At 60.2% G+C, this 219,364-nt stretch carries 230 protein-coding genes, 4 tRNA genes and 1 riboswitch (2 of these 235 cut by a window edge); of the genes, 111 read left to right on the top strand and 123 right to left on the bottom strand.

What is annotated here, in order from left to right; translation table 11 throughout:
- Positions 1 to 331, top strand: partial view of a type I glyceraldehyde-3-phosphate dehydrogenase gene (gap, locus tag DSM110093_RS12125; RefSeq protein ID WP_243265324.1) — the 3' portion only. Its footprint begins 671 nt before the window's first position; the window shows 331 of its 1,002 coding nt (coding positions 672-1,002); its start codon lies off the left edge, out of view; it ends in the stop codon at positions 329 to 331.
- Positions 332 to 370: 39 nt separating this feature from the next.
- Here gap and DSM110093_RS12120 read toward each other — a convergent pair whose 3' ends face one another.
- The gene (locus DSM110093_RS12120; RefSeq protein ID WP_243265323.1) at positions 371 to 898 is read right to left on the bottom strand and encodes a winged helix DNA-binding protein; all 528 of its coding nucleotides are present in this window, start codon (positions 896 to 898) and stop codon (positions 371 to 373) included.
- 191 nt (positions 899 to 1,089) lie between these two features.
- Here DSM110093_RS12120 and DSM110093_RS12115 point away from each other — a divergent pair, with 191 nt between their 5' ends.
- Positions 1,090 to 2,163, top strand: coding sequence for a Hint domain-containing protein (locus DSM110093_RS12115; protein WP_243265322.1), 1,074 nt, complete (start codon positions 1,090 to 1,092; stop codon positions 2,161 to 2,163).
- 36 nt (positions 2,164 to 2,199) lie between these two features.
- On the opposite strand, the gene DSM110093_RS12110 is transcribed toward DSM110093_RS12115, so the two are convergent.
- A complete protein-coding gene (locus DSM110093_RS12110) occupies positions 2,200 to 2,769 on the bottom strand; it encodes a TlpA family protein disulfide reductase (RefSeq protein WP_243265321.1) in 570 nt (189 codons plus the stop codon).
- A gap of 23 nt (positions 2,770 to 2,792) precedes the next feature.
- Between DSM110093_RS12110 and argH the strand changes: the two genes are divergently transcribed.
- Genes argH through DSM110093_RS12080 form a run of 6 tightly spaced genes read left to right on the top strand, consistent with a single transcriptional unit; the run spans position 2,793 to position 8,721 of the window.
- Positions 2,793 to 4,184: an argininosuccinate lyase gene (gene argH / locus DSM110093_RS12105; RefSeq protein WP_243265320.1), complete on the top strand. Its 1,392-nt coding sequence runs from the start codon at positions 2,793 to 2,795 to the stop codon at positions 4,182 to 4,184.
- The gene (locus tag DSM110093_RS12100; RefSeq protein ID WP_243265319.1) at positions 4,181 to 4,360 is read left to right on the top strand and encodes a hypothetical protein; all 180 of its coding nucleotides are present in this window, start codon (positions 4,181 to 4,183) and stop codon (positions 4,358 to 4,360) included. The genes argH and DSM110093_RS12100 overlap by 4 nt, the downstream gene beginning before the upstream one ends.
- Positions 4,357 to 4,524: a hypothetical protein gene (locus tag DSM110093_RS12095; protein WP_243265318.1), complete on the top strand. Its 168-nt coding sequence runs from the start codon at positions 4,357 to 4,359 to the stop codon at positions 4,522 to 4,524. The genes DSM110093_RS12100 and DSM110093_RS12095 overlap by 4 nt, the downstream gene beginning before the upstream one ends.
- Position 4,525: 1 nt before the next feature.
- Positions 4,526 to 4,843: a DUF2834 domain-containing protein gene (locus DSM110093_RS12090; protein ID WP_093928401.1), complete on the top strand. Its 318-nt coding sequence runs from the start codon at positions 4,526 to 4,528 to the stop codon at positions 4,841 to 4,843.
- A 27-nt stretch (positions 4,844 to 4,870) separates the two neighbouring features.
- On the top strand, positions 4,871 to 6,136 hold the full coding sequence (gene lysA / locus DSM110093_RS12085) for a diaminopimelate decarboxylase (protein ID WP_243265317.1): 1,266 nt from the start codon (positions 4,871 to 4,873) through the stop codon (positions 6,134 to 6,136).
- Positions 6,137 to 6,171: 35 nt separating this feature from the next.
- Positions 6,172 to 8,721 (top strand): DUF4175 domain-containing protein, encoded by a 2,550-nt coding sequence (locus tag DSM110093_RS12080; RefSeq protein ID WP_243265316.1) that lies wholly within the window; start codon positions 6,172 to 6,174, stop codon positions 8,719 to 8,721.
- A 6-nt stretch (positions 8,722 to 8,727) separates the two neighbouring features.
- On the opposite strand, the gene DSM110093_RS12075 is transcribed toward DSM110093_RS12080, so the two are convergent.
- A complete protein-coding gene (locus DSM110093_RS12075) occupies positions 8,728 to 9,786 on the bottom strand; it encodes a zinc-ribbon domain-containing protein (RefSeq protein WP_243265315.1) in 1,059 nt (352 codons plus the stop codon).
- A gap of 162 nt (positions 9,787 to 9,948) precedes the next feature.
- Here DSM110093_RS12075 and DSM110093_RS12070 point away from each other — a divergent pair, with 162 nt between their 5' ends.
- The 3 genes from DSM110093_RS12070 to DSM110093_RS12060 are packed head-to-tail and all read left to right on the top strand — an operon-like array spanning position 9,949 to position 12,265.
- Positions 9,949 to 10,626 carry an ATP-binding cassette domain-containing protein gene (locus DSM110093_RS12070; protein ID WP_093928405.1) on the top strand — a complete coding sequence of 226 codons (678 nt, stop codon included), beginning with the start codon at positions 9,949 to 9,951 and terminating at the stop codon, positions 10,624 to 10,626.
- Positions 10,623 to 11,531: an FtsX-like permease family protein gene (locus DSM110093_RS12065; protein WP_243265314.1), complete on the top strand. Its 909-nt coding sequence runs from the start codon at positions 10,623 to 10,625 to the stop codon at positions 11,529 to 11,531. The genes DSM110093_RS12070 and DSM110093_RS12065 overlap by 4 nt, the downstream gene beginning before the upstream one ends.
- Positions 11,528 to 12,265, top strand: a complete 738-nt coding sequence (locus DSM110093_RS12060; protein WP_093928406.1) for a lysophospholipid acyltransferase family protein — start codon at positions 11,528 to 11,530, stop codon at positions 12,263 to 12,265. The genes DSM110093_RS12065 and DSM110093_RS12060 overlap by 4 nt, the downstream gene beginning before the upstream one ends.
- Before the next feature lie 327 nt (positions 12,266 to 12,592).
- Here DSM110093_RS12060 and lpdA read toward each other — a convergent pair whose 3' ends face one another.
- The 16 genes from lpdA to DSM110093_RS11980 all read right to left on the bottom strand — a co-directional run bounded on the left by lpdA (position 12,593) and on the right by DSM110093_RS11980 (position 27,298).
- The gene (gene lpdA / locus DSM110093_RS12055) at positions 12,593 to 13,981 is read right to left on the bottom strand and encodes a dihydrolipoyl dehydrogenase (protein WP_243265313.1); all 1,389 of its coding nucleotides are present in this window, start codon (positions 13,979 to 13,981) and stop codon (positions 12,593 to 12,595) included.
- Positions 13,982 to 14,075: 94 nt separating this feature from the next.
- Complete coding sequence (locus DSM110093_RS12050) at positions 14,076 to 14,471, bottom strand: MAPEG family protein (RefSeq protein WP_243265312.1); 396 nt, start codon at positions 14,469 to 14,471, stop codon at positions 14,076 to 14,078.
- Entirely contained in the window at positions 14,468 to 14,731 is a 264-nt protein-coding gene (locus DSM110093_RS12045) for a hypothetical protein (protein WP_243265311.1), read from the bottom strand. Before DSM110093_RS12045 ends, DSM110093_RS12050 begins: the two co-directional genes overlap by 4 nt.
- Before the next feature lie 11 nt (positions 14,732 to 14,742).
- Entirely contained in the window at positions 14,743 to 15,126 is a 384-nt protein-coding gene (locus tag DSM110093_RS12040) for an MAPEG family protein (protein WP_243265310.1), read from the bottom strand.
- 79 nt (positions 15,127 to 15,205) lie between these two features.
- Positions 15,206 to 16,792 (bottom strand): 2-oxoglutarate dehydrogenase complex dihydrolipoyllysine-residue succinyltransferase, encoded by a 1,587-nt coding sequence (gene odhB / locus DSM110093_RS12035; RefSeq protein ID WP_243265309.1) that lies wholly within the window; start codon positions 16,790 to 16,792, stop codon positions 15,206 to 15,208.
- Between the two features lie 4 nt (positions 16,793 to 16,796).
- Positions 16,797 to 19,757, bottom strand: a complete 2,961-nt coding sequence (locus DSM110093_RS12030) for a 2-oxoglutarate dehydrogenase E1 component (protein ID WP_243265308.1) — start codon at positions 19,755 to 19,757, stop codon at positions 16,797 to 16,799.
- 87 nt (positions 19,758 to 19,844) lie between these two features.
- Positions 19,845 to 20,732 (bottom strand): succinate--CoA ligase subunit alpha, encoded by an 888-nt coding sequence (gene sucD, locus DSM110093_RS12025; RefSeq protein WP_243265307.1) that lies wholly within the window; start codon positions 20,730 to 20,732, stop codon positions 19,845 to 19,847.
- A 52-nt stretch (positions 20,733 to 20,784) separates the two neighbouring features.
- Positions 20,785 to 21,471, bottom strand: a complete 687-nt coding sequence (locus DSM110093_RS12020; RefSeq protein WP_243265306.1) for a hypothetical protein — start codon at positions 21,469 to 21,471, stop codon at positions 20,785 to 20,787.
- Positions 21,468 to 22,277 carry a class I SAM-dependent methyltransferase gene (locus DSM110093_RS12015; RefSeq protein ID WP_243265305.1) on the bottom strand — a complete coding sequence of 270 codons (810 nt, stop codon included), beginning with the start codon at positions 22,275 to 22,277 and terminating at the stop codon, positions 21,468 to 21,470. Before DSM110093_RS12015 ends, DSM110093_RS12020 begins: the two co-directional genes overlap by 4 nt.
- Positions 22,274 to 22,771 (bottom strand): hypothetical protein, encoded by a 498-nt coding sequence (locus DSM110093_RS12010; RefSeq protein ID WP_243265304.1) that lies wholly within the window; start codon positions 22,769 to 22,771, stop codon positions 22,274 to 22,276. Before DSM110093_RS12010 ends, DSM110093_RS12015 begins: the two co-directional genes overlap by 4 nt.
- Before the next feature lie 8 nt (positions 22,772 to 22,779).
- Positions 22,780 to 23,073 carry a hypothetical protein gene (locus DSM110093_RS12005; RefSeq protein WP_243265303.1) on the bottom strand — a complete coding sequence of 98 codons (294 nt, stop codon included), beginning with the start codon at positions 23,071 to 23,073 and terminating at the stop codon, positions 22,780 to 22,782.
- Positions 23,074 to 23,211: 138 nt separating this feature from the next.
- Positions 23,212 to 24,405, bottom strand: a complete 1,194-nt coding sequence (sucC, locus tag DSM110093_RS12000) for an ADP-forming succinate--CoA ligase subunit beta (protein WP_243265302.1) — start codon at positions 24,403 to 24,405, stop codon at positions 23,212 to 23,214.
- A 224-nt stretch (positions 24,406 to 24,629) separates the two neighbouring features.
- Entirely contained in the window at positions 24,630 to 25,661 is a 1,032-nt protein-coding gene (locus DSM110093_RS11995) for a MaoC family dehydratase (RefSeq protein ID WP_243265301.1), read from the bottom strand.
- Positions 25,661 to 25,864, bottom strand: coding sequence for a DUF1737 domain-containing protein (locus DSM110093_RS11990; RefSeq protein WP_243265300.1), 204 nt, complete (start codon positions 25,862 to 25,864; stop codon positions 25,661 to 25,663). The genes DSM110093_RS11995 and DSM110093_RS11990 overlap by 1 nt, the downstream gene beginning before the upstream one ends.
- A 13-nt stretch (positions 25,865 to 25,877) precedes the next feature.
- Entirely contained in the window at positions 25,878 to 26,435 is a 558-nt protein-coding gene (locus DSM110093_RS11985; protein WP_243265299.1) for an NnrU family protein, read from the bottom strand.
- Positions 26,432 to 27,298: a CoA ester lyase gene (locus DSM110093_RS11980; protein ID WP_243265298.1), complete on the bottom strand. Its 867-nt coding sequence runs from the start codon at positions 27,296 to 27,298 to the stop codon at positions 26,432 to 26,434. The genes DSM110093_RS11985 and DSM110093_RS11980 overlap by 4 nt, the downstream gene beginning before the upstream one ends.
- A gap of 305 nt (positions 27,299 to 27,603) precedes the next feature.
- Between DSM110093_RS11980 and DSM110093_RS11975 the strand changes: the two genes are divergently transcribed.
- From DSM110093_RS11975 to DSM110093_RS11935, 9 genes are all read left to right on the top strand, one after another.
- On the top strand, positions 27,604 to 27,930 hold the full coding sequence (locus DSM110093_RS11975; RefSeq protein ID WP_243265297.1) for a hypothetical protein: 327 nt from the start codon (positions 27,604 to 27,606) through the stop codon (positions 27,928 to 27,930).
- Between the two features lie 167 nt (positions 27,931 to 28,097).
- A complete protein-coding gene (locus DSM110093_RS11970) occupies positions 28,098 to 29,198 on the top strand; it encodes a PRC-barrel domain-containing protein (protein WP_243265296.1) in 1,101 nt (366 codons plus the stop codon).
- A gap of 154 nt (positions 29,199 to 29,352) precedes the next feature.
- Positions 29,353 to 30,315 carry a malate dehydrogenase gene (mdh, locus tag DSM110093_RS11965; RefSeq protein ID WP_243265295.1) on the top strand — a complete coding sequence of 321 codons (963 nt, stop codon included), beginning with the start codon at positions 29,353 to 29,355 and terminating at the stop codon, positions 30,313 to 30,315.
- A 253-nt stretch (positions 30,316 to 30,568) separates the two neighbouring features.
- Positions 30,569 to 30,952 (top strand): succinate dehydrogenase, cytochrome b556 subunit, encoded by a 384-nt coding sequence (sdhC, locus tag DSM110093_RS11960; protein ID WP_243265294.1) that lies wholly within the window; start codon positions 30,569 to 30,571, stop codon positions 30,950 to 30,952.
- A gap of 11 nt (positions 30,953 to 30,963) precedes the next feature.
- On the top strand, positions 30,964 to 31,335 hold the full coding sequence (sdhD, locus tag DSM110093_RS11955) for a succinate dehydrogenase, hydrophobic membrane anchor protein (protein ID WP_067940260.1): 372 nt from the start codon (positions 30,964 to 30,966) through the stop codon (positions 31,333 to 31,335).
- A gap of 29 nt (positions 31,336 to 31,364) precedes the next feature.
- Complete coding sequence (gene sdhA / locus DSM110093_RS11950; protein ID WP_243265293.1) at positions 31,365 to 33,170, top strand: succinate dehydrogenase flavoprotein subunit; 1,806 nt, start codon at positions 31,365 to 31,367, stop codon at positions 33,168 to 33,170.
- Positions 33,170 to 33,505 (top strand): hypothetical protein, encoded by a 336-nt coding sequence (locus DSM110093_RS11945; RefSeq protein ID WP_243265292.1) that lies wholly within the window; start codon positions 33,170 to 33,172, stop codon positions 33,503 to 33,505. Before sdhA ends, DSM110093_RS11945 begins: the two co-directional genes overlap by 1 nt.
- A 10-nt stretch (positions 33,506 to 33,515) precedes the next feature.
- Positions 33,516 to 34,295, top strand: coding sequence for a succinate dehydrogenase iron-sulfur subunit (locus DSM110093_RS11940; RefSeq protein ID WP_243265291.1), 780 nt, complete (start codon positions 33,516 to 33,518; stop codon positions 34,293 to 34,295).
- Between the two features lie 42 nt (positions 34,296 to 34,337).
- Entirely contained in the window at positions 34,338 to 34,553 is a 216-nt protein-coding gene (locus DSM110093_RS11935; protein WP_243265290.1) for a hypothetical protein, read from the top strand.
- An 89-nt stretch (positions 34,554 to 34,642) separates the two neighbouring features.
- On the opposite strand, the gene deoD is transcribed toward DSM110093_RS11935, so the two are convergent.
- From deoD to DSM110093_RS11920, 3 genes are all read right to left on the bottom strand, one after another.
- Positions 34,643 to 35,347 carry a purine-nucleoside phosphorylase gene (gene deoD / locus DSM110093_RS11930; protein ID WP_243265289.1) on the bottom strand — a complete coding sequence of 235 codons (705 nt, stop codon included), beginning with the start codon at positions 35,345 to 35,347 and terminating at the stop codon, positions 34,643 to 34,645.
- A 193-nt stretch (positions 35,348 to 35,540) separates the two neighbouring features.
- Positions 35,541 to 35,885, bottom strand: coding sequence for an H-NS histone family protein (locus DSM110093_RS11925; protein WP_243265288.1), 345 nt, complete (start codon positions 35,883 to 35,885; stop codon positions 35,541 to 35,543).
- An 83-nt stretch (positions 35,886 to 35,968) separates the two neighbouring features.
- Positions 35,969 to 37,936 carry a protein meaA gene (locus DSM110093_RS11920; protein WP_243265287.1) on the bottom strand — a complete coding sequence of 656 codons (1,968 nt, stop codon included), beginning with the start codon at positions 37,934 to 37,936 and terminating at the stop codon, positions 35,969 to 35,971.
- A 166-nt stretch (positions 37,937 to 38,102) separates the two neighbouring features.
- On the opposite strand from DSM110093_RS11920, the gene DSM110093_RS11915 reads away from it, so the two are divergent.
- From DSM110093_RS11915 to DSM110093_RS11900, 4 genes are all read left to right on the top strand, one after another.
- Positions 38,103 to 39,500 (top strand): 1-acyl-sn-glycerol-3-phosphate acyltransferase, encoded by a 1,398-nt coding sequence (locus tag DSM110093_RS11915; RefSeq protein ID WP_243265286.1) that lies wholly within the window; start codon positions 38,103 to 38,105, stop codon positions 39,498 to 39,500.
- A gap of 124 nt (positions 39,501 to 39,624) precedes the next feature.
- Complete coding sequence (gene ccrA / locus DSM110093_RS11910; protein WP_243265285.1) at positions 39,625 to 40,905, top strand: crotonyl-CoA carboxylase/reductase; 1,281 nt, start codon at positions 39,625 to 39,627, stop codon at positions 40,903 to 40,905.
- Positions 40,906 to 41,251: 346 nt separating this feature from the next.
- Positions 41,252 to 41,971 carry a LuxR family transcriptional regulator gene (locus tag DSM110093_RS11905; protein WP_243265284.1) on the top strand — a complete coding sequence of 240 codons (720 nt, stop codon included), beginning with the start codon at positions 41,252 to 41,254 and terminating at the stop codon, positions 41,969 to 41,971.
- An 80-nt stretch (positions 41,972 to 42,051) separates the two neighbouring features.
- Positions 42,052 to 43,590, top strand: a complete 1,539-nt coding sequence (locus DSM110093_RS11900) for an AAA family ATPase (RefSeq protein WP_120350491.1) — start codon at positions 42,052 to 42,054, stop codon at positions 43,588 to 43,590.
- Here the strand turns inward: DSM110093_RS11900 and DSM110093_RS11895 are convergent.
- From DSM110093_RS11895 to DSM110093_RS11840, 12 genes are all read right to left on the bottom strand, one after another.
- Positions 43,587 to 44,354: a TIGR02186 family protein gene (locus tag DSM110093_RS11895; RefSeq protein ID WP_243265283.1), complete on the bottom strand. Its 768-nt coding sequence runs from the start codon at positions 44,352 to 44,354 to the stop codon at positions 43,587 to 43,589. The genes DSM110093_RS11900 and DSM110093_RS11895 overlap by 4 nt on opposite strands.
- Complete coding sequence (locus DSM110093_RS11890) at positions 44,351 to 45,265, bottom strand: sulfite exporter TauE/SafE family protein (protein WP_093928432.1); 915 nt, start codon at positions 45,263 to 45,265, stop codon at positions 44,351 to 44,353. Before DSM110093_RS11890 ends, DSM110093_RS11895 begins: the two co-directional genes overlap by 4 nt.
- Positions 45,266 to 45,380: 115 nt before the next feature.
- On the bottom strand, positions 45,381 to 46,349 hold the full coding sequence (locus DSM110093_RS11885) for an ABC transporter permease (RefSeq protein WP_243265282.1): 969 nt from the start codon (positions 46,347 to 46,349) through the stop codon (positions 45,381 to 45,383).
- A gap of 35 nt (positions 46,350 to 46,384) precedes the next feature.
- Positions 46,385 to 47,545: an ABC transporter permease gene (locus DSM110093_RS11880; protein ID WP_243265281.1), complete on the bottom strand. Its 1,161-nt coding sequence runs from the start codon at positions 47,543 to 47,545 to the stop codon at positions 46,385 to 46,387.
- 1 nt (position 47,546) lies between these two features.
- Positions 47,547 to 49,148: an ABC transporter ATP-binding protein gene (locus tag DSM110093_RS11875; RefSeq protein ID WP_243265280.1), complete on the bottom strand. Its 1,602-nt coding sequence runs from the start codon at positions 49,146 to 49,148 to the stop codon at positions 47,547 to 47,549.
- A 138-nt stretch (positions 49,149 to 49,286) separates the two neighbouring features.
- Entirely contained in the window at positions 49,287 to 50,288 is a 1,002-nt protein-coding gene (locus DSM110093_RS11870) for a BMP family ABC transporter substrate-binding protein (RefSeq protein ID WP_243265279.1), read from the bottom strand.
- 106 nt (positions 50,289 to 50,394) lie between these two features.
- Positions 50,395 to 50,850 (bottom strand): GNAT family N-acetyltransferase, encoded by a 456-nt coding sequence (locus DSM110093_RS11865; RefSeq protein WP_243265278.1) that lies wholly within the window; start codon positions 50,848 to 50,850, stop codon positions 50,395 to 50,397.
- Positions 50,847 to 51,470: a tRNA (adenosine(37)-N6)-threonylcarbamoyltransferase complex dimerization subunit type 1 TsaB gene (gene tsaB / locus DSM110093_RS11860; protein ID WP_243265277.1), complete on the bottom strand. Its 624-nt coding sequence runs from the start codon at positions 51,468 to 51,470 to the stop codon at positions 50,847 to 50,849. Before tsaB ends, DSM110093_RS11865 begins: the two co-directional genes overlap by 4 nt.
- On the bottom strand, positions 51,463 to 52,023 hold the full coding sequence (locus DSM110093_RS11855; protein WP_093928438.1) for a NifU family protein: 561 nt from the start codon (positions 52,021 to 52,023) through the stop codon (positions 51,463 to 51,465). The genes tsaB and DSM110093_RS11855 overlap by 8 nt, the downstream gene beginning before the upstream one ends.
- A gap of 109 nt (positions 52,024 to 52,132) precedes the next feature.
- Entirely contained in the window at positions 52,133 to 52,591 is a 459-nt protein-coding gene (locus DSM110093_RS11850; RefSeq protein ID WP_243265276.1) for a universal stress protein, read from the bottom strand.
- Between the two features lie 97 nt (positions 52,592 to 52,688).
- Positions 52,689 to 53,567: a branched-chain amino acid aminotransferase gene (locus tag DSM110093_RS11845; protein WP_243265275.1), complete on the bottom strand. Its 879-nt coding sequence runs from the start codon at positions 53,565 to 53,567 to the stop codon at positions 52,689 to 52,691.
- Positions 53,568 to 53,577: 10 nt separating this feature from the next.
- Positions 53,578 to 53,808, bottom strand: a complete 231-nt coding sequence (locus DSM110093_RS11840; RefSeq protein WP_243265274.1) for a hypothetical protein — start codon at positions 53,806 to 53,808, stop codon at positions 53,578 to 53,580.
- A 219-nt stretch (positions 53,809 to 54,027) separates the two neighbouring features.
- On the opposite strand from DSM110093_RS11840, the gene DSM110093_RS11835 reads away from it, so the two are divergent.
- Together DSM110093_RS11835 and DSM110093_RS11830 are read left to right on the top strand one after the other, a co-directional pair.
- Positions 54,028 to 54,735 (top strand): M48 family metallopeptidase, encoded by a 708-nt coding sequence (locus DSM110093_RS11835; RefSeq protein WP_167360276.1) that lies wholly within the window; start codon positions 54,028 to 54,030, stop codon positions 54,733 to 54,735.
- A 4-nt stretch (positions 54,736 to 54,739) separates the two neighbouring features.
- On the top strand, positions 54,740 to 55,096 hold the full coding sequence (locus tag DSM110093_RS11830; protein WP_243265273.1) for a YigZ family protein: 357 nt from the start codon (positions 54,740 to 54,742) through the stop codon (positions 55,094 to 55,096).
- On the opposite strand, the gene DSM110093_RS11825 is transcribed toward DSM110093_RS11830, so the two are convergent.
- From DSM110093_RS11825 to DSM110093_RS11815, 3 genes are all read right to left on the bottom strand, one after another.
- Positions 55,093 to 55,713 carry a hemolysin III family protein gene (locus DSM110093_RS11825; RefSeq protein WP_243265272.1) on the bottom strand — a complete coding sequence of 207 codons (621 nt, stop codon included), beginning with the start codon at positions 55,711 to 55,713 and terminating at the stop codon, positions 55,093 to 55,095. The genes DSM110093_RS11830 and DSM110093_RS11825 overlap by 4 nt on opposite strands.
- Positions 55,714 to 55,783: 70 nt before the next feature.
- On the bottom strand, positions 55,784 to 56,167 hold the full coding sequence (locus DSM110093_RS11820; protein ID WP_093928444.1) for a hypothetical protein: 384 nt from the start codon (positions 56,165 to 56,167) through the stop codon (positions 55,784 to 55,786).
- Positions 56,168 to 56,307: 140 nt separating this feature from the next.
- Positions 56,308 to 57,198: a LysR family transcriptional regulator gene (locus DSM110093_RS11815; RefSeq protein ID WP_243265271.1), complete on the bottom strand. Its 891-nt coding sequence runs from the start codon at positions 57,196 to 57,198 to the stop codon at positions 56,308 to 56,310.
- A gap of 95 nt (positions 57,199 to 57,293) precedes the next feature.
- Between DSM110093_RS11815 and DSM110093_RS11810 the strand changes: the two genes are divergently transcribed.
- Complete coding sequence (locus tag DSM110093_RS11810) at positions 57,294 to 57,788, top strand: lactoylglutathione lyase family protein (protein WP_243265270.1); 495 nt, start codon at positions 57,294 to 57,296, stop codon at positions 57,786 to 57,788.
- A gap of 17 nt (positions 57,789 to 57,805) precedes the next feature.
- On the opposite strand, the gene rimO is transcribed toward DSM110093_RS11810, so the two are convergent.
- Positions 57,806 to 59,179, bottom strand: a complete 1,374-nt coding sequence (gene rimO, locus DSM110093_RS11805; RefSeq protein WP_243265269.1) for a 30S ribosomal protein S12 methylthiotransferase RimO — start codon at positions 59,177 to 59,179, stop codon at positions 57,806 to 57,808.
- A 62-nt stretch (positions 59,180 to 59,241) separates the two neighbouring features.
- On the opposite strand from rimO, the gene DSM110093_RS11800 reads away from it, so the two are divergent.
- The 5 genes from DSM110093_RS11800 (at position 59,242) to DSM110093_RS11780 (ending at position 64,256) form a co-directional block, all read left to right on the top strand.
- The gene (locus DSM110093_RS11800) at positions 59,242 to 61,182 is read left to right on the top strand and encodes an AsmA family protein (RefSeq protein WP_243265268.1); all 1,941 of its coding nucleotides are present in this window, start codon (positions 59,242 to 59,244) and stop codon (positions 61,180 to 61,182) included.
- 96 nt (positions 61,183 to 61,278) lie between these two features.
- On the top strand, positions 61,279 to 62,511 hold the full coding sequence (gene trpB, locus DSM110093_RS11795) for a tryptophan synthase subunit beta (RefSeq protein WP_243265267.1): 1,233 nt from the start codon (positions 61,279 to 61,281) through the stop codon (positions 62,509 to 62,511).
- A 434-nt stretch (positions 62,512 to 62,945) separates the two neighbouring features.
- Entirely contained in the window at positions 62,946 to 63,212 is a 267-nt protein-coding gene (locus tag DSM110093_RS11790) for a tryptophan synthase subunit beta (protein WP_243265266.1), read from the top strand.
- Between the two features lie 40 nt (positions 63,213 to 63,252).
- Positions 63,253 to 63,519, top strand: coding sequence for a tryptophan synthase subunit beta (locus DSM110093_RS11785; protein ID WP_243265265.1), 267 nt, complete (start codon positions 63,253 to 63,255; stop codon positions 63,517 to 63,519).
- A gap of 203 nt (positions 63,520 to 63,722) precedes the next feature.
- Positions 63,723 to 64,256, top strand: coding sequence for a LuxR C-terminal-related transcriptional regulator (locus DSM110093_RS11780; RefSeq protein WP_093928452.1), 534 nt, complete (start codon positions 63,723 to 63,725; stop codon positions 64,254 to 64,256).
- 16 nt (positions 64,257 to 64,272) lie between these two features.
- Here DSM110093_RS11780 and DSM110093_RS11775 read toward each other — a convergent pair whose 3' ends face one another.
- From DSM110093_RS11775 to trpA, 8 genes are all read right to left on the bottom strand, one after another.
- Positions 64,273 to 64,851 carry a DUF4893 domain-containing protein gene (locus DSM110093_RS11775; protein WP_243265264.1) on the bottom strand — a complete coding sequence of 193 codons (579 nt, stop codon included), beginning with the start codon at positions 64,849 to 64,851 and terminating at the stop codon, positions 64,273 to 64,275.
- A 2-nt stretch (positions 64,852 to 64,853) separates the two neighbouring features.
- Positions 64,854 to 65,237 carry a DUF2237 domain-containing protein gene (locus DSM110093_RS11770; protein ID WP_243265263.1) on the bottom strand — a complete coding sequence of 128 codons (384 nt, stop codon included), beginning with the start codon at positions 65,235 to 65,237 and terminating at the stop codon, positions 64,854 to 64,856.
- 17 nt (positions 65,238 to 65,254) lie between these two features.
- Positions 65,255 to 66,430: a serine hydrolase gene (locus DSM110093_RS11765; RefSeq protein WP_243265262.1), complete on the bottom strand. Its 1,176-nt coding sequence runs from the start codon at positions 66,428 to 66,430 to the stop codon at positions 65,255 to 65,257.
- Between the two features lie 90 nt (positions 66,431 to 66,520).
- Entirely contained in the window at positions 66,521 to 67,228 is a 708-nt protein-coding gene (gene pth / locus DSM110093_RS11760; protein WP_243265261.1) for an aminoacyl-tRNA hydrolase, read from the bottom strand.
- Positions 67,229 to 67,410: 182 nt separating this feature from the next.
- Positions 67,411 to 68,067, bottom strand: coding sequence for a 50S ribosomal protein L25/general stress protein Ctc (locus DSM110093_RS11755; protein WP_243265260.1), 657 nt, complete (start codon positions 68,065 to 68,067; stop codon positions 67,411 to 67,413).
- A 116-nt stretch (positions 68,068 to 68,183) separates the two neighbouring features.
- Entirely contained in the window at positions 68,184 to 68,801 is a 618-nt protein-coding gene (locus DSM110093_RS11750; protein ID WP_243265259.1) for a hypothetical protein, read from the bottom strand.
- Positions 68,795 to 69,985 (bottom strand): alpha-hydroxy acid oxidase, encoded by a 1,191-nt coding sequence (locus tag DSM110093_RS11745; protein WP_243265258.1) that lies wholly within the window; start codon positions 69,983 to 69,985, stop codon positions 68,795 to 68,797. The genes DSM110093_RS11750 and DSM110093_RS11745 overlap by 7 nt, the downstream gene beginning before the upstream one ends.
- Positions 69,986 to 70,121: 136 nt before the next feature.
- Entirely contained in the window at positions 70,122 to 70,913 is a 792-nt protein-coding gene (gene trpA, locus DSM110093_RS11740) for a tryptophan synthase subunit alpha (RefSeq protein WP_243265257.1), read from the bottom strand.
- 156 nt (positions 70,914 to 71,069) lie between these two features.
- On the opposite strand from trpA, the gene DSM110093_RS11735 reads away from it, so the two are divergent.
- Both DSM110093_RS11735 and ychF read left to right on the top strand, forming a co-directional pair.
- Positions 71,070 to 71,261, top strand: a complete 192-nt coding sequence (locus tag DSM110093_RS11735) for a hypothetical protein (RefSeq protein ID WP_067261693.1) — start codon at positions 71,070 to 71,072, stop codon at positions 71,259 to 71,261.
- 59 nt (positions 71,262 to 71,320) lie between these two features.
- Complete coding sequence (ychF, locus tag DSM110093_RS11730; RefSeq protein WP_243265256.1) at positions 71,321 to 72,418, top strand: redox-regulated ATPase YchF; 1,098 nt, start codon at positions 71,321 to 71,323, stop codon at positions 72,416 to 72,418.
- Between the two features lie 102 nt (positions 72,419 to 72,520).
- Here the strand turns inward: ychF and DSM110093_RS11725 are convergent, their stop codons facing one another.
- Positions 72,521 to 72,817 (bottom strand): hypothetical protein, encoded by a 297-nt coding sequence (locus DSM110093_RS11725; RefSeq protein WP_243265254.1) that lies wholly within the window; start codon positions 72,815 to 72,817, stop codon positions 72,521 to 72,523.
- Positions 72,818 to 73,249: 432 nt separating this feature from the next.
- Between DSM110093_RS11725 and DSM110093_RS11720 the strand changes: the two genes are divergently transcribed.
- A tRNA-Ser gene (locus DSM110093_RS11720) sits at positions 73,250 to 73,339 on the top strand.
- A gap of 255 nt (positions 73,340 to 73,594) precedes the next feature.
- Here the strand turns inward: DSM110093_RS11720 and DSM110093_RS11715 are convergent.
- On the bottom strand, positions 73,595 to 74,806 hold the full coding sequence (locus DSM110093_RS11715) for a glycosyltransferase (protein ID WP_243265253.1): 1,212 nt from the start codon (positions 74,804 to 74,806) through the stop codon (positions 73,595 to 73,597).
- 782 nt (positions 74,807 to 75,588) lie between these two features.
- Here DSM110093_RS11715 and DSM110093_RS11710 point away from each other — a divergent pair.
- Positions 75,589 to 77,175: a gamma-glutamyltransferase family protein gene (locus DSM110093_RS11710; RefSeq protein WP_243265252.1), complete on the top strand. Its 1,587-nt coding sequence runs from the start codon at positions 75,589 to 75,591 to the stop codon at positions 77,173 to 77,175.
- A gap of 67 nt (positions 77,176 to 77,242) precedes the next feature.
- Here the strand turns inward: DSM110093_RS11710 and DSM110093_RS11705 are convergent, their stop codons facing one another.
- Positions 77,243 to 77,632: a DoxX family protein gene (locus DSM110093_RS11705; protein WP_243265251.1), complete on the bottom strand. Its 390-nt coding sequence runs from the start codon at positions 77,630 to 77,632 to the stop codon at positions 77,243 to 77,245.
- Between the two features lie 276 nt (positions 77,633 to 77,908).
- Between DSM110093_RS11705 and DSM110093_RS11700 the strand changes: the two genes are divergently transcribed.
- Positions 77,909 to 77,983: transfer RNA gene (locus DSM110093_RS11700), tRNA-Asn, on the top strand.
- Positions 77,984 to 78,131: 148 nt separating this feature from the next.
- On the opposite strand, the gene DSM110093_RS11695 is transcribed toward DSM110093_RS11700, so the two are convergent.
- The 5 genes from DSM110093_RS11695 to DSM110093_RS11675 all read right to left on the bottom strand — a co-directional run bounded on the left by DSM110093_RS11695 (position 78,132) and on the right by DSM110093_RS11675 (position 81,802).
- Complete coding sequence (locus tag DSM110093_RS11695) at positions 78,132 to 78,383, bottom strand: hypothetical protein (RefSeq protein WP_243265249.1); 252 nt, start codon at positions 78,381 to 78,383, stop codon at positions 78,132 to 78,134.
- Positions 78,380 to 79,546, bottom strand: coding sequence for a phage portal protein (locus DSM110093_RS11690; RefSeq protein WP_243265248.1), 1,167 nt, complete (start codon positions 79,544 to 79,546; stop codon positions 78,380 to 78,382). Before DSM110093_RS11690 ends, DSM110093_RS11695 begins: the two co-directional genes overlap by 4 nt.
- Positions 79,533 to 80,093, bottom strand: a complete 561-nt coding sequence (locus DSM110093_RS11685) for an HK97 family phage prohead protease (protein ID WP_243265246.1) — start codon at positions 80,091 to 80,093, stop codon at positions 79,533 to 79,535. Before DSM110093_RS11685 ends, DSM110093_RS11690 begins: the two co-directional genes overlap by 14 nt.
- A gap of 1 nt (position 80,094) precedes the next feature.
- Complete coding sequence (locus DSM110093_RS11680; RefSeq protein ID WP_243265245.1) at positions 80,095 to 81,216, bottom strand: phage major capsid protein; 1,122 nt, start codon at positions 81,214 to 81,216, stop codon at positions 80,095 to 80,097.
- 139 nt (positions 81,217 to 81,355) lie between these two features.
- On the bottom strand, positions 81,356 to 81,802 hold the full coding sequence (locus tag DSM110093_RS11675; RefSeq protein WP_243265244.1) for a hypothetical protein: 447 nt from the start codon (positions 81,800 to 81,802) through the stop codon (positions 81,356 to 81,358).
- Between the two features lie 193 nt (positions 81,803 to 81,995).
- On the opposite strand from DSM110093_RS11675, the gene DSM110093_RS11670 reads away from it, so the two are divergent.
- The 3 genes from DSM110093_RS11670 to DSM110093_RS11660 are packed head-to-tail and all read left to right on the top strand — an operon-like array spanning position 81,996 to position 83,312.
- Positions 81,996 to 82,487 carry a hypothetical protein gene (locus DSM110093_RS11670; protein ID WP_243265243.1) on the top strand — a complete coding sequence of 164 codons (492 nt, stop codon included), beginning with the start codon at positions 81,996 to 81,998 and terminating at the stop codon, positions 82,485 to 82,487.
- On the top strand, positions 82,465 to 82,848 hold the full coding sequence (locus tag DSM110093_RS11665) for a helix-turn-helix transcriptional regulator (RefSeq protein ID WP_243265242.1): 384 nt from the start codon (positions 82,465 to 82,467) through the stop codon (positions 82,846 to 82,848). The genes DSM110093_RS11670 and DSM110093_RS11665 overlap by 23 nt, the downstream gene beginning before the upstream one ends.
- A complete protein-coding gene (locus DSM110093_RS11660) occupies positions 82,845 to 83,312 on the top strand; it encodes a hypothetical protein (protein WP_243265241.1) in 468 nt (155 codons plus the stop codon). Before DSM110093_RS11665 ends, DSM110093_RS11660 begins: the two co-directional genes overlap by 4 nt.
- 415 nt (positions 83,313 to 83,727) lie before the next feature.
- Here the strand turns inward: DSM110093_RS11660 and DSM110093_RS20895 are convergent, their stop codons facing one another.
- The 4 genes from DSM110093_RS20895 to DSM110093_RS11645 form a co-directional block, all read right to left on the bottom strand.
- The gene (locus tag DSM110093_RS20895; protein WP_279290851.1) at positions 83,728 to 83,859 is read right to left on the bottom strand and encodes a hypothetical protein; all 132 of its coding nucleotides are present in this window, start codon (positions 83,857 to 83,859) and stop codon (positions 83,728 to 83,730) included.
- Between the two features lie 209 nt (positions 83,860 to 84,068).
- Positions 84,069 to 86,093 carry an AAA family ATPase gene (locus DSM110093_RS11655; RefSeq protein ID WP_243265240.1) on the bottom strand — a complete coding sequence of 675 codons (2,025 nt, stop codon included), beginning with the start codon at positions 86,091 to 86,093 and terminating at the stop codon, positions 84,069 to 84,071.
- 102 nt (positions 86,094 to 86,195) lie between these two features.
- Positions 86,196 to 86,390, bottom strand: a complete 195-nt coding sequence (locus DSM110093_RS11650; RefSeq protein WP_243265239.1) for a helix-turn-helix domain-containing protein — start codon at positions 86,388 to 86,390, stop codon at positions 86,196 to 86,198.
- 206 nt (positions 86,391 to 86,596) lie between these two features.
- Complete coding sequence (locus DSM110093_RS11645; RefSeq protein ID WP_243265238.1) at positions 86,597 to 87,835, bottom strand: site-specific integrase; 1,239 nt, start codon at positions 87,833 to 87,835, stop codon at positions 86,597 to 86,599.
- A 169-nt stretch (positions 87,836 to 88,004) separates the two neighbouring features.
- On the opposite strand from DSM110093_RS11645, the gene DSM110093_RS11640 reads away from it, so the two are divergent.
- The 5 genes from DSM110093_RS11640 (at position 88,005) to DSM110093_RS11620 (ending at position 92,841) form a co-directional block, all read left to right on the top strand.
- Positions 88,005 to 88,072, top strand: a tRNA-Ser gene (locus tag DSM110093_RS11640).
- Between the two features lie 246 nt (positions 88,073 to 88,318).
- The gene (locus DSM110093_RS11635) at positions 88,319 to 90,205 is read left to right on the top strand and encodes a site-specific integrase (protein ID WP_243265237.1); all 1,887 of its coding nucleotides are present in this window, start codon (positions 88,319 to 88,321) and stop codon (positions 90,203 to 90,205) included.
- Positions 90,206 to 90,590: 385 nt separating this feature from the next.
- Positions 90,591 to 91,370, top strand: a complete 780-nt coding sequence (locus DSM110093_RS11630) for a hypothetical protein (protein WP_243265236.1) — start codon at positions 90,591 to 90,593, stop codon at positions 91,368 to 91,370.
- A gap of 380 nt (positions 91,371 to 91,750) precedes the next feature.
- Positions 91,751 to 92,449 carry a hypothetical protein gene (locus DSM110093_RS11625; RefSeq protein WP_243265235.1) on the top strand — a complete coding sequence of 233 codons (699 nt, stop codon included), beginning with the start codon at positions 91,751 to 91,753 and terminating at the stop codon, positions 92,447 to 92,449.
- A complete protein-coding gene (locus DSM110093_RS11620; protein ID WP_243265234.1) occupies positions 92,446 to 92,841 on the top strand; it encodes a hypothetical protein in 396 nt (131 codons plus the stop codon). Before DSM110093_RS11625 ends, DSM110093_RS11620 begins: the two co-directional genes overlap by 4 nt.
- Before the next feature lie 16 nt (positions 92,842 to 92,857).
- Here DSM110093_RS11620 and DSM110093_RS11615 read toward each other — a convergent pair whose 3' ends face one another.
- Positions 92,858 to 93,295 (bottom strand): hypothetical protein, encoded by a 438-nt coding sequence (locus DSM110093_RS11615; protein ID WP_243265232.1) that lies wholly within the window; start codon positions 93,293 to 93,295, stop codon positions 92,858 to 92,860.
- Positions 93,296 to 93,648: 353 nt separating this feature from the next.
- Between DSM110093_RS11615 and DSM110093_RS11610 the strand changes: the two genes are divergently transcribed.
- Entirely contained in the window at positions 93,649 to 94,923 is a 1,275-nt protein-coding gene (locus tag DSM110093_RS11610) for an HNH endonuclease (protein ID WP_243265231.1), read from the top strand.
- A 1,106-nt stretch (positions 94,924 to 96,029) separates the two neighbouring features.
- Here the strand turns inward: DSM110093_RS11610 and DSM110093_RS11605 are convergent.
- Positions 96,030 to 97,244 carry a hypothetical protein gene (locus tag DSM110093_RS11605; protein WP_243265229.1) on the bottom strand — a complete coding sequence of 405 codons (1,215 nt, stop codon included), beginning with the start codon at positions 97,242 to 97,244 and terminating at the stop codon, positions 96,030 to 96,032.
- Between the two features lie 45 nt (positions 97,245 to 97,289).
- A complete protein-coding gene (locus DSM110093_RS11600) occupies positions 97,290 to 98,654 on the bottom strand; it encodes a HEPN/Toprim-associated domain-containing protein (RefSeq protein WP_243265228.1) in 1,365 nt (454 codons plus the stop codon).
- A 727-nt stretch (positions 98,655 to 99,381) separates the two neighbouring features.
- On the opposite strand from DSM110093_RS11600, the gene DSM110093_RS20890 reads away from it, so the two are divergent.
- Positions 99,382 to 99,510: a hypothetical protein gene (locus DSM110093_RS20890; RefSeq protein ID WP_279290848.1), complete on the top strand. Its 129-nt coding sequence runs from the start codon at positions 99,382 to 99,384 to the stop codon at positions 99,508 to 99,510.
- Positions 99,511 to 99,734: 224 nt separating this feature from the next.
- On the opposite strand, the gene DSM110093_RS11595 is transcribed toward DSM110093_RS20890, so the two are convergent.
- The 3 genes from DSM110093_RS11595 to DSM110093_RS11585 form a co-directional block, all read right to left on the bottom strand.
- Positions 99,735 to 101,918 carry a TRAP transporter permease gene (locus tag DSM110093_RS11595; protein WP_243265227.1) on the bottom strand — a complete coding sequence of 728 codons (2,184 nt, stop codon included), beginning with the start codon at positions 101,916 to 101,918 and terminating at the stop codon, positions 99,735 to 99,737.
- A gap of 84 nt (positions 101,919 to 102,002) precedes the next feature.
- Positions 102,003 to 102,977 carry a TAXI family TRAP transporter solute-binding subunit gene (locus DSM110093_RS11590; protein WP_243265225.1) on the bottom strand — a complete coding sequence of 325 codons (975 nt, stop codon included), beginning with the start codon at positions 102,975 to 102,977 and terminating at the stop codon, positions 102,003 to 102,005.
- A gap of 124 nt (positions 102,978 to 103,101) precedes the next feature.
- On the bottom strand, positions 103,102 to 104,016 hold the full coding sequence (locus tag DSM110093_RS11585; protein WP_243265224.1) for a LysR family transcriptional regulator: 915 nt from the start codon (positions 104,014 to 104,016) through the stop codon (positions 103,102 to 103,104).
- 193 nt (positions 104,017 to 104,209) lie between these two features.
- On the opposite strand from DSM110093_RS11585, the gene DSM110093_RS11580 reads away from it, so the two are divergent.
- From DSM110093_RS11580 to pyk, 3 genes are read left to right on the top strand one after another with little or no spacing between them, the layout of a single operon-like run.
- A complete protein-coding gene (locus tag DSM110093_RS11580) occupies positions 104,210 to 105,283 on the top strand; it encodes a tartrate dehydrogenase (RefSeq protein ID WP_243265223.1) in 1,074 nt (357 codons plus the stop codon).
- A gap of 10 nt (positions 105,284 to 105,293) precedes the next feature.
- On the top strand, positions 105,294 to 106,550 hold the full coding sequence (locus tag DSM110093_RS11575) for a glycerate kinase (protein WP_243265221.1): 1,257 nt from the start codon (positions 105,294 to 105,296) through the stop codon (positions 106,548 to 106,550).
- A 33-nt stretch (positions 106,551 to 106,583) separates the two neighbouring features.
- Positions 106,584 to 107,996 carry a pyruvate kinase gene (gene pyk / locus DSM110093_RS11570; protein ID WP_243265220.1) on the top strand — a complete coding sequence of 471 codons (1,413 nt, stop codon included), beginning with the start codon at positions 106,584 to 106,586 and terminating at the stop codon, positions 107,994 to 107,996.
- A gap of 281 nt (positions 107,997 to 108,277) precedes the next feature.
- Here the strand turns inward: pyk and DSM110093_RS11565 are convergent, their stop codons facing one another.
- Positions 108,278 to 109,696: an amidase family protein gene (locus DSM110093_RS11565; protein ID WP_243265219.1), complete on the bottom strand. Its 1,419-nt coding sequence runs from the start codon at positions 109,694 to 109,696 to the stop codon at positions 108,278 to 108,280.
- A gap of 411 nt (positions 109,697 to 110,107) precedes the next feature.
- Here DSM110093_RS11565 and DSM110093_RS11560 point away from each other — a divergent pair, with 411 nt between their 5' ends.
- From DSM110093_RS11560 to DSM110093_RS11545, 4 genes are all read left to right on the top strand, one after another.
- The gene (locus DSM110093_RS11560; RefSeq protein WP_243265217.1) at positions 110,108 to 111,169 is read left to right on the top strand and encodes an extracellular solute-binding protein; all 1,062 of its coding nucleotides are present in this window, start codon (positions 110,108 to 110,110) and stop codon (positions 111,167 to 111,169) included.
- 61 nt (positions 111,170 to 111,230) lie between these two features.
- The gene (locus DSM110093_RS11555) at positions 111,231 to 112,316 is read left to right on the top strand and encodes an ABC transporter ATP-binding protein (protein ID WP_243265216.1); all 1,086 of its coding nucleotides are present in this window, start codon (positions 111,231 to 111,233) and stop codon (positions 112,314 to 112,316) included.
- Complete coding sequence (locus tag DSM110093_RS11550; protein WP_243265214.1) at positions 112,316 to 113,173, top strand: ABC transporter permease; 858 nt, start codon at positions 112,316 to 112,318, stop codon at positions 113,171 to 113,173. The genes DSM110093_RS11555 and DSM110093_RS11550 overlap by 1 nt, the downstream gene beginning before the upstream one ends.
- 4 nt (positions 113,174 to 113,177) lie before the next feature.
- Positions 113,178 to 114,029 carry an ABC transporter permease gene (locus DSM110093_RS11545; RefSeq protein ID WP_243265212.1) on the top strand — a complete coding sequence of 284 codons (852 nt, stop codon included), beginning with the start codon at positions 113,178 to 113,180 and terminating at the stop codon, positions 114,027 to 114,029.
- Positions 114,030 to 114,067: 38 nt separating this feature from the next.
- Here DSM110093_RS11545 and DSM110093_RS11540 read toward each other — a convergent pair whose 3' ends face one another.
- The 5 genes from DSM110093_RS11540 to DSM110093_RS11520 form a co-directional block, all read right to left on the bottom strand.
- Entirely contained in the window at positions 114,068 to 114,634 is a 567-nt protein-coding gene (locus DSM110093_RS11540; protein WP_243265211.1) for a poly-gamma-glutamate hydrolase family protein, read from the bottom strand.
- A gap of 30 nt (positions 114,635 to 114,664) precedes the next feature.
- A complete protein-coding gene (locus DSM110093_RS11535) occupies positions 114,665 to 115,600 on the bottom strand; it encodes a class II glutamine amidotransferase (protein ID WP_243265210.1) in 936 nt (311 codons plus the stop codon).
- A 161-nt stretch (positions 115,601 to 115,761) separates the two neighbouring features.
- Positions 115,762 to 116,049 carry an SH3 domain-containing protein gene (locus DSM110093_RS11530; RefSeq protein WP_243265209.1) on the bottom strand — a complete coding sequence of 96 codons (288 nt, stop codon included), beginning with the start codon at positions 116,047 to 116,049 and terminating at the stop codon, positions 115,762 to 115,764.
- 61 nt (positions 116,050 to 116,110) lie between these two features.
- Complete coding sequence (locus DSM110093_RS11525) at positions 116,111 to 116,392, bottom strand: hypothetical protein (protein ID WP_243265208.1); 282 nt, start codon at positions 116,390 to 116,392, stop codon at positions 116,111 to 116,113.
- Positions 116,393 to 116,415: 23 nt separating this feature from the next.
- Complete coding sequence (locus DSM110093_RS11520; RefSeq protein WP_243265207.1) at positions 116,416 to 117,564, bottom strand: alpha-D-ribose 1-methylphosphonate 5-triphosphate diphosphatase; 1,149 nt, start codon at positions 117,562 to 117,564, stop codon at positions 116,416 to 116,418.
- Positions 117,565 to 117,611: 47 nt separating this feature from the next.
- Between DSM110093_RS11520 and DSM110093_RS11515 the strand changes: the two genes are divergently transcribed.
- Positions 117,612 to 118,289: a DUF1045 domain-containing protein gene (locus tag DSM110093_RS11515; RefSeq protein ID WP_243265206.1), complete on the top strand. Its 678-nt coding sequence runs from the start codon at positions 117,612 to 117,614 to the stop codon at positions 118,287 to 118,289.
- Here DSM110093_RS11515 and phnN read toward each other — a convergent pair.
- The 7 genes from phnN to phnG all read right to left on the bottom strand — a co-directional run bounded on the left by phnN (position 118,265) and on the right by phnG (position 123,367).
- Positions 118,265 to 118,813 (bottom strand): phosphonate metabolism protein/1,5-bisphosphokinase (PRPP-forming) PhnN, encoded by a 549-nt coding sequence (gene phnN / locus DSM110093_RS11510; RefSeq protein ID WP_243265205.1) that lies wholly within the window; start codon positions 118,811 to 118,813, stop codon positions 118,265 to 118,267. The genes DSM110093_RS11515 and phnN overlap by 25 nt on opposite strands.
- On the bottom strand, positions 118,810 to 119,493 hold the full coding sequence (phnL, locus tag DSM110093_RS11505; protein ID WP_243265204.1) for a phosphonate C-P lyase system protein PhnL: 684 nt from the start codon (positions 119,491 to 119,493) through the stop codon (positions 118,810 to 118,812). The genes phnN and phnL overlap by 4 nt, the downstream gene beginning before the upstream one ends.
- A 71-nt stretch (positions 119,494 to 119,564) precedes the next feature.
- A complete protein-coding gene (phnK, locus tag DSM110093_RS11500; RefSeq protein ID WP_243265203.1) occupies positions 119,565 to 120,335 on the bottom strand; it encodes a phosphonate C-P lyase system protein PhnK in 771 nt (256 codons plus the stop codon).
- Positions 120,332 to 121,201, bottom strand: a complete 870-nt coding sequence (locus tag DSM110093_RS11495) for an alpha-D-ribose 1-methylphosphonate 5-phosphate C-P-lyase PhnJ (protein ID WP_243267724.1) — start codon at positions 121,199 to 121,201, stop codon at positions 120,332 to 120,334. Before DSM110093_RS11495 ends, phnK begins: the two co-directional genes overlap by 4 nt.
- A 47-nt stretch (positions 121,202 to 121,248) precedes the next feature.
- Positions 121,249 to 122,349, bottom strand: a complete 1,101-nt coding sequence (locus DSM110093_RS11490) for a carbon-phosphorus lyase complex subunit PhnI (protein WP_243265202.1) — start codon at positions 122,347 to 122,349, stop codon at positions 121,249 to 121,251.
- A complete protein-coding gene (gene phnH / locus DSM110093_RS11485; protein WP_243265201.1) occupies positions 122,349 to 122,909 on the bottom strand; it encodes a phosphonate C-P lyase system protein PhnH in 561 nt (186 codons plus the stop codon). The genes DSM110093_RS11490 and phnH overlap by 1 nt, the downstream gene beginning before the upstream one ends.
- Positions 122,909 to 123,367 (bottom strand): phosphonate C-P lyase system protein PhnG, encoded by a 459-nt coding sequence (gene phnG / locus DSM110093_RS11480; protein WP_243265199.1) that lies wholly within the window; start codon positions 123,365 to 123,367, stop codon positions 122,909 to 122,911. The genes phnH and phnG overlap by 1 nt, the downstream gene beginning before the upstream one ends.
- 101 nt (positions 123,368 to 123,468) lie before the next feature.
- Between phnG and phnF the strand changes: the two genes are divergently transcribed.
- Positions 123,469 to 124,182: a phosphonate metabolism transcriptional regulator PhnF gene (gene phnF / locus DSM110093_RS11475; protein ID WP_243265197.1), complete on the top strand. Its 714-nt coding sequence runs from the start codon at positions 123,469 to 123,471 to the stop codon at positions 124,180 to 124,182.
- On the opposite strand, the gene DSM110093_RS11470 is transcribed toward phnF, so the two are convergent.
- From DSM110093_RS11470 to phnC, 5 genes are all read right to left on the bottom strand, one after another.
- Positions 124,179 to 124,793 (bottom strand): chloramphenicol acetyltransferase, encoded by a 615-nt coding sequence (locus tag DSM110093_RS11470; RefSeq protein WP_243265195.1) that lies wholly within the window; start codon positions 124,791 to 124,793, stop codon positions 124,179 to 124,181. The two genes, phnF and DSM110093_RS11470, sit on opposite strands and share 4 nt — an antisense overlap.
- Entirely contained in the window at positions 124,793 to 126,028 is a 1,236-nt protein-coding gene (gene phnE, locus DSM110093_RS11465; RefSeq protein WP_243267723.1) for a phosphonate ABC transporter, permease protein PhnE, read from the bottom strand. The genes DSM110093_RS11470 and phnE (DSM110093_RS11465) overlap by 1 nt, the downstream gene beginning before the upstream one ends.
- A gap of 65 nt (positions 126,029 to 126,093) precedes the next feature.
- Positions 126,094 to 126,972, bottom strand: a complete 879-nt coding sequence (gene phnE, locus DSM110093_RS11460; protein ID WP_243265193.1) for a phosphonate ABC transporter, permease protein PhnE — start codon at positions 126,970 to 126,972, stop codon at positions 126,094 to 126,096.
- A gap of 73 nt (positions 126,973 to 127,045) precedes the next feature.
- Positions 127,046 to 127,954, bottom strand: a complete 909-nt coding sequence (phnD, locus tag DSM110093_RS11455; protein ID WP_243265191.1) for a phosphonate ABC transporter substrate-binding protein — start codon at positions 127,952 to 127,954, stop codon at positions 127,046 to 127,048.
- Between the two features lie 45 nt (positions 127,955 to 127,999).
- Positions 128,000 to 128,794, bottom strand: a complete 795-nt coding sequence (gene phnC, locus DSM110093_RS11450) for a phosphonate ABC transporter ATP-binding protein (protein ID WP_067623287.1) — start codon at positions 128,792 to 128,794, stop codon at positions 128,000 to 128,002.
- 447 nt (positions 128,795 to 129,241) lie between these two features.
- On the opposite strand from phnC, the gene DSM110093_RS11445 reads away from it, so the two are divergent.
- The 6 genes from DSM110093_RS11445 to DSM110093_RS11420 all read left to right on the top strand — a co-directional run bounded on the left by DSM110093_RS11445 (position 129,242) and on the right by DSM110093_RS11420 (position 131,827).
- Complete coding sequence (locus tag DSM110093_RS11445) at positions 129,242 to 129,496, top strand: hypothetical protein (RefSeq protein ID WP_243265190.1); 255 nt, start codon at positions 129,242 to 129,244, stop codon at positions 129,494 to 129,496.
- Positions 129,497 to 129,677: 181 nt separating this feature from the next.
- Positions 129,678 to 130,427 (top strand): ChaN family lipoprotein, encoded by a 750-nt coding sequence (locus tag DSM110093_RS11440; protein ID WP_243265188.1) that lies wholly within the window; start codon positions 129,678 to 129,680, stop codon positions 130,425 to 130,427.
- A 10-nt stretch (positions 130,428 to 130,437) separates the two neighbouring features.
- Positions 130,438 to 130,764 carry an antibiotic biosynthesis monooxygenase gene (locus DSM110093_RS11435; RefSeq protein WP_243265187.1) on the top strand — a complete coding sequence of 109 codons (327 nt, stop codon included), beginning with the start codon at positions 130,438 to 130,440 and terminating at the stop codon, positions 130,762 to 130,764.
- 162 nt (positions 130,765 to 130,926) lie between these two features.
- Entirely contained in the window at positions 130,927 to 131,103 is a 177-nt protein-coding gene (locus tag DSM110093_RS11430; RefSeq protein WP_243265186.1) for a hypothetical protein, read from the top strand.
- 5 nt (positions 131,104 to 131,108) lie between these two features.
- On the top strand, positions 131,109 to 131,273 hold the full coding sequence (locus tag DSM110093_RS11425; protein WP_243267722.1) for a hemin uptake protein HemP: 165 nt from the start codon (positions 131,109 to 131,111) through the stop codon (positions 131,271 to 131,273).
- A gap of 125 nt (positions 131,274 to 131,398) precedes the next feature.
- Complete coding sequence (locus DSM110093_RS11420) at positions 131,399 to 131,827, top strand: YqaA family protein (RefSeq protein ID WP_243267721.1); 429 nt, start codon at positions 131,399 to 131,401, stop codon at positions 131,825 to 131,827.
- Positions 131,828 to 131,830: 3 nt separating this feature from the next.
- Here the strand turns inward: DSM110093_RS11420 and DSM110093_RS11415 are convergent, their stop codons facing one another.
- On the bottom strand, positions 131,831 to 132,352 hold the full coding sequence (locus DSM110093_RS11415; RefSeq protein ID WP_243265184.1) for a cell wall hydrolase: 522 nt from the start codon (positions 132,350 to 132,352) through the stop codon (positions 131,831 to 131,833).
- Between the two features lie 183 nt (positions 132,353 to 132,535).
- On the opposite strand from DSM110093_RS11415, the gene DSM110093_RS11410 reads away from it, so the two are divergent.
- Positions 132,536 to 133,225 carry a UTRA domain-containing protein gene (locus tag DSM110093_RS11410; RefSeq protein ID WP_243265182.1) on the top strand — a complete coding sequence of 230 codons (690 nt, stop codon included), beginning with the start codon at positions 132,536 to 132,538 and terminating at the stop codon, positions 133,223 to 133,225.
- 34 nt (positions 133,226 to 133,259) lie between these two features.
- Here DSM110093_RS11410 and hutU read toward each other — a convergent pair whose 3' ends face one another.
- Genes hutU through hutI form a run of 4 tightly spaced genes read right to left on the bottom strand, consistent with a single transcriptional unit; the run spans position 133,260 to position 138,464 of the window.
- Positions 133,260 to 134,927, bottom strand: a complete 1,668-nt coding sequence (gene hutU / locus DSM110093_RS11405) for a urocanate hydratase (RefSeq protein WP_243265181.1) — start codon at positions 134,925 to 134,927, stop codon at positions 133,260 to 133,262.
- Entirely contained in the window at positions 134,924 to 135,724 is an 801-nt protein-coding gene (gene hutG, locus DSM110093_RS11400; protein WP_243265180.1) for an N-formylglutamate deformylase, read from the bottom strand. Before hutG ends, hutU begins: the two co-directional genes overlap by 4 nt.
- Positions 135,721 to 137,259 (bottom strand): histidine ammonia-lyase, encoded by a 1,539-nt coding sequence (gene hutH, locus DSM110093_RS11395; RefSeq protein ID WP_243265178.1) that lies wholly within the window; start codon positions 137,257 to 137,259, stop codon positions 135,721 to 135,723. Before hutH ends, hutG begins: the two co-directional genes overlap by 4 nt.
- Complete coding sequence (gene hutI / locus DSM110093_RS11390) at positions 137,256 to 138,464, bottom strand: imidazolonepropionase (protein WP_243265177.1); 1,209 nt, start codon at positions 138,462 to 138,464, stop codon at positions 137,256 to 137,258. Before hutI ends, hutH begins: the two co-directional genes overlap by 4 nt.
- Positions 138,465 to 138,550: 86 nt before the next feature.
- Between hutI and DSM110093_RS11385 the strand changes: the two genes are divergently transcribed.
- The 4 genes from DSM110093_RS11385 (at position 138,551) to DSM110093_RS11370 (ending at position 142,678) form a co-directional block, all read left to right on the top strand.
- A complete protein-coding gene (locus DSM110093_RS11385; RefSeq protein WP_243265175.1) occupies positions 138,551 to 139,909 on the top strand; it encodes a formimidoylglutamate deiminase in 1,359 nt (452 codons plus the stop codon).
- A gap of 112 nt (positions 139,910 to 140,021) precedes the next feature.
- Positions 140,022 to 140,240, top strand: coding sequence for a hypothetical protein (locus DSM110093_RS11380; protein ID WP_243265174.1), 219 nt, complete (start codon positions 140,022 to 140,024; stop codon positions 140,238 to 140,240).
- 123 nt (positions 140,241 to 140,363) lie between these two features.
- Positions 140,364 to 141,353, top strand: a complete 990-nt coding sequence (locus tag DSM110093_RS11375; RefSeq protein ID WP_243265173.1) for an ROK family protein — start codon at positions 140,364 to 140,366, stop codon at positions 141,351 to 141,353.
- Positions 141,354 to 141,400: 47 nt separating this feature from the next.
- Positions 141,401 to 142,678: a glycerate kinase gene (locus DSM110093_RS11370; protein ID WP_243265171.1), complete on the top strand. Its 1,278-nt coding sequence runs from the start codon at positions 141,401 to 141,403 to the stop codon at positions 142,676 to 142,678.
- Position 142,679: 1 nt separating this feature from the next.
- Here DSM110093_RS11370 and DSM110093_RS11365 read toward each other — a convergent pair whose 3' ends face one another.
- The 7 genes from DSM110093_RS11365 to DSM110093_RS11335 all read right to left on the bottom strand — a co-directional run bounded on the left by DSM110093_RS11365 (position 142,680) and on the right by DSM110093_RS11335 (position 149,818).
- Positions 142,680 to 143,771, bottom strand: a complete 1,092-nt coding sequence (locus DSM110093_RS11365) for a Zn-dependent alcohol dehydrogenase (protein WP_243265170.1) — start codon at positions 143,769 to 143,771, stop codon at positions 142,680 to 142,682.
- A 72-nt stretch (positions 143,772 to 143,843) separates the two neighbouring features.
- Positions 143,844 to 145,064: a TCR/Tet family MFS transporter gene (locus DSM110093_RS11360; protein WP_243267720.1), complete on the bottom strand. Its 1,221-nt coding sequence runs from the start codon at positions 145,062 to 145,064 to the stop codon at positions 143,844 to 143,846.
- 4 nt (positions 145,065 to 145,068) lie between these two features.
- The gene (locus DSM110093_RS11355) at positions 145,069 to 146,394 is read right to left on the bottom strand and encodes a lyase family protein (protein ID WP_243265168.1); all 1,326 of its coding nucleotides are present in this window, start codon (positions 146,392 to 146,394) and stop codon (positions 145,069 to 145,071) included.
- Positions 146,395 to 146,396: 2 nt separating this feature from the next.
- Entirely contained in the window at positions 146,397 to 147,200 is an 804-nt protein-coding gene (pcaD, locus tag DSM110093_RS11350) for a 3-oxoadipate enol-lactonase (protein WP_243265166.1), read from the bottom strand.
- 142 nt (positions 147,201 to 147,342) lie between these two features.
- Positions 147,343 to 148,314, bottom strand: a complete 972-nt coding sequence (locus DSM110093_RS11345) for a threonine/serine dehydratase (RefSeq protein ID WP_243265164.1) — start codon at positions 148,312 to 148,314, stop codon at positions 147,343 to 147,345.
- Complete coding sequence (locus tag DSM110093_RS11340; protein WP_243265163.1) at positions 148,311 to 149,132, bottom strand: alpha/beta hydrolase; 822 nt, start codon at positions 149,130 to 149,132, stop codon at positions 148,311 to 148,313. Before DSM110093_RS11340 ends, DSM110093_RS11345 begins: the two co-directional genes overlap by 4 nt.
- On the bottom strand, positions 149,132 to 149,818 hold the full coding sequence (locus DSM110093_RS11335) for a haloacid dehalogenase type II (protein WP_243265162.1): 687 nt from the start codon (positions 149,816 to 149,818) through the stop codon (positions 149,132 to 149,134). Before DSM110093_RS11335 ends, DSM110093_RS11340 begins: the two co-directional genes overlap by 1 nt.
- A 193-nt stretch (positions 149,819 to 150,011) precedes the next feature.
- Here DSM110093_RS11335 and DSM110093_RS11330 point away from each other — a divergent pair, with 193 nt between their 5' ends.
- Positions 150,012 to 150,440: a peptidylprolyl isomerase gene (locus DSM110093_RS11330; protein WP_243265161.1), complete on the top strand. Its 429-nt coding sequence runs from the start codon at positions 150,012 to 150,014 to the stop codon at positions 150,438 to 150,440.
- 108 nt (positions 150,441 to 150,548) lie between these two features.
- A complete protein-coding gene (locus DSM110093_RS11325; RefSeq protein WP_243265160.1) occupies positions 150,549 to 151,664 on the top strand; it encodes a class I SAM-dependent RNA methyltransferase in 1,116 nt (371 codons plus the stop codon).
- A gap of 231 nt (positions 151,665 to 151,895) precedes the next feature.
- On the opposite strand, the gene DSM110093_RS11320 is transcribed toward DSM110093_RS11325, so the two are convergent.
- The gene (locus DSM110093_RS11320; RefSeq protein WP_243265159.1) at positions 151,896 to 152,687 is read right to left on the bottom strand and encodes an enoyl-ACP reductase; all 792 of its coding nucleotides are present in this window, start codon (positions 152,685 to 152,687) and stop codon (positions 151,896 to 151,898) included.
- Positions 152,688 to 152,696: 9 nt separating this feature from the next.
- On the bottom strand, positions 152,697 to 153,926 hold the full coding sequence (gene fabB, locus DSM110093_RS11315) for a beta-ketoacyl-ACP synthase I (protein ID WP_243265158.1): 1,230 nt from the start codon (positions 153,924 to 153,926) through the stop codon (positions 152,697 to 152,699).
- 164 nt (positions 153,927 to 154,090) lie between these two features.
- Here fabB and DSM110093_RS11310 point away from each other — a divergent pair, with 164 nt between their 5' ends.
- A complete protein-coding gene (locus DSM110093_RS11310; protein ID WP_243265157.1) occupies positions 154,091 to 155,470 on the top strand; it encodes an NAD-dependent succinate-semialdehyde dehydrogenase in 1,380 nt (459 codons plus the stop codon).
- Between the two features lie 73 nt (positions 155,471 to 155,543).
- Positions 155,544 to 156,140: an SDR family oxidoreductase gene (locus DSM110093_RS11305; RefSeq protein ID WP_243267719.1), complete on the top strand. Its 597-nt coding sequence runs from the start codon at positions 155,544 to 155,546 to the stop codon at positions 156,138 to 156,140.
- A 70-nt stretch (positions 156,141 to 156,210) separates the two neighbouring features.
- On the opposite strand, the gene fabA is transcribed toward DSM110093_RS11305, so the two are convergent.
- Positions 156,211 to 156,720: a bifunctional 3-hydroxydecanoyl-ACP dehydratase/trans-2-decenoyl-ACP isomerase gene (fabA, locus tag DSM110093_RS11300; protein WP_007120814.1), complete on the bottom strand. Its 510-nt coding sequence runs from the start codon at positions 156,718 to 156,720 to the stop codon at positions 156,211 to 156,213.
- A 176-nt stretch (positions 156,721 to 156,896) separates the two neighbouring features.
- On the opposite strand from fabA, the gene irrA reads away from it, so the two are divergent.
- Positions 156,897 to 157,316 carry an iron response transcriptional regulator IrrA gene (gene irrA / locus DSM110093_RS11295; RefSeq protein ID WP_243265156.1) on the top strand — a complete coding sequence of 140 codons (420 nt, stop codon included), beginning with the start codon at positions 156,897 to 156,899 and terminating at the stop codon, positions 157,314 to 157,316.
- Between the two features lie 31 nt (positions 157,317 to 157,347).
- Here irrA and DSM110093_RS11290 read toward each other — a convergent pair whose 3' ends face one another.
- The 4 genes from DSM110093_RS11290 to DSM110093_RS11275 all read right to left on the bottom strand — a co-directional run bounded on the left by DSM110093_RS11290 (position 157,348) and on the right by DSM110093_RS11275 (position 160,443).
- On the bottom strand, positions 157,348 to 157,965 hold the full coding sequence (locus DSM110093_RS11290; RefSeq protein ID WP_243265155.1) for a class I SAM-dependent methyltransferase: 618 nt from the start codon (positions 157,963 to 157,965) through the stop codon (positions 157,348 to 157,350).
- 1 nt (position 157,966) lies between these two features.
- Positions 157,967 to 158,746: a CDP-diacylglycerol--serine O-phosphatidyltransferase gene (gene pssA / locus DSM110093_RS11285; RefSeq protein WP_243265154.1), complete on the bottom strand. Its 780-nt coding sequence runs from the start codon at positions 158,744 to 158,746 to the stop codon at positions 157,967 to 157,969.
- Between the two features lie 9 nt (positions 158,747 to 158,755).
- Positions 158,756 to 159,448, bottom strand: a complete 693-nt coding sequence (locus DSM110093_RS11280; RefSeq protein WP_243265153.1) for a phosphatidylserine decarboxylase — start codon at positions 159,446 to 159,448, stop codon at positions 158,756 to 158,758.
- Positions 159,449 to 159,573: 125 nt separating this feature from the next.
- Positions 159,574 to 160,443: a hypothetical protein gene (locus tag DSM110093_RS11275; protein WP_243265152.1), complete on the bottom strand. Its 870-nt coding sequence runs from the start codon at positions 160,441 to 160,443 to the stop codon at positions 159,574 to 159,576.
- A gap of 123 nt (positions 160,444 to 160,566) precedes the next feature.
- Between DSM110093_RS11275 and miaB the strand changes: the two genes are divergently transcribed.
- A complete protein-coding gene (gene miaB / locus DSM110093_RS11270) occupies positions 160,567 to 161,871 on the top strand; it encodes a tRNA (N6-isopentenyl adenosine(37)-C2)-methylthiotransferase MiaB (RefSeq protein ID WP_243265151.1) in 1,305 nt (434 codons plus the stop codon).
- A gap of 67 nt (positions 161,872 to 161,938) precedes the next feature.
- Here miaB and DSM110093_RS11265 read toward each other — a convergent pair whose 3' ends face one another.
- A complete protein-coding gene (locus DSM110093_RS11265; RefSeq protein ID WP_093928545.1) occupies positions 161,939 to 162,283 on the bottom strand; it encodes a hypothetical protein in 345 nt (114 codons plus the stop codon).
- Between the two features lie 417 nt (positions 162,284 to 162,700).
- Between DSM110093_RS11265 and DSM110093_RS11260 the strand changes: the two genes are divergently transcribed.
- From DSM110093_RS11260 to metK, 7 genes are all read left to right on the top strand, one after another.
- Complete coding sequence (locus DSM110093_RS11260) at positions 162,701 to 163,276, top strand: OmpA family protein (RefSeq protein WP_243265150.1); 576 nt, start codon at positions 162,701 to 162,703, stop codon at positions 163,274 to 163,276.
- 13 nt (positions 163,277 to 163,289) lie between these two features.
- Positions 163,290 to 163,613 (top strand): hypothetical protein, encoded by a 324-nt coding sequence (locus tag DSM110093_RS11255; protein ID WP_243265149.1) that lies wholly within the window; start codon positions 163,290 to 163,292, stop codon positions 163,611 to 163,613.
- A 147-nt stretch (positions 163,614 to 163,760) separates the two neighbouring features.
- A complete protein-coding gene (locus DSM110093_RS11250; RefSeq protein ID WP_243267718.1) occupies positions 163,761 to 164,750 on the top strand; it encodes a PhoH family protein in 990 nt (329 codons plus the stop codon).
- A complete protein-coding gene (gene ybeY, locus DSM110093_RS11245) occupies positions 164,725 to 165,270 on the top strand; it encodes an rRNA maturation RNase YbeY (protein WP_243265148.1) in 546 nt (181 codons plus the stop codon). The genes DSM110093_RS11250 and ybeY overlap by 26 nt, the downstream gene beginning before the upstream one ends.
- Positions 165,271 to 165,297: 27 nt before the next feature.
- Complete coding sequence (locus DSM110093_RS11240) at positions 165,298 to 166,200, top strand: hemolysin family protein (protein ID WP_243265147.1); 903 nt, start codon at positions 165,298 to 165,300, stop codon at positions 166,198 to 166,200.
- Positions 166,197 to 167,696 carry an apolipoprotein N-acyltransferase gene (gene lnt / locus DSM110093_RS11235; RefSeq protein WP_243265146.1) on the top strand — a complete coding sequence of 500 codons (1,500 nt, stop codon included), beginning with the start codon at positions 166,197 to 166,199 and terminating at the stop codon, positions 167,694 to 167,696. Before DSM110093_RS11240 ends, lnt begins: the two co-directional genes overlap by 4 nt.
- 31 nt (positions 167,697 to 167,727) lie before the next feature.
- Positions 167,728 to 167,776: riboswitch (SAM-SAH riboswitch) on the top strand.
- Positions 167,777 to 167,780: 4 nt separating this feature from the next.
- A complete protein-coding gene (gene metK / locus DSM110093_RS11230) occupies positions 167,781 to 168,962 on the top strand; it encodes a methionine adenosyltransferase (RefSeq protein ID WP_243265145.1) in 1,182 nt (393 codons plus the stop codon).
- Between the two features lie 48 nt (positions 168,963 to 169,010).
- Here the strand turns inward: metK and DSM110093_RS11225 are convergent, their stop codons facing one another.
- The 4 genes from DSM110093_RS11225 to DSM110093_RS11210 form a co-directional block, all read right to left on the bottom strand.
- Positions 169,011 to 169,646, bottom strand: coding sequence for a d(CMP) kinase (locus DSM110093_RS11225; protein ID WP_243265143.1), 636 nt, complete (start codon positions 169,644 to 169,646; stop codon positions 169,011 to 169,013).
- Entirely contained in the window at positions 169,643 to 170,146 is a 504-nt protein-coding gene (locus tag DSM110093_RS11220; RefSeq protein ID WP_243265142.1) for a hypothetical protein, read from the bottom strand. The genes DSM110093_RS11225 and DSM110093_RS11220 overlap by 4 nt, the downstream gene beginning before the upstream one ends.
- Positions 170,143 to 171,495: a 3-phosphoshikimate 1-carboxyvinyltransferase gene (gene aroA / locus DSM110093_RS11215; protein ID WP_243265141.1), complete on the bottom strand. Its 1,353-nt coding sequence runs from the start codon at positions 171,493 to 171,495 to the stop codon at positions 170,143 to 170,145. The genes DSM110093_RS11220 and aroA overlap by 4 nt, the downstream gene beginning before the upstream one ends.
- Positions 171,496 to 171,590: 95 nt before the next feature.
- Entirely contained in the window at positions 171,591 to 172,292 is a 702-nt protein-coding gene (locus tag DSM110093_RS11210) for a tRNA (guanine(46)-N(7))-methyltransferase TrmB (RefSeq protein WP_243265140.1), read from the bottom strand.
- A gap of 128 nt (positions 172,293 to 172,420) precedes the next feature.
- On the opposite strand from DSM110093_RS11210, the gene DSM110093_RS11205 reads away from it, so the two are divergent.
- From DSM110093_RS11205 to DSM110093_RS11185, 5 genes are all read left to right on the top strand, one after another.
- Positions 172,421 to 173,182 carry a response regulator gene (locus DSM110093_RS11205; protein WP_243265139.1) on the top strand — a complete coding sequence of 254 codons (762 nt, stop codon included), beginning with the start codon at positions 172,421 to 172,423 and terminating at the stop codon, positions 173,180 to 173,182.
- Between the two features lie 479 nt (positions 173,183 to 173,661).
- Positions 173,662 to 175,338 (top strand): 30S ribosomal protein S1, encoded by a 1,677-nt coding sequence (gene rpsA / locus DSM110093_RS11200; protein ID WP_243265138.1) that lies wholly within the window; start codon positions 173,662 to 173,664, stop codon positions 175,336 to 175,338.
- A 285-nt stretch (positions 175,339 to 175,623) separates the two neighbouring features.
- Positions 175,624 to 175,908 (top strand): integration host factor subunit beta, encoded by a 285-nt coding sequence (gene ihfB, locus DSM110093_RS11195; RefSeq protein ID WP_067626061.1) that lies wholly within the window; start codon positions 175,624 to 175,626, stop codon positions 175,906 to 175,908.
- Positions 175,908 to 176,258 carry a lipopolysaccharide assembly protein LapA domain-containing protein gene (locus DSM110093_RS11190; protein WP_093928559.1) on the top strand — a complete coding sequence of 117 codons (351 nt, stop codon included), beginning with the start codon at positions 175,908 to 175,910 and terminating at the stop codon, positions 176,256 to 176,258. The genes ihfB and DSM110093_RS11190 overlap by 1 nt, the downstream gene beginning before the upstream one ends.
- Positions 176,259 to 176,267: 9 nt before the next feature.
- Positions 176,268 to 176,915 carry a phosphoribosylanthranilate isomerase gene (locus tag DSM110093_RS11185; RefSeq protein WP_243265137.1) on the top strand — a complete coding sequence of 216 codons (648 nt, stop codon included), beginning with the start codon at positions 176,268 to 176,270 and terminating at the stop codon, positions 176,913 to 176,915.
- Between the two features lie 78 nt (positions 176,916 to 176,993).
- Here the strand turns inward: DSM110093_RS11185 and DSM110093_RS11180 are convergent, their stop codons facing one another.
- The 5 genes from DSM110093_RS11180 to DSM110093_RS11160 form a co-directional block, all read right to left on the bottom strand.
- Positions 176,994 to 178,490: a phosphomannomutase/phosphoglucomutase gene (locus DSM110093_RS11180; RefSeq protein ID WP_243265136.1), complete on the bottom strand. Its 1,497-nt coding sequence runs from the start codon at positions 178,488 to 178,490 to the stop codon at positions 176,994 to 176,996.
- A 25-nt stretch (positions 178,491 to 178,515) separates the two neighbouring features.
- Positions 178,516 to 179,349, bottom strand: a complete 834-nt coding sequence (kdsA, locus tag DSM110093_RS11175) for a 3-deoxy-8-phosphooctulonate synthase (protein ID WP_243265135.1) — start codon at positions 179,347 to 179,349, stop codon at positions 178,516 to 178,518.
- A complete protein-coding gene (locus tag DSM110093_RS11170; RefSeq protein WP_243265134.1) occupies positions 179,346 to 181,070 on the bottom strand; it encodes a capsule biosynthesis protein in 1,725 nt (574 codons plus the stop codon). The genes kdsA and DSM110093_RS11170 overlap by 4 nt, the downstream gene beginning before the upstream one ends.
- A complete protein-coding gene (locus tag DSM110093_RS11165; protein WP_243265133.1) occupies positions 181,048 to 181,707 on the bottom strand; it encodes an ATP-binding cassette domain-containing protein in 660 nt (219 codons plus the stop codon). Before DSM110093_RS11165 ends, DSM110093_RS11170 begins: the two co-directional genes overlap by 23 nt.
- A gap of 221 nt (positions 181,708 to 181,928) precedes the next feature.
- Positions 181,929 to 182,735, bottom strand: coding sequence for an acyl-homoserine-lactone synthase (locus tag DSM110093_RS11160; RefSeq protein ID WP_243265131.1), 807 nt, complete (start codon positions 182,733 to 182,735; stop codon positions 181,929 to 181,931).
- A gap of 284 nt (positions 182,736 to 183,019) precedes the next feature.
- Between DSM110093_RS11160 and DSM110093_RS11155 the strand changes: the two genes are divergently transcribed.
- Complete coding sequence (locus tag DSM110093_RS11155; RefSeq protein WP_243265130.1) at positions 183,020 to 184,423, top strand: HAMP domain-containing sensor histidine kinase; 1,404 nt, start codon at positions 183,020 to 183,022, stop codon at positions 184,421 to 184,423.
- Positions 184,424 to 184,445: 22 nt separating this feature from the next.
- On the opposite strand, the gene DSM110093_RS11150 is transcribed toward DSM110093_RS11155, so the two are convergent.
- Together DSM110093_RS11150 and DSM110093_RS11145 are read right to left on the bottom strand one after the other, a co-directional pair.
- Positions 184,446 to 185,477, bottom strand: a complete 1,032-nt coding sequence (locus tag DSM110093_RS11150; protein WP_243265128.1) for a permease — start codon at positions 185,475 to 185,477, stop codon at positions 184,446 to 184,448.
- Positions 185,470 to 185,811 carry a metalloregulator ArsR/SmtB family transcription factor gene (locus DSM110093_RS11145; protein ID WP_243265127.1) on the bottom strand — a complete coding sequence of 114 codons (342 nt, stop codon included), beginning with the start codon at positions 185,809 to 185,811 and terminating at the stop codon, positions 185,470 to 185,472. Before DSM110093_RS11145 ends, DSM110093_RS11150 begins: the two co-directional genes overlap by 8 nt.
- A gap of 110 nt (positions 185,812 to 185,921) precedes the next feature.
- On the opposite strand from DSM110093_RS11145, the gene DSM110093_RS11140 reads away from it, so the two are divergent.
- Entirely contained in the window at positions 185,922 to 186,521 is a 600-nt protein-coding gene (locus DSM110093_RS11140) for a uracil-DNA glycosylase family protein (protein ID WP_243265125.1), read from the top strand.
- Positions 186,502 to 187,320: an SseB family protein gene (locus tag DSM110093_RS11135; RefSeq protein WP_243265124.1), complete on the top strand. Its 819-nt coding sequence runs from the start codon at positions 186,502 to 186,504 to the stop codon at positions 187,318 to 187,320. The genes DSM110093_RS11140 and DSM110093_RS11135 overlap by 20 nt, the downstream gene beginning before the upstream one ends.
- A gap of 75 nt (positions 187,321 to 187,395) precedes the next feature.
- Here the strand turns inward: DSM110093_RS11135 and DSM110093_RS11130 are convergent, their stop codons facing one another.
- Positions 187,396 to 188,007: a GcrA family cell cycle regulator gene (locus DSM110093_RS11130; protein WP_093928636.1), complete on the bottom strand. Its 612-nt coding sequence runs from the start codon at positions 188,005 to 188,007 to the stop codon at positions 187,396 to 187,398.
- A gap of 362 nt (positions 188,008 to 188,369) precedes the next feature.
- On the opposite strand from DSM110093_RS11130, the gene DSM110093_RS11125 reads away from it, so the two are divergent.
- The 3 genes from DSM110093_RS11125 (at position 188,370) to DSM110093_RS11115 (ending at position 191,553) form a co-directional block, all read left to right on the top strand.
- A complete protein-coding gene (locus tag DSM110093_RS11125) occupies positions 188,370 to 189,545 on the top strand; it encodes an aspartate aminotransferase family protein (RefSeq protein WP_243265123.1) in 1,176 nt (391 codons plus the stop codon).
- A 71-nt stretch (positions 189,546 to 189,616) separates the two neighbouring features.
- Positions 189,617 to 190,522 carry an ornithine carbamoyltransferase gene (gene argF / locus DSM110093_RS11120; RefSeq protein ID WP_243265122.1) on the top strand — a complete coding sequence of 302 codons (906 nt, stop codon included), beginning with the start codon at positions 189,617 to 189,619 and terminating at the stop codon, positions 190,520 to 190,522.
- Positions 190,519 to 191,553, top strand: a complete 1,035-nt coding sequence (locus DSM110093_RS11115; protein ID WP_243265121.1) for a 2-dehydropantoate 2-reductase — start codon at positions 190,519 to 190,521, stop codon at positions 191,551 to 191,553. Before argF ends, DSM110093_RS11115 begins: the two co-directional genes overlap by 4 nt.
- Positions 191,554 to 191,572: 19 nt before the next feature.
- Here DSM110093_RS11115 and DSM110093_RS11110 read toward each other — a convergent pair whose 3' ends face one another.
- Together DSM110093_RS11110 and DSM110093_RS11105 are read right to left on the bottom strand one after the other, a co-directional pair.
- On the bottom strand, positions 191,573 to 193,054 hold the full coding sequence (locus DSM110093_RS11110; RefSeq protein WP_243265119.1) for an inorganic phosphate transporter: 1,482 nt from the start codon (positions 193,052 to 193,054) through the stop codon (positions 191,573 to 191,575).
- Between the two features lie 173 nt (positions 193,055 to 193,227).
- Positions 193,228 to 193,689, bottom strand: a complete 462-nt coding sequence (locus DSM110093_RS11105; protein ID WP_093928575.1) for an NUDIX hydrolase — start codon at positions 193,687 to 193,689, stop codon at positions 193,228 to 193,230.
- 135 nt (positions 193,690 to 193,824) lie between these two features.
- On the opposite strand from DSM110093_RS11105, the gene gndA reads away from it, so the two are divergent.
- Complete coding sequence (gene gndA, locus DSM110093_RS11100; RefSeq protein ID WP_243265118.1) at positions 193,825 to 195,273, top strand: NADP-dependent phosphogluconate dehydrogenase; 1,449 nt, start codon at positions 193,825 to 193,827, stop codon at positions 195,271 to 195,273.
- A gap of 66 nt (positions 195,274 to 195,339) precedes the next feature.
- Here gndA and truA read toward each other — a convergent pair whose 3' ends face one another.
- Positions 195,340 to 196,113 (bottom strand): tRNA pseudouridine(38-40) synthase TruA, encoded by a 774-nt coding sequence (truA, locus tag DSM110093_RS11095; protein ID WP_243265116.1) that lies wholly within the window; start codon positions 196,111 to 196,113, stop codon positions 195,340 to 195,342.
- 89 nt (positions 196,114 to 196,202) lie between these two features.
- Between truA and DSM110093_RS11090 the strand changes: the two genes are divergently transcribed.
- Genes DSM110093_RS11090 through DSM110093_RS11080 form a run of 3 tightly spaced genes read left to right on the top strand, consistent with a single transcriptional unit; the run spans position 196,203 to position 199,095 of the window.
- A complete protein-coding gene (locus DSM110093_RS11090) occupies positions 196,203 to 197,630 on the top strand; it encodes a YcjX family protein (RefSeq protein WP_243265115.1) in 1,428 nt (475 codons plus the stop codon).
- On the top strand, positions 197,627 to 198,091 hold the full coding sequence (locus DSM110093_RS11085) for a GNAT family N-acetyltransferase (RefSeq protein WP_243265114.1): 465 nt from the start codon (positions 197,627 to 197,629) through the stop codon (positions 198,089 to 198,091). Before DSM110093_RS11090 ends, DSM110093_RS11085 begins: the two co-directional genes overlap by 4 nt.
- Positions 198,091 to 199,095 carry a TIGR01620 family protein gene (locus tag DSM110093_RS11080; protein ID WP_243265112.1) on the top strand — a complete coding sequence of 335 codons (1,005 nt, stop codon included), beginning with the start codon at positions 198,091 to 198,093 and terminating at the stop codon, positions 199,093 to 199,095. Before DSM110093_RS11085 ends, DSM110093_RS11080 begins: the two co-directional genes overlap by 1 nt.
- Before the next feature lie 6 nt (positions 199,096 to 199,101).
- Here DSM110093_RS11080 and DSM110093_RS11075 read toward each other — a convergent pair whose 3' ends face one another.
- Positions 199,102 to 199,878: a sulfotransferase gene (locus tag DSM110093_RS11075; RefSeq protein ID WP_243265111.1), complete on the bottom strand. Its 777-nt coding sequence runs from the start codon at positions 199,876 to 199,878 to the stop codon at positions 199,102 to 199,104.
- Positions 199,879 to 200,027: 149 nt separating this feature from the next.
- Between DSM110093_RS11075 and DSM110093_RS11070 the strand changes: the two genes are divergently transcribed.
- The 4 genes from DSM110093_RS11070 to DSM110093_RS11055 are packed head-to-tail and all read left to right on the top strand — an operon-like array spanning position 200,028 to position 205,300.
- Positions 200,028 to 202,076 (top strand): HAD-IIB family hydrolase, encoded by a 2,049-nt coding sequence (locus DSM110093_RS11070; RefSeq protein ID WP_243265110.1) that lies wholly within the window; start codon positions 200,028 to 200,030, stop codon positions 202,074 to 202,076.
- Positions 202,073 to 203,230 carry a glycosyltransferase gene (locus DSM110093_RS11065; RefSeq protein WP_243265109.1) on the top strand — a complete coding sequence of 386 codons (1,158 nt, stop codon included), beginning with the start codon at positions 202,073 to 202,075 and terminating at the stop codon, positions 203,228 to 203,230. The genes DSM110093_RS11070 and DSM110093_RS11065 overlap by 4 nt, the downstream gene beginning before the upstream one ends.
- Positions 203,202 to 204,146 (top strand): galactosyltransferase-related protein, encoded by a 945-nt coding sequence (locus DSM110093_RS11060; RefSeq protein WP_243265108.1) that lies wholly within the window; start codon positions 203,202 to 203,204, stop codon positions 204,144 to 204,146. The genes DSM110093_RS11065 and DSM110093_RS11060 overlap by 29 nt, the downstream gene beginning before the upstream one ends.
- Positions 204,143 to 205,300 carry a glycosyltransferase gene (locus tag DSM110093_RS11055; RefSeq protein ID WP_243265107.1) on the top strand — a complete coding sequence of 386 codons (1,158 nt, stop codon included), beginning with the start codon at positions 204,143 to 204,145 and terminating at the stop codon, positions 205,298 to 205,300. The genes DSM110093_RS11060 and DSM110093_RS11055 overlap by 4 nt, the downstream gene beginning before the upstream one ends.
- A gap of 23 nt (positions 205,301 to 205,323) precedes the next feature.
- Here DSM110093_RS11055 and DSM110093_RS11050 read toward each other — a convergent pair whose 3' ends face one another.
- Positions 205,324 to 206,073 (bottom strand): Crp/Fnr family transcriptional regulator, encoded by a 750-nt coding sequence (locus DSM110093_RS11050; protein WP_243265106.1) that lies wholly within the window; start codon positions 206,071 to 206,073, stop codon positions 205,324 to 205,326.
- A 385-nt stretch (positions 206,074 to 206,458) separates the two neighbouring features.
- On the opposite strand from DSM110093_RS11050, the gene ileS reads away from it, so the two are divergent.
- Both ileS and DSM110093_RS11040 read left to right on the top strand, forming a co-directional pair.
- Positions 206,459 to 209,380, top strand: a complete 2,922-nt coding sequence (ileS, locus tag DSM110093_RS11045) for an isoleucine--tRNA ligase (protein ID WP_243265105.1) — start codon at positions 206,459 to 206,461, stop codon at positions 209,378 to 209,380.
- 146 nt (positions 209,381 to 209,526) lie between these two features.
- Positions 209,527 to 209,982 (top strand): methylated-DNA--[protein]-cysteine S-methyltransferase, encoded by a 456-nt coding sequence (locus DSM110093_RS11040; protein WP_243265104.1) that lies wholly within the window; start codon positions 209,527 to 209,529, stop codon positions 209,980 to 209,982.
- A 15-nt stretch (positions 209,983 to 209,997) separates the two neighbouring features.
- On the opposite strand, the gene DSM110093_RS11035 is transcribed toward DSM110093_RS11040, so the two are convergent.
- Positions 209,998 to 210,693 (bottom strand): CDP-alcohol phosphatidyltransferase family protein, encoded by a 696-nt coding sequence (locus tag DSM110093_RS11035; RefSeq protein WP_243265103.1) that lies wholly within the window; start codon positions 210,691 to 210,693, stop codon positions 209,998 to 210,000.
- Between the two features lie 268 nt (positions 210,694 to 210,961).
- On the opposite strand from DSM110093_RS11035, the gene rpmB reads away from it, so the two are divergent.
- Positions 210,962 to 211,261, top strand: coding sequence for a 50S ribosomal protein L28 (gene rpmB, locus DSM110093_RS11030; protein WP_067268014.1), 300 nt, complete (start codon positions 210,962 to 210,964; stop codon positions 211,259 to 211,261).
- A gap of 258 nt (positions 211,262 to 211,519) precedes the next feature.
- Positions 211,520 to 213,133 (top strand): BCCT family transporter, encoded by a 1,614-nt coding sequence (locus DSM110093_RS11025; protein WP_243265102.1) that lies wholly within the window; start codon positions 211,520 to 211,522, stop codon positions 213,131 to 213,133.
- 21 nt (positions 213,134 to 213,154) lie between these two features.
- On the opposite strand, the gene DSM110093_RS11020 is transcribed toward DSM110093_RS11025, so the two are convergent.
- Together DSM110093_RS11020 and DSM110093_RS11015 are read right to left on the bottom strand one after the other, a co-directional pair.
- Positions 213,155 to 213,853, bottom strand: a complete 699-nt coding sequence (locus tag DSM110093_RS11020; protein ID WP_243265100.1) for an NAD-dependent deacylase — start codon at positions 213,851 to 213,853, stop codon at positions 213,155 to 213,157.
- Positions 213,854 to 213,859: 6 nt separating this feature from the next.
- The gene (locus DSM110093_RS11015) at positions 213,860 to 214,843 is read right to left on the bottom strand and encodes a LysR family transcriptional regulator (protein WP_243267717.1); all 984 of its coding nucleotides are present in this window, start codon (positions 214,841 to 214,843) and stop codon (positions 213,860 to 213,862) included.
- A 191-nt stretch (positions 214,844 to 215,034) separates the two neighbouring features.
- Between DSM110093_RS11015 and DSM110093_RS11010 the strand changes: the two genes are divergently transcribed.
- The 7 genes from DSM110093_RS11010 to DSM110093_RS10980 all read left to right on the top strand — a co-directional run bounded on the left by DSM110093_RS11010 (position 215,035) and on the right by DSM110093_RS10980 (position 218,587).
- Positions 215,035 to 215,910, top strand: a complete 876-nt coding sequence (locus DSM110093_RS11010) for a carbon-nitrogen hydrolase family protein (RefSeq protein ID WP_243265099.1) — start codon at positions 215,035 to 215,037, stop codon at positions 215,908 to 215,910.
- An 81-nt stretch (positions 215,911 to 215,991) separates the two neighbouring features.
- Positions 215,992 to 216,210, top strand: coding sequence for a translation initiation factor IF-1 (infA, locus tag DSM110093_RS11005; RefSeq protein WP_005978431.1), 219 nt, complete (start codon positions 215,992 to 215,994; stop codon positions 216,208 to 216,210).
- 89 nt (positions 216,211 to 216,299) lie between these two features.
- Complete coding sequence (locus tag DSM110093_RS11000) at positions 216,300 to 216,878, top strand: Maf family protein (protein WP_243265098.1); 579 nt, start codon at positions 216,300 to 216,302, stop codon at positions 216,876 to 216,878.
- Complete coding sequence (locus DSM110093_RS10995; RefSeq protein WP_243265096.1) at positions 216,875 to 217,909, top strand: ribonuclease E/G; 1,035 nt, start codon at positions 216,875 to 216,877, stop codon at positions 217,907 to 217,909. Before DSM110093_RS11000 ends, DSM110093_RS10995 begins: the two co-directional genes overlap by 4 nt.
- Positions 217,906 to 218,097 (top strand): DNA gyrase inhibitor YacG, encoded by a 192-nt coding sequence (yacG, locus tag DSM110093_RS10990; protein ID WP_243265095.1) that lies wholly within the window; start codon positions 217,906 to 217,908, stop codon positions 218,095 to 218,097. The genes DSM110093_RS10995 and yacG overlap by 4 nt, the downstream gene beginning before the upstream one ends.
- 115 nt (positions 218,098 to 218,212) lie before the next feature.
- A tRNA-Phe gene (locus DSM110093_RS10985) sits at positions 218,213 to 218,287 on the top strand.
- A 126-nt stretch (positions 218,288 to 218,413) separates the two neighbouring features.
- A complete protein-coding gene (locus DSM110093_RS10980) occupies positions 218,414 to 218,587 on the top strand; it encodes a CsbD family protein (protein WP_243265094.1) in 174 nt (57 codons plus the stop codon).
- Positions 218,588 to 218,647: 60 nt separating this feature from the next.
- On the opposite strand, the gene DSM110093_RS10975 is transcribed toward DSM110093_RS10980, so the two are convergent.
- Positions 218,648 to 218,806, bottom strand: coding sequence for a YqaE/Pmp3 family membrane protein (locus DSM110093_RS10975; RefSeq protein ID WP_243265093.1), 159 nt, complete (start codon positions 218,804 to 218,806; stop codon positions 218,648 to 218,650).
- Between the two features lie 170 nt (positions 218,807 to 218,976).
- Here DSM110093_RS10975 and DSM110093_RS10970 point away from each other — a divergent pair, with 170 nt between their 5' ends.
- Positions 218,977 to 219,364: the start of a mechanosensitive ion channel gene (locus DSM110093_RS10970; protein WP_243265092.1), read on the top strand. It continues 491 nt past the right edge of the window; the window shows 388 of its 879 coding nt (coding positions 1-388); its start codon is at positions 218,977 to 218,979; the stop codon falls past the right edge of the window.

The raw sequence follows: 219,364 nt of genomic DNA, 5'->3' as shown, positions 1-219,364 counted from the left end.
CGTGCTCGAAGGCTCTGCCGTGCGGGTGCCGACGGCCAATGTCTCGCTCGTTGATCTGTGCATCATGCCCAAGAAATCTGCCACGGCAGAGGCCGTGAACGCGGCGATGCAAGAGGCGGCCAACGGTGCGCTGAAGGGCGTGTTGGCCTATGAACCCGCGCCGTTGGTTTCGGCTGATTTCAACCACGATCCGCATTCCTCGACCCTTGCCCCCGATCAGACGCGGGTCACCGATGGCGGCATGATCCGCGTGGTCAGCTGGTACGACAATGAATGGGGTTTCTCGAACCGCATGAACGACACCGCGCGTGCGATTGCCGCGTTGATCTAAACTCTATGGAACGCGGGGGAACCTCTCCCGCGTTCCACTTTACAGCGACGCCGCAGCCCGGCTCGCTTGGTCATACTGCCCCGACATTGCTCGAAGCTGCGCCGCGATCTGGCGCAATTCCTCGCCCGAGATATCGGTGCGCGGCAATCCATCGAGAAAGCAGGCCTGACGGATCGCGCGATAGGCTTCGCAAAGATCGGACCCCGCGGGGGACGTGCGATAAAACACCTCCTTCCCGCGCTTTTCGGCAGTCAGCAGTTCAGCCTTTACCAATTTGCGCAGCGCATAGTTCACCGTATGCGTGTCTTCGATGTTCAGCAGAAAACAGATATCCGTGAGCCGCTTTTCCCGGCCCCGGTGGTTGGCGTTGTGCAGCACGAGGATTTCCAGCGGCGTCAGATCCCCATTGCCCGCCGCCGCCATACAACGCGACATCCAGCGGGTGAAAGCGTTGTAGGCGATGATCATCCCGTATTCGAGCTCGGAGGCTTCCCAGCCGTCGCCCTCGGCCAAATGCCGCGAAGAGACGATCCGGCGTGACGGGGTGGGGGGTACTTCTTCCGACATGCGGTGCCTCCGGCTGTTTTATCCGGATAACGTTACCAAGACGCTGACGAGTTACAAGCGTTCCGGCCTGTGCTGCGGTGGGAAGATCAAATTGCAACAGGTTACACTGCCACATTCATGCCATCTTCCGCGAGGGCAGCGGCTTTGTTAGGCTGGCGTTAATAAAAATACGTGAGGCAGGCAGGGCAGCAATGAAAACGGGCTTTCGAGGCACGTTTGTCATCAGCTGGTCGCAAACAGAGATCGACGGTCTTGAGGCCGCGCCGGTGCAGTCGCTCGAACTGGGCTCGGCTTGGTCGTGGCGCGGGGATACTCTCCGTGTGGATGGGCCGAACGATGTGTTGCGGTTGGATATGGCGGACGGGGCAGAGCAGCTGCGCAAACGCGCGGCCCGCAAGGTGCAGCGCCTGATCGGCGCGGCGCTGGCGGAGGGCGGCGTGATGCCGGCCAAAGCCCAACGTAAAGACCATACCGCCGAACCACTCGACAACAGTTTCATGGTGACCAACGGCGCGCGGACCTACACGGTCACGTTGATTGATGCAGGCCAAGGTCGCACACCGCTGTTGATGTTTGTCGATGAATTGCCGCCGCGTGACTGTGAACTTTGGGTGATGCACAGCACGCTCAAGCCGCAGCGCGATGAGCTTTCAGAAGCCGACAGCGGCGGTGTGATTTGCTTTACCCCCGGCACCCGTATCCGCACCCCCATGGGCAGCACCCTGATCGAAGAACTACGCGAAGGCGATTTGATCCAGACCAAGGACAACGGCCCGCAACGGCTGGAATGGATCGGCAGCCGCCGGATGAGCGGCGCGCGTCTGCATGCCATTCCGCATCTGCGGCCCGTGCGGTTCCGCCCCGGCGCTTTGGGGATCGCGCAGCCCGAAGCCCCGCTGCTGGTCTCGCCCGACCACCGGATCGTGCTGCAAGGCCCGCAGGCCCGTGATCTGTTCAATTGTGACGAGGTGCTGGTCGCGGCCAAAGACCTGATTAACGGGCGCAGCGTGGCCAGCGATATGTCCCTGCGCGAAGTGACCTATATCCATGTGCTGCTGGCCGAGCATCAGGTGATGTGGGCCAATGGGGTCGAAACCGAGAGCTTTCATCCCGCCGCCGCCCCGCACACCAGTCTTGGCGCGCAGGATCGGGCGCGTCTGCTCGCGGCGCATCCGCTGTTGGAGGCTGATCCGCACAGTTACGGCAGCTTCGCGCGGCGCAATCTCAGCACGTCAGAGGCGGCGATCCTGCGGCATGTGGCATAGGGGCCGGGCGTTGACGCCCGACCTCAAGTTCAGGGTTTAACCCTCGGCGTCTTCTTTGATCAGCGCCGCGATAATCGCCCGCGCGCTCTCAGAGTCCCATTCCGCATCGCCCTGCAACCGGGCGATCTCACGCCCTTCACGGTCGAGAAGCACGCTGATCGGCAGGCCGAAAACGCCCATTTGGCTGGCGAGCTTCTGTTTCGGGTCTTGGTGGCGGGGCAGGCTATCTACGCCGGCTTCTTCAAAGAAACGCTTGATCCCTTCCTCTGAATTGCGGCCTGTGGCGATGGTCAGCACCTGAAAATCATCGCCGCCGAATTCCTTTTGCAGCGCGTTCAACTGCGGCATTTCCTTGCGGCAGGGCGCGCACCATGTGGCCCAGAAATTCACCAACACGATTTTGCCTTCGTAATCCGCCAGCGACATTGCCTCGCCATCGTCCTCACGCTCAAAGGTCACTTCAGAGGTCGCCTGCGGCGCGTCATGGATCACGAGTTTCTTCATGTCCCCTTCGCGCAGCCCCGCGATGTCAGCCGTTCCGGCAAGGGCGGGGTTTGCACCTGCGACAAGCAGCGTATAAACGAAGCCAAGCACCAGATTTTTCATACGTCCCTCCAAGGGTATTCAACATGACCGACACGACCTCGAACAAAATGTGGGGTGGCCGTTTCGCCGCCGGACCGGACGCGATCATGGAGGCGATCAACGCCTCGATCGGGTTCGACAAACGGATGGCCGCACAAGACATCGCCGGGTCGCGTGCCCATGCCGCCATGCTGGCAGCCACGGGCATCCTGACTGATAACGACGCTGACGCGATACGGGAAGGGCTTCTCACGATCTTGTCAGAGATCGAAGAGGGCCGTTTTGAATTCTCAGCCGCGCTCGAAGACATCCACATGAACGTCGAAGCGCGGCTGAAAGACCTGATCGGTGAGCCCGCAGGCCGCTTGCACACGGGGCGCAGCCGGAACGACCAAGTTGCCACCGATTTCAAACTCTGGGTCCGCGATCAGTTGGACGCCGCCGATGAGGGTCTGCAAGCGCTGATCCGCGCGCTTTTGTCTCAGGCCGAAGCGGGCGCTGATTGGGTCATGCCCGGTTTCACCCATTTGCAAACCGCGCAGCCCGTCACATGGGGGCATCACATGATGGCCTATGTCGAGATGTTTGGCCGTGATCTGTCGCGCTTCCGCGATGCGCGTTGCCGTATGAACGAATGCCCGCTGGGAGCCGCAGCCCTTGCTGGCACCTCCTTCCCGATTGACCGGGACATGACAGCCGAAGCACTCGGCTTTGACCGCCCCGCCGCCAACAGCCTCGACGCCGTCAGCGACCGCGACTTCGCGCTGGAATTCATGGGTGCGGCCAGCATCTGTGCGATGCACCTGTCACGCTTTGCTGAAGAGCTGGTGATCTGGTCGTCGGCGCAGTTCCGCTTCGTGGCGCTGTCGGACCGTTTCTCGACCGGCTCCAGCATCATGCCGCAAAAGAAAAACCCCGACGCCGCCGAGCTGATCCGTGCCAAAGTGGGCCGTATCTTTGGCGCGAACACCGCGCTGATGATCGTGATGAAGGGGCTGCCGCTGGCCTATTCCAAGGACATGCAAGAAGACAAAGAGCAGGTCTTTGACGCCGCCGACAACCTGATGCTGGCGCTGGCCGCGATGACCGGGATGGTGGGCGACATGACTGCGGAGCGCGAGAACCTCGCCGCTGCCGCAGGCTCGGGCTTCTCCACCGCCACCGATCTGGCCGATTGGCTGGTGCGGGTGCCGAACCTGCCGTTCCGCGACGCGCACCATGTGACCGGCACGCTGGTCGCAATGGCCGAGGCGCAGGGTTGCGATCTGCCGGACCTCACGCTGGAACAGATGCAATCGGTGCACGCCGAGATCACGCAGGACGTTTTCGATGTGCTTGGCGTCGAAAACTCGGTAAACTCGCGCATGTCCTATGGCGGCACCGCCCCTGCGCAGGTGCGTGCCCAAGTCGAGCGTTGGAAGGAAATCCTGAAGTGAAACGCAGCCTTGCGATCCTGTCCCTCCTGAGCCTTGCCGCCTGCGGCGCGGATGGTGAACCGGTGCGGCCCACGGCCAGCAGCAGCGTTACCATGTCGTCTTCGGGCGTCTCGGTCGGCACCGCTGTCGGTCTGCGGCGCGGGCCGGTCTCGCTGGCTCTTGGTATGGGGTCATGAGGCCGCTTTTCGCTGTCGCATTGCTGGCTGGGGCGCTTGCCTTGGCCGGTTGCACTCCGCCGCGTACATCTTCTTCCGCACGACAAGACACGCCGCCGCCATCTGCTGAAACGGGAATCAGCCTGTCGGGCTACGCCACCGTCGGCGTGGTCAAGAGTTTCTAAGATGTCGCCGCTGCGTATGCTCTACCTTGCCCTTGCGGTTTGGGGCACGATCCATCCGATGTATTACTTCGTCACATGGTTCAACGCCGAAGGCTGGAGCCTGAGCGCCATGGTCGACGCATGGCACGCCAATGCCGCCGCCAGCGGGTTGGTCTGGGACCTGACCATCGCTGCCGTGACTTTGACCATCTGGATCATCGCCGAGGTCGCCGTGCGGCGCAATTTCCTCAGCCTGATTGCCATTCCCGCCACGTTCTGTATTGGGGTGAGCTGTGGCCTGCCGCTCTATCTTTTCCTGCGGACAGCGCCCATCAGATAAGCGGCGACGACATGGGGCCAAGCGCAGATGGATCATTTTCTCTATAAAGACGGTGTGTTGCACGCCGAGGACGTAAGCTTGGCCGAGATCGCTGCCGCCGTCGGCACGCCGGTCTATGTCTATTCCACCGCGACGCTGCTGCGCCATTTCCACCTCTTTGACGACGCACTCTCGGGCATGGATCACTTGGTTTGCTACGCGATGAAGGCCAATTCCAACCAAGCCGTTCTGCGCACGCTGGCGCAGGCGGGCGCGGGGATGGATGTGGTCTCGGGCGGGGAATACCGCCGGGCGAAAGCGGCGGGCGTGCCGGGGGACAGGATCGTCTTTTCCGGCGTCGGGAAAACCCGCGAGGAGATTGAATTGGCCCTGACGGGCGGTATTCGCCAGTTCAACGTAGAGAGCGAGCCGGAGATGATCCTGCTTGATATCGTGGCGCGTGAATTGGGGAAGGTTGCCCCGATCACCATCCGCGTGAATCCGGACGTTGACGCGAAAACCCACGCCAAGATCGCCACCGGCAAGAGCGAGAACAAGTTCGGCATCCCCATCGCCCGCGCCCGCGATGTTTATGCCATGGCGGCCAAGTTGCCGGGGTTGGAGATCATCGGCATCGACGTGCATATCGGCAGCCAGCTCACCGATCTCGCCCCCTTTGAGCAGGCCTATGGCAAGGTGGCGGAACTGACCGAAGTGCTGCGCGCCGATGGTCATAACATCCGGCGTCTGGACCTTGGCGGCGGTCTGGGCATTCCCTATGAACGCTCCAACTCAGCCCCGCCACTGCCAACGGATTACGGCGCCATGGTGCAGCGCACGCTGGGGCATTTGGATTGCGAGATTGAGATTGAACCGGGCCGTCTGATCGCGGGCAACGCGGGCGTCTTGGTCAGCGAAGTGATCTATTTGAAATCCGGCGAGGGCCGCGATTTCCTCATCCTTGATGCCGCGATGAACGATCTGATCCGTCCCGCGATGTATGACGCTTGGCATGACATCGTGCCACTGAATGAACCCGCTCCGGGGGCCGAGCCGCGCCCGGTGGATATCGTCGGCCCGGTTTGCGAATCCGGCGATACTTTTGCCAAACAACGCATGATGCCCGTGCTGGGGTCCGGTGATCTGGTGGCCTTCCGCTCTGCCGGGGCCTACGGCGCGGTGATGAGCAGCGAGTATAATTCGCGCCCCCTGATCCCCGAGGTTTTGGTTAACGGCGATCAATTCGCGGTTATCCGCCCACGGCCAAGCTTTGACGAAATGATAAACCGCGATACCATCCCTGAATGGCTCTGACGGCATCCCGCCGCCGGGCCACCGGAGCGTGACGCATGGAAACATCCACTGACAAGACAGACGGGCTGCGCGCATTGCGGCGGCCCTTGCGGCTGACTTGGGCGGGGATGTGGGCCGAAGCGCTGGTGCAGGCGCTTTGGCCGATGTTGACGCTGCTGCTGGCGGTGCTGGCGCTGCTGATGATGGGGGTGCAGGACAGTCTGGGCGGTGATCTGCTTTGGGGTGTGCTGGCCGCTGTGGGCCTTGGGTTCCTCGGCACATTGGTTTTCGCGCTGCGGCGCTTTCGGATTCCGTCACAGGCCGAGGCCTTGGGGCGACTGGATGCCAGCCTGCCGGGACGGCCCATTCGGGCACTTTTGGACGATCAGGCGATTGGCGCGGGCGATGCGGCTTCGGCGGCGGTCTGGCAGGCCCATCAGAAACGTATGGCCGCGCGGGCCGCGCAGGCGCAGCCGGTCAAGGGTGATCTGCGGGTCGCGCAGGCCGATCCCTATGCGCTGCGCTATGTGGCGCTGCTGGCCTTCGTCGTTGCATTGGTCTTTGGTTCAGTGTGGCGGTTGGGTGAAGTCACGCAACTGACCCCCGGCGGGGCGGGCGGCGCGCTGGCCTCTGGCCCGGTTTGGGAGGGGTGGGCCGAACCGCCGCGCCATACGGGCAAGCCGACGCTTTATTTGAATGACCTTGAGGCGGGGGCCCTGTCGCTGCCTGCGGGCACGTTGATCACTCTGCGGCTTTACGGCGAGTTGGGCGCGTTGACGGTACAAGAAACCGTATCGGGCCGCGAGGGGGGCGCGACCTCTGAGCCCGCGCAGGATTTCACCCTGCGCCAAAGCGGCGAGATCAGCATCGAGGGTCCGGGCGCGCGGGCATGGCAGATTACAATGCTCCCCGACGCCGCCCCCCAGATCGAGCGGCAAGGCCCGCCCGAAGTAGCGGCCTTGGGCGAGATGAGCCTGCCGTTTGCCGCGCGGGATGATTACGGCGTCGAGGCGGGCGAGGCGCGGATCAGCCTTGATCTGGCCTCCGTCGACCGCCGCTATGGGCTGACCATCGACCCTGACACAAGGCCCGAGATCGTTGTGCCGTTGCCCATGCCGATCACCGGTGACCGGCGCGAGTTTGAAGAGAGCTTGATCGAGAATTTCTCGAAGCACCCTTGGGCCAATCTGCCGGTATCTCTAGAGCTTTCCGTGCTTGACGCTGCCGAACAGCAAGCCGCGACGGGGGTGAGCCAGTTGACCCTACCGGGGCGGCGCTTTTTCGATCCCGCGGCGGCAGCAGTCATCGAGATGCGCCGCGATCTTTTGTGGTCGCGCTCCAATGCGCCGCGCATCGCACAGGTGCTGCGGGCCGTGACCTATGCGCCGGGGGAGGACCTGCGCTCGGATGTGACGGTTCTGCGCCTCAAGCAAATGACCCGCCGTCTGGAAATCCGGGCACGTTATGGGCTGGACGAAGAGGTTCAGACCGAGATGGCCGAAGACCTCTGGGCGTTGGCGATCGAGCTGGAGGAAGGCGTGTTGGCCGATGCGCTGGCGCGGATGCGCCGGGCGCAGGATCGGCTGAATGAGGCGATGAAGAACGGCGCCTCATCGGCAGAGATTACCGAGCTGATGGAAGAGCTCCGCCGCGCCACCGAAGAGTATCTGGAGCAACTCCAGCGCCAACAGGCGCAGGAGGGCGATGGCGAAGGCCAGCAGCCCCAAGGCGAGTCCATGCAGATGACCCAAGACGATCTGCAACGCATGATGGACCGCATTCAGGAGTTGATGCAGCAAGGGCGCATGGCCGAGGCCGCAGAGGCGCTGCGTCAGTTGCAAGAAATGATGGAGAACATGCGCGTCACCCAAGGCCAGCCCGGCGAGGGCGGCAATTCACCGGGTGAGCAGGCGATGGAGGGGCTCTCGGAAACCCTGCGCGAGCAGCAGGGGCTGAGCGATCAGGCCTTCCGCGACCTGCAAGAGCAGTTCAACCCCGGCACCGGGGCGGGCGAGAATGAAGGCAACGAAGGCCGCAATGGCGGGCAGGGCCGCGGTCAGAGCCATGAGGGCCAGCAGGGGCAGGGCGGCCAATCCGGCGAAGACGGAGCCGAAGAAGGGCTGGCTGGGCGTCAGCAAGCGCTGCGCGACGAGCTGCGCCGTCAAGAAGGCCGTCTGCCGGGGCAAGGCACGCGCGAAGGGGATGCCGCGCGGGACGCGCTGGACCGCGCCGGAGAGGCGATGGACCGCGCCGGAGAGGCCCTGCGCCGCGATGAGTTGGCCGAGGCCATCGACAACCAAGCACAGGCCATGGAAACGCTGCGCGAAGGGATGCGGTCGCTTGGCGATGCGATGGAGCAAGAACAGGGTGAGGGCCAGCCCGGTCAAGGCACCGCCGATGGCGACCGCCGGGCCGAGGCGCGCGATCCGCTGGGGCGCGAGCAGGGGGGCAATGGGGCGAATAGCTCAGACGCGCCGCTGGCACAGGGGCCGGACGATCAGGGCCGCGCACGGCGTCTGCTTGACGAAATCCGCCGCCGCTCGGGCGAGGCGGAGCGGCCTGAGGTCGAGCGTGATTACCTCAACAGACTGTTGGATCGGTTTTAAGCGGGGTCAGCCCTGCGATTGGGTCGCCACGGTGTCAAGCCAGACCAGCAGGTCCTGCAACTGCCCATCGAGCCAAATTCGCGCATCGTCCATCCATGCGACATAGGACGACAGGTAAGGATCGGCCTGCGGCAAAGATTGCGCGATCTGCGGCGCATAGACATAGACTGCCGCCAAAATGGCCGCCAAGACGATCATAATGGTAAAGCCCCGCATGAACCCGCCCGATTTGCGCGGCTTATCAGGGCTGTCGAGCGCGGCAGTGGGCGTTGGCCCGGCCTGCTGACCCTGCGTCCGGTCATGGCGCAGGGTTGAATTGATCTCTTCGATATCGGGCAGCAGATCCCGGCGCGAGGCGCTGCCATAGGCGTCGGTCTCGCTTTCGGGAACAGGCTCTCCACGCATTTTGGCCATGCGCAGACGGGCCTCATGGGCGCGGCGGGCGTCCTCATCCTCGGGCATATGATCGTCTTCGCCGGTGTCGGGATAGGGCTCTTTCTTGGGTTCTGCGCGGGGCGCATCATCCAAGCCAAGGTCTGGTTGGCTTTCCAGCGGGTCTGACTGACGCTTGCGGCGGGCTTCCTGCTCTGCCGCGGCTTCCTGCCTGAGGATTTCGGCGATGGCGGGATCAAGTGGGCGTCGGACAGGTGCGGCGGTGGCAGCAGCAGCGGCAACGGACGCGGGACGCTCCTCTGGCGTTACCGGATTGAAATCATCGCGGTCTTCAAAGTTGTCTTCTTCAAAACTGTCGTCTTCGAAGTCATCTTCATCGAAACCGTCGTTCTGGTAATCCTCAGCGCCAAAAGGCTGGAGATCCGGCGCGGTCTCAGCCGTCTCTGCCTCTCGGTCCGTGTCATCTACGTCTGCCGCGCTTTGCTTCATATGCATCACGTCATCAAGATCTGGATCACCGAAATCGGCGTCATTTTCTTCCGGCGCGTTGTCGGGATGGTGCTGAAACCACGTCTGCCCGCAGTTGGAACATTGCACGTCACGCCCTGCCAACGGCATCACCTCATCGGGGACTTCGTATTGCGCGTCGCAGTTGGGGCAGATCAGCCGCATGGTCATTCCTGGGTTCGTTCGGTGCTCTCGGATCGTAACGGACAGCATATGTCCTAGAATAACGTAGGAAAAGTGATATCTGGACAGGGTGCTGGGGTTCTGAGTGATTGAATCCTTTCCGGTGCTGAGGCACAACAGGTCGAAGTGTTTTAAGGTGGTTGCGTGATAGAGCTCGAAAATGTGGCCTACAGCTATGGCGGGGGCGAATTGCTGTCCGACATCACGCTGAAACTCGCCCCCGGATCGTTTCATTTCCTCACCGGCCCCTCGGGCGCGGGCAAGACTACCTTGATGAAGCTCTGCTACGGGGCCTTGCTGCCCACCGCCGGGCATCTGCGAATTTTCGGGACCGATGTGCGCGGGCTGGGCCGAGATGACATCGCGCTGATGCGCCGCCGGGTTGGCGTGGTGCATCAAGACGTGAAATTCCTCGACCACCTGCCGTTGACCGAGAATATCGCCCTGCCGCTAAATGTCTCTGGCCGCCATGCCGAGACAGAGGGCACCGATCTGGAAGAACTGATGTCTTGGGTCGGGCTCACCAACCGCGCCGACGCCCTGCCGCCTGAGCTGTCGGGCGGGGAGCGGCAGCGCGCCGCCTTGGCGCGCGCGGTGATTATGTCGCCGGATGTGATCTTGGCGGATGAGCCGACGGGGAACATCGATTGGGAGATGTCGCAGCGGTTGCTTCGCCTGTTGATCGAGTTGAACCGCATGGGCAAGACCGTGTTGATCGCCACCCATGATCTGGGCCTGATCCGCGCCACCAAAGCGCATGTGCAAGCCCGGGTGTTGCGGATCGCCAATCGGCGCATTCAACTGGCGGGGGCGGATTTGTGAAGCGGTTCGACATCGGCGCCCTGCGCGCGATTTTCAAAGGAGACAGGCAGGCAGACCGCGTGGTGCCGCCCTCGGGGTTCACGGCGCAGCTGACCTTGTTTGCGGCGGGCGCAATGGCGTTTTTGGCGGTCTTTGCTTTGGCGCTCTCGCTCGCTTCTGGCCGCTTGGCGCAGGTCTGGGGGCAGGAGTTGGCGCAGTCGGCGACGGTGCGCATCGTGGCACCGCTGGATCAACGCGCCGCCCAGACTGAGGCCGCGTTAAAAGTGTTGCAGACGACCAAGGGCGTCGCCTCGGCCCGCGCGCTGACGGATGCGGAGCAGGAAGAGCTGCTTGCCCCGTGGTTCGGCCCGGAACTGGCGATGGAGAGCCTGCCGGTGCCGCGTTTGATCGAAGTGGTTGAGGAAGGTGAAGGGTTAGACCCGGTGGGTCTGCGCCTGCGCCTGTCTGCCGAAGTGCCCGGAGCCGTGCTGGATGACCACAGCCGCTGGCGCGCGCCCTTGGTTGCCGCCGCCAGCCGCCTGCGCCTCTTGGGCTGGATCTCGACCCTGCTAATCGGGGCTGCGGTGGCGGCCATGGTGACGCTGGCCGCGCAGGCGGCATTGGCCGCCAATGCGCAGGTGATCGCGGTGCTGCGGCTGGTGGGGGCGACCGATGACTATATCGCGCGGGCCTTCATCCGCCGTTTCACCCTGCGCGCGCTTTTGGGTGCGGCGGCGGGCACGGTACTGGGCATGCTGGCTGTCGTCTTGTTGCCTGATGCAGGCGAAGCGGGCGGTTTCCTGACCGGCTTGGGCTTTCGCGGTTGGCATTGGGTGGTGCCGCTTATGGTGCCGATCTTGGTCGGGGCGGTGGCCTTTGCCGCAACCGGGGCAGCCGCGCGGCGTACATTGAGGGAACTGACATGAAGCTGCTGCAATGGGTCCGGTCGATCCTCTATATCGTGCAGGTGACCGTGGCGATGCCGGTGCTCGGGTTGGCCTTCGCGCCTTGGGCGATGTTCTCGAAACGCGGGGCCTATCGGGCCTGCAAGACCTATGCCGCTTGGGCCATGTGGTCGGCCCGCTGGCTGATCGGCCTGCGCTGCGAGGTGCGTGGCACGGTGCCGGATGGTGAGGTTCTGGTGGCTGCGAAACACCAATCGTTTCTGGACATCCTGATGATCTTTCACGCTCTGCCGCGTGCGAAGTTCATTATGAAACGCGAAGTGCTTTGGACCCCGGTGATTGGCCAATATGCCAAACGAATGGGCATGATAGCCGTCAACCGTGGCAAGCGCGGGCAGGCGATTACCAAGATGATGGCCGACGTGAACGCCGGTCGGGTCGAGCCGGGGCAGTTGGTGATCTATTCCCAAGGCACCCGCGTGGCACCGGGCCTCAGCGCACCTTACAAGGTTGGTACGGCAGTGCTTTATGACCAGATGGGGCAAGTCTGTGTGCCGGTGGCGACCAACGCGGGCCACTTCTGGCCACGCCGGGGGCTGTACCGCAAACCGGGTTTGGCTGTGGTCGAATTTCTTGAACCGATTGAGCCGGGGCTGGATAAGCGCAGCTTTATGGCGCGGTTGGAGGAAGAAGTTGAAAGCCGCTCTAACGCCTTGCTGCATGAAGCTGGGTGGCGGCCTGCGGTCACGGCTTAATGCTTTCTGCCTAATCTGCGCCTTCTAAGCCGCTGCCCTTTGTTATCTACCAGCACAGGTAGAACCACCGCCAAAGCCAATGCTTCGCGGGCTATCGTTATTTTATACTGGGAAGCCGTTTAAAGTGGCGGCGCCGCCGTGGGGAGGTGGAAAAGACAGGCGTTACCCTGCATGTACTCTACGTAGGAGCATGACCCCGAGGGGCCTTATCTTCCGTAACTGTCGCGACGGGGAGAGTTGTAGGGCAGGGCCATAAACAGCCAGTTGCCCCATCGTGCGCGCCCTGCGCAACGAAAAGGGGCGGACCCATGGCCCGCCCCCGTTGTTTTACATGTGGATCGCGCCATCGCCGCAGGCCAGTGCGGCTTCGCGCACGGCTTCGGAATAGGTCGGGTGTGCGTGGCAGGTCATCGCCAAATCCTGCGCCGAGGCGCCGAATTCCATTGCCACGCAGACCTCGTGGATCAGATCGCCCGCGCCGGGGCCGATGATGTGGCAGCCGAGGATGCGGTCGGTTTCCTTGTCCGCGATCAGCTTGACGAAACCGTCACCGGCAAAGACCGCCTTGGCCCGCGCGTTGCCCATAAAGGAGAACTTGCCGACCTTATAGGCCCGGCCCGCTTCCTTGAGCGTTGCCTCGGTTTCGCCGACGCTGGCGACCTCCGGATGGGTGTAGATCACGCCGGGGATCACGCCGTAGTTCACGTGGCCATGTTTGCCCGCGATCACCTCGGCGGCGGCCATGCCCTCGTCCTCGGCCTTGTGGGCCAGCATCGGGCCTTCGACCACGTCACCGATGGCGTACACGCCTTTGACAGACGTTTCCCAATGCTCGTTCACGGCGATCTGACCACGCTCGGTCATCTTGATGCCGAGATCGTCCAGCCCCATGCCTTTGATAACGGGCTTGCGGCCCGTGGCGACGAGCACGGTGTCGGCCTCGATCTCATGTTCGCTGTCGTCCTTGCGCAGCTTGTAGCTGACCTTGGCTTTGCCCTTGGCGACTTCGGTCTTTTGCACGGCGGCGCCCATGACGAAGTTGATGCCTTGTTTTTTCAACATCCGCTGGAAAGTCTTTTGCACCTCGGGGTCCATGCCCGGAGTGATCGCATCAAGGAATTCAACGACGGTAATCTCGGTCCCCAGACGCGCGTAAACGCTGCCCAATTCCAGCCCGATCACGCCCGCGCCGATCACGACCATCTTCTTGGGGATTTTGCCCAGTTCCAGCGCGCCGGTGGAGGTCACAACGGTTTTCTCGTCGACTTCGACGCCGGGCAGGGAGGCCGCCTCGGAGCCGGAAGCGATGATGATGTTCTTGGCCTCATGGACCTCATCACCGACCTTGACCTTCCCCGCCTCGGGCACCGATCCCCAACCCTTGAGCCAGTCGATCTTGTTCTTTTTGAACAGGAATTCGATGCCCTTGGTGTTGGTCTCGATTGTCTTGTCTTTGTAGGTCAGCATCTGCTTCCAATCGACGGAAGGTGCTTTGCCTTTAAGGCCCATCTCATCAAAATTATGCTCGGCCTCATGCAGCATATGCGTGGCATGCAGCAGCGCCTTGGAGGGGATGCAGCCTACGTTGAGGCAGGTGCCGCCAAGGGTTTCGCGGCCCTCTACACAGGCCGTTTTCAGGCCCAGTTGCGCACAACGGATGGCGGCGACATAGCCGCCGGGGCCGGAGCCGATCACGATGACATCATAGCTCGACATGGGGGGTCTCCTTAGCAGTCGGGTGTTACAGGCAAGGTAGGAGGCGCGGGGTTCAGGTGCAAGCGCCGCTGCCTGCGGGTGTTGGGGGATAGGGTTAAATGAGGGCCGCCAGCAGCATCAGCATGGTCGCGGCAAAGCCCACAACCCAGATAATGGACCGATGCGGGCGCAGGCCCATGGCATAGGCGGGAACGTAGAGCACGCGCGCGATCAGATAGACCCAAGCGCAGGCGGCAGTAAAGGCGGTGTTCTGCGCTGACATCTGCACAACGCCCACGGCAATGCCGAAAAGGATCAGCCCCTCGAAATGGTTGTCCAATGCGCGGCCCAGCCGGGCAGTGCGGTCTGAAAGCTTGCGGCTCGGCTCGCGGTCACGGGCCGACATGGTGTAGCCGGGGCCTATCTCGCGGTTGGCGGGTACGGCGTAGAGAACGAATTGCAGCCCTTGCAGCAGGGCCGCCAAGGCCAGAACGGTCAGCTCAATGCTCATGCGGATTTCACGAAATAGGCGGTGGAGCCGGTCACGGTGCCCTTGTCGTCGCTGCTGAGCGCGTTGGAGCGGGCGAGCCAGTCGTTGGCCTTCTTGCGGTCGTTCACATCAAGCAGGACGGAAGCCTTGGTGCTGCTATCGGCGTGTTCCCAGATTTGTAGGACCGAAAGCCCTGCATTGCGCCGCGCCTCGGCATCGGCGTCAAAGGCGTCTTTCCAAGCGGTGTAATCGGTGACGTCGAAGTGGCAGATCATCTGCATGGGAATGCCTTTCAAAGCGCGTGGAAATAGAGAACGGCGGTGGCGGCATAGCCCGCAAGCCATGCCAGCGTCCGGATCGTTGGCACGCCAAGGGCGTAGACGATGACGTAGATGATGCGTGCGAGCAGGAAAACCTGCGCGGCCAGCAGCGTGGCGCTGTTGTTGCGGCCCAGCATCTCGACCAGCAGCACGGCGGGTGCAAAAAGCGCCATGGCGACGACGGAGTTATCGACCGCGCGGCCTAGACGGGCGGTCATGCCGGTCGTGGTCCGCGTCTCGTCGCGGGAGGACATCAGGTAGCCCATCGAGAGCTGCCGGGTCGCGCCCAGCACTTGCAACAGGATCGTCAGCATGACCAGAAGGCCATAGGCGGCGAGGAGGGTGGTTTCGGTCATGATCTGGCCCTTTCACTTCGGGGAAACGCCCCATCGTTCAACAGGTAGATAGGGCGGGGGTTGCCCCCCGCCCACCATATCACAGATCCATCAACAGGCGGCGCGGATCTTCGAGCATCTCTTTGACGCGGACGAGGAAGGTTACAGCGCCTTTGCCGTCGATGATCCGGTGGTCGTAGCTGAGCGAGATATACATCATCGGACGGATGACGACCTCGCCGTTGATCGCCATCGGGCGGTCCTGAATTTTCGCCATGCCGAGGATACCGGACTGTGGCGGGTTCAGGATGGGTGCGGTCATCAGCGAGCCGTAGACGCCACCGTTGGAGATGGTGAAGGTGCCGCCGGTCATGTCGCCCATGGTCAGCTTGCCGTCACGGGCCTTTTTGCCCATGGCGTTCACGGCCTTTTCGATCTCGGCGAAGGACATCGCGTCGGCGTCTTTGATCACCGGCACCACAAGGCCCGTGGGCGTGCCTGCGGCGACACCCATGTGGACGTAGTTCTTGTAGATGATGTCGGTGCCGTCGATCTCGGCGTTGACCTCGGGGATTTCTTTCAGCGCGTGGCAGCAGGCTTTGGTGAAGAAGGACATGAAGCCCATGCGGACGCCGTGTTTCTTTTCGAAATCAGCCTTGTAGGTGTTCCGCAGCTCCATGACCTCGGTCATGTCGACTTCGTTGAAGGTGGTCAGGATCGCGGCGGTGTTCTGCGCTTCCTTGAGGCGGCGCGCCATGGTCTGCTTGAGACGGGTCATCTTGACCCGCTCTTCGCGGGACGCGTCGTCAGGGGCAGAAGCGGCGCGCGGTGCGGCGGGCTTCGCTTCGGCTTTCGGCGCGGCGGAGGTGCCGGCGGCGACGGCCTTGGCCACGTCTTCCTTCATCACGCGGCCATCGCGGCCCGAGCCTGTCACCTGATCGCGGCTGATGCCCGCTTCGGCCATGGCTTTCTTGGCGGAAGGCGCGTCTTCGACGTCTTTGCCATCTGCGGCTTTGGTCTCAGGCGCGGCACCGGCGCCGGATTTGGCGTCTTCGCCTTTCGGGGCGGCAGCACCGGAACCGGAGGTCAGAACGGCCAGCGTAGCAGAGGCTTCAACTGTGCTACCTTCTTCGGCGAGGATCTCGGCCAATACGCCAGCGGCGGGCGAGGGCACTTCGACGCTGACTTTGTCGGTTTCCAACTCGCAGAGCATCTCGTCGGCTTCGACCTTGTCGCCGACTTTCTTGAACCAAGTGCTAACGGTCGCTTCGGTGACCGACTCGCCCAGTGTTGGCACTTTGACCTCGGTGGTTTCGCCCTCGCGGGCGGCCACATCGGCAGAGCCTGCGTCGATCGACTTGGGCGCATCGCCGCCACGGTCGGATTGAGAGGCAGCCTCGTCATCTTTGGTGGCTTCTTTGGCTTTGGGGGCCGCATCGCTGCCGCTGTCACCTTCGCTGACATTGGCCAGCAGGGCGTCGACGCCGACGGTGTCACCCTCTTGAGCAACAATCTCGCTCAGGGTGCCAGCTACGGGGCTGGGCACTTCGACGGTGACCTTGTCGGTTTCCAGTTCGCAGAGCATTTCATCTACCGCGACTGTATCGCCGGGTTTCTTGAACCATGTGGCAACGGTGGCTTCGGTGACGGATTCGCCCAGCGTGGGTACGCGTACTTCGCTTGTCATGGTCTTAGTTTCCTTTGATGGTCAGCGCCTCGTCGACGAGGGCGGCTTGTTGTGCTTTGTGCTGGCTGGCCAGACCCGTGGCGGGCGAGGCGGCGGTGGCGCGGCCCACATAGGAGGCGCGGCCATGTTTGGCGTCGATGCGGCCCAGAACCCATTCGATGTTGGGCTCGATAAAGGACCAGGCACCTTGGTTTTTAGGTTCTTCTTGGCACCAGATCATCTCGGCCCCTTTGAAACGCTCCAACTCTCTGACCGCGGATTGCGCGGGGAAGGGGTAGAACTGTTCGAACCGCAGGATGTAGACATCGTCGATGCCGCGGGCGTCACGCTCTTCCAGCAGGTCGTAATAGACCTTGCCTGAACACATCACCACGCGCTTGATCTTGTCATCCGCGACCAGTTTGGTGTCGGAGTTGCCGTGCTGCGCGTCATCCCACAACACCCGGTGGAAGCTGGAGCCGGTGGTGAATTCCTCGGCCTTGCTGACCGCAAGTTTGTGGCGCAGCAAGGATTTGGGTGTCATCAACATCAGCGGCTTGCGGTAGCTGCGGTGCAGCTGGCGGCGCAGGATGTGGAAGTAGTTGGCGGGCGTGGTGCAGTTCGCCACGATCCAGTTGTCGCCACCACACATGGTGAGGAAACGTTCCAGACGGGCGGAGGAGTGCTCTGGCCCCTGACCCTCATAGCCATGCGGCATCAGGCAAACGAGGCCGGACATACGCAGCCATTTGCTTTCACCGCTTGAGATAAACTGGTCGAACATGATCTGCGCACCGTTGGCGAAGTCACCAAACTGCGCTTCCCAGAGCGTCAGCGCATTGGGTTCGGCGAGGCTGTAGCCATACTCAAACCCCAGCACCGCATATTCGCTGAGCATGGAGTCGATGACCTCATACTCGGCCTGACCTTCGCGGATATGGTTCAGCGGGTAGTAGCGGTCTTCGTTGTCTTGATTGATAAAGGCCGAGTGCCGCTGGCTGAAGGTGCCGCGCGTGCTGTCTTGGCCTGACAGGCGCACTTTGTAGCCTTCGGTTTGGAGCGAGCCGAAGGCCAAAGCTTCGGCCGTGGCCCAGTCAAACCCTTCGCCGCTGTCGAACATCTGCTTTTTGGCTTCCATCAGACGACCGATCGTCTTGTGCAGCGGGAACCCATCAGGCGCAGTGGTCAGCGCCTTGCCAACCTGTTCCATCGTTTCGGGCGCGATGGCCGTCTTGCCGCGTTGGTAGGACTTTTTCTTTTTGTCCATGCCGGACCATTTGCCGTCCAGCCAATCGGCCTTGTTAGGGCGGTATTCTTTACCGGCCTCAAACTCTTCGCCCAGTTGTTTCTGGAACGCGGATTTCATGTCCTCGATCTCGCCCTCAGGGATCAGACCATCTTTGACCAAACGTTCGGTATAAAGGCTGAGCGTGGTCTTTTGCTTCTTGATGCTCTTGTACATCACCGGGTTGGTGAACATCGGCTCGTCGCCTTCGTTATGACCAAAGCGGCGGTAGCAGAAGATATCGATGACCACGTCCTTGTGGAACTTCTGGCGGAATTCGGTGGCCACGCGTGCGGCGTGAACGACCGCTTCGGGATCATCGCCGTTAACGTGGAAGATCGGTGCCTCGACCACCAGCGCGTTGTCAGTTGGGTAGGGCGAGGAGCGCGAGAAATGCGGCGCGGTGGTGAAACCGATCTGGTTGTTCACCACGATATGCATGGTACCGCCGGTCTTGTGACCCTTGAGGCCCGAAAGTGCGAAACATTCGGCCACAACACCTTGACCCGCGAAGGCCGCGTCGCCGTGCAGCAGGATCGGCATCACGGCGGTCCGGTCTTCGTCGTTCAGTTGGTCCTGCTTGGCGCGGACCTTGCCCAGTACGACGGGGTTCACTGCTTCGAGGTGGCTGGGGTTGGCGGTCAGCGACAGGTGGACGGAATTGCCGTCGAACTCGCGGTCAGAAGACGCGCCGAGGTGGTATTTCACATCGCCAGAGCCGTCGACATCTTCGGGTTTGAAGCTGCCGCCCTGAAATTCGTTAAAGATCGCCCGGTAGGGTTTTTGCATCACATTGGCGAGCACCGACAAGCGGCCCCGGTGGGGCATGCCGATCACGATGTCTTTGACGCCCAACTGGCCGCCGCGTTTGATGATCTGCTCCATCGCCGGGACAAGGCTTTCGCCGCCATCAAGACCGAAACGCTTGGTGCCCATGTATTTGACGTGCAGGAACTTCTCGAAACCTTCGGCTTCGACCAGCTTGCTCAGGATCGCCTTGCGGCCTTCCTTGGTAAATTGGATTTCCTTGCCGTAGCCCTCGATCCGCTCTTTCAGCCAACCGGCCTGCTCTGGGTCCGAGATATGCATGTATTGCAGCGCGAAGGTGCCACAGTAGGTCGAGCGCACGATGTCGACGATCTGCTTCATCGTGGCCACTTCGAGGCCCAGCACATTGTCGATAAAGATCGGACGATCCATGTCGGCATCAGTGAAGCCGTAGGATTTAGGGTCAAGCTCGGGTTGGTTGCCCATGTCGCGCATGCCAAGCGGGTCAAGCGAGGCAGCCAGATGGCCCCGGATGCGGTAGGCGCGGATCAACATCAACGCGCGGATACTGTCCAGTACGGCGCCGCGGATTTGATCGGTGGAAACTTCGACACCCTTCTCAGCGGCCTTGGCTTTGATCTTGTCGCCAGCGGATTTCGCCTCTTCGGGTTGGGGCCAAACACCGGTCAGCGCGCCCATGACTTCGCCTGCGGGGGCGGGGGGCCAATCGGGCCGCGCCCAAGAGGGGCCAGCGGCCTCTGCCTGTGCGGTCTCGGCGTCATCGCCCATCGCCGCGAAAAATTCCTGCCAAGCGTCGTCGACCGCATTGGGGTCGTTGGCATAGCGGGCGTACATGGCCTCAAGATACTCTGCGTTTTCGCCTTCCATGAAGGAGGAGGCGCGGAATTGTTCGTTGGCGGGTTGGTCGGTCATGAGAGTACCTCGTGTGGGTTGGGACCGTAGGCATAGGGTCGTGGGGTCTTGCGGCACCCCAAGAGGCACCGCAAGACCGGAGGGGCTTTAGCCCTTGTCGATCGCTTCTTTGACCGCTTCGCCCAGCGTCGCGGGGCTGTCTGCCACAACGATACCGGCAGCTTTCATCGCTTCGATTTTGCTCTCCGCGTCGCCTTTACCACCGGCGACAATCGCGCCTGCGTGGCCCATGCGGCGGCCGGGAGGGGCCGTGCGGCCTGCGATGAAACCAGCGGTCGGCTTCCAGCGGCCTTTTTTCTTCTCGTCGGCAAGGAACTGTGCCGCTTCCTCTTCGGCGGAGCCGCCGATTTCGCCGATCATGATGATCGACTGTGTTTCGGGGTCGGCAAGGAACATTTCCAGCACGTCGATATGCTCGGTCCCTTTGATCGGGTCGCCGCCGATGCCGACAGCAGAAGATTGGCCAAGGCCCATGTCGGTGGTCTGCTTGACCGCTTCATAGGTCAGCGTGCCCGAGCGCGATACAACGCCGACGGAGCCGCGGCGGTGGATGTGGCCCGGCATGATGCCGATTTTGCAGGCGTCAGGCGTGATGACACCGGGGCAGTTCGGGCCGATCAGGCGGGATTTGGAGCCTTCCAGCGCGCGGGCCACGCGTGCCATGTCGAGAACCGGGATGCCTTCGGTGATGCAGACGATCAGCTCCATCTCGGCGTCGATCGCCTCAAGGATCGAATCTGCCGCGAAGGGGGGCGGCACGTAGATCACCGAAGCATTCGCCTCGGTCACATGTTTGGCTTCGTGGACGGAGTTGAACACGGGCAGGTCAAGGTGCGTCTGACCGCCTTTGCCGGGCGTGACGCCGCCAACCATCTTGGTGCCATAGGCGATGGCCTGTTCGGTGTGGAACGTCCCCTGCGAGCCGGTCAGACCCTGACAGATGACTTTGGTGTTTTCGTTGACTAGTACGGCCATGATTTCTTCCTTGGTCGGTGATATTTAATCCCGGGGGCGGGCCCCGGGGGCGTCAGACGCGATGCGCCCGGTTGGTGGGATGCGCTGTGGTTGGCGGGGTGCCGGGCCACAGCAGGATAGCGGCGAGGAACATGACCGGGATGCCAAGCTCCCCGATCTCCTCGACGACAAAGGCAGTGCGTTCGGCATCGGCGGAAACCTCGATCCCCAACGGGGCAAGTTTCCGGGCGATGCCGTCGAGCAGTTTGTAAGCGACGGTGAAGCCGATCCCCAGCAGTAGCGCCCCAGCCCAAGCGCGGCCCTGAAAGAGGTCGGCCATAAAGGGGCGGGCGTGGCGCCATAGCATTAGCAGGATCGCAAAGACGATCAGCGCAAGGATCAGCGCGGCGATCAGCCGTCCGCCCAATGGTACATTGTCGCCGGTATATTGCCGCGCCTTGAACAGGCCACGGGTAAAGAGCGACTTGTCGAGGTCCAGTTCACGCGCGGCCATGACGGCCAGCACCAGTGGCAGATACCAGACCCGCAGCACCGCGCCGCGCAAAGTCCAGACCAGCACGGCGATGCATAGGATATAGCCCACAACCGAAAGGCTTTCGTAAAAGCCACCTTCGGCCAGCAAGCTATCTTGGGTGGCGACGGGCAGCGTGTTAACGGTGAACATCTGCATGGCAAAGGCCAGTACGAGCGTCAGCAAAAGGGTCCAACCGCTGAAGCGGGCGTGAGACGCGAGTGTCATATACCCTCCTTCCGCAGCAGGACTGAGATATTATCATCCACCGGCAGCGTAACAGTATTCACAAGCTGAGCAGTGAACCCGGCACGCGCAACCGTGTCGCGCAAGGTGGCGAGAGTAAAGTAATTGACGTGGTCAGGATGGCGGAAGCCACACCATTTCGCGCCGATCATCCGGCGGTTGAGCGAGCCGAAGTTGGGCACACGAATGAACAGGCGACCGCTGTCTTTCAGGGCACGGAACGCACCGCGCAACACCGACATAACGTCGGTTTCATGCTCTAGATAAGAGAACATCAAGATGCCGTCGAACTGCTGTTCGGGGAACTTCCAGATCGTCTGGGCCCCCGCTCCATGCAGACAATAGCCCCCCGCCGCCTGCATGTTCTGGTCAGCGATCCGGTGCAATTCGTTAGAAAGTTCAATGCCGTATGGGGTCATTGGCGGGGTCACGCGCCTGCCACCGCCACAGCCGATATCCAGCACATGCCCGTCATTGAACCAGTGCCGAAAGGAGTTGGTTTTGTCGCGGTACATTCGCAGTTTTTGGCGCAGCTTGCGGGCATAGGGGCTAAAGGCGGTGGACCCGCGCGAGGCCGTTTTCTTGGCTACATAGGTCTTTTCCCATGCGAATTCTTCTTGCAGCGCCTCATAGGCTGGCGGGTTGCGCAAGTAAGTCAGCCCGCAATTCTCGCAGGTGCCAATCAACCAAGGCGCGGGTGCGTAGTGCGGCAACGGCTTGGCTTCGGCGCAATCACAGGCCGGACAGCCGCGAAGGCAATCGCTTTGCAGAAGTGCGTTTGCGGTCATTGCGACACCGCCTTGGGCAAGCCAAGCCCATCGTAGAGCCGGTCCACCGCCATGAAAGTCTGCGCCTTACCGACCGCATTGCGCGTGCCGACATGGACGACGGCCACGCGACCACGCAGCAATTCACGGCCCTCAATCAGGGCGGTGCCGGGGGTGGCGTTATGTGTCTCGGGCAGGGGGATCGGATCACCAAAGACCGGAGGTGTCGCCATCTGTGTGCGCAGCGCAGTGATGGCAGCAGCGGTATGGTCGCCGTCAAAAGCCACTTCGCAGCGTCGCTCTACCCCGCGCGGGGCATCATTGGGGCGTGGCTCTAGGCTGTCGTCCCAGAAGGTGAGGGTGAATGATGCAGTATCGGCGTCCGTATTGGCGCGGGCCTGCGCCTTGGTCTGGCCCGCCTTGAAACACCAGTCGTTAAAGCTTGAGATTGCCACCTCTTCTGGCCCGCCAAAAGCGGGAGAGGCCAAAAGGCCCGTCAGAAGGAGGGATGGCATCAGCGACATCAGTAGAGACGCTCGTTATCATCAGCGAGGAAATCGAGCGCACGCAGGGTCAGCAGACCAGCACCCATCACCATCAAGCTGCGGCCAATAGAGCCGGTGAGGTTGGAGGGTAGGATCATCGCCAAACCGTCACGCGATTTACGCGCCGCGCGGGGCAGCCCCCGGTCGAGGCGTTTCTTGTTTTCAGGTTCGGGCAGACGCAAGGCGTCAGGATGCCATTGCCGGATCAAAAGCCCGGCCCCCAATAGCGCAATACCCGCGAGAACGGGAGAGGATTTAGGGGATTGATCCATGCTGACCTCGTTGCATCCTTGGGTTTGCGCGGCGTGGCTTCGTCGCATTTGCCCTTGCCGCAGCAGGGCGGCAAGAACGGGAATAACGGCCACCCCCATCGGCACAGGGGCCGAGCGGGAGTGGCCGGAAAAAGGGGTTTAGCCCTTAACCGCTTTCACGATTTTCTGAGCGCCGTCTTTCAGGTCGTCAGCGGCGATGACATCAAGACCGGAGTTGTTGATGATCGCTTTGCCTTCTTCGACGTTGGTGCCTTCGAGACGGACAACCAGTGGCACTTTCAGGCCGACTTCTTTCACCGCAGCGACAACGCCTTCGGCGATGACGTCACAGCGCATGATGCCGCCGAAGATGTTCACGAGGATGCCCTTGACGTTGTCATCGGAGGTGATGATTTTAAAGGCTTCGGTGACTTTCTCTTTGGTCGCACCGCCGCCCACGTCGAGGAAGTTGGCAGGCTCGGCACCGTAGAGCTTGATGATGTCCATGGTCGCCATCGCAAGACCCGCGCCGTTGACCATGCAGCCGATCTCACCGTCGAGCGCGATGTAGTTCAGGTCATACTTGGAGGCCTCGAGTTCCTTGGAGTCTTCCTCGGTCTCGTCGCGCAGGTTGGCGACGTCGGGCTGGCGGTACATTGCGTTGCCGTCAAAGCTGACTTTCGCGTCGAGCACTTTCAGATCGTTGCCGGGCATGACGATCAACGGGTTGATCTCCAGCATCTCCATGTCTTTGTCGAGGAAGGCTTGGTAAAGCTGACCCATCAGCTTGACGCACTGCTTGACAGCCGTGCCTTCGAGGCCCAGCGAAAACGCGACGCGGCGGCCATGGTAGGGCTGGTAGCCGGTGGCCGGATCGACGGAGAAGCTGAGGATTTTCTCAGGTGTCGCGTCGGCGACTTCTTCGATGTCCATGCCGCCTTCGGTGGAGCAGACAAAGGAGATACGGCTGGTCTGACGGTCGACCAGCAGGGCAAGGTACAACTCACGCTCAATGTCGGAGCCGTCTTCGATGTAGATGCGGTTAACCTGTTTGCCTGCGGGGCCGGTCTGGTGTGTCACCAGCGTCTTGCCCAGCATCTTTTTGGCTTCTTCTGCCGCTTCTTCCACGGATTTGGTCAGGCGCACGCCGCCCTTTTCGCCAGCACCGGCTTCTTTGAAGCTGCCTTTGCCGCGGCCACCTGCGTGGATCTGCGCTTTGACCACCCAAAGCGGGCCGTCCATCTCACCAGCGGCGGTCTTGGCGTCTTCGGCCTTGAGCACGACACGGCCGTCGGAGACAGGGGCGCCATAGCTGCGCAGGAGGGCTTTCGCCTGATATTCGTGGATGTTCATGAAAAACGGTCCCGTTTCTGTTCCAGTTGCCCCGTAGTATGGGGGTGACTCTCGTTCCTGTAAGGGTTTTTTCGGAGAAAGTCTGGTTTGACCAGCTAAAAATGTCATTTGTGATCACACGTCAAATGCGTGTGATCACAAATCTGCTCAGCCCGTCCGAATCGGCTGATTTTTGCTTGTATTAGGGGGGATAGGTGGCCCGACCGTCTGGTCGGGCCGATATTTCAGCGCGGCATGAGCGCCCAATAATCGAGGTCAAGAAGAACCTCTGAGCGGTATTTGCCTGCTTCATCGCGTAACTCAAAAGGGGTGCCCCCTTTGGTGGCCACCAGCCGCAGTCGGATCGCGCCGACGCCGGGGGCTGCTGTCTCGGCTTTGTCGAGGACTTCGGTCCACGCGCGGATCGTGTCGCCCGATAGGCAGGGGTTCGCATGGGCCCCACCGTTCAGCCCCACGATCATCTGCGCATTGGCCAATCCGTTGAACGACAGCGCCCGCGCCATTGAGATAACATGGCCGCCGTAGATCAACCGCGACCCATCGGGCCGTGCGGATGTGTCGAAATGCACTTTCGCGGTGTTCTGCCATAGGCGCGTGGCGATCATGTGCTCGGCTTCTTCAACCGTCACACCGTCCACGTGGTCGACCTTTTCGCCCACCTCATAGTCGCCCCAGCGGTGCGGCTCTCCGGCTTGGGCAAAGTCGTAGTCGGTAAAGTTCAGACCCTCGGGCAGTTTTAGCTGATCCGCGGTCAGGGCGTCGGGCAGGTCAGGCACGGTTGTCTGGGGCGCGGCAGCGTCCAGATCGCCTTTGCGCACCATCACCCAGCGGACGTATTCCAAGACCTTCTCGTTGTGTTGGTTCAGCCCGGTGGTGCGGACCCAGACCACACCAGTCTTGCCGTTGGAGTTTTGCTTGAGGCCGATGACTTCGCTTTCAGCGCGCAGCGTGTCACCGGGCCAGACGGGCGTTAGCCAGCGGCCTTGCGCATAGCCAAGGTTGGCCACCGCGTTGAGCGAAACATCGGGCACGGTTTTGCCAAAGACGATGTGAAAGGCGATCATATCGTCAAGCGGGCTGGCCTTTAGCCCGCAAGATTGGGCAAAGCTATCCGCCGAATAAAGCGCGTGACGCGCGGGATATAGCGCATGATAGAGTGCGCGTTCGCCCTCTCCAACCGTGCGGGGCACTGCGTGGTGCAGCACCTCGCCCAGTTGGTAATCCTCGAAAAAGCGGCCGCGATTGGTTTTACTCATCACTGTTCGCCCAGTTTGGTGTCGGGCGAATAGGTGCCGGGCGCGTCCTTTACCACGGCTTGGCCACAGCGCATGATCCCGGCTTTGTGGTCCCATGTCTGGGTCGGGGAGCCGTAAAGCTCCCAGCCTTTGTTCAGTGCATCAGTGACCTTGTGGCAAAAGGCGGACGTGTCTTCTTCGGAAAGGAAGCGGTAAACTTTCATGGGAGGCTCCGGATCAATTGGGAAAGGGGATAACGCCGAGCCATGTGTGAATGCCGGCGACGAGGACGAACATGATCGTAGAGATGACGATCAGGCGGATATAGGTCGGGCGGCCAGCGCGAGGCGGGGCGGTCCAAGCGGGGTCAGCGCGGTTAATCAAGATCACTTCGCTGACCGCCCAGCCCAGCATTGTGCCGAACAGCAGGATCGAGGCGAGATCACCGTTAACCAGCAGGTGCGCCGTGGCCCAGATTTTCACGGCCAGCAGTTGCGGGTGGCGGGTTTTATAGGCAGGCCATGCTTTGGCACCTTTGGCTGCACTTGAGCCGAAGGCCCAGAAGGCCAGCACCATCAGCAGGTTGTTGATGTGCGTGAGGAATGCAGGCGGATTCCAGACCGGGATGAACTCTGCGCTGCGGTAGCCCCAGATGATCAGCGCAAGCGCCACGATAAGCGCCAGCGCCACCGCGCCACGGCCAGCAGTGCCCATCTGCGCGCGGGGGCCGGGCATCAGGCGTTTAAACAGATGGGCGGCGATCCAAAGGATCAAACCGATGATAAGGATTGTCATGGCGAGGGCTCCGGGCTCATGGCTGCAATTGCATCCAGTTTTGCCAGTGTTTCGCGGGCCGTGGCAACATGGAGATTTTCGACGATCTTGCCATCGACCACGGCGACGCCTTGGCCTGCCGCCTGTGCCTCTTCGTATGCGTCGATCTGGCGGCGGGCGAGGGCGGCTTCCTCCTCCGATGGGGTGAAGGCGGCATTGGCGATGTCGAGCTGTGCCGGGTGGATCAGCGTCTTGCCGTCAAAGCCCATGTCGCGACCTTGGTCGCATTCGGCGCGCAGCCCGTCGTCATCCTTGAACGCGTTATACACCCCGTCGATGATCGCCACACCATGCGCCTTGGCGGCCAGCAAGCAAAGGCCAAGGCCGGTGATCAGCGGCAGGCGGTCGGGGCGGAAGCGGGTTTGCAGGTCTTTCGCCAGATCATTGGTGCCCATGACCATGGCCTGCAACTGGCGGTGTCCAGCGATGGCGGCGGCGTTGAGCATGGCGCCGGGGGTTTCCATCATCGCCCAGAGGGGGATGTCGCCGACGATCTCGGTCAGCGCTTCGAGGTCGGCAGGGGAGCCGACTTTGGGTAGCAGAATCGCATCGGGCTTCATCGCCGCGGCGGCGCGGGCGTCATCCGCCCCCCATTCGGTATCCAGCCCGTTGATCCGCACCACCCGCATCCGTGCGCCGTAGCCGCCTGTAGCAAGCGCCTCAGCCAAAGTTTCTCGTGCGGTGGCCTTCTCATCCGGGGAAACGGCATCTTCTAGGTCAAAAATCACCGCATCACAGGCCAAACCGCGTGCTTTGTCGAGCGCGCGAGGCTTGGAACCGGGGATATAGAGAACGGAACGCAGCGGGCGGGTTGTGGCGGTCATGTAGGGCTCCTTAGGCAGGGCGGCGCATCGGCCACCTAACATTGTTGCGTGCAGAGGGGCATTTTTGTGCGAAAACTTCAAGGCAAAACACGCCGCGGCGCAGCGAACGCTGTTGCGCGGCTGTTCCGGCCGGCGGGTTAACCACTCCTTCAGGCCTAGGGCGCAATTTGGTCCGCATCGCATCTGTCGAAACATCCCACCACAGCAGGTGCAGTCATTTCAACCTAGGCCGCCCACGGGCCGATGTGAGATAGAGCGCATCGCCAGTCCCAAGGGCCACGCCTTTTGATGCAGAGGTAGATGCCATGACACGTTTAATGAAGATCTTTCACCTTGCTGCGCTGACCGCCGCGTCGGCCTTGGTGCTTGCCACCACGACAGAAGCGCAGACGCGCGGCAATTGCGCCCCACGCGACCACGTTGTGCTGCGGCTGGCCGATGGATTCGGTGAAACGCGGCAGTCTATGGGGCTGGGCGGCGATAATGCGGTGGTCGAAGTCTTTGCCTCTAGCCAGACGGGAAGTTGGACGATCACGGTAACGGGCACCAACGGGATCACATGTCTGGTCGCGTCGGGGCAGGGGTTTGAGGAATTGGCCGAAGCGTTACCAGCCAAGGGTGAGGATGCGTAATACGTCTGACGGTTAAGTAAGGCGCGGGCGGCCAGTGGCCGCCTTTTTTGCGTTTTGGGCATGGCGGCTGGCGCTATTTATTTAAGCAGCGGTGGAACTGGATGAGGCCATTCGGGTTGTGGTTCCAGAAGAGCGAACAACACTCGCTCACTGGAAGGAGTACTACAATGAAACGTTTTTTGAGCACCACAGCCATCGTACTGACCATGTCCGGCGCAGCCTTTGCCGACGCGCATTCCGAAGGCTTTGGCAACGTCGCCGTTGAGCAGACAGACTTCCTTGCATCCGACCTGATCGGTATGCGGATTTATAACTCTGAAGCCGAAGTCGATGCCGCGACACCAGTCGCAGCCGACGCAGAGCAAGAGTGGGATGATATCGGTGAGATTAACGACATCATCGTGACCAAAGACGGTGACGTGACTGCCGTTATTCTTGGCATCGGTGGCTTCCTTGGCATGGGTGAACGCGACGTGTCCATCTCCATGGATAAGATCACCATCTTGAACGACGAAGACGGTGATCGTTTTCTCGTTGTGAACACCTCGAAAGAAATGCTGGAGCAGGCCCCTGAATTCGAACGCCCCATGGTGGACGGCGAAGAGATGGAAGGTGAAGCCATGGAAGGCGAGGCGATGACTGAGACTGACGACAACGTCACAGTCGTCGACGGCGCCGAAACCGAAACCGAGGAAATGGCCAACGAAGTAGAGGCCGAGACCGACGAAATGGCGCAGGACGCTGAGAACGCGGCCGAGAACGTTGAAGCCGAAACCGAAGAAATGGCCCATGAAGTAGAAGCCGAATCTGAGGAAATGGCGGAAGAAGCCGACACCATGATGGAAAACGCCGAAGCCGAGACAGAAGAAGCTGTCAACGAAGCTGACGCCAACACCACCGTAATCACTGGTGACGAAACCGTTGAGCGTGACATGCTGCCGCGCCCAGAAGTTGAGCGCGAAGGTTATGAAACCGCCGAAGCGGGCATGATCGAGCAGATGACTGCCGAAGACCTTGAAGGTTCCTATGTATATGGTGCCAATGATGAAACCGTAGGCGAAATCGACTCGCTGCTGCTTGGTGACGACGGCCAGATTGACCGTGTTGTCATCAACGTAGGCGGTTTCCTTGGTCTGGGCGAAAAGCCAGTGGCCGTGACATTTGATGAGCTGCAGGTTCTGAAAAACGTCGAAGGTGACGATGTGCGTATCTACATCGACAGCACCGAAGAGCGTCTGGAATCGCAACCCGAATACGAAGCTGAATAATATTCCGCTCTAAGTTTCAGCAATTGGCCGCCCTTTGGGGCGGCCTTTTTCGTGGTGAGGGCAGTGTTTAGCCGCTGCGTAATGCTGCAACTTGCACGGGACGGTGCATTTCGGTATCTCCGGCGCAAATGAAACCTCTGTCGGAGACATGACCATGGCCAGACCCAAAATCGCGCTTATTGGCGCGGGGCAAATCGGCGGCACTCTCGCCCATCTCGCAGCACTGAAAGAATTGGGCGATGTCGTCCTTTTTGACATTGCTGAGGGCACACCCGAGGGCAAAGCGCTCGACATCGCATCCTCTGGCCCATCGGGCAAGTTCGACGCGACCATGTCGGGCACGCAGGATTATGCGGATATCGCAGGCGCAGACGTTTGCATCGTCACCGCTGGCGTTGCACGCAAGCCGGGCATGAGCCGCGATGACCTGCTGGGCATCAACCTCAAGGTTATGAAATCTGTGGGCGAGGGCATTGCCAAGCACGCGCCCGACGCTTTCGTGATCTGCATCACCAACCCGCTTGATGCGATGGTTTGGGCGTTGCGTGAATTCTCTGGCCTTCCGCATGAGAAAGTCTGCGGCATGGCAGGTGTGCTTGATTCTGCGCGCTTCCGTCACTTCCTTGCATCCGAATTTAACGTCTCGATGAAAGACGTCACCGCCTTCGTTCTGGGCGGCCACGGTGACACGATGGTGCCACTGGTGCGCTACTCCACCGTTGCAGGCATCCCGCTGCCCGATCTGGTCAAGATGGGCTGGACCACACAGGACAAACTTGACGCGATCGTGCAACGTACCCGTGACGGCGGTGCCGAAATCGTTGGCCTCCTGAAGACCGGTTCGGCCTTCTACGCGCCTGCGACATCGGCTATTGAGATGGCAGAAAGCTATCTGAAAGACCAAAAGCGCGTGCTTCCTGCAGCGGCGCATGTCGATGGTGCCTATGGCCTCAACGGCTTTTACGTCGGCGTGCCTACAGTGATCGGTGCCGGTGGTATTGAGCGCGTGGTCGAGATTTCGATGAACAAAGACGAACAGACGATGTTCGACAACTCCGTCAACGCGGTCAAAGGTCTGGTCGAAGCCTGCAAAGGCATCGACGAGAGCCTCGCGTAAGCGCCAGAACATACCATTTGGAAAGCGCGTCCCTCACGGGGCGCGCTTTTTCGTTCCGAGGGGATGCTATATTTGTGATCACACGATAATCTGCTGTGATCACAAAAGCGGGCATGACCACATCAGTCTGTCATTTTTCCACCGAAACACCGGCCAAACCTCGCAGAATCCCAGCAGTTCCCCGTGACAGTCCTGTAAAAACCGCTATCAAGATGCAAAGCACAGGACAAAGCACAGGACAAAGGACCGCGCCATGGCCGATGTGAACCGGGGTAATCGCCCGCTTTCCCCGCATTTGACGATCTACCGCCCACAATTGACCTCTATGACGTCGATTCTCACCCGGATCACCGGCAACGCGATGTTGATCACCGCGCTGTTGATCGTGTGGTGGTTCCTCGCTGCGGCGACCTCGGCAGAGTATTTTGATACCGTGAACGGGATCATGACCAGCTGGTTCGGTGACCTGGTGTTCACCCTGTCGCTCTTGGGGCTGTGGTATCACACGCTGGCTGGCGTGCGTCACCTGATCTGGGACACGGGCCGCATGCTCGACGTGCCGACTGCTGAAAAGCTGGGCATCGCGGCACTGATCGGGTCGGTCGTGCTGACCATCCTGACCATCATCATCGTTTGAGGAGCGACACCATGGCATACATGACAGATCGCAAACGCGCCCGTGGCCTTGGCTCGGCGAAAACTGGCACCGCGCATTTCTGGGCGATGAAAGTGTCCTCGCTGGCGCTTTTGGTGCTGATCCCGCTGTTCGTCTTTACCTTCGGCAGTGCGCTTGGCGGGACATATGAAGAAATTCTCGCCTATTACGCGCGGCCATTCCCGGCCATCGTGGCGGCCTTGACGCTGATCGTGGGCTTTAAACACTTCAATGACGGCGTGCAGGTTCTGATCGAGGACTATGTCCACGGGCTGGCAAACAAGATCGCCCTCATCGTGATGACCATCATCAGCTACGGCGCAGCAGCGGTCGGCGTTTTCGCCATCGCCAAGCTCGCCCTGTAAACAATACGCCCAAACGGGAGACCGATTAAATGGCAGCATATGAATATGAAACCCACGAATATGACGTTGTCGTGGTGGGGGCAGGCGGTGCTGGTCTGCGCGCGACATTGGGCATGGCGGAGCAGGGGCTGCGCACGGCTTGTATCTCCAAGGTTTTCCCAACCCGCTCGCACACCGTAGCGGCGCAGGGTGGCATCGCGGCTTCCTTGAGCAACATGGGCCCCGACAACTGGCAGTGGCATATGTATGACACGGTCAAAGGCTCTGACTGGCTGGGCGACACGGATGCGATGGAATACCTCGCCCGCGAAGCGCCCAAGGCGGTTTACGAGCTTGAGCACTACGGTGTGCCCTTCTCGCGCACCGAAGAGGGCAAGATCTATCAGCGCCCCTTCGGCGGCCACACCACCGAATTCGGCGAAGGCCCGCCCGTGCAGCGCACCTGTGCCGCCGCCGACCGGACCGGCCACGCGATCCTGCACACGCTTTACGGTCAGTCGCTGAAGCAGAGCGCGGAGTTCTTCATCGAATATTTCGCCATCGACCTGATCATGTCGGACGACGGCGTTTGCCAAGGCGTGCTCTGCTGGAAGCTCGACGACGGCACCATGCACCTGTTCAGCGCCAAGATGGTGGTGCTGGCGACAGGCGGCTATGGCCGGGCCTATTTCTCGGCCACCTCGGCGCATACCTGCACCGGCGACGGTGGCGGCATGGCGGCCCGTGCGGGTCTGCCGTTGCAAGACATGGAATTCGTCCAGTTCCACCCCACCGGCATCTACGGTGCGGGCTGTCTGATCACCGAAGGCGCGCGCGGCGAGGGCGGGTACCTCACCAACTCCGAAGGCGAGCGTTTCATGGAACGCTACGCGCCGACGTACAAAGACCTCGCCTCGCGTGACGTTGTCTCGCGCTGCATGACGATGGAAATACGCGAAGGCCGTGGTGTGGGCGAAAACAAAGACCACATCCACCTGCACCTGAACCACCTGCCGCCCGAAACGCTGGACCTGCGCCTGCCGGGCATCTCGGAATCCGCGCGTATCTTTGCCGGTGTGGATCTCACGAAAGAGCCGATCCCGGTGCTGCCGACGGTGCACTACAACATGGGCGGCATCCCCACGAACTACTGGGGCGAAGTGCTGAACCCGACCGCCGACAACCCCGACGCCATCGCACCCGGCCTGATGGCAGTGGGCGAGGCGGGCTGTGCTTCGGTACACGGTGCGAACCGTCTGGGTTCGAACTCGCTGATCGACCTCGTGGTCTTTGGCCGCGCCGCCGCGATCCGCGCGGCCAAGATCGTCGACGCCGACAGCCCGGTGCCCGCGCCGAACCTCAAATCGGTGGAAAAGGCATTTGATCGTTTCGACGGTCTGCGCAATGCCAAGGGCGGCACGCCGACCTCGGAACTGCGCCTTGAGATGCAGAAAACCATGCAGGCCGATGCCGCCGTTTTCCGCACCGACAAGACGCTGGAAGAGGGCCGTGAGAAAATGATCGAAGTGGCCGACAAGCTGAACGATCTGCATGTCACCGACCGCAGTCTCGTGTGGAACTCTGATTTGATGGAGACGCTGGAGCTGACCAACCTGATGCCCAACGCCACCGCCACGATCACCGCCGCCGCCGCGCGCAAAGAAAGCCGTGGCGCGCACGCGCATGAGGACTACCCGGATCGGAACGACGACGAATGGCGCAAACACTCGCTGGCGTGGTTCGATGGCAATGACGCGAAACTCACCTACCGCGCCGTGCACCTCGATCCGCTGACCGACGAATCCGAAGGCGGCATCGACATGAAGAAGATCGCCCCCAAGGCACGGGTGTATTGATGGTTCGCACAGCACTCATCGCGGCCACGCTGTTCGCTCTTTCGGGCTGTGTTGAAGTTCAGCAGGCGGTGGATGACACCGCCCGCCAAACCTCAAAAGGCGTGGTGACCGAAGTTCTGGCCACCCGCTTTCCACAGGTGCCAAAACAGCTGATCACCCCCTTCACCGACTGCATCATCGACAATGCCGACGCGCTGGAACTGCGCGAATTGGCCCGCGCCACCGTGGTCGGCGTGGAAGACACAACAACGGGCACCGTGCGCACGATCCTGTCGCGCCCCGAGACCCGCACCTGCCTGCTGGCCGCCGCGCCTGCAGCTGGCATGACGCTTTAGGAGACGCACAATGGTTCAACTGACGCTTCCCAAAAACTCCCGCATGACCAGCGGCAAGACATGGCCCAAGCCAACAGGTGCCACCAACCTGCGCGAGTTCCACGTCTATCGCTGGAACCCCGATGACGGGAAGAACCCGGCGCTCGACACCTATTTCGTCGACATGGACGATTGCGGGCCGATGATTCTCGACGCGCTGATCAAGATCAAGAACGAGATCGACCCCACGCTGACCTTCCGCCGCTCCTGCCGCGAAGGCATCTGCGGCTCCTGCGCGATGAACATCGACGGGATCAACACGCTGGCCTGTACCTATGGCATGGAAGAGATCAACGGCGTGGTCAAAATCTACCCGCTGCCGCATATGCCGGTGGTCAAAGACCTGATTCCTGATCTGACCCACTTCTACGCCCAGCACGCCTCGATCCAGCCCTGGCTGGAAACCGAGACGCCTGAGCCGCGCAAAGAGTGGAAACAGTCGATCGACGACCGCGCCAAGCTCGACGGTCTTTACGAGTGCATCATGTGCGCCTGCTGCTCGACTTCCTGCCCCAGTTACTGGTGGAACGGCGACCGCTACCTCGGGCCGGCCGCCCTGCTGCACGCCTACCGCTGGATCATTGACAGCCGCGACGAGGCGACGGGCGAACGCCTGGATGACCTCGAAGACCCGTTCAAGCTCTACCGTTGCCACACGATCATGAACTGCGCCAAGACCTGCCCCAAGGGGCTGAACCCCGCAGAGGCGATCGCCAATATCAAGAAGCTGATGGTCGAACGGACCGTCTAAAGACAACAAGGCCCGGCCAAGCGCCGGGCCTTTGGTTTTCCCATGATCCTACCCTTTGTCATCATTATTGTCTTTGTGATCGTGCTGATCTTTGCCCGCCGCAATGCGCCCACGCGGGACTGCCGCTGGCGCGAAGACCGGGCAGGCGACAAGGGCGCTTTGCGCAAATACTACTGTGTCGCCTGCGGGGCCGAAGCCTACCGCGCAGAAGGGCCCCCCGACCGCTGCCTCAAAGGACTGGACACACCCCGTCTTTGATACCCCCAAACAGCAAAAAGGGGCGCGACTTTCACCGCTCCCCTTCATCCTTTTTCAAATACCGTCCGCCCTCTCAACGGGCGCAGGCATCACGCAAAAGCCGCCTCCAGCGCAATCTCTACCATATCGCCAAAACTCTTCTCACGATCCTCAGACGGCAGCGCCTCGCCTGTCTGCAAATGATCGCTGACCGTCAACACAGCCAGCGCCCGGCGCTTGTGACGCGCGGCCAGCGTGTAGAGTTCCGCCGCTTCCATCTCGACCCCTAAAATACCGTGGCGCACCATCTGCTCGTCCAGATCGGGGCGCTCAGCGTAGAACACGTCCGAGGAATAGATGCCGCCGACATGGGTCTTGGCGTCCAGCTTTTCCGCAGCGCTCACGGCTGCGCGCAATAGCCCCCAATCGGCGCAAGGTGCGTAATTCATCTCTCGGAAAATGCCCGAAGACGGCGAGGTGATGGTGCTGGCGGTCATAGCTATGATCACGTCACGAATGCCAACATGGCTTTGCATCCCGCCGCAGGACCCGATGCGGATCAAAGTCTGCGCGCCATATTCCGTCATCAGCTCATTGGCATAGATCGACAGGGATGGCATGCCCATGCCAGAGCCTTGGATGGTTACGCGATTGCCGCGCCATGTGCCGGTGAAACCCAGCATCCCGCGGACTTCGTTGACCAATTCGGCCCCCTCGAGAAAAGTCTCAGCCGCCCATTTTGCGCGGTAAGGATCGCCGGGCATCAATACGGTTTCGGCAATATCGCCGGGTTTGGCGCCAATATGGACGGTCATTTTTATCTCCTGATGTTTCGCGCATTTTGCCTGTGGGCGGTGCGGTTCACAAGGGGAGTGATGGATGACGTAAAGGCGGCACCTAGAGGGGCCGGGGTACCAATAAGTTAATTCACAAATGCGTTATTGCCACAAAAAAAGGCACCGGCGAAACCCAATTCGCGCGGTGCCCTACAATTCGCCGGGACGTTGATTAAAGCCGCATTGTTTCGGGATCGCTGCCTTTTTCTACCTGTGCGCGAAACCAATTCGGCTGACGGCCTTTGCCGGTCCAAGTCTGGGATGGGTTTTCCGGATTGGCAAATTGGGGTTTTGATTTCGGGCCGGCTGCCGCTTTGCGTGGTTTCTTAGCCTTTTTGGGTGCGGGTGCTTCTTCGGCCAAGTCATTGAGGGAAAAGCCATATTCCGCCGCAGCCTTTTGGGCCGCTTTGCGCGCAGCGCGGCGTTCGCGCGACTGCGCCGCCTGCAATGCCTTTTTGACATCCGACAGAAGTTTCTCCAGATCCTTGCGGCTCATGGATTTCAGGTCTTTTTCCATATCTGATTTTTCCTTTCCAGATTGTGCTGGTCAGGGCAATTATAGAGCTAATTCGCTAATTGCACGATATATTTTGTGTCAGACTACTCGGCGGCTACGGCAGCAGGGTCGGCGAGCGTAATGATATCATGCATAATCACGTTCAATTCGAAGTCTTTAGGCGTATATACCTGCGCTACCCCGGCGGCCCGCAGACGGGTTGCGTCGGCTTCTGGAATAATACCGCCGACAATTACCGGGACATGGTTCAACCCGGCCTCTGCCATGCGTTTCATAAGTTCTTCGACAAGTGGCACATGAGATCCCGAAAGGATCGACAGGCCGACAACATGGGCGTCTTCCGCTTTTGCGGCCTCGACGATTTCGGCAGGGGTCAGGCGGATGCCTTCATAGCTGATGTCCATGCCGCAATCGCGGGCGCGAACGGCGATCTGTTCGGCCCCGTTAGAGTGGCCATCAAGCCCCGGTTTGCCGACGAGGAACTTGAGCCTGCGGCCCAGACGGTCACTCACCGCATCTACTGCATCACGCAGATCATCCAACCCTTCGGTCTTGTTCGATTGGCCCGCGGAAACCCCTGTGGGGCCACGATATTCCCCATGTACCGCGCGCATCTGAGCGGCCCATTCACCGGTGGTTACGCCAGCCTTTGCGGCGGCGATTGAGGCGGGCATGATGTTTTCACCCTTCTCAGCCGCGAGGCGCAGATCGGCCAGCGCCTTTTTCACTGCATCGTCATTGCGGTCCGCGCGCCATGCTTCAAGCCGGGAAAGTTGATCGGCTTCTGCCCCCGGATCGGATTGCATGATATCGCCCGCGCCCGTCATCAGCGGAGAGGGCGCGCCTTGTTGCCATTTGTTTACTCCGACAACCACGGTTTCGCCGCTTTCAATTCGGCGCAGACGGTCGGCGTTACTTTCGACCAAACGACCCTTCATGTAATCAATCGCGGAAATAGCACCGCCCATCCCGTCCAAATTCGCCAATTCCGCGCGCGCGCCTTGTTTGAGCAATTCGACTTTGGCGTCGACCGCTGGGTTGCCGTCGAAAAGATCGTCGAATTCCAAAAGGTCGGTTTCATGGGCCATAATTTGCTGCATCCGCATTGACCATTGTTGGTCCCATGGGCGGGGTAGGCCGAGCGCTTCGTTCCATGCGGGCAATTGCACAGCGCGGGCACGGGCTTTTTTCGACAGGGTCACAGCCAGCATTTCAATGAGAATACGGTAGACGTTATTCTCGGGTTGTTGTTCGGTCAGCCCCAGTGAATTGACCTGCACCCCATAGCGGAAACGCCGGAATTTCGGGTCCTCAACGCCATAGCGCTCACGGCAGATTTCATCCCAAAGGTCTACGAAGGCACGCATTTTGCACATTTCGGTGACAAAGCGGATGCCTGCGTTCACGAAAAAGGAAATACGGCCCACCAATTGCGGGAAATCTTCCGCGGGGACACGGGGTTTCAGCGCATCCAACACGGCTGTCGCAGTGGCCAGCGCAAAGGCCAATTCCTGTTCAGGCGTCGCCCCGGCCTCTTGCAGGTGGTAGGAACAGACGTTCATCGGGTTCCATTTTGGCACATTGGTATAGCAGTATTCGGCCACATCCGCGATCATCCGCAGAGAAGGCGCGGGCGGGCAGATATAGGTGCCGCGGCTCAGGTATTCCTTGATCAGATCGTTTTGCACCGTGCCCTGCAGCGCGGTCACATCCGCGCCCTGCTCCTCGGCCACGGCGATATAAAGCGCCAGCAGCCACGGGGCCGTTGCGTTGATCGTCATTGAGGTGTTCATCTGCTCAAGCGGAATGCCGTCGAACAGCGCGCGCATGTCGCCGAGGTGGTTTACCGGCACGCCGACCTTGCCCACTTCTCCGCGGCTCAAGACGTGGTCGCTGTCATAGCCGGTCTGAGTCGGCAGATCGAAAGCGACCGAGAGGCCGGTCTGGCCGCGCTCTAGGTTCGAGCGGTAAAGCGCGTTGGAGGCGGCGGCGGTGGAATGGCCCGCATAGGTGCGAATGAGCCAGGGGCGGTCTTTCTGCGATTGGGTCATCGTGGCCTCTTGAATCTTGGTGGCAATAAAGTTGCGTTAGGATGTTGATAGGCGAAATAATATGCCTCTGTCAATTCGCTGCGTTGCGGCATCACCTGAGTCGCGGCAGTACGCGTGGAAACAGATAAATATTGTCCTCTCGGCCCCGCGCTGTAAGGGTTAACCCATGACGCAGACCGTGCAATTGCCCCTTTGGCTGTTCATCCTCATCGTGGTTTTCGCAGCCGTCACGGCGCTGAGCCATTTTCTGCTGCCCTCGGTGCGCTGGTTCTTTCGCCGGCGGCTTGAACGGGCGGTGGCGCGGCTGAACAAGCGGCTAACGCGGCCGATTGAGCCGTTCAAACTGGCGCGGCGGCATGACATGATTCAGCGGCTGATCTATGACCCCGAAGTCAGCCAAGAGATCGTTAATTACGCGCGCAGCAATGGCGTACCTGAAAACGTCGCGTTTCAAAAAGCCCGCGGTTACGCACATGAGATCGTACCCCGTTTCTCGACATTTGCCTATTTCAGCTTTGGCATCCGTCTGGCGCGGCTTTTGGCCAATTCGGTGTACCGGATCGAAACGGCTGCCAGCAACGAGGCGACATTCGCCGCCCTGCCACGCGATGCGACGGTTGTGTTTATCATGAACCACCGCTCGAACATGGATTACATGTTGGTGACCTACCTCGCTGCGCGGTCTTCGGCGCTGAGCTATGCGGTGGGGGAATGGGCGCGGGTCTGGCCGTTGAGCACGCTGATCCGGTCTATGGGTGCGTATTTTATCCGGCGGCGTTCGCGCGGGGCGCTCTATCGTAAGGTATTGGCGCGTTATGTGCAGATGGCCACGGCGGGTGGGGTAACGCAGGCGTTTTATCCCGAAGGGGGGCTGAGCCTGACCGGGGCTTTGCAGCCGCCGAAGGTGGGGTTGCTGTCCTATGTGGTTGAAGGCTTTGACCCCGAGGGCGACCGCGACATCATCTTTGTGCCCGTCGCGATTAACTATGACCGCGTGCTGGAAGACCGGGTTCTGATCGCCGCCGGGCAGCGTGGCGACCGTCGCTTCGGTGCACGGATCACGGTGGTTGTGGGCTTTGTTCTGCGCAAGATGTGGCGGCGAATGCGGGGGCATGACACGCGGTTCGGAACCGCTGCGGTGACCTTTGGCGATCCGCTGTCGTTACGGCGTACGGGTGCGGAGGTGCCGGTCTCCGAGCTTTCCGAGATGCTGATGGACCGGATCGCGCAGGCGATGCCGGTGCTGACCGTACCGTTGATCGCGCGGGTGATGCTGCAAGAAAATGCACCGCTGTCTGAGGCTGATCTGCTGGCGAAAGTGAACGCGACGTTGGAGCAGATGCCAATGCGCAACCGTGTTCCAAAGCCTGATGTCCTGCCTGATCGGGTCGCCCGCGCCACAGCGCGGCTTAAGAAACGTGGCGTCATTTCCGAAAGTAAGAATGGCCTGCAAATAGTAGCGGGGCAGGAGCCGGTTCTGGCTTTCTATGCTAATTCTATTGCACATTTTGCGCGTCCCGATGCTGCGTCCGCGGCAGAAATTGCTGCGGCTGCTGGGTCATAAAATTACAAACTAGACCCGTTTGGGGTTGCAATGTTGCGCGACCGATCATATCCCAAAGGAGAGCCGCGGCGATTCTGCAGTGCGGCACAGACGTTGTTGAGACCGCTACCGGCAGGAGGCCCAAATGGCACTGGATACGAAACACGCCGATTACGACGCCCCGCAAAAGGACCTCTATGAAGTGGGGGAGATGCCCCCCATGGGTCATGTCCCGAAACAGATGTATGCTTGGGCCATTCGGCGCGAGCGTCATGGTGATCCGGACAGTGCGATGCTGCAAGAAGTCGTCGAAGTGCCGGAACTCGATAGCCAAGACGTGCTGGTTTTGGTGATGGCGGCAGGCATCAACTACAACGGTGTCTGGGCCGCACGCGGCGTGCCGATCAGCCCTTTTGACGGTCACAATCAACCTTACCACATCGCAGGTTCTGATGCGTCGGGCATCGTCTGGGCGGTGGGCGATAAGGTCACGCGCTGGAAGGTCGGCGATGAGGTGGTGATCCACTGCAACCAAGACGATGGCGACGACGAAGAATGCAACGGCGGCGACCCGATGTATTCCCCCAGCCAACGGATCTGGGGCTATGAGACGCCAGATGGGTCATTCTCGCAGTTCACCCGCGTTCAAAGCCAGCAACTTATGCCGCGCCCAAAACATCTGACATGGGAAGAAAGCGCCTGCTACACGCTGACGCTGGCCACCGCCTACCGGATGCTCTTCGGGCATGAGCCGCATGACCTCAAGCCCGGTCAGAACGTTCTGGTCTGGGGCGCGAGCGGTGGCTTGGGCTCTTACGCGATCCAGTTAATCAATACGGCGGGGGCCAATGCGATTGGCGTCATCTCGGACGAAAGCAAACGCCAGTTTGTAATGGATCTGGGGGCCAAGGGCGTATTGAACCGCAAGGATTTCAAATGCTGGGGCCAGCTGCCGACGGTGAACACACCCGAATATAAGGAATGGTTCACCGAGACTCGCAAGTTCGGCAAGGCGATCTGGGACATCACGGGCAAGGGCGTGAACGTCGACATGGTGTTTGAACACCCCGGCGAGGCGACCTTCCCTGTTTCGACTTTCGTGGTAAAAAAAGGCGGCATGGTCGTGATCTGCGCGGGCACCTCTGGCTTCAACCTGACGTTCGACGTGCGCTATATGTGGATGCACCAAAAGCGTTTGCAGGGCAGCCACTTTGCCCACCTGAAACAGGCGAGCGCGGCCAACAAACTGATGATGGAACGCCGCCTTGATCCCTGCATGTCCGAGGTCTTTAGCTGGGCCGATTTGCCCGAGGCGCATATGAAGATGATGCGCAATGAGCATAAACCGGGCAACATGTCCGTCTTGGTGCAGGCCCCCACGACCGGCCTGCGCACGCTGGAAGACACGGTGGCGGCCCGCGACTAAGCCTGACCCGCTGATTGAGATATGACCCCCGTGGCTCCGGCTGCGGGGGTTTTTCGTTGTGGACGTAATGAAACAAGGACTTACGCAGGACGACCCCGCCATTTTAGCGGGGGTGAAATGTGCGGATGGCGCAGAATTTCTTACATGCTATGGTTGTATTAATCTGCTATTAACCAAAGCTGGGCGACCCTCATGCGAGATGATTGGATATTGGATGTATTGGCCGATTTAAGGGCTTTCGCCATGGCAAACCAACTGCCCCGCACAGCGGAACAGTTGGATGACACGGCTCTTATCGCTTTGGCTGAGATGTCTGTGCAACGCGAAAGGGCCATAGGCCAGACGCATGAGGATAAAGCCGCATCTGGAACAGATTTGGGAAAGGTTGGCTCAGGCTGACGGGCAGGCCGCGCTTGGGCAGGTAAGCGAAGCGTTGCGCGACCACTATGGCATATCGCACGTTGTCTATCATTGGATCGACACGGCGGGCGGCCAGTATGGCTGCGGCACCTATGGGCCGCTTTGGTCAGAACGTTATAAGAACCGAAATTATCTGCGCATCGACCCGGTGGTCAGCGGCTGCTATCGCCGGTTTGAGCCAGTGGATTGGAAAGACCTTGATTGGTCCTCTAGCGCGGCGCGAAAGTTTCGCTGCGATGCGTTGGATCATGGGCTGGGCAATCAAGGGTTTTCGGTGCCCATTCGGGGGCCACATGGGCAATTCGCGCTCTTTACCACAAATCACAGTTGTTCGGACGCGGTTTGGGCCGATTTCGCCGCGCGACATCGCCGTGATCTGATCTGGGCGGCGCATTGTTTTAACGAAAAGGCGCTGGCACTGGCATCCGATCGGAGGCCGGGGGCGGTGCAGGCGCTATCGCCGCGTGAGGTGGACGCGATGACGTTGCTTGCCGTGGGCTATAACCGTGCGCAGGTTGCCCAACGGCTGTCGATCTCGGAACACACGCTTCGTGCCTATGTTGAAAGTGCGCGGTTCAAACTGGGCGCATCGAACACCACTCATGCCGTCGCGCGGGCGCTCAGCCGGGGATTGATCGTGGTTTGACCAAGATATTTGCGCGGAATCTCAAGCGGGCAGGGCAAAGCCATCTGGCCCCCGGCGCGGGGCTCAATTAGGGTCGCCCAATGACATCTACCGCGCTCACCTACTCCGAAGACCAAGCCGCCGCCCATGACAAGGTGGCCGAGATGCTGCGCTCTGCGGGCATTGATCTGGACGATTCATTGCTGATGCCGCCTGCGGGCGGGCCGGATCAGGTGATGGCGGTGACCGGCAAGGCCGGATCGGGCAAAACGCTGCTGCTGGCCGAGCTGTATCGTGCCTTGGAAGCGGCGGGCGTCGACATTGTGTCGGGTGATTACGAATCGCGCAAGAAGCGCGAGAAACGCACGTTGGCGATCCTCGCGCCGACCAATAAGGCGGCGAGCGTTTTGCGTCTGCGCGGGGTGCCTGCGACGACGATCCACCGCATTCTTTACACGCCGGTTTACCACCCCGAATACGAGCGCATCGCGGAATGGCTGACCGGGAATGGCGAAAAGCCCGACATCGAAGGGCTGAGCGAAGTCGCGCTTGACCGGGCAGCGGCGTTTTTCGCGAACAACAAATCCGTCCCCGGTGCACTGGCGGCGGCAGGCTTGCGGGGCAGTGATTTCATCACAGGATGGAAACGCCGCGAGGACCCGCTGGATATCGGCTTTGTCGACGAAAGCTCGATGCTGGACGACAAGCAGTTCGAGGACCTGAAAGAGATCTTCCCGACGCTGCTGCTGTTCGGCGATCCGGCGCAGCTCGCGCCAGTGGGCCAGTCGGGCACGATGGTGTTTGAAAAGTTGCCCGAAAAGCGGGTGTTGAACCTTAACCGGATCCACCGACAGCAAGCCGACAACCCGATCCTTGATCTGGCCCATGCGCTGGCCGACCCGCAGCTTGAGTTTCATGACTTTGAGCGGATGATCGAAGACGCGGCACGCAAAGACGACCGCGTGGTCTGGGGCCAGCGGGTTGAGGTTGATCTGATGGCGCGCAGCCCCGTGCTGGTCTGGCGCAACGCCACGCGCATTCGGTTGATCAACGCCTTTCGCGCCGTGCATGGCGCCCCCGAAGATGCGCTGTTGGCGGGTGAGCCGCTGATCTGCGACGGAATCGAACTGCCGCTGAAGCACCGCAAGAAACGCCTCGACCTAGAAGCGCGCGGCCTGATCAAAGGCGCGCAGGTGGTCTATCTGGGCGAGGGGCGCAAGCCGGGGTTCAGCCGGTTGCACGTCATCGGTGCCGAAGACCCGCAGGTAAGTGCGGCCTCGATCGTTAAAATCGAAAAGCCGGATGAGGAAGAACCCTTTATCCCCTTCGCCGCGCGGATGGGGGCGACGTTCTTGCATGGCGCGGCGGTGACGATCCACAAGGCGCAGGGCAGCCAGTGGGAGAACGTGCAGGTCTTTGCGCCCGACCTTTACGCGGCCGCGCGGATGGGGCGTTCTGAGGCCGGGCAACCGCTGTGGAAACGGCTGGCCTATGTCGCCATCACCCGCGCGCAGGAGCGGCTGATCTGGGTGGTGCGCAACCGCCTTAGCAAACCATCCGGCCCGCTGCGCGTGGACGATCTGCGTGCGGCCCCGGCAGCCGCGCTGACGCTTGAGGCGACCGAGGATGGCGCGGCTTAGCGGCGCAGCAACCCGAAGACGGCAGATGCGCCCCAGCCCGCAGAAATGGCGATAAAGAGCGATAGCAACCCGTAGATAAACGCCTGCTCATGGGCGAGGTTGAACAGCCACCGCTCCATCCCGACTTTGCGCACGTCGATCACCGTCTCATATTGCGCCACCACATCGCCGCCACGGGTCAAGAAAATCCGCGTGTCATAGGCGCCTTCGGTGAGCGAGGCAGGCAGGGCCACGGCGGCGCGGAAGAGGGTTTGTTCGTCAACCTTCACACCATCTTCGATGACTTGGTAGAGGTTGGCGTCCTTGCGCACGCGGATCAGCGCATCGGTGAACTGGGTCGGGTCCGCGATCTCCATCGGGGCACCGACAGAGCGGATGGCGCGGGGGATGGAAATGCGGTGGCGCAGGTCTTCGATGCGTTTGAGCACTTCGGACAGCGGGCCAGAGGTGACCACGGCATAGAAACTCGGCGCGCGGTCGACCTCAACCGCGTCTACGTTCACCCAAATGCCAAAGCGCCGTTCCTTGCGCCGCACCATGATCGGGGTCGAGGGGCCAGAGACCGTCATGACCACTTCAAGCGGCGCGCCTTCGGGGATCGGCGTTTCACGTTTGACAGCGCCGTAAACGAGGATCTCGGACCCGTCGAAATTGGTGGTGATGGAGACTTCGGCTTGGCTGAGGCCCAGCACGATCTCTTCTTCCGCCGTGGCGGTGACGGCCGTGAGCAACAGGCCAGCGAATGCGAGAACTGCGCGGATCATTCTGCCGCCACCGGGCTGAGGGAGTAAAGCTCGGACGGCTCCAGCAGCAGATCAAGCGCCAGCTTACCGCAGACCGCCAGTACCAGCACCGCCAGCAAAATGCGCAACTGTTCGGCCTGCATCCGTACGCCGATCCGCGTGCCAACCTGCGCGCCTAACACCCCGCCGACCAGCAAAAGCACCGCCAGCACGATGTCGACCGTCTGGTTGGTGGTGGCGTGCAGCATGGTGGTGAAACCGGTCACGAAAATGATCTGCAACAGCGAGGTGCCGATCACCACTTTGGTGGGCATGCCGAGCAGATAGATCATCGCGGGCACCATGATAAAACCGCCGCCAACGCCCATGATGGCAGAGAGCATCCCGACCGCCGCGCCAACAAGCACCGGGGGGATCACCGAAATATAAAGCCCAGAGACACGGAAACGCATTTTAATTGGCAGGCCGTGGACCCAGTAGTGTTTCTTGCGCTGCACGCGCCCGCCCTTGCGGGTGCGGCGGATCGCGCGGAGCGATTCAAAGAACATCAGCCCGCCGATGATGCCCAGAAAAATCACGTAGCAAAGGGTCACCAGCAGATCGACCTGACCTAGCGATTTCAGGTAGTTAAAGATGAACATGCCGATGCCGGAGCCGATGAGGCCGCCCGCCAGCAATACCCAGCCCATTCGGAAATCCACCGTGCGCCGTTTGAGGTGCGCCAGCAGGGCCGAGAAGGAGGAGGCGACGATTTGATTGGTCGAGGTGGCCACGGCCACGGCGGGGGGGATGCCGACAAAGAACAACAGCGGCGTGATCAAAAATCCACCGCCGACGCCAAACATGCCCGATAGGATGCCCACAATTCCGCCCAACCCCAGAAGGAGGAAGGCGTTAACCGATACCTCGGCGATGGGCAGGTAGATTTGCATGATGTTTCCTAGCCCCGAACGGCCGCGCGTTTCAACAGAGCATATCGCTGTCGCGCGATTACTTTGCCTAGGTTGCGCCTCTCCGGCCCTCGGGTGCAAGGGCCGGAGAGGGGTGTCAGCGTTCTTTTACATAGGGCTCGCCGCCCGCGCGGGGTGGGATCGCCTTGCCGACGAAGCCCGCGAGGATCACCACGGTCATCAGATAGGGCAGCGCGCTCAATATCTGGCCCTGAACTTTGATGCCGATCACTGATTGGATCACGTCAGGCCGGGTTTCCAGCGCGCCGAATAGGCCAAAGAGCAGGGTGGCCCAAAGTGCGTACCAAGGCCGCCATTTGGCGAAGATCAACGCAGCCAGCGCGATAAAGCCACGACCCGCCGACATGTCTTTGACAAAGCCCGCCTGAAGCGCAGTGCTGAGGTACGCCCCTGCGACGCCACACAACAGGCCAGCAATGGCGACGGCAGCGTAGCGCAGACCGACGACCGAGACGCCAGCGGTGTCCACCGCAGCAGGGTTTTCACCCACCGCGCGCAGCCGCAGGCCAAAGCGGGTGCGGAACAGGATCCACCATGTCAGCGGCACGGCCAGGAAGGCGGCATAGACAAGGATCGAATGGCCCGAGATCAGCTCTTCGTAGAAGGGGCCGATGAAGGGCACGTCGGCCATGGCCTCGGCAAAGGGCAGGGTGATCGGCTCGAACCGGGCACCGCCGAAGAGCGACGGGGTTCGGCCCCCTTGAGCAAACCAGTCCTGCGCGATCAGCACGGTCATGCCAGCAGCGAGGAAGTTGATCGCCACGCCGGAGATCAGCTGATTGCCGCGAAAGGTGATCGAGGCGAGGCCATGCACGGCGCTGAGCGCCAGCGAGGAGGCGATGCCTGCCGCGAGTCCGATCCAGACCGAGCCGGTGATCGAGGCGAGCGCCGCCGAGAAGAAGGCCGCGGCCAGCATCTTGCCTTCAAGCCCGATGTCGAAGACCCCGGCGCGTTCAGAGAAAAGACCGGCAAGACAGGCCAGAAGCAGTGGCGTGGCCAGCCGCACAGTGCTGTCAAGCAATTGGATGAGCGTGATATAGTCCATAGGTCAGACCCGCTTTCTCAGGGGGGTATAGGGGCTCATTCCGCGCTCTCCGATTGGGCGCTGCGGGGGCCGGGCTTGGGCTCGCTGTCAGCGGAATTGGCTGGGGGGCCGGGGCGGCGGAACATCAGGAAAAGACGCTCCAGCGGCATCCGCACCATATTGTCGAGCGCGCCGGTAAAGAGGATCACCAGCGCTTGGATCACGACGATCAATTCGCGCGGGATTGAGGTCCAGAGCGCCAGTTCGGCGCCGCCTTGGTAAAGGAAACCGAAGAGCAGGGCAGCGAAGAAGACGCCCACGGGATGCGAGCGACCCATCAGCGCCACGGCGATACCGATGAAGCCTGCGCCTTCGGTCGCGTTCAGCACCAGACGCTCGCTTTCGCCCATGACGTTGTTGATCGCCATTAGCCCCGCCAGTGCGCCAGAGATGATCATCGTGACCATCGTGATGCGCACGGGCGAGATGCCCGCGTATTTGGCGGCAGGTTGCGAATGGCCATAGGCGCGAATTTCATAGCCAAGGCGCGTGCGCCAGATCAGCAGCCAAACCACGATACAGGCCGCAGCAGCGACGAGCAGCGAGATATTGGCAGGCGCGGATTTCGAGAAGGCGATGCCAAGCGGGGCGAGCAGTTCATGCAACGTCGGTAGATGCACCGCTTCGGGGAAGCGGGCGCTGGCTGGGTCCATGCTGCCGGGCGGGCGCATGACGTTGACCAACACATAGTTAAGCAGCGCCGCGGCGATGAAGTTGAACATGATCGTGGTGATCACGACGTGGCTGCCGCGTTTGGCTTGCAGCCAGCCGGGGATCGCAGCCCAGACGGCGCCGAACAGCCCGGCCATGACACCTGCGCCGATCAGCGCCAGCGTCCAGTGCGGCCATGGGATATAGAGCGCGGCAATGGCGACGCCCAAACCGCCCAGCATCGCCTGACCTTCGCCCCCGATGTTGAACAGCCGCGCGTGAAAGGCCACGGCAACGGCAAGCCCGGTGAAGATGAAGTTGGTCGCGTAATAAAGCGTATAACCCCAGCCATAGGTCGAGCCGAGCGCGCCTTTGACCATCAGCGTCACGGCGGCAATCGGGTCTTCGCCGATGGCAAGGATCACCAGCGCCGAGAGCAGGGCGGCCAATAGCAAAGAGATCAGCGGCACGAGGATCACCTCGGCCCATTTCGGCATCACGTCCATCTCAGACCTCCTTGCTGGCGTCGCCGCCGGCGCGGGCGAGATTGGCTTCGACCTCGGCCACGCTGTGTTCGTTCTCTGTGTCGGTGATGCCAGCCATCAAAAGCCCCAGTTCTTTCTCGTCGGTCTGATCGGCGGCGCGTTCGCCCATGATCTGCCCGTCAAACATCACCGCGATGCGGTCCGACAGGGCAAGGATTTCTTCGAGTTCGACCGAGACCAGCAGGATCGCCTTGCCCTGATCGCGCAGGGCGATGATCTGTTCGTGGATGAATTCAATCGCGCCAATGTCGACGCCGCGGGTGGGCTGACCGATCAGCAACAGGTCTGGGTTGCGCTCGATCTCGCGCGCGAGGACGATCTTCTGCTGGTTTCCGCCCGAAAAGTTCTTGGCGGCGAGCGTCGGATCGGGTGGGCGCACGTCAAAGCGGGCCATTTTGTCCTCGGCATCGGCGCGGATCGCGGCGTGGTCCATCAGCAGCCCGCTGTTGAAGCGGTCGTCGTGGTGGTAGCCGAAGACGTTGTTCTCCCAAGCCTGAAAATCCATGATCAGACCCTCGCGCTGGCGGTCTTCGGGCACATGGGCCACACCGCGAGCGCGGCGCGATTGGCCGTCGGATTTCTTGCCCGATAGGTCCAGCGGGGTGCCGTTCAACGTAACGCTGCCGGTGCCATCGGCATAGCCGCCCAGCACTTCGAGCAGTTCGGACTGGCCGTTGCCTGCGACGCCCGCAAGGCCCAGCACCTCACCGGCGCAGACTTGCAGATCAATGCCGCGCAGACGCTCAACGCCTTTGCCATCGACGACCCGCAGCCCTTTGACATCCAAAATGACATCGCCGGGCGTTGCAGGTTCTTTGTTGACGCGCAGCAAGACTTTACGCCCGACCATCAGCTCGGCCAGTTCCGGCGGCGAGGTCTCGGCAGTCTTCACGGTCGCGGTCATCTTGCCACGGCGCATGACCGACACGGTGTCGGTGATCTCCATGATCTCGCGCAGCTTGTGGGTGATGAGGATGATGGTTTTGCCCTCAGAGCGCAGGCGCCCGAGGATGCGGAAAAGCTGGTCGGCCTCGGCAGGGGTCAACACGCCGGTCGGCTCGTCCAAAATTAAAATATCGGCTTGTCGGTAAAGCGCTTTGAGGATTTCAACGCGCTGCTGCATGCCCACGCCGATATCTTGGATCAGCGCATCGGGGTCGACGTTGAGGCCGTAGTCTTCGGCAAGACTAATTAGGGACTTGCGCGCTTTGGAGAGCGACGGCTTTAACAAGCGGCCATCTTCGGCCCCCAGAATGATGTTTTCCAGAACGGTGAAGTTCTCGACCAGTTTGAAGTGCTGGAACACCATGCCGATGCCCGCCGCGATGGCGGCTTGGCTGTCGGGAATGTCGGTCTTTTTGCCACTGATGAAAATCTCACCGGCGTCGGCTTTGTAGAACCCATAAAGGATCGACATCAGCGTCGATTTGCCCGCGCCGTTTTCGCCGATAATCCCGTGGATCGTGCCGGGCATCACGCGGATCGAGATGTCTTTGTTGGCCTGCACCGGGCCAAAGGCTTTGGAGATGCCCTTAAGTTCAATCGCGGGAGCGGTATCGGTCATATCAAAAGGTCCTGCGGCCATTGCGGGTTTTGATCTGGGTTTGGCCCAATTCTTTCCGGGGCATGGCGTTCTCCGGTTCGGAAAGGGCCGCGCCGATGATACGGCGCGGCCCTAAGGGTTAGTTTGGTAAATTTAGGCTTAGAAGTCCAGCGCCGGGCAGCTGTCATTCTCGTAGTAGGAGACCACTTTGATCTCACCGTCGATGATCTTTTGGCGCGCTTCGTCGACTGCGGCTTGCATCTCTTCGGTGACAAGGTCCTTGTTGTGCTCGTCAACGGCAACGCCGACACCTTCTTCGGCAAGGCCGAGGGTCACGACTTCACCAACTTCGAGGTCTTCGCCCGCCATCATCGCGTCATAGACCGCGACATCGACACGTTTCAGCATCGAGGTCAGGACTTTGCCCGGGTGCAGGTGGTTTTGGTTGCTGTCCACGCCGATCGAAAGGATGCCTTCGTCAGCGGCGGTTTGCAGCACGCCCACGCCGGTGCCGCCTGCTGCGGCGTAAACCACGTCAGCGCCTTGGTTGATCTGGGCTTTGGTGATCTCGGAACCTTTTACCGGGTCGTTCCAAGCGGCGGGGGTGGTGCCTGTCATGTTGGCGATCACTTTGGCATCGGGGTTGGTTGCCATGACACCTTGGGCATAGCCGCAGCCGAAGTGGCGGATCAGCGGCACGTCCATGCCGCCGACAAAGCCGACGGTGTTCGACTCAGACGCCATCGCGGCCATCACGCCGACGAGGTAAGACCCTTCATGCTCGGCAAAGCTGACCTGACGGACGTTGGGGAGGTCGAGCCAGTTCACGTCAACCACGGCGAATTTCGTATCGGGGTAGTCGGGGGCGACGGTCGAGAGCGGATCTGCCATGGCGAAACCCATGGTGATGATCGGGTTGGCCCCGGATTCGGCAAAGCGGCGCAGGGCTTGCTCGCGCTGTGCTTCCGACTGCATCTCGATCTCGGCGAATTTGCCGCCGGTTTCTTCGGCCCAGCGCGTCGCGCCATTGAAGGCCGCTTCGTTAAAGCTTTTGTCGAATTTGCCGCCAAGGTCAAAGATCAGCGCGGGTTCGGCCAGCGCGGCGCCCGATGTCAGGGCCATGCCTGCGGCTGCGCCGAGGAATTTTGTCATGAGGGTCATTTATCGTCTCCCGGTTGTGGTGCCGGGCGGTCTGGCAAATGCTGCCGCCACGGCGTTTGTGGATCATTCGATCAGGTGCAATTTAGGGCGCAGGCGGGGGGTGGGGTCAACCGCTTTTTGCGGTCAACGCTGCGGGATCGCCACAGTGACCATGGGTCAAGTCGTGCCGCAGAATGCAGGCATCGACGGCAGGGGCATCAATGCGTGCGTAATAGGCACGGCGGGTTGCGATGTGGGCGAAGTTTTCACCGGCATAGAGGGCGCGGGCAGGGCGGTTATCGGCTGCGACCTCTAGAAAGGCGCTGGCGCAGTCTGCGGGCAGGGCGGTCAGCCAATCGCGCAGCAACGCGCGGGCAATGCCTTGGCGTTGGCAGCCGGGATCGACCGCGAGGGTCAGTAACTCAGATTCGCCCGCGATGGTGCGGGTCAGGGCAAAGCCGCCGGGACGGGTGAAAAGCTGCACGAAGGGGCCATTGAGCAGGCTTGCGAACTCCGCCTCCTGCCACGGCCTGTCATGGGTAAAGGCGGCAGCGTGAATGGCGGCAAGCTCTGCCGCTGTCACGGCAGCAGCACCGGCGCGGCATCGCGTGCGGGCGCTGCATCGGCGGGGCGCAGGTAAAGCGGCGCGGGGCGTGGTGGGGCGCTGGCATAGCGGCGGGCCGTGATGCGGGCGATGGCTTCGGCCACCGGCATCGCGGGAGGCTTTCCGCCTTCACCGATCAGCGGGCCGGTGAAGGCTGGAAGGGCGGCGGCGTCATAGAGCGCGGGAGTAGAAAGGTCGGGGTTGTCAAAGCCTTGGAGGAAAACCTGATCGCGGCGGGCATCCACCGCACAGGCGCAGGGGCCGGTATGGCCTGCTCGCAATGCGTCAAAGGCATCGACCCCAACCGCCGGAATGCCAAGGCCAAGCGCCAGCCCACGGGCGGCGGAGACGGCAATGCGGATGCCAGTGAAATTGCCCGGTCCGATGCCGACGCCAAGCGCGGTGAGATCGGCATAGGCCACATTGGCCTCATCCAGCAGCTCTTCGCAGAGTACGAGTAGCCGTTCGGCTTGGCCCTTGGTCATCGGCTCGACGAGCGCCGCCAGCACCCGGTCGCCCGACAGCAAAGCGGCCGCGCAATGCGCGGCCGACGTGTCGAAGGCCAGAATCAGCGGCCCGCTTGCGCTATGCTCAGGCAACCGGACGAACCTCTGTCACCTCGGGGATGTAGTGGCGCAGCAGGTTTTCGATGCCCATTTTCAGCGTCAGCGTGGACGAGGGGCACCCGGCGCAGGCACCTTGCATGTGCAGATAGACAACGCCGCGCTCAAAGCCGTGGAAGGTGATGTCGCCGCCATCTTGGGCCACGGCGGGGCGCACCCGGCTGTCTAGCAACTCTTTGATCTGGCCGACGATTTCACCATCTTCGCCGTCATGCGCGGCATGGCCGGAGGTGGGCTGGTGGTCAGAGGCCATGACCGGCTCACCGGATTGGAAATGCTCCATGATCGCGCCCAGCAGGGCGGGCTTCACATGGTCCCATTCCACGGCGTCTTGTTTGGTCACAGTAACGAAATCGGTGCCGAAGAACACGCCCGTCACACCCTCAACGGCAAAGAGCCGTTGGGCCAGCGGCGATGTCGCCCCGGCATCGGGGGTCGGGAAATCAGCGGTGCCCATTTCCAGCACGGTCTGACCCGGCAGGAACTTGAGCGTTGCGGGGTTCGGAGTGGATTCGGTCTGGATGAACATGGGATTTACCTCGCTTTCGGCGTGGGTCTGATATGCGCCCGCTTGGGCTACAAGTCAAGGTTTAGAACGGTTCTAAATTGAAAGCGGCTGAGTCGGGCTACAGGAGCGTTTAGGTGATCGCTTCGAGCCGTTCCTTGCTAAGATCACCGGGCACGATGGTAATCGGCACCGGCAGATCGCCCGCGGAACGCGACAATTGCGTCACCAAAGGGCCGGGGCCTTTCTTGCGGTCGCCACTGGCGCCCAGCACCAGAACACCAATGTCTGGATCGTCAGAGAGTTGTTGAATGATCTCATCCGTCGGTTCGCCCTCGCGGATGATCAGTTCGGGATCAACACCCTGTTTGTCACGCATCCATTTGGCGAAAACCTCGAAATGCACCTCGATCCGTTCGCGGGCCTCTTCGCGCATCAGGTCGCCGACGCCGATCCAGTGGTTGAACTCCTCGGGTGGGATCACCGACAGGACGGCCACGCCGCCCCCCGTGCGGGCCGCGCGCAACGCGGCAAAGCGCATGGCATTCAGACATTCAGTGCTATCGTCCAGCACCACTAGGAATTTCCGCATCAAACCCTCCCTCTGCGCCATGCTTCGGCGCGGTACGATCATGGCGCGAGCGGGCGGCGCTGGCAATTGCTTTCGCGTGCCGCTGCCGCCCCGGCCTTTAGCTTCGCTGGCTGGCGGCCCAATCCCAATACATTTCACGCACTTGGCGCGTGACCTTATTTTGGTTCGGTCCCGTGCCATATTGCGTGTCGTCAAAGGCGCTGACGGGGGTGACCTTCATCATATTGCCCGACAGGAAGACCTCATCAGCAGCATGGAAATCGTCAAAGCTGAGGACGGTTTCATGCACCTTCATGCCGGCGTCGCGCATGTTCGACATATGCCGCGCACGGGTGATCCCGGCAAGGAACGTGCCATTGGGAATGGGGGTAAAGACCTCGCCATCCTTAACCATAAAGACATTGGCGCTGGCGCTTTCGGCGACATTGCCCATGGCATCGGCCACCAGCGCGTTGCCGAAACCTTTGGACCGAGCCTCGACCATCATGCGGGCGTTGTTGGGGTACAGGCAGCCCGCCTTGGCGTTGACGACGTTGTCCTCCAATACCGGACGGCGGAAGCGGGTGCGGGTGAGGGTGGTTGCGGCTTCGGGCGGGGCCATGGGGATCGCCTCAAGGCTGATCGCAAACCCGGTGGCGCCTTTCAGTGGCACGATGCCCAGCTCATCGCCAGCCAGCGCCCAATACATCGGACGGATATAGACCGCCTGATCGCGGGAATAGCTTTTCAGCCCCTCGCGGCACATCTCGATCATGTCCTCGGTCTCGACCGTTGGGGTGATCATCAGCGCCTTAGCAGAGCGGTTGATCCGGGCGCAATGTGCCTCCAGATCGGGGGCGAGCCCGTCAAACAGCCGCGCCCCGTCAAAGACGGTGGTGCCCAGCCATGCGCCGTGGTCCGCTGCCTTGATGGTAGGCAAATCGCCGTCGTGCCATGCGCCGTTGAAATAGGTTTTGATGTCTGTGCCGGTGGCCATGTGACGATCCTTAGGAATTGCTGCGGTATATGCCCTCGGGCAGGTTTAAGGCCGCTGTCAGATCGCGCAATTGCGCGGGGGACAGGGTGATCTTGGCCACACGATCTGTGCGCGCGTCCCATTGCTCGATCGTGATCTCCTCTGCAAAGGCAGAGACGGTCACGTCCTCGCGCAGGGGGGCGTTGGATTCGTCGATCAGGGTGATGACGGTGGCGTCGAATTCATGCTCAATGGTAAACATGAGGGCACATTAGGCTTTGTGCTCGCGAGCGCAAGACAGGCTTTTGCGGCCAAGCGCAAGACAGGCTTTGTGCTCGTGCGCGCAAGACAGACTTTGTGCGGATAAGCGCAAGGTCAGGTTCGGTGGGGCGTCAAAGCTCTGTGAACAGGGGTGGCAGCGACGACCTGTCATGATAGGTACAAGTTTGGAAAACCCGAGCGAGGACCTGTCGTGAGATTTATGAATGCCCTTGGCGCATTTGGCGTCATTGCCCTGCTTTCGGCCTGTGGCGTGGCACCTATCCAGACAGGGCCGATCCCTTCAGGCACGCCCAGCACGACGGGCTCTCAGTTGACTGCCGACGCTGCCGCACGCAGTTTTGTGCAGGTGGTCCGTACAGTTGAACCGGTGGCCGAGCGTGAGTGCCGTAACCGGACGTCGGGGATGAATTGCGATTTCAATATCGTGGTCGATGACCGCCCCGGCCAGCCCGCGAACGCCTTTCAGACGCTGGACGAAAACGGCCGTCCCATCGTTGCTTTCACCTTGGCGTTGATCGCAGATGCGCGCAACGAGGACGAGCTTGCCTTTGTTCTGGGCCATGAGACCGCGCATCACATCGCAGGCCACATTGCCCGTCAGCAGCAGAACGCCATGGCAGGCGCGGTGATCTTTGCCGGGATCGCCACGCTGAGCGGCGGCGACGCAACCGCCGTGCGCACGGCGCAGGAGTTGGGTGCAGAGGTCGGTGCACGGCGGTATTCGAAAGACTTTGAGCTAGAGGCCGACGCCCTTGGCACGATCATCACCGCGCGGGCCGGATACAACCCGCTGCGCGGGGCCGAGTTCTTTACCCGCATCCCTGATCCGGGTGATCGTTTCCTTGGCACGCATCCGCCCAACAGTTCCCGAATCGACATCGTTCGGCGCACCATGGCGGGGCTGTGACGGTTTGCGAAAGCTAGGCCAAGTGCTGAACGACCGCGGGTCGAAATACGCGGTGTCGGGCTGCCCCGCGCGCGACCGGACCGAGGTTGACGCGGCGCTGAAAGACCTCAAGCGCGACAAATCCTACGCCAAGGCCACCCATAACACTTGGGCGGTGCTGCTGTCAGACGGCGGCCCGTTGAAGGGTGATGATGGCGAGTCCGGTGCCGGAATGGTGATCGTGCGGATGCTGGAGCGCGAAGGGCTGGAGGATCATCTGATCGTGGTGACGCGCTGGTATGGCGGGAAACACCTTGGCGGCGACCGTTTTCGTCATGTCCAGACCTGCGTGCGGGCCTATCTGGGTGAACTCGCGGCCTAAAGGCTCAGCGCTATCGCGGCAAAGAAACAGGCCGTGGCGATCAACACAAAGACATGCCAAACCGCGTTTTGATAGCGCATGCCAGGGTGGGCATAGATCAGCGTACCCGCCGAATAAGTAAGGCCGCCGACCGCCACCAGCGACAGTGCGGCCCCGGGCAGATTGTGCCACATCGGATAGATCAGCAGGACGGAAAGCCAGCCCATCCCGAGGTAGAGCGCCAGTGATCCACGTGCATCAATGCGCCAGAACCAGAGCTTGGCCACTGCGCCGATCACAGCCAACGCCCAGACCACGCCGAGTATGCCGTAAGCAAAGCCCGATCCGATCACCATGACCAGCGGCGTATAGGTGCCCGCAATCTTGAAATAGATCGCCGCATGATCGACACGGCCTAAAAATGCGCGGCTGCGGTCGAAGGGCAGCAGGTGATAGACGGCAGAGGCGGTGAAAGAGGCGAGGATGCAGGCGGCGTAGATCGCCGTGGCGGTCAACTGCCCCTCTTGTCCGGCGGCATGGATCATCAGCAGGATGCTGGCGGGAATGGCGAATCCGAGGCTGAGCACATGCACGGTGCCGTCAGCTAAAGTTTCAGCGATGGAGGTCGGATAGCTCATAATGGAAAGCTAGCAGCGAAGCGCTTCGCTGCCATAGGTGACGAAGCGTAAACTGCGCCGACACGGCAAGTCAGCGCGGTTTGTTGCCGTCGATCCAACGCGACATCAGGGTCTTGTCGCGAAAACATTCCTGCGGCACGTCACGGCGTTTCAAGCGCGCGATGCGTTCGGCAAAGGCGACCTGTTTGGCCGAGGGGTAGGCGGCAAACGGCCCCTCCAGCGCCTGCGGCCTATGGGCGTCGATCCATTCCGAAACCGCTGCGCGGTCTGCTTCGATCCCATCGGGAAGGTCATCCCCGGTTCTTTTGGCAAGGGAGCGGGCGTATTGCATCTGTTTTTCGGTCGCGGGCATGCGGCGGTCGGCCTGTTTGGGCTGTGCACTGTCGCTGCCGCGCGGCGGGCGACCCTGTTGGTCAGGGTCGAAGATGCCGGGAAACTGAGGTTGAAAAGACATGTGGTCATTCCTCTGCTACTGCGTTCTACATATAGAACGGAAAGGGAACACTTTCAAGTCTCTCCGTATTTTCGCCCTTTCTTGAAGGTATATCTAGTGTTAGGGTGTTTTTGTTCCACAATATCGGCGAATTTCTTAGCCTAGTGCAACCTTGTGGCGGCCTCGGCGATGAGGTCTGCTGCCCTGCGCATTCGGGCGGGCAAGGGGCGTCTGCGACGCGAAGCGAGCCAAAGGTCATGCCAGCGCCGCTTGGGCAGCGGCAGCAGCCGAAGCTGGTCTTTCGCGGCAAAAGTCTCGACCCCGCTGCGGGGTAAGAGAGTATAGCCCAACCCCCGCGCGACCGCTGCCGGGATTTGGCCGATCTGGTTCACGTACCCCCGCAGGCGTATACGGTCGGCCCCCGGATAACTGTCGGGGAAATTCAACTGCAACAGGTCATCGGCATAGGCAAAGCCATCGGGGTGCGCGATGAAACCGCGCGCTTCGAGGTCAGTGAAACTCTCTATATCTTCCAATGCATTAACCGGCAGGATGAGGCAAAGTTCCTCCCGCCCCAAGTGCTGCGCTTCCAGCCGCGCGTGGGCGGGATCATCGGCCAGCACACCGAGATCGAACCGTCCATCCAGCAGCCCGGTGCGGATCGTGGCCTGCGGTGCGGCCTCGAGATGCAGGGTAAGGTCCGGCGCTTGGGTCATCCAATCCAGCAGCAGCGGCTGGAGCAGCATGGCGAAACTGCCGGAACAAGCGATATGCACCGCACCGCGATCAGGCAGGTCTGTGGCAATCCGTTCGCGCAGAAGTTGCTCTTCGCGGCGGCGGGCAAGGCCGGTTTCGAACAGCGCTTCGCCCGCCGGGGTCAGGGTAAAACTTTTTCCCTCCCGTGCGATCAGCGGTTGGTCCAGTTGATCCTCAAGCTTGCGCAGATGTTGCGACACGCCGGGCTGGGTCATGTTCAGCCGCTCCGCTGTGCGGGTGAAATGACCCGTTTCGCAGAGGGTAGTGAAGGTCTCAAGCCACGTGGCGTTTAGCATGGGAAACGTTTCATTATGATTTATATGAAATTTGATAATTTCATATATGGGGTGCGCCTGTCTATCTCAACCTCAACGCAAACAGGAGAACGCATATGACCACCCCCCGTACCTTTTCCCACATCGGCCTATCCGTGCCGGACCTCGACGCTGCCGTGAAGTTTTACTCGGAAGTTCTGGGCTTTTACGTCGTGATGCAGCCCACTGAAGCGGTAGAAGAAGATACAGCCATCGGCGTGATGTGCACCGATGTCTTCGGCCCCGGCTGGGGTTCGTTGCGCATCGCTCATTTGGCGACTGCGGACGGCATCGGGATCGAAATCTTTGAATTCCCCGGCAATTACGCCCCCGAGGAGAAGCTAGAGCACAAGCGCCACGGCACCTTCCATTTCGCCATCCAAGACCCGGATGTCGAAGGGTTGTTGGAGCGGATCGTCGCAGCGGGCGGCAAGCAGCGGATGCCGGTGCGGGAATATTTCCCGGGCGAGAAACCATACCGCATGGTCTATGTCGAAGACCCCTTTGGCATCGTGTTCGAGCTTTACAGCCACAGCTATGAGCTGACCTATTCGGCGGGCGCTTACGTCTAAGGCAGCCCTTGGGGGCGTTAGGTGATCTGACGTCCCCAAAGATCGTATTCGTCGGCCTCTTCGACTTCGACGGTGACGATATCGCCGACTTTGAGGTTCTGGAAATCCTCGTCGATAAAAAGGTTGCCGTCGATCTCAGGTGCGTCGGCCTTGGTGCGGCAGGTGGCGGCGTCTGCGTCGATCTCGTCGACGATCACATCCATGCGCTTGCCGACCTTGGCGGCGAGCTTGGCCTCGGAAATGGCCTGCGCCTTTTCCATGAAGCGGTCCCAGCGGTCTTGCTTGACCTCTGGCGCGACATGGTCGGGCAGGGTGTTTGATCGCGCGCCTTCAACGTTTTCGTATTGAAAGCAGCCGACACGGTCGAGCTGTGCCTCGTCCAGCCAATCGAGCAGGGTCTGGAACTCGGCCTCAGTCTCCCCCGGATAGCCGACGATGAAGGTCGAGCGCAGGGTGATGTCGGGGCAGGTGTCGCGCCATGCGGCGATCTCATCCAGCGTCTTGGACGCCGCCGCGGGCCGGGCCATGCGTTTCAGCACGTCCGGGTGGGCGTGTTGGAAGGGGATGTCGAGGTAGGGCAGCACCAGACCTTCGGCCATGAGTGGGATCAGTTTGCGCACATGGGGGTAGGGGTAGACGTAGTGCAGCCGCACCCATGCGCCCAAGCTGCCAAGATCGCGCGCCAGATCGGTGATATGCGCCCGGTGGCTGCGATCTTCGGCGTGTTTGATGTCGACCCCGTAGGCCGATGTGTCTTGGCTGATGACCAGCAGTTCCTTCACGCCATTGTCGACGAGCCGCTCGGCCTCGCGCATCACCGCATGGGCGGGGCGCGACTGAAGGCGGCCGCGCATGTCGGGGATGATGCAGAACTTGCACTTGTGGTTACAGCCCTCGGAGATCTTGAGGTAGCTATAGTGCCGCGGGGTGAGCGAGACCTGTTGCGCGGGCAGCAGATCGATGAAGGGATCGGGGCTGGGCGGCACCGCGCCATGCACCGCGTCAAGCACCTGTTCGTATTGATGCGGGCCGGTCACGGCGAGGATCTTGGGGTGGTGTTCGCGGATGTAATCCGGTTCGGCCCCCAGACAGCCGGTGACGATCACCTTACCGTTCTCGGTCAGCGCTTCGCCAATGGCGTCGAGGCTCTCGGCCTTTGCGCTGTCCAAGAACCCGCAGGTGTTCACGATCACCGCATCGGCCCCGGCGTAATCAGGCGAGACGCCATAGCCCTCGGCGCGCAACCGCGTCAGAATGCGTTCAGAATCCACCAGCGCCTTGGGGCAGCCAAGGCTGACCATGCCGATTGTGGGCTGGCCGGGGCGGGCGGGGTTGCTGATCTTCGCCTGCGGGGCGAGGTCGGGGCGCAGATTGGGTGGGTTTGTGCTCATGCATTGCGCTATAAGGCATGCAAGTGAGCGGGGAAAGAGCCGCCGGGCAGGAGGAGAGAGCCATGAGATGGATTATACGCGGTATCGGCGCGCTGTTGCTGATTGTTGTGATTATGCTGGGTGCGCTGTTCTTGCTGCCAGGCGAACGGATCGCGCGGATCGCCAGTGACCAACTCAGCCGGCTGACCGGGCGCGAGGTGTCGATCACTGGCGATGTGGGTGTAACGCTCTGGCCGGTGCTGGGGGTCACAGCAGGCGGGCTTGAGGTCGGCAATGCCGATTGGACCGACAAGGGCGCGATGCTGACGGCGGCGAATGCGGCGATTGGGGTGGATGCGGGCGCGCTGCTGCGCGGTGAGATACGCATTACCAATATCGCGGCGCAAAGTCCGGTGATCCGGTTGGAGCAACGCCTTGATGGACGTGCCAGTTGGCGATTCACCGACAGCGCCAGCGGCGCTCAGATCGAGACTGAGAGCGAGCCGACCGCCAATAGGCGGCCCCTGAGCATCCAAAAACTGACAGTGACCGATGCCACGCTGATCTATGATGCGGAAGGGGCCGATGTGCTGCGTTATGAAGGCGTCGATCTGGAGCTTGATTGGCCCGAACAAGACGGTGCGGCAGAGATTACCGCCAGCATGGCCCCAGCGGGCGCGGAGGTCGACCTGACCGCGCGAATCGAAGAGTTCGCGGATTTTCTGAACGGCGGCGTGCAGCCGCTGCGGGCCGATGTCACCACGCGCGGTGGCGAGATCGGGTTTGATGGGCGCGGGTCGCTCGACGGTGCGCTGGCTGGGGAACTGCGGGTCGACAGCGCGGATACGGCGCGGTTTTTGGCGTCCTTTGGTGCGGGCGGTGTTACGCTGCCGCAGGGCTTGGGACAGTCGGTTGACCTGCGCAGTGGGCTGACGTTGACGGCGGATCGGCGTCTTGCGCTGCGCAATATCGCGCTGGATTTAGGTGGCAACAGCCTGACCGGGCAGGCCGATCTGGCACTTAACGGCACGCCGCGCATCACCGCAAATCTGCGCACCGGGGCGCTGGACCTATCCGCACTGTCGGAAGGCGGGGCCGAAACGAACGGCACCAGCAGCCAAACGCAGGGCGACGCGTCGGTGGGTTGGTCCCGACAGGAAATCAACGCGGACTGGCTTGCCGCTTTTGACGGCGATATCGCGCTGAGCGCGGAAAGCATCGATCTGGGGCAACTCGACCTCGGCCCTACACGGGCCGTGCTGCGCAATGACCGTGCGCGGATGGTGTTCGACCTACAGGACATGAGCGCCTATGGCGGGAAGGTCGCCGGTGAGTTTGTGATGAACAACCGCAGTGGCCTGTCAGTGGGCGGTAAGCTGCAAGCTCAAGGCGTGCAGATGCGCAATCTTCTGGAAGATGCCGCCGGGGTCACGCGGTTTAGTGGGGACGGCAATGCGGAACTGTCTTTCCTCGGCTCTGGGCAATCGGTTGATGCGATCATGCGCTCGCTCAGCGGCGCGGGCACCCTGACCATGGGGCGCGGCACGATTGCGGGGATCGATCTGGACGCACTCTTGGGGTCGGTCGACGCCGAGGGCGGCAGCACGGTGTTCGATTCCATGGAAGCGACATTCGACATCGCCCAAGGGGTTCTGCGCAATGATGACCTGCTGATGCTGCTGCCAAACTTTAACGCGACCGGGGCAGGGCAGGTTAATCTGGGCGCCCGCACTCTTGATTATACGGTCACGCCCAAGGCGCTGCGCGTCAATGCGTCGCGCGGCGGGCTGGCGGTGCCGGTGCGGATCACGGGGCCATGGGCCGATCCGCAGATCAAGCCCGACCTGCGTGCCGCGATAGACCTGAACTTTGCCGAAGAGAAGCGGCAGGCCGAAGATAAAGTGCGCGAAAAGATACAGGAAGAGTTGAATATCTCACCGGATGACAGCCGCTCGACCGAAGATATCGTCAAGGATGAGTTGGAGAACGCCGTCAGGCGCGAATTGTTCAAACTCTTTGACTAGCACAAAGCTGCCCCGCTCTGTGCCACTTGCGAAACTCATGGTGGCGCAGACGGGCGGGCTGCGGTAAGGCTGGCGCGACATTCTAGGAGAGGCGCAATGGCCAACGATCTTTTCAACAGCTTCATGACCGGCCCCGACGAACAGGGTCGTTTCGGCGATTTCGGCGGGCGCTTTGTCTCGGAAACGCTGATGCCGCTCATTCTCGAGTTGGAAGAGCAATATGAGAAGGCCAAGACCGACGATAGTTTCTGGGCCGAGATGCATGATCTGTGGACCCACTACGTCGGTCGCCCCAGCCCACTTTATCACGCCGAACGGCTGACCGAACATCTGGGCGGCGCCAAGGTCTATATGAAGCGCGACGAGCTGAACCACACCGGCGCGCATAAGATCAACAACGTGCTGGGCCAGATCATTCTGGCGCGGCGCATGGGCAAGAAGCGCATCATCGCGGAAACTGGTGCGGGCCAGCACGGCGTGGCAACGGCGACGGTCTGTGCCAAGTTCGGTCTGAAATGTGTGGTCTACATGGGCGCGCATGATGTTGAACGGCAAGCGCCGAACGTCTTCCGTATGCGCCTGCTCGGGGCCGAAGTGGTGCCAGTGACGTCGGGCCGTGGCACGCTGAAAGACGCGATGAACGACGCGCTGCGTGACTGGGTAACCAATGTGCGCGACACCTTCTATTGCATCGGCACCGTGGCCGGGCCGCACCCCTATCCGGCGATGGTGCGCGATTTCCAAAGCATCATCGGCAAGGAAGTCCGCACGCAAATGGAAGAGGCCGAGGGCCGTCTGCCCGACACGCTGATCGCCGCGATCGGTGGTGGGTCGAACGCGATGGGCCTTTTCTACCCCTTCCTTGACGATAAGTCGGTGAACATCATCGGCGTCGAAGCAGGCGGGAAGGGCGTGAACGACAAGATGGAGCATTGCGCCTCCCTCACCGGGGGCCGCCCCGGCGTGCTGCATGGCAACCGAACCTATCTGTTGCAGGACGACGATGGGCAGATCCTCGAAGGCTTCTCAATCTCAGCGGGGCTGGACTATCCGGGCATCGGGCCAGAGCATTCATGGCTGCACGACATTGGTCGCGCCAAATACGTCTCGATCACCGACCGTGAGGCGCTGGAGGCGTTCCAGCTGTGCTGTTCCCTCGAAGGCATTATCCCGGCGTTGGAGCCCAGCCACGCGCTGGCCCATGTGATGAAGATCGCGCCGGAACTGCCGAAAGACCACCTGCTGGTGATGAACATGTGTGGCCGGGGCGACAAAGATATCTTTACCGTCGCCCGCGCGTTGGATTTCGACATGGGTGAATTCGCCTAAACCCGATGCGAATCTTAGTGGAATTTGACGGGCCTGCGTGAAAACGCGGGCCCGTTTTTCGTGGGTCGAAGCCAATCGCGCAATTTTCGCATAAACTTTGCGCAGGGGGTGAAGTTCTTTGCCTAAAAGGAGCGAAAAAACTTTCACATAGAGGAAAGACCCGCTAGCCTTCGCCTACAGCCCCCACGCCTGCTCGCGAAACTCGGTTTCGCCCATGCAGGCTTGACGCTAAGGCATCTTCCCCTCGTTTTTCGCTCTGTCATGGCTCCGTAAACCAAAGTTTATGGCGCTCTTACAGGGGTTTAAATTGGGTGATTTAAACCCGAGGCAGATAGCCAATCCCCCCTCGAATGCCCTTTTCCCTGTCATCCCAACGACGCCGCGTCACTGATGACCGGCTCACAACCCACCCCGGGAATGAAAAGGAACACGATATGAAAACCGCATTCGCAACCGCCGCCCTTATCCTAGCCACAACAGGCACCGCTGCTTTCGCTCAGGGCATGGAAGGCCAGCGTATTGGCTACAACGATCAGGCCAACGATGGCGTTTCCTACTCCAGCCGCAGCGAAGCCGTGGATGAGAGCAAACTCGAAAATTTCAAAAGCGGCAACCTGCGCGCCGAAGACTTGTCTGATGTGACAATCACCGTCTTCCCAACCGCTCAGAGCGACGCTTCCGTGAACCGTTTCCCGCGCTAATTGCGGGCACCATTCACTTACTTCCCCAAAAGGACACGACATGAAAAAGACACTCGCAACAACCGCCCTTATCCTTGCTACAGCAGGCTCTGCCGCTTCCGCTCAGGGCATGGAAGGTCAGCGTATCGGCTACAATGATCAAACCAATGACGGCGTTTCCTACTCCAGCCGGAGCGAAGCCGTAGATGCGTCCAAACTGGACAATTTCGAAAGCGGCAACCTGCGCGCTGAAGACCTGTCTGATGTGACAATCACCGTCTTCCCAACCGCTCAGAGCGACGCTTCCGTGGACCGCTTCCCACATTGAACGTGGCCTGCTGCCTGATAAGGCACTGCGCTACAACACTCTTTCGGCCAGAGAACTGGCCCCAGAGCTGGCTTTGAGACCCTGCACCTGCCCTTCGGGGCGGGTGCCAAATCACTAAGGGTTGATCACGGCGCATGGCCGCCATCCCTTGCACTTCGGTGGGCCGCGGTTAAATACGGCGGATACCAAGGCAAGGCTTCACCATGAATAATAAGAAAAAGATCGCTCTGTGGGTCATCGCCGCTTTGCAGTTTAACGCGACCGTCTATTTCGTGCTGGTTTTTGCGCTGGAAGGTCGGGGCGTCACGCTTTTTGGCATACCGCTTGCTGATATTGGCCCCAACAAAGGCGTTCAGGTTTTGGGACTGATCCTTGGCGTTGTGCTGGGGTGGATGGCGCTGCGCATGAGCCTTCAGCGTGCCGAGCGGGCGGAAACGGCCCTGCGCCATTGTGCGGTGGAATTCGCCGATGTGCTCGAAGAACATTTTCGCGAATGGCACCTTACCCCAGCCGAGCGGGATGTGGCGATCTTTCTGACCAAGGGTCTGAATACACGTGATATTGCAGAGATGCGCGGCACCTCTGAAGGCACCGTAAAAGCGCAGACCAATGCGATCTACCGCAAGGCAGGGGTCACCGGGCGAACCCAACTTTTGAGCACTTTCATCGAAGACCTGATGGACGATTCTCTGATGCCCCGGCCCAAGTCCAAGCTACAGCTTTGCCACGCGGCCTGACAGCGGCGTGGCGCCTTTAGCGCGTCAATTCCAGAATATCGAAATCGCTTTCCACCGCTGGTGATGGAAACATCAGCCGGGCCCGTGTCGGGCTGATCCGCTGGAACACCGCGACATCGCTTTGCACCTTACCATCCGATGTGAAATCTTCGGGCAGGTCGGCATAGTCGGGCGCTGTTTCACCATTCACATAGCCCACGCCAGCATAAACTGCGCGGCCATCGCGTAGGGTAATCTCCCCGCGGGTCAGCTGCGATCCCGTCAGCTTTTCAAAGGCGAAACCGCGGTCGGTCGCCGTAAATCGGCATTTGAACGGGGAATAGGCAACAAGTGGGCTGATCCCGCCAAGCTTGATCGTGCGGCAGGACCATTCCCCCTGCAAATCGGCGGAAAAGGCGACCTGTGGTTGCCCGGAGAGCGCGCGTGTCAGGGTCGCCACGTCCCCCGCTTCGCCCCCCGCCAAGCCCTGCATCACGGCATCGCCAAAGGCGGCGTCGAAATTGTCCAGCCGGGCGCTATCGGCGGGGCGGAGCGTGGTTTCCGCCCATGCTGAGACAGGCAACAGCAGCAGGAGGGGCAGGAGGCACAGGCGCATGTTTACCCCTCGCTCTGGTCGATGGCATGGTCGCGCAGTACCTCCAGCGGCACGATATCGAGCGCGCGTAGATGTGTGGCGGCCAAGTGGACCTGCGGCGCGCAGCCCTCATCAGCGGCCTGCAAAAAACGCGCAGCACAAAGGCACCAAGGATCGCCGGGCTTCAACCCGGCAAAGCCAAATTCGGGGCGCGAGGTGCTGAGGTCATTGCCGACGTATTTGGAATAGGCCAGAAACTCTGCCGTCATCACTGCGCAGACCGTGTGGCTGCCTTGGTCCTGTTCGCAGGTGTTGCAATGCCCATCGCGGAAGAAACCCGTCACCGGGTCGGTTCCGCAGATCACAAGCGGCTGGTTCAGAACGTTGATTCTGCTGTCAGGTATCATGGTTTTCCTTACTCGGCCTATGTGCCGTCCGAGACTGAGACCGCGATCTCGCGGAAAATCTCGACATTCTTGTCTGCAACCCCGGCCTCGCGGAATTTACGGTCGGCGGCGTTGGTGGCGATGACCACATTACGGGCAGTGTCGACATAGATGTACTGCCCATAGATGCCGCGCGCCATATATTCGCCCTCTGCCGCGCCCACGGGGATCCACCATTGGTAGCCATATCCGATCTGTCCGTCTGCGGTGGGGGCGGTGGGGCTGGTTGATGCTGTTACCCAATCTTCGGGCACGACCTGTGTGCCATTCCATTCACCACCTTGGGCAAACATCAGGCCAAAGCGGGCATAGTCGCGTGTGGTCATGTTCAAGCCCCCCAGCACAAAAGCGGTGCCTGAGCCATCAACGATGTAATAGGGCGCATGTTCCAGGCCCAAGGGCGCGATGACCTTTTCGCTCAACAACTCCGGCACGCTGCGTCCGGTGGCTCCGCGCACCACCATGCCGATGACATGGGTGTCGATCGAGACATACTGCCACTGGCTGCCCGGCTGGGCGAAAGTCTCGGTCAGTTGGGCAGTGAAGTCATCCAGCCTGCCGCCCAAGGCCACGACCCGGCCCATGCGGTTGATGTCTGAATCGTAGTCGAGATAGTCTTCGTCGAAGGTCACGCCGCTGGCCATATGCAGCACGTTGCGCAGGCTCGCCCCGTCATAGGCGCTGCCCTTGAGATTGGGCGCGTATTTCGTGACCGGATCATCAAGGGATGCAATCTGTCCCTCCTCCAGCAAGACGCCCACCAGAGCCGAGAGATAGCTTTTCGCCACTGACCAGCTGATCCGGCGGTCTTCGGGGCCGGTGCCTTTGAAGTAGTTCTCATAGGCGATCGCGCCGTCTTTTAGCACCACAAGTGCGGTCACGTCGCGGGCTGCGATCCAGTCGTCGACGGCATCGGGCAGTTCGGTCTCAGGGCCGTAGGCAAGTTCGCTGGTCAGCCCGTCCCCGCGCGAAATCGGGGCAGAAAGAAACGCGCCGTCCATATGGCTGAAGTTGTGCACGATCTTCTCTTCGGAGAAGAGAGAGTTCACCGCCAGAAGCCGTTCAATCTCTTCGCGCTTCCAAAGTCCGATGACCACTGCCGCAACCAAAAGCGCGAGCAAGACCCGGCCAAGCCATTTTCCGAATGTACGCATGATGTCCCCCCTGTTCAGTTTCAGTGAACCACGGCGCAGGGGCGGGGGCCAGCCCGACATTGCGTCAGGCTGGGCGTCAGGCTGGGCCGCTCAGCGAAAGCGGTCCATCAGCTTTTGCAGCGGCGATTGGGCCTCTGCCTCTGGTTCGGGTGTTGCAGGTTTGGCGGAAGCGGCTTGAGGCTTTGCCTCGGCAGGTTTTTGCGGACCCTTGCTGCCGGTGCCTGAGCGCGGCGGGGCCACGCGCAGGGCCACGGCATTCATAAAGCGCCCCGTGTCACCCCGAACCAGATCAGCAGCGCCGTCTGAAATCCCCCGCAGCACATCATCAAGCCAACCCTCGTCTGCTTTGGGGAAGTCGCGCAGGACATAGCCCGCCACCGCATCCTTATGGCCGGGGTGGCCGATGCCCATGCGTACGCGGTCATAGTCCGCGCCGATATGCGCATGGATAGAGCGCAGGCCGTTGTGGCCCGCATGGCCACCGCTAGTTTTGCATTTAACTTTGCCGGGGGCGAGGTCCAATTCGTCATGGAAAACAATCACATCGCCCGCATCGATTTTGTAGAACTTCATCGCTGCCTGCACCGATTGGCCGGAGTTGTTCATAAAGGTCTCGGGCTTAAGCAGCGCCGCCCGGTCAGAGCCAAAGCGCCCCTCGCTGACACTGCCCTGAAACTTGCCTTTCCATGCGGCAAAGCCGTGGACATCCGCGATACGGTCCAGCGCCATGAAGCCGATATTGTGGCGGTTGCGGGCGTATTTCGCACCCGGATTGCCGAGGCCGACGATCAGTTTCATGGGCGGGGTCTCCTGTGGTTTCGCGGCAGTTTAACAAGCGGGGCAGGGGGATGGAATGGCCTGCTGTGTGCCGGGCTTTTTCGAAAATTCCGCGGTGATTTCTTTTGAAAAAAATCACCCCTTAAACGCAAAACGGGGCCGCGTGATGCGACCCCGTTCCAGCATTGCCTAGCGGCTGATGCTTATTCTTCACCGTCGGGCGGACCCATTTCGGTTGTTGGCACTTCGTCTGCCGCAGTTTCGTCCTCGTCGTCATCCGACGCGGACAGACCGGCAGGAGCCGAAATCGTGGCGACAACAAAGTCGCGATCGATTGTGGGCTTGGCGCCTTCGGGCAGGTCAACACGGCTGATGGTTGCGCTGTCGCCGATTTCGAGACCGGTGATGTCCACGGTCACATACTCGGGGATGTCTGCCGCTGTAACGACCAGTTCAACTTCCGGACGAACCAGAGTGAGCACGCCACCCTTTTTCAGGCCGGGGCATTCTTCTTCGCCTTTGACTTCGACGTTGATGAACAGGTTGATCTTGGTTGTCCGCTTCAGGCGCATCAGGTCGATGTGCGTGGGCAGGTCTTTGACAACGTGGCGCTGAACGTCGCGGCAGATCACACGAACGTCGTCGTGGCCTTCAACCTTAAGGTTGAACAGGGTCGCTTTAAAGCGGCCTGCGCGCAGCTTGGTCAGCAGCTTGTTGAAAGGGATATTGATCGGCAGCGGGTCGTTGTCGCCACCAAATACGATACCAGGAACCATGCCGTCACGACGTGCTTGACGAGCGGCGCCCTTGCCTGTCCCCGTACGTACCTGGGCTTCAAGATCAGGAATCTCTCCGGCCATTTTAGTCTCCAATTGATTAGGGCGGGAATCCTCCAAGGCTGTATTCCCGCGTGAAGCCGCGCGTATAGACCGGTTTTGCTTGGCTGGAAAGGGCAAAAGGGCAGGGGGCCCTGCTATTACTGCGGCGTTAGCAGATAACCATCAGCGGCCAGGAGCCGATCATAGAGCGCAAATTCCTGCGACCGGGCGGCGCGCAGTTGTGCTTCGACAGCAGCGGAAAGCGGTGCGGGCAGATCGGGAGAGACGTTTTTGGATTTGAATGCTATTTCACGCTCCAAGCGATTTTTTAGAAAATCGCGAAAGGCGGGTTGGCTTTCATAGGCAAAGAGATGGTGCACCAGCAGCGCACCCTGGCCGGAGGTCAGAAAGGAAAACTGGCTGCCGATCTGCGCGCGCGGCGGTGGCGCGTCAGAAATTACCTCAAGCACGAATTGCTCAAACGTGAGCCCCTTGGTGCTGAGCTTTGTACCATCAAGGCGCGGCTGGCTGCGATAGCGATACCAACTGCGGATTTGCGCAACCGGATTGCGCATCACCGCCAGCGGTTCGGGCGAGGCCGAGAAGGTATCTTGCAAAAACGGCAGCACGCGCTTTCTGTAGCGCTGCGCAGTCAAGTGTTTACGATTGCGCGAAAAAACAATTTCCGCTGCCGGTTTTAACGCCATTTCCACGGCGGTGGTCCCGGTTTTCGGTGTGGCGAGAAAGGTCAGTTCGCGGCTGAGAAAGATCAGCATTTGGCCGGATCACGCGGCCATTCCTGCCAATCGCCGCCAAAGTTCCGTGGGATCAACAGGTTATGGCGTCCAAGGTTGGCGACCTGTGTCTCACCGCATAGCGCCATGGTTAGGTCCAACTCGCGGTGGATCACCTCAAGCGCCCGTGTGACACCCGGTTGCCCCATCGCGCCCAGCCCATAGATGAACGCGCGTCCGATGTAGGTGCCTTTTGCGCCCATCGCCATGGCTTTGAGCACGTCCTGACCCGACCGGATCCCGCCATCGAGGTGCACTTCGATCTGATCGCCCACCGCGTCGAGGATTTCGGGCAGCATGCGGATCGAACTTAGCGCACCATCCAACTGTCGCCCGCCGTGGTTGGAGACGATAATCGCATCCGCTCCGACCTTCAGCGCCATCCGCGCGTCCTCCGCATCCAAGATGCCTTTGAGGATCACTTTGCCGCCCCATTTCTCTTTTATCTTGGCGATCTTGTCCCAATCAAGGGCGGGGTCAAACTGCTCTGCCGTCCATGCGCCCAGATCGGCGTTGTCGGTTACACCGTGGACGTGGCCTACGATATTGCCAAAATGCCGCCGCTTGGCGCTAAGCATCTCAATTCCCCAGCCCCATTTGGTGGCAAGGTTGGCGATAGTCTTAGCCGTTAGTTTGGGCGGGGCCGACAGGCCGTTTTTCAGGTCTTTATGCCGCTGGCCAAGGATTTGCAGATCAAGCGTGATGACCAAGGCCGAGCATTTCGCATCCTTAGCGCGCTGGATCAGACGGCTGACATAATCCTGATCGCGCATGGTATAGAGTTGAAACCAAAAGGGTTTTGTCGTCGCTTCGGCCACGTCTTCGATGGAGTTGATTGACATGGTCGACAGGGTAAAAGGCACGCCAAAGGCCTCTGCCGCGCGGGCGGCCTTGATCTCCCCATCCGCGCATTGCATGCCCGTTAGACCCACGGGGGCGAGCGCCACGGGCATGGCGACATCTTCGCCGACCATCTGCGTTGCTGTGCTGCGGCCCGACATATCAACCGCCACGCGTTGACGCAGGCGGATTTGGTCAAAGTCGCTGCTGTTCTCGCGGAAGGTCTGCTCTGTCCAGCTGCCCGATTCCGCGTAATCATAGAACATCTGCGGCACGCGCCGTTTGTATATACGTTTCAGATCGTCGATGCTGGTGATGACGGGCATGGGCCACCTTTGCTGAATGAGTTAACTTTTGGTAGCAACTGGCGGGGGACTTGGCAATTGTGAACGGCATAACAACAATGCCCGCGCGGCCAATCAGGCGGCGCGGGCTTTGGATGCTGTCTTTGGCGTCAGGTTCTTATGCTGAATGCGCCCCGTCGGCGAGGGTTTTGACGAAGGCCAAAACATCCTCAGGGCTGTCACTGTTAGCAATGCGGTTCACGATGGCCGAGCCGATCACCACACCGTCGGCCACCTCCGCGATGGCGCGGGCTTTTTCGGGGGTGTTCACGCCAAAACCCACGATCACGGGCAGTCCACTGGCCTTTTGGATGCGCGACACTTCGGGCGAAACATCGGCGGCATTCGCCTCGGCCGAGCCGGTGATGCCGGTGATCGAGACGTAGTAGACAAAGCCAGAGGTGTTTTGCACCACGCGGGGCAGGCGTTTGTCATCGGTTGTAGGCGTGGCAAGGCGGATGAAGTTCAGGCCAGCATCCTGTGCGGGCAGGCACAGTTCGATGTCTTCCTCGGGCGGCAGGTCAACCACGATCAACCCGTCGATCCCGGCGTCTTTGGCTTCGGTTAGGAATTTCTCAACACCCATGGAATAGATCGGGTTGTAATAGCCCATCAGCACGATCGGCGTCGTGTCGTCATTCTTGCGGAAGGCGCGGACCATTTCCAGCGTGCGGTTCAGGGTCATCCCCGCTTCGAGGGCGCGTTGACCGGCAAGCTGGATCGTGGGGCCGTCGGCCATTGGATCGGTGAAAGGCAGGCCAAGTTCGATGATATCCACCCCGGCGGCAGGCAGGCCGCGCACGATCTCAAGGGAGCGGTCGAAATCCGGGTCGCCGGCCATCACATAGGACACAAACGCCTTTTTGCCGCGGGCGCGGAGGTCTTCGAATTTGGCGTCGATACGGGTCATGCTTCTGGCCTTTGTTGGTGCTTTCCTCGGCAATGCCGAATGTGGCGGTGAAAATCAATCCGTAGAGAGGGTGGGACATGGCAAATTTCGCCTATTCATGCTTAGGCTGCGTCTTTCACCCTTCCATTTGGCAAAGCTGCGCCTATCTCATATCCCATGAATTATGTGCTCGCCCTCTTTCTGCCGCCGCTGTCGATCCTGCTGATCGGACGGCCGATACTATCTATCGTCGTGTTCCTGATCTGGCTGCCCGCGATCATCTTTTCTGGCGGGCTGACACATCCGATGTTTATCCTGCTGGCTTGGATCTTGATCTATCAGGCGCATCAGGACCGACGCGCGCGCTGAGCCTTGCGCTTTGCGGTCCTTACCCCTAACACACGCGCAGCTTTTATAGGGGTATCGTCATGGGTTTCAAAATGGGCATCGTCGGTCTGCCGAACGTCGGCAAATCGACCCTTTTCAACGCGCTGACCCGCACCGCAGCGGCGCAAGCGGCGAATTTTCCGTTCTGTACCATCGAGCCCAATGTCGGCGAGGTGGCCGTGCCCGACGCGCGGCTCGACAAGTTGGCCGAGATCGCGGCATCAAAAAGCATCATTCCCACGCGCATGACCTTTGTTGATATCGCCGGTTTGGTCAAAGGCGCCTCGAAAGGGGAGGGATTGGGGAACCAGTTCCTTGCCAATATTCGCGAAGTTGATGCCATCGCCCATGTGCTGCGCTGCTTTGAAGACGGAGATGTAACTCACGTCGAAGGCCGCGTAGACCCGGTGGCAGATGCCGAAACCATCGACACCGAGTTGATGCTGGCGGATATTGAGAGCATCGAGAAACGCCTCCAGAACATCGTGCGCAAGGTGCGTGGCGGTGACAAGGAGGCGGTGCAGCAAGAACGCCTGATGCGTATGGCGCTCGAAGCGCTTGAAGCGGGCAACCCCGCGCGCGTGGTTGAGGTGGACGAAGATGACACCAAAGCATGGCGGATGCTGCAACTGTTGACCACGAAACCGGTACTTTACGTCTGCAACGTAGGCGAGGCGGAAGCCGCAGAAGGCAACGCGCATTCTGCGAAAGTTGCCGAAATGGCCGCAGCGCAGGGCAATTCACATGTCGTAATTTCGGCCCAAATCGAAGAAGAGATCAGCCAGCTAGAGGCCGAAGAGGCCGATATGTTCCTCGAAGAGATGGGGCTGAAAGAGGCCGGTCTCGATCGTTTGATCCGTGCGGGCTATGAACTGCTGCATCTCGAGACCTACTTCACCGTCGGCCCCAAGGAAGCGCGCGCTTGGACGATCAAATCCGGCACTTCTGCTCCGAAGGCCGCCGGTGTGATTCACGGAGATTTCGAAAAGGGATTCATCCGGGCCGAAACCATCGCCTATGATGATTTTGTAAGCCTTGGCGGCGAAGGCCCGGCCAAGGAGGCTGGCAAGATGCGTGCTGAAGGTAAGAGCTATATCGTCAAGGATGGCGACGTGCTGCACTTCCTTTTCAACACCTAATAGGTGATCTGCGGCGTGGCTTGATCGCGCCGTTCAGTTGACTGGAAAACAAAAAGCCCGACAGCTTGCGCTGCCGGGTTTTTCAATTGGAACGTCTTCAGCTTATTTGCTGTCGTTGCCCGGACCGAACCCGCCATAGGGGTAACCTTCGCCGGGGCTGCTCATTGCATTACGGCTGCTCATAACAGTGTCATCGTTTTTCGCGTTGTCGGCGGTGTTCAGCATGATGTCGTTGGCTTTGGTCGACTCGTCTGCATCTTGCATGCGGTCGCTGTTGCCATACACTTCGCCCGCATCATTGGAGGTATCCAAGAAGATGTCGTTGTAGCGAGTGGAGTTATCTGCAACGGCTGCGGTGGAGATCAAAGCGGCGGCGGCTGTTGTTAGGATAAGTTTCATAATGTGTTCCTTCAGGTTTCTCTAAGATCGCGTCATTGCGATGTCATCGTTTGTGGTGAAGTAACGGCGCCCGGAGCGAGAAAGTTTCGGCACTGCGGCAAGTTTGCTCCCATCCGAGGGGAATTATGGGGAGGGAACGTCAGGCGGTGTTGAATTTATTGTTTATTCACAACGCCTTGTTTTCAGGCTCTCATGCTTTCACAAGTCATTCACGCTCCCGTGTGGCATGCTACAGAGGGTGCATAGAAGGAAAGAAACGGCGAGTTGATGGAGAGACGATTGCGTTACTCCTGTGGTGCAACGCTCGATTTTTTAGGGATAGGCGTTCGCAAGCCGCGACTCTCTGGCCAGACGAAATTAGATGCAGAAAATGCAGATTTTATGGCCAATTTCGCCTTGTCACTCGGGCGCGACCTCTCTAAACGGGTCGACGGAGATGTGGCCGAGTGGTCGAAGGCGCTCCCCTGCTAAGGGAGTAGGCCCGGAAGGGTCTCGAGGGTTCGAATCCCTTCGTCTCCGCCACTGGGCTTTAAACCGCCATCATTATTCCCCTGTTGGTCCTTCACGCGTCCTAGGTCATTCCCTTAACATCAGGGATGTCATTGCGCTTGACGTGGATACGCATTGCAATCCACGATAACGTGGGGTGGTAGCCACGAGTTGAAAAAGTCCGGCCATTGATCCATATGCGCTTTGCCGCAGCGCCTATGTCTACAGATGAACGTGCCCCCCCCAGCGTCTTGCTGCTTTCCCATCCTTCCGCGGTTCTTCCACAACTCATAGATACCGACGAATAAGCTCACTGCGGTGCTCAAAGACCGTTTCATCGTCATAGGTTAACCCAGCCACAGCCGCTTCTCTGGCCAACTGGGATAGTTTCTGTCGATCATCATTGAGGGTCATTATGTTTCTAGTTAACTCCGCTGTATCCCCCAAACCAGACAATACGCCGCCGCCTTTGGCTGAAATGAGATCGCGCGCAAAAGCCCCCTCATAACCAACAATTGGTGCGGCTGAGGCCAGCGCCTCGATCAAGCAGCGGGGTGATTCAGGCGTTTTGTGGCAGAACATAGCGATATGAGCATCGCGCAAGCATTTCAGCACTTCGGAACGATCGTCTGTGAAGCCGGGCAGTTTGACGCGGTCCTGCAAGCCCGCTTCGGTGACCTGAGCACGCATCGCTGCCAGATCGGGGCCATCACCAAGCCAGCTTGCCTGAAAATCCACGCCCGCAGCGGCGAGGTTCTTTATGACTGTGATCCAGTCCATCGACCCTTTCATGGCATCAGCCCGGCCGACATAAGCGATCTTGAGAGGGTCTTTCACTATCGAGTCCAGCTTTTCATCTAAACCTTGGGCATCAATGTGATCAGATTTGGGTATATGAATGTCGTGAACAATCTGCGGGTTGTGGCAATAGGGGGCGTAGGTGTCATAGGTCTCTTTGCCATGGAACAGCCCCAACGAAGATCGCCGAATAAGATGCTTTTCCAAGGCGAACATCGGACGGTGGGTCGCGCGCGCACGCAACCGCTGGCGCCAGTTTCCAACATGAGCAGTGCGGCGGACCACTTCCGATTCCACCCGGTCCGTCCAGATAGCATATGGCTTGCCCATCTTATGGGCGAGGTGGCATGATACCGACCCCCAATCGCCGAACAGCCCACCGATGGAGAGGGAAAGATAATCTGCCTTTTTGATCTGCTTTTGGATAAGGCGGGACGTGGATGGAAGATGCTGGAAAAACTTATCGGGTCGATAGGCGGTGGGAAGGGGAATAACGTTAATACGCTCTAAATTAGGACCAACCGCGCTTATGGGGCGCCAACTGGGGGGTGCCACCCCGGTTAGCACGGGCATCATGACCGATACGGTCTCAAAATTTTCCGCCCATAATCGCAGGCCGTTGCAGGCTTGATCTTCCTGCAGAAAACCTTCGGCAGAGGCGTAGAGGGGAACCGGTGCATAAATAAGCAGGTTCTCTGGCATAGGCTGTTTTTATCCTTGGTCGTAATAATAGGGTCGTGAAAGTGCGGGCTTTAAAAAGCCTGATGATCTAAAATGTGGGGGTGAAAATAACTCTGGTATCTTGGCATCATCGTCTAACGCTGTCCAGATAGCGTAGCGTTGTTTGGTCTCAGCCAACTGTCACACTCTTGCCTTGGCGATAAACTTACCAGTGTTTGCCATGAAGAAACTGCCAGATACCCGAGGCAGTTTACCCAGCGTACGCTCCTATCGCAAAGCTTACACAAAGGCGCGGCATGGTTTTAGCCACCCTCCGCCTTATTCTCGGCAGAATTTTTGATGAGCATTAACCTACCCGGGGGACCAGATTCTGGCAGTAGGGCATGTAAATGCCCTGATGCCATGCGAAAGAGAGGTTCTGAATGTTGGTTAACGTTAGAGATTGGTCTCGTATCCTTCATAATTGCATCTTTTCGGATGCCGATCAGTCGCTTTGTGCAAGGGCATGGCAGTACCGAGGGGAAAGCCGCCTCTGGGCTATCTGGGTGATGGTTTTCACCCCCTCTCATTGTGAGCATAGCTTTCGCCATCATCGAACCTTGTTACGTCTGAAAATGCGCAATCACGGCGGGAAGCCCGGCTAGAGCGGCACATCATCTCGTTCACAGAAATCAAATTGCCAACTGCTTGGAATTAGCGCTGCAGAGCAGTTGCATGCAGATGCATTCGGGTTCAGTCTGCCGGCAACGCCGCAGGCGGCCGGAATAACCGTGCCGCTGGCCTTACCTTAGCAAAGGACAGCTATGCTTCGTCACGATCCAATCTACCCGTCCCACCGTTCCCCCGTGGTTGCAGACAATGTTGTCGCGACCTCACAACCCTTGGCCACGCAGGCCGGGCTTTTGATGATGCAGCAGGGGGGGAATGCGGTGGATGCCGCGATTGCCACCGCCGCGGCGCTGACGGTGGTGGAGCCGACAGGCAACGGGCTAGGCTCTGACGCTTTTTGCATTTTGTGGGACGGGGAAAAGCTGCACGGACTGAACGCTTCGGGTCGCGCGCCCGCGGCTTGGTCGCCTGAGCGTTTCCCCAATGGTATGACTGAGCATGGTTGGGACAGTGTTACCGTTCCCGGCGCGGTCAGCGCTTGGGTCGAACTGATGGAGAAATTCGGCAAGCTTGATCTGGCGACGGTGTTGGCCCCGGCGATCCGCTACGCCGAGGAAGGTTTTCTCGTTTCGCCCACGATTGCCACGCTCTGGGCGCGCGGGGCTGAGGTTCTGGGCAAACAGCCGGGCTTTGCTGAGACGTTCCTGCCAGAAGGTCGCGCCCCGCGTGCGGGTGAGCGGTTCCGTAACCCCGGTGCTGCGCGTACCCTGCGCTTGATTGCCGAAACGAACGGCCGCGCCTTCTACGAAGGGGAAATCGCCGAAGAGATCGTCGCCCATGCCAAGGCCAATGGCGGTGCGATGACCATGGAGGACTTGGCCGCCAATGCGCCCGAATGGTGTGGGACAATCAGCCAGAGCTTCGACGACGTGGAACTGCATGAAATCCCGCCAAACGGGCAGGGGATCGCCGCGCTTATGGCTTTGGGCATTCTAGAGCATAGTGAAATTCGCGACCACGGTCCCGACGATCTCATGTCGGTCCACCTTCAGATCGAGGCGTGCAAGCTCGCCTACAGTGACCTGCATGCCTATGTCGCCGATCGTCCGGCGATGACCGAGGTGGATGAAAAGGCGCTGCTCGACCCCGCGTACTTGAAATCCCGTGCGGCACTAATCTCGGCCACACAAGCGCAGGATTTCGGGGCAGGGGCGCCGAAACAGGGCGGTACAGTCTTGATGAGCACGGCCGATGCTTCTGGCATGATGGTCAGCTTTATCCAGTCAAACTACGCGGGCTTTGGATCAGGCGTAGTGGTGCCGGGAACGGGCGTCTCGATGCAAAACCGGGGCTTTGGGTTCACCACCGAGGCCGGGCACCAGAACATCGTGGCAGGCGGCAAGCGCCCCTTCCATACGATCATCCCCGGTTTTGCCATGACGAACGGTCAGCCGCTGATGGCTTATGGCATGATGGGCGGCCCGATTCAGGCCCAAGGGCATATGCAACTGCTGCTGCGCACCCAGCTTTGGGGCCAAGACGTGCAGGTTGCAGCCGACGCGCCGCGCTGGCGAATGCTGTCTGGGCTAGAGGTCGCCTGCGAACCGGCGATGAAGCCAGAATTGCTGCAAGGGTTGCGTGATCTGGGCCATGTAATCCATGTCGAAGCGCCCGATAACGCTTTTGGTTTTGGCGGCGCGCAATTGGTGCAGCGCTTGCCCGAAGGGGGCTATTCCGCCGGTTCCGATCCGCGCAAAGATGGGCAGGCTGCGGGGTTCTAAACGCACTCAAACCTGTAGCAGTGTTAGGCATGGCCCCAGACGGGCCATGCCTTTTTCATATCCGGCCTCAGCCCTTGTCGCGCATCGCGTCGACCGACCAAGGACCTGGACCTGCGGCCGCGAGATAGAGGAAAGCAAAGCTGTAAAGCGCCACCAGTTCTCCGCCGTTCAGCATCGGATAGAACCCCTGCGGCATATGCGCGATGAAATAGGCGGCTGCGGTTAAGCCGCTGAGGATGAAAGCCGACAATCTTGAGAAAAGGCCGACCACCAGCAAAACGCCAAAGATCAGCTCAATAACGCCCGCGATGCCGCCCATCGACGTGATCGAAACGCCGCTCATCTGGCTGGCTGGAAAGCCGAGGATCTTCGTTGTGCCATGCTGCAGCACCAAAAGCCCGGACATGATGCGGAGTAGCGACAGGATTTGCGGCCGGTAGGGGGTGAGGAAGGTCATGATTTTTCCTTTGTAGTGCTAGGATTTGCGAAAGATGAGCGAGTATCAATCGCAGTTGGCGTAACCCGTCCAGCCTGAAGCGCGGGGAAGGGGGGATTGTCACACATCTGTGATTGCAGATGTCTGTCGCCATTCGTCAAACTGAGCATTTTCGCTGTGGCGGAGAAATTTACGAAAAAATTCGATATTCGTGCCCAATTCCCCTTGCACACCCCGGACCGCCCAAGTTAAAGAGCGGCTGTCCGGTAGCGTTGCTCACCAGACAGACATAGGCATTCCGGCGTAGCTCAGCGGTAGAGCAGTTGACTGTTAATCAATTGGTCGTAGGTTCGATCCCTACCGCCGGAGCCAAATCTTCCTGTTAAATCAGTGATTTGCGAACAAGCCCCTTCGGGGGCTTTCGTCGTTTTGGGCTCGGGGTAACGTTTGGGGTAACGCATTTTCGCATTGAAAAGCCCGCCGGTTTCCCGACGGGCTCGTGTTCTTCGAGGTTGCACGCTCACGCAACGCGCTTGTGCGTCGCCCCTCGCATGATCGAGTCGCAACACGCCCGCGAGTAGCCGACGACTTCGCCAATCTGCCGAGCGTTTAGGCCGACGGCCGCAAGCTCGCGGATTCGCCGCACGATTTCGGGCGGGACGCGGCGTCGGTGTCCACTGGCAAGCCCGGCGGCGCGCAATTCCCACGCCACCGCCCTCACGAGCGCCTCTTCAATAGAGAGATGCTCGGCGATCTTCGTATAGGCACTCATGCCATGCCCTCGCCCGTGGTGGGCTCACCGCGCGGCGACCAGCCCTCTACCTCGCGCACCTCGTCGATCGTGAGCACGCCCGCGTCGATCGCGATCTTGTGCGCCGCCCACCGCGCGGCATGATCGCCGCGCAGGAGTCCCGAGAGGTCAACGTCGATCTCGTAAGTCTCGCGCTCGGCTTCGGTCAGGGTCGAGCGGGAAAGCTCGGTTTCCAGCTTGCGCGCCCAATGCGCCAAGGTGCTTTGCGCGAAGTGCCGCAAGAGCGTCTCAGAGTTCGTGAAGCTCGCATGATCGAGGATGCCGACAAGCGGCGCGGGCACGCCGAAGGCGCGGGCGATCTCTTCCGTCGAGAACCGGCGGGCGGCAAGAATTTCGGCGTCTTCCGGTGAGATCGTCGGGAAGCTCTCGAACTTGAGCCCCTCTTCGAGCACGGCCGGTGCGCCCCGGTTCTCGCCACCGTAACGGGCGACGAAGGATTCCTTGAGCCGCTTCGCAGCGCCTTCCGAGAGGTTCTTCTCGTGCATGAGCACACCCGAGGGCCGATCGGAGTTGCGCCACATCGCTTTGCTATGCGCGTCGGTTTCCACGGCGTGCGCAGCGGCCGCCATAGCCCGGCGAAGCGGTGCGACGCCGATCACGCCGTCGTCGGTGCGGGCTTTAAGGTGCAGCACTTCGGACGCGAGTAAGCGCCGCGTCGTGCCCATCGGAGCCGAAAGATCGTCGCCCGTAACATGATAGATCACGCGCCCGGGATTGACGAGTTCGACGCGCACGAGCCCCCACCGGATCGGCCGAAGCTCGACGACACGGCCCGCCCGATCGGCGACGATCTCGGCGAGCGCGTTGCCATGAAGAAGCGCGCTTGCCGCCATCCATTCCACGAAGTCGGGCCACGACTGCCAGAGGTTCGGCCCGCGCCGCACAAGCCGCGCCAGAGGGTGCGACGGTGCCTCGTGGCGGGTATCCCCCTCGAAGTGATAGACGCGCACCGGCAAGCCCGCCAATTGGCCCGAGATCACGGCGACGCAAGCGGCGGTGACGGCGAGTTGCTCGGCCGGGAACTTGGTGCTCGGCGTGCCTAGCCAATGCGCGCCAAGGGCGGCGAGCGTCTCGTTCGAGCGCGTCTCGACTTGGTGACGGCGGAAGAGGTCAGTGATTCCCACGGTAATAGCCCCCGATATGGTCCAGATACCGGGCACGGCGTTCGGCCTCGGTGATTGCGTCAAGCGAGCGCCGGGAAACGACGGTCGCGGGATAGGCGGGCGAAGGGGTGATCGTTACGTCGAGCAACTCGACTTCGAGAAGCTCGCGTTTGGCGGGCTTGCCCTTGTGCGACCAGCGATCACGGATCGCACGAAAGCCGAAGCTCGCGCCGGTGATATCGCCACGCCCCACAGATTCCAGAACGTCACGCCCGGCCGAGGTGTTCGCCACGTCGAGCGCAAAGAAAAGTCCGTTCGGGTCTTCTTTGAGGCGCAGCGTGCCCGCCGTCGATCGGCCGAGCACGGCCCGAGTGTCGTGGTGATAAAGCGCGAGAACGTCGTCGGCCCGCTTGAGCGAGGCGGCAAAGGCACCGGGTGCGATCGTCTCGACGAAGCCGCCGAGGTCATGGCTTGGCGAATTGAAGACGGCGGCGTAACCCTCGATCCGGCCGCCTTCAACGGCGCGGAGTTCGAGGGCACGCCGCTCAATGTCAGCGTGCCCCCGCATGTTACTTCACCTTCATCAGCTTGATCGCGGCGTCGTCGGTGACGATGCCACCCACGCGCTTCGAAAGGTAGAAGCCGGTGAAACCCTTGCGAGTCACCTCGTCGCGGATCAAGCGAACGCCGGTGCGATCGGCGATCGTATAGCCCGCCTTGAAGTCGCCGAACGCGATCGGGAAGGCACCCGTTGCCACGTCGGGCATATCTTCGGCGATCACGACGGCATAGCCGAGAAGGCGCGGCGGTTGCCCGGCGGCGAGGCTGTCAGACCACAGGAAGCGGCCGTCGGCGTCCTTGAGCTTGTGCACGATCGAAGCCGTCTTCGAGTTCATCACGAAGACACCGTTCGCTCGATAGCCCACGCGTGCCTTGTAGACGAGATCGACAAGATCGTCGGCGGTCACGAGGGAGACGGCCGCCGTCTCGACGAATTGCAGAGCACCAGCCGTGCGGGTTGCGTCGTCGGCGGCCTCGGGCACGACGGCGAGGAAGCCCGTCGGTTTGTCGGTGCCGTTGCCGCCGATGAAGGCCGCACCCTCGGCTTCGGCGAAGTCGCTCGCAGCATTGTTCACAATGAAGCCGCCCACGTCATAGGCCGAGTCGTCGATCAGGTGATTGCTCACCACCGGAAAGGCGTTCACCTCGCCAAAGGTCGGCTTGACGGCGCGGATCGTCGGCGTCGCGGTTTCCGGGTTGCGATCGCCGCTCTCGCCAGACCAGCGGGAGACGGAGCCGCGCACGTTCACCGGAATCGTGAAGTCGGCGCTCGACACGTTTACGACGTTCGCGATCGAGCGGATCGGGCTGATATCGCGCACCCGGTTCTGAATTTGGCTCGCCAGTTGTTCGGGCACGATTGCGCCGCCGTCCGAGGCAACGGTCATGGCGCGAGTCTCGCCACGGGCGATCGAACGCCATTCCGTTGCGCCTTCGGTGCCGGGCTCGGAGAGCGAACGGCCTTCGACATTTCGCTCGATCTCTTCGAGGCGCTCGGCCCGTTCGATCTGATCGCCAATGGCGCGGATTTCGAGATCAACGGCGGCGAACTTCTCAGCGTCGTTAATTTGTTCCCGCGCTTCGTCAGTCTTGGCCTTGAGAGCGGCGCGGAGTTCGCGAAGTTTTTGCATGCTTGGGGGTCCTTTTGGCGCTTAGTGCACTCTTTTCGTTGGGGTTTTCCGTGCCACTCCGATGGTGGAGGGGGGAAGTGCGAGGCACCCTCGGAGTTTGCGGACCCACGGCGGTCCGGCCATATCCCCGCCTATTCGTTTATTCGGCTAGCACCTCGACAAGTTTCGCGCCATTGAGGATGCGCGCGCCGCCGTCCGGGGGGCCACCGGCGAAGACCTCTAAGGCTAGTACCGCTTTTTCGAAGTCGGCAAAGATGCGTATCGCACGGCCTTGCGCGTCGAAGTGGAATTGCGATGCCGCTAGGCGTTCGGGCTTATCAAGAAGCTCTCCGAGCCGTGCCGCGACACCAGACGCACGGGCACCCGCCAGAAAGGTATTTAGGTCTTTGGTGAGCCCACCACCAGCTACGCAAGCGCACAAAATCGTTTCAGCCTTTGCAATTACGTTAAGCTCGTAGGAGCTGCGTCGCCCTGACGAATCGATGAGACCGTGATCGTGCGCGACAACGAGTGCAGCTCGATAGCTTGCGTTTATTCCAAGGCCGAAATTTATACGAAGCCGTTTGGCGAGGGCATGTGCCGTCATTTTGTAGGGTCCTGTCCCGGTTAATCCGTTTTTGTTAGTTTTTGGTTAGAGCTATTCATAGACGGCGGCGTGCAACTCGCCCACAACTATGCCGGATGCTCGCGCACTCATTACCACTCTAACGTTGCCGAAGCAGTTATCCGCAGCTAGGTTTCCTTAGTATTTACCTTGCAGAAAGCATTTGTTGATATATATGGCAACGCTGATAGAGTTATGTGAGTCGGGCGTCCTTGACCGCATCGACCCTCTGGAACCAGAAGAACTCCCGTGGAGGGCACTATATGGAACAATGGATTTCCTCAGATGGCTTGAGGACGATCTTCCAGCGTTGGGCCACAATGCGCTCTACGCGGACCTGTCACCGCTGGAACAAATCTTTGCGGTGTTTGCCGAATACGTGGCGGGTGATTACTTCTCCACGGATAAACGGTTTAAGAAGCTAACTTGGACCCCAGACCATCATGTTTGGGAGTTTAAGACGGACGAAGTCAGAGTTTTTGGCTGGGTGCCACAAAAAGATGCCTTTATCTGTTGTCACGGTGACAGCAAAGATCAGATTGAGGTTCAGGCCAGCTATGGCAGATATATTGCGCAAACGGCATTTGCGCGAAATCAGATGCAACTTGACGAGCCTAAGTGCATAACGAGCGGGAGCTACACAGATGTCATATCAACTAAAGATTGACCCGAAATCTCGGAAGTCGGCCCGATTCATTTCACGTCTGCAGAAAGTAATTCAGAAGGCGCTAATTGAGTCTGGAAAGACACAGCAAGAGGTCGCTGAAGTTCTCGGTGTTGATAGATCAGTTGTAAACCGCCGTCTAAAGGGAAGCGCCAATCTCACCGCACGTTCAATCGCTGAATTCGCGTATGCTTTGGATAAGGACGTATCAATAGAATTTCTTGATAAAAAGGTTTCAGAAAAGACTAATTGGACCATATCGAAAGAAAAATTAATTAACGTTCAGGTGGAGTGCGCTAGGTCAGCCCCGAAGGGTACGATCAGCCCTAATCAAAAGTTCAATCTGGAGAGAATTGCTTCGTGACTGTCGAGCCGTATGGAACAACTATCTTCTGCGACGATATTCGTCACGAAATAAATGGCAAACTTACGCTTGTAGGTTGCTACTCAAGTGAAATGAACTTTAACGGCCCCCCGCCGGGGCTTCTGCCATCTTTTGCGGCTCTCGTAAATATACGCATCCCAACCGCGCTGCCCTTTAAATCTCTGAAACTCAGAGTGTTAAAAGAGGAGGGTGACGAAGTGTCGGAAATCCTGGCGGCCGAGGTGGAGGCTGAAGAAGAGAAGATTGAAGATATTGTTGGTGGTTCTCAAGAAGGCGAGCCCGAGGAAAGATTGATTTCAATGACCTTTCCCTGTCATTGGTCTCCCTTGCCCATGGCCAATACCGGCTTCATCAAAGTCAGAGCTTACTTGGATGGGGGGAAAGAAATACGCTTAGGTGCCTTGAAGATAAACTTCGCTAGCGAGCCCGATGCGAAAGATTAGAGCAATCAAGAATTTCTACCAGACACAATTTCGACTATCCCATGCGGTCACGCCCCCTTAGCCCCGAGAGATTTTCTCGCGTATCACGCGGCGAGCCCGCGTTGCACGAGGCCCTCGCCTTGCTCGAACCGCCGCTCAACCCACTCGGGCGAGAGGCCAGCGAGGGCGCAAATCTCGCGCCCTTCGGCCGAGCGTAACCATCGCACGAGGCGATCGGGCTCGTCGTTCTGGACGGCGAGTGCCACGACGGCAAGCCAGAGGTTGCGCTCGGGCGATCCGCTAGAGGCCAAGAGGCGAGGCAGAGCGTGCCCCGAGTAGGGTGAGTTAGGGTGAGTTCGTCTTCATGTGTCGGCACCTTTCGTGCTCTTGTTGTTGATTGGTCGAGGGGCACGGCGTGCCCACGCCCCTCGCGTTGTCAGTCACGGCCCTCGATCGCCACCTCGCTCCCTTCGAGTGCCTCGGCTTCAAGCTCGGCCGCTTTCCGCTCGAAGTCGGCGGCGATCTCGCGCAGTCGTTCGGCGGCGTGCAGTTTGTCGGCTCGAGTCATGGTCAGGTTCCTTTCTGTTGATCCCGCCAGCCATGAGAGCGGCAAGCGCCTCTATCGGCAATTCTGTAAAAAGATCACCACACCAAGACACACCGCGCCGCACTGACTGCTCGCAGGGAACGCGCGACGCCCCCTTATAGGGGGCGCGTCGCGTCGCGTTCCCGTCACGGCAAGGGCACGTGAGGGAACGCACGGGCACGCGCGTTCCCTCACGTTCCCGCGTTCCCGTGCTTTGCGACGATCCAAAGCCTTTCGTCATTGCAACAAACGACGCCCTTCGCGATCAGCTTGGCCAGCATGTCGCGCACCCGGCGCGACGCCTTCTTCGGTTCGTCGGCGTCGGGCTCGCGTGCGGCGGCAAATCGTTTGAACTCGGCCAGATCGACTACCTTGCGCACACCGATCTCGGGCCAACCTTCGCCGCCCGGATTTGGCACGCCCCGCTCGACAAGGAAGATATTGAGGGCGTCGAGCACCCGCCTTTGTTCTGGCGAGATCAGCGTCGAGGCGCTCTTTTCGGGCACGTCGCAAGGCTCGACGCGACACGTCGTCACCGCGTCGCCGTCTTGATCCTCGCCGAGATCGACTTCGGCGAGCCGGTAGGCGAAGCGCCGCCCGTTCGCCATATCGCGTTGCTTCTTCGCTTCGGCGACGACGATCTCGGACTCGCCGGTCAACTCGATCTCGGTGTCGGTTGCCGCCCGAAGCGACGAGTGCCCGCGCGCGCCCTTGGCCCGATCCTTGCCCGAGTGGTGAATCACCATGACATGCGCCGAAGTTTTCTCGCGGATCACGTCCACGTTGCGCACGAAAGCGCCCATATCGGGCGCGGTGTTCTCGTCGCCTTGCCCCATGCTGCGCGCAAGTGTGTCGATCACCAGTAACGCGGGCTCGCCGTGCACCTCGGCCTCGTCGCGGATCAGCGCCGCCACCGCCTCTGCGTCAAGGGCCGAGCCGCAAAGGTCGATCGAGACAGGGATCACGACGAGGCGCTCGGAAGGCGCGTCTAGCGCGGCGACGCGGTTCACGAAGGATCGACCGCCCTCGCTCGCAATGTAGAACACCGGCCCGCCCACGACACGGCACCCGGCCCACCTCTCGCCCTTGGCGACATGGTGAGCGATCGAGAGGGCGAAGAAGCTCTTGCCGACGTTGCTCTCGCCGTAGACGACGGACATAGCGCCACGATCGAGCCAGCCTTTGACGAGGTAAGGTGACGAGAGAAGCGGCCGCACCGCGTTCGCGCGTACGATCTTAGAGGCGAGAACGGCCTTCCGGCTTGCCAGAACTTCGGGCGCGGGCTCGGCAAAGGGCGATACCTGGACTCGCTCTTGCGGCCGCTCGGGCGCGGTTCGCGGCGCGGCCATGCCGCCCTCAAGGCCCGAGGCGATCGTCGCCGCGATCTCGTGCTCGTCGAGCCCGGCGGCCCTTGCGGCGCGTTCCAGAGCATCGGTGACGCGACTTCGATCGAGGCTACCGCCCGCCACGATTTGACTGAGCGAGAAGGCGGCCCGGTTGAGCGTGTGATTGCGCGTGCCCGGTGCCGCCGCCATGACGCGGCCGATCTCGGCGAGCATGGCTTGCTCGGCCCATGCGTGGCCGCCTTCCTTTGTCGGCGTCGCGGTGAGTTGCCGTGCAAGCGCGGCCATTGGCCCGATGTTGACCGCCGGAGTCTCGTGCTCGGGTCGCGCTTTCGCTGCCTTTATCATTGAGCGGAGCTTTTCAGGCACCGGCGGCGGTGCCAGATCGACGATCGACGGCCCAAGCCACTCATAACCGGGTGATCCGGCTGCCACGACAAAGCCACCCCTGCCGCGCGTGTCGATAGCCGAGCCGAGCGTGCCTGCCGAGTTGTCGAGATCGTCACCAGCCCGAAAGAAGATATGCCGTCCACCGGATTGAGTGCGCGCAATAGGAGCACCCTTGAAATACTCGGCCAGCCCGAGGCGCTCGGCCTCCGCTTCACCCGTGCACTCACCGGATTCTTTGTTCACGTCGAGATCAACAACGAAAAGCCCGGATCGCTCGCCGGTGACGAGGGCAACGCCAGCCTCGGGCCAGCGTTCGAACCAAGCTTTGATTGTCGTCAGGTCAGTTGTAGCGGCGTCCTTCCATTTGGTGAGAGGAAGCTTGCCGCGCACTGGATGCACGGAGAATCCGGCGGCGGCGTAGGCCAGTGCCGCTTCGCGCGGACTTTTGGCTTCGGACTGTTGCATTTGCTGCTTCTTTTTCATTCGCGATCTTTGTGCCGCGTGTGGTAATTTTGGTTTGCCCGGTTGCCTCGGGTCTGCTTCTTCGCCGCGTCGAGTTTCGCTAAAGCCCGGCGAGGTTTGCATTTATGCGGCGAATTGCCGATTGCGCTCCATCCACCCCCGCAGCTCGTCGGTGCGGTAGTAAAGGCGACCGCGAATGCGCACGGGGCTCGGGAATCCGAGCGACGGGTCTTGCCGCCAACGCCATACAGTCATTTCAGAGACGCCGAGAATCTCGCGGCGGGCGACAGGTGCGGGAACGTATTCGGGGCGGTCCATAGCCGTTATCCTTCTTGCTCTTGGCCGGTGTGCCCGGCCGTAGAAGGATCATGCACGAGAGCGATCGGCCGTGATAGCGTGAGATACCGCGTGCTCGCACGTCCATTTTCGCGAGTTCACTCTCGTCACATCTCGTCACACGGCGTCACAAGGTTCGGTGCACGTTCGCCACATGGTGGGAATATCTCACGCCGCGTGTGACTCGCTTACGCCCGAATCTGGATCACGTTCTCGGCCCTGCCTTCGACGATCGAGACGACGTAGCGCGTCCATGCGTCGAGCGCGGCGCGCTTCTCGTCGGCGTAGTCGTGGCGCTGATAGACGGCGACGATCCCGCCACCCGTGCCCGAGACGTGATTGAGCACGGCCTCGGTGACGCGAACGGGGATGCCGAGCCGGGCCATGCCGGTTGCCGCCGTGCGGCGAAGGTCGTGGAAGGTCCAATGCGGAATCTCGACGGGCTCGCCGCGTTCCTTGGCGGCGATCTCGACCATCTTCGCGGCGACGGCTTCCCGCCCCCGATGGAAGTTAGAGAGCGCCGAGGCACCCGTCGTCGTGAAGAGGTAGCCCGCGCCCTTGATCTTCATGGTGCTCGCCAGAACATCGAGCGCAGCTTCGGAGAGTGGCACGTCGTGCGCCCGGCCGTTCTTCGTGCGCTTGGCGTCGAGGTGCCATGTCGCGCTGGTGATCTCGGCCTCGCGCATACCCGCCACCTCGCCAAGCCTCTGCCCCGTGAGCAAGAGCGTCTTCGTGAACGGCCCCCATAGGTCGAGTTCGTCGCAAGCCCGCCAGAGCCACCGGATTTCGTCGTCGGAGAGCACGCGCTCGCGGCTCGCTTCCTTGACGACGCGCTTCACGCCCGTCGCCGGGCTCATGGCGAGGATATCGCGCTCGACGCACCAATTCATGAAGGTGTTGAGGTAGGCCCGCACCCGGTTCGCCGTCACGGCCCGCCCGCTCTCGGCGATCCCGTCGAGAAGGTCGATCACGTCGCGCTTGGCGATCGTGTGAATGTCGCGCTCGCCCCACGCGGCGACGACGAAGCGATCGAGCTCCCGGCGCACCGTCGCCCGGCTGCGAAGACCCTTGAGGCGCAGATTATCGTATTGCCCGATTAGCGTCTTCACCTTGTCGCGCTCGGAGAGATCAACTTCGAGCCGGGCGGCCTTCTCGGCGCGCTTTTTTGCGGCGGGATCGTCGCCAGACTTCGCCGCTTCGAGCGCCTCGGCCGCCGCCGCTCTCGCCTTGGCGAGCGACATGGCGGGCCATGCGCCGAGCGTCAGCTTCACCGGCTTTCCCACTGAGCGATAGCGCAGTGCCCAAGACTTCGAGCCTGATGGCTGCACGATCAGGAAGAGGCCCTCTTGCCCGCCGTCGCTGATTTCGCGGCGGTTCGGGCCGGGCTTGGCGGCGTTGATCGCCGTTGCGGTGAGTGCTTTCGCCATGTCGTCTACAACCTCTTGAGCGAGACTCAGGCGTTACCCCGAGCGTTACCCGGGGTAACATTTCCCCCGATTTGAGGCGTTACCCGGCGTTATCGAGTGTTAGACGAAAACGCCCTATATACAAGTGATTCCACATGTTTTTCAGGAATGAACGTTTTGCATCGTTAGCCCCGGATAGGTGCAAAAACTTGACTGTTAATCAATTGGTCGTAGGTTCGATCCCTACCGCCGGAGCCAATTTCCACCCAAGAGGTTGGAAATAAACGATAAAGCGCTCCACTCGGGGCGCTTTTGTCGTTCTGGGCACATTCTCTGTCACATCCGATTACACAAACCCTCGCGGGAGTCGGAGCATTGAGAAAACCAATAACATGCCTGCATCTGGAGCGGCGTCCTGCGTCGTTTTACTGGCGGCGTCGCCTCCCCCAGATTATTTCTGAGCACCAATCAAACCCGTTCCTGACTTTCTCTCTCCGGACTCACGTGCTTCGCGAGGCCGAGGTGCTGGCCCATCGTTTAACGTGGCTCAGCACCTGCGCCTTCGACTACGCGAAGGGTGCGACGAACATGGAAACTGGGTTGATGCAACGTTTGCTGTCTGAAGTGGTGCGGTTTGAGATCGCGGCCTCTGGTCATGCGCGTGCTATCGCGCCGGAACGAACCCGCGTAGAGGCGCAATTGGCCGTTCAGCGTGAGCAGGCTTTGCAGGAGACTCTGCGCGATGCGCTGTTCCTGGGCAATCGTGAGGTTGCGCGCGCTCCTCTGCGCGCGGCTGCGGAGCGCCTTGGGGTCCAGGTCGCAGAGGGCTCCAACGACTGGATGGTTCTGGCCTATGAGGCCACGCGCGTCTTGCTGGATATCAGCATGGAGCGCGCCCGCCGTGACCAAGGTTTCTATTCCACACCCAGCCCGTTCTTTCAGGCCGCCATGGCGGGTGAAACCACGCCCGCACCCGTGGCGCAGCATACCCTGCCGATTGCCCCTACCATGCCGGTGACCCCGGCACCGACCACGACGGCCATAGCCGCATCGGAGGGTCCAACGCCCTCAGTAATTCAGCCTGCTGCAGTAGCCGACGATGAACCGCCCACTCCGAAAGCCGAAAAACAGGCGGCCATTACGCTTTCTGAGGCCTTCAATCGATATGGGGAGACCCGGTCGCAGGGCAAAGCTGGTAAAGATGTCGATGAAACAGCGGTCCCGATCAAAGGCGACTCCTACAAGCGCAACTCATTTGCGAACTTGCAATCCACCGCCAAACTGCTTGTCGCTATCATCGGCGACAAGCCGGTTTCAGAACTAAAGAAGGCAGACTTCACCGAGGCATTTTCAATCCTCCAAAGAGTGCCTGCAAATCACGGAAAATCTTCGACCGAGACCCGCTCAATCCGCGAAATCGTGGTAGAAATCGACCTGCTGGAGGAGAAGAACATAGCTCGCGTCCATGCTAAGCTGAAAAAGGTTGGCGCAAGCCTGGGCAACATTGAGGCTGCGGAGCATCAGGAGAGCATTGCGCGGCTCCGCGTTAACACTGTCTATCGGCATATGCAGGACACACAGCGCGTTCTCCGGTATCTGATTGCCCATGGCTACTTGACGCAAAATTTCATGAAGGGCGTGATCTGGCCTAAAAGTGAGCTCGAACGCCTCGAGATCCTTCAAGAAGACAACAGCCGAAAAATTTGGGGCGATGAGCTGCCTAAACTGTTCCGGACGCCTGTCTTCCAAGGCGAGACCACGGACATCGGTGACCCGATGTTCTGGGCCCCGCTCATTTCAGTTCACCATTCGTTGCGGGAAGAGGAGACGTTGCAACTGCGGCCTGATGACGTTGGATGTGAAAACGGTATCTATTACTTTGACATCAAAGTCGGCGCCCCTTGGCAGCGGCTAAAGTCGAAGGCGGCAACGCGTCGCATCCCCATCCACGCGAACCTTATTGCGCTCGGTTTCCTGGACTTCGTTGCTATGCGGCGCCGTGAAGGAGAGGATCGCTTGTTCCCCCATCTGACCCGCGGCAAAAACCGGAAGACGCTGTCTGAGAACTTCACCAAGGACTTCACCCGCTACCGCAAAACGCACAAGGTCTACGACAAGCGGATCGACTTCCACAGCTTCCGCACGCAGTTCAACGTAGAGCTTATCAAGGCTCGCACTGACAGCGAATTACGGCACATCTTGATGGGTCACGAGATGGAAACTGTGAACCTAAAACACTACGGCGGCGATGGTCACGATTTGGCGTATCTTCAGGAGGTCATTCAGCGCGTAGAGATCGACGTTTCGATGATCCAAAGCCCGTTTGCAGCTGGCAAGAAGACGAAGGTCTCTGACTTTCAAGCTGCGCAGAATCGGCTTCGAGCAGTTTAAGCCGCTCGTGTTTCTGGGAAGGAAAACTAACTTTCTCGCCGCATGCAGGCCACTTCCGTAGAAGGCACGATCGGACGTGGTCGTATGCGAGCCAGGGGGGGCAGTGTTCGCTCAAAAATAGACCCTACGTCCGCCTTTTCAGGATTTCGGGATTTCAAGAGTTCAAGATTTCTGAAATCTTTTCCATAATTTATTCAGATACTTATGGTCCTATATGACCTCTGAAAGTACGCAGCGCACGCCATCCGACGGTAAAAGATCCTTCTGTAGCGGGTGCTCAGGAAAAATAAGCAGGTTGAAATAAAAGGGTGCAGGAAAAGTGCCAAATTTTTTTTGTATTTAGTGGGACGCACACACTTCCTGACCATTAGGAAAGGATACAAAAATGAATACAGATAACAACAAGTTTCGGATTTCCGCTTTCGTAGCCGAGGTCATCAAGATGGCGAACTTTTCCGTCCCGGCGGCCAGGCTACTTTTTGCCCTTATCTATTTTCAGGAGCAGACAGAAGAAGCATGGCCGACCATTCTTGTCGAGCCTCACACCCCGCAAGATCACTTCTGTTTCGTCGCTCAGCTTCGGGAGCTGGGCTTCCCAGCCAAGACGAAATCGAGCCGATTTCTGCGCAAACCTGTGGAAGAACTTGCATGTTTTCCGGGAGTGTTTGATCAGCTCGAGATCTCGTCAAACGGCCGCTATTTGACATGGCGTTTTGCTGAAGACTTCTTCTATGCCATGGCAGACATGGATGTCTATGGGCTGATCGAGGTGCGCGAGATTGCTTTGTGTCAGCGAAATTTTGATGGTGCCCTCCTGGCGCAAATCCCGTTACATCGCCGGAAACGCCTGCCAGAATTTAGACTGATAGGCCCGAACCAGGGCTATGAATGCCCTACAGGCTATGTCCCGACGAAGATTACTCCACGCCAAGTCGAACGGCGACTTCGCCCGTCACTGCAAATTTGGGCAAACGCCACAGGCATTACATTTGCAGTGATGCTCGTTCAGGAAGGATCGCGCCCCGGCTACACGGACATAGTGATCCGGATGCAGCATGCGGACACAACATGGCCGAAAGGTCGTTTCATCAAACGCCCCGCAACTGCCGTGATGTGGACTGTCGGACCGTTGTTGATCGAGGCAGACGGCGAAAGCGCAGCTTAGGCCCACGGCTGGCCCGCCTTTTTCTGTAAGAAAAAGGGTTAGCGGGTTAACCCTTTTTGAAAGGGGTAAAAATTCCCTACCTCTGTGAAATGGAAATAAGTTCTAAAAAGATCGGTTGTGTGGGCGCTGTTCGGCAGAGGGCAATCGGCTTCCCTGACCTGGCGAACATGGAACGTCACGGTAAGCGGGAAGATGAGAGCGGGCAACAAAGGCGTATACGAAATGTCGAGCCTCTCGTTTTAGGTACTTTGGAGCTTTCTAAGGCGCGTAGGGAGCACATGGAGGGGGTTAAGCAATCGGGGCGGTCTGCTTGCATTCATGCGCTTGTGCAGTTTCCTACGGGCCTCCTGGATGGCTCTGACGAGGAACATCAGCGCGCTATGCTCCACCACGCCGTTAAATTCTTAAACCACTACCATGGGGGCGATGCGGTCTTTGCCGCGCGCCTCGATCGAGACGAAAGAGGCAGGCACACCGTCGATGCCTTTCTCCTCCCCCGCTACGACTTTCATTACAAGGACGGCCGCAGGGTGAAAAAGGCGAGCGTCAGCAAGTTTTCGAAAGCGCATGCTAAGCAGCGATTTGGACGCGATGACCGCCGTTCGCAGGGCTCGGCCCTCCAAGATGCCTTCTTTGAGCATTTGAGAGACAACATGCAGCTCCATGGCGTCATGCCACCCGAACGCAAGAAATCGACCACGAAAGATCGTGTAGAACCGGAAGTGTTCGGGCTTAGGGAGGACCGCCAAAAGCTGCATGAAACCTCTCGGAGGCTTGTGAATGCGGACCGTGTGGCACAGCAGCATATCAAAGGCCAGGCGGCGGAGAACGAGGCGAAGGCGCGGCTAATTGCCAGGAAGGAAGCGGCCCTCAAATCCGCGCAGGAACAGCTGGCGGCAGAACGATCAGCCTACGAGGAGGCTTCAACGAAGCGCTCATTGGTTTTGGATCAGAGAGAAGCCGTGGTCAGGCGCGATGCGAAAACGGTGCGCAACGTGCGCATCCTGAGTGGGCAGGGGGTATCTCGTTCCCTTAACCGCATTTTGGACGCAGCATTTGAAAGTCAGGAGGAAAGATGAACGTCACGAAGAAATTGATGAAGGAACTGGAAGATCGGGACTATGGCGACTTGGAGGTCCCGGAGCACCTTGTCCATTTTGTCAAATGGCGAGATCGCCTGGCATACTATTCCCTTCAACTCCGACCGTTCTTCTACCAGGAACCATGGGACTTGCCGATTGAGGTGGAAGGTCGAAGATATGCACCAGCTGATCTTACAACTTTGCAGGGGCGAGGCATGACGCCGGTGGAGTTTCACAGTCTTCTGACTGACATCGAAGTCGCCTTGATCGAGGCCGCAGCGAGGCGCGGGATTTCTCTGCGCAAACGTGGCAAAGTCGATGATGACGGATACAAGGGCGCTCGCCCGCAGCGGCAGAAACGTGGTGGCGATTGGGCCCTGGGAGATTAGCCCAAGGCGCAGCCTATCACCGCCAAAATCGCCACCATGATCGCGCACTCAAGCGGAGAACCTCAGCTTCCGCCGCATCAGCCCTTTTTCTTTCCGCTGCGGCCACCATTTCAGCCGCTTCTGCACGAGCCCGGAGCCACTTTATTTCGGTAGCGATATTCTCTTGCCCATTCAATTCCGCTCCCAGACGCTCTACGCTTTTGTGAATCCACGTCTTTCTAAATCCAGCTTTTTCTTTCCCTTCCACAAAGGTGTTCTGGCGCCTCCTGTTACCTTCACGTTGCTTGTCCTTTTTACGTTCTTCCGCGTCAGCGGCTTCGACTTCTTTCACCTCGAGGGTGAGAGTATTGCCGGAAAGCTTCAAGTGGGCCTCACTGAACTGACGCTTCTTGGCCCTCTCTGGGTGGATCAGCCGTTCATTTGCGGGATCGATGTCGAGAATTTTGGCGCTCATTAGTGGTTCTCCGTTAGTCTAATGCGTTTGACTAACGGGAGGTGGGGCCAACTCTACTTTTCAGAAAATTTGGGAGGAAATTAACTTTGGCCGGCCTCGGCAGCGAACGAGTATCTCTCGTCTTGCGCCTTTGTTCGCACGCCTGTTCTACTGCACCGGCGTGCCCGACAGGCCGGGGAGCTGTTGTGTGCGCATCGGTTGCGCTCTCCTCAAGACAAGCGGAACGGGGCCCGGGCGATCACTTGACCCCGCATTCCATATCGTCAAATACTCAACGGTAATCGTTTGAAAAAACGTAGAAATCGGTTTCCTTGAAAACCAGTGCAAGGGATTGTGGTTGTAAGGAGGTTTGCATGGCGCTTTCGGACATCAATCGGGCAGCGGTTATTAGCGCCATAGAAGAGTTTGACCGGCGTGGCCGGGATGCGTTCTTGCAGCAGCACGGGTTTGGGCGCTCGCGCGCGTATTTCCTTCGCTTTGACGATAAGCTTTACGACTCGAAAGCGATCATTGGGGTCGCGCATGGGTATTTGGAGGGCGACTGGGGGCCGCTTCCGGCAACGCAATTTAATGGCGGTGAGGCAACTGTCGCCGAGAACCTTCGCACTCTCGGTTTCGAGGTTCAGGTGACTGCGATCCCTCCCGCTGCTGCCGAGCCTGGCAACATTTCACCGAAAGGTTTTGCCTATTGGTGGGTCAACAACAAGCAAACTCACAGCCACGAGATTGGGGGCAACTATCTATGGTCTCCTACTGTGCGAACCGATGGGGCGCGCAACGAATTCTATGAGAATATGAAGCGCGTGCGCCCTGGCGATGTTGTGTTCGCTTTCGCTGGGGGGGAGATCAAGGCCGTTGGCGTCTGCGCGGCTCCTGCAATCCTCGCGCCGAAGCCCAGAGAGTTCGGCGCGACTGGTGATGCCTGGAGCAACGAAGGATGGCGGCTTCCAGTAGAATTTACTCGGTTGCGGCGACCTTTTCGGCCTAAAGAACATATGGAAGTTTTGCAGCCGACCCTTCCTGATAAATACTCTCCGATTCAACCTAATGGAAACGGTAACCAAGGCGCCTACCTGGCTGCCGTGCCAATCGCGATGGCCGACGCGGTTATCGATCTTTTGGGAACGCGTTGGGCCGAAATCGACTTTGGCGCAATCAGCAAGCCGACTTACCAGGCCGAGGCATTCGAGGCGTCTGAGGACGCGGTCGAGCAAGAGCTGCGCAACCGAACCGATCTTGACGAGACCGAGAAGCTGCAACTCGTTAAATCGCGGCGGGGGCAGGGGGTCTATCGGAAGAATCTGGTGGGCTTCGAGAATGCCTGTCGAATAACGCGGGTGGCCAACCTGCGCCATCTTCGCGCCAGTCACATCAAACCATGGCGCGCTTCGACGACCTACGAAAAGCTTGATGGCAATAATGGGCTGCTGTTGAGCCCGCATATCGATCACTTATTTGATCAAGGCTTCATCACCTTTACCGATGACGGGTCGCTGGTGGTGTCAAAAGAGTCTGATGCCGACACCATGATCCGATGGGGGATCGAGCCTGAGGGGAATTACGGACCCTTCCGGGCCGAACAGCTACCGTATCTGGCGTTCCATCGTGAGTTCGTTTTCAGGCAGTGACGCGATAGAAAAAGTTTTGGTTAACCGTGTTCAGATATTTACTCGTCATGTGAATTTGAAAACTCGAAGCATGCCTTGACGACGAGCGATTCCGCTACGGATGGGCTTTGATCACAATCCGTAAAGGACACTATCGCGGCGAGCTGCGAAAGCTCTGGCTTGCCGTTTAGCCGAACAGCCTCGGACGAGAGCTATTCCGGTCGTCATAGCTTTGGGAATGGCATTACTTGCGCCCTAATTTCGGTAAAATTGCTCTCCACGGCGGGCACGAGGCCGAATTTCGGCCCTCTCTTGCCCTTTGCGCTCAATAATATTTAGATCAAAATTTCCGCAGAACCGGACGTTGGCGACCGTATGGACACTGTCCGTCTGATACTCGATGGCTTTGGATTCGAGATAGAATAGCAGTCATTCACGCGGGAACCTCAGCAATTTCGACTCAAACCAAAGTCGGCGATCGCCCCCTCCAAAGCGGTTTATCGCGCGTGGTGACGGGTGCCCAGTAACTAAAAATACGATCCCTTGGTGGTTAGGTGCCAGCATTCGGATCGCTCTCATAGGACCACTGTCTTTGTCTCTCCGATCCAAATTTCCTTCGTAAATTGAACGGCCTAAGCCAACAACGACTCTTGCTTGAACCGCTCGCAGTTGGTTGGCCAATCGAGCAAGATTGTCTTGAGATTCGATTTCGGGCATCCTTGGCGTTGAGCGTTTGTCCTTCGCTGTCCATTTTGGGACAGCGTGAGAATTCATGAGAGTATAGTCGTCGAGAAGATTTGATCGGAAGTCGCCATGTCGCAAGCCATACTCCTCTCTATCGGCTCGCAGCCGGAGAATCTCTAATAGGATACCGAGGTTTGCCCCGGATCGCCCCGCAAAAGGGCGTTGTGGGTTGGCAGCCCATTCGTCTTTTCCTGGGCACGCCCCGAGCAAAACCAATGCTGGGCTTGCATTTCCGCGGCGGAAATCTATTGCATTCAAGCACATCTACAAACGCTGTCGCCCCCGTGATTGTTGATCCAGTCTGATCTACCTTGTGTCACCGGCGCGTCAAGGCTGGCCCACTGCGGGTTTGTCTGTCTGCTACTGAAAAGTGGCGGTTCAGGTTACCGCCATTCAACCTTTAGCTCGTCGTCGTATTTAAGCGGCAGAAGCATCATAACTTCATGCGAGGGAAACAAAACGCCAGGTCGGTCGCGCGAAACGTCATACCCAAATGTCGACTGCTCCATCATCATCTCGATTTCCGATCTGGATTTCTCTTTAAGCAAGCCAAGGACATAGAAAAAGAAGGTGTGGACGTCATGGTAGCGCGCCAGAACTCCGCCAATGTCAAACACAGCTTCCTTTTTCTTAAATAACTCGAGAATCGGATCGGCGCCCGCTTCGTAAAGTGGCGTAAATTTGTCGAAGTAGACTGTCTCAATGGCGTCTTTTCCAGGATCAACATTCCCGTGCAAATTATGATTCCGGCGATCCATGACACGCTTGAACGCTCTATACTCAGTGCTTCCGGGATCAACTCCCGCCGTGAAGTGATCGCATTTTAAGTGCAGATCGAAGACCCGCGTATCAATTGGTTGCCGGATATAATGGTCATACTGCCTTGCATTTCGCTTCAATTCATCCTTTCGTGCCATGAATATTACGAGGTTGACGAAAGCCTCCGCCAAAACTGGCGTAACCAGGTCAAGCGAAAGGGATGCACTGAATACCCTGTCAGCTCGCTTGCCGATTTGCTCCACCTTTCTGTGATAACGCTTGATCCCTGCTGCTGAGCTACGCTTTCCCGGGGCGAAGTCAGGCGTTTCTTGCTCGTCCGTCAAGACATCGTGGAATCCAGCACAAGTATCTGCGATCATCGCGAATCTGTTTGAGACGATGTTCCACTTCTCGAGCGTTGAACCGACTGCCGCCATGTCGGAACCGCAGCGTCTGAAATCGCCTTTGAGCGTTTTGGTAAATCTTACCCAGTCTTTTGACGACATTTTCTTACCAAATATCCCGACATGGACGTCGCGGTTGCCTCCCTGGATGCAAATCCAGCATTCGCCAGCTTTAAGGAGGTAGTCCCAGTGAAAAAGGTTGTCGCTGTCCCCAGCCTTCTTAGCCATCGTCTGAAAGCCATAAGGTGGACCGAAGCGGGCAACGAGGTATTTGTATACTGACAACGGCGAAAGCTGTTTTCGGAAGACAAGCATGCTGCCTTCAGGCCTGCCAGGCGTCTTTGGCCGATCCATGAAATCGAGCATTCCCTTGGGGGTCGGTTTTTCCCAATTGATTGGGTCAAAGATCATTGGTAATGGGGTTTCAGTTGTCATAAGAAGACTGGCGGTGACTTGAAAATAACAATCGGGGTAGTGCGCTTAAAGAGCGGATTCCGCATGCTGAACAATATCATCCCCCAGCTCCTGACTAAATGCAGTGATTATACTCCAAAGAATGTCATTGAAGTGCCGCATCTCGTTATCTTCACGCAGCGCAGACGACGAACAATTCGCAAGTTTTTTTAAGAATTGATTTTGAACTTCAGCCTTTTCGACCAATTCGCCTTGGTATTCTCCCGCCTTTTTCGAATAACCGGTCCATCGAATTTCGCGTAGCGACCCGTCACTTCGCGTAAGAATGTCAGAGCCAAAATATAGCTCGATTCCAGCCGCTAACCCTGAAATATTCAATCTATAGTGACCTCCAGGCCCGATGGTCGGATACTCGTGGAGTAAATCGATATCGGGCAGCTTAATTATTTTAAGGTTTCTTGGAAGTTCTATTGATTGAATTGATAGAAGAGCTTCCTCGGCCCCCGTATCATTGTCGAATAAGGCTACAATTCGGTTGGCCACACCCGCCGCAATAAATGACTTCACAAGATTCACGAGATTGCCTGCACCTCCAGGAATTCCAAACTCCTCATAGTCGAAGAAAACGAACCTATCAGCAAGCCGTGGAAAGATTTTTGTCATTGCGGTCTTAAGTAGACGTATGTCGCTTTTTCCCTCGACCAATACGATCGTCTTCGAGTTTCTGAAGATGTCAGCTGCGCTGTCGAATTCATGCTCTCTCAATATTCCAGTGGGGTCTTCTCCTACTGCTAAATACTCAGCATGAACCAAATCGGTTATATCATAGCAGATAACTTCGTTCGGGTGTGCGAAATCGCATATAACCCTAAGTGAAATAAGATAGTCGTAGTTTGGGCCATAATCGAGGTCATAATCCCCACCAACGAGGTCCAGCACTTTTCCCGCTTTGACTGAAAGACACTTACGGCTTCCGGAGGAAATTAGTTCTTTTGTTGCCTCTACCCAATCCTCCAAAGATATTTGAGACAGTTCATTTGCTTCTCGCTGTAGCTCTTTGCCGAAAGCTTTAGTGTCTCGGTGTTGATATTTTTCAACCATCTCTCGCTTCCATGCGACGTTCCGATCCCGCCACGCGTAGAAAGCCTTCCGCACATTCTCGCTTGAGTATCCGAGGTATTCCAAACGCTCCCTGATCTCCGATAAATTTGTTGCGTAGTAATGAATTTGTGAAACGTAGCTTTCTTCAGCCTCAGGATAGTCGGGCGCCTCGAGGTAGTGGGCTTTGAGCGGAGATGGCACCTGGGGGGATCCAGGTTCGACAGAATGAAACTCATCTCTCTGGAAGAGGCCGACAATGTCGGGCATAATGTCGTTCTTTGAGGAAGCCGCAAGTAGCCGGCCCACGTATAATTCTGCATAAGATCCCATAGGCGTATTGAACCGGAATTGGCGGAAACTTCAACCTGGAAGTATGTGTATGTTCGAGCTGGACAGGGTTCCTCATGCTACGCGGCAGTAGCTACGTCCTCATTTCGGTCAAGGTCTTTCTCGCCCCGGCCAGTCGAGGGTGACTATGTCCAGGTAGATTACAATCAATTGTAGCAGGGCTCCTTCTTCGCATCGCTGACCCCGAGGCTTGGAGCAGCGAACGATCAGTCTTCGCCCAGACTGCCTGAATTAGTAGTCACCCACGGGTTGAACCGGGGGTGACTACTGACATCTGTTCTCTGCGGCGGCGCGTTTCGAGGCTCGTATTATTTCGACCGTATTCATCCCTGCCATTCTTGGACACTCCAACCTCCTGGGTAATCAAGGGCGGTTTATGCTGCAGAGCGTCTGATCATCCCGCAAGTTCGGCATGGAATTCGGTATGCTATTCCGTTCGATCCGTTCTTTCCGATGGTGATGCGCCGAGAGGATGCTGGCCGTTGACCATGGTCACAATGCGTGGCACAGACTCTTACACATCCGGAGTCGATGGAGACAACCGGAGCGAAAATCGTTTACTTTCAGTGGTATTGATCGCGGGTTGCGCACCCTACCGCCGGAGCCAATTTCCTTAAACATCTCAGATATTTACGAGCTAGCCCCTTCGGGGGCTTTCGTCGTTTTGCGCTCGGGGTGACGTTTGGGCTATCAACCCAAGGAACATCCCATGACAGTTATCGATGAGCTAATAGAATTGCGCGCTGAACTCGTAAAACAGCGTGGCAGAAGTATTTTCAGCTTGGCGCGTATAGCGATGATCGCTTGGCAGTTGTGGCAAATATCCAAACCACGCTAGCCGCGATTGATGCCGTAATTGAAAAAGGCGACGTGCCTCCAGAGTATGAGCCGACAGTCGATTATATCTAGATTGCCCTCATCCTCTTAGCGCATGACGGGGCAGCGTGAACACGTGCAGCATCGGCCAGAATTGCACATATAAATCACACCATTGTAGACCTTTTACGACCGGAGACAGCCTAACTCTAGGAAGGCTGCCTTCGTTGTCTTTCATAGCGAGCCTTAAGCGCTGACAGATGCGCCACGCTTTTGGTAGGTGACAAGCAGCCCGGCGAGGCACAAGCCAATTGCATCTGTCATCCATCCACCTGCGATCATGGAGAGGCCAGCTGCCAGCAAGACCACGCGCACAATGGAATCCGCGCGTTTTATGAGCCAACCTTGCACGGCACATGACAGCAAATAGACACCGATCACAGCTGCTACCGCGATATGGATGATCTCAAACCAGCTTCCCTGCAGCAACATCGCGGGCGAGTAAAAGAACATATAAGGCACCACGAAGGCAGCGAGGCCGATCTTGAAGCTTTCGACGCTTGTTTTGACAGGGTCCGACCCCGCCAGTGCCGATCCCGCATATGCCGCCAAAGCGACAGGTGGCGTGATGGCTGACATGACCGCAAAGTAAAAGATGAAGAGGTGTGCGATCAAAGGCTCGACGCCAAGGTTAACAACACCGGGCGCAATGACGCTGGCGGCAACGGCGTAGGCCGCGGTTGTTGGCATCCCCATCCCCAGCACGATGGAAACCACCATCGCAAAGAACAGCGCCAAAAGTTGGCTTTGATCGGCGAGGGTTAGCAATACGGTAGAGAACCGTGAGCCGATTCCTGTCAGGGCGATGACGCCTACGATAATGCCCGCCGTCGCACAGACAGCGACCAGTTGCAGGACCATACGCGCACCATTGTTAAGGGCATTAAACAGCTGTTTTGGTCCCATCCTGTGTGGCGTCAGCCAAGACACCACCGCGGCCGAAACCATTGCGAGCGTGCCGCAGCGGATAACCGAATACCCGGCAAAAAGCGCTGCGATGAGAACAATGATCGGCGTCAGTAGATAGATCTGGCGGATCAATATTCCGAACTTGGGCAACTGATCGCGCGGAAGACCTTTCAGGTTTGCCTTTTGCGCGGCCAGATCAATCATGAAGTAGACAGAGATGAAATAGAGCGCAGCGGGGATGATCGCGGCAGAGACGATCTGCATATACGAAATACCGGTGATCTCGGCCATAATGAAGGCACCCGCACCCATAATTGGCGGCATGATTTGCCCACCGGTCGAAGCTGCGGCTTCTACGGATGCGGCTGTTTGTGGCTTATAGCCCACCTTTTTCATCATCGGGATGGTCAGGGAGCCAGTGGCCACGACATTACCTGCAGATGTCCCGTTAATCATGCCCATCAGGCCAGAAGCGAAAATTGCGACCTTGGCTGGACCTCCGCGTTTATGGCCCGCAGCCGCAAAGGCAAGATTGACGAAGTATTCACCGACGCGCGTCGTTTGCAGGAATGCTGCGAAGATCACGAACAGAATGATGTAGGTTGAGGAGATCGCAATCGGCGCCCCCAAAATCCCATTGTCGGTGTAGATATAGGAAAAGAACCGTTTGGCGTCGTAGCCACGATGTTCAAAGATGCCCGGCAACCAAGGGCCCAGGAACGCATACGCGACGAAGATGCCAGCGATGATCACCAGTGCCATACCGGCCAGTCGGCGCGTTAGCTCGATGATCAGAATGACGCCTGTCACAGCTGCCCACATATCGCCCGGTAGCGCCATTGGCATACCGGCGCGCAGCTGTAGCTGGCGGGCAAAGAAAATAAGGTAGGCCGTCGCGACAACGGCGGCGACCGCCAGAAGGATGTCAGCGGTGGCGAACTGGCGCCGGTCACGCTGGGGGAAGAACCAGCCATGCAGGATTGCCAGTACAGACCCTAATACCAATGGAATCCCGAACGTCGACATCGCCCAAGCAGGCGGAAGGGCGTTGCCCATGGCGTACCCATTGATCCAAATCGAACCAACTGCGACGGCACCATAGAGAACACCCGCAGCTGACAAAGCCAAAAGGCCGAGAGACACGGGATTGCGGACCTTGCCATTCGCGGAACCAGACAGCGGCGTTGCGCCGAACAGCAGAAAGCCCAGAAACAACCCGCCGCCCACGTGGCTAAGGCGATAGGCCCAAGTCTCAAGCGGGAACACGTTCATTACCAACAGATGAAAGACCGAATAGGCCACGCATAGCGCCGCGACAACCATGTTCCGCGAGCCGTCGAAAAGCCGTTGATTGCCTGTCAGCGCATCCTCGTCGACATTTGCCTTAGCGGTCTCCTGCTCGATAACCGAGAGGGTGGGGTCAACGCGTGTAGGGTTGGCGGTGTCTTGGTCATTTTTCATTGTAGGCTGCCCGAGAAAGGGGTGGAAGAAAAACACGGGCGGGAAAAACTTCAACCGCCCGTGCCAAAAGAGATGAAGATCCGATTATTTTAGATCTTCTGAAATCTCATAGCCGTTCTCTTCGAACCAGCGCACAGCACCCAGGTGGAATGGAATGACGGCGTTCTTCACGACGTTCTCTGCCAACGTCTCACGGGCGGCTGCGTGGTTCTGAACCATGCGATCGTGGTTGCCCATTGCCAGCGCTGTGATTTCATACGCCAAGCTTTCGGACATATCCTGATGCGCGATTGCAAAGTTCCACAAAGACACGGTCTGGATATCTTCTGGCTGATCCTCATAGGTGTCCGCTGGAATGGTAAAAGGTGCCATTGCTGGTACAATTTCCATCATCTGACCAAGTGTTTCCTCATCCATGTTGATGAAGCGAACATCGTTTTCAACGGCCAGCTGTGCATAGGCACCCGTTGGAAGGCCCGCAGCGTAAACGAAAGCATCAATCAAGCCGTCTTTCAGCTGACCGGCAGTATCGGCCCCGCCAGCGTTGGAGATTTTCACGCCGTCATAGCCCTCGGCATTCTCAAAGAAACGCGTCCAGTAAGTCGCAGATGTGCCGCCTGCGGGGCCGACGCCCACGCGCTGTCCTGCCATGTCTTGAAAGCTCATGATGTCAGAGCTGGCCAGAACAGCCGCCTGAAGCGGTGTCTGATACATTGGGAACAGCGCACGCACATTTTCATGTGGCACACCTGGCATCAGCGGGCTTTCACCACGCCGCGCTTCATCAGCTGGGCCAAGCGTGACAAAGCCCATCTGGTGCTCACCTGTTTCGACAAGCGTAACGTTCTGAACTGGACCGCCGGTGATTTCAACGCCAGCGTTCAGGTCAAGCGCTTCGCTGATCATCGCGCCAAAGCCACTGCCGTAGGTGAAATATGTGCCGCCCTGACTGCCCGTGCCAATCGTAATACTGTTAGGCCAGCCGTCTCGGTCTTGTGCTGCTACAGGCAGCGCGATAGCGGCGCAAAGGGCTGCTGCTGTGAACGTTGCGAATTTCATGGGTGTTCCTCCTCCAAGGTATGTCCTCCAATGCGCCTCCGGAAACGGAAGGCATCTAATACCATGATGGGAACAACCACGTCATATCGCTACGCACCAGAATTTATATTCTAAACTGATATAATCAAGCTGTGCGCTCCAAATCCGGTAGGTTTCGCTCAAGAACCGATAAGAACGCATCCCGTCTTACGTCGCGGGTTCCCCGAGTCCATGCTGCCGCCAGGATCAGTTTCGAACGCGTTGTGCCTTGCGGGATTGATAACGGAACAAAGGCCACACCGGGCACCTGAAACCGCGATGTCCACCGTGGGACGATTGCAAGGCCTGTGCCTGCGGCGACAAGATTTACGATGGTCTGCTTTTCTTCGGCGACCTGTGCGACCCTTGCGGTTAGTCCGACATCAACGAACAGCTTGATCGTAAGGTCATGGGAATGCGGTCGTGAGCGGCGGTCCGGTACGATGAGCGGCTCATCTGCTAAATCTGAAATCGCGATAGAGCTTTTGCCTGCCAAAGGATGCGCTTTGGGCAGTGCAACGACGGCCGTCTCAAAAAACAGCGTACGAAAGTTGAGCCGCTGATCGCGCACGTCAGGGGGGCGACAGAATGCGATATCAATAGAACCACTCAGAAGCTTGGGCAGAAGGTGGATTGTCTTCTGCTCGAACAACTGGACCTCAAGATCGGGTAGGTCCTTGCGTATCATCATAAGCAATTGCGGCATCAGCCCCGCTGCGGCACTGTCGATTGCGCCGACCCGTAGAACTGGCGTTTCGGATTTTCTGACATCTCGGATTTTGGTCTGAAGGCGATTGGCTTGCGCGACCAAAGCTTTGGCGTCCTCTAAAATGCTGTTTCCGGCTTCTGTCAGGGAAACCGAACGGGTCGTACGCACAAAAAGCCGGGTCTCAAGCTTATCCTCAAGCAGGCGAATTTGACGCCCCAAAGACGCAGGAAGCATATCCAGTGACTGAGCCGCTCTGCCGAAATGAAGGGTTTCAGCCACGGCAAGGAAGCTTTTGATCTGCGTGATGTCCAAGGTCACCCTCCCCATAGACTATTTCAATTTAGTATATAATCTTCTACCGATTGAGCGCAACGATTTATCAGAGGTAGCTTCACGACAGGTGCCGGATGGACATACAGAGGACGAAGGCAACGCACATCGTGTGTCCTTCTTTTCTCATCGTCAATCTAATGTCGCGCAGAATTTAGTAGATCGGAAAGACACTATGAAAACCTACAAAATCGCCTCCATTCCTGCTGATGGTATTGGACCGGAAGTTATCGCAGCGGGCCATCAGGCGCTTGAAGCCTTGGCGCGCCGGGACGGTGGTTTTGAATTTGATGTCACTGAATTTGATTGGAGTTCAGAGCGTTATAAACGCACAGGCTCGTTGATGCCCGAGGACGGAACCGAGCAGCTTAAGAACTTTGATGCAATCTTTTTCGGTGCTGTTGGCGCCCCGGATGTGCCGGATCACCTGACACTTTGGGGGCTGAGATTGCCAATCTGCCAAGGTTTTGACCAATATGCGAACGTTCGCCCCACCCGAATTCTTCCCGGCATTTCAGCGCCTCTAAAAGATGTGGGCCCCGGTGATCTAGACTGGGTGATTGTTCGTGAAAATTCCGAGGGTGAATATTCGGGTATCGGTGGGCGCGCACATAAAGGCATGCCCGAAGAAGTCGCCACAGAGGTTTCGATCTTCACCCGTGTCGGGGTGGAGCGGATCATGCGGTATGCCTTCAAGCTTGCGCAGTCCCGTCCCCGCAAGTTCCTGACTGTTGTGACCAAGTCTAACGCGCAGCGCCACGGTATGGTCATGTGGGACGAAATTGCGCTGGAAGTGTCCAAGGATTTCCCAGATGTAGAATGGGACAAGATGCTGGTCGACGCGATGACCATGCGCATGGTTAAAGACCCGAAATCGCTGGATACGATTGTTGCCACCAACTTGCACGCTGACATTCTGTCGGACCTTGCAGGGGCGCTGGCCGGTTCGCTTGGCGTTGCACCAACGGCCAACATCGACCCCGAGCGCCGCTTCCCGTCGATGTTTGAACCGATTCACGGGTCTGCGTTTGATATCACCGGCAAAGGCATCGCAAATCCGGTCGCAACCTTTTGGACCGCTAGCCAGATGTTGGAACACCTAGGCGAAAGCGCTGCTGCAGAGCGTATGATGCGCGCGGTGGAAAAGGTTTGCGCCGATGGCATCATGACCCCCGATGTCGGTGGCACCGCAACAACGCAAGACGTCACCGATGCGGTCTGCGAAGCGATCCGCGGCGAAAACATCTAAAGGTAGACACATGACCGACGACGATGCAGCGGCGCTTTTGCGCCGAATGATGACGGCTGCCATCGAGGCAGCTGATCCGGCGACTGTTCTGGCTTCTCACCTCCCTAAGAAGCCAGCGGGCCGCTGCATTGTCGTCGGGGCCGGAAAGTCTGCGGCTGCGATGGCCGTGGCGCTGGAAACAGCATGGCCTGATGTGGAACTGTCTGGCGTTGTCGTCACGCGCTATGGCCATGCGGTTCCGACCTCGCGGATACAAGTTCGGGAGGCTTCCCATCCGGTGCCCGACGCGGCAGGGCTTGCCGCCGCTCGTGAGATCATGGAAACGGCGGCCTTAGCGGGCGAAGATGATCTTGTGCTCGCACTGATATCGGGTGGGGGATCATCGCTGCTGCCTTTGCCGGTTGAACCGCTGACGTTGGATGAAAAGATAATCGTCAACAAACTCCTGCTGTCGTCCGGCCTGACGATTGAGGACATGAATAAAGTCAGACGCAGATTGTCTGTAATAAAGGGCGGCGGGCTTGCCCGCGCAGTCCATCCGGCCAAATTGGTGACTTTGGCCATCTCTGATGTACCGGGCGACGATCCGGCCGCAATCGCATCGGGCCCGACCGTTCCAGATCCAACGGCTGGCGAAAACCTTAGCCATCTCGTAGATCGCCTTGGCCCTGATCTGCCCACTGCGGCGCGTGATATTCTAATGGCCCCTTGCCTTGAACAGACTGAATTTGACGTCGATTACCGCCTTATCGCCACGCCCGAGTTATCACTTGAAGCGGCGGCAACGGTTGCACGTGATGCAGGTGTCACTCCGACGATACTCGGTGACGCCCTTGAGGGCGAAGCGCGCGAACTGGGGATTGTGATGTCTGGTATTTCCAAGTGGGCCGCGCGTCATCTGACCTCGTCATCGACCCCAACGGTTTTACTTTCGGGCGGCGAAACAACGGTTTCGATCGGGAACACAAAGCCCGGGCGCGGAGGACGTAATACCGAGTTTTTGCTTAGCCTTGCGGTCGCACTGAACGGGCACCCCAATATTCATGCCATCGCCGCAGACACTGACGGAATTGACGGCACAGAAGACGCGGCTGGCGCCTTAATCGGGCCGGATATTCTGGCGCGCGCCGAGAGCGCTGGCGCAAACCCCAAGGCGCATCTTGCCAACCACGACAGCTACACCCTGTTCGATGCTACGGGCGACCTGATCCGAACGGGACCGACGCTGACAAATGTAAATGATTTTCGCGCTGTGCTTATTTACTAACGCTCCCGCGCGAGCCAATCCAAAGGATATCAGATGATCCGAAATAGACGCGCCAAGATTGTTGCCACAGTCGGCCCTGCAAGTGCCTCACCATTTATGTTGCGAAACCTGTTTAACGCAGGTGTCGATACGTTCCGCTTGAACTTCAGCCACGGCGAACATGACATTCATGCAATGACAATTTCGGCCATCCGCAAACTTGAGCAAGACGTCGGTGCGCCGATTGGGATTTTGCAAGACTTACAGGGTCCGAAGATCAGGCTCGGGCGTATAAAAGGCGGTTCGCGCAATCTGGATCGTCATGAGAAAGTTTGCTTCCTACCCTCAGAAACGGTCGAGGACGAAACATGCCTGCCGCTGCCGCATCCTGAAATCTTCGACGCCATTGAGCCGGGCCATCGACTGTTCATCGATGATGGTAGGGTCCGCCTGAAAGTGACGGGCAAGAAAGCCGGTCAGATCGAGGCCGAAGTTCTTGAAGGCGGTAAGGTTAGTGATCGCAAGGGTGTTAACCTACCGGATTGCGTACTTGATTTGCCGGTTCTAACCGAAAAGGACCGAACAGATCTTGAGTTTGGGTTGGCACATGGGGTCGATTGGGTCGCGCTGTCGTTTGTGCAGAAAGCCACAGACCTCGATGAAATCACGGCGATCATCGACGGCCGTGCTGGCTTGATCTCGAAAATCGAGAAACCCTCCGCGCTTGAGGATATCGAAGGGATCGTTGATAAATCCGACGCGATCATGATTGCACGGGGTGATCTCGGTGTCGAAATCCCGCCAGAGGACGTGCCCGCCCGCCAAAAAGAAATTATCGCTTTATGCCGGCGCACCTGCCGTCCGGTGATTGTCGCGACGCAGATGTTGGAATCTATGGTCACATCGCCAACTCCGACCCGCGCAGAGGCATCCGACGTCGCGACCGCGATCTACGACGGCGCTGATGCGGTCATGTTATCTGCGGAAAGTGCGACAGGTGATTTCCCCAAGGAAGCTGTTGAGGTGATGGCCCGCATCATTCGCTCGACCGAGGGGCACACGTTCTACGAAGCGGCGATGGCGGCCTCTCGCGAAGCGTGTCTGAGCGACGCCGACGCGATTGCCGACACAGGTGCAACGCTGGCCTGTGCTTTGAACGCCGCCTGTATCACGGCCTACTCTATGTCTGGACTGACGGGTCTGCGCGTATCGGCCCGCCGCCCAAAGCTCCCCCTCGTTGTGATGACCCGTGATCTTAGCGTGGCACGCCGTATGGCCTTGGTCTGGGGGGCGCGATCTGTGTTGGAAACCTCGGCAATCGATTATGACAGCATGGTAGAAACCGCCAAGTCGGAATGTCGCCGCCTGTTGTCTCCGTCGGCAAACGAGAAAATGGTGGTCTTGTCCGGTGTCCCTTTCGGCCAGATCGGTAGCACAAACAATATACGCATCGCCACGCTGCGATAGCACATTCCCTTCGCGAGTAGATTTGCAAGCCACAGTTTCGAGCCCCTATTGCTCCATAAACCCTATGGAAAAACCAACAAATAGCTGGTTTGTAATAGGCTGCGATGCTGCGTCGACAGGCAAATACAACGTCCGGTAAGGGCCGTTCATGCCAATTGGCCGCCGAGCCCGCGAACGGCGGCTTCGGCCTTCGGCAGGAGCATGTCTCTGGTCTGTGCATGGTCGATTCAAAGCGTGCGACCGCCGCTACACGCTCGCACGCTTATCTTATCTTAGAACTCTTACCTATCCCACAAAGCCCCGCAAACTGGCGGAATCTCCTTCTCGATCGCCTGCATCGCGTCGACGATCAGATCCTCGCGCCAGCGACGGCCGGCGATTTGCACCCCGATGGGCTGGGGGCCGCTGGCCAGCCGCGCGATATGCGTTGGAATGTTGCCAGCAGGCAGCCCAGTAAAGTTCATGATGAACGACCAATGCGCCTTGCCCAATACCTCACGCACACCTTCTGGACCCTCCGTATCGCGGCCAGCCGTAAAGAACGGCGCCAGCAGGAATGGGGTCAGGATCAAGGGGTAATCCTCAAGAAACAGCGACCATTCGCGGGCATAATGCGTGCGTTTGGCAATCATTTCCAGTTGCTGTGTCCCCTCGAAAGGCGGGAATTCCGCATAGTAGGCATCGAAGATCGCATTCACTTCGTCAGATCCGTGGGCGCGAATATCCGGGCCCATGAGGGCTTGAACTTCGCCCAATAACGCGCGGTATCCAACTTCGCCGGTCTCGCTCGCAAGGGGCGGGTCGACCTCTTCGACGGCGTAGCCTGCATTTGACAGGGCGGATGCCGCATTATCAAGCGCCGTGGCCACATCACCGTGCAGGCCAAACCCGAAATCTTCGCGGGTGACGGCGACACGGATCGGGCCGTCTATCGGTGCGCCACGCCAAGGCAGCGGCACATGGAACGGGTCGCGCGCGTCTGGCGTGATCAGGGAGGGCATCGAGAGGTGCAGGTCAGATGCAGTTCTTGCGATAAGCCCTTGAACCGACATGGATTGTGCCAAAAATCCCCGCTCTGCCTTTTGGCTGGGGTTCCACGCAGGCACCCGTCCCAATCCGGGTTTCACTGTGACCGCGCCATTTGCCGAAGCCGGAAAGCGTAGCGAACCGCCAATGTCGTTGCCATGGGCAAGTGCGCCGATCCCGGCCATCACGGCCGATCCGGCACCGCCCGAAGAGCCGCCCGCCGACAGATGCCGGCCCCATGGGTTGTAGGTGCGCCCATAAAGTGGGTTGTCCGTGTCCGCACGGAAGGAAAATTCAGGCGTGTTGGTGCGCCCGATGATGATCGCGCCTGCGTCTTTCAGGTTGCGAACCAGCGGCGCATCCTCGGGCGCAATTAGGTCTTTGAACGCTGGAACACCGTTGCTGGTGGCATGGCCCTTTTGGTCAACGTTAATTTTGATGGTGACCGGAACGCCGTGGAGCGCTCCTTTGGGCGCGCTGCTGGCGTCCAAAGCGCTGGCCGCTGCCCGTGCTTCGTCAGCAAGGTCTTCGACAACCGCGTTCAGGTCTGGATTGACCTCATTCATACGTGCGATCGCCGCCTCGGTGGCGTCACTGGCCGAGATTGTGCCTGCCCGGGTGGCCGCTGAGATTTCGCTGGCGCTCCATTGCCAAAGCGGTTTGCTGTCGGTCATTCCGGTTCCTTCCGTTCTATTTCATGCCCAACCAAGGCGGGGCCTTAAGTCGTGATGCGGCGACCTTCACAGGAAAAAACATAGCAAGGCAAGTAGTTTCGCCATGCGACGCGCCATAGGACAAATACGCATTGTCAGCCTGCCGCACTGGCGGTTTGGCGTGCTAAAACTGCAAAGACAAGTCCGCCCAGCGTGATCCTATCGCACGGCGCTGCGCATGCCGATTGATCTGCCAATTTCTAAGTCGCGCTGATGCCAACCCTGCCAAAACAAAAGGCAATTGCCAGTATTGTCACAAAAGTTTTGCATTCTCAGGCGACAAGGAGGCATGCTGCGCCGAAGTATAAATTGACCAACTGGTCTAACGCGCGCATTCTGCCGACAATGAGTACACTAGAAAGAGGATTTCCCATGACACGAACCATTCTGCTGGCCGGCACCATGCTGGCGGGGCTTGCCTCCGTGGCCCAAGCCGACACGCTGCGTCTTTTGACATGGGGCGGCTACGCACCTGAGGACGTGGTCGCGAAATTTGAAGAAGAGACCGGCCATACCGTCGAAGTCACGAAATCCAACAATGAAGAGATGATCGCCAAGCTGCGCGCCACGGGCGGCGGTGGTTTTGACCTCGCTCAGCCTTCGCAAGACCGCATCATGGGCCCGCAGATGGAATTTGGCATCTACAAGCCGATTGACGTCTCCAAGCTGAACAAAGAGCTTTTCATCCCCTCCATGCTTGATGCGACGATGGGCAACACCACCGTGAACGGCGACGTCTATGGCGTGCCGCATGTCTGGGGCACCTCCGGTCTGGTGATGAACACCGCCGAAGCGGGTGACACGGTCAAGGATTACACCGACCTCTGCGCGCCGGAAGTGGCGGGTAAGGTTTCTTACCGCCTCAAGCGTCCCACCCTGATCGGTTTCGCCTTCGCCATGGGCGAAGACCCCTTTGCCGCCTATGGCGACGAAGCCAAATATGCCGAGATCATGGGCAAGGTCGAAGCCAAGCTGATCGAGTGCAAAGAGAACGTCAAAACCTATTGGGGTGGCGGTGATGAGCTGATGAACCTGCTGCGCTCGGGCGAGGTGACCGCGTCGATGGCATGGGACACCGGCGGCTGGAAGCTGAACGACGACAACGCTGACCTGACCTTCGTGGCCCCGACCTCGGGCGCTTTGGGCTGGATCGACACCTTCGTTCTGCCCGCCAAAGGGCAGGCCGACGATGTGGCCTATGAGTGGATCAACTTTGTCATGCAGCCCGAAGTCGCGGCGATGATCACCGCAGCGGCGGGCAACTTCACCGCCTCCGCAGGCGCAGATGAGTTCGCCGAAGACAGCCTGAAAGCCAAGTATCAGGCCAGCTTCCCGCAAGAGGCGATCGACAACATCAAATGGTATCCGCCAGTGCCTGCCGGTCTGGAAACAATCGAAGGCGAAGTGCTGGACCGCGTCCAAGCTGCCAACTGATAACTGACCCTACGAGCGGCACCCTCATTTCGGGGGTGTCGCATCTTTATACGGAATTCACATGACCCCAGATCTGGAATGCGTCGACCTCGTTAAGCGGTTCGGCGATACCACCGCTGTTAATAACGTCTCCTTCACGGTGCCGCCCGGCAGTTTCTTTTCCATCCTCGGGCCTTCGGGCTGCGGCAAGACGACGATCATGCGGATGATCGCGGGGTTTCTCGACCCCACCTCTGGTGACATTCGGATCAAGGGCGGATCGGTGCTCGATACGCCGCCGAACAAACGGCCCGTGAATATGGTGTTCCAGCATCTGGCGCTTTTCCCGATGATGACGATTGCCGAGAATATCGGCTACGGGCTGCGCCGCCGCGGCATGCCCAAGGCCGAGATCGCGCACAAAGTCGATGAGGCGCTCGACCGGATCGGCCTGCCGGGGATCGGCGCGCGCAAGACGGATGAGCTTTCGGGCGGTCAGAAACAGCGGGTCGCCATCGCGCGCTGCATGGTGTTGGAGCCTGACGTGCTGCTGCTGGATGAGCCGCTGGGCGCGCTGGACCTCAAGCTGCGCGAACATATGAAGGTTGAGTTGAAGGCCCTGCAAGCCGCCTTTGACACGACATTCGTCTATATCACCCACGACCAATCAGAAGCGCTGGTGATGTCTGACCAGATCGCCGTGATGAGCAATGGCCAGTTTGAGCAGGTCGGTAAGGGGCAAGACCTCTACTACCGCCCCCAGACGCCATTCGTCGCCGGTTTCATCGGAGAGTCGAACCGCTGGAAGGGCAAGATTGAGCGGGTGGAGGGCGATGCGCTGCAACTGCGCACCGACAGTGGGCTCGCGATGCGGGCCACCGGCGCGGGTATTGCCCAAGGCGCGCGGGCCGAGATTTTCGTGCGGCCCGAATCCATTCGGCTTGCCGCCAGCGCCGATGCGCTTGCAGGCTTTGACAATCAACTGACGGGCACGGTGACGAGCCTGCTGTTCAACGGCGCAGCTTCGCGCGTGTTGGTACAGGACGATGTTGGTGAGACGCTCGAAGTCACGCTGCCGCAATCAGGTGAATTCTCAAGTCTGAAACGTGGCGATGCGGTGCATATCGGCTGGGGCGCGGGGCAGGCGACCTGCTTTGGGGCCGCCTGATGCGCAGCCAATCCCGCATTACATTCTACCTGCTGCTGACGCCTTTGGTGCTGTGGCTGGGGCTTTTGATCATCATCCCGCATATCGACATGCTGCTGATCTCGCTGCGCGAACGGATCAGTTTTGGCGTCTATGAAACCAGTCTGGCACAATATGAAAAGGCGCTGACCGAACCGCTCTATCTGCGCACGTTTTGGCGCACGGCGGTGATGTCGGTGCTGGCAACCGCGCTGACGCTGCTGATCGCCTTCCCGGTGTCTTATTACATCGCCAAGATGGCGAAGGGGCGCTTGCAGCAGGTGCTTTTCCTGCTCTGCCTGATCCCGTTCTACGTCTCTGAACTGGTGCGCACCTTCGGCTGGATGATCCTGCTGCGCGAGACCGGTCTCGTCTCGAACCTGCTGCAATGGATGGGTCTGGTGGATCGCCCGGTTGAGATGCTTTATACTGATGCCACGATGATGGTGGGGCTGGTCTATACCTCCATGCTCTTCATGGTGGTGCCGCTTGTCACCACGCTGGAAAGCCTCGACGACAGTGTGATTGAGGCGGGCTATGATCTGGGCGGCAGCGGGCTTTCCGTCCTGCGTGAGATCATCATCCCCCACGCCATGCCCGGCATCGTTTCGGGCTGCATCGTGGTCTTTATGCTGAGCTTGGGCAACTACCTGACGCCGACAATGCTGGGCGGCAAGGACAGCCTGTGGTTCACCGAAATGATCTATAATCAGTTCATCGTACGCTCCAATTGGGAGCTTGGCGCCGCCTTTGGCTTTATGCTTTTGGTGCTGTCCTCGGTGATCGTCTGGGGCATGCTCTGGCTGACGGGCCGGACCCTCAAGGAAACGATGGGGTGATCCAATGATCCCGACAATCCCGCAATCGCGCAGCTTTCGCATCCTCTATGGTGGCTATGTGGCGCTGTTCTTTCTCTATCTGGCTTTGCCGTTGACCGTGGTGGCGGTATTCGCCTTCAACGACAGCCAGTTCCCCTCCCTCCCGTGGGAGGGGTTCACGTGGAATTGGTTCTTTGGCGCGGAGCGTCCGCAGATCGGCGTCTTTCATGAACGCGGCATCCTGCGGTCGGTGGGCACATCGGCATTCGTGGCGCTTTGCGTGGCGGTCATGTCGGTTTGCGTTGGCACGACGAACGCCTTTCTGTTCAACCGCTATGAGTTTCGCGGCAAGGGGTTTCTCTATGTGCTGATGCTGCTGCCGCTAGTGATCCCCGGCATCGTGCTGGGCATCTCGGTGCTGGTGTTCTCATCCACGCTGGCCAACGGCGTCTGGGACATGGCGCAGATCGACATTCAGGCGCTGCGCCCCGGTCTGCTTTTGGTGATCTTGGGGCAGTTCAGCTTTATCACCACCATCGCCACGCTCGTCATCTCGGCTCGCTTGCAAAAGTTTGACCGCACGTTGGAAGAGGCGGCGCTGAACCTTGGCGCGGATCGTTTGACGGCGGTGCGCACGATCACCCTGCCGTTCCTTGCACCCGCGATGATTGGGGCGGTCGTTGTGGCGTTTCTCATGAGCTTTGAGAACTTCAACACAACGCTGATGCTCGTGGGCTCTGACGCGCCGCTGACCATCGCCATGTTCGATCGGTTGAAAGAAGGCTCAACCCCGTTGCTGAACGCCGTGTCGCTGTTGTTGATGCTGGGCTCATCCCTTTTGGCGCTGATGCTGATCCTGTTTCAAAAACGCGGATGATAATAGGGCAGGCCCGCGCTGGGCCTGCCGCTCTCTGGTCACAGCGTCTGCCTTACCGCTCGACTGAAGCTCTCTAATAGGTCGGGGTCTTCGGCAAGCGTGCGCCGCAGCGACCGCGGCAGTTCTAGCTGAACGCCTTCGCCTGTGCGGGTTCGGTTGCAGATGTTCGTCTCATGCAAGCCGGGCAGGGTGGTGTTGGGCGCCGCGTCAAACCCCGCGTCGCGCAAAGCCACGCCGATGGCATCACGTAGCGCCTCGGCACGCCCACCAAGCCAGACCGTTTCGGTGCCATCATCCCTGCGCCCATGGATCGCCACGGCCACCGTCGCCTCCGCCACAAGCTCCAACGCCTGCGGCTCGTCAAAGCGGTGCGAGGTGATGTGGAAATCCCCATGCGCCCCGGCCTTCAGCGCCTCGAACAGATAGTAGGAATAGTCGCCCCCCGCGATTGCCTCAGCGATCAGCGAAGTCTCAGGCTCAATCGTGCCGCCGTGAGGTGCTAGAATGATCACCGCGCTTTGCCGATCCTCCGCGCGTATCTGGTAATCATCATCGCGCGCCATTTCGGCAGAGAGGTCGGCATAGTTCTGGAAACGATCCGTCATCAAATGGCTCCTATCGGCTGGGGAAGGCGATCAAACGTCGAGCTTGCGCACCTTTTTGGCAATGCGCCCGTCTTTACGCTCAAGAAACACGATCTCTCCGAAATTGATGCTTTGCCACGCGTCCCCGTCCTCGGTCAGCGGCTCAGAGGCAAAGATCGCCGATGTGGCTTCGCCTTCGGGGCAGGCGTCTACCTTGTAGGAATTGGCGTAATCCTGAAAGTTCGTCCCTGTTAGCACATAGACCGGCTCAAGCAGCATAGACAGATGCAAGTCTTCGTCGCGCAACTTCTTCCAATCGCCGTTCACATCCGTCTCGCCTTGATGGCCGCAGCCATAGTTCACGCCAATGATCCGATCCGAACTGACCAACGAGATCTTGAGCTTGGTCAGCGACGCGAGATCAAGTTTTCGCGCCGCTTCGCAGATCACCTTGAGCAGTTTCTCAAACCCGCGCTGCACATCGTCATCGCTGTCGCCCTCCAGCAATGAAAGCAGCAACACATAGAGAAATTCCGTATCCGTCGTGCCGCGCATCTGGGTGAGGTATCGATCCTTGCAATGCTGCAGAAGCTCGCGCTGCAACTGCCGCCAATGGGGCAGGGCGCCGTTCTGGGCAATGATCCACGGCGTATGTTCAAAGGAAAACGGATGACAATTCTCATCGGCCTGTACGACGCTGGCATCATAAGACGCCGCGCGGATATGCGAGAGCATCGTATGCGCCTGCAGGCTGGGGATTAGGGTCTTGGCGTTGTCGTCGTGAAAGGCCGCCTTGGGCCGATGGTACAGCAGCGGCGCATCGGGTTTCAGCAGATGTTCGCTCCATGCGGCAAAACCCCATCCTGCCAGTTGCAGACTTGGGTGAAGTTCCGGATCAAGGCTTTGGTTCAGCAGAGAGTTTTCAGGAGCAAGGAGCAGCGACTCGATTGGTAGTTCGGGTCCGATATAGGCGAGGAAGCGGCACATATTTGTCCTTACTCTAGAGAGGTTTCACTGACTTTCACAAATGGTGTGAAGCCCTCAGATAGAGTGAAGTGCCGGTAAATCTAGCCTAGCGTCAGACAGCAGCGCCGCAGGGCCATTTGAAAGGGAGGGGGGGCGCGCGCCGCCCCGCTCCGGTTTTCGCCTCAGATATCCGAGATATAATCAGCCGAGACATAGCCCCGTACCTCTGGCGCATCGGCCAAGGACACACGGCACCAAAGCTGGCCAATCTCGGTCACGCAATCGCGGCGGTTTAGGATGGTGCCATCAGGCAGCCCCATGATGACCCCAAAGTCGAGCCCGGGGCCGCTGCGCAGTTTCAAAAGCTCATCCGGCCCGGTGCGGTGCACCATGACCTGATCGGCGGCGATGCCCGCACAGCCTGCGACGAACGTAAGGGTGGAAACGGTAGCGAATGTGATCCTGCGCATGATCTGCCTCTCTTTGATTTTTGTCTGTCATAGATCGAAAACCGGCCTGATCCTAGCCGCCTTATGCCGCGCTTTCCCCACATCGTGCGGGCACGCCTGTACCAGATTGCTTATCATTAGGTTTCATCAAGCTGACAAAGCGCGTCACGTCTGCGTCACCTTCGGCGTATTCTTGCGGAGTGGCGCCTGAGGTGATGATGATCGCGATCTCTAGTTCCAACTGCCTGACCTGCTGCACAACAATGTCGCTGACCATGATGTCAAACCACTTCTGCGCGGGGCAGCGTTGGGCGGCGCTGATACCGAACGGCCTGACGGCACCCGCCAAAATCGGCGGATGCACGTTGCGTAGAAACTCCGCACTGCTTAGGCCACCCGATTGCCCATCGCATAGACCGAACGGAGGATCGGCGCGTCTTTCATCACCTCAAAATCGATCAGATCGGCCCGCATCCCAAGGGCAATCTCTCCCCGGTCGGTCAGCCCCACGTGATGTGCGGGCGTGCGGGTGACGGTCGCCAGTCCCCGTGCCATATCACCCCAAAGCTCACCCAGTTGCACCGCACCCAATAGCAGCGCGGCAGGCACGTAATCCGATGATAGGATGTCCAGCAGATCCCACTCGGCCAATTCCTTTGCCGCCACATTGCCCGAATGCGATCCGCCGCGCACGAGGTTGGGCGCACCCATGATCGTGGCGATGTCTTGGGCATGGCAGGCCTCTGCCGCTTCGCGGGTGGTGGGGAATTCGGCCAGTCGCACGCCGTGGCCGTGGCTGGTGGCCACCTGTTCTGCCGTGGTGTCATCATGGCTCGCTAGTGCCGCGCCGTAATGCGCGGCTGCTGCTACCGCTGCCGCCTCATGTTTCGCGCCCAGCCGTTCTTGCAGCCCGTGCAGAAAGGTGACGTAATCGCCAAAATCCTCACGCGGCAGACCGTTCTTGCCGCAGACGTAATCCTCGAATTTTTGCACATCGCGGAATTGCCGCTGGCCGGGGGTGTGGTCCATCAAGCTGACGATGCCGACCTTATCCTCGGGGCCAAATTCAGCCAGTTCCTCTACCAGCGTTTCCGAACAGATCTCGGCCCGCAGGTGGATATGGTGGCTGATCGCCAGCGCGCCACTTTCGCGCATCATCAGGATTTCATCGGCCATTCCGCGGGCGTATTTGCCATAGCGTTTGCGCCCGTCGTCCGACACGATCGACCCCACCCGGATCGCGTCGAACACCGTGGTGATCCCGGTGCCCGCCAACTCGCGGTCATGGGCGATGATCGCCGCGCGGTGCGGCCAGTCGACCTTGGGGCGCGGCTTCATGTGGCGTTCAAGGTTGTCGGTATGCAGTTCCACCAGACCGGGGGCGAGGTAGCGGCCTTCGCAATCGATCGCCCCCTGTGGCACGGCGGCGCCTTCGGCGATATCCGCGATCACCCCGTCGCGCAGCACCACGCTGCCTGTCATCACCGCATCGGGCAGGATCAATTTCGCATTGGCGAGAATGGTTTCTTTTGTCATGTGAACGTCACGCTTGTTGCGCATCCATGGATGCAAGGAGAAGATGAATGAAATTTGACCGCTACGCGATCTATTACACGCCGCAAGGCAGTCTGGCCGAAGCCGGAGCCGCTTGGCTGGGCTGGGATGTGGCGCACGGGCAGGCCGTGGCGCATCCCGAAGTGGCCGCGCTGGACGTGGCCTCCCTGACCGAAACACCGCGCAAATACGGGCTGCATGCGACGATCAAGCCGCCCTTTGTACTGGCCGAGGGCACATCGGCTGACGGGTTGCTGGCCGAGTTTGAGGCGCTTTGTGCGCAGCTTGCCCCCGTAACGCTGGACGGTCTCAGCCTGACCCCGCTGGGCCGCTTTCTGGCACTGACGCCCAAAGGGGACACCGCCGCGCTGAACGCTATGGCCGCCGAAGTGGTGCGCGGCCTCGACGCGTTCCGCGCGCCCCCTTCCGAAGCCGATCTGGCCCGCCGCCGCCAAGCCAACCTGACGCTTGCACAAGAGGCGAACCTCAACAAATGGGGCTATCCATACGTCTTGGACGCTTTCCGCTTCCACATTACCCTCACCAGCAAGCTGCCCAAAGCCGACCTGCCGCAGGTCACCGCGGCGCTTGCGCCCTATATCACGACGCATCTGCCGCAGCCCTTTGTGCTGAGCAGCCTGACGCTGGTAGGGCAAGCCGAAGACGGTATGTTCCACGAAGTTCACCGCGCCGCCCTCTCGGGATAGAGCGCGGCCACCGCCTGCGCCACGGTTTGCTTCAGCGGGCCGGAGTTGTCGACCTCATGTGCTGCGATATGGCCGGGCAGGGCGTGTTCGGCCCGTGCCAACCGGGCGGTGATCTCGTCCTCCGTCTCGCGCCCACGGCCCCGCAGCCGTGCGGCCAACACGTCGGGCGAAGCGGTGAGCGACAGCACCTCGAACCGCGCAAACCGCAGTTTGGCCTCGGTCAGCACCCCGCGTGAGAGGTTGGCGAGCACATCGCGCCCCTCTGCCAGCGCCATTTCAACCGCGATGGGAATGCCATAATGCAGCCCATGCGCGGCCCAACTCAGGGCAAAGGCGCCATCCGCTTCGAGCCGCAGAAACTCCTCCTCGCTGATCCCGTCAAAGTCTTCGCCTCCCGCCGCGCCGGACCGTGTAATGGCGCGGCGGGCGAGGAAGAGATCGGGCAGGGTTTCGGCCAGTCCTTCCATTACACTGTCTTTGCCCACGCCGGAGGGGCCGACGACCGCGATAAAACGCCCGGTCATGCGGCCAATCCGGGGGTAAAGCTAGTCACATCCACTTCGCGGTCACAGATTTGATCGCGGGCGGCTTCGTCATGGAAGATGCCCAAGATCGCCGTGCCGCGCGCCTTGGCCTCTTCAATCAATGTCAGCACCGTGGCGCGGTTGGTGGCGTCAAGGCTCGCCGTTGGTTCATCCAGCAGCAAGACCGGGTAGGGATGCGCAAAGCCGCGCGCGATGTTCACCCGCTGCTGCTCTCCGCCCGAGAAGGTCGTGGGGCTGAGCTGCCAAAGCCGCTGCGGGATGTTGAGCTGCGCCAACAACTCTCCGGCCCGCGCCCGTGCGTCGGCTTCGCTGCTGCCCACCGCGCGCAGCGGTTCGGCCACCACGTCGAGCGTTGCCACCCGAGGCACCACCCGCAGGAACTGGCTGACATAGCCCAGCACATGGCGGCGCAACTCCAGTATCTCGCGCGGGGCGGCTTGGGCGACATCTAGATCGCCCACCATGACCCGGCCCGAAGCGGTCAGGTAATTGCCATAGATCATCCGCATCAGCGTTGATTTCCCGGCCCCCGAGGCCCCGGTCAGCGCCACGCATTCGCCGCGTGCCACGGTCAATTCACCGCCACGCATCACTGGGATCACCGCCGCACCTTGGTTGTGCAGGGTGAAGGATTTGCTCACATTTTTCACGCGTATCATGGGATCAGCCTTGTTTAACCTATTGTTAACGTTTGTAATTTGTTTCGCGTGCGAAACATTTCCCTGCACCGTCAAACCTGTAGCACGCTAGAGACCAAAAGCTGGGTATAGCCATGCTGCGGGTCGTCCAACACCTGATCGGTCAGCCCGGTTTCCACCACATGGCCGTCCTTCATCACCATCAGCCGGTCCGCCAGCAGCCGCACCACCGCCAGATCATGGGTCACGATAATGGCGCTCAGCCCCATCTCACGCACCAGGCCGCGCAGCAGGTCCAACAGCCGTGCTTGCACGCTTACGTCCAGCCCGCCGGTGGGTTCGTCCATAAACACCAGCCGTGGTCCGGTCACGAGGTTGCGGGCAATCTGCAAACGCTGCTGCATCCCGCCTGAGAAGGCCGAAGGCCGGTCGTCGATCCGGTCTTTGTTGATCTCCACCCGGCCCAGCCAATCGGTGGCGCTGGCGCGGATGTCGCCGTAATGTCGCGCGCCCACGGCCATCAGCCGCTCGCCCACATTGCCGCCTGCGCTGACGTTCATGCGCAGCCCGTCGCGGGCGTGTTGGTGCACAAAGGCCCAATCGGTGCGCGACAGCATCCGGCGTTCCGGCTCGCTCATCGTTACCGTGTCGCGCAGTCCATCGGTGCGGGTGTCGAAACGCACGGCCCCGCGATCCGGCGTCAAATGTCCGGCCAGCGTGTTCAGCAGCGTGGATTTGCCGGAGCCGCTTTCGCCGACGATGCCCATCACCTCACCGGGGTAGAGATCAAAGCTGACATCGGTACAGCCGATCCGCGCGCCATAGAATTTCGCGATGTTTTCAACTTGCAGCAAGGGGGTCATGCTACGCCCTCCAACATAGGGGCCGCATCCGCGCCGCGATGCCCGGCAGCCTGACGGGCCGCGCAATAATCGGTGTCGGAGCACATGAACAAACGCCCGCCCGCGTCATCGACGATCAACTCATCCAGATAGCTGTCCTCGGCCCCGCAAAGCCCGCAAGGATGATCCGCTTTGCTCGCCTCAAAGGGGTAATCCTCGAAATCCAGCGACACGACCTGCGTATAGGGCGGCAGCGCATAGATCCGCTGCTCGCGCCCTGCGCCAAAGAGTTGAATCGCGGCCATTTCCAGTTTCGGATTGTCGAATTTGGGGATCGGCGACGGGTCCATCACATAGCGCCCCTCGACCTTGACCGGATAGGCATAGGCCGTGGCAATCGCGCCGTGTTGGGCGATGTCCTCGTAGAGTTTCACATGCATCAGCCCATATTCCTCCAGCTCGTGCATTTTGCGGGTCTCGACCTCCGAAGGTTCAAGAAAACGCAGCGGTTCGGGGATCGGCACCTGATAGACCAGTACCTGATCTTCGCGCAGCGCCGCTTCGGGGATGCGGTGGCGGGTTTGGATGACGCTGGCCTCGGTCGTGGCTTCGGTCACCGCAACGCCAGCCGTCTTCTGAAAAAAACGGCGGATCGAGACGGCGTTGGTCGTGTCGTCCGCTCCTTGGTCGATCACCTTGAACGTATCCTCGGGCGTCAGCACGGCGGCAGACACCTGCACCCCGCCCGTGCCCCAGCCGTAGGGCATCGGCATTTCGCGGCTGGCGAAGGGCACCTGATAGCCGGGGATCGCCAGCCCTTTCAGGATCGCGCGGCGGATCATCCGTTTGGTCTGCTCATCCAGATAGGCAAAGTTGTAGTCGTTCATGCCGCTATCCTCATTCTTGTCTTGATCGCTCTGTGTCATGGCGGGGCTCATTCCGCGGCCTCCCGTGGTGCGTCTTGGGCCGCCGTCGCCTCGCGGCGCAGCTTGCGGATCAGTTCAAGTTCGGATTGGAAATCGACGTAATGGGGCAGTTTGATGTGCTCCAAGAACCCGGTCGCTTGGATGTTGTCGGCGTGATAGAGCACGAATTCCGCGTCCTGCGCAGGCGCGCCGAGGTTGTCTTCGCCCAACTCCTCCCAACGCAGTGCCCGGTCCACCAGCGCCATGGAGATCGCCTTGCGCTCGGACATGCCGAAGACCAGCCCATAGCCACGGGTGAACTGCGGCGGCTCGGTTTTGGAGCCTGTGAATTGGTTGACCGTTTCGCATTCGGTGAGCTCGACCTCGCCGATTTCAATGGCGAAACCCAGTTCGGGGATGTCCATCTCGACCGCCACTTTGCCGATGCGCAGTTCCGCGACGAAAGCGTGGTTGCGCGCATAGCCGCGCTGGGTGGAGTAGGCCATGCCGAGCACGAAACCTTCGTCGCCGCGGGTCAGCGCTTGCAGGCGCAGGTCGCGGGTGGCGGGCAGTTCCAGCGGCTCGCGGGTTAGATCGTGCGGCAGAGTCTGACTGTCCGTGTCGCGCTGCATCAGCCCTTCGCGGTCGAGGAATTCCATGATGTGCGGCGTGTCCGTAGGCGCTTCGGCCTCTGGCGCTTCGGGGGCGGGGGGCACCTCGCCATCGGCGGCCAGTTTGAAATCCAGCAGGCGGTGCGTGTAGTCGAAGGTCGGCCCCAAGACCTGCCCGCCCGGCGCATCCTTAAAGGTGGCCGAGACGCGGCGGTCGCAGGCCATGGTGCCAGTGTCCATCGGGCGCGAGGCCCCGAAACGCGGCAGGGTGGTGCGATAGGCGCGGATCAGGAAGACCGCTTCGATCAGATCGCCCCGCGCCTGTTTGATTGCCAACGCAGCAAGGTCGGGATCATAAAGCGAACCTTCGGCCATCACCCGGTTCACCGCCAGCGCCATCTGCTCGCGAATTTGCGCGACGCTGAGTTCCGGCACGTTTGTGTCGCCGCGCCGCTCTTCGGCGAGCCATGCGTGGGCGTTATCAATCGCCCGCTCGCCGCCTTTTACCGCTACATACATCAGGACACCTTTGTGCTTCGGGGCAGCGCCGCCAGACGGTCGCCGCAGGTGAAAATGAAATCCAATCCGCGCGGGAAGAGCGTCGCATTTTGCTGGAAGGCCGTGCGGTCGGGCAGCGACAGCGCAGCACTTTCTTTGATGCCGGGGCCGGAGAGGGTTGCGCCCTCGGCGCGTAGGTCATCCACCTCGACGATCAGGGTGGTGGAGCGGTCAGGGTAGGCGGCGCTGCCGAGCGGGAAGTCGCCCTGCGGCAGTTCTGCCCAAGTGCCCAAGGCGAATTGCGCGGCGCTGGCCGGGGCGAAGGGCGCGCCGGTGTGGAAGGTGATCCAGTCGCGCAGCTCGGGCCGGTCGAGGCTGGGGGCGAGGTAGAGCGGCGTTTCGGGGTCGCAGAGTGTCAGCAGGACGACCCCGGCGGCAGTGGAGAGGCCCGCAGGCGGTTCGGCCCCGGTCACGCTGTTGATCTCACCCGGTTTGGCCATGGCGTTCATCACCGCGCGAAAGGCAAAAGCGGCGTCTTTGGGCGTGTCGCGAAACCCGCCTGTCAGCGATAGGGTCTGCATCAGTCTTCTCCTCTGACCAGGGTGAAAAAGTCGACCTTGGTGGCGGCGGCCTTGGCGGCACGGCTGGCGCGGCGCTGGCCCTCGATCTCGGCCAGCGGGTCGAGTAGTTTGGCGCGGACCTCATCTGCCGCATCGCTTTGCATCAGCGCGTCCGTAAGGGCCGCTTGCAGCGCCTTGTCGCGGCTGCGGCCCTGCACATAGGCGTGGCCGTCGGGGCCATTCGCCAGCCGCACCGAACAGCGCGTGACCGACATCTCACCCATGTTAAAGGCATCGCCCACAGCCCCCATGCGACCGCGCAGCATGACGCCGCCGATCTCTGGTGCGCGGAGCAGGTCATGGGCGGGGACCGCGCCGTAGCGCGCCCAGAGCTTCGCCAGATCAGCGGCCTCGGCCCGCGCGAGCAGGCCCATCCAGGCCTGCCGATCGCTGGTCTTCTCTTTGGTTTCAACCGTCATCTAGACACCTTGTGCATTTGTCTAATTTACTATACAACTAGACAAGTATTAGCCGCTGGCCTCCCGCTGGCGCAAGCTTGGATATGTGAAACTTCTGCGACATGGCCCGAACTGCGATCTGGAAAACCATCACCGCCACGCTCACCCATGACATCGCCACGGGGAAATACGCCCCCGGTGATCGGCTCCCGACCGAGGCGCAATTGGCGGCGCGGTTTGGGGTGAACCGCCACACGGTGCGCCGCGCGATCAGCGACATGAATGAGAGCGGGCTGACCTATAGCCGCCGGGGCGCCGGGGTCTTTGTGGCGCAGCGGCCCACGGATTATCCGATCGGCAAGCGGGTGCGCTTTCACCAGAACCTCGCGGCGGCGGGGCGGGTGCCGGCCAAGGAGATTTTGACGTTAGAGACCCGCGCGGCTTCGGCCCATGAGGCCGCGCAGTTGGGGCTGGAAGGCGAGGCACTGGTGCATGTCTATGAAGGGCTGTCGCTGGCCGATGAGCAGCCCATCGCGATCTTTCGCAGCATCTTTCCCGCAGCGCGGTTTCCTAACCTGTTGGCGGCGCTTGAGGCCAGCCGTTCGGTCACCACGGCCTTGGCGCAGGGCGGGGTGGCGGATTACACCCGCGCCTCAACCCGACTGACGGCGAAACTGGCCAATGCGACGCAGGCGCTGCATCTGCGGCTGACCGAAGGCGCGCCGATCTTGCGCTCTGCCGGGATCAACGTGGACCCGGAGGGGGTGTCGGTGGAATATGGGGTGACATGGTTCGCCGGGGACCGCGTGACGCTGACGCTGAACCCCGGCGACTAGCCGTATTTGTCCAAAAACGCTTCGGCGGGCAGGGTCTGGAAATCCTTGAGCGATGCTTGCAGCCGGTCATGGGGCCAATCCCACCACGCCAATTCCTCCATCCGCGCGGCGATGCTTTCGGAAAAGCGGCGGCGCAGCGGTTTGGCCGGAATGCCGGCGACGATCATATAGGGGGCGACATCGCGGGTGACGATGGCCCCGCCCGCCACCACCGCGCCGTGCCCGATGGTCACTTCGGGCCGGACCTGCGCGCCGTGGCCCAGCCATGTGTCATGGCCGATCACCGTGCGGCGGCTACGGCGCAGGGCAAACCAATCGGCGTCATCCTCGACCCCGTCAAAGTAGTCTCCGGCGCGGTAGTGGAAATGGTGCAGGCTGGCCTTGTCCATCGGGTGATCCGTGGCACCGATGCGCACGCTGGCGGCGATATTGCTGAACTTACCGACTTGGGTGTTGGCGATGTCGCACCAGCGGTCGCAGTATGAGTAATCCCCGATCTCTGAGTGGGCGAGGCGGGTGGCGCGCCCGATCTCGACATAGCGCCCGAACTGCGTGTCGGTCACTTCACAGTCCGGGTGGAGGAAGGACGCATCGAGTTTGAGACGCGCCATCAATGGCCCGCCTCATTACCCGCGATCAGCTTGCGGCGCAGCCAGCCCGAGAAGCTGTCCATCGCGATAACCATCAGGATGATGAGCACGATGTAATAGCTCACTTCCTCCCAATCTTTCTGGGTGATGATCGCTTGGGTCAGCAGCAGGCCAATGCCGCCACCGGTGATCGCACCGATGATTGTGGCAGAGCGGGTGTTGGACTCCAGATAGTAGAGCACTTGGCTCAGCAGGACCGGGGTGATCTGGGGGATCACGCCAAAGCGGTAGCGCTGCACGGGTGCTGCCCCGGTAGAGGCGATGCCCTCGATCTGTTTGTCATCCACATTCTCCAGCGCCTCGGAGAAAATTTTGCCGAAGGTGCCGGTATCGGTCAGCAGGATCGCCAGCGAGCCGGTCAGTGGGCCGGGGCCAAAGGCACGGGAAAGCACGATGGTCCAAATGAGCCCGTCGACCCCGCGCAGGAAGTCGAACAACCGCCGCGCGGCAAAGCGCAGACCGCCTAAGGGGGAGAAGTTCTTGGCGGCGAGGAACCCCAACGGTAGGGCAATCATCGCTGCGCCAAAGGTGCCGAGGAAGGCCATGAGAATCGTCTCGACCAGCGCCCATGCCACGTCGCCATGACGCCACATTTTGTTGGTCCAGAAGTCCTGCCAGATTGCGCCATATTCACCGCTGCGCAGCAGTTCCAGCGGAGACATGCCGTGATAGGGGCTGTCGAGCGTGAAGAAGAACAGCTCCCAGCCGTTGAAATAGCGGAAGACCTCGGCCCTGTTGCGGGTGATCGTCAGGCGGCCTGCCTCCGTGGTCACGGCAAGGCGGTTCTTCGAGGCGTTGATCCACTCGGGCAGGGGGCCGTTGGGCAGGGTGGCGTTGACGCCGCTGCGCCCCGGCGTGGCGGTGATCAGGCCGTAGCCCGGCACGTCATAGCGCACCTCCGGCCCCAGTTCGACGGTATGGCCGTTGCCAAGCTCGACAAGCGTCGTCTCCCCCAAGGTGACCCAATCGGGGGCGGTGCCCGGCGCATAGCGGCCCTTGCGCTCGCCTTCGATGGCGATCTCCATCTCGCCGTTGCGGTTGTCGCGGGCGACATGGGTTTTGTAGCTGTAGCTGTCGGCGACCAGTGTCTTCATGTTCGACACGTTGATGCGATCGCCCAGCCCCGCCACGTCGAAGGCGAAGAAGACGTAGGTGAGATAGAGAAGGATCAGCACCGGCGCGGCGAGGCTTGCCATGCGTTTGCGGCGGAAGCTGCGGCTGGCGGTCTGCTGGGCGGGGAGGGTGGAAGCGGTAAGGTCGGTCACAGGATGGCTCCCTTGTCCTTATAGGCGCGGCCATGGGTCAGCCGGTCGCGGAAATAGCTTGAAACTTGGTCAACGATGATGATGGTGCCGAAGAGCAGCAGAAAAATCGCCGCCGCCTCGTCGAATTTGCCTTGGCCCCAAGACATCGTGTTGCGCAGGTCATAGCCGATGCCGCCTGCGCCAACGAAGCCGAGGATGGCCGATGCGCGGATGTTCACCTCGAACCGCAGCAGTGTGTAAGAGAGGTAGTTGGGCGCGACCTGCGGCACGACGCCCAAAATCATGCGTTGCAGCCAGCCCGCCCCGACAGAGGCAAGCCCGTCGACGGGTTTGAGAGAGGCGTTTTCGTTCACCTCAGAGAAAAGTTTGCCGAGCGCGCCCACGGTATGCAGCGCGATAGCGATCATCGCGGGCACCGGGCCACCGCCGAGCAGAAAGATCAACACGAGGGCGACGACAATTTCAGGCACGGCGCGCAGCACGTCTAGCAGGCGGCGCAGGGGGGCGACGAGCCATGGCGCGGGGGCAAGGCCACGTGTGGCCAGCAGGGCGGCGAAGAAGGCAAAGAGCGCACCGATCAGCGTGGCGGCCCCGGCGATGTTCACGGTCTCAATCAGAGAGGGGAGGTATTTTACGAAATAGCCGGGCAGCAGATGGGCGCGCTCCCATGCCTCGCTCAGCACATCGGCGGGGAAGTCAAAGACATTGGGCAGCCCGTTCCAGAACCCGCCCGCGTTGCGGGCATTGGCGGTGCTGAAACCGCCGATCAGCAGGGCCACAAAAACGATCAGCAGGATCATATTCATCACCCGCTTTTGTCGGGCATGGGCAAGGTAATCGGCCGTGATCTGCGGCGCAGTGGTGGTCTGTTGCATCTGTCGTCCCCCTATGACGACAGGCCCCGACAATCGTTGCCGGGACCTGCCAGATGTCTTTTGTCCCTTAGGATCAGTTGGATTTCGCCTTGCGCGCTTCGACGATCGAGACATAGGCGTCATGGGCAATCGGATCGAAGCCAAGGCTCTCGCCCGCAGCCACGCCATAGGCGCAGTCGGCGTCCATCTCGTGCAGTTCATCCACCAGTGCGGTCATGGTTGCTTTGACCTCTTCGGGCAGGTCTTTGCGCAGCACGACCGGGCCTTCGGGGATCGGCTTGGAGCGCCAGATTTCTACCAGATCGTTCATGTCGATCAGGCCCGCATCCACGGCCTTGCGCAGTGCGCCGGAGTTGTAGCCGTCTTCCCAATTGCCCTGACCGTCGGCCCATGTCACGCCGCCCGCCACATCACCGTTGTTGACTGCGACGATGGTCTGCTCATGCCCGCCGGTGAATTTGACTTCGCCGAAGTAATCGCCGGATTCCATGGTGGCACCGGTCGTCTGCGGGATTTCGATGGAGGGGATCAGGTAGCCGGAGGTGGAGTTCGGATCGCCAAAGCCAAAGACCTTGCCTTGCATGTCTTCCAGCGTGTTGATGCCCGCATCTTTGCGCGCGAAGCCGATGGAGTGGTAGCCGTAGGAGCCGTCAAGGTTGATCTTGACCAGCACCGGCTCAACCGCTTCGGGGTCTTGCAGGTAAACGGCGGCATAGGCCGAGGCACCGAGCCATGCCATGTCGAGCGTGCCGCCCAGCAGACCCTGGATCACGCCGTTATAGTCGGCAGGGGCAAAGAGTTTGGCCGGAACGCCGAGGCGCTCTTCGGTGTAGCCGCGCAGACATTCGTAGGAGTTCATCCGGTCCTGCGCGTTTTCCCCGCCAAGGATGCCGATGCGAAATTCGGTGACATCTGCGGATTGAGCCAGTGCAGCGCCGGTCAGGGCCGTGGTTGCCAATGCGGCGGCGATGAGCTTCTTCATTTTGTCGTCTCCAGTTTGAAAATATGCCCCTTGGGGCGGGTCGTGTCAGGCTGGCACCTTGTCCAGCGTTTCGATCTCGGTTGAGGTGGCGGCTTCGGAGAAGCTGCTGTCTGCACCGTAGATTTCGCGGGCCATACTGGTGGTCAGCTGCTCGGGCGTGCCGTCAAAGACGATCTTGCCGTCGCGCATCCCCACCACGCGGTCGCAATAACGGCGCGCGGTATCCAGCGTGTGAAGGTTGGCGATGACCATGCGGCCATCTTCTTCGTGAATGCGGCGCAGCGATTGCATCACCACCTGCGCATTCATCGGGTCGAGGCTGGCGATGGGTTCATCGGCCAGAATGATCTGCGGGTCTTGCATCAGGGCGCGGGCGATGGCGACGCGCTGCTGCTGCCCGCCCGACAGTGCCTCGGCCCGTTTGGGCGCATGCTGCGCGATGCCCAGACGGTCGAGGATTTCAATCGCGCGGGTGATGTCGGCATCGGGGTAGAGGTTGAAGATGCTGCTGAGCGTCGAGCGGCGGTTGAGCGTGCCGTGCAGCACGTTCGACACCACATCCATCCGCGGGACGAGGTTGAACTGTTGAAAGATCATCGCGCATTCTGCCTGCCAGCCGCGCCGGGCCGCGCCGCGCAGGGCGGTCACATCGCGCCCTTGAAACAGGATTTGCCCCGAAGAGGAATCGGTCAGCCGGTTCAGCATCCGCAGTAGGGTGGATTTCCCCGCGCCAGAGCGTCCGATGATTCCGATCATCTGCGGTTTGTCGACCTGCAGATTGGCGCGGGCCACCGCTGTGTTCGCGCCGAATGTTTTTGTCAGTTCAGAAATGACGAGCATAAGTCCCCCGGGGTTTGCGGGGCGAGCTATCGCAGTGGCGAATGTCACGAATGTTTAAGTTTGACGAAGCTTTTGTAACGCGCGGTTTTTTCAGGAACCGGGGCGCAGGGTTGCGCGTTTGCCGCCATTTATTGGGCGCATTGGCCGTCTAGAGCATGGTTTGAAGCAGTTGGTGCCGCGTGACTTGGGAGTGGTTTTTGTACGTGAAAGCGGCGGTCGTAACGCTGCCCGAATCCAGCCATGGCCAGAAAAATAAGGGGCTACGGAACAAAATGCCGCGTTTAATGCTTTCACCTACAAGGCGGTTCAGATAGGGCCGCATCTGGTCCAGCCGCGCGATGCTGCGCGGCAGACATTATATCTCAGGCGAGTTCACCGGCCGCGCAGTGCCAAATGCACGCGCCCACTGGTGATACGGCCCCCGACAAATAGTTAAGGAGCGCGTTTATGGACGCCCAAATTGTTGCATTTCTGATTCTGTTGCCGATCACGTTGGTCTTTGTCTACGCAGGCATTCACGAGTTTCAGCGCTACAAAAGCGAAGGCAAGGCGAACTATGGTTTGGTGTTCGACGAAGAAAGCGGCACCACACATGTGAGTGGTATTGCCGAGCATGAGGATCCCTTTGACCCCGATGATTTCGATCCGAACAACTATAATGATCCTGATTTGAAGACCGATGCCGACGAGGTGAAATCCTGAGCTGAAGGCAGCTGGTCGGACAGTGAAGCGCAGAAAACCATGCCCTTTGCACTGCTGCTCAAGGCAATGTTTCTTAAGAACATGTAGCGTGCCTATGGATGCACACTACATGTTTCCGCATGACTGCCCACGGGGATGCCCTCAACTTTCGGGCATTCCGCTTTTGCCAAAGAGGACGCCCATGCGCCTAACAGCTTTTCTGTTTTGCTTTGCAATGTCTGCCGGGGCTGATCCATCCGCCGATATCGTGATCTTGGGCGAGGTGCATGACAATCCGCACGCCCATTTAGAACAAGCTGCCGCGTTGAAGGCGTTGCGCCCTACGGCTGTTGTGTTTGAGATGCTAACCGCCGAAGAAGGCGCCAAGGCCGATGCCGATCGCAGCCAAATTGCACTGGCGTGGAGCGCGAGCGGCTGGCAAGACTTCAAAATATATGCACCAATTTTTGATGCTTTGGGCGCGGCGCGCATCATCGGTGCCGCAGCCCCGCGCGAGGCGGTGCGCAGCGTTTTTGATGATGGGGCAGTTGCGCTTTTTGGGCCTGAGGCGGCGCGCTTCGGCCTTGATCAGCCGCTGCCGGAAGACCAACAAACCGCGCGGGTCGAGGGGCAGTTTGCAGCGCATTGCAACGCCATGCCGCGTGAGATGATGGGGGGTATGGTTGCCGTGCAACGCTACCGCGACGCCACATTCGCCCGCGCGGCACTGGAGGCGTTAGAGACCTACGGCGCACCCGTCGCCGTCATCGTGGGCAATGGTCACGCGCGCACCGATTGGGGGATTCCGGCCCTCATCGCCCAAGCCGCGCCCGAGGTGACGACCCACGCCATCGGCTTTGTCGAAGCAGCAGGCGACACGCCGTTCGATGAGACACATCTCATCCCGCCTGTCGTGCGGGAAGACCCCTGTAAATCTCTGACCAAAAGCTAAAGGATATCCCATGTATCTTGCCATGAACCGTTTCACCGTCTTGCTGGAAAACGCTGCCGATTTCGAAGACCTTTGGCTAAATCGCGAGAGCCGTTTGAAAGATACCGAAGGGTTCGTCTCTTTCCACATGCTCAAAGGGCCGGAGGAGGAGGGGAAGATCCTCTATGCCTCACACACCGTTTGGGAAACGGAGGCGCATTTCCGCGCTTGGACCACAAGCGACGCTTTTCGTGCGGCGCATTCCCGTGCGGGGCAAACGCGCAAACTGCATGAGGGATCGCCGCGTTTCGAAGGGTTTCAATCCATCCAAAAGATTGAGGCGCCGCATTCAGTGTGAGCGTTGTAAGGGCGTGGTTTCTATACTTGACTAAAATAATCAGATTAAGTAGCGTTCATATGTGCCCGGTTGTTTTGCCGGAAAGTTAAGCAATTTGCGCCGCAACCGTCCAAGCCACTGCCTGTTCGGCAGCCCGGATGTCAATGGAAAGGAGCCCGCCCCGTGAGGACACTCGTGACCACGCCCGAGCCAATGGCCCATGCCCGGCTACGCACCCCGCCCAGCAACAGCTGGCGCGATATCGCGCTGAACAATGTTGACCACGGCCCCTGTGATGGGATCGCACTTGAGCACCTTATTGATCTGCAACGCGCGCACCAAATCGGAGAAGAACGATGAGCCTGATGCAAAAGCTGCCCGATCCATCGCCTGCGAGCCAACCGCTTGAGGCGGCCGTTCATGATGCCCGCGCGTTGGTCCCTAACGGCACCACGGCCAATATTGTCCTTGATGGTCAGACCTATACGCTGCGCATCACACGGGCGGGGAAATTGATCCTGACCAAGTGATCGCCCGTCTTGGGCGGCGCGTAGGGCACTGCGCGGCAAGCTGTGCTTGCTTGCTCTGACGTGATGTGGCCTTTACGAATGCGCCATGCTTGGCCCGCGCTCTTTTCACCCGTTTGACCGCTGACATGTTGGCGCTGTCGAGCTTGTTTTTTGCGGCGTTGCTGGCGGCGACGTTAATCCCCGCACAATCCGAAGCGTTCCTGTTGGGGCTGATGTGGTCCGGCGCGCATGCGACCGCGCTGCTGTGGCTGGTGGCGACGCTGGGCAATGTCTTGGGATCGCTGCTGAACTGGCTGCTGGGGCGCTACCTCATCCATTTTGCCGATCACCGCTGGTTTCCGTTTTCGGCCAAGCAGATGACCCGCGCCACCCATTGGTATCAGCGATGGGGTTATTGGAGCCTGCTGGCCAGTTGGGTGCCGATTATCGGTGACCCGCTGACCTTGGCCGCAGGCATGCTGCGCGAACCGCTTTGGCGATTTTTGGTGATCGTCACGTTTGCCAAAGGCGGGCGCTACCTAGTGCTGATCTTGGTCGCAGGCGGCTATATGTAAGCGTCAATGCGGCGTGATGCCTTCGAGCGGCGGCAGCGGGTTGGGGGTGGTCACCAGTTCGGGGCGCCGCTTTTCATAAAAGGCGTTACCGCCCGCCGTCACCACATAATGCATGTTGTTGTAATTCGCTTTGTACCACGCAGCATGGAAGAATTTGGCGCGGGTGACCTTGGGGTGCCGTTCGCCCTGAAGGACCGCCAATGCAGACGCGCGGGCCAGCGGCGCAGAACGGTCGTTCATCGGTTTGGTCATAACGCCGGGGGCGAATTGCTTGGGCTGGCCCACCACCCCGCAGACCGTGTTTGGGAACGCCTCTGAGTGGACCCGGTTCATCACCACGTTACCCACAGCGATCATCCCATCACGGCTTGATCGGTTGGATTCGAAATACATCGCGCGGGCCATACATTCGAACTCGTCCCCCGGCACCGCGACCAACTCTGTCTTTTTGCCACCGCAGGCGGCAAGCAGGCCAAGGCCCAGCAACAGGGCGGCGGTGCGGAAGTTCGAGGGCTGAGCGCGCATGGGTGGCCTTTCGGGATCAGGAGACTGCGTGGCCAGCAACTTTTCAGCAAACGCTGGGCGAGGCAAGAGCCATGGCGCCGCCCCGGCGATTTCCCCCTTGCGGCGCCTGCGTGGCGCTTGGGCTGCGCTTTGATCTAGTGTAATGTTCGATGATACAGTCATGATCCCAGCAGGGCCGCCCTTATGAAAGTCACCTACCGGGATGTCAAAACCGACATTCTGTCAAAGATCACCAAGGGGGAATGGCCATTGGGCAGTCTCGTGCCGAATGAGGTTGATCTGGCCGAGACCTATGGCTGCGCCCGCGCGACGGTCAACCGCGCCATGCGCGAATTGGCCGACGAAGGGTTTATCGAACGCCGCCGCAAGGCCGGGACGCGGGTGCGCATGGCCCCGGTGCGGCAGGCGCGCTTCGACATACCGCTGGTCCGGGCAGAGATCGAAGAGAAGGGCGCTGATTATCGCTATTCGCTGGTCAGCCACGCGGTTGAGCCTGCGCCGGACTGGCTGCGGGCACGGCTGAAACTGGACGCGGGTGGTGAGGTGTTGCATCTGATCTGCATGCATTACGCCGATGGCGATCCCTATCAGTATGAGGATCGCTTTATTAACCTCGCCTGTCTGCCTCAGGCACGGGGTGAGGCATTTGCGGAAGTGGGGCCGAACGAATGGCTGATCTCGGCGATACCCTTTTCGGATGTTGAGATCAGCCTCTCGGCGGGCCTCGCCGATCAACCGCTCAGCGAATATCTCGGCTGCGCCCTGGGCGATCCGGTTTTCACGGTCGAGCGGTCAACTTGGTGGGAGGGGCAGGCGGTGACCTATGTGCGCCTGTCCCATCGTCCCGGCCACCGTCTGACGACCCGTTATTGATGCGCCGCCGCCCGAGGGCAACGGCACATGGCGATCACAGGATACCCGGCAGGTCCAGCCCATGTTCGCGGGCGCAATCAAGCGCCTCGTCATAGCCCGCATCCGCATGGCGCATCACACCCGTCGCCGGGTCGTTCCACAGCACCCGCCCGATCCGGCGGTCGGCGTCTTCGGACCCGTCACAGCAGATCACCATGCCGGAGTGCTGCGAAAAGCCCATGCCAACCCCGCCGCCGTGGTGCAGCGAGACCCAAGTGGCCCCCGAGGCGGTGTTCAAAAGCGCGTTCAACAGCGGCCAATCCGACACGGCATCGGAGCCGTCCTTCATGGCCTCCGTTTCGCGGTTGGGCGAGGCGACAGAGCCACTGTCGAGGTGGTCGCGCCCGATGACAATGGGCGCGCTTAGCTCGCCAGTGCGGACCATCTCATTGAAGGCAAGACCGAGCCTGTGGCGCACGCCCAGACCCACCCAGCAGATGCGTGCGGGCAGACCTTGGAAGGAAATACGCTCGCGGGCCATATCGAGCCAATTGTGCAGGTGCGTGTCTTCGGAGAGAATTTCTTTCACCTTGGCATCGGTCTTGTAAATATCCTCCGGATCGCCCGACAGCGCGGCCCAGCGGAAGGGGCCGATGCCACGGCAGAACAGCGGGCGGATATAGGCGGGGACGAAACCGGGGAAATCAAAGGCGTTTTCTAACCCTTCCTCCAGCGCCATCTGGCGGATGTTGTTGCCGTAGTCGACCGTGGGGATGCCCGCGGCGTGGAAATCGACCATCGCCTGCACCTGCACCTTCATCGAGGCGCGGGCGGCTTTTTCGACCGCCTTGGGGGCGCTTTCGCGCTTCTCACGCCACTCGGCCATGCTCCAGCCCTGCGGCAGATAGCCGTTTACCGGGTCATGGGCCGAGGTTTGATCGGTGACGATATCGGGACGCATGCGGCGTTTTACCAGTTCGGGGAAGACATCGGCGGCATTGCCCAAAAGGGCCACGGATTTCGCTTCTCCGGCAGCGGTCCAACGCTCGATCATTGCCAGCGCTTCGTCGAGCGTTTCGGCTTTTTCATCGACGTATTTTGTGCGCAGACGGAAATCGATGCTGTCGGGATTGCACTCCACCGCGAGGCAACAAGCGCCTGCCATCACCGCCGCCAAGGGCTGGGCACCGCCCATGCCGCCAAGCCCGCCGGTGAGGATCCATTTGCCGGTCAGATCGCCGCCATAATGCTGGCGCCCTGCCTCGACGAAGGTCTCATAGGTGCCCTGCACGATGCCTTGGGAGCCGATGTAGATCCACGAGCCCGCGGTCATCTGGCCATACATCGCCAGACCCTTTTTATCGAGCTCGTTGAAGTGGTCCCAATTCGCCCAATGCGGCACGAGGTTTGAGTTCGCGATCAGCACGCGCGGGGCGTCCTTGTGGGTCTGGAACACACCAACCGGCTTGCCCGATTGCACCAGCAGCGTCTGGTCGTCTTCGAGCGCGCGCAGCGAGGCGACGATCATGTCGTAATCCTTCCAAGTCCGCGCCGCGCGACCGATACCGCCGTAGACGACCAGCTCATGCGGGTTCTCGGCCACGTCTGGGTGCAGGTTGTTCATCAGCATCCGCAGGGGCGCTTCGGTGAGCCAGCTTTTCACCGAAAGCTCGGTGCCGGTGGCGGGATAGACGTCACGGGTGTTCTTGCGCGGATCGCTCATGCGGTGCCTTTCAGGGTCGGGGCCATCTCGGCCAGTGTTGTCAGGATATTGGTCAAGTGGGTGCGCAGGCGCGCAGATTTTTCGGGGTCATAGGGCCAAGGCGGGGTCTCGTCGCTGAGGTAGGTGCTTTGCGTCAGTTCCATCTGGATCGCGTGAAACCCTTCGGCGGGGCGGCCATAGTGGCGCGTGGTCCAGCCGCCTTTGAAACGTCCGTTAGTGACGGAGGTGTAGCCGGGTGCGGCGGCGCAGATGTCCGCGACGGCGGCTTCGATCTCAGGTGCGCAGGTGGTGCCAAGGTTCGTGCCGATGTTGAAATCGGGCAAGGGGCCGTCGAACAGGAAAGGGATCAACGAGCGGATTGAGTGGCAGTCATAGAGGATCGCAACGCCATGCAACTCGCGCACACGGGCCAATTCCGCCTCAAGCGCCGCATGATAGGGCGCGTGATAGCCCGCGCGGCGGGTCTCGATCTCGGCTTCGTCGGGCGGGGTTGTCCAAATGTCCTGCCCGGCGAAATCGGTCAGCGGCACCAGCCCGGTGGTGTTTTGGCCGGGGTAGAGCGATGCGCCCGAAGGGTCGCGGTTGGCGTCGATCACATAGCGGTGGAAGGTCGCGCGCACGGTGGTCGCGCCGGGCAGTAACCCTTGGTAAAGTCGGTGAATATGCCAGTCGGTGTCCGCCAGTTCGCGCCCACGCGGGTTCAGAGCGCGGCGCACCGTGTCGGGCAGGTCGGTGCCGGTATGGGGCAGGCCGAGCACGATAGGGCTGTCGCCGCGGGTGATCTCTACGGGGGTCATGTGGAAAGCTCCGGCATCTCGATGGCGGCGGCGCGGGTGATCTCTCCTTCGGCTACCATCAGTGCCGCGCGTTCCAGATCGGGGGCGAGGTAGCGGTCCTCATCAAGCGTCGCGACATCCTTGCGGACCCGTTTCACCACACGCTGCAATGTCTCGCTGGTCGCCAACGGCGCGCGGAAGTCGATGCCTTGTGCCGCGCAGAGCAGTTCGACCCCGAGGATGCGGTTTAGGTTGTCGACCATCTGCCCAAGCCGCCGCGCGCCGTGGGCGGCCATGCTGACGTGATCCTCTTGGTTGGCCGAGGTCGGCGTGCTGTCGGTGACGCACGGATTGGCGAGGTGCTTGTTCTCGCTCATCAGGGCGGCGGTGGTGACTTCGGCGATCATATAGCCGCTGTTGAGGCCGGGGTTTGGCGTGAGGAAGGGCGGCAGGTTGAAGCTGAGCACCGGGTCGACGATCAACGCCACGCGACGTTGGGCAATCGCGCCGATTTCGGCCACGGCCAATGCGATCATATCGGCGGCAAAACCCACCGGTTCGGCATGGAAATTCCCGCCTGAAACGATCAGGTCCGCGCCGACCAGCACCAGCGGGTTGTCGGTGGCGGCATTGGCCTCAACCTCCAGCGTGCGGGCGGCCATGCGCAGCACGTCCATCGCGGCCCCGGTCACCTGCGGCTGGCAGCGGATGCAATAGGGGTCTTGCACGCGGGCGTCATTCGCCACGTGGCTCTCGCGGATATCCGAGCCGTTAAGCAGGGCCCGCATGGTCTCGCCCGCCTCTATCTGGCCCCGATGGCCGCGCAGGGCGTGAATTTCCGGCTGCAGCGGCGCGGTGGAGCCCATGATCGCGTCGGTCGATAGGGCCGAGATCACCAGCGCCGAGTTTGCCGCCCGCCAAGCGTCAAACAGCCCCGCCAGCGCGAAGGCGGTCGAAAACTGCGTGCCGTTGATCAGCGCCAACCCTTCTTTCGGGCCGAACTCCAGCGGGGTGAGACCCGCGGCGGCCAGCGCCTCCCCGCCGGGCATGACGCGGCCCTCAAATTCCGCCTCGCCGTGGCCCATCATCGCAGCGGCCATATGGGCCAAGGGGGCCAGATCGCCCGAGGCGCCAACCGATCCTTGCGCAGGGATCACCGGGGTCACGCCACGCTCCAGCATGGCTTCGATCAGATCGACGACCTCAAGCCGCACGCCTGAGGCGCCTCGTCCAAGGCTCAGCAGTTTGAGCGCCATCAAGAGCCGCGCATGGCCGTGCGGGATCGCCGGGCCGACGCCGCAGCAATGCGACAGGATCAGGTTGCGTTGCAGGGTGGCCGTGTCATCTGAGGCGATCTTGACCGAGGCGAGCTTGCCGAAACCGGTGTTCACGCCGTAGACGGCATCCTCGCCCGCCACCGCTTTGGCAATGCGCGCGTGGGCCAGTTCAATCGCTGGGTGGCAGGCGGGGTCAAGCCTCACCGATGCCTCTTCGCGGTAGATGCGGGCCAGATCGTCCAAGGTGGCCGCGCCGGGGGTGAGGGTCAGGGTGGTCACGATTGGCCTCCGAAAATGCGAGAATGAAGCGGGTTGAAGCCGATGCGATAGGCAAGCTCGGCGGGGTGTTTGATGTCCCAGACCGCGAGGTCGGCGCGCAGGCCGGTGCGGATCATGCCGCAACACTCTAGCCCAAGCGCGCGGGCGGCATGTTGGGTGGCCCCGCGCAGCGCCTCTTCGGGCGTCATGCGGAACAAGGTGCAGCCCATGTTGAGCGTCAGCAGCAGGGAGTTCAGCGGCGACGACCCGGGGTTGATATCCGTCGCTAACGCCATGGGCACGCCGTGTTTGCGCAGCAGATCAATCGGGGGCGCTTGGGTTTCGCGCAGAGTGTAGAAAGCACCGGGCAGGATGACGGCGACGGTGCCCGCCTTGGCCATCGCTTTCACGCCGTCCCCGTCAAGGTATTCGATATGATCCGCCGAGAGCGCGCCATAGGAGGCGGCGAGTTTCGCGCCGCCAAGGTTCGACAGTTGCTCGGCATGGAGTTTCACCGGCAGGCCCAATTCCTGCGCCACGTCAAAGACGCGGGCGATTTGCGCAGGCTGAAAGGCGATGCCCTCGCAGAATCCATCGACCGCATCGACCAGTCCCTCGGCATGGGCGGCGCGTAGGGCGGGGATGCAGACCTCGTCGATATAGGCGTCAGCGCGGCTTGCGTATTCGGCTGGCACGGCGTGCGCGCCGAGGAAGGTCGTCCGCACCCGGATCGGGCGCTGCTGGCCAATGGCGCGGGCGGTGCGGAGCATGCGCAACTCGGTGTCGATGTCCAAACCATAGCCGGATTTAATCTCGATCCCCGTAACGCCTTCGGCGATCAGCACATCGACGCGGCGCAGGGCATCCGCCAGCAGATCGGCCTCACTGGCGGCGCGAGTGGCGGTGACGGTCGAGACGATGCCGCCCCCGGCGCGGGCGACTTCTTCGTAGCTGGCCCCTTCGAGGCGCATCTCGTATTCCCGCGCGCGGTCGCCGCCGTGGACGATATGGGTGTGGCAGTCGATCAGACCGGGGGTGACGAGGCGGTGGCCCAGTGATTCTGTCGGCTGGTCGCGGTAGGCGCGTGGCAGGTCAACGCGCGGGCCGACCCATGCGATCTTGCTACCCGCAATCGCAATCGCCGCGTCCTCAATCATTCCATAGGGTTCCGCGCCATCTAGGGTCGCTGCGGTGAGGTCGATCAAGACCCGGTCATGCTCTGTCATCTCTATCGCCTCCTCCTAAGGTTTCACTTTTCTAACGCGGTTTTAATTGCTATATGTCTATACATAAAAAACCGAAAGGCCGTCAAATGATTTTCGCCAAACACGCAAAACTGCCGCAGGGCTGGGCCCGTGACGTTCGGATTACGGTTGCCGAGGGGCGGATCTCTCAGGTTGAAACGGCGCTGTCGCCGCGCCCCGATGATATTCGCGTCGATACGCTGCTGCCCGCGCTCGCCAACCTTCACAGCCACAGCTTTCAACGCGCCATGGCTGGGATGACCGAGGCCCGCATGGCTGGCAAAGACAGTTTCTGGACGTGGCGTGACCTGATGTATCGCTTCACCGCGCATCTCACGCCCGAGCACGTCGAGGCAATCGCGGCCTTTGTTTTCCTTGAGATGCAAGAAGCGGGCTATGCTAGTGTGGGCGAGTTTCATTACCTCCACCACCAGCCCGACGGCACGCCCTATGACGATTTAGGGGAGCTTTCGGCCCGGATCGCAGCAGCGGCGGCGCAAACCGGGATCGGGCTGACGCATCTGCCGGTGCTCTATACCTATGGCGGCGCGGGGCAGGTGCCATTGCAGGCGGGGCAGGCGCGTTTTGGTAACGGAGTGGACCGGTTCAACGCGCTGGTTGAGCGGGCGCAGCATGCGGTGGGCAAGCTGCCCAACGACTGCCGCGTGGGCATCGCGCCACATTCGCTGCGGGCTACGGCTCCGGCGGAACTGGCGGACGTGGTACAGGCACATCCCGATGTGCCGACGCATATTCACATCGCCGAACAGCCCAAAGAGGTTGCCGACGTATCCGACTGGCTCGGCGTGCGTCCGGTGGAATGGTTGCTGGCAAATGCCGAAGTGAAGGAGAATTGGTGCCTGATCCATGCGACCCATATGACCGAAGCCGAGACCAATGCTATGGCCCGTTCCGGCGCGGTCGCGGGGTTGTGTCCGGTGACGGAGGCGAACTTGGGCGATGGGCCATTCAACGGGCCGGGTTACCTTGCCGCCGGGGGGCAGTTCGGCATTGGGTCGGATTCCAACGTGCTGATCTCCTTGACCGAAGAGTTGCGCACATTGGAGTATTCCCAACGCCTGCGCGATCTGGCGCGCAACGTGATGGTGCCGGGCGAAGGCTCGGTCGGCGAGGCGCTTTATACCGGGGCTGCGCGTGGCGGGGCGCAGGCGCTTGGCCGGGGGCAGGGCGAGATTGCAGTGGGCGCATGGGCCGACCTGACAGCGATCAACAGCCAAGACCCGGCGCTTTGTGCGCTGCGGCCTGATCAACTTCTTGATGGGCTGGTCTTTGCGGTCAAGGATCAGGTGGTCACTGATGTCTGGTCAGCGGGGCGTCATGCGGTATCAGGCGGGCGGCATCGGCAACGCGATGATATTGAGGCGGGGTACCGCCGTGCGATGGCAGAATTGACGGCGCTCTTGTGAAACCTTCGCGCCTTAGGGAACTTTGGCACGGGCCATTGGGTTTGCTCTGTAATGAGGGCCGCGCTGGGCGCGTTGCACATCACTGACCGGGGTAAGCGAAAGGGAGCGGATCATGAGTCCACCAGACACAAATCTGAAAAAGCAGGAAAGCCGTCACAAATGGCCGTTGATCGGCATGGCGATCGTTGTGATCTTCGGCATCGGGATCATCGTATTCTGGACTGGTGAGGAAGTCGCGACGGCCCCCGGCACCGAAGACGAAGTGATCGTCGACGATGGCACCGGGATCGAGGGCGACGACACGGCAACTGTGCCTGTTGCACCCGACTAAGACATAAGCGCCCCACATGGGGATATGGCCCGGAAGCAGATTGCTTTCGGGCCTTTTGCTGTTTGACCTTTGCTATGGGCGCAGGTCATCTAGCGGCAGTATCAAAGGCATCAGGACGAACATATGTGGTATCTCGTGGGGGACATCGGCGGCACCAATCTGCGGCTGGCAGCGGTTGACGCGGCGGGTAGCTTGCAGACCCGAAGCGCGCATCCCACCGATGGTCTAACCGCGCTGCCTGAGGTCTGTGCCGCGTTATGTGCTAAGATGGGCAGTGCGCCGGAAGGGGTTGCCGTGGCTGTGGCGGGGGTGGTTGTCGACGGGCAGGTGCGGATGACAAACGCCAACCGCAGTATTTCACGTGATGATCTGGCGGCGGCGTGTAAGGTCCCGCCGTCAGAGGTGTTGATGTTGAACGATTTTGAGGCGGCGGCATGGTCGCTGGCCACGCTCGACCCGGCGAAAGTAACCTATCTTCAGGGCGGGCCCGACGCGCAGCCGGGGCCACGGGTAATTATTGGGCCGGGAACGGGCTTGGGCGTTGGTGCTTTGGTCTGGCACGGCGGTCGACCTACGGCGGTGCCGGGCGAAGGCGGTCATGTGCGCCTGACCCCACATAGCGCCGAAGAGATTGATTACTTCAAAGCGTTGGTCACCTTATGGCCAGAGGTGCGGATGGGCGACCAGTTGGCGGTCGAAGCCGAAGCGATCCTTTCCGGTACCGGTATGCCCTATTGGTACCGCGCCATCGCAGAGGCACGGGGCGAGGCGGCAGAACTACAGGGAGCCGCGGCGATCTTTGCAGCGGCTAAGGACAAAAGCGACGCCAACGCTTGCCGTGCGGTGGAGTTGATGGTGCGCTATCTGGGCGGTGTCGCGGGTGATTTGGGGTTGGTCATGGGCGCACGCGGCGGGGTTTTTGTGACCGGCGGCGTGGCGCAGCAGAATGAGTGGATCTTCGACGATGCCTTTTTGGCGGCATTTAATGCGGGGGGGCGGCATAGCACATGGCGCAAAGCACTGCCGCTGGGCCTTTGCCAAGACCCGGATTTCGGCTTGTTGGGGGCGCGGAACTCTTTGTTTGCGCATCGGGATCAACCCTTGCCGGATTGACAGTACGCCCCGCGCCGCCATGATCGCCGCAGCAGCCGGAGTGCCCAATGACCCAACTTGATGACCCGAAACGCCAGTTTCTCGCGGACCTTTTTAACACTGCCGTCGCCGCCGCTGACCCGCGTCGCATCCTGCCCGATATGCTGCCGCCCCCGGCCAAGGGGCGCACGGTGGTAATCGGGGCGGGCAAGGGGGCCGCGCAACTGGCGCAGGCGTTCGAGGCACTTTGGTCGCATCCATATGAGGGTATCGTGGTTACGCGCTATGGCTATGGCGCGTCTTGCCAGCGCATCAAGGTGTTGGAAGCCGCCCATCCCGTGCCCGACCCAGCCGGGGTCGAGGCCGCACGCGCTTTGCAAAATGCGGTGCAGGGCTTAGGGCCAGAGGATCAGGTGATTGCATTGATCTGTGGCGGTGGGTCATCGCTGTTGCCCGCGCCGCCCGAGGGGCTGACGTTGGCAGATTTGCAGGAATTGAACTCTGCGCTCTTGGCGTCTGGCGCGCCAATCTCGGTCATGAATGACATCCGCAAGCAGTTCAGCACGGTCAATGGCGGACGTTTGGCGGAACTGGCGTATCCGGCTCAGGTGATTAGCCTTATTGTTTCGGATGTACCGGGGGATGATCCGGGCGCCGTCGCCTCTGGCCCTACCGTGCCGGGACGGCGGTCTGCGGAAGAGGTGCTGGAGGAGGTTGCGGCGCGTGGGCTGGAGCTGCCCCCTCGTTGCATGGCGTTTCTAAAGGAAGCCGCGCAGCAGCCTGCGCAAGACGCCCCCAGCAACACGACCACACAGATCATTGCCTCTGCGGGCCTTTCCCTTGCCGCCGCTGCCGAAGCCGCCCGCGCGCAGGGCGTGAACGCTTGGGTTCTGTCTGACGCGATTGAGGGCGAGGCGCGGGAGGTGGCGCTGGTGCATGCCGCCTTGGCCCGGCAAGCGGCACAGAGCAGCTTTCCCCATCCCGCGCCGCTGGTTTTGCTTTCGGGCGGAGAGACGACGGTCACGCTGCGTCACAAGGGCCGGGGCGGGCGCAACAGTGAGTTTGCCCTGTCGCTGGCCCTTGCGATGGAGGGGCAGGCGGGGATCACCGCGCTGGCCGCAGACACCGACGGCATTGACGGATCAGAGGACAACGCCGGGGCCTTCGTCGATGGAAGTACGGCAGCCGCGATGCGCGCAGAAGGCATGGACCCGCGCGGTGCGTTGCAGCGCAACAATGCCTTCGGCGCTTTTGAGGCTATAGATGCCCTGTTTCACACCGGCCCCACCGGGACCAATGTGAATGATTTCCGCGCCATTCTGATTGGCGACCTGCCGGAGGGCTAGATCATTCAGGTTGATTGAACAGAATCACATTGCGCCGCGCGGCCCCGGTTTTGGTGTCGGCAATCGCTTCGTTGATCTGATCCAACCGCCAGCGCCCAGAAATAAGGCTATCAAGCTGCAAGCGGCCTTGGAGATACAGATCAACCATCCACGGGATATCGCGCTGAATCACCACGTCGCCCATCTTTGAGCCGACCATGCCTTGGCCCAAGGCGGCGAGAACAACAGGCTCATAGCTGGCGTTTGCCCCGCTGTGGGGCATGCCGACCATGATCACCCGTCCCCCGGCACCAAGGTAGCGTGGCGCGGTTTCATAGGCGGGGATTGCGCCTACGGTGACGATCACGGCATCAGCGCCGCGCCCCATGGCGTTAAATGCCGCGCGCCACGGTTTGGCATCGGTCGCCAGCACGGTGTCGGTGGCGCCGAATTCACGGGCGATGGCAAGTTTGTCTTCGGTCATATCGACCGCCACGATTCGCCGAGCCCCCGCGATGCGCGCACCTTGGATGGCGTTGAGCCCGACACCGCCCGCGCCGATCACCACCACATCTTGGCCTGCGCGCAGCCCCGCTGCATTGACCACAGCGCCGACACCGGTGATGACGCCGCAGGCGATCAGGCAGGCGGCGTCTTTGGGGATGTCATGCGAGATTTTCACGATCTGAGAACGGTCCACGACCACCTTTTCGGCGAAACCGCCGGTGTTCATGGCTTGGTAAAGCGGCTTGCCGTCGGCGGTTTGTAACGGACCTTCGGGCGCTTGCGGTGTTTCGCAGATGACCGGTTGGCCAGAGGCGCAACTGGGGCAACTGCCGCAGGCCCGGATCAGGGTGACCACCACACTGTCGCCAACCCCAAGCCCTTGGACGTTGTCGCCAACCGCGCTCACGCGGCCTGCGGCCTCATGACCATAGACAGCAGGCAGGGTGCCGCCCCATCCGCCTTCGGCAAAAGAGATATCAGAATGGCAGATCGCCACGGCATCCAAGGTGACTTCGACCTCGCCCGTTTGCGGCGCGCGTAGGCGTATGTCTTCGACGCTTAGCGGGCTGTCAAACGCATGGCAGACGGCGGCTTTGATGGTTTGCAATGGCCTGTCCTTTTCACTCGGTTTTCGCCAGCCTGACGCGGATGGGCCTATGGTGCAAGCAGGGGAATAGGCTCAATCGAGTTTGGACTTGCTTTGTGACGTAGGGGTAGGGCGGCTGGCAAAAACGATTAGCCCGCCGCACGTCAGCAGCAGCGCCAGCAAAAAGGGCGCGCCGGGCAAATAAAGCGCGGCACCGGGCGCGGTGAAATAGGCAAAGACCGCTGTCATCGTCAGGGGGGAGATGATCATCGCCAGCGCGGTCGAGGAACTGAGCGCGCCGTGCAATTCTCCTTGGGCATCGGCGCTGACGCGGGCCGACATGATGCCTTGGAGTGCCGGAGGGATCACGCCCGCAAGCGCGGCAAGCGGGATCATGATCAACGCCCAAGTGCCCGAGGTGAGCAAGGTCAGCGCCGCAAAGGCTGCGAGGGCAAAGACATGGCCGATGATCACCGTGCCCCGCGCGCCAAGGCGGCGCAGCACTGGGCCGATCAGCGCACCTTGGACGAGTGCCATCTGTACCCCAAACAGACCCAGCGACAGGCCGATCATCGTCGGGGACCAGCCAAACCGTTCGACCCCGAAATAGGCCCAGACCGCCGGATACGCGGCAAAGCCCACATGATAGATGAAATAGACCAAGAGCATCCGACCGATGCCCGGCAGACGGCCAAGGGCATGCAGCGCGCCCAGCGGGTTGGCGCGACGCCAGTCAAATCTGCGGCGTTGCGTCTGGGGCAGGGTCTCACGCAGCACGCGCCATCCGAGGGCGGCATTGCCTGCCGCCAGCACCGCCGCCGCCCAGAAAGGTGCGCGGGTGCCATATTCGCCCAAGATACCGCCCATCAGCGGCCCCAAGACAAAACCCGCGCCAAAGGCCGCGCCAATCAGCCCAAACCGCGCCGCGCGATCCTGCGCGGGAGAGATATCAGCCATATAGGCCGATGCCGTCGCATGGGTCGCTGCCGTGATGCCACCCACCAGCCGCCCAATCAGCAGCAGCCAGATGCTGCCCGCTAGTGCCATGACGCCGTAGTCTACCGTCATCACCACCAGCGCGAGCAGCAAGACCGGACGGCGGCCAAAACGATCAGACAGTCCGCCCAGAACGGGGCCGAAAAGGAATTGCATCGCGGCGAAACCGGTCGCCAACACACCACCCCAAAGGGCGGCATCGCTAAGTCCGCTACCGCGCACTTCGCGGATCAGGTCGGGCATCACGGGCAGGATCAGACCAACGCCCATGGCATCAATCATCACCGTCAAAAGGATAAAAATCAGCGGCAGCGGCATCCGGTTAGAGGTGGTCCGCACGGGTGGCAAAGGCAAGGGCATCGGCGGGCGCATGGCCCAATTGCGCCTCGGACCGGAAGAGATCAGACGGCAGATCGGGATAATCGGCGCGGACAAGATCGGCCAGCGGCACCTGTTTTTCCAGCGCATCAAGGCAGAGCGCCTTTGTGATGCGCTGTGCCTCGGGGCGGGGCATTTGTTCGGCCAGCGCAAAGCTGAGCGCTTCGGCATGGATCAGCCCCAGACCCGCCTCAAGCGCGTGGTGCATTTGCAGCGGATGCGGGGTGATCCCTTGGCTTAGGGTCTTGCCATGTTGCAGGGCCGAGGCGGTGCCAAGGAAGACTTGCGGCAGCGCCAGCCATTCAGCGAACCATGCCCCGCCGTCGCGCTGGTGTTGATGGGCCGAGGCTGCCTGCAATGTCGCACGCAGACCGCCATGCTGGTGGTTCAGCGCGACCAATGCCGAAGGGGAAACCGGGTTTTGTTTTTGCGGCATGGTGGACGATCCGCCCGACGCGCCAAGCGCCAATTCTTGCGTGTCGCTGTTCGTCAGCCCGAGCAACGATTGTCCCATATGCGCCAGCGCGGCCATGACGCGCCCCTGCCAATCGACGATGCGCAAGATCGGGCTGCGATCTGTGTGCCAACTGCGGCCCGGATCTTGCAACCCAAGCGCGCGGGCCAATTCGGCGCGTGTCTCTGCCGATTTGCCACCAAGCGCTGAGGCCGTGCCCGCGGCACCGGACAGCGACACCACAAGCGTTTCTTTGCGCAGTTCGGGCAGCGCCTCTACCGCGTCGATCAGCGGCATGCCCCATTCTGCCAACACCGCACCGAATGAGGTTGGGGTGGCGTGCTGGCCATAGGTCCGTGCGGGCATCGGCAGATGGGCGTGGTCCTTGGCGGCCTCTGCCAGTGCTTTGATGATCTCGCGCAGGTCAGTTTCTGCCAGCAGCAGCGCTTGGCGCAGGCGCAGCATCAGCGCGGTGTCGATGATATCTTGCGAGGTTGCGCCCCAGTGGACGTATTGCGCATGTTCGGGGGCCTGCATTTCAGAGCGAAATTGATTCAGCAGGGCAGGCACGCTGACGCCATTCTGGCCCGTGGCCTCGGCCAGTGCGCCGGGGTCAACCCGGATCTCCAAACTGGCGCGGTGGATGGCGGCGGCGCTGAGTTCGGGGATCACGCCTTGAGCACCTTGCACTTTGGCCAGCGCCCCTTCGACCAGCAGCATCGCGCGTACGGCGGCGCTGTCGGTGAACAGCCGCCCGGCCTCTCCACAATCGAAAAGACGCGCGTAAAGGGAACTGTCGAAAACGCTTGCGGCCATGGTTAGCCTTTCTGCTTGGGGATATGGCCAACATTGGCGAGGAATTCGGTCAGAATGTCGGCGTATTCTTGGGGCTTCTCGACACAAGGAAGATGGCCCGCGCGGCGGATCAGCTTGAACTTGGACGCGGGGATCAGGTCCATCATCTCGCGCACCAGATCGGGCGGGGTGGAGCCGTCCTCGGACCCTGCAATGCCAAGCGCGGGCAGGCGCAAGCCAGAGGTCGGGGTCATGAAATCGCTGTGCGAGATCGCCGCCGAACAGCCCGCATATCCCGCGTCGGGCTGGCGCACTAGCATGTTGCGCCAAAGTGCCAGTTCCGGTGTGGCGCGGAATTGGGCCGAAAACCAGCGCTCCATCACCGCATCGGCAAGGCTTTCGATGCCGCCCTGTTCCACCGCCGCAATCCGCTCAGCCCACATGTCGCGGTTGCCGATCTTGGTGGCGGTGTTGCTCAGCACGAGCGCGCGGATCATGTCGAGCCGTTTCACCGCCAGTCCCTGTGCAATCATCCCGCCGATCGAGAGTCCGACGAAGACGCAATTGCGTACATTAAGGTGGTCGAGCAGCCGTTCGGTATCGGTGATGAGCGACCCCATCGAATAGGGCCCGGGCGGGCAGGAGGACAGGCCGTGGCCGCGTTTATCAAAACGGATGATGCGCAGACCGGGGGCGAGCAGCGGCAGGATTGGATCCCACAGGCGCATGTCGGTGCCTAGCGAATTGGCAAAGACCACCGGTGCGCCGTCATCAGGGCCGTCGACGCGGTAGTGGATGTGAACCTCACCAGTGTCGAAAATGTGCATGGGTCGTCTCCTGTGAACGGCTTGAGCGGTCAGCATATCGCGCGATGGTCGGAGGGCAAAGAGCGAACAGCACAGCTAGGTCGTGGCCGACCACAGGCTGGGCGCGCCGACCCGGACCTTTAAGCCAACGCTGCGCTTGTCTTTATCCTAACGTCTGCAACGCGCGCTCAAACATTTCTGCATCCACGTTCCCGCCAGAGATCGTGACGATCACATCGTCGCCCTCGATCTCATCGCTACGATAGAGCGCTGCTGCCAATGCCACCGCGCCGCCCGGCTCGGCAACCAGTTTCAACCGATTGAACGCCTGCGCCATCGCTTGCAACGCCTCATCATCGCTCACCACCAGACCGGGGCCAGCGAGCCGTTGCATAATCGGAAAAGTCAGATCACCTGGCTGCGGCGTAACGATGGCATCGCAGATCGACCCAAGTGGGCTGGCGTTGCCGACGATCTTGCCCTGCACCAGCGATCGCGTGGCATCGTCAAAACCTTCCGGCTCTGCCGGGCGCACGCGAAAGCTGGGGGCGTCGGCCTCAAGTGCCAGCGCGATGCCCGAAGTCAGACCACCGCCCCCGCAGCAGACGATCACATCGGCAGCTTTGATCCCGGCTTCGGCTGCCTGCTGGGCGATCTCTAGTCCTGTGGTGCCTTGGCCCGCGATCACCTGCGGCTCGTCATAAGGTTTGATCAACGTCAGGCCGCGTTCTTCGGCCAGTTTCGCGCCAATTTCTTCGCGGCTTTCCCCCGCGCGGTCATAAAGTACGACCTCGGCCCCATAGGCGCGGGTGTTGGCGATTTTCAGGCGCGGGCTGTCTTTGGGCATGACGATCACGGCGGGGGCACCATGCATTTTCGACGCCAGGGCAACGCCCTGCGCATGGTTGCCGCTGGAATAAGCGATGACACCCTTGGCACGCGCTTCTGGTTCAAGTGCTGACAGCGCCGACCATGCACCGCGAAATTTGAAGCTGCCGGTATGTTGCAGGCATTCAGGCTTGACCCAGACGCGACGGCCCGCGATCTCGTCCAGAAAATGCGAGTTCAGCAGGGGCGTGCGCCGCACATGGCCCTCTGCGCGGGCGGCAGAGGCGCGGATCATGTCGATATTCATTGCAGTTGTCCTATCCATTCGTGCAGCGCGGCCAGCGCCTCGGGTTCGTCGAGAAACGGCACGTGGCCGCGATCCGGCACTTCGGCCACGATCATATCCGGCCGCCGCGCCTGCATTAGCATCAGTGTTTCACGGTTAAGAAAAGTCGAATTTGCCCCCCGGATCGCCGCGAGCGGCATGCCTTGAAGGGCGTCGAAAAACGGCCAGAGGTCGGGTGTCGGCTGCCCCGCTGTGGCGATGGCATCGCGCAGATGCGGGTCATAGGTGATTTTCAGCCCGTCGTCGGTGGCTGTGTAATGGCGCTGCACCTCTTCCAGCCAACGGCTTTCTGGCACGCCGCGAAATTCGGGAAAGGCCCGGGCCATGGCGGCGGCGGCCTCTTCATAGGTCTTGGCGGCGGGGTTGCGGCCCAGATAGCCCATGATGAACTCGATCCCCTTGGCGTCCAGCTCTGGCCCGAAATCATTCAGCGCCACACCCAGCAGGTGATTATGGGCGATCATCGCCAGCCCCATGGCATTGAGCCCGCCGCGCGAGGTGCCGATGATGGCGACCTTGTCCAACTCCAGATGCGCCAGCAGTTCCAGCACATCACGGCATTCCACGGGCAGCGTGTAGTTCTGCCAATTCTTGTCGAAATCCGAACGCCCTCGGCCCCGGTAGTCCATGCGGATAAGGCGATGATCCGCCAGATGGGGGGCCAGATAGTCGAAATCCGCCCCGGTGCGGGTGAGGCCAGCAAGGCAGAGGATCGGCAGGCCGGAGCCTTCGTCCGTGTAGTGCAGTGACAGCCCGTCGGAGGTGGTGAACCGTGCCATCAAAGGCCCGCCAATGCAGGGATGCCGCTGAGGTCTCGCAACTGATGCGCTGGTTTCCATGGCAGCCGGTCCACCGGATCGCCGCCCCGGTTCACCCATGCGGTCGTGAAACCATAGCCCGTCGCCGCTGCTGCGTCCCAGCCGTTGGAGGAGACGAACAGCACCTCGTCCTTGGCGCAGCCGTAGTGCTGCCCGACAAGGTCATAGACCGATGCATGAGGTTTGAAGACCCCGACACTTTCGACCGAGAGCGACACATCCAAAAGGTCACTGATTCCCGCAGATTGCACCGCCCCGTCCAGCATGGCGGGCGAGCCGTTGGATAGGATCGCGGTGTTCAGGCCGCCGTCTTTCAGTGCACGCAGCATGGCGGGAACTTCGGCAAAGGCCTGAAGCTCCCAATAAAGCGCCAACAGACGCTCGCGCAGGGCAGGGTCATCGGCGACGCCCATCTTCTCCAACGACCAGTCCAGCCCCTCTTGGGTGACCTGCCAGAAGTCGTCATGCGCCCCGGTCACGGCGCGCAGCCATGAATACTGCAACTGCTTGAGGCGCCAGTGTTCTGCCAGTTGCGGCCAAGTCTCGGCGATGGCGGCAAAGGCGGGCTCCCGCGCGGCCTCGCGGGCGGCGGCGGCCACGTCGAACAGGGTTCCGTAAGCGTCGAAAACGCAGGTTGTGATGGGCATCTGACAGGCTCTCCCTTTCCGTGTCGCGGCAGAGTGGCACGCGGGCGAAGCGGCGGAAAGGGGCGAATTCTCTTATTGGCCGGGACTGGGGGTTTACTCTCGGGATCACAATCTTCATGCTGTCGCGGAATTTGGAGCACCCGCGCAGATACGTGGCCTCCTTCCCTTTTTCCCTGACAAATTGGAGACGACAATGGCTGAGGTCAAATCCGGCGACACAGTACAGATTCACTATACCGGCACGCTGCAGGACGGCACCACGTTTGACAGTTCTGAGGGTCGTGACCCGCTGGAGTTTACCGTGGGTTCGGGGCAGATCATTCCCGGACTCGACAGCGCGCTGCCCGGCATGACCGAAGGCGACAAGAAGGTCGTTCAGGTGCCCAGCGACGACGCCTATGGCCCGGTGAACCCTGAGATGCGACAGTCGGTGCCGCGCGAAGGCATTCCGGCGGACATCCCACTTGATCCCGGCACACAGTTGCAGATGCAGACCCCCGAAGGTCAGGCGCTGCCCGTGACCGTGGTGGAAGTGGACGAGACCACCGTGACCCTCGACGCTAACCACCCGCTGGCGGGCAAAGACCTGCAGTTCGACATCGAACTGGTCAAAATCGCCTAAGCGATCTGACACTGCCTGCCGGGGGGATCCCTCCCCGGTGGGCCTGAAAGGCGCGATGCGCGTCTTTTTCCCCTCGTACCGCGCCGCGCAGGCGCTTATGCAGGGGCCATGAATACCCCAGATACATTCGAGATTTTCCTTGTCTGCCCGCCCGGGCTTGAGGATTTGCTCTGCGCCGAGGCGCAGGAAAAAGGCTTTGCCGAGGCGCAGGCGCAGCCCGGCGGCGTGACCGTGCAGGGTGGATGGCCCGAGGTCTGGCGCGCGAACCTAGAGCTGCGCGGGGCAGGTCGCGTGCTGGCGCGAATTGGCGGGTTTATGGCCTTCCATCTGGCGCAGTTGGACAAGCGCTGCCGCAAGTTTGCCTTTGGTGACGTATTGCGCGCCGATGTGCCGGTGAAGGTGCAGGTGACGTGCAAGGCGTCCAAGATTTACCATGCCGGGGCCGCGCAGCAGCGGGTTGAGACGGCGCTGCGCGAAAGCCATGGGATTACGGTAGATGCCGAGGCAGCGCTGGTGTTGAAGGTACGTATTCACGACAACGCCGTGCAATTCAGCCTCGATACCTCTGGCGAGGCGCTGCACAAGCGCGGGCATAAAGAAGCCGTGGGCAAGGCGCCGATGCGCGAGAACATGGCGGCGCTGATGCTGCGGTCTTGTGGGTACACGCCGGGGGAGCCGGTGGTGGATCCGATGTGCGGCTCGGGGACGTTTCTGATCGAAGCGGCAGAGATTGCGGCGGGGGTGAAGCCGGGGCGCAGCCGGAGCTTTGCCTTTGAGGATTTGGCGAGTTTTGATCCGCAGCTGTGGGAAGAGATGCGCAGCAGTGGGGCAGTGGCCGAACCTGCGGCGCGGTTCTACGGCTCGGACCGGGACGCAGGCGCGATCCGGATGAGCACGGCCAACGCCGAGCGTGCGGGTGTTGCGGAGTGGTGTCATTTCGCCTGTCACGGGGCAGGGGAGGTGCAGCCGCCCGAGGGACCGCCGGGGCTGGTGATCGTGAACCCGCCTTATGGGGGGCGGATCGGGAATAAGAAGCTGCTGTATCCACTCTATGGGACGCTGGGCGAGACCTTGAAGACGCGGTTCCGGGGCTGGCGTGTGGGACTGGTGACGTCAGAGCCGCCTTTGGCGCGGGCGACCGGGCTGCCGTGGAAACCGCAGGGGCCAGCGATTGCGCATGGGGGGATGAAGATCTGGCTGTGGCAGACGGATGTGCTGCGGTAGAGCCTGCCACCCAGCCCGGAATCAAGCCGTAGGCGCCGGGCCATCGCCTGCCCGCCCGTCACGCCAAAGGCGTGCCAAAATCGGGCGGGCGCCCCTTTGGTGCGACCGGGTAGGCGATTTGGTGGGGCTTGGCGCGACATTGCGATCTAGCCCTAGACCTGCACCATAAAGTGGCACGAAGCTAGGTAGCCATCGCCGACCCGCGGGCAAACGATGGCCCTCAGTACGGGTTTAAAGATGATCCGCTTGCGGCATCCCCAGCACGTGGAACCCACCATCCACGCGGATAATCTCCCCCGTGGTGCAAGCCCCCGCATCAGACGCGAGATAAACCGCCGTGCCCCCAACAGCTTCCAACGTCGCATTCGACCGCAGCGGCGCGTTCTGATCGGTGTGCTTATACGTCTTACGCGCGCCGCCAATCGCAGCCCCCGCCAGCGTCTTCATCGGCCCCGGCGAAATCGCATTCACGCGGATCCCCTCCGGCCCTAGATCATTCGCCAGATAGCGCGTGGCGCTTTCCAACGCCGCCTTGGCCACACCCATCACGTTGTAGTTCGGCGTGACTCGGTTCGACCCCATATAGGTCAGCGTCATCAGCGTGCCGCCATTCTCAACCATCAGCGGATGCGCGCGGCGCGCCACGTCAATGAAGGAGTAGGCCGAGATGTCCATCGAGTTTTTGAAGTTCGCCCGGCTAGTATTCAGAAACCGCCCCGTCAGCTCGGATTTGTCCGAGAAAGCAATGGCATGCACGACGAAGTCAATCGTCGGCCAGCGCGCGCCCAATTCATCAAACGCGCGGTCGAGCGAGGCATCATCGGTGACATCGACATCGACCATGAAGTCCGACCCGACGCTCTGCGCCAGCGGCTCAAGACGCTTGCCAAAGGCCTCGCCCTGATAGGTGAAGGCCAGTTCGGCCCCGGCCTCGGACATCGCCTTGGCGATGCCCCAAGCGATGGAGCGTTCATTGGCCACACCCATGATGAGGCCGCGTTTTCCTGCAAGCATTCCTGACATAACGCGCCCTCAGCCCTTATACTTTGAAAGGATCATCGACCCGTTGGTGCCACCAAACCCGAAGGAGTTGGTCATCACGGAATCGAGCCCCGCATTGTCGACGCGCTCCAGCGCGATTTCCGACGGATCGAGCGCCGGGTCGAGGTTTTGCACATTGATTGACCGGGCGATGAAATCGTTGTCGAGCATCAGCAGCGAGAAAATCGCCTCCAAAGCGCCCGCAGCGCCCTGCGCGTGGCCGGTCATCGACTTGGTCGAGCTTACCGGCGGCGTGCTGCCTTGGCCAAAGACGCGGCGGACCGCTTCGATCTCGCCTACGTCGCCGACGGGCGTCGAAGTGCCGTGCGCGTTGATATAGCCCACCTTGCGGCCTTCGGGCAGTGTCTCCAGCGCCAGACGCATGGCGCGCTCACCGCCCTCACCGGAGGGGGCGACCATGTCGTGCCCGTCGCTGGTGGCGGCGTAACCGGTCACCTCGGCGTAGATTTTCGCACCGCGCGCCAGCGCGTGGTCAAGGTCTTCGAGCACGAGCATGCCGCCGCCGCCGGAGATCACGAAACCGTCGCGGTCGGCGTCGAAGGCGCGGCTCGCTGTTTCGGGGGCATCGTTGTACTTGGAGGACATCGCGCCCATCGCGTCGAAGAGGCAGGAGAGCGTCCAGTCCAACTCCTCACCGCCGCCAGCAAACATAACATCCTGCTTGCCCAGCATGATCTGCTCAGCCGCGTTGCCAATGCAATGCAGCGAGGTGGAGCAGGCCGAGGTGATCGAATAGTTGATGCCCTTGATCTTGAAAGCGGTCGAAAGGTTCGCGCTGACGGTCGAGGACATGCATTTCGGCACCGCAAAAGGCCCGATCCGCTTGGTGGCACCAGTGTCTTTCACGATATTATGCGCGGTGAACATGGCGGAGGTCGACGGACCGCCAGAGCCTGCCACCAGACCGGTGCGTGGGTTGCTGATCTGGCTTTCATCCAGACCCGCATCCGCAATCGCTTGGGACATGGCGACATAGGCATAACCCGCGCCCGGACCCATGAAGCGTAGGGTGCGCTTGTCGATGTGGTCGGCCAGATTGATCTTGAGCGTCCCGGCCACGCGGCTGCGGAACCCGTGTTCGGCCATCTCCGGGCTTGCTTCGATCCCGGAGGTGCCGTCCTTCAGCGCGGCTAGCACTTCTTCGGCATTGTTTCCGATGGATGAGACGATCCCCAACCCTGTGACGACGACGCGGCGCATGGGCAGCACTCCTTTGTTTTATCAGCCCCGGTGTATGACAGCACAGCGGCACGGCGCAAGCGGTTTGCCAAAAGCCAGCGGGCGGAAGTTGCCGGTCAAGGTTCTGTGATGGAACGCCCGGCGGGCAGGCGGTGTTAGCCCAGCGAGACACAAAGGAGAACAGAATGCCCGAGATCAAGACGGTAAACCCCGCCACCGAAGAGGTACTGAACACCTACACCGTGATGTCCGAAGCCGAGGCGACCCAAGCGGTCGAGGCCACGCATGAAGCTTTCAAAGAATGGCGCAAACTCTCCCATGCTGAGCGCGCCCCATACCTGAAAAAGATCGCTGAAAAGCTGCGCGAGAATAAAGAGAGCTTGTCAGAGTTAATGACCCGTGAGGTCGGCAAGCTCTACAAGGACGGTCTGACGGAGGTCGAGCTTTGCGCGCAGATCTTTGAATACACCGCCGAAAACGGCCCAGAAATGCTGGAAGACGAAGAGCGCAAACACGCAGGCGGCAAAAAACGCGGCGTGGTGACCTATCAACCCATTGGCGTGATTTATCAAATTCAGCCTTGGAATTTCCCGTTGTACCAGCCCGTGCGCGTGCTGGCCGCGAATTTAATGACGGGCAATGGCTGCGTGCTGAAACACGCGGAGATCTGCACTGGCAGCGGTCTGCGTCTGAAAGAAATCTGCGAAGAAGCCGGGCTGCCTAAGGATTTGTTCAATGTGATCATCATTAACCACGACACATCCGACAAGCTGATCGCCCACAAACTTGTGCGCGGTGTGACCATGACCGGTTCTGATAAGGCGGGTAGCCATATCGGTGCGGAGGCGGCGAAAAACCTCAAAAAATCCGTGCTCGAATTGGGGTCGAACGACGCCTATCTGGTGCTGGAAGATGCGGACATCGAAACGGCTGTTAAATTCTCGACCATGGGTCGGCTTTATAACAACGGCCAAACCTGTGTTTCGGCCAAGCGCTTTATCGTGACCGAGGAGAATTACGACGCCTTTGTTAGCGCCTATGTCGACGCGATGAAGCAAATCCCGATGGGCGATCCGATGGACGAAAATACCAAGCTTGGACCGCTTTCCAGCCAAGGCCAGTTTGAAACGGTGCGAGATCAGGTCAAAGAGAGCGTCGAAAAGGGGGCCAAGATCCTTTGCGGCGGCGAAGTGCCGGACCGGACAGGCGCATACTATCCTGCGACCGTTTTGTCGGAAGTGACGCCCGGGATGCCAGCCTATGACGATGAAATCTTTGGCCCCGTGGCGGCGGTGATCCGCGCTAAGGATGACGAAGACGCCATGCGCATCGCCAATGACAGCCGCTATGGTTTGGGCGGTGGCATCTTCTGCACCGACGAAGAGCGCGCGCTCAAGCTGGCGCGGGATGAGTTCGATACCGGTATGGTGCGGATCAACAACTTTGGTGCAGCCGATCCGAATATGCCGTTCGGCGGGGTGAAAAACTCTGGCTACGGGCGTGAGCACGGCGGCTTTGGCATGAAGGAATTCGTCAACGCTAAATCGATCTTCCTGTCGTCCTGAACGGCAATCGGCGGGCGGCATCATGTGCCGCTCGCCTTGATATCTGCAAAATTTTAAGGGGTTCTACATGACTATGAAGATACTTGTTGCCGGTGCGACCGGTAAGACGGGGCGTCTGCTTGTGAGCGAACTGAAAGACCGAGGGGCCGAGCCGATCGCATTGGTGCGTGATGGCTCTGACACCTCCGTTCTGCCAGAAGGCACCGAACAGCGGCAGGGGGATTTGACCAACCTGCAAACGGGCGTATGTGACGGTGTTGATGCAGTGATCTTTGCCGCAGGGTCGGGCGGCAGCACAGGGCCAGAAATGACCGAGAAAGTCGACAGAGAAGGCGCCCAGCGTCTGGTGGATTTCGCCCGAGAGGCCAAGATTGACCGCTTTGTCATGCTAAGCTCGGTCGGGGCAGACAATCCGCCAGAAGACCACGAGATGACCCATTACCTAAAGGCGAAACAAGCAGCGGACGAGCATTTGCAGGCCTCTGGGTTGACCTATTCGATTCTGCGGCCCGTAGCACTGACGGATGATCCCAAGACTGACGCCGTGAAACTGGGCAATGACGTAGATCAAGGCGCGCAGGCACGCCGTGCGGATGTGGCGGCGGTCTTGGCCGAAGCGGCGGTCACGGGCCGTCATGATGGCAAGGTGCAAGAGATGCAAACCATCTAGATCGAATGACACTACTCACGCAAAAAAATGGGGGCCATCCGGCCCCCATTTAGGTCGTTAGACGCGATGTTCAGCTTTCGCTTAGCGCGACTTTCATGTCTTTCACCTGATAGATCACTTCGCCATCGGCTTCGACGATGCCATCGGCTACACCCATGGTCAGGCGGCGTGTCTGGATCGCTTTGGTGAAATCAATTTTATACGTTAGCATTTTACGCTCAGGCCGGACCATGCCGGTCAGCTTCACTTCGCCCACGCCAAGCGCATAGCCGCGTCCCTGCCAGCCGCGCCAGCCGAGGTTGAAACCGGTCAACTGCCACAGACCGTCAAGGCCCAGACAGCCGGGCATGATCGGGTTGCCGGGGAAGTGGCATTCAAAAAACCAAAGGTCCGGGGTGATGTCGAACTCGGCGGTGATATGGCCTTTGCCATGGGCGCCGCCATCGGCGGATACATCGGTGATCCGGTCCATCATGAGCATCGGTGGGGCGGGAAGCTGTGCGTTGCCGGGGCCGAAAAGCTCACCGCGGGCGCATTTCAGCAGATCTTCCTTGTCGAAACTCGTGGGGTAGTCGGCCATGCTGCGGCTCTCCTGCTGATCTGTTATGACTTGGCCCTCGGTTTAACATTGCGCCCCGGCGTGCTGCAAGGGGCGGGCCGCAATGTTAAACGGGGCCGCTGCGCCGAATGGCGCAAGGTTTTCAATTGAAAAGCAGGGGATTCATCCTTTATATGACCCTGAAAGGCAGGAAACTGATGACCGAACAGGAACAAGAGGTCGGGACGAGCTGGTTGGCTCAGGCCGGGCTGCGCCCTACACGCCAGCGTGTCACGCTGGCGAGCCTTCTGGTGGGCGATGGCCAAGATCGCCACGTTACCGCAGAAAGCTTGTTTGAAGCGGCCAAGGGGCAGGGCGAAGCCGTGTCGCTAGCGACGGTTTACAATACTCTCCGCGCCTTTTGTGATGCTGGTCTATTGCAGGAAGTGACCGTCGATGGCTCTAAAAGCTATTTTGACACCAACACGCACGATCACCCGCATTTCTTTTGGGAAGACGATAGCAAACTGACCGACGCGCCGTCCGAGCAATTGGTGATCGCGCAGCTTCCCGATGCGCCTGACGGGGCGGAGATTGCTTCGGTTGATGTGGTGATCCGCCTGCGCCGGAAGTCCTGAAAGGGCGGGGCAAGCCCCGCCGCGTAAGCGATCAGCTGCGTTTGCGCAGCATCAGAAATGTCATCATACCCATCGGCGGCAAGGCGCGTTCGTCTTCGACCTGCAGTGCGTCTTGTTGCAGCACGGTTTCCATCTCGAAATCCGAATGCCAGCCCAGCGTATTGGCAAAGGGGGCCGAGACTTTTTCAAGAAAGCCCAGCACGCCGCTGGTGCGCATAAAGTGGTTGGCGATGACCACCTTACCACCGGGTTTAAGCACGCGGGCGATTTCCTCCATAACGCGCTCAGGTTCGGGCACGACCGACAGAACATGCATGGCGGCGATTGTGTCGAAACTGGCGTCTGGGAAATCGAGGTCGCGGGCGTCCATCTGGCGCAGATCGGTTACATGCTTTAGCCCTTCGCGGGTGACGCGCTGGCGGGCTTTGGCCAGCATTTCATCACTGAAATCAATGCCAGTGACCGAAAGGTGCGGCGCGTAATGGGGTAGGGACAGGCCAGTGCCGACGCCCACCTCAAGGACCGATCCGCTGCCTTTGTTAATATGGGCAACGACATGACGGCGACCGGTGCTGGTCAGCGCGCCAAAGGTTTTGTCGTAGATTGGCGCCCAGCGGGCATAGGATGTCTCGACCGCCTTGATATCCATCTTAAATCCTTTTGGTTTTAGTCGTTTTCCTTGCCCGCAGCAGGCCCCAGACCACCATGCCGATATAGGCCACACAAAGGGCAACCAATGTGGTCCAAGCATAGGTCGCCAGTGCGGCGGCAAAAATCGCCACGCCCACCAGCAGGTACTTCACATGACGCCGCGAGACTTTGGTGGTTTTGAACGACCACGTGGGAATGCGGCTGATCATCAGAAAGCCGATCAGCACCATATGCAGACAAATCAACCAATCCGGCACGATGGGCCGGTTGTGAAAGGCAAAGGATGCGGTCATTGGCAGCAGCACCAACAACGCACCGGCGGGCGAGGGGATGCCAGTAAAGAACGAGCCGCTTTCGCCCACCGCATCGCCATTCTTGGCCTTCTCGGCCTCGGCCTTATCGTTCACGTTGAACCGCGCCAATCGTACCACGCAGCAGACGGCATAGACCAACACCGAAATCCACGCCGCACTGCGCATGTCTTGCAGCGCCCAAAAATACAGGATCAGCGGTGGCGCCACGCCAAAGTTCAGGAAATCTGCCAGCGAGTCCAGTTCAGCGCCCATCGGGCTGGAGGAGCGCAAGAGCCGTGCAAGCCGCCCGTCCAAACCATCCAGCACACAGGCCAGCAGGATCAATTGCACGGCCAGCACATAGTTGCCCTGCACCCCGAACCGGATCGCCGACAGCCCCGCGCAGATGGCGGTGATGGTCAGCGCGTTGGGAAGCAGTTGGATCAGCGCAAGGTCTGCGCCGGACTTTTCAGAAGAGGGGCGCATGCAGCAATCCTAGACGGGGGTGGTCTGGGCCACCGGCGGTTTCAACTCGGCCAGCACGGTTTCCCCAGCGACCATCGTTTGCCCGATGCGCACCATAGGGTCGACGCCTTCGGGCAGGTAAACATCTAGCCGGGAGCCGAAGCGGATCAAGCCGAAGCGTTCGCCGGTCTCAAGCCCGTCGCCGGATTTGACGAAACAAACGATGCGCCGCGCCACAAGGCCCGCGATTTGAACAACGGCCAGATCACGCCCATCGTCCATACGGATGCACAGGCTGTTACGCTCATTGTCGGCGCTGGCTTTGTCGAGGGAGGCATTGAAGAATTTGCCCGGACGGTAGGCCACGGCCTGCACCTTGCCCGCGACGGGGGCGCGGTTGATGTGGCAGTTAAACACGCTCATGAAGACGCTGACGCGGGTCAGCGGCACATCCGGCATGCCCAGTTCGGCGGGCGGCACGGCGGGTTCGATCAGCGAGACGATGCCATCGGCGGGGCTGACGATGAGGTCGGGCCGGTCGGGGGTCACACGCTCAGGATCGCGGAAGAAATAGTAGCACCAAACGGTCAACCCGACGCCGATCCAGCCCAGCACTTCTTCGATGGCGAAGAGCACCAGCGTGATGGCGGCAAAGATCGCCACGAATTTGACGCCCTCGCGGTGCATTGGTTTGATGAATGTGTCGAGCATGTTGACGGACATCGGACCCTCCCGTGGTGGCTGCCTTCCGTCATAGGTGCATAGCGCGCGAGTGCAAGGAGGTTTTAGGAAAGCGGCGGGTTTGGGCAGGGGGGAACACGGTCAACGCCAAGGCTACCGGGTTTTCTTCAAAACCACTGACCCGGCTCCATCAGGCCCAGATCCATTAACTGCCGTGAATGCCATTCAAACGGCTCTGAGTTATGCCATTGAAAGGTTGGAATATCATAGCGGCTGCCGGGGTTGCTTTTCAGTGCCTTTGCCGTTCGGAACGAGCAAATGGCCGTGGTGATATTGTGGTGCCACTTACAGGCGTAAGTGTTGTATTCTTCATCGTTAAAGGTGTGATCGCTTCGCAGCTTCAGTCCCGGTTTGGCGCGAAACAGCGGGATGCGGTCAATTTTGCGGCTCAGCTTCGGCACGTGTTCTTCAAACCGCCAGCGCAGGCCACCGAAGAAATCCAACTGCCGTTCCTTGGGGTGTCCATCGCGCGCTGCGTCTTTCCGCGCCAGCGCATAATAACCTGACCGGTCCAAGTGCGCCTGATCCAGTGAGACAGCGTTGGGGTGGCGTTTGAGGTCAAGTGCGTAGAGGTCAACCACATAGCCAAGCAGCGCATCGCGCCGCTCTTCGCTGTGAAACGCCAGCAGTTCCTTGATGTTGCGCGTCTCGCTGAAGGGATGAAACAGATATTCGGCGTTGTAACAGTAATAAAGCCATTGCCCCGGCACCGCCGGGATCATCCGGTTTACCGCCTGCTCCAACGCGCCTTCGGCGGTGGTGTCGTAGTCCACACGCAGCACGCTTTCTTGTAAATCGCGGGGCAGATCAAAGGCGGCGGGCATCAGCGCCAGCACCGTCTCAAAGCCCGCTTGCTGGTGGTGGCGCAGGGTGGTGTCGATCTCCACCTCATCCTCGACCACGATCATGGCGATGGGGCCCGCCTTGAGCTCCGCCTGCGCCTCTTTGATAAGATGATCGAGATCGCTATACCGCATGGGCCCCCGCTGGTATTTCCGTGGCGCAAAGTCGGTCAATTCCGGATGCATTGCAAGACGCGGCTGCCGCTGCTAGACGACGCCATCTGCCTATATACTGCCAAAGCCAGTTGGATCTCCGCCATGACACAACCGAAAAAGCTGTTCATCAAGACCTATGGTTGCCAGATGAACGTCTATGACAGCGAACGCATGGCCGAAAGCCTAGGCGGTCAGGGCTATGTCACGACCGACAAGGCCGACGACGCGGATATGATCCTGCTCAACACCTGCCACATCCGCGAAAAGGCAGCAGAGAAGGTTTATTCCGAGTTGGGCCGCCTGAAGCCGCTGAAAGACGCGCGGCCCGATTTGAAGATTGGTGTGGCGGGCTGCGTGGCTCAGGCCGAAGGGGCTGAGATCATGCGCCGCCAGCCGGCTGTCGATCTGGTGGTCGGCCCGCAAAGCTACCACCGTTTGCCAGAGATGGAAGCGAAGGTGCAGAGCGGGCAAAGCGCGCTGGACACCGATTTCCCGGCAGAGGACAAATTCGACCACCTCAAGGGCCGCCCAAAGGCGAAACGTGCGCCCGCGGCCTTCCTCACCGTGCAAGAGGGCTGCGATAAGTTCTGCGCTTTCTGCGTGGTGCCCTATACCCGCGGTGCCGAAGTTTCGCGCCCCGCCGAGAAGGTGCTGGAGGAGGCCCGCGATCTGGTCGAACGCGGCGTGCGCGAAGTCACCCTGCTGGGCCAGAACGTAAACGCCTACCACGGGGGCATGACGCTGGCCGAACTGATCCGCGCACTCGCCAAGGTCGATGGACTGGAGCGTATTCGCTACACTACCAGCCACCCTAACGACATGGGCGACGATCTGATCGCGGCGCATGGTGAGGTGCCCGAACTGATGCCTTACCTGCACTTGCCGGTGCAGTCCGGCAGCGATCACATCCTCAAACGGATGAACCGCAGCCACACCGCCGAAAGCTATCTGAAACTGCTGGAACGCATCCGCGAGGCGCGGCCTGACATCCTGCTGTCGGGCGATTTCATTGTCGGCTTCCCCGAGGAAAGCGATGCCGATTTCGAGGCCACGATGGAACTGGTCCGGCAGGTGCGCTACGGCTATGCCTATTCGTTCAAATATTCCACCCGACCCGGCACCCCGGCCGCAGAGCGTCCGCTTGTCGATCCGGCGGTGGCTGACGACCGCCTGCAACGTTTGCAGGGGCTGATCACCCAGCATCAGCGCGAAATCCAGCAATCTATGGTCGGGCGCGAAGTGTCGGTCTTGGTTGAGAAGAAGGGCCGCTTGCCCGGTCAGATGCTTGGCAAGTCAGAGTATCTTCATGCGGTTCATATCGAGAACTGCACGGCGGCGATTGGTGATATCCAGCGCGTGCGGGTGACCGAGGCCAAGACGAACTCTTTGGCCGCTGTTCAGATCTAAATCCTTGTCTATCTTGGCGGCCAGCAAGGGCCGCAGTGGGTGCGCGTTGCCGCGCACCCAAAGCGTATCAGTAGTTGTGCTTGCGGTGAGAAGAGGCATCCGCAAAGATCCGCTCCATCGCCGCTTTCATGCCCGCAGGGTTGCCCACCAGCTTGTCATCACGACAAATCCGCTCGGCCACGGCATGGGCGGTCGAGAAGTCGTATCCAACGGCGACGAGGCTATCAACAAAAACGGAATTGGGGCGGTCCCAGATCACGTCATTCCATGGGCCACGGTAGCAGCTAACGTGGATCACATTGCCTGTTGGATGTGCCTTGCCCTGATTGTGGTAGGCGTATTTTACACCTCCGGCAAAGGCGGGCAGGGCAAGCAGGCCTGTGACGGCGGTGGCGAGTATTGTTTTCATCATGAGTTGGTCCCCCAGTTATCGTTGCAGCGTCAGTCAAGATCGGCAAAGCCGCGCGAAAGTCCCACCCTCGCGATCTGATGCATAGAGGCTTAGACCCAATCGTGCGTAATTCAAGAAGATTCGATGGCACTGTCAGAGAGATGCGAACAATCTCAGAGGCTTGCGTGGGATTGTCGCTGCCTGGAAGCTAATGAGGCGTTTTTGTTTGCGGTCCTGTGGCCCGTAGGACGGGTGGGCATGGTCATTCCAGTCCCAGCGGCGCGACAGATTCGTTGTAAGCCGAAGTGCCCGAGCCACAAAATGTTGATTTCGCAGCTTCACAGCAGGCCCGTTTTTACTTAACCTAGCCGTATATTACGTGGACGCGGGTCCGGGGAGGGGCCGCATTTGCCAGAATTTAGAATAAGGACAAACGCTGTGGGACCCACTATTTCCAATGCGCTGCGCGCCATGGCCGGCCTGACGATGGCAGCCGTGCTGACCGTGGCCAGCACGTCGGCAGACGCGCAGACACGCTCGCAACAGGGCCGTGACAAGGGCGTCTACACGCCGACCATCTGGGTTGACCCCGATGGCTGCGAACATTGGGTAATGGATGACGGGGCCGAGGGGTATATGACCCCGCACACCACGCGTCAGGGCATTCCGGTCTGCCGCCGTGGCGATGTCTGCGGTGTGATGGAGGCGGATCAGTTCTTTGCCACCGACAAATACAATATCTCCGCTCAGGGCCGTGCGCGTTTGGCGAACTTTTTCCAGTCGACCGGGGCGGTGTCCTATATCATTACCGGCCATACCGACAGCCGCGCGTCGGATGCTTATAACATGCGTCTGTCCTACAACCGTGCAAATTCTGTGGCGCATGTGGCCAATCAAGTTGGCGCACGTATCGCCGATGTGCGGGGCTACGGCGAACGGATGCCCGCTGTGCCGAACAATTCCGCTGCGAACATGGCCAAAAATCGCCGTGTCGAAATTATCTGCATTCGCTGAAGGGACCGAAAAAGTGATTAAGACGAAACTTCTCATGGTCACCGCCTGTGCCGTCGGCCTTTCGGCCTGTACCGACTTCGAAGGTGGTTTGGGCCGGGGCTACCCTTCGGACAAGACATTTGACCGGGGCATCGACAAAAAGCACCTGAGCAACCTTCAGGCGGGCATCTGGGTCGATCCCAATGGCTGTGATCACTGGATCATCGACGATGGGGTTGAGGGCTATCTTTCGGCGCGACTTGATAAATTCGGCAAGCCGGTCTGCTCGGGCGTGGCACCGCCCACACATACCGCAGGCGACTTCAAAGGCGGCTCTAGCATCAAAGACCCGAATTGACCTTTGTGGTCCATATCAAACACATCGGGCCGGAGCGCGTTGCGCTTCGGCCCTTTTTGTCGGAACGGGTTGGTAAATCCTGCCCGCCTGCCTATCTCTCCTTGTAATGCTTAACAAAGGATACGCGCATTGCCTTCAACTGATCTGATGACACCGGAAACCGCAGCCGAACGGGTGGTGGAGTTTCCCGATAACCGCCTGCTGATCGACCTCTGCGGCGCTTATGATGCGCATCTGGCGGCCATCGAAAAGTCGCTCGAGGTGCAGATCATCCGGCGCGGCAATCACCTCCAGATTTTGGGTGAAGGCGAGGCCGTGGAGAAAGCCGAAAGCCTGCTAAACGCGCTTTATGTGCGGCTTGAAAGCGGGCGCTCGGTTGAGCCTGCGGATGTGGACGGCATGTTGCGCATGGGCAATTCCAGCGCTGGCACTGGCGTGCGCCAAGGCGACCAGTTGGAAATGCCAATGGGCGACGCGATCGAAATCCAGACCCGCAAGAAACGGGTAGAGCCGCGCACCGATGCGCAAAAGGCCTATGTGCAGTCGCTGTTCGACAATGAACTGGCTTTCGGCATCGGCCCTGCGGGTACGGGCAAAACCTACCTCGCTGTGGCGGTGGGTGTGTCGATGTTCATCGGTGGGCATGTGGACCGGATTATTCTCAGCCGTCCTGCAGTCGAGGCGGGGGAGAAGCTGGGCTATCTGCCGGGTGATATGAAGGACAAGGTCGATCCTTACATGCAGCCGCTCTATGATGCGCTGAACGACTTCCTGCCGGGTAAACAATTGGCCAAGCTGCTGGAAGAAAAGCGCATCGAGATCGCGCCGCTGGCATTTATGCGGGGGCGGACACTGTCGAATGCCTTTGTCGTGTTGGATGAGGCGCAGAACGCCACGTCGATGCAGATGAAGATGTTCCTGACACGTCTTGGGCAAAACTCGCGCATGGTCATTACCGGGGACCGCACGCAGGTCGATCTGCCGCGCGGGGTGCAATCGGGGCTTCAGGATGCCGAGCGTTTGTTGAAAACAATCCCGAGCATTAGCTTTAATTACTTTACCTCCAAAGACGTGGTGCGTCACCCGTTGGTGGCGGCGATTATTGAGGCTTATGAGGCAGATAGCGGTGCCGCTTGATGTGATGCTTGAAGATTTCGACGTCGTGATTGAGGACGACCGCTGGAACGCGGTCGACCTCGAAGACCTGGCGCATGCCGCAGCGCAGGCCACGCTTGGGCATCTGGGGCTGGACGCGGAAACGGCGGAAATGACCCTACTGGCCTGCGATGACACGCGGATCGCTGCGCTGAACGAAGATTTTCGCGGCAAGGCGCGCGCTACCAACGTGCTGAGCTGGCCCGCAGAAGAACGGGGTGCCGCCATACCGGGCGGCGATCCGCTACCCATAGCCCCCGGCATTGACGGAATGCTCGAACTGGGCGACATCGCCATGGCCTATGAGACTTGCGCCACTGAGGCCAAAGCTGCGGCCAAGCCTATGAACGCGCATGTGACTCATTTAATCGTACATGGGCTGTTGCATCTTCTGGGCTATGACCATGAAAATGACCCCGACGCCATGTTGATGGAGGGGTTAGAGCGCGAAATACTTGGCAAAATGGGTTATGATGACCCATATAGGGAAAATGGGCCTTAAGGGGCTTTGCAACACAGACGGGACCCAATGGGCGATACAGACGGATCATCTGAGGCGGCGCAGAGCGCGCTTGCGGATGAAGATAGACATGAGCTGCCGGACGATAGCGCAATGCGCACCGGCAATTTCTTTTCTCGGGTGTTCGAGGCGCTAAGCCCGTCGGACAGCGAGGATGGCACCCCCGAGGCATCGACAGAGGCCGAGCGGCCCACCGGGCACGGCATGATAAACCTGCGCCGTATGCGGGTTGATGATGTGGCCGTGCCAAAGGCGGATATCACCGCCGTGCCGGCCAGCGCCACGCTGGATGAGCTGGTGGCTGTATTTAAGGAAAGCGGGATGACCCGCCTGCCGGTTTACGACGGCACGCTGGACACGCCGGTGGGCATGGTTCACCTGAAAGACCTTGCGCTAAATCACGGCTTTAACGGCAAAAACACCAAATTCGATCTGCGTGCCATGCTGCGCCCCTTGGTCTATGTGCCGCCGTCAATGACCATCGGTGTGCTGCTGACCAAGATGCAGGCCGAGCGGCGGCATATGGCATTGGTGATTGACGAATATGGCGGTGTTGATGGGCTTGTTACCATCGAAGACCTGATCGAACAGGTCATAGGCGAAATCGAAGACGAACATGACGTGGACGAGGGCACCTATTGGACGGTTGAAAAACCCGGCACCTATCTGGCACTGGCCAAGACCCCATTGGGCGACTTTGAGGCCGAGATTGGCCATTCGTTGACCGACCATGAGACCGTCGACGAAGAAGAAATCGACACCCTCGGTGGCTTAGTCTTCATGCTGTCGGGTCGCGTGCCCGCGCGGGGCGAGGTTGTCTTGCACCCCGATGGACCAGAATTCGAAGTGATTGACGCCGATCCGCGTCGCATCAAAAGGTTGCGGGTCCGCACCCAAGGGGCTGGGGGATGATGCAACGGCTGGCGATGCGGGGCCGGATGTTGCTGGCTCCGATCGCCGGCGCCATCGCAGCCTTCGGGCAAGCGCCCTATGACCTGCCGCTTTTGTTCTTTGCCGGGCTGGTCGCGGCGTTCTGGCTTTACCGTGCGCAATCTGGCGGCCCGTTCCGCGCGGCGCTGTTGGGCTGGGGCTTTGGCTTTGGCTATTTCCTGCACGCGCTGCAATGGATCGTGTCGCCCTTTATGGTGGATGTTGAGCGTCACGGCTGGATGGCGCCCTTTGCGCTGATCTTGCTGGCGGCGGGCATGGCGCTGTTTTGGGGGCTGGCCTTTGCCCTTTCTAGATGGCGCGCGCCGGGCCAGGGATTGGCCTTGGCGCTGACGTGGGCGGCGGTGGAATTGCTTCGGGCCTATATTTTCACAGGCTTTCCATGGGCCATGCCAGCGCAGGCGCTGGTCGGCGTAATGGCCGGACAGGGTTTGGCATGGGTCGGCCCCTATGCGCTGAACCTATGGCTGTTTGCAATTGCCGCGATCTTACTGCTGCGCGGGCCACTTGCCCTGCGCTTGGGGCAGGGGACGCTGGCGCTTTCTACTGTGCTGCTGTTGGTGCTGCCGGCACAGGCACCGCCTGCGGTGTTGACCGAAAATGTCGTGCGGCTGGTACAGCCCAACGCCGCGCAGCGGGACAAATGGAATTCGGACACATTTGAGTTCTATTTCTCGCGGCAGCTTGAGTATACCGCCGCCGCGCCCAAAGACGGGGGGCGTGCACCCGATCTGGTGATCTGGCCCGAAACGGCGATCCCTTGGGCGCTGGATATGGCGGGCAGTGCGCTGGCTGAGATCGGTGCGGCGTCTGACGTGCCTGTTGTCCTTGGGGTGCAGCGCCGGTCGAACATGCGTTATTTCAATTCGCTGGTGGTGCTGGATGCCAATGGCGCTGTCGATCAACTCTATGACAAACATCACCTCGTGCCCTTTGGCGAATACATGCCCATGGGCGATCTGATGGCGCGTTTCGGGATTCACGGGCTCGCCGCGCAGGAGGGGAATGGGTATTCCAGCGGGCCCGGCGCAGAGCTTTTGGACCTTGGACCGCTCGGCACGGGCTTGCCGCTGATCTGCTATGAGGCCGTCTTTGCCCATGACGTGAACGCCGCCCCGGCGCGGCCCGCGTTTCTGATGCAGGTCACCAACGATGCATGGTTCGGCAAGGCGGCAGGCCCGCGCCAGCACCTTGCCCAAGCGCGGATGCGGGCGATTGAACAGGGCCTGCCCATGGCTCGTGCAGCCAATACCGGGATCTCGGCCATGATTGATCCGCAGGGGCGCGTGACGGCTGCGTTGGCGCTGAATACCGAAGGATTCATTGATGCGCCGCTGCCCGCACCATTGCCGCCCACGCTCTATAGCCGCAGTGGGGATTTGCCCTTTACGATGCTGTTGGGCCTATGCCTTGTGGGGCTTGCTGTGGCCCGCCGCCGCAGGGCCGGGAATGCCGATTGACCATCCACCAGCGGTTGTCTAAGCCATTGGCAGAGCATCACAACGGCTTCCTGACGTGGTGCGTAATTTTTATTGGAGCACTACATGTCCCGTCAGAACTACACTTTCACCTCGGAATCCGTTTCCGAGGGGCACCCGGATAAGGTCTGCGACCGAATTTCCGATGCCATCCTCGATGCTTTTATAAGCGAGGAACCCGAAGCACGGGTCGCCGCCGAGACCTTTGCCACCACCAACCGTGTCGTAATCGGAGGTGAGGTCGGTCTGGCCAACAAGACCAAGCTGGACGAATATCTGGCTGGCGTCGAAGACATCGCCCGCGCCTGCATCAAAGACATCGGTTATGAGCAGGACGAGTTCCACCACGCGACATGTGAGATCACCAACCTGCTGCACCCGCAGTCCGCGCATATCGCCCAAGGCGTCGATGCGGCGGACGGCAAGGAAGAGGGCGCAGGCGACCAAGGGATCATGTTCGGTTTCGCCACCGACGAGACGCCCGAACTGATGCCCGCGCCGATCCACTATGCCCATGGCATCCTGCGTCGTCTGGCCGAAGTGCGCAAAGACGGGACCGAGCCCACCCTGCGCCCAGATGCGAAAAGCCAGCTTTCGGTACGTTACGAGAACGGGAAACCCGTTGGCGTAAGCTCTATCGTATTGTCGACCCAGCATGAGAGCGAAAGCCAGACCAGCGCCGATATCCGCGATATCGTCGAGCCCTATATCCGCGAGGTGCTGCCCGAAGGTTGGATCGATGAGGACACGGTCTGGCATGTGAACCCCACCGGCGTTTTCGTCATCGGTGGGCCGGATGGCGATGCGGGCCTTACGGGCCGAAAAATCATCGTCGACACCTATGGCGGCGCGGCTCCTCATGGCGGCGGTGCGTTCTCGGGCAAAGACCCGACCAAAGTCGACCGCTCAGCCGCCTATGTGGCGCGCTATCTGGCAAAGAACGTCGTGGCGGCGGGGATGGCGCATAAATGCACCATCCAGCTAAGCTATGCGATTGGCGTCAGCGAGCCGCTGTCGATCTATTGCGACACCCATGGCACCGGCGATGTGCATGACGCGGCAATTGAAAAAGCGATCCGCCAGATCATCGACCTGACCCCGCGCGGCATCCGCGAGCATCTGCAATTGAACAAGCCGATCTACCAGCGCACGGCGGCTTATGGTCACTTTGGCCGGGCACCAGACGCGGATGGCGGCTTTAGCTGGGAGCGCCGCGATCTGGTCGATCAGCTTAAGGCGGCTGTCTAAAGTTTCTGGGGTGGGCGATTGCGCCCACCCCTAAGTTCTATGGGGTGCTCAGCCGCGCATGGCGCGCTTGGCCTCGACCAGAGCCACCGCAGCGGCCACCGCATCCTCAATCGCCATTTCGGTGGTGTCGATCTGTTTGGCATCATCAGCGGGTTTTAACGGCGCTTGGTCGCGGCTCATGTCGCGCTGGTCGCGCTGCTTGACGTCTTCCAGAACGGTTTCATAGCTGATCTCAACGCCTTTGCCTGAAAGTTCAGCAAAACGCCGCTGTGCGCGGACTTCGGGGCTGGCGGTGATAAAGAGTTTCACCGGCGCATCGGGGCAGATCACCGTGCCAATGTCGCGCCCGTCCAGCACCGCACCGCCCGCGCGGGTGGCAAAACTGCGTTGGAACCGCACGAGGGCGGCCCGCACCGCGGGGATCACCGCCACTTTGCTGGCCTCTTGCGCGACGTCCTGGTCGCGCAGGCTGGGGTCTTCGAGATCCACAGGGGCGAGGGTTTGCGCGGCCTCTTCGGCGTCCATCCCCTTGAGGGTTTTCGCCGCCACCGCCCGGTACAAAAGCCCGGTGTCGAGATGCGCAAAGCCGAAATGCGCCGCGACGGCCTTGGCGACCGTGCCTTTGCCCGCCGCTGCGGGGCCGTCGATGGCGACGGTCATGCCGCTGCTCGTGTTCTTCGTCATTGCAGGTTCCTTTCGTTGCGCGCCCGTAGGCCAAGCAGCAGGGCCGCTCCGAAACAGGCGGCCAGTATTGTCCATTTTACCTGCGTAAACAGGCTGGCGGTCGCGACCGCTTGTTCCGTCAGCCGTTCTGGTCCCAGTTCAATGAGCCGCCCGATCAGCATGTTCTCGGTGTAATCCGCCCCGAGGTAGAGCGCGACGGCTAGCGTCAGCGTCAGCCGAAGCCCGCCCGCCGACCAACGCCGAAACCACAGTAACAGCGCCAGCGCCAAAAGCGCGGGGAAGGCGGTGTCAGCCAGCCGGAACTGTCCGAGGTAAAGTGCGGTCTGCCTCGGACTGAGGGCGGCGAGATAGGCGCGTGCCTCAGCCAGATCATAGCCCCAAAGTCGCCCATCCAAGACCCCCATGCCCGCCGCGCGCAGGTAGACTTCGGAGAAGCCCGCAAGGGCGGCAAAGGCCAGTGCGGTGCAAAGGCTGAGCCAGATGAGCCGGTCGCCTATCACGCAGGCAGCCGTTCGACCTGTGCCCCCAAGGACGCCATCAGCGGCTCGAAAATCGGGAAGGACGTGGCGATCGGCCCGCCGTCATCCACCTGCACCGGGTTTTGCGCGACCATGCCGAGGATCAGGAACGACATGGCGATGCGGTGGTCGAGGTGGCTTTGGCAGGTGGCCCCTCCGGTGATGTTGCCATGGCCCAGCCCTTTGACGGTCCACCAATCCGGCCCGTCTTCGACTTCGACCCCATTGGCGCGCAACCCGCTGGCCATGGCCTCGATCCGGTCGCATTCCTTGACGCGCAGTTCTTTGACGCCGCGCATCACGGTCTCGCCCGCGGCACAGGCCGCGACGACCGAGAGCACGGGGTATTCATCGATCATGCTCGCCGCCCGCGCGGGAGGGACTTCGATGCCATGGAGATTGGGAGAGAATTTCGCGCGCAGGTCGGCCACAGGCTCGCCGCCCTCGGTGCGTTCGTTTTCATAGGTCAGGTCCGCGCCCATCTCGCGCAGAGTGGTGAACAGGCCCGCTCGCGTGGGGTTCAGCCCTATGCCCGGCACCAGCACGTCAGAGCCGGGCACGATCAGCGCGGCGCAAACGGGGAAGGCGGCGGAGGAGGGGTCACGCGGCACGTCAATATGTTGCGGCTTCAACTCCGGCTGGCCAATCAGGGTGATGACGCGGCCCTCGCCCGTGTCCTCAACCGTGATCTCGGCGCCGAAACCTGCCAGCATCCGCTCGGTATGATCGCGGGTGGCTTCGGCCTCGATCACGACGGTCTTGCCGGGGGCATTCAGCCCGGCCAGCAGCACAGCGGATTTGACCTGTGCGGAAGGGACCGGGACCGTATAGCGCACCGGCACAGGCTCAGCCGCGCCCACGAGTGTCATCGGCAAGCGGCCCCCGGCGCGGCCCACGGATTGCGCGCCAAACAGGGCCAGCGGGTCGGTCACCCGCGCCATCGGGCGGCTGTTGAGGCTGGCGTCACCGGTAAAGGTCACAGAGATCGGGGAGGTCGCCATCGCCCCCATCAGCAGGCGCACGCCGGTACCGGAATTGCCACAGTCGATCACATTGTCAGGCTCGGCAAAGCCACCGACGCCGACGCCGTGCACGGAGTAAGAGCCGCCGCCGTGATCAACCACCTCGGCCCCGAAAGCGCGCATGGCTTTGGCGGTGTCGAGCACGTCTTGGCCTTCCAGAAGCCCGGTGATCGTGGTCTCGCCCACGGCCATGGCCCCAAGGATCAGGCTGCGGTGCGAGATGGATTTATCACCGGGCACCTCGGCGGTGCCGCTGAGCGGCCCGCAGGCGCGCGATGACATGGGAATGGGGCTGCCGTGACTGGACATGAGGTACCTCTAATCTGCTTGAGGCCCCTATTATCGTAGGCGAACGGCAGCGTCCATCGCCGCGGGTGCAATGGGTGGCGATCAGGCGGCGTGGTTCAGCGTTTGCGGAAGGTTAGGTAATGCGGGGTACGCCCCTCGCGCAGCGCTTTTTGCTCATAGCGGGTCGAAATCCAATCGTCCCACGGCGCGCGCCAGTCTTCCGGCCCTTCGGCCAGCCAGTCAAACCCGTGCTGCGGCACCTGTTCGAGGGTCTGGCGGACGTAGTCCTCGATATCCGTCGCCACGCGGAAGATCGCACCGGGTTTCAACACGCGGGCCAACGGTTCCAGATGTTCGGGCGTGACAAAGCGGCGGCGGTGGTGGCGGGTTTTTGGCCAAGGGTCGGGGTAGAGCAGAAACGCCCGGTCGATGGAGGCTTCGGGCAGCACGTCAAACATATCGCGCACGTCACCGGGATGGATGGCAAGGTTATCGACGCCCGCGCGCCGGATTTTGCCCAGCAGCATGGCAACACCGTTGATGTAAGGCTCGCAGCCGATGATGCCGACATCGGGGTTTTGCCCCGCCTGATGCACCAGATGCTCACCGCCGCCAAAGCCGATTTCCAGCCAGACCTTGCGCCCGCCAAACAGCGTGTCGAGGTCCAGCGGTGTGCGGTCTGGATTGGTTTCCCAATCAACGGCCCCCGGCGACAAAGCGTCGAGATCCTCGTCAATATAGGTCTTTTGCGACTTCTTTAGGGATTTGCCTTTGAGGCGGCCATAGAAGTTGCGGCGGGGGCGTTCTGTGTCACTCATGGCGGCTCATGTAGCGGCCCCGCTGGCCCTTCGCAACAATCCTCTGCATCGGGGCGATGATTATGGGGCTTAATCAGTTGTTAGCCTTCGTGGGTATAAATCAGGGGGACATAGCAGGGAGGCGTCAAATGAGCGTGGTCAGAAGTGAGGCGGGTAGCGGCGGAACAGCGGACGGCACGGCTGCGTCGGGCGATGCCGCACGTATCCTGATCGTAGATGACGACCGTTTCGACCGGATGCGGATCAAACGGCTCTGCGGCGGGCTTGATTTTTCGACCCTCCTGACAGAGGCAGAGAGCCTTGCCGCCCTTTCACAGCAGTTGGATGAGGGTGAGTTTGATTTGATCGTGCTCGACTATAACCTGCCAGACGGGGATGGGTTGCGCGGGCTAGAGATCATAAGGGCGCATGCACAGAACGGCGATGTCGCGACGGTTATGGTCACTGGAACGGATCAGGCTGATGTGGCGATCGAAGCGCTGCGTGGCGGCTGTAGTGACTATATCGCCAAGGATGAGCTTTCGCAAAACACCCTGCGGCGCTCTGCTTTTAACGCTTTGCAGAAAACGGCACTGCGCTTTGGCATTGCCACCCAAGAACAAAAAAGAACTGAGGTTCAAAGTGTTCTGCGGCGTTTTACCGATGAATGCGCGCAAGAGATCAAGCCGATGGTCAGTGAGATGATGCGCGATCTGCGCAGGCTTGATCGATCCAACCCAGAGTTGATGGAAGAAGAATTGGCTAAAGTTGACTGCACATTCCTGCAGCTGTGGGAGTTTGTGGAAGATTTGGCCAGCTACCAAGGCGGCGAACTGGCCGAGGGTGACCTCACCGATCTTCCGAAACCGACGCCGGGGCTGGGTGCCGGATGGGGTGGAGCGGTTGGATGAACGCTGGTTCTAAGGGGCTCGCTGCGCTGCGCAGCCTTGGGTCACCCGTTCATTGGCTCGGGCCGGGTGCCGTGCAGACGGGGCCCAGCGACGCAGGCGGCCGCGCGCCGTCCATCCTTGGGACTGATTTAAAGCGTCATGCGCCCCCCCCTTGCTTCAACGCCCAAGGTCTTCAACCTTCAAGCAGAAGCCCGCATGCCCCCGCCATGAGCATGCTTGGCCCTTGCAGGAGCGTCTAATTTGTCCTATACGCGCCCTGTCTAAGGGGCGGTTACAGCTTCGGACGCGATATAACGGGCAGGGTCGGTACCAACCGGCCCTCTTTTGTTTGCGTTCGGCTGCGGGTTCACCGCTGTGCCTTTGCTTCGGAGTTTCTCCGGCATAATTTGCACGGTGCCACCACGACGACCAATTGCAACTCCAGACCGGCGGAGACAACCGCGCGGCCAGAAACATTTGATAAGGATACGAAAAGCTACATGACTAAAGCAATGGACGAATTCGAAGCGCTTCTGAACGAAAGCTTCGAAATGGACACGCCCCAAGAGGGCACAGTCGTCAAAGGCAAGGTGATCGCTGTCGAAGCGGGCCAAGCCATCATCGACGTCGGCTACAAAATGGAAGGCCGCGTTGAGCTCAAAGAATTTGCTGATCCCGGCGAATCCCCCAAAATCGAAGTTGGCGACGAAGTCGAAGTTTTCCTTCGCCAAGTCGAAAACGCGCGTGGCGAAGCTGTCATCAGCCGCGAAATGGCGCGCCGTGAGGAAGCCTGGGATCGTCTGGAAAAAGCCTATGCTGCAGAAGAACGTGTCGAAGGCGCGATCTTTGGCCGTGTCAAAGGTGGCTTCACCGTCGACCTCGGCGGCGCAGTTGCGTTCCTGCCCGGTTCGCAGGTCGATGTCCGCCCCGTGCGCGACGCGGGCCCGCTCATGGGTCTCAAGCAGCCGTTCCAAATCCTCAAGATGGACCGCCGTCGTGGCAACATCGTTGTATCGCGCCGTGCGATCCTCGAAGAGTCCCGCGCCGAACAGCGTGCCGAAGTCATTGGCAACCTGACCGAAGGTCAGACCGTCGATGGTGTGGTCAAGAACATCACCGAATACGGTGCGTTTGTTGACCTTGGCGGCGTTGACGGCCTGCTGCACGTCACCGACATGGCATGGCGCCGCGTGAACCACCCCTCTGAGATCCTGTCGATCGGCGAGACCATCAAGGTCCAGGTCATCAAGATTAACAAAGAGACGCACCGCATCAGCCTCGGCATGAAGCAGCTGCAAGAAGATCCGTGGGATCTGGTTGGCGCGAAATACCCGCTGTCCTCCGTGCACAGCGGTCGTGTGACCAACATCACCGATTACGGCGCATTTGTTGAGCTGGAGCCGGGCGTTGAAGGTCTGGTTCACGTGTCCGAAATGTCTTGGACCAAGAAGAACGTGCACCCCGGCAAGATCGTGTCCACTTCGCAAGAAGTCGAAGTCATGGTTCTGGAAATCGACAGCGCCAAGCGTCGTGTTTCCCTTGGTCTCAAGCAGACCATGCGCAACCCATGGGAAGTGTTCGCTGAAACACACCCCGAGGGCACCGAAGTCGAAGGCGAAGTCAAGAACATCACCGAATTCGGTCTGTTCGTTGGCCTGCCCGGCGACATCGACGGCATGGTTCACCTCAGCGACCTCAGCTGGGACCAGCGCGGCGAAGAAGCGATCCAAGACTATCGCAAAGGTGACGTGGTTCAGGCCGTTGTCTCCGAAGTGGACGTCGAGAAAGAGCGCATCTCGCTCTCGATCAAAAACGTTGGCGGTGACAAGTTCGCCGAAGCCGTTGGCGGCGTGAAGCGCGGCTCGATCGTGACAGTGAACGTGACCTCCATCGAAGAAGGTGGCATCGAAGTCGAATACGAAGGCATGAAGAGCTTCATCCGTCGTTCCGACCTCAGCCGTGACCGTGCCGAACAGCGCCCTGAGCGTTTCTCGGTCGGTGACAAGGTCGATGTGCGCATCACCAACGTCGATGCCAAGGCACACCGTCTGGGCGTTTCGATCAAGGCGCGTGAGATCGCAGAAGAGAAAGAGGCGGTACAGCAGTACGGTTCCTCCGACTCCGGCGCGAGCTTGGGCGACATCCTTGGTGCGGCGCTGAAAGGCGACGACGAGTAAGCACATTCCACGTTGAATGTGTGTAGTTAGCGAAGGCCCTGCATGGCGACATGCGGGGCCTTTTGCTTTGCTAATGGGCCGCTCGAATCGGGGCTGCTTTGAGGGGAGGGGGCACCGCGCGGTCGCCTCTCTAGGCGGGTCGTGCTAGGGAACGGCGGAAAAGAGCCGAAAAAACAGAGGTTTCGCCCAGAAAAATCTACTGCGGCATGGGTGGAACACCTTCCCGAGTGAAGCGTTATTTCCTATAGTCGATTAAGACATCAACAAATTCTCGGGGGACGTGCCATGATCCGGTCGGAACTGATCCAGAAGATCGCTGACGACAATCCGCATCTTTATCAACGCGATGTGGAGCGGATCGTAAACACCGTTTTCGATGAGATCACTGGCGCGATGTCGCGCGGGGATCGGGTTGAGCTGCGCGGCTTTGGCGCCTTTTCGGTGAAAAAGCGCGACGCACGCGTTGGCCGTAACCCCCGTACAGGGGAGACGGTGAACGTTGAGGAAAAGCACGTGCCTTTCTTTAAGACCGGCAAGCTGCTCCGCGACCGGCTGAACGGGAAAAGCTAATGCGTTACATTCGTTATGCCTGCATCGCACTCTTTGCGGTGGCGCTGATCTCTGTCGCTTTGGCGAACCGCAACATCGTTACTCTGCAGGTTCTTCCGACCGAAATTTCCGGCTGGTTTGCCGTCAACCCATCGGTGCAGTTGCCGCTGTTTATCGTGATCCTCGGCGGGATCATCGTAGGTCTGTTGGTCGGTTTTGTCTGGGAGTGGATTCGGGAGCACGGCCAGCGTGCGGAGGCGGCCCGTTTGGCCCGCGAACGTCGCCGGTTAGAACGTGAAGTGATCCGCCTCAAGGCTGAGAAGCATGAGGGCAAGGATGAAGTTCTGGCACTTCTCGACGAAGCGGGCTAAACGCTCTCCATGCCTGAGAATATCAACGTAAAAATATGCGGTCTGACCGATCCTGCTGATGTGCCTGCGGCCCTTTTGGCAGGCGCGCGCACGCTTGGGTTTGTCTTTTTTGAAAAGTCCCCGCGCCACCTGTCGTTAGAGGCGGCCGCACATATGGCCGAAGCTGTGCCTGACGGCATCTGCAAAGTTGCGTTGACGGTGAACGCCGATGACGCTGCGCTAGATGCGCTGCTGGCCGCTGTACCCTTTTTGGACATGTTGCAGCTTCACGGCAGCGAAAGTCCCGCGCGGGTGGCTGAGGTCAAGGCGCGCTATGGCTTGCCGGTGATGAAGGCCGTGGGCGTGGCCGATCGTGATGATCTGGCGGCCCTGAATGAATATGTGAGCGTCGCCGACCAGCTGTTGGTCGATGCGAAGCCGGCCATAGATGCGGTGCTGCCGGGCGGAAATGGGTTGGCCTTTGACTGGCGTCTCATTGCGGGCCGCCGTTGGCCGAAGCCGTGGATGCTGGCAGGCGGCCTGAATGCAGCGAATGTGGGGGAGGCAATTGCCCTCACTGGTGCGCGGCAGGTGGATGTTTCTTCCGGCGTCGAAAGCGCACCCGGTGTGAAGGATGCCGAGCTTATTCGCGCTTTCTGCGACGCGGCACTGAAGTAAAGACGGTTACCTACAACAGTAAAAAGGCCCGGAGGCATTGCCCCGGGCCTTTGTCGTTCGATGCGAATGCGTAGAGGATCAGATCGACTGGTCGTAGTCGCCTACACCCGGCTCTGTCCGGATCACGGCGTCGATATCGGCGAAGATCGCCCGCATCTCGGCCTCAGACTCGGGGCTTTCGCAGACCACCACAAGATTCGGTGTGTTGGACGACGCCCGCACCAGACCCCAACCGCCGTTGTCGAGCATGACCCGTGCCCCGTTTACGGTGATGACTTCGGAAATCGCGCGTCCGCCAATTTTTTCGCCAGCTTCGGCTTTGGCGACGAGCTTTTGCACCAGACGGTCGAGGATGTCATACTTCTCGGTGTCTGAGGCATAGGGCGACATGGTAGGCGTGGCCCAAGTCTGGGGCAGGGCGCGGCGCAGGTCGGACATAGACTTGTCCGGATTGCGGTCCATCAGCTTGCAGATTTCAACGGCAACGCGCATGCCGCAGTCATAGCCGCGGCCGATCGGCTCGGCGAGGAAGTAGTGGCCGGATTTCTCAAAGCCCGCCAGCGCGCCCAGTTCTTTGACCCGGCGTTTCATGTGGCTGTGGCCTGTTTTCCAGTAGTCGGCTTTGGCCCCGTGCTTTTGCAGTTCGGGATCCGAGGCGAAGAGGCCAGTGGATTTCACGTCGGCGACAAAGGTGCTGTTGGGGTGCAATTTGGCCAGATCGCGGGCCATGATAACGCCCATCTTGTCGGCAAAGATCTCTTCGCCTTCGTCATCAACCACGCCGCAGCGGTCACCGTCTCCGTCAAAACCAAGCGCGAAGTCGGCGCCAGAGGCACGCACGCTGTCGGCCATGTCGTGTAGCATTTCCATCGCTTCGGGGTTCGGATTGTAATGCGGGAATGTGTAATCTAGCTGATTGTGGCTATCGACCACTTCGACACCCAGGCGGCGGAACAGCTCAGGCGCGAAGGCCGAGGCGGTGCCGTTACCGGTGGCGCAAACGACCTTGAGTTTGCGGGTCATTTTGAAGTCACCCACAAGGTCGTCAAGATAGGCTTCGCGCACACCTTCGATGAACTCATAAGCGCCGCCTGGACGCCGCTCTCCCCGGCCATTCAGAACGATATCGCGCAACTCGGCCATCTCATCCGGGCCATGGGTCAGCGGGCGTTCAAAGCCCATTTTGACGCCTGTCCAACCGTTGGGGTTATGGCTGGCGGTGACCATTGCTACAGCAGGCGCATCAAGGTGGAATTGCGCGAAATAGGCCATAGGCGACAACGCTGGGCCGATGTCTTTGACCGTGATCCCGGCCTGCATCAGGCCGAGCATCAGCGCGTTTTTGATCGACAGGGAGTAATCGCGGTAGTCATTACCAACGGCGATGACCGGCTCAATTCCGCGTGCGTGCATCTGGGTGCCAAGCCCAAGACCAAGCGCGGTGATGCCGGGCAGGTTGATGTCATCGGGGTATTTCCAGCGCGCGTCATACTCTCGGAAACCTGTCGGGGTGATCATCGCATCGCGCAAAAATTCCCAAGTGTTCGGGGTCACGGTGGAGGCCGGTTTGGTCACTGTAAATACTCGCTTTTGTTTAAATTTAGAATGTCAGCGGGTGGCTTTTGGCCAGCGCGTCGAATTGCATCAGCAGGTTGATCAGCCCCGGCATCTGGTCGAGGTAGATCATGTTTGGTCCATCGCTGGGCGCGGTGTCAGGGGCTTCATGCGTTTCCATAAAGATCGCGGCGACGCCGATGGAAGCTGCCGCGCGGGCCATAACTGGGGCAAATTCGCGCTGACCGCCCGAGGAGCCGCCCTTGCCTCCCGGCTGCGCGACCGAATGGGTCGCGTCCATCACCACCGGATAGCCTGTCTGGGCCATCTGGGGCAGGCTGCGCATGTCGGCAACCAGCGTGTTGTAGCCGAAGGTCGTGCCGCGTTCGGTCAGCAAGATGTTCTTGTTGCCGGTGCTTTCGATTTTGTCGACGATGTTTTGCATTTCCCAAGGGGCGAGGAACTGGCCCTTCTTGACGTTCACAGCCTTGCCCGTCTCGCCAGCGGCCAGCAGGATGTCGGTCTGGCGGCAGAGGAAGGCGGGGATTTGTAGCACGTCGACCACTTCGCCAGCTTGGGCGCATTGCGCTTCGTTATGCACATCCGTCAGCACCGGCACGTCATTGGCGCGGGCCACGGATTGCAGTACCTGAAGACCCTTTTCGATACCCAAACCGCGCTTGCCCGAAAGGGAGGTTCGGTTGGCCTTGTCATAGCTCGCTTTGAAGATGAACTGCGCGCCTGCCGCGTTGCAGGCTTCTTTCAGAACGCCCGCGATCATCTGCGCGTGGTCTTCGCTCTCTAACTGGCAGGGGCCAGCGATCACGGTGAGAGGGCGGTCGTTGCCGACTGTCAGATTTCCGATGCGCAGATGTGTCATGAAGTTACCTGTTCTCTTAGAATGGACGCCGTCAGGGACAGCATCAGGTAGATGCCTGCAAAGATAAGGAAAGCCAATATCGTGTTTTCAAACTTGCGGGGGTAGGTGGCCTCATCCGGGGCCACGGGATTGACCGCCACGGTGAGGTAGCGGACCTGCCGCCCAGCCTCTGTTCGGGCTTGATCCATTGCGGTTTGCGCACTTTGTAGCACCATGTCAGCGGCGGCCAAATCTGCCTGTGCAAGCTGTGCTGCGACGGCCTGTTGAGCAAGCGAGTTTTCGCCTTCGTTGGCGGCGGTCATCCGCTCGCGCAGCTTGGTTAACTGTTCGCGCAGGCGGCGGACATCGCCGCGCGCGCCATCGACCTTGGCTTGGTTCGGGCGCTGGTTGTCGAGCAGGGCCGCCAGTTCGAGCTCTTTCTCGATCAACAGGGTCTCATAGCTGGTGATTTGGGTGCGGATCGAAGCGATCATCGCTTCGGGATCGACGTTGTTGTCGATCTGCAATGTAATCAACGCCTCTTGGGCATCACGGCGATTTTGAAGCGCAGTTTCATAACCTTCACGCGCATCGCGCATTCCGTCTTCGCGTTTTTGTTTGCTTAGATCGTTAACCCGCTCTTCGGCATAGGTGAGCAAACGTTTTGAGAACTCTTCCGACAACTGGGGGTCGGCGGCAATAACCTCCATACGGATAACGCCTTCAGTCGGATCGTAGCCGATTTTTACGTTCTTCTTATAGGTTTTATACGCTTCTTCGTTAGTCGGGTCTTCGGTTAGGCGCTGGATGGGGTCAATTTCGGAATCCGCGAAATGGGCGCGGAAATCGGCGTCTTCGTCCAGCCGAAGCATGGCGTCTTTAGATTGCAGATAGGCCTGTGTGGCGATGCTGTCGGCACTGTTGGCAAATTGCGTGGGCAGCAGGCCGCCAAAGGGGCTTGTGCCTCCGCCGCCCTCGTTTTGGATGATCAAGAACTGGCTGTCGGTCGCATACATCGGCGTTGCGATTTTATAAAAGTAGTAGCCCGCTGCGAATGTCGGTAGCATGACGAAAAAGGCGAGCCGCACCAGCAGCATCGCCCCCTTGCGGCGGCGGCGGCGGGTGATGTCGCGCTGGATGTCAGAGATCTCGTGCTGGCGGCGCTCTGCCGGGCTGACATCGGTAGAGGGAAGGCCGCGACCACCCGCAGGCGTGGTTTGAGGCAGTTGTACGCGCGCCGCACCCGGCTGCCCATGTGTGGCAGGCAGGCCTGCCCCGTCTTGATCACCGGATTGCGGCACCACCAGTTCCAGCATGTTGGAGCGTTGGAAAGGGTCAATTCCCTTGGCGCGCAACAGACGCACAGCATCAAAATCCGAAGTGGGTGCCAGCCCGTGTTTCTGCGCCACCCGGCGGGCCATGCGCAGTTGTCGGCCTGTCAGCCCTTCGCGGCGGATCGCGTCGATATCTTGCTCGGCTGACACCTCCCCGGCTGAGGAGACTTCTCCCTCGCGGCTGGTTTCTGGCGGGGTGGCTTTGCCGCTTTTTGCGGCATGTTCCAACGCTTCTTTGCTGTGGGATGGTTTCACATCCGTGGCATCCGCCACGGCGCGCAGCTTAGCGGCTCTTTCTGCGCGCGCGGCATCGGACTGCGCCGTCTCGGCCTTTACGGCAGGGTTGGACGCCGCAGGTGGCGTCGCTTTGCGGATGCGAAATTTTCTAGCCTTGGGTTTCGTAGTCATAGAGCTGTTTCGCTTCTTCCAAGGTGTCGAACATATGCAATTTACCATCCAAAAGGACAGCGGCGGAGCGGGCGAACTTTTCAAGCGTATGGGCTTGATGCGAAACGATGATAATCGTCGTGGTCCGCAGCCGTTCTTTCAGAATATCACCCGCTTTGCGGTTAAACTCCACGTCTGTCGTGCCGGGCATGCCTTCGTCAATCAGATAGATATCAAAATCTAACGCCAACATCAGCGCAAAAGAGAACCGCGCCCGCATCCCCGCAGAATAAGTGCCAATCGGTTGATCGAAATATTCCCCCAGACCGCAAAGCCAGCGGCAAAAACTTTCGACGTAATCGGGATCGAGCCCATAAAGTCGCGCGATATAGCGGGCGTTCTCCATCGCAGAGACTTTGTTGACCACGCCGCCCATAAAACCCAATGGAAACGAGATGTTACAGCTACGTCTAATCTCACCCTCATCAGGTTTTTCAAGCCCGGCCATCATGTTGATTAGGGTGGTTTTGCCCGTGCCATTTGGGGCCAGAATGCCGAGTGAGTGGCCAAGTTTCACGCGAAAAGACACCCGGTCAAGAATGACCTTGTGCTGCGATCCTGTCCAAAAGGACTTGGACACATTTTCAAATTCCAGCATTCCCTGCTCCGGTTGGTGCTGAGCGCGGCCTCTTGGCGCCTCTGGTATCAGAGGTATCTTAACCGTCTAATCACTGAATTTGACCACAATATGTCGAAATGCAGGCGAAGGTCACTGCGAAGCCTCGTTGGGACAGGCTGCGCGCGGCCAAAATGCGCGTCCCGCGCGGCAAGGAACGGAACTGCGAAGGACATGATCGCCCGGTGAAAAATCGTAGGGGGTCAGTGTAGCGTGTGGGTGCTTTCGGTCGGGGCGATGTCTCCGATATAGCTGACGTTCATCAAGGCCGCCTGCGTGCGGTCGCCGTCGATGTTCTGCACGGGACCAACGGGTACGGCGCTCATCAGGCCGAGACGCGTCATCCAACGGCTAAAGGTGGCGGGCACGATCCCCAATACATGGCTTGCGCCCATCGCATAGGCGGCACCGGCCATTTGGTTCATCAGCATACGCTGCACGGCAATGCGGCGCTGCGCGGGGACAGCGTTGGTCAGGAACAGACGGGTGGCTTCCCAGATGTCATCGCGCACAGGCGCTTTGAAAAACAGCACATCTTGGGGGATGTCAGGCAGCATGCCCAACTGTGCGTCACGTAGCATATAGCTATATTGCGCACACGTAGAAGTAGTCGGCATCAAGCGGACGCCCCCCATGACTTCGCCATACTCATGCAGCACAATCCAGCGGGCGCGCGGTGTATCGTATTGGTCAAACTCCATCCCATCAACCTGAGGGAGATCCCACTGCTTGTCATCAATGAAGATTCGCCGACGGGCACGTAGGAAATTTACGAATAATTCACCGTGCTGGTGCATGTTCAAAAACGACAAAGTCGTGGCGCGCATATACGGGTTGGCTTGGGCGAGGGCCTCTGGGCTGTAGGGATCGGGCTCTGCAGCCTTGGCGCCAAGCAGCCTGCGCGGGAAGCGATTATTTTTGACTTCCAACGCCTTAGCGTCTTGTGGCGTCAGTTCGGGGAGAACATCTTGCCAAGATTTACCACTAAAGTTCCGTCCTTGCAGACTCATATCAGGCCTCAAAAATTCGCTGTAAAAATGCCTCTTATCAAGAGGCTAACCTCTAGTTGCACGAAATGGCCATACTTATGTCCCATTTCCGTGTGTAGAAGGGGAGAAGATCGCGTCTAACATGTGCTTCGATGCCGAAATGCAACATGTTAAGAGCCTTTTAAAACGGCAGAATGCCGGGTCCGATCAGCCGACCGAAGAAAACGAGAGCGATGTCGCAGGAAAAAACAATATACCGCCCGACTCATACTGCACATTTGGCGGACGCCACTAAGGTCCAGCAGATGCGCGACTACTCGCAAGTGGGTGTTAGCCTGTTCTGGCAGCGGCAGATGATATTTGCGGCTGCCATTTGCTTGTCTGCCTTCTATTATGAGCTTTGGCTTTCGATATCGACGCTGATTTTGATCGCGATATCAGAGACTTTCGATTACATCCTATTCCTGCGCATCACCAGATGGCGCGGGCGCAGCCCGCGATTGGCGCGGCTGTTCATGAACCGTATCTACATCGGCACGGTGCTCAGCGCCGGGGTAATCAGCTATTTCGCGCTTGGTATTGCTTTGCAGCAAGGCGCGACGACACATTTCTTGCCGCTGTTTTTCCTATTCGCAGCGGCACTTTTCGCGTCGATGAACAACCACCACATCCTGCCGGTGCTTATGATGCGGCTGGCGATCTATGGCGCGACTTTCCTGTTCATTCCAATCTGGGATATTGTGAGCACCGGCGCGACCATCGAGTCCGAGCTTTGGACGCAGTTATTCACCGTTGTTTTCGTGCTGTATTTCATTGTCGATTGTTCGCGCATCTTTATGAAAATGTACCGCACCAACCTGCGCCAGTTGGAAGAGTTGAAGGCAGAGCACGAGAAGACCAAGATCGCCTTTAAGGTGAAGACTGAGTTCGTCTCAACCATCAGCCACGAGTTGCGCACGCCGATGACCTCGATCAAAGGGTCGCTTGATATGGCCTGCGCGGGTGTTCTGGGTGAGATGACCCCGCAGATGGAGAAGGTCTTGAAGATCGCGCAGCGCAATTCGGCGCGGTTGACTTCGATCATCAACGAAATTCTCGACCTGCAAAAGTTTGAGGCGGGCAAGATAAGCTTTGATATCGAACCGCTTGAAGTGCAGACGATTATCGAAGACGCGATTGAGCTTAATCAGTCCTTTGCGGCGAGCCTTGGCGTGACACTGCGCTATGCCAAGCCGTCGGATGCGGCGGGCATTGCCACGGATGAAAAGCGCTTGCAGCAGGTGATGTCGAACCTGTTGTCCAATGCGGCCAAGTTCTCTCCGGCTGGGTCGACCGTGAAGGTCACGTCGGTCACGCAGGATGAAAAGGTGCGTATCAGCGTGATAGACGAGGGGATTGGATTATCTGAATCAGAGCGTGAGAAGGTTTTTGATGAATTCTCGCAGATCGATTCATCCGACCAGCGCGCAGTTGGTGGAACGGGCTTGGGGATGAATATTTCTAAGCGGATCATCGAAGCCTTGGGCGGGCAAATTGACTATTTTAAAAATGAAGGCCCTGGCACGACGTTCTATATCGATATGCCATTGGGAAACGGGTCTGGCCGTGAACTGGCCCACGGGATGCATATCAAAGATATGATCAGCGGGGTCGGGCCGATCGGTGATGAAGAGTCCGAAAAACCTTCGGGAGATCGGGCCGCAGCATAGTATTGCTGCGGCCCATCGCCAATTACGCCACCAATTGCCAAGCGACCCCAGCAAAGATCGCGCCGACAAAGGCAAAACCAAGATAGGCCGCAAAAACATGGGGTTTGACCAGCGCCCAAACGGCGATTGCCGCAGGGATACAGCTTACTCCGCCTGCGATAACAAAGGACATGGCAGCCCCTTGGGTCATGCCTTGTGCCAGTAGGGCGTCGATCAGTGGCACGGCGGCATAGCCGTTGAGATAGGCCGGAGCCCCCACTAAAGCGCCGAGGATGATCGGCATGATACCGGTGCCGCCCAAGACATTTGCGATCCATTCTGCGGGCACATAGGTCAGCATCAAGGCTTCGACAACATAGGCCAGCGTCAGCCATTTCACGAGGAAAAGCGCGTTGGTCAGGGCTGTGTCGTTGAAGCTCGCCCGGCGGTCGGCGTCTTGCCAGAACTTCCAAACCGGCGCACCGGAAAAGGGTTTTTCCGAAGAGCAGCAACTGCTTTTTGCGGGCCGGGCACGTAGCGGATCGTTAAAGACCGGGGTTTTCGACAGCGCCAAGACCGTGAAACCGCCGAACATGCCTACGCTAAGTGCCGCAACGGTTTTCGCCAGCGCAAAATCAAAGCCCAAGGTGCCCGAGGTGATCGCGAACATTGCCGGATCCATCAACGGAGAGGCGAGCCAAAAGGCCATCACAGCGCCCAGAGGCGCCCCCACGGCGAGCAGGGCAGCGATGAAGGGGATGACCTCGCAACTGCAAAAGGGGGAAAGCCCGCCCAATGCTGCCGCCATGATCACCATGCGGGCGGGGTTGCCCTCAAACGCACGGGCGAGCAGGCTCTCGGCGCCACTGGCCTTCAGGTAGGCGACCGCCAGCACAGCGAAAGCGATGAAAGGTGCCGTGCCCAAAAGAGCTTGGCCGGTGAAGGTGATGGTGGGGATGAACTGTGGCGGATCAAGCAAGGCCACTAGCGCCAGTAAGGCCAATGTAACACCCCATGCGCTTTTGAAAAACGCCAGTCGTTGCAGGGCGGGGAAGGAGTGCGTGGTGTCAGCCATGGTCATGCTCCGTGCATTCGTTGATTGCGTCTGCGCAGCACTCGGTCAGCAAGAAATTCGCCAGTGCTTGCACTTCTTCATAGGCGACGGCTGCGCAGATCGTGGTGCGGCCTTGCTTTTCCTGTTTCACCAAACCGGCAGAGGCGAGCAGTTTTAGGTGGTGGGTGAGCGTCGAGCCCGTCACGCCGGTGCGGTCACCCAGCGTGCCGATGCTTAGTCCTGCTGATCCGGCGCGCACCAACGTGCGCAGCACCAGTAGGCGTTGTTCTGATCCAAGCGCGGCAAAGCTGCTGGCCGCGAGGGTGAGGGCGGGGATTTGGGGTTCATGTTTCATGATTCTAGAAATATCGAAATATAACGGGGATGCAATGGTTATTTCGATAAATGTCGAACTGATCAATGCCACCCTCTTTATCTTTCGCCCGGTCTGCCTATCTCAACCCTATGAAGGATATCCGAGACGATCTGGCGGCCTGCCGCCTTTGTGCAGAGCGGTTCGCCGTGACGGCAACGCAGCATCGCCCGCGCCCCATTGTCTGGTTCAAACCCGGCGCGCGGCTGTTGATCGCCAGCCAAGCGCCCGGCAAGCGGGTGCATGAGGCCGGCAAGCCGTTCTGGGATATGTCCGGCACGCGCCTGCGCGACTGGTTGGGGTTGGATGAGGCAACCTTTTATGACCGCAGCCGGGTTGCCATTGTGCCGATGGGATTTTGTTTTCCCGGCTATGACGCCAAGGGCAGTGACCTGCCGCCGCCCCGTATATGCGCGCAGACATGGCGCAAGCCGGTTCTTGATATGCTGCCCGATATGCGTCTTACCGTGCTGATCGGGGCCTATGCGATGAAGTATCACCTGCCCGGATTTCGTAATGTGACAGAGGCTGTGGCGGGCTGGCGCGACCATCCGCCGGGGGTCTTTGCCTTGCCTCATCCGTCTTGGCGCAATACCGGATGGTTGAACAAGAATCCTTGGTTCGCAGAAGAGGTGCTGCCTCGTTTGCGCACCGCCGTGTCCGAGGTGATGAATGACCGACTCCCAAGCTGACCCCAAGACTGCCCCGCAAGCAGAGGCGACCCCGCTGGATCAAGCCCATGCCGCGATGATGGCGGCACCTGAAGATGACGCTGCACGCCTGCGTTTCTATGAGCGTATCGCGGATGTGGAGCTTTTCATGCTGTTAGAGGACGAACCGCAGGGCGATCAGATCAGCCCGGTGTTGTTTGAAGACAGCTATGTCATGGTCTTTGATCGCGCCGCACGGCTTTCGGCGCATGTGGGAGAGGCATCTCCATATGTGGCGCTGTCAGGTCGCGCGATTGCCGCGATGTTGGATGGTGCGCCCTTGGGCATGGCAGTGAACATCGGTGTCGCACCTTCTGAAATCCTGCTTCCAGCAGAGGCGATGGATTGGCTGCGCAGCACCTTGGCCCATGCGCCGGGTGAGGTCGAGGCAGGCATTGATCGCGTTTTCCCCCCACAAGGGTTGCCCGAGACGCTGATCGCTGCGGTGGACGCCAAGCTTGCGACAGCGACTGGCATGGCAGCAGGAGCGTTTCTTGTGGGGGTTGAATATACTGGCGGTGGGCGCGGGCATTTGTTGGCCTTTGTCGGTGCGATCCCACGGGCCCAAGATGCACTGGTGCGCGCGGCGTCCGAGGCATTGACCTTTTCGGGGATTGAGGCCGGGGCGATGGATGTAGGGTTTTTCGGGCCTAAAGATGCGGTGGTCGAAAAACTGGCCCGCGTTGGCTTGCGCTTTGATCTGCCGCAGATGGAGCCTTTGCAGAACACGCCGCGTATGGCGCCGGGCAGTGATCCGGCTAAACCACCGAAACTACGTTGAACCGATGGCCGCGCATGAAAAAGGCGGGCAGGGCATCTAAGCCCGCCCGCCTTTTTTGTTTTGATCCGACCGCCCTCAGCGGCGGCGATCGCGCCGTGCGCTCATTGGTTGGAACGCCACGCCGACATGGGCCTCGCAATAGGGTTTGCCCTGCTGCACAGGCAGGCCGCAGAACCAGAAATCGTCTGTTGCAGGATCACCCACGGGCCATTTGCAGGTTCGCTCGGTCAGGTCCATCAGGCCGATCTTCTTGGCCTTCTTCTCGACTTCGCTGACTTTGGCCAGCGCTTCGGGGCTGATCTCATTAGCGGAAGGTTGCGGCGGCAGAGGTTGGCCTGCGGGGATGATCTGTTTGCGCGCGGGCAGGTTGGGCTTGGGCGCCGGGGCTGCGGCGGGCTCTTCGGCTTCTGGTGCGGGCGCGGCTTCAGCCTCTGGCTCGGGCGTTGCTTTGGCAGCGGGCTTTGGCTTGGCCTCAGCCTTGGGCGCGGCTGGTTTGGCCTTGGGCTCCGGCTTGGCCGCTGCGGCCGCTGGTGCAGCGGCAGTGCGGTTCGACAGGCCCAAACGGTGGACCTTGCCGATCACGGCGTTGCGCGTCACCCCGCCCAGTTCTTTCGCGATCTGGCTGGCGGACTGGCCTTCGCCCCACATCTTTTTCAGTGTTTCTACGCGCTCATCAGTCCAGGACATACGGGGTTCCCCAGTTAAAAAGCGGCCCCATAGCCCGGACCGCTTTGTCAGTTTATCAGCCCCCATTTTATCTTTTGGGGCCGCAGGTGCAAGCGCCGATCCCCATAAGGGCGGCAGGTTGCGATTGGGGCTTTACGTGGGGGATGAAGGGCGGCTATGCAAGGCCCATGATCATTTCCGCCACATATTTCATCCGACGACGCACCGTCCGATAAACGCGCGGCCCTTTTTAGGGCGGCATGATGGCCCGATCTCGCAGCATGCATGTTGCACCCTTTCAAAAACAATCAAATCCCATTGACCCTGCGCCAGCCCCATGCCCTTTTACCGGCGTGATATGGCCCCTTCCTAAGGACAAACAGATGATCGCTTCCGTTCTGCCGACCTATAACCGTGCCCCTTTGACCTTTGTCAAAGGCGAGGGCACATGGCTGATCGAGGCGGATGGGCGACGCTTTCTTGATCTTGGCGCGGGGATCGCGGTGAATGCGCTTGGCCATGCGCATCCGGCGCTTGTGAAGGCGCTGACGGATCAGGCGCAGGCGCTTTGGCATACGTCCAACCTCTACCACATTCCACAGCAAGAAGCGCTGGCGGATAGGTTGGTGGCCGAGACTTTTGCCGACACGGCGTTCTTTTGCAATTCGGGCACTGAGGCTTGCGAGTTGGCCGTCAAAATGGCGCGCAAATATTTCTATGACGCGGGCCAGCCTGAGCGGGTTGAGATTATCACCTTCAGCGGCTCGTTCCACGGACGCTCCTCTGCCGGGATCGCGGCGGCGGGGTCTGAGAAGATGACCAAGGGGTTCGGCCCGTTGCTGCCGGGTTTCGTGCATCTCGACCTCGGCGACAGCGAAGCGCTAAAGGCCGCCATCACCGACAAGACCGCCGCCATCATGGTCGAGCCGGTGCAGGGCGAGGGCGGTATCCGCGCCGTGCCTGACGCGGAATTGCAAGAGATGCGCGCGCTTTGTGACGAACACCAATTGCTTTTGATCTTTGACGAGGTGCAATGCGGCGTGGGTCGGACCGGAAGGCTCTTTGCCCATGAATGGGCCGGGGTGACACCCGACATCATGATGGTCGCCAAGGGCATCGGCGGGGGCTTCCCGCTGGGTGCTGTTTTGGCGACTGAGAAAGCCGCATCGGGCATGACCGCAGGCACCCACGGGTCGACCTATGGCGGCAATCCACTGGGCTGCGCCGTGGGCTGTGCGGTTTTGGATGTGGTGGCGGATGAGGCGTTTCTGGCCGAAGTGAACCGCAAGGCCGGGTTGATGCGTCAGCGCCTTGAGGGGCTGGTCGCTGAGCATCCCGAGGTCTTTGAAGAGGTGCGCGGCACGGGGCTGATGCTGGGGCTAAAGTGCAAGGTGGTGAATGTCGATGTGGTCGCTGCGGGCTATGCCCATGACATGATCACCGTGCCCGCCGCCGACAACGTGATACGCCTGCTGCCGCCGCTGACCATTTCCGACGATGAGATTTGCGAGGCCGTGACCCGACTTGACGCCATCGCGCGTGATCTCACCCAGGCCTAAGCGCCATTCGCCTAGAATATTCATCGGGCACCGGAGGCCGCGCCTTTCGACCCGCAAGACAGAGACGACAGATGAACCATTTTCTTGATATCCACCAAACCGCCCCCGCCGATCTGCGGCAGATCATCGATAATGCCGCCGCCATGAAGGCCGCTCGCAAGGACCGTCCGCGCGGTGCGCCGGATGATGAGCAGCCGTTGAAAGACCAGATGGTCGCGCTGATCTTTGAAAAACCCTCAACCCGGACACGCGTTTCCTTTGACGTGGGCGTGCGCCAGATGGGCGGGCAGACCATGGTGCTCTCAGGTGCTGATATGCAATTGGGCCATGGTGAAACCATCGCGGATACGGCGCGCGTGCTGTCACGCTATGTCGATATGATCATGATCCGGACCTTTGAAGAGCAGACCCTCCTTGATATGGCCGAACATGCCACCGTGCCGGTGATCAACGGGCTGACCAACCGCACGCACCCTTGTCAGATCATGGCCGACATTCAGACTTTCGAAGAACATCGCGGCCCGATCAAAGGGCGCAAGGTGGTTTGGTCAGGCGACGGCAACAACGTCTTCGCGAGCTTTGCCCATGCGGCCAAACAGTTCGACTTCGAGCTGGTCTTTACCGGGCCACAGACGCTGGACCCCGAACAGGCACTTGATGGTCTGTATTCCATTGAGCGCGACCCGCAAAAGGCTGTTGAGGGCGCCGATCTGGTGGTCACCGACACTTGGGTCAGCATGCACGATCCGCAGTCGGCGCGCGAACGCCGCCACAACCAGCTGCGTGGCTATCAGGTGAATGACGCGCTGATGGCGCTGGCGAAACCCGACGCGCTCTTTATGCATTGCCTGCCTGCGCACCGCGATGATGAGGCGACAAGTTCGGTCATGGACGGCCCGCATTCGGTGATCTTTGACGAGGCCGAAAACCGTCTGCACGCGCAGAAAGCCGTCATGCGCTGGTGCTTGGGCGCATGAGCGATGGCCCCCGCATCGTTGTCGCGGGCGCGGGGGCGATAGGCTGTTTCATCGGTGGGCTGCTGGCCGGGGCGGGGCATTGCGTAACCCTGCTGGCCCGGCCCCGTATTCAGGCCGAGATCCGAACCCATGGGCTGACCCTGACCGATTTTGGCGGCATGGCACGCAATCTGTCGCCGGACGAGTTGACCCTTTCAGGCGATCCGACCTGTCTGCGCCATGCGGACATTGTGCTGGTCACGGTCAAATCACATGACACCGAAGACATGGCCAAAGAGATAGCCCGCCACGCGGCGCCAAACGTGCAGGTCATCAGCTTACAGAACGGGGTGAACAATCGCGCGGTGCTGGCCGGACATCTGCCGACACAGGATTTGCGGGCGGGGTTGGTGCCGTTCAACGTCGTGGCAATGGGGCAGGGATGTTACCACCGGGCAAGCTCGGGCGAACTGGTGATCGAAGCCGGGCCGGGTGATCTGGCCACGCATCTGTCACTGCCTGAGTTAAAGGTGACTGCGCGAAAGGATGTCGCGGCGCTGCAATGGGGTAAGTTCTTATTGAACCTCAACAACGCGCTGAATGCATTGAGTGGGTTGCCTCTGCAGACACAGCTGCGCGACCGGGCGTGGCGCCGTTTGCTGGCCGATCAATGGGCCGAAGCGCTGTCCGTATTACGGGCCGAGAATATCCATCCGGTCATGACCACAGCGACCCCTGCGCCGTTGGTCCCGGCGCTGCTGCGTCTGCCGACGCCGCTTTTTACGCGCATCGGATCGGCCATGTTGCAGATTGATCCACAAGCACGGAGCGCCATGGCCCAAGACCTCGCCGCGCGCCGCCCGACTGAGATCGACGCGCTGCAAGGTGAGGTGCAGCGGCGCGGGCAAGCCTTGGGCCGGGCGACGCCGGTGGCGGATATGGTGCTGCGGGTGATGGGCTGGGCTGAGCTTGCGGACGAAGGGCTGCCGCATCTGCCGGTCACCGCCCTGCGGGCCGAGATGGCAGCAGGGCAGGACCAGCAAGAGGGGTAAGGCGCAGACGCGCCTGACCTTAGTTTACAAAGGAATTAAGTGCCCAAAAGACAATCCCCGACAGCAGTGCCGCTGCTGGTACGGTAATTACCCACGCCGCAACGATGGTCATGAAGTGGGAACGGCGCACCAGCTTGCGGCGGCGGCGCTCTTCTTTGGCGATGCGTTTCACCTCTCCGGTTTTGGCACCTATGCGCCGCAGACGACGCTCCATATGCCATTCGCGGTAGAAGCCCACGCCAAAAACCCCGCCCACGGCGATATGGGTCGATGATACCGGCAGCCCCAACCAAGAAGCCACGATCACCGTGATCGCCGCCGACAGAGCCACGCAATAGGCGCGCATTGGGTTCAGTTTGGTAATCTGGCTGCCAACCATACGGATCAGCTTGGGGCCGAAAAGGAAAAGACCAAAGGAGATGCCGAATGCGCCGATAATCATCACCCATGTGGGGATGCTGACCTTATCATCAAAGCCGCCGAACTCTGTCGCGTGTACAATCGCCGCCAGCGGACCAACCGCATTGGCCACGTCATTCGCCCCATGGGCAAAGCTGAGCAGCGCGGCGGATAGGACCAGCGGCAGGCCAAAGAGCGTTTTGACAGAGCGGTTTCGGTTCTCCATCCCTTCGGATTTCTGACGGATCAGCGGCGCGGAGATCACATAGGTCACCAAGCCGACGACTAGGCCGATAATCAACGCCATCGGCATATCGATGGCCACGATCTTTTTCAGACCTTTCAGTGCCAGATAGGCGGCAAAGACACCCGCCATGACGCCGACCAGCACCGGAACCCATGTGCGCGCGGCGGCGATTTTGTCATCTTGATAGATGATACGGGCCTTGATGAACGCAAGGAACATCGCCGCAACTGCCCCGCCCAGCACGGGAGAGATCACCCAACTGGCGGCGATCAGGCTCATCGAGCTCCAGTTGACGACACCGAAACCCGCAGCAGCGATGCCCGCGCCCATGACGCCGCCAACGACCGAATGAGTGGTTGAGACTGGCGCACCGACCCATGTCGCAAGGTTTACCCACAGCGCGGATGAAATCAGCGCTGCCATCATCGCCCAGATAAAGATCCGGGTGTCAGCCACGCTGGCCGGGTCAATGATCCCCTTGGAGATGGTCGAAACCACGTCCCCTCCCGCCAGCAACGCACCTGCGGATTCGCAAAGTGCGGCGATGACGATGGCACCGCCCATGGTCAGCGCATTGGCCCCCACGGCGGGGCCCATATTATTGGCCACGTCATTCGCGCCGATGTTCACGGCCATATAAGCGCCAAAGGCCGCCGCTGCGATAACGACAAAGCTAGAGGGCTGGTGCCCAAAGAAGACCGCAGCAACAGCACCCGCCACCACGATAAAGGCCAGCGCGATGCCCGGCCCCACAAGAGGCCGTGCGACATAGGTCGCGGCCAGTTCGACTTGCGAAATACGGTTAAGGTCTTTGTCCAGCGTCTTCCACTGGCTGCCCTGCGGTTCCGTTGCCATTCTTAGATGATCTCCCAAGGATCCTAAAGTTCAGCGGCAGGTGACATAAGGCCGCTTAGGGTGCAAGTCACGCTGTCACAAAATTGTAACATGTTGCGGAAGGAGAGTTGGGCAAGGCCGGGGTGTAGGCGTGCCGGGCAACGGCCCGGCACCTTACGTGATTTTGCTGCTGCTTAGTGAAAAGCGGTCAATATCGCTTTGAGATCAGGCTCATCCACCAACTCGGCGGCCTCTTGAGGGGTGAACCACGCGCGTTTGCGCATGCCCGCTTCTGGGTATTCCTCGCTCAGGTCACGGACGCGGGTCAAATAGACCTGTGTGGTCACGGGCACGGTTAGCCCTTCGCCCAAGCCTTTGTCATACTCAAAAATGCCCATCGGATCGGATTCGATATCCGCCTCGGTTACGCCGGCCTCTTCCCACGCTTCTTGCAGCGCGGCACCGGCGCCGTCTAGCCCGTCAATCGGCCAGCCCTTGGGCAGGATCCAACGGCCTGTGTCGCGGCTGGTAATCAGTAGCACCTTTTTGCCCGCCTCTGTGTCGCGATAGCAAAGGGCGGCAACTTGCACCCGGCGGGGGCGTTTGAAAATAGGAAGGACCATATCCTCCCATGCGCGTCTAAATACTTGTGTCATTACAGAACTATGCCTCGGTCGGGTGTTTTTCTTGTTATCCACACGTTATATAGTCTTGTTAAACGCAAATCAAACTGCAGCGCTTCGGATTGAGGTGCAAACAGTGTGACCGGCTAAAGGTGAGGCATCAACGATATGGCAACTGGCACGCAGGCAATGGGAGGCGCGGCAGATGGCATGGGCGCCGATATTGGGGTTTATGGTCTGGGCACCATGGGGTCGGCGTTGGCGCTTAATCTGGCCGACAGCGGATTTACCGTGGCCGTCAGCAATAGAGAGGCGGAATGGATCGCACCGTTTCTGGCCGAAGCAGGGCCACTGGCCGAACGTCTGACCGGGGCAGACAGCCTCGAGGCGTTCGTCGCCGCGATTGCCCGCCCGCGCAGCATCCTGTTCATGATCCCCTCTGGCGCGCCGGTTGATGCCATGATCGCAGCGATCAAACCGATGCTTGATGAGGGCGATACGCTGATTGATGGCGGCAATGCCGATTTCCACGACACACGCCGCCGCAGCGCCGAGTTGGAGGGCACGGGGTTGCATTTCGTTGGCATGGGCGTCTCGGGCGGTGAAGCTGGCGCGCGCAATGGCCCGTCGATGATGGTAGGCGGCAGCGATCATTCTTGGGAGCAGTTCCAACCCATGGCAGAGGCCATCGCGGCGGATTTCGAAGGGACGCCCTGCGTGGCGCATCTGGGGCCGGATGGGGCCGGGCATTTCGTTAAGACGGTGCACAACGGCGTTGAATACGCCGACATGCAGATGATTGCCGAGGTTTACGGCCTGCTGCGCGACGCGGGCGGACAGGGCGCGGTAGAGATCGGCAATCTCTTTGATGACTGGCAGAAGGGGCCGCTGAGTTCCTATCTCATCGAAGTTTCTGCCGCAGCGCTGTTGTCTGTCGACACGCAGACCGGCACGCCGATGGTCGATGTGATTCGCGATCAAGCGGGGCAAAAGGGAACCGGGCGCTGGACGCTGATCGAAGCGCTAAAGATGGGGCAGTCGGCCAATACCATCGAGGCCGCTGTCGGTGCGCGGGGTTGGTCGAGCGAGAAGGCAGTGCGAGAGATGGCAGAGCCGCTCTTGCCCGAAGGCGTTCAGGACGCGCCGCTGCCCGAGCCGGGTGATCTGGAACAAGCCTTGTTGGCAGGGCGGATCATCGGCCACGCGCAGGGCTTTCGGATCCTCAGCGCCGCGTCAGAGGAGTTTGAATGGTCGCTCGATATGGCGCGCATTTCCGAGATTTGGCGCGCGGGTTGTATTATCCGCTCGGCGCTGCTGGACGAATTTGCCGATGCGTTTCGCGGTGAATTGCCCGGCGGGCATCTGATCCTTGCGCCCGCCATGCGCAAGCGGCTGGAAGAGAGCGTTCCGGCGCTACGCCGTGTGGTGGCGGCAGGGGCGCTTTTGGGGGTTGCTTTGCCCGCACTGTCGGCGGCGCTGGCGTGGTATGACACTATGCGCCGGGCGCGTGGAACGGCGAATATGATCCAAGCGCAGCGGGATTTCTTTGGCGCACATGGGTTTGAACGCCACGGCGAAGAGGGCAAGTTCCACGGGACGTGGAATCCACTGCCCTAAAGACCGCTTTCGGCGCGGTTCTTGCCGCAGGGCCGGTGCCACCTCATAGGCAGGCGCTGCTCTGCGTTAGGCTTGCGCGAAGGGGGGCACCGGATAGCTGACATGCGCCAAATACAACCCCTGCGGCGGGCACACCGGACCGCAGGCGGCTCGGTCTCGTGCGGCAAGCGCTGCACCCATGTCCGCCACGCTCCATGATCCGGCGCCGACGCGCTCAAGCGAGCCGACAAAGCTGCGCACCTGATTGTGCAGGAATGACTGCGCACGCACATCGAAATGATATTCCGTCCCGCCTTCGGTTTCGACCTCGCAAACGTCAAGCCGACCCAAAGTCTTAACCGGGCTTTGCGCCTGACAAATTGTTGAGCGGAAGGTGGTGAAATCATGTTTGCCCACCAACAGGTCCGCGGCCTCCTGCATCGCCGCTACATCCAGCGGATGTTTGATCTGCCAGACCAGCCCCGCTTGATGCACCGCAGGGGCGCGACGGCTGAGGATGCGGAAATGGTAACGCCGCTCCAACGCCGAGAAACGCGCGTGGAAATCAGGCGGCGCCAATGCGCAATCAGTGATCGCAACGGGTTGGGGTTTGAGGTGGTAATTCAACGCCTCCCCCAAGCGGAAAGGCGACCACTCGCGTGCCATATTACAGTGTGCCACCTGCGCTAAACCATGCACCCCGGTATCCGTTCGACCAGCGGCGGCGATCGTATGGTCGCCGGGCTCTAACCGCGCGAGCGCTGCTTCGATCGCCCCCTGCACAGTTGGAAGGTCAACTTGACGCTGCCAACCTTTGAAAGGCGCGCCGTGGTATTCGATTTTCAGAGCATATCTGGGCATGGACGGGGCTTTAGCGCGGGCGGGCGCTTCTGGCAATCCCCGCATGCCGACCCTATGTTAACGCCAAAGACAAAGGGACGGGCGCAGCTTTGGGTATCACAGGCATTGCCGACGGCATTTGGCGGCAGTTTGAGACTGTCACCGACACGGTGGGAGAGACGTTTTTTGAGCCGGTGATCCGGCTCGGCGTCACGGGTCTTGCGCGGTCGGGCAAGACGGTTTTCATCACGTCGCTGGTGGCGAACCTGCTGGACCGGGGGCGGATGCCGGGGCTGTTGGCGGCTTCTGAGGGGCGGATCGAGGCGGCGTTCTTGCAGCCTCAGCCCGATGATACGGTGCCGCGTTTTGACTATGAAAACCACCTCGCCGCGCTGACCGGCAAGACGCCACATTGGCCTGAAAGCACGCGGGCGATTTCCGAGTTACGGTTGTCGCTTAAGGTGCGGCCGAATGGCTTGCTGGCAGGTCTGCAAGGGCCGCGCACTTTGCACCTCGATATCGTGGATTACCCCGGTGAATGGCTGCTGGATCTGGCGCTGATGGATGTCACCTACGCCGAATGGTCGGCGCAGGTGATTGAACGCATCGCCTCGCGTGAGGAAGCGGCGGGCTACCGCGCGCTGGCCGAGCTGATCGACCCCCATGCCGAACTGGAAGAGACCACGGCCCGCAGGCTTGCCGACAGCTTTGCCGACTACCTACAAACCGCTCGCGCCAATGGCTATTCCGACTGCACGCCGGGGCGCTTCCTGCTGCCCGGTGACCTTGCAGGCTCACCGGTGTTGACCTTTGCACCGCTGCCCGGCTCCGACGGGGCGCCGCGTAAGTCGTTGATCCGCGAAATGGCGCGGCGGTTCGAGGCTTACAAGAAACAGGTGGTGCAGCCCTTCTTCCGCGACCACTTTTCTCGGATTGATCGGCAGGTGGTGCTGGTCGACGCGCTTGGCGCGATCCATCAAGGGCCGCGCGCGGTCGAAGACCTGCGTGGCGCGATGGCCGATATTCTGGGCGCGTTCAGGCCGGGGACGAATAACTTCCTGACCAGCCTGCTGCGCGGCAAACGGGTTGAGAAAATCCTCTTTGCCGCGACCAAAGCCGATCATCTGCATCACAGCCAGCACCCCCGACTGAGCGGTATAATGCAAGCGCTGATCCGCGAGGCGCGGGACCGGGCGCAATACGCAGGCGCGGGCACGCGGGCGATGGCCATCGCCAGCCTGCGGGCCACGACCGAAGACGTGATGACCCATGGCGGAGAGCAACTTGACGTGGTGCGCGGAACGCTGCTGAACGATGATGAAACGCGCGGGCGGCAGGCGGCTTTTTACCCCGGTGAACTGCCCGAAGACCCAGCACATTTACTGACCCCCGCACGGCAGGGCGCGCAGGAATGGCTGGGGGCGGATTACCAGATCATGCGTTTTGCGCCGGCGGTGTTGGACCTGCGCCCCGGGGACGGGCCACCGCATATCCGGCTGGACCGCGCGGCGGAGTTTCTGATCGGGGATCGGCTATGAGCGCGGTCCTGACCCGCCCCGCCACTCTGCGTCCCGCGCAGCCCTTGGACGCAGGCGCGGTGGGCGGCATCATGAGTGATTTTGCCCGCGATACTCATTGGTTGCCGCGCATTCATACAGCGGCTGAGGACATCGCCCATGCAGATGCCATGATCGCGCGGGGCTGGGTCACCGTGGCCGAGCAGTCAGGCCGGATTGCTGGTTTTGCCGCCTGTGAGGGGGGCGAGTTGGACGCGCTCTATGTGTCCCATGCGGCGCGGGGGCAAGGCATCGGCTCGGCCCTATTGATCGCGTTAAAATCGCGCCATAAGACTCTGATATGCTGGACATTTCAGGCCAACGCGCGGGCCATCGCGTTTTACCGCCAACATGGTTTTGCCGAAACCGCGCGCGGCGATGGCAGCGCCAATGACGAAGGGTTGCCCGATTTGACATTGCACTGGCAGAGGGAGGCCGCCTGATGGCCCGCGGACCGATCCTGTTCGACCTAGAAGAAGACGCCAAGCCCCAGCCTTCGGTTGCCGACGCGCCTGCTGTGCCTGAGTTGGACGTGGAAGCGCCGCCGCCAAAGGGCCAAGCGATGCAGATCGCCGCACAGCTCGCCGCGCGCAAACCCTCGCGGCTGGTGCGGATGTTCTGGGCGCTGGCCGGGGCGCTGGTGACGGCGCTGGTGTCAATTGCGGCTTGGACCTTCGTGACCGACCTGATGGCGCGCTATCCGCTTCTGGGCTGGGCGATGACGCTGCTGATCGGGGCGTTCTTGCTGGTCTTGCTGTTACTGTCGTTGCGCGAAATGGCGGCCTTTGGGCGGCTCGCGCGGCTGGACGGGCTGCGCCATGACGCGGGCGAGGCGCTGGCACAGGGGGATTTGGCGGCCGCACGCAGCGTGACGGATCGGCTGGAAACGCTTTACAAACACCGTGAAGACACCCGCTGGGGCCGCGACCGGCTGACCGAACTGCGGGGCGATCAATTCGATGCAGAAGCGTTGCTGGGTCTGGCCGAGAGCGAGGTTCTGGCCCCGCTAGATCGCGCCGCCACCGGCGAGGTTGAGGCCGCCGCCCGGCAGGTCGCAGCCGTCACGGCGTTGGTTCCGCTGGCGCTGGCGGATGTCGCCGCAGCGCTCAGCAGCAACCTGCGGATGATCCGACGAATTGCCGAGATTTACGGCGGGCGCTCGGGGTTTTTTGGTTCATGGCGGCTGACCCGTGCTGTGCTGTCGCATCTGGTGGCGACGGGAGCCGTGGCGGTGGGTGATGACCTGATCGAGCCGCTTCTGGGGGGGTCTATCGTTGCCAAACTGAGCCGCCGTTTTGGCGAGGGGCTGGTAAATGGCGCGCTGACTGCACGGGTGGGGGTCGCGGCGATCGAAGTCTGCCGTCCGTTGCCCTTTGTGCGGGAAAAACGGCCCGGTGTGCGGGGCATCGTCAAACGGGCGCTTACTGGGGTTTTCGGTAAGGAATAAGGCAATCTAGGACGCGGCATTTTCGCGGATAGCCCGCAGGGGGTGCTGGATCATTCCGCGAAACGTCCCGACAGCGAGCCCGGGCCGATATCCCCAGCTCGCGGCCTTTTCGGCCTGTCCGGGGTTCATCTGCAACGCGCCTTGATACTGCTGATTGCCGTCCGAGATCAGTTCGGGCAGTGAAGTTTCTGGCAGGTCCAGAAAGGCCGCGATCCGGCGAAGCGCCTTGGGTGTATCGGCAACGACATCTTCGTACCGCAGTACCATCACAGCGTGCAGATATGGCAGGTCGCCAAGCAGTTGCGCCTGCGCCGCGATCCAATGGTCAATCAACTGCTCAGTGGGGGCATCAACCCAAGACGCGACCGAGGCCGCGACCGCTTCTGGGTGGCGCAGAACGATGATGAATTGAGACATTGGGAAAAGCTGCTGCAGCAACCGCATACGGGTCAGGTTGACCGGTGATTTCTCAACCCGCCAGCGCAGGTCGGGGGCAAACCACGGGGCCCAGTCGTTCTCCAAACGTGTCTTTGTTTCCAATGAATTCAGCGGGTGATCTTCGGTCAGATGTTCAGCCGGATTGGTCGCAAAATGCATGGGCCGCCCCGTTTGCGCCGTATGCGCGATGGCGCCTTGCAGGTAAACGCCCTCATTCTCGGGCGCGGCGGATCCGGTGATGCCGCCCGCACCGGGCAGCACATTGGCCAGTCGGTTCACCAGCGACGTGCCAGAACGGTGCAGCCCGCCGATAAACAAATAGCGTGGAGGAGTTTTGAGGGTCATCAAGTGGCTCGTTATGGGGCATGCGATTGGACACAATGGAAAGCCAGCTAGACCACGACAAAGTCGTTTCCAGAGGTTCACGTGTTAACTTTTGTTATCGGAACGGAAGGGCTGCTGAATGGGGTTCACCTCCCATAAGGAGACCCGTCATGTACATTTGCCACATCGCACTGGGGGGCTGTCTTACAGCTCCGACTGTTAACTACGGCGTGACCGAAGATACCGGCGGTCATATCGCGTATATTCTGGGTGCAGCCCGTGCGCAGGCGGCGCGCGGGGATGTGGATACGGTGCAGATCGTAACGCGTGCATTTGATGAGCCAAGCCTTGGTGCGGTGCACGCACAGACAGACCAGCAGGTCAGCCGCGGCCTGTCGATCCGGCGGCTGTGGACGGCGCAACGCGGGTATCTGAGCAAAGAAAACCTTGCTGCGGAAATCCCTGCGCTGGTTGAGGCGTTTTTGGCGGATCTGGCGCAGGCCACGCGACGGCCAGATGTGATCCATGCGCATTTCTCGGATGCAGCGCAGTTGGCCTTGGCGGCGCGTGAACGGTTTGGCATTCCGGTGATCTACACGCCGCATTCACTGGCGCTGAGCAAATCCGGCGCGGCGGTGGATGCCGCACGGATTGAGGCCGAGCGGCGTGCCTTGGTAGAGGCGGATGCGGTTGTGTTGTCGTCACGTGATGAGGCAGAGGTTCAGGTCGCGGCATATGGCGCGGACGCACAGGCGCGGGTGCACCGCGTCCCTCCGGGTGTGTCACTGCGCCGCCCTGCGCAGAACGGGGCCGGGCGCGCATTGTTGGCCAGTTCGCTATGCGAACCGGACCGCCCGATGCTGCTGGCGGTGGCACGGCCTGTTGCCCGCAAGAACCTTGCGCGTTTGGCGCAGGTTTATGCAGACAGCCCCGATTTGCAGGCGCGTGCGAACCTTGTGATCCTTGCCGGGCAGCATGGCGACGCATTGCAGGCCAACCCCGAGGCGCGGGCCGAGCTAGGCAAACTGCGCGACATTTTGGAGACCCCGAATTTGCGCGGTAAGGTGGCCTTGCCGCCGCAGCACACGCAGGCTGATGTTGCCGCACTCTATGACGCGGCGAGACAGACGGGTGGGGTGTTTGTGAACCTTGCTCTGCATGAGCCCTTTGGCCTGACAATGTTGGAAGCGGCGGCTCATGGCTTGCCGGTTGTGGCCACTCAGGAAGGGGGGCCTGCGGATATCGTGGCAGACCTTGGTCACGGTATTTGCGTGCCTCCATCTGATGCGCAGGCGATTAAGGCGGCGCTGTTAAAGCTTTTGGATGACCGGGCGCTGTGGGCCGATGCATCCGCCGCGGGGCAGGCAAATGTCGGGCGTTATGACTGGTCTAAATGGGCCCAAGAGGTGCAACTGATCTGTGAAGACATTCGCAACGCAGCGCCCCTTGCCGCTGCACCGGTCATGCTGGCCAGCGACATCGATAACACGCTCACTGGCTGTGTGCCGTCAGCCGCGTTGTTCAACACATGGGTTGCCCGGGACCGTCCGGTGTTTGCTGTGGCTACGGGGCGCAGTTTACCCGAAGCCCGCCGTATCTTGCGGGAATGGAACCTGCCGATGCCGCGCGTTTTCATCACCTCGGTCGGGACCGAAGTCTATCTGCCCGATGCACAAGGGCGGCTTTGTTTAGACGCGCGATTTGCCTGCAAGCTCGACGCAGGTTGGGCACGCGATCGGGTAAAACGAGCGTTGGAGGACTTCGGATTCAATTGGCAAGCCCGGGTTGAGCAGCGCCGTTGGAAACTCAGCGGTTTCGGAGACATGCGCACAGCGCGGCGGTTGGAACGGCATTTGGCGCGGTGCGGTGCGGCAGCGCAGATTGTCGCCTCTCATAATCGGCTGATTGATGTGCTGCCCTTGGCGGCGGGCAAGGGGGCCGCTGTCTGCGCGGCGGCACGGCGGCTGGGTATGCCAATGGACCGCGTTGTTGTCGCCGGGGACAGTGGCAATGACTTTGATATGTTGCAGGCGGTAAAACACGGGCCTGGCCGGGGCATTCTAGTGGGCAATGCGATGGACGGGCTTCGGGAACGCTTGGGGGGCGGGCGGCTGTATTATGCGCGTGCTTCTCATGCCGCTGGGGTGCTGGAGGGGTTGGAGACTTTTGGCCTTGCGCCGAACGCGATGGAACCGCCTGTTAAGATGGTGGCGCAATGACGCGGCCGATCGGTTATTTCGTGCATCATCAGGGCCGGGGTCATGCCGAGCGCTGCGCGGCGGTGGTCAATGCGCTGCCAGACAGCCAGCCGGTGACCGTCTTTTGCGCGAAACCAGATATTTTTCCGGCTTTTAATCGCCCGGTAGAGTTGATCACCCTGCCATCGCTGTTTGAACCGACCGGGGCGGAGGACATCCACGACACCACCACCGCCCCAGATACGGTACACTGCGCCCCTCTGGGTTGGCCGGGGATCCGGCAGGCCATGGCGCAACTGGTGTCGTGGTTTGCCAGTGCCAATCCAGTGTTAATGATAAGCGATGTCTCTGCCGAGGTGGCGCAGCTTGCGCGGCTATGCTCGGTGCCGCATGTCAAAGTGCTGCAACACGGGCGGCGAAACGATCCAGGGCATCAGGCGGCCTATGACGGGGCGGTTGGTCTGCTTTGTCCCGGGGCGCGGGCGCTGGCGCAGCCCGATTGGCCTGCGCGGCATATGGCAAAAACCCATTTTGCCGGGGGGCTTGGGGTCAAGGTCAAGCGCCCTGATACGGCAACGCGGGCAGCGGCACGTGCGCAACTCGGGATCGTATCGGATCAACAGTTGGTGGTTGTCATGTCGGGTGGTGGTGGCACTGGTTTTGCTTCGGCCCCTTTTGGTATCGCCGCGCGGGCAATGCCTGAAACGGCGTTCATCACCATCGGTCAAATGGCGCGAGACTGGCATGCGACGGAACCGGCAAACCTGCAACATCACGGCTGGGTCAAGAACGCCCCCGAATATCTGGCGGCAGCTGACATGGTGGTGGCGTCTACGGGGAACACCACCTGTCACCAAATCCTCGCTGCAGAAACGCCTTGGCTTGCCGTGCCGGAGTGGCGCTATTTCGACGAACAGATCGAAAAGGCCGAAGCACTGGCCCGTGCGGGTGCGGCGCATCACCTCGCGCATTTTCCATCTTCAGCCGAGGCTTGGCGCACAGCGATAGGCACCACCATCAACGCTAATGATCCGGCCCTGCAACGGGCTTTGGTCAATGAGAATGCCGCGTCTGAGACAGCCCAATGGTTGGCCGGTTTGGCCGATCAATTGCTTTTTGAAACATCCAAAGAAATCGGAGATTTACATGACGTCGTTCACCCCATCCGCGCCTAAAGACACCACAGTCAGCGCCCTGACACTTGCACGGGGGCGGGCCGTTCATTTGCACAATGTTATCCTCGGCCTTACGCGGCAGACCCGCCAGCCGGATGAATTGGTGATCGGCGTCATGCAAGACACGCTTTACGAAGACTTGCCGCTGACCGATTTTCCAATTCGACAGGTACAGGTCACAGGCCGCGAACTCCCGCTTTCGCGGGCACGCAATACCGTCGCGACAGAAGCCGTAGGCGACTGTTTGGTTTTCCTCGATGTAGATTGTATCCCTGCGCAAGACCTCATCGCCGATTACATGGGCTATGCGGTCCCCGGTAACGGTCTGATCATGGGCGAGGTGAATTACCTGCCCGCTGGCGCCGCAGATGAGGGGTGGACCTACAGCAAACTCGAAGCCGTCGCCGTGCGTCATTCGGACCGCCAAGGGCCGCCTGCCGAAGGGTTGAAGCGTTGCAACGATTACCGCTGCTTTTGGTCGCTGAACTTTGCCATCCACCGTCAAGATTGGAACAAGTCAGGCGGCTTTGACGAACGCTTTACCGGATATGGGGGAGAGGACACCGATTTTGGCCGCGAATTGGACGAGCGCGGCGTGCCGATCCACTGGGCGCAGGGGGCGAAGGTCTTTCACCAGCATCACGCCCATTGCATGCCGCCGATCCAACACATTCCGTCGATCCTGCGCAATACCGAGATCTTTGCTGACAAATGGGGCCACCGAACGATGAACCACTGGCTCACGGCCTTTCGCCTTATGGGGTTGGTGGGCAATGATGGGGATGCGTTGGTGCAGTTGCGCGAGCCGGATGCGGATGATTTTGCGCTCTGTGAGCAGCAATCTGATCAGCCCTACGCCAATACCGCGCGCGTGCTGCGCTATCTGCGCGGCGAAGAGCGGATCGCGGCGGAATGACCCTGCGCATCGCCATCGTCGGCCATATTCGCCATCCTATTGCCCCCCCCTTCAAGGGCGGAATGGAGGCGTTTACACACGGGCTTGCACGGATGTTGGCCGCGCGGGGCCATGACGTGACCCTATTGGCCAGCGGCGACAGTGCCGCAGGGCTGCCACCGGGGGTCAAACTGCTGCCGATCTGCGATGCGCATTATGATGCGCGGTTTCCGTGGCATAATTTCCACGGAACCGAGGCGCTGAATGCGCACCTTGATGCCTGCTATGCCCGTGCGGCGCGGCTCTTGTTAGAGGGGCGCTTTGACGTGGTGCACAACAACGCGCTGCACCGCTACCTACCGCGCCTGTCGCGGGCAGAGCGGCTGCCGATGGTCACATCGCTTCATATCCCGCCGTTTAAGGTTTTGCGCCGCGCTCTGACGGATGGGGCAGCGCCTTGGCATCTCTCTTCCGTTGTTTCGGCACGCCAGCGGGACATTTGGTGGCCCGAAGGCGCGCCAGAAACCGCGCATGTGGTGCACAACGGGATCGACCTTACCGAATGGACTGAAGGCGGACCCGGTGATGGCAGCGCGGTTTGGGCAGGTCGGATCACGCCGACGAAAGGCACGCATTTGGCGGCAGAGGCCGCGCAGATCGCCGGAGTGCCGCTGCGACTCTACGGCGTAGTTGAGCATGAGGATTACTTTAACGATTTGGTAAGACCCCATCTATATGGCGGTGTTGAATACGTCGGGCATTTGGATACTGTTGCGCTTGGACAGGCCTATGGTCGGGCATCTGTCGCGCTTTTCACGCCGCAATGGGAGGAACCTTTTGGCCTTGCAGCGGTGGAGGCGATGGCGATGGGGCTACCCATCGCGGCAACCCCACATGGGGCCGTCGAAGAGGTGCTTGGCGATGCAGGTGTGATCGCCGCCGACGATAGCCCAGCTGCCTTGGCAGAGGCCCTGCAGCTTGCGTCTGCAATTCCTTCGGAGGTACCGCGCGCCCGCGTGACGCGGCTGTTCGATGCGCGGGCAATGGTTGCGAAGTTTGAACGGCTTTATCGTGAGGCATCTGCACAGCGATATGTGGGAGTGCCGCGCAGAACCTATCCGTCGCTCGCTCTGCGGGTGGAGGGCCTGAACGAAGCGATGGCAGATGTGGGGTAGAAAGAAGCGTCAACAGAGGCGAATTAAATCACTGTCTCGGGTTCCGGCATATATAGATAGGCCGCCTCAAACATACCGACTTTGTGCAAGCCGTTACGGTCGTGGATCAAAAGCTTCCCTCCCGTCACAGAGCAGCAGCCATGTTCGCGCAGTTCACGCAATGTGCGGCTGACGTGAACCGAGGTGAGGCCAGTGGCATCGGCAATGTCAGTTTGGCGCAGGCTGAAGGGTAGGCTTTGACGCTCCACACCGTAGGCGGCGGTCATGCGGGCATCAAACTCGCTTAGGAAATTCGCGACCCGCGCGAGCGCGCGCATGGCGCTGTTGCGCATAACCCAATGGCGGTGAATTGAGGCATCCACCAAGGTCATAAGCCAGAGCTTTCGGGCCAGTTCTACATCGCCGTTAAGCAATTCGTGCAGCGTGTCATGAGACACTATAGCCACACGCGTATCGGTCAGCGATACGACGTCATGGTCCAACCGCTTTAGTGGAAAGGCATGTAGATCAACGAACTCGCCCGGAAATTGCAGAGCGACGAACGTGCTGCGCGCGCGTTGCCCGCGGGGCACGCTCCGGGCGATCAGACCATCAAGCAGCAAAAGGCTGTGGTTCAAATGATCTCCCCGGCGGCTAACCACGTTTCCGGGGGCATAATGCTTATGCTGGACCAAAAGCGGCGCGAGCTTGGCCCACTGCGCATCACTTAGGTGATCCACCATGCCAGAGGGTTTAACGGTCATATCATGATATAGGGGCTGTTCGGTGGTCACTTAGAGGCCTTTCCGCCCATTAAAAATGGCGCGGTTGCCCTAAGCACAAGGGGCCACGCACTCGTTTAGTATAATGAAAAGCGTATGATGCTGTTTTCGCCGAACAATTCAAGAGAAGGCCGGGAATCATAAAAAATGTTAAGATCGTTGCTAAGATTTCTGGGGTCATATCCGCCGCTGGTTGAACTGCAATTTCCTGTCGCTCTGCCGGGGCTTGTCGGGGCAGGGGGGGCTGTTTATAAGCGGCTTTATGACACGCCTCACCGCGATCATTATTCGAATTATATCCCCGGCGCTCTGACCAACTGAGACGCCGGGCCGAGGTGTTTGAGCCGCTCGCACCGAACCAGATTGAATAACCCCCCAATGCCGAAGGACGCTCCCCATGTGCGCCGAGACCCCCGACTATAAAGCCACGTTGAACCTGCCCAAAACCGATTTCCCGATGCGCGCCGGACTGCCCAAGCGCGAGCCCGCTTGGCTGGAACGCTGGGAGAAAATCGGCGTCTATGACCGCCTGCGCGAGAAAGAGGGCCGTGAGCCTTTCACCCTGCACGATGGCCCTCCCTACGCCAACGGGAACCTGCACATCGGTCACGCGCTGAACAAGACGATCAAGGACATGATCGTGCGTAGCCACCAGATGATGGGCTATGATGCGCGCTATATCCCCGGCTGGGATTGCCACGGCCTGCCGATCGAATGGAAGATCGAAGAGCAGTACCGCAAGAAGGGCCGCGACAAGGATCAGGTGCCGATCAATGAATTCCGCGCCGAATGCCGCGAGTTCGCCCGCGGTTGGGTCGATGTGCAGCGCGAAGAGTTCAAGCGGTTGGGCATTACCGGCAATTGGGAAAACCCGTACCTCACGATGGATTTCCACGCCGAGCGCGTGATCGCCGAGGAATTCATGAAGTTCCTGATGAACGGCACGCTTTATCAGGGCTCTAAGCCTGTGATGTGGTCGCCGGTCGAAAAGACCGCGCTGGCCGAGGCTGAGGTCGAGTATCACGACAAGGAAAGCCACACCGTTTGGGTGAAGTTCGAGGTCGTCGGCACCGAAGGCGATCTGGACGGCGCGCACGTGGTGATCTGGACCACAACGCCTTGGACCATGCCCTCGAACAAGGCCGTGGTGTACGGCGAGGGCATTTCCTATGGCCTTTACGAAGTCACCGCCACACCGGACGAATGCTGGGCCGAGGTGGGCGAGCGGTTCCTGCTGGCCGATGATCTGGCGGCGGATGTCTTTGCCCGGGCGCGTCTGGAAGATGGCATGTGGCGCCGTGTCCGCGGCGTCGAGAATGACGAATTGGCCAAAATCTCGCTTTTGCACCCGCTGGCCGGTGCCGAAGGGGCGGAGGGCGAGTGGGATGATCCGCGCGATTTCCGTGCCGCCGATTTCGTGACCTCGGACGAGGGGACAGGCTTCGTGCACTGCGCGCCGTCGCACGGTCTTGAGGAATATGAGCTTTACCGCGATCTGGGTATGCTGCCACAGGTGATCACCTATAACGTCATGGAAGACGGTCGTTTCCGCGACGATCTGCCGTTCTTTGGCGGCAAAGCGATCCTCAAGCCCAATGGCAAGGAGGGCAACGCCAACAGCGCCATTATCGACAAGCTGGTTGAGGTCGGCGGTCTGCTGGCGCGTGGCAAGATCAAGCACAGCTACCCGCACAGCTGGCGCTCTAAGGCGCCGGTGATCTACCGCAATACGCCGCAGTGGTTTGCTGCCATCGACAAGGAAGTCGGCGACGGTCTGGACCAAAACGGCAAGACCATCCGCGAGCGCGCGCTGACGTGTATCGACAAGGTCAACTGGGTGCCGAAATCTGGCCGCAACCGTCTGCATTCGATGATGGAGGCACGGCCCGACTGGGTGCTGAGCCGCCAACGCGCATGGGGCGTGCCGCTGACCTGTTTCGTGCGCAAGGGCGTGGCCCCAACGGATGAGAACTTCCTACTGCGCAACGAAGCAGTGAACCAGCGTATCACCGAGGCTTTCGAGGTCGAGGGTGCCGATGCGTGGTATGCGGAAGGCGCGAAGGAGCGGTTCCTCGAAGGCATCGTCGATCCGGCGGAGTTCGATCAGGTGACCGACATCCTCGACGTTTGGTTCGACAGCGGCTCGACCCATGCCTTCACCCTGCGCGACCGTGAAGACGGGACCGAGGACGGCATCGCAGACGTTTACATGGAAGGCACCGACCAGCACCGCGGGTGGTTCCACTCCTCGCTGTTGCAGTCCGTGGGCACCACGGGCCGCGCGCCTTACCGCAATGTGGTGACTCATGGCTTCACGCTGGACGCCAAGGGCATGAAGATGTCCAAATCCATCGGCAATACCATCGTGCCCGAGAAGATCGTGCAGCAGTATGGCGCGGATATTCTGCGGCTCTGGGTGGCGCAGACCGATTATACCGCCGACCAGCGGATCGGGGATGAGATTCTCAAAGGCGTGGCCGATAGCTATCGCCGTTTGCGCAACACCATGCGCTACATGCTGGGGGCGTTGAATGATTTCTCCGAGGCCGATCGCGTCGATCCCGCCGATATGCCCGAGTTGGAGCGTTGGGTGCTGCACCGGGTGGCGGAGCTCGACAAAGTCGTGCGGGATGGTTTTGCGCGCTTCGATTTCCAAGGTGTGTTTCAGGCGGTGTTCACCTTTGCCACCGTCGATCTCTCGGCCTTCTACTTTGATATCCGCAAGGATGCGCTCTATTGTGATGGCGATACTCTGCGCCGCCGCGCCGCGCGGTCGGTACTGGATATCCTCTTCCACCGTCTGACTACATGGCTTGCACCTGTGCTGGTCTTTACCATGGAAGAAGTCTGGTTGGAGCGCTTCCCCGGCGAGGAATCCTCGGTGCATCTTGTGGATATGCCTGAGACACCCGAAGCATGGTTAAACCCGGAACTGGCCGCGAAATGGGCCAAGGTCCGTGCCGCGCGGCGTGTGGTAACGGCAGCGCTTGAGGTTCAGCGGACTGAGAAGGTAATCGGTGCCTCGCTTGAGGCGGCACCGATTGTCCATGTGACCGATGAGGCGCAGCGCGAAGCGCTGGAAAGCGTGTCGTTTGAGGATGTTGCGATCACGTCTGACATCACCGTAACAGGCGATGCAGCCCCGGCTGAGGCCTTCCGCATGCCCGAGACGCAAGGCGTGTCCGTGGTGTTTGAAAAGGCCGAAGGTGCCAAATGCGAGCGCTGCTGGAAGGTGCTGCCTGATGTCGGCACGCATGAGCATCCCGGCGTTTGCGGGCGCTGCGATGAAGCAGTGCGTGAGGCGTTGGCGGAAGCCTAAGGCGTTCCAAGAGCATGGTAAAACGGGCGTCGGGATAACCGGCGCCCGTTTTTCTTTGGCCGGTCGCCAATGCCCCGCACGGTGGCACACTGGGCATCGCCCTTAGCGCTCTTTCGTAAATGTCGTTTCTGGCGCAGAATGGGACAATGAAACACGCCTCCCTCACCACGCCCTTCGGCGATCTGACCTTGACCGAAGAAGACGGCGCCATCACCGCGCTTGGCTGGGGGCAGGCGACACGGCAGGACTGCTCGGACCTGCTCGATACTGCGCTGAGCCAACTTAACGAATACGCGACAGGTAAGCGCCAGAGCTTTGACCTGCCACTTCGCATCAAAGGGAGCGATTTCCAGCGCGAGGTCTGCGCCGCGATTCTGGCGATTCCGTTCGGCGATACCCGCACCTATGGCGAGATTGCCCGCGACCTTGGCATGCCAGCGCAAGCGGTGGGCGGGGCCTGTGGCGGCAATCCGATCCCGATTATCATCCCCTGCCACCGCGTGATGGGGGCAAAGGGGCTGACCGGCTTTAGCGGGGCAGGCGGGGTTGAGACCAAGGTCGCATTGCTGCGCCATGAGGGCGCGGCGGGGCTGTTGATATAAGCGCCTAAAGCAAGCTCAGTCTTCGGCGAGGGGGATCAACTGCTGCGCAGCACCAGCGCAAATCAGGTAGACTGAGGTGATTACCAGACCCCAGTGGGCCCAGCTTTCGGGGTGAAAGTTCACCCAAGCCGACCAGCCCGCGAAGAAGGTCCATGCCAGCGCCATGGGCAATGTCACGGGGCGCCAGCGTTCGGTCCGAACGGGGTGCACGAACTTGATCGGCAGAAACATCGCCGCGGCAAGGATCGTGACCACGATCAAGCTGATCCACCATTCGGGCTGCAAAGCAAATAGCACCAGCACCAGCATGTTCCAGCAGCCGGGAAAACCTTTAAAGGAATTGTCCTTGGTTTTCATGCGGGTGTCGGAAAAATACATGACGCTGGCAAAGGTGATGATAATGATCATCGCCCAACCGCTCCAGCCATCCATCAGGCCCGAGGTGAACAGCGCGAAGGCCGGAATAAAGACATAGGTGAGGTAGTCGATGATGAGATCCATCAAGACGCCGTCAAACTCCGGCGCATTGGTCTTCACATCGTATCTGCGCGCCAATGGGCCGTCGATGCCATCAACAAAAAAGGCGATCACCAGCCAAAGGAACATCAAATCCCATTTTTCCTCCACAGCGGCGAGCATGGCGAGCATCGCCAGCACCGCACCGGTGGCAGTAAAAAGGTGAACGAAGAGGGCGCGCATCTGTATGGTCATATGTCTGCATCGCAAATCCATCAGGGGGATGCAAAGAAAACTCTATCACAGGTGGCAAAAACTAGCGTAGCGCGGGCAGGGCGGGCTGGGGTGACCTTGACGGGCCAAGCTCTCTGACAGGAAAAGCGCTCAAGTCCTGCGCTTCGGGTTGACGGCTACCGCGATTCCCCTTAAAGCCAGCGGACCAATTCAGGGTCGGCTCTGCGCGGCCCCTATCGTATGTGTTTCCCGGATCGCTGGGCAGACACAACAGCAAAAGGATGAACCCATGTCGCGCCGTTGCGAATTGACCGGAAAAGGCCCGATGACGGGCAACAATGTAAGCCACGCCAACAACCGCACCCGCCGTCGGTTCTTGCCGAACCTCAACGACGTGTCGTTGCAGTCCGAGGCATTGGGCCGTGCGTTCAAGCTGCGCATCTCTGCCGCAGCCCTGCGCAGCGTTGACCACCGCGGTGGTCTGGACAAGTTCCTGGCGAAAGCCAAGGACGTTGAACTGTCCGACAACGCGCTGAAAATCAAAAAAGCGATCGCCAAATCCAGCGCGACCGCTGATGTGCTGAGCTAAGGCTTAACACAGACCAGAATGGGCCTCGATCCGAAAGGATCGGGGCTTTTTTCGTTTGTGGCTTAGGCATTTTTTAATGCCGACCCTGTTTAAGCAAAGAGCCGAATGGGGCAGGCTTTTGAAATTCCTTTCACAGATTGATGTTTTTATTCGGGAAATATCGCCAAGCGGAGCTAATTTACCCTCTGACACTCGTTGTTCTGGCCATGCGACCTGCCAAAGCGGGGCTAAGACAGTGCATTCAAGATCGGAGACATCATGACTGACCCCACCCCCGACAATGGCGAGATCGAAACCGATTTCGAAGTCGGCCAAGACAATATTGACGGCACTCTTGGCCCTCTTGGCTTTGACATTCACAACCCGGTTTTCATGGTATCCGGGCTGACGGCCGTGGCCTTTGTGCTGCTGACAATGATCTTTCCCAGCCAAGCAGGGGAGCTTTTTCTTGCAGTGCGGGATTTTGCCACCAGCAAGCTGGATTGGCTGTTTATGATTATCGTGAATATCTTTGTGATCTTCTGTATCGCCCTGATCTTTATGCCGATCTCAAAGGTTAGGTTGGGCGGCAAGGACGCCGTGCCGGAGTATTCCTACCCCGCGTGGTTTGCGATGCTTTTTGCCGCGGGCATGGGCATTGGCCTGTTGTTCTTTGGCGTGCTTGAGCCTGTGTACCATATGAATGTTTCCAGCCCTTTAGGGGTGCCATTGCCGATTGCTGAGGATGGGTCGATCATACCTGAGAATGTCGAGGCGGCCCGTGCCATGGGGCTTGCGGCGACCTTTTATCATTGGGGTCTGCACGGGTGGGCCGTCTATGCGATCATGGCGCTGGCTTTGGCGCTGTTTACTTATAACAAGGGGCTGCCATTTTCGATCCGGTCGTGTTTCTACCCCATTCTGGGGGATCGCGTTTGGGGTTGGCCAGGGCATATCATTGATATCTTGGCCGTGTTCGCAACGCTATTTGGTCTGGCAACGTCGCTGGGGCTGGGTGCGCAGCAGGCCAATGCAGGCTTTAACTTTGCATTCGGGCTAGAGATTTCGACCAACGCGCAGGTGATCATCATTCTGCTGGTCACCGCTGTGGCGCTCGTCTCGGTCTGGCGGGGATTGGATGGTGGGGTGAAGGTCTTGTCGGAGGTGAACATGGTGGTGGCGATCCTGTTCTTCCTCTTCGTGCTCTTCGTTGGCCCGACGCTGGTGGGGCTTGATGGATTCTGGACCGGGCTGGTCGCCTACACGCAAGAGATCGTGCCACTTTCCAACCCATTTGGTCGTGAGGACGATTCGTACCGCGAAGGTTGGACAGCCTTCTATTGGGCGTGGTGGATCTCTTGGGCGCCTTTTGTCGGCATGTTCATCGCGCGGGTATCGCGTGGGCGCACGGTACGGGAGTTCATCGTCTGCGTTCTGCTGATCCCCTCGCTGATCATCTTTATTTGGATGGGTGTCTTTGGCGGCATCGCAATCGACCAGATCCTCACAAGTCCTGAGACGTCATTGGTGAAAGCGAATGTAATCGATAGCTACTCGCCAGAACTTTCGCTGTTTGGGATGCTTAATGAGCTGCCCTTCACCAAGACCGCATCGACCATCGCGATCCTTTTGGCGCTGGTATTCTTTGTTACGTCGTCAGATTCGGGGTCACTGGTGGTTGATACCATCACCGCAGGCGGCAAGATTGACGCTCCGGTGCCACAGCGGGTCTTCTGGTGTGTGGTTGAGGGGTTGATCGCCATCGTGCTGCTGATCGGCGGCGGGCTCTCGGCCTTGCAGGCAGGGGTCACGGCAACGGGGGTTCCCTTTGCTATTCTGATGCTGGTGATGTGTTACACGATCTACAAAGGGCTGAGCAGCGAACCTCGCTAAGCTTCTTCGGCGCGCCGGACCTTAACGGCGCGCCTTCAAAATCTCTGCGACCCATTCGGGGACAGTTTGACTTGCTGCCCCAATGCGGTGTTCCTCAAATTGGTTGCCCACGGCAGAGCGTTCTAAATTGAATTCAATCGTATGTGCCCCGGCGCGGCGGGCTTCGGCGACGAAACCGGCGGCCGGATAGACGTTTCCCGATGTGCCAATGGCGGCAAAGATATCGGCCTCGGCCAGATGATCGAAAAGCGCATCCATCTCATAGGGCATTTCGCCGAACCAAACGATGTCGGGTCGGGCGGCGGGGGCATTGCATGCGGGGCAGGGATCGCCGGGAGCCATAACCATCGGCGCGGGCCAGCGATGATCGCAGGCGGCACAAAGCGCGCCTTTGAGAGCACCATGCATATGCATAACCTTTTGCGAGCCGCCCTGTTCGTGCAGATCATCCACGTTCTGCGTGATCATCACCACTTCGCCATCAAGCTCGGCTTCCAGTTTCGCCAGCGCCTCATGCGCAGGGTTTGGCGATACTTCTGCCGCCTGCGCGCGGCGGGCATTGTAGAAGTCGACCACCAGCTTGGGGTTGCTGGCGAAACCTTCGGGGGTGGCAACATCTTCGACCCGGTGCTGCGCCCAAAGCCCGTCTGATGCGCGAAAGGTCTCGAGCCCGCTTTCGGCCGAGATGCCTGCGCCGGTTAGGATCACGATTTTTGTCATGGCTGATTAGTCTCCGATCCGGTCGTTATCTTCAAGCAGATGGAAACCATCGGCCAACCACGGCAACTGCGCAATGGCGGGGGCGATCATATGGGTTTGCATCAACTGACGCAGGGTTTGGGCAATGTCGCGCGGGACGGGGCCTGACCATTCATCCCCGGCAAACAGCGAAATGCTGCGCGACGGCACCGGGGCGGGCAGGGGATGTGCGGCCAATTTGCTGTGAAAACGCGCCGCCCGCATGTAGCCTAGGGGCGTGGTGATCGCCCAACCGATCCCCCGCGCCACCATGGCCATCAGCGCCAGATGGCTGCCGATCTCAAATCGCGCGGGCAGGTCATGGCTTTGGGCCGCAAGGTGGGTGTCAATCTGGCGCGCGATCAACTGGTCTTTGGCATAGCGCAGGAATGGCAGATCGCTGTCGCCGCTCAGCAGGGCTGCGGGGGCATGCGGCGTCTGTTCAGGGGTAACGATGATAAAGGGATCGCGGGCCAGCGGATATTCCACCACCGCGTCCAATGTGCCTTCGATCTGGGCAAAAAGTGCCATATGCAGGCTCTTGTCACGCAGGGCATCGGCCAATTCGTTGCTGCCTGCGGTGATCATGCGAAAGCGGCATCCGGTCAGACTGTCGCCAAGGATTGTTGCAAGGCGTGGGGTCAGATCATCATCGAAATCATCAATAACTCCGAGGTTCAGCGCCTCTAGATGCGCGAGATCCATCACTGTGACTTCACTTTGTGCTTGGCGCAGTTCGGTCAGGGCGAGCCCGGCCCGGCGCAGGAACATTTGCCCGGCTTGGGTCAACCGCATGGGGCGGCGCGTGTGATCAATTAGTTCTGCGCCTATGGCGGCTTCGAGGTTGCGCATCTGCTGGCTGACGGCGGGCTGGCTAAGCCCCGTGGCCTCTGCCGCCTGCGCCACCGATCCGCTGCGCGCGAGCGCCTCAAACACTTCGATGCCCCGAAGGGTGATGCCTTTGTTCAGCATGTGGTCCCAACTCTTTCGGATCTTGTGAAACCACGGGCGGCTCAGGTCAAGCATTTGCCCATGGAAGTGGCAGCATAACTGTCGCATCTGGAAAAGCGGCGGGAGGCGCTTCGGGCTCACGGGTCGCCCCCTTGAAGCCGCCGCCAAAGCTGCGCAGACTGCGGGCAAACAGCCCTCAGGAGCCTCTCCGAATGAAAATCGCCACAGCTGCCTATCCGCTCGATGTTCTAACCTCATGGGCGCAGTACGAAGACAAGCTGGCCCATTGGGTAGCCGAGGCCGCGGTGCAGGGGGCGGAACTGCTGGTTTTTCCCGAATATGCCGCGATGGAATTGGCCACGCTGGATGGGGCCGAAGTGGCCGCCGATCTGGAGCGCTCGCTTTTCTCGGTCTCGGACAAGCTTGAGGAAGCCGACCGGCTGCACGTGAAGCTCGCCGCCGAGCACAATGTGCATATCGTAGCAGGCTCTGGCCCCGCGGCGACCGAGAGCCGTCCGGTCAACCGCACGCGGCTGATCACGCCTACTGGGCAGGTGGGGGTGCAGGACAAGCAGATCATGACCCGTTTCGAGCGTGAAGAGTGGGGCGTGATCGGAGGCAACGCGCTTCAGGTATTCGAGACCGCGATTGGCAAGATCGGCATTTTGATCTGTTACGATAGTGAATTTCCGCTGCTGGGCCGTGCGCTGGCCGATTGCGATGTGATCTGCGTGCCAAGTGTCACGGAAACGCTGGCGGGATATTGGCGTGTGCGCATCGGCTCCATGGCCCGCGCCCTTGAGAATCAGTGTATCACGGCGATGTCTTCGGTTGTTGGTGCGGCGGATTGGTCTGATGCTTTGGGGCAGTCATTTGGCGCTGGCGGCATTTTCTGCCCGCCTGACCGCGGCTTCCCGCCCACCGGTGTTTTGGCCGTGCGAGAGGTCAACGCCCCCGGCTGGACGGTCGCAGAGGCCGACTTGGCGCAGGTTGCGGAGGTCCGCGCAGATGGCATCGTGCTCAATCGGCGCGACTGGCAAGACCAGTTTGGGCGGGATGGAACAGCGATAAACGTCACACTGCGCTGAATCCCTCTTGAAAAAGCAGTAAAATGCGCCCATTTAAGCCTGCGCCCTCAAATTGGAGGGTTTTGTGCTCAAGGAGAGACCATGGCCAAGGAAGATACGCTCGAATTTCCCGGTGTCGTGAAGGAACTCCTGCCTAACGCGACGTTTCGGGTCGAGCTGGAAAACGGCCATGAGATCATCGCGCATACGGCAGGCAAGATGCGGAAAAACCGCATCCGTGTTCTGGCTGGCGACAAAGTTCAGGTGGAAATGACACCCTATGATTTGACCAAGGGTCGGATCAACTATCGCTTCAAGTAAGCGGCACCGCGTACGCGCGTTGCGCGGCGCAGGCGGGGCCGTGCGCGGCCCCGACCGGGCTGCCGGCCTCAGGCAAAGAGGCCCATAAGATGCAGTTCATTCTCGGATCAGGATCACCGCGCCGTTTGGAGCTTTTGGCCCAGATCGGTGTGGTCCCCGATGCCATCCGCGCCCCCGACATTGACGAGACCCCCCACAAGGCCGAACTGCCGCGCCCCTATTGCGCCCGCATGGCGCGTGAAAAGGTGGCGGCTGTGCCCGCTGAGGCGGATGATATCGTGCTCTGCGCCGATACCACCGTAGCGCTCGGGCGGCGCATCCTCGGCAAGCCCGAGAATGAGGCCGAAGCCGAGGCCTTCCTGCGGCTGATGTCGGGCCGCCGTCATAAGGTGGTGACCGCTGTGGCTGTGAAAAAAGGCGATAAGCTCTGGCAACGCGATGTGCAGAGCACCGTAAAGATGAAGTCCCTTTCCGAGCCGGAGATCCGCCGCTACCTCGCCACCGGCGATTGGCGTGGCAAAGCGGGCGGCTATGGTATCCAAGGCCCCGCTGGCGCGCTGATCCCATGGATCAGCGGCTCATTCACTGCAATCGTCGGCCTGCCTTTGGCCGAGGCTGCGAACCTGCTGCAAGCGGCAGGCTACCCATTTGACGGAGGTGCCGCATGAAGGGCCGTACGATCATTCTCGACCATCTAGGCGATGTTGAAGCCGCTGCACTCATGGTGGACGGCAAGTTGGACGATTTTCTCGTGGACAGCGACGCGCCGCGCGTTGGCACCGTGTACCGCGCCATTGCGGATCGTCCGGTGAAGGGCCAGGGGGGCATGTTCCTCAAGACCCCCGACGGCGCGGCATTCCTGCGGCAGATCAAAGGCCTGGCGCCCGGTCAGACGATTCTGGTGCAGGTTTCGGGCCACGCCGAGCCGGGTAAGGCGATCCCGGTGACCAATAAGCTGCTGTTCAAATCGCGCTATGCCATCGTGACGCCCGATGCGCCGGGGCTGAACATCTCGCGCTCCATCAAGGATGAAGAAGAGCGCGACCGTTTGCTCGAAATCGCGCATGAAGCCGCAGGCGGGGCCGATCTGGGGCTGATACTGCGCTCCTCCTGCGCCGGGGCCGATGCCGATGATATTGCCGAGGATATCGCGAATATGTTGGCCCTTGCGGATACCGTGGCCAATGATGACGGGCAGGAGATGGAAGTGCTGAGCGAAGGCGATGGCCCGCATCTGTTGGCGTGGCGTGACTGGACCGCACCTGCCGAGGTCGTGACCGAGGCTGGGGGCTTCAGGGACCATAGTGTTTTGGAAGAGCTTGACCGCCTGTCCTCGCCGCAAGTTCCCCTTGGCAACGGAGCGTCGATCTTCGTTGAGCCGACCCGCGCACTTGTGGCTGTGGACGTGAACACCGGCAGCGATGCATCACTCGCCGCTGGCGTGAAAGCCAATATGGCCTGCGCCCGCGCGCTGCCCCGCGCCCTGCGCTTGCGCGGTCTTGGCGGGCAGATCACCCTCGATCTCGCCCCCATGCCCAAGAAGGATCGCCGCACCTTTGAAAGCGCCCTACGCGCCGCTTTCCGCGCCGATGATGTGGACACGACGCTGGTCGGTTGGACACCGCTGGGCCATTACGAATTGCAGCGCAAACGCGCCCGCCCGGTGCTGGCGGAGGTTCTTGTAGGAGGTGGCGAATGAGCTGCCCGATCTGCAAAGCTGAGACCGTCAAAGCGCACCGCCCCTTCTGCTCGCGCCGCTGCGCTGACATCGATCTAGGCCGCTGGTTCAACGACAGCTATGCCGTCCCCTCACGCGATCCCGAAGACGTCGAGGCGGCCATTGAGGCCGCCGAAGCAGCGCAAGACAGCCCTCCAAAGCCTCATTAACGCTGGATAATTTGCCCTTCGCGAAAAGAAGTGAATTTCAGGGTAAAATGGGGCTGGACACCCCGCGCCACAGGTCCTAGAACCCGCTCACCCGACCTCGAAAGAGGTGACCCGTGCCCGGGTAGCTCAGGGGTAGAGCAGTGGATTGAAAATCCTCGTGTCGGTGGTTCGATTCCGCCCCCGGGCACCATTTTTTCGAAATGGTCAGTCTGGAACGTAAGCCGCGCTATCGGTTTCGTTCCAATCAGCTTTGCCATGTCGGAACTTCCACTCGTGCTCTGACGTTGCTTTTCTACAGAGATGGAGGAGAGCAACCATGGCGAATGAAGATCAGGCAGAAGGCAAGGCCAAGGACATTGGCGGTAAGGTGAAAGAAGAAGCTGGTGATGCGGCTGGCAATGACGACCTTAAGCGCGAAGGTCAGGCCGATCAGGCAGAAGGCAAAGTGCAAAAGGGCGTCGGTGACGCCAAGGATAAATTGTCTGACTGATTGTAGCGCACGCCTCTGATTGTCAGGGGCGTGCTTTTTTAAGGCAAAGGCTCGTCGCACCTACCTCTTAATGATGATGTAAATCGCGTGCACGATACCGGGAATATAGCCCAATAGCGTCAGGATGATGTTGATCCAGAAGTGCTTTCCCAGACCTTCCTGCAAAAACACCCCAAGCGGGGGCAGCAGGATAGCGATAATGATGCGAATGATATCCATCGTATAACCCCGATCTTATCGGGGTCCTCTCTCAGCAATTTGCTCTCATTGGGTAGGTAGCCCGCAAGGTTAAGTTGACCAGTTATGCTACTGCCTTGGTAAGGGCATATAATGCTCGCCGCAGAGTCTGTTTTGCTGCAATCTGTTTAGAAGTCTCGGAAGGGGTTAGGATGGAACCAGTTAGGATTATGTGGCGTCAGGTCATGGAAATGGCGCGAGACACAATCGCGCTCCTGCCGCAGGTTGCGGTTGCTCTGGTTGTGCTGATCCTAACTTGGCTCATTGCGGCACTTGGGCGCGCATTGGTCAGTAAGGCTCTGGGGCGTACCAAACTACGCCCCAGCTTGCAGGACCTCTTCACTCTTCTGACCTCAATCCTCATTTGGGTGTTCGGCATCATGATCGCCGCGGTGATCGTGTTTCCGGGTCTGACCCCGGCGAGCATTCTGGCTGGCCTTGGCATAGGCTCGGTCGCCATCGGCTTTGCCTTTAAAGATGTGTTCGAGAATTTCCTTGCCGGTATCATCATCCTTTTTCGCCGTGAGATGCGTATGGGCG

It is taken from the genome of Sulfitobacter sp. DSM 110093 (assembly GCF_022788715.1).
In the GTDB taxonomy this organism is placed as follows: domain Bacteria; phylum Pseudomonadota; class Alphaproteobacteria; order Rhodobacterales; family Rhodobacteraceae; genus Sulfitobacter.
Note: the sequence above shows the minus strand (reverse complement) of the source record. Positions and strands in the feature narration are given on the sequence as shown.

What these genes read in the sequence shown, in the direction of transcription:
- DSM110093_RS11995 (WP_243265301.1), bottom strand. Translation starts at nt 25,661, where the DNA reads ATGAGTAAAACCAATCGCGGCCGCTTTTTCGAGGATTACCAACTGGGC.
- DSM110093_RS11655 (WP_243265240.1), bottom strand. Translation starts at nt 86,093, where the DNA reads ATGAAAAAGAAGCAGCAAATGCAACAGTCCGAAGCCAAAAGTCCGCGC.
- DSM110093_RS11695 (WP_243265249.1), bottom strand. Translation starts at nt 78,383, where the DNA reads ATGAGTGCCTATACGAAGATCGCCGAGCATCTCTCTATTGAAGAGGCG.
- DSM110093_RS11625 (WP_243265235.1), top strand. Translation starts at nt 91,751, where the DNA reads ATGCTCCACCACGCCGTTAAATTCTTAAACCACTACCATGGGGGCGAT.
- DSM110093_RS11935 (WP_243265290.1), top strand. Translation starts at nt 34,338, where the DNA reads ATGATCCTACCCTTTGTCATCATTATTGTCTTTGTGATCGTGCTGATC.
- sucC (WP_243265302.1), bottom strand. Translation starts at nt 24,405, where the DNA reads ATGAACATCCACGAATATCAGGCGAAAGCCCTCCTGCGCAGCTATGGC.
- DSM110093_RS11070 (WP_243265110.1), top strand. Translation starts at nt 200,028, where the DNA reads ATGTACATTTGCCACATCGCACTGGGGGGCTGTCTTACAGCTCCGACT.
- DSM110093_RS11325 (WP_243265160.1), top strand. Translation starts at nt 150,549, where the DNA reads ATGAATACCCCAGATACATTCGAGATTTTCCTTGTCTGCCCGCCCGGG.
- DSM110093_RS11870 (WP_243265279.1), bottom strand. Translation starts at nt 50,288, where the DNA reads ATGACCCTCATGACAAAATTCCTCGGCGCAGCCGCAGGCATGGCCCTG.
- trpA (WP_243265257.1), bottom strand. Translation starts at nt 70,913, where the DNA reads ATGACCCGTATCGACGCCAAATTCGAAGACCTCCGCGCCCGCGGCAAA.
- DSM110093_RS10975 (WP_243265093.1), bottom strand. Translation starts at nt 218,806, where the DNA reads ATGGATATCATTCGCATCATTATCGCTATCCTGCTGCCCCCGCTTGGG.
- DSM110093_RS11135 (WP_243265124.1), top strand. Translation starts at nt 186,502, where the DNA reads ATGACCGACTCCCAAGCTGACCCCAAGACTGCCCCGCAAGCAGAGGCG.
- DSM110093_RS11975 (WP_243265297.1), top strand. Translation starts at nt 27,604, where the DNA reads ATGACACGTTTAATGAAGATCTTTCACCTTGCTGCGCTGACCGCCGCG.
- DSM110093_RS12120 (WP_243265323.1), bottom strand. Translation starts at nt 898, where the DNA reads ATGTCGGAAGAAGTACCCCCCACCCCGTCACGCCGGATCGTCTCTTCG.
- DSM110093_RS11080 (WP_243265112.1), top strand. Translation starts at nt 198,091, where the DNA reads ATGGCCCGCGGACCGATCCTGTTCGACCTAGAAGAAGACGCCAAGCCC.
- DSM110093_RS11015 (WP_243267717.1), bottom strand. Translation starts at nt 214,843, where the DNA reads ATGCTGAACAAAGGCATCACCCTTCGGGGCATCGAAGTGTTTGAGGCG.
- DSM110093_RS11940 (WP_243265291.1), top strand. Translation starts at nt 33,516, where the DNA reads ATGGTTCAACTGACGCTTCCCAAAAACTCCCGCATGACCAGCGGCAAG.
- DSM110093_RS12050 (WP_243265312.1), bottom strand. Translation starts at nt 14,471, where the DNA reads ATGAGCATTGAGCTGACCGTTCTGGCCTTGGCGGCCCTGCTGCAAGGG.
- DSM110093_RS11495 (WP_243267724.1), bottom strand. Translation starts at nt 121,201, where the DNA reads ATGAACGACTACAACTTTGCCTATCTGGATGAGCAGACCAAACGGATG.
- DSM110093_RS11595 (WP_243265227.1), bottom strand. Translation starts at nt 101,918, where the DNA reads ATGAAAAATGACCAAGACACCGCCAACCCTACACGCGTTGACCCCACC.
- rimO (WP_243265269.1), bottom strand. Translation starts at nt 59,179, where the DNA reads ATGAGCACAAACCCACCCAATCTGCGCCCCGACCTCGCCCCGCAGGCG.
- sdhC (WP_243265294.1), top strand. Translation starts at nt 30,569, where the DNA reads ATGGCCGATGTGAACCGGGGTAATCGCCCGCTTTCCCCGCATTTGACG.
- ychF (WP_243265256.1), top strand. Translation starts at nt 71,321, where the DNA reads ATGGGTTTCAAAATGGGCATCGTCGGTCTGCCGAACGTCGGCAAATCG.
- DSM110093_RS11560 (WP_243265217.1), top strand. Translation starts at nt 110,108, where the DNA reads ATGACACGAACCATTCTGCTGGCCGGCACCATGCTGGCGGGGCTTGCC.
- phnL (WP_243265204.1), bottom strand. Translation starts at nt 119,493, where the DNA reads ATGATACGCGTGAAAAATGTGAGCAAATCCTTCACCCTGCACAACCAA.
- DSM110093_RS11675 (WP_243265244.1), bottom strand. Translation starts at nt 81,802, where the DNA reads ATGACGGCACATGCCCTCGCCAAACGGCTTCGTATAAATTTCGGCCTT.
- DSM110093_RS11755 (WP_243265260.1), bottom strand. Translation starts at nt 68,067, where the DNA reads ATGGCCGGAGAGATTCCTGATCTTGAAGCCCAGGTACGTACGGGGACA.
- DSM110093_RS11265 (WP_093928545.1), bottom strand. Translation starts at nt 162,283, where the DNA reads ATGATGAAAACAATACTCGCCACCGCCGTCACAGGCCTGCTTGCCCTG.
- DSM110093_RS11020 (WP_243265100.1), bottom strand. Translation starts at nt 213,853, where the DNA reads ATGACAAAAATCGTGATCCTAACCGGCGCAGGCATCTCGGCCGAAAGC.
- DSM110093_RS11765 (WP_243265262.1), bottom strand. Translation starts at nt 66,430, where the DNA reads ATGCGTACATTCGGAAAATGGCTTGGCCGGGTCTTGCTCGCGCTTTTG.
- hutU (WP_243265181.1), bottom strand. Translation starts at nt 134,927, where the DNA reads ATGAGCGATCCGCGCAAGAACACCCGTGACGTCTATCCCGCCACCGGC.
- ileS (WP_243265105.1), top strand. Translation starts at nt 206,459, where the DNA reads ATGTGCGCCGAGACCCCCGACTATAAAGCCACGTTGAACCTGCCCAAA.
- DSM110093_RS11650 (WP_243265239.1), bottom strand. Translation starts at nt 86,390, where the DNA reads ATGGACCGCCCCGAATACGTTCCCGCACCTGTCGCCCGCCGCGAGATT.
- DSM110093_RS11105 (WP_093928575.1), bottom strand. Translation starts at nt 193,689, where the DNA reads ATGACACAAGTATTTAGACGCGCATGGGAGGATATGGTCCTTCCTATT.
- DSM110093_RS12030 (WP_243265308.1), bottom strand. Translation starts at nt 19,757, where the DNA reads ATGACCGACCAACCCGCCAACGAACAATTCCGCGCCTCCTCCTTCATG.
- sdhA (WP_243265293.1), top strand. Translation starts at nt 31,365, where the DNA reads ATGGCAGCATATGAATATGAAACCCACGAATATGACGTTGTCGTGGTG.
- phnN (WP_243265205.1), bottom strand. Translation starts at nt 118,813, where the DNA reads ATGACCGGGCGTTTTATCGCGGTCGTCGGCCCCTCCGGCGTGGGCAAA.
- DSM110093_RS11320 (WP_243265159.1), bottom strand. Translation starts at nt 152,687, where the DNA reads ATGTCAGGAATGCTTGCAGGAAAACGCGGCCTCATCATGGGTGTGGCC.
- DSM110093_RS11555 (WP_243265216.1), top strand. Translation starts at nt 111,231, where the DNA reads ATGACCCCAGATCTGGAATGCGTCGACCTCGTTAAGCGGTTCGGCGAT.
- DSM110093_RS11610 (WP_243265231.1), top strand. Translation starts at nt 93,649, where the DNA reads ATGGCGCTTTCGGACATCAATCGGGCAGCGGTTATTAGCGCCATAGAA.
- sdhD (WP_067940260.1), top strand. Translation starts at nt 30,964, where the DNA reads ATGGCATACATGACAGATCGCAAACGCGCCCGTGGCCTTGGCTCGGCG.
- lnt (WP_243265146.1), top strand. Translation starts at nt 166,197, where the DNA reads ATGATGCAACGGCTGGCGATGCGGGGCCGGATGTTGCTGGCTCCGATC.
- DSM110093_RS11550 (WP_243265214.1), top strand. Translation starts at nt 112,316, where the DNA reads ATGCGCAGCCAATCCCGCATTACATTCTACCTGCTGCTGACGCCTTTG.
- DSM110093_RS11190 (WP_093928559.1), top strand. Translation starts at nt 175,908, where the DNA reads ATGCGTTACATTCGTTATGCCTGCATCGCACTCTTTGCGGTGGCGCTG.
- DSM110093_RS11225 (WP_243265143.1), bottom strand. Translation starts at nt 169,646, where the DNA reads ATGACGAAGAACACGAGCAGCGGCATGACCGTCGCCATCGACGGCCCC.
- DSM110093_RS10995 (WP_243265096.1), top strand. Translation starts at nt 216,875, where the DNA reads ATGAAGGGCCGTACGATCATTCTCGACCATCTAGGCGATGTTGAAGCC.
- DSM110093_RS11875 (WP_243265280.1), bottom strand. Translation starts at nt 49,148, where the DNA reads ATGACCGATACCGCTCCCGCGATTGAACTTAAGGGCATCTCCAAAGCC.
- DSM110093_RS11735 (WP_067261693.1), top strand. Translation starts at nt 71,070, where the DNA reads ATGAATTATGTGCTCGCCCTCTTTCTGCCGCCGCTGTCGATCCTGCTG.
- DSM110093_RS11605 (WP_243265229.1), bottom strand. Translation starts at nt 97,244, where the DNA reads ATGACAACTGAAACCCCATTACCAATGATCTTTGACCCAATCAATTGG.
- DSM110093_RS11670 (WP_243265243.1), top strand. Translation starts at nt 81,996, where the DNA reads ATGGCAACGCTGATAGAGTTATGTGAGTCGGGCGTCCTTGACCGCATC.
- DSM110093_RS11000 (WP_243265098.1), top strand. Translation starts at nt 216,300, where the DNA reads ATGCAGTTCATTCTCGGATCAGGATCACCGCGCCGTTTGGAGCTTTTG.
- trpB (WP_243265267.1), top strand. Translation starts at nt 61,279, where the DNA reads ATGGCCAACGATCTTTTCAACAGCTTCATGACCGGCCCCGACGAACAG.
- DSM110093_RS11575 (WP_243265221.1), top strand. Translation starts at nt 105,294, where the DNA reads ATGACCGACGACGATGCAGCGGCGCTTTTGCGCCGAATGATGACGGCT.
- DSM110093_RS11915 (WP_243265286.1), top strand. Translation starts at nt 38,103, where the DNA reads ATGACGCAGACCGTGCAATTGCCCCTTTGGCTGTTCATCCTCATCGTG.
- DSM110093_RS11825 (WP_243265272.1), bottom strand. Translation starts at nt 55,713, where the DNA reads ATGAGCTATCCGACCTCCATCGCTGAAACTTTAGCTGACGGCACCGTG.
- DSM110093_RS12095 (WP_243265318.1), top strand. Translation starts at nt 4,357, where the DNA reads ATGAGGCCGCTTTTCGCTGTCGCATTGCTGGCTGGGGCGCTTGCCTTG.
- hutG (WP_243265180.1), bottom strand. Translation starts at nt 135,724, where the DNA reads ATGACCCCCGTAGAGATCACCCGCGGCGACAGCCCTATCGTGCTCGGC.
- infA (WP_005978431.1), top strand. Translation starts at nt 215,992, where the DNA reads ATGGCCAAGGAAGATACGCTCGAATTTCCCGGTGTCGTGAAGGAACTC.
- DSM110093_RS11725 (WP_243265254.1), bottom strand. Translation starts at nt 72,817, where the DNA reads ATGAAACTTATCCTAACAACAGCCGCCGCCGCTTTGATCTCCACCGCA.
- DSM110093_RS11075 (WP_243265111.1), bottom strand. Translation starts at nt 199,878, where the DNA reads ATGACCCTCAAAACTCCTCCACGCTATTTGTTTATCGGCGGGCTGCAC.
- DSM110093_RS11665 (WP_243265242.1), top strand. Translation starts at nt 82,465, where the DNA reads ATGTCATATCAACTAAAGATTGACCCGAAATCTCGGAAGTCGGCCCGA.
- DSM110093_RS11715 (WP_243265253.1), bottom strand. Translation starts at nt 74,806, where the DNA reads ATGCCAGAGAACCTGCTTATTTATGCACCGGTTCCCCTCTACGCCTCT.
- DSM110093_RS11065 (WP_243265109.1), top strand. Translation starts at nt 202,073, where the DNA reads ATGACGCGGCCGATCGGTTATTTCGTGCATCATCAGGGCCGGGGTCAT.
- DSM110093_RS11415 (WP_243265184.1), bottom strand. Translation starts at nt 132,352, where the DNA reads ATGCGCGCTCAGCCCTCGAACTTCCGCACCGCCGCCCTGTTGCTGGGC.
- DSM110093_RS11150 (WP_243265128.1), bottom strand. Translation starts at nt 185,477, where the DNA reads ATGGCTGACACCACGCACTCCTTCCCCGCCCTGCAACGACTGGCGTTT.
- DSM110093_RS11330 (WP_243265161.1), top strand. Translation starts at nt 150,012, where the DNA reads ATGGCTGAGGTCAAATCCGGCGACACAGTACAGATTCACTATACCGGC.
- metK (WP_243265145.1), top strand. Translation starts at nt 167,781, where the DNA reads ATGTCCCGTCAGAACTACACTTTCACCTCGGAATCCGTTTCCGAGGGG.
- DSM110093_RS11615 (WP_243265232.1), bottom strand. Translation starts at nt 93,295, where the DNA reads ATGAGCGCCAAAATTCTCGACATCGATCCCGCAAATGAACGGCTGATC.
- DSM110093_RS11745 (WP_243265258.1), bottom strand. Translation starts at nt 69,985, where the DNA reads ATGCCCGTCATCACCAGCATCGACGATCTGAAACGTATATACAAACGG.
- ybeY (WP_243265148.1), top strand. Translation starts at nt 164,725, where the DNA reads ATGAGGCAGATAGCGGTGCCGCTTGATGTGATGCTTGAAGATTTCGAC.
- odhB (WP_243265309.1), bottom strand. Translation starts at nt 16,792, where the DNA reads ATGACAAGCGAAGTACGCGTACCCACGCTGGGCGAATCCGTCACCGAA.
- DSM110093_RS11790 (WP_243265266.1), top strand. Translation starts at nt 62,946, where the DNA reads ATGAAAACCGCATTCGCAACCGCCGCCCTTATCCTAGCCACAACAGGC.
- DSM110093_RS11835 (WP_167360276.1), top strand. Translation starts at nt 54,028, where the DNA reads ATGAATGCCCTTGGCGCATTTGGCGTCATTGCCCTGCTTTCGGCCTGT.
- DSM110093_RS11775 (WP_243265264.1), bottom strand. Translation starts at nt 64,851, where the DNA reads ATGCGCCTGTGCCTCCTGCCCCTCCTGCTGCTGTTGCCTGTCTCAGCA.
- yacG (WP_243265095.1), top strand. Translation starts at nt 217,906, where the DNA reads ATGAGCTGCCCGATCTGCAAAGCTGAGACCGTCAAAGCGCACCGCCCC.
- DSM110093_RS11815 (WP_243265271.1), bottom strand. Translation starts at nt 57,198, where the DNA reads ATGCTAAACGCCACGTGGCTTGAGACCTTCACTACCCTCTGCGAAACG.
- DSM110093_RS11515 (WP_243265206.1), top strand. Translation starts at nt 117,612, where the DNA reads ATGAAATTTGACCGCTACGCGATCTATTACACGCCGCAAGGCAGTCTG.
- DSM110093_RS12060 (WP_093928406.1), top strand. Translation starts at nt 11,528, where the DNA reads ATGAAGCTGCTGCAATGGGTCCGGTCGATCCTCTATATCGTGCAGGTG.
- DSM110093_RS11055 (WP_243265107.1), top strand. Translation starts at nt 204,143, where the DNA reads ATGACCCTGCGCATCGCCATCGTCGGCCATATTCGCCATCCTATTGCC.
- DSM110093_RS11185 (WP_243265137.1), top strand. Translation starts at nt 176,268, where the DNA reads ATGCCTGAGAATATCAACGTAAAAATATGCGGTCTGACCGATCCTGCT.
- DSM110093_RS11990 (WP_243265300.1), bottom strand. Translation starts at nt 25,864, where the DNA reads ATGAAAGTTTACCGCTTCCTTTCCGAAGAAGACACGTCCGCCTTTTGC.
- lpdA (WP_243265313.1), bottom strand. Translation starts at nt 13,981, where the DNA reads ATGTCGAGCTATGATGTCATCGTGATCGGCTCCGGCCCCGGCGGCTAT.
- phnE (WP_243265193.1), bottom strand. Translation starts at nt 126,972, where the DNA reads ATGCAACAGACCACCACTGCGCCGCAGATCACGGCCGATTACCTTGCC.
- DSM110093_RS12115 (WP_243265322.1), top strand. Translation starts at nt 1,090, where the DNA reads ATGAAAACGGGCTTTCGAGGCACGTTTGTCATCAGCTGGTCGCAAACA.
- truA (WP_243265116.1), bottom strand. Translation starts at nt 196,113, where the DNA reads ATGCCCAGATATGCTCTGAAAATCGAATACCACGGCGCGCCTTTCAAA.
- DSM110093_RS11780 (WP_093928452.1), top strand. Translation starts at nt 63,723, where the DNA reads ATGAATAATAAGAAAAAGATCGCTCTGTGGGTCATCGCCGCTTTGCAG.
- DSM110093_RS11845 (WP_243265275.1), bottom strand. Translation starts at nt 53,567, where the DNA reads ATGGCCACCGGCACAGACATCAAAACCTATTTCAACGGCGCATGGCAC.
- DSM110093_RS11685 (WP_243265246.1), bottom strand. Translation starts at nt 80,093, where the DNA reads ATGCGGGGGCACGCTGACATTGAGCGGCGTGCCCTCGAACTCCGCGCC.
- DSM110093_RS11620 (WP_243265234.1), top strand. Translation starts at nt 92,446, where the DNA reads ATGAACGTCACGAAGAAATTGATGAAGGAACTGGAAGATCGGGACTAT.
- DSM110093_RS20895 (WP_279290851.1), bottom strand. Translation starts at nt 83,859, where the DNA reads ATGACTCGAGCCGACAAACTGCACGCCGCCGAACGACTGCGCGAGATC.
- DSM110093_RS11905 (WP_243265284.1), top strand. Translation starts at nt 41,252, where the DNA reads ATGAGGATAAAGCCGCATCTGGAACAGATTTGGGAAAGGTTGGCTCAG.
- DSM110093_RS11520 (WP_243265207.1), bottom strand. Translation starts at nt 117,564, where the DNA reads ATGACAAAAGAAACCATTCTCGCCAATGCGAAATTGATCCTGCCCGAT.
- DSM110093_RS11035 (WP_243265103.1), bottom strand. Translation starts at nt 210,693, where the DNA reads ATGACCATACAGATGCGCGCCCTCTTCGTTCACCTTTTTACTGCCACC.
- DSM110093_RS11850 (WP_243265276.1), bottom strand. Translation starts at nt 52,591, where the DNA reads ATGCGGAAATTCCTAGTGGTGCTGGACGATAGCACTGAATGTCTGAAT.
- DSM110093_RS11925 (WP_243265288.1), bottom strand. Translation starts at nt 35,885, where the DNA reads ATGGAAAAAGACCTGAAATCCATGAGCCGCAAGGATCTGGAGAAACTT.
- phnK (WP_243265203.1), bottom strand. Translation starts at nt 120,335, where the DNA reads ATGACCCCCTTGCTGCAAGTTGAAAACATCGCGAAATTCTATGGCGCG.
- DSM110093_RS11115 (WP_243265121.1), top strand. Translation starts at nt 190,519, where the DNA reads ATGAGCGATGGCCCCCGCATCGTTGTCGCGGGCGCGGGGGCGATAGGC.
- DSM110093_RS12040 (WP_243265310.1), bottom strand. Translation starts at nt 15,126, where the DNA reads ATGACCGAAACCACCCTCCTCGCCGCCTATGGCCTTCTGGTCATGCTG.
- DSM110093_RS11160 (WP_243265131.1), bottom strand. Translation starts at nt 182,735, where the DNA reads ATGAGTCTGCAAGGACGGAACTTTAGTGGTAAATCTTGGCAAGATGTT.
- phnD (WP_243265191.1), bottom strand. Translation starts at nt 127,954, where the DNA reads ATGAAGAAGCTCATCGCCGCCGCATTGGCAACCACGGCCCTGACCGGC.
- DSM110093_RS11980 (WP_243265298.1), bottom strand. Translation starts at nt 27,298, where the DNA reads ATGACCGCCACAACCCGCCCGCTGCGTTCCGTTCTCTATATCCCCGGT.
- phnE (WP_243267723.1), bottom strand. Translation starts at nt 126,028, where the DNA reads ATGGCAAGCCTCGCCGCGCCGGTGCTGATCCTTCTCTATCTCACCTAC.
- DSM110093_RS20890 (WP_279290848.1), top strand. Translation starts at nt 99,382, where the DNA reads ATGACAGTTATCGATGAGCTAATAGAATTGCGCGCTGAACTCGTAAAA.
- DSM110093_RS11770 (WP_243265263.1), bottom strand. Translation starts at nt 65,237, where the DNA reads ATGATACCTGACAGCAGAATCAACGTTCTGAACCAGCCGCTTGTGATC.
- DSM110093_RS11145 (WP_243265127.1), bottom strand. Translation starts at nt 185,811, where the DNA reads ATGAAACATGAACCCCAAATCCCCGCCCTCACCCTCGCGGCCAGCAGC.
- DSM110093_RS11125 (WP_243265123.1), top strand. Translation starts at nt 188,370, where the DNA reads ATGATCGCTTCCGTTCTGCCGACCTATAACCGTGCCCCTTTGACCTTT.
- sucD (WP_243265307.1), bottom strand. Translation starts at nt 20,732, where the DNA reads ATGGCCGTACTAGTCAACGAAAACACCAAAGTCATCTGTCAGGGTCTG.
- DSM110093_RS11210 (WP_243265140.1), bottom strand. Translation starts at nt 172,292, where the DNA reads ATGAGTGACACAGAACGCCCCCGCCGCAACTTCTATGGCCGCCTCAAA.
- ccrA (WP_243265285.1), top strand. Translation starts at nt 39,625, where the DNA reads ATGGCACTGGATACGAAACACGCCGATTACGACGCCCCGCAAAAGGAC.
- DSM110093_RS11800 (WP_243265268.1), top strand. Translation starts at nt 59,242, where the DNA reads ATGAGATGGATTATACGCGGTATCGGCGCGCTGTTGCTGATTGTTGTG.
- DSM110093_RS11165 (WP_243265133.1), bottom strand. Translation starts at nt 181,707, where the DNA reads ATGCTGGAATTTGAAAATGTGTCCAAGTCCTTTTGGACAGGATCGCAG.
- DSM110093_RS11920 (WP_243265287.1), bottom strand. Translation starts at nt 37,936, where the DNA reads ATGACCCAATCGCAGAAAGACCGCCCCTGGCTCATTCGCACCTATGCG.
- DSM110093_RS11470 (WP_243265195.1), bottom strand. Translation starts at nt 124,793, where the DNA reads ATGGCGCGTCTCAAACTCGATGCGTCCTTCCTCCACCCGGACTGTGAA.
- DSM110093_RS11280 (WP_243265153.1), bottom strand. Translation starts at nt 159,448, where the DNA reads ATGTCCGTCAACATGCTCGACACATTCATCAAACCAATGCACCGCGAG.
- DSM110093_RS11490 (WP_243265202.1), bottom strand. Translation starts at nt 122,349, where the DNA reads ATGTATGTAGCGGTAAAAGGCGGCGAGCGGGCGATTGATAACGCCCAC.
- DSM110093_RS11250 (WP_243267718.1), top strand. Translation starts at nt 163,761, where the DNA reads ATGACACCGGAAACCGCAGCCGAACGGGTGGTGGAGTTTCCCGATAAC.
- irrA (WP_243265156.1), top strand. Translation starts at nt 156,897, where the DNA reads ATGACCGAACAGGAACAAGAGGTCGGGACGAGCTGGTTGGCTCAGGCC.
- DSM110093_RS10980 (WP_243265094.1), top strand. Translation starts at nt 218,414, where the DNA reads ATGGCGAATGAAGATCAGGCAGAAGGCAAGGCCAAGGACATTGGCGGT.
- DSM110093_RS11785 (WP_243265265.1), top strand. Translation starts at nt 63,253, where the DNA reads ATGAAAAAGACACTCGCAACAACCGCCCTTATCCTTGCTACAGCAGGC.
- DSM110093_RS11435 (WP_243265187.1), top strand. Translation starts at nt 130,438, where the DNA reads ATGTATCTTGCCATGAACCGTTTCACCGTCTTGCTGGAAAACGCTGCC.
- DSM110093_RS12005 (WP_243265303.1), bottom strand. Translation starts at nt 23,073, where the DNA reads ATGGATCAATCCCCTAAATCCTCTCCCGTTCTCGCGGGTATTGCGCTA.
- DSM110093_RS11895 (WP_243265283.1), bottom strand. Translation starts at nt 44,354, where the DNA reads ATGATCCGCGCAGTTCTCGCATTCGCTGGCCTGTTGCTCACGGCCGTC.
- DSM110093_RS11040 (WP_243265104.1), top strand. Translation starts at nt 209,527, where the DNA reads ATGAAACACGCCTCCCTCACCACGCCCTTCGGCGATCTGACCTTGACC.
- lysA (WP_243265317.1), top strand. Translation starts at nt 4,871, where the DNA reads ATGGATCATTTTCTCTATAAAGACGGTGTGTTGCACGCCGAGGACGTA.
- DSM110093_RS12080 (WP_243265316.1), top strand. Translation starts at nt 6,172, where the DNA reads ATGGAAACATCCACTGACAAGACAGACGGGCTGCGCGCATTGCGGCGG.
- DSM110093_RS11600 (WP_243265228.1), bottom strand. Translation starts at nt 98,654, where the DNA reads ATGGGATCTTATGCAGAATTATACGTGGGCCGGCTACTTGCGGCTTCC.
- pssA (WP_243265154.1), bottom strand. Translation starts at nt 158,746, where the DNA reads ATGCGCCCCTCTTCTGAAAAGTCCGGCGCAGACCTTGCGCTGATCCAA.
- DSM110093_RS11890 (WP_093928432.1), bottom strand. Translation starts at nt 45,265, where the DNA reads ATGCAAATCTACCTGCCCATCGCCGAGGTATCGGTTAACGCCTTCCTC.
- DSM110093_RS11140 (WP_243265125.1), top strand. Translation starts at nt 185,922, where the DNA reads ATGAAGGATATCCGAGACGATCTGGCGGCCTGCCGCCTTTGTGCAGAG.
- DSM110093_RS11410 (WP_243265182.1), top strand. Translation starts at nt 132,536, where the DNA reads ATGAAAGTCACCTACCGGGATGTCAAAACCGACATTCTGTCAAAGATC.
- argF (WP_243265122.1), top strand. Translation starts at nt 189,617, where the DNA reads ATGAACCATTTTCTTGATATCCACCAAACCGCCCCCGCCGATCTGCGG.
- DSM110093_RS11335 (WP_243265162.1), bottom strand. Translation starts at nt 149,818, where the DNA reads ATGCCCATCACAACCTGCGTTTTCGACGCTTACGGAACCCTGTTCGAC.
- DSM110093_RS11810 (WP_243265270.1), top strand. Translation starts at nt 57,294, where the DNA reads ATGACCACCCCCCGTACCTTTTCCCACATCGGCCTATCCGTGCCGGAC.
- phnC (WP_067623287.1), bottom strand. Translation starts at nt 128,794, where the DNA reads ATGCTCGTCATTTCTGAACTGACAAAAACATTCGGCGCGAACACAGCG.
- DSM110093_RS11855 (WP_093928438.1), bottom strand. Translation starts at nt 52,023, where the DNA reads ATGTTCATCCAGACCGAATCCACTCCGAACCCCGCAACGCTCAAGTTC.
- DSM110093_RS11060 (WP_243265108.1), top strand. Translation starts at nt 203,202, where the DNA reads ATGACGTCGTTCACCCCATCCGCGCCTAAAGACACCACAGTCAGCGCC.
- DSM110093_RS11985 (WP_243265299.1), bottom strand. Translation starts at nt 26,435, where the DNA reads ATGACAATCCTTATCATCGGTTTGATCCTTTGGATCGCCGCCCATCTG.
- ihfB (WP_067626061.1), top strand. Translation starts at nt 175,624, where the DNA reads ATGATCCGGTCGGAACTGATCCAGAAGATCGCTGACGACAATCCGCAT.
- DSM110093_RS11305 (WP_243267719.1), top strand. Translation starts at nt 155,544, where the DNA reads ATGAAGATACTTGTTGCCGGTGCGACCGGTAAGACGGGGCGTCTGCTT.
- DSM110093_RS11130 (WP_093928636.1), bottom strand. Translation starts at nt 188,007, where the DNA reads ATGTCCTGGACTGATGAGCGCGTAGAAACACTGAAAAAGATGTGGGGC.
- fabA (WP_007120814.1), bottom strand. Translation starts at nt 156,720, where the DNA reads ATGGCCGACTACCCCACGAGTTTCGACAAGGAAGATCTGCTGAAATGC.
- DSM110093_RS12110 (WP_243265321.1), bottom strand. Translation starts at nt 2,769, where the DNA reads ATGAAAAATCTGGTGCTTGGCTTCGTTTATACGCTGCTTGTCGCAGGT.
- DSM110093_RS11840 (WP_243265274.1), bottom strand. Translation starts at nt 53,808, where the DNA reads ATGTTTACCATTGAGCATGAATTCGACGCCACCGTCATCACCCTGATC.
- DSM110093_RS11580 (WP_243265223.1), top strand. Translation starts at nt 104,210, where the DNA reads ATGAAAACCTACAAAATCGCCTCCATTCCTGCTGATGGTATTGGACCG.
- DSM110093_RS11590 (WP_243265225.1), bottom strand. Translation starts at nt 102,977, where the DNA reads ATGAAATTCGCAACGTTCACAGCAGCAGCCCTTTGCGCCGCTATCGCG.
- DSM110093_RS11085 (WP_243265114.1), top strand. Translation starts at nt 197,627, where the DNA reads ATGAGCGCGGTCCTGACCCGCCCCGCCACTCTGCGTCCCGCGCAGCCC.
- DSM110093_RS11275 (WP_243265152.1), bottom strand. Translation starts at nt 160,443, where the DNA reads ATGCGGTATAGCGATCTCGATCATCTTATCAAAGAGGCGCAGGCGGAG.
- phnG (WP_243265199.1), bottom strand. Translation starts at nt 123,367, where the DNA reads ATGACGGTTGAAACCAAAGAGAAGACCAGCGATCGGCAGGCCTGGATG.
- rpsA (WP_243265138.1), top strand. Translation starts at nt 173,662, where the DNA reads ATGACTAAAGCAATGGACGAATTCGAAGCGCTTCTGAACGAAAGCTTC.
- phnH (WP_243265201.1), bottom strand. Translation starts at nt 122,909, where the DNA reads ATGCAGACCCTATCGCTGACAGGCGGGTTTCGCGACACGCCCAAAGAC.
- DSM110093_RS11385 (WP_243265175.1), top strand. Translation starts at nt 138,551, where the DNA reads ATGATTTTCGCCAAACACGCAAAACTGCCGCAGGGCTGGGCCCGTGAC.
- pyk (WP_243265220.1), top strand. Translation starts at nt 106,584, where the DNA reads ATGATCCGAAATAGACGCGCCAAGATTGTTGCCACAGTCGGCCCTGCA.
- rpmB (WP_067268014.1), top strand. Translation starts at nt 210,962, where the DNA reads ATGTCGCGCCGTTGCGAATTGACCGGAAAAGGCCCGATGACGGGCAAC.
- DSM110093_RS11010 (WP_243265099.1), top strand. Translation starts at nt 215,035, where the DNA reads ATGAAAATCGCCACAGCTGCCTATCCGCTCGATGTTCTAACCTCATGG.
- DSM110093_RS11535 (WP_243265210.1), bottom strand. Translation starts at nt 115,600, where the DNA reads ATGTGCCGCTTCCTCGCCTATATCGGACCCGAACTACCAATCGAGTCG.
- DSM110093_RS11945 (WP_243265292.1), top strand. Translation starts at nt 33,170, where the DNA reads ATGGTTCGCACAGCACTCATCGCGGCCACGCTGTTCGCTCTTTCGGGC.
- DSM110093_RS11540 (WP_243265211.1), bottom strand. Translation starts at nt 114,634, where the DNA reads ATGACGGATCGTTTCCAGAACTATGCCGACCTCTCTGCCGAAATGGCG.
- DSM110093_RS11360 (WP_243267720.1), bottom strand. Translation starts at nt 145,064, where the DNA reads ATGCCGCTGCCGCTGATTTTTATCCTTTTGACGGTGATGATTGATGCC.
- kdsA (WP_243265135.1), bottom strand. Translation starts at nt 179,349, where the DNA reads ATGACACATCTGCGCATCGGAAATCTGACAGTCGGCAACGACCGCCCT.
- DSM110093_RS11170 (WP_243265134.1), bottom strand. Translation starts at nt 181,070, where the DNA reads ATGACTACGAAACCCAAGGCTAGAAAATTTCGCATCCGCAAAGCGACG.
- DSM110093_RS11545 (WP_243265212.1), top strand. Translation starts at nt 113,178, where the DNA reads ATGATCCCGACAATCCCGCAATCGCGCAGCTTTCGCATCCTCTATGGT.
- DSM110093_RS12010 (WP_243265304.1), bottom strand. Translation starts at nt 22,771, where the DNA reads ATGCCATCCCTCCTTCTGACGGGCCTTTTGGCCTCTCCCGCTTTTGGC.
- DSM110093_RS12075 (WP_243265315.1), bottom strand. Translation starts at nt 9,786, where the DNA reads ATGCGGCTGATCTGCCCCAACTGCGACGCGCAATACGAAGTCCCCGAT.
- DSM110093_RS11750 (WP_243265259.1), bottom strand. Translation starts at nt 68,801, where the DNA reads ATGCTGATCTTTCTCAGCCGCGAACTGACCTTTCTCGCCACACCGAAA.
- mdh (WP_243265295.1), top strand. Translation starts at nt 29,353, where the DNA reads ATGGCCAGACCCAAAATCGCGCTTATTGGCGCGGGGCAAATCGGCGGC.
- pcaD (WP_243265166.1), bottom strand. Translation starts at nt 147,200, where the DNA reads ATGCACATTTTCGACACTGGTGAGGTTCACATCCACTACCGCGTCGAC.
- DSM110093_RS11310 (WP_243265157.1), top strand. Translation starts at nt 154,091, where the DNA reads ATGCCCGAGATCAAGACGGTAAACCCCGCCACCGAAGAGGTACTGAAC.
- DSM110093_RS11420 (WP_243267721.1), top strand. Translation starts at nt 131,399, where the DNA reads ATGTTGGCGCTGTCGAGCTTGTTTTTTGCGGCGTTGCTGGCGGCGACG.
- DSM110093_RS11445 (WP_243265190.1), top strand. Translation starts at nt 129,242, where the DNA reads ATGGACGCCCAAATTGTTGCATTTCTGATTCTGTTGCCGATCACGTTG.
- DSM110093_RS12015 (WP_243265305.1), bottom strand. Translation starts at nt 22,277, where the DNA reads ATGACCGCAAACGCACTTCTGCAAAGCGATTGCCTTCGCGGCTGTCCG.
- miaB (WP_243265151.1), top strand. Translation starts at nt 160,567, where the DNA reads ATGACACAACCGAAAAAGCTGTTCATCAAGACCTATGGTTGCCAGATG.
- phnF (WP_243265197.1), top strand. Translation starts at nt 123,469, where the DNA reads ATGGCCCGAACTGCGATCTGGAAAACCATCACCGCCACGCTCACCCAT.
- deoD (WP_243265289.1), bottom strand. Translation starts at nt 35,347, where the DNA reads ATGACCGTCCATATTGGCGCCAAACCCGGCGATATTGCCGAAACCGTA.
- DSM110093_RS11530 (WP_243265209.1), bottom strand. Translation starts at nt 116,049, where the DNA reads ATGCGCAGGATCACATTCGCTACCGTTTCCACCCTTACGTTCGTCGCA.
- DSM110093_RS12020 (WP_243265306.1), bottom strand. Translation starts at nt 21,471, where the DNA reads ATGACACTCGCGTCTCACGCCCGCTTCAGCGGTTGGACCCTTTTGCTG.
- DSM110093_RS12090 (WP_093928401.1), top strand. Translation starts at nt 4,526, where the DNA reads ATGTCGCCGCTGCGTATGCTCTACCTTGCCCTTGCGGTTTGGGGCACG.
- fabB (WP_243265158.1), bottom strand. Translation starts at nt 153,926, where the DNA reads ATGCGCCGCGTCGTCGTCACAGGGTTGGGGATCGTCTCATCCATCGGA.
- DSM110093_RS11440 (WP_243265188.1), top strand. Translation starts at nt 129,678, where the DNA reads ATGCGCCTAACAGCTTTTCTGTTTTGCTTTGCAATGTCTGCCGGGGCT.
- hutI (WP_243265177.1), bottom strand. Translation starts at nt 138,464, where the DNA reads ATGACAGAGCATGACCGGGTCTTGATCGACCTCACCGCAGCGACCCTA.
- DSM110093_RS11705 (WP_243265251.1), bottom strand. Translation starts at nt 77,632, where the DNA reads ATGACCTTCCTCACCCCCTACCGGCCGCAAATCCTGTCGCTACTCCGC.
- argH (WP_243265320.1), top strand. Translation starts at nt 2,793, where the DNA reads ATGACCGACACGACCTCGAACAAAATGTGGGGTGGCCGTTTCGCCGCC.
- DSM110093_RS11565 (WP_243265219.1), bottom strand. Translation starts at nt 109,696, where the DNA reads ATGACCGACAGCAAACCGCTTTGGCAATGGAGCGCCAGCGAAATCTCA.
- DSM110093_RS11355 (WP_243265168.1), bottom strand. Translation starts at nt 146,394, where the DNA reads ATGGCCGCAAGCGTTTTCGACAGTTCCCTTTACGCGCGTCTTTTCGAT.
- DSM110093_RS11025 (WP_243265102.1), top strand. Translation starts at nt 211,520, where the DNA reads ATGACTGACCCCACCCCCGACAATGGCGAGATCGAAACCGATTTCGAA.
- DSM110093_RS11710 (WP_243265252.1), top strand. Translation starts at nt 75,589, where the DNA reads ATGCTTCGTCACGATCCAATCTACCCGTCCCACCGTTCCCCCGTGGTT.
- DSM110093_RS11240 (WP_243265147.1), top strand. Translation starts at nt 165,298, where the DNA reads ATGGGCGATACAGACGGATCATCTGAGGCGGCGCAGAGCGCGCTTGCG.
- DSM110093_RS11900 (WP_120350491.1), top strand. Translation starts at nt 42,052, where the DNA reads ATGACATCTACCGCGCTCACCTACTCCGAAGACCAAGCCGCCGCCCAT.
- DSM110093_RS11375 (WP_243265173.1), top strand. Translation starts at nt 140,364, where the DNA reads ATGTGGTATCTCGTGGGGGACATCGGCGGCACCAATCTGCGGCTGGCA.
- DSM110093_RS11880 (WP_243265281.1), bottom strand. Translation starts at nt 47,545, where the DNA reads ATGGACGTGATGCCGAAATGGGCCGAGGTGATCCTCGTGCCGCTGATC.
- DSM110093_RS11645 (WP_243265238.1), bottom strand. Translation starts at nt 87,835, where the DNA reads ATGGCGAAAGCACTCACCGCAACGGCGATCAACGCCGCCAAGCCCGGC.
- DSM110093_RS11820 (WP_093928444.1), bottom strand. Translation starts at nt 56,167, where the DNA reads ATGTCTTTTCAACCTCAGTTTCCCGGCATCTTCGACCCTGACCAACAG.
- DSM110093_RS11340 (WP_243265163.1), bottom strand. Translation starts at nt 149,132, where the DNA reads ATGGCACGGTTCACCACCTCCGACGGGCTGTCACTGCACTACACGGAC.
- DSM110093_RS11345 (WP_243265164.1), bottom strand. Translation starts at nt 148,314, where the DNA reads ATGAATATCGACATGATCCGCGCCTCTGCCGCCCGCGCAGAGGGCCAT.
- DSM110093_RS11885 (WP_243265282.1), bottom strand. Translation starts at nt 46,349, where the DNA reads ATGGACTATATCACGCTCATCCAATTGCTTGACAGCACTGTGCGGCTG.
- DSM110093_RS11290 (WP_243265155.1), bottom strand. Translation starts at nt 157,965, where the DNA reads ATGGATATCAAGGCGGTCGAGACATCCTATGCCCGCTGGGCGCCAATC.
- DSM110093_RS11380 (WP_243265174.1), top strand. Translation starts at nt 140,022, where the DNA reads ATGAGTCCACCAGACACAAATCTGAAAAAGCAGGAAAGCCGTCACAAA.
- DSM110093_RS11155 (WP_243265130.1), top strand. Translation starts at nt 183,020, where the DNA reads ATGCGCGACTACTCGCAAGTGGGTGTTAGCCTGTTCTGGCAGCGGCAG.
- aroA (WP_243265141.1), bottom strand. Translation starts at nt 171,495, where the DNA reads ATGTCCAGTCACGGCAGCCCCATTCCCATGTCATCGCGCGCCTGCGGG.
- gndA (WP_243265118.1), top strand. Translation starts at nt 193,825, where the DNA reads ATGGCAACTGGCACGCAGGCAATGGGAGGCGCGGCAGATGGCATGGGC.
- DSM110093_RS12045 (WP_243265311.1), bottom strand. Translation starts at nt 14,731, where the DNA reads ATGCAGATGATCTGCCACTTCGACGTCACCGATTACACCGCTTGGAAA.
- DSM110093_RS11680 (WP_243265245.1), bottom strand. Translation starts at nt 81,216, where the DNA reads ATGCAAAAACTTCGCGAACTCCGCGCCGCTCTCAAGGCCAAGACTGAC.
- DSM110093_RS11425 (WP_243267722.1), top strand. Translation starts at nt 131,109, where the DNA reads ATGCAAAAGCTGCCCGATCCATCGCCTGCGAGCCAACCGCTTGAGGCG.
- DSM110093_RS11110 (WP_243265119.1), bottom strand. Translation starts at nt 193,054, where the DNA reads ATGGCAACGGAACCGCAGGGCAGCCAGTGGAAGACGCTGGACAAAGAC.
- DSM110093_RS11630 (WP_243265236.1), top strand. Translation starts at nt 90,591, where the DNA reads ATGAATACAGATAACAACAAGTTTCGGATTTCCGCTTTCGTAGCCGAG.
- DSM110093_RS11970 (WP_243265296.1), top strand. Translation starts at nt 28,098, where the DNA reads ATGAAACGTTTTTTGAGCACCACAGCCATCGTACTGACCATGTCCGGC.
- DSM110093_RS11370 (WP_243265171.1), top strand. Translation starts at nt 141,401, where the DNA reads ATGACCCAACTTGATGACCCGAAACGCCAGTTTCTCGCGGACCTTTTT.
- DSM110093_RS11205 (WP_243265139.1), top strand. Translation starts at nt 172,421, where the DNA reads ATGAGCGTGGTCAGAAGTGAGGCGGGTAGCGGCGGAACAGCGGACGGC.
- pth (WP_243265261.1), bottom strand. Translation starts at nt 67,228, where the DNA reads ATGAAACTGATCGTCGGCCTCGGCAATCCGGGTGCGAAATACGCCCGC.